The organism is Janthinobacterium sp. LS2A (genome assembly GCF_036543145.1).
Classification (GTDB): Bacteria; Pseudomonadota; Gammaproteobacteria; order Burkholderiales; family Burkholderiaceae_D; genus Janthinobacterium; species Janthinobacterium aestuarii.
Window position 1 is genome coordinate 802,011 of the sequence record NZ_JAZHPB010000002.1, and the last position, 176,477, is coordinate 978,487.

Genomic DNA, 176,477 nt, shown 5'->3' on the forward strand with positions numbered 1-176,477 from the left:
ATCACAAGCACCATGCATGCGGCACCGCAAGAATTCACACTGAAGTTTATAAGGTTTAGCAAGTCATCATGAAACCAATCGAAGGCATCTTTGTACAAGAAGTGAAATGGTATTGCAGCGGCAGGGCAGAAAAATATTTTCTCACCGTTGCCGATGCACTTGCCATGTTCATGGCATTCTGGTTTTCTGGAAAATGGACTATCGATGCCACCGACTTGAACAGCTTTGGGCTGGATAGCTCGCGCCTGCTCAGTTACAGCCTGCTATCCCTGGTCACCGTGGCTATCTTCAAGCTGAAGGGGCATCATGCCAAACGCCGTCCGTACTCGAATGAAATCAAAGAACTGCTGAAGATCGCCATGGTCATGGGCCTGATCGACGCGGCCCTCGTCTTCCTCGACAAGCGCGACTCGTCGCGCGAGGCACTCTTGGCGACCTGGCTGCTGGTGCCATGCTGCGTCTTGCTGCTGCGTGGCATGATCAAATACCTGCTGATGAAAGCTGGCGGCTGGATACGGCCCATGGTCATCATCGGATGGGGTGACAACGCCTTGCAAACAGCGCGCGCTTTCGATGAGGAAGCGTTAATGGGCTACCGCCTGATTGCGTTCCTGATCCCCGAAGGTCAAGGCCGCCTCGAACATCGTTATGTCAACCGCAGCAAGCAAATTGTGCCCTGCATTCAGCTGGGCGAAAAACCGGAACAAACGCTTAAACTGCTGGGCGACCCACATACGGTTGTCGCCCTGGAGCAAGGCGGCATCGACGCTTATCAGGGCATGATCCAGCAGGTCAGCCGTTGCGTTGCCAATATGCAAGTAGTACCTGCCGTCCGTGGACTTCCCCTGTACGGCATGGAAGTGAACCATTTCTTTGCACATGAAGTGCTGCTGCTGACCATGCGCAATAACCTGGCGCGGCCAGGCTTGCAGCTGATTAAACGCTGCTTTGATCTGATAGCCTCGGTCGGCGTATTGATCATCGGCGCCCCCGTCTTGCTGTGGATCGCAGCCAAGGTCATGGCATCGGGCCGTCCCATCTTCTACGGCCACAAACGCGTAGGTCAGAATGGCAAGCATTTTCTTTGCTACAAGTTCCGCACCATGGCCGTGAATGCCGACGTTTTGCTGAAGGAATTACTGGAACGCGATCCTGAAGCCCGTGCCGAATGGGACCGTGATTTCAAACTGAAGAACGACCCGCGCATCACGTCGATCGGCCACTTCCTGCGCCGGACCAGCCTCGATGAACTGCCACAACTGTGGAACGTGCTGAAAGGCGAAATGAGCCTGGTCGGTCCGCGTCCCGTTGTCGATGCGGAACTGGAACGCTACGGCAACCAGATCGACTATTATCTTGAGGCGAAACCCGGGGTCACAGGCTTATGGCAAGTGAGCGGCAGGAACGACGTCAGCTATGATACGCGCGTTTATCTCGATGCCTGGTACGTCAAGAATTGGTCTCTGTTCAACGACATCGTCATTCTGCTGAAAACAGTCAAAGTCATCTTCAAGAAAGATGGCGCGTATTAATAAAATATACAGTGTAGAATTTGATAACTTACACAGTAAGAAAAGGATAACAGTATGATCTTAGTGACTGGCGGCGCCGGCTTCATCGGTTCCAATTTTGTACGCGACTGGCTGGCGCTCAACGATGAGCCCGTGGTCAATTTTGACAAACTGACCTATGCTGGCAATCTCAGCAATCTGGCCAGTCTGGAGCAAGACCCGCGGCATATCTTCGTACGCGGCGATATTTGCGATACCGCCCACATCTCCCGCCTGCTGGCCGAACACCAGCCCCGCGCCATCGTGCATTTTGCCGCTGAGAGCCATGTCGATCGCTCGATCCATAGTCCCGGCGAATTCATTTCAACCAACGTCAACGGCACTTTCAGCCTGCTCGAAGCGGCACGCGCTTACTGGTCCGGCCTGACAGGCGAAGCCAAGGACGGTTTCCGCTTCCTGCACGTCTCGACCGACGAGGTGTATGGCACCCTGGGACCGAATGATCCTCCGTTCACGGAAACAACGCCATATGCGCCGAACAGCCCCTACTCGGCATCGAAAGCGGCGTCCGATCATCTGGTGCGCGCGTATTTCCATACGTACGGCATGCCGGTGCTCACCACCAATTGCTCGAACAACTATGGCTCCTTCCATTTCCCGGAAAAGCTGATTCCGCTCATCATCAGCAATGCCCGTGCCGGCAAAGCCTTGCCTATCTATGGCGATGGCATGCAGGTGCGCGACTGGCTGTACGTAGGCGACCATTGCTCGGCAATCCGCCGCGTCCTGGAAGCAGGACGCCTGGGCGAGGTCTACAACGTCGGCGGCTGGAATGAAATGGCCAACCTGGAAGTCGTCCATACCTTGTGCGACATTCTCGATACACTAGATCCAAAGACGTCCGGCAGCTATCGCGAACAAATCACCTATGTGCAGGATCGCCCGGGCCACGACCGCCGCTATGCCATCGACGCGCGCAAGATCGAGCGCGAACTGGGCTGGAAGCCGGCCGAAACCTTCGCCACCGGCATCCGCAAGACCGTCCAGTGGTACCTGGACAACCAGGCTTGGGTACGCGATGTGCAGTCGGGCGATTACCTGAAGTGGGTCGAGAAAAACTACGCGGCACGCGAGACGGCCCAGGAGCAAAAATAATGGGAACCACCATCGAACGCAAGGGCATTATTCTCGCTGGCGGTTCCGGCACGCGCCTGTATCCCGTCACCATGGCCGTATCGAAGCAGCTGCTGCCCGTGTATGACAAGCCGATGATCTACTACCCGCTGACCACGCTGATGCTGGCCGGCATACGCGACATCCTGATCATTTCCACGCCACAAGATACACCGCGCTTCCAAGAGTTACTGAATGACGGCAGCCAGTGGGGTATCAAGCTCAGCTACGCCGTGCAGCCGACTCCGGACGGTCTGGCACAGGCGTTCATTATCGGCAAAGAGTTTGTCGGCGATGCTCCATCGGCCCTGATTCTGGGCGACAACATCTATTACGGCCATGACTTTGAAACGCAGTTGCGCGAAGCCTCGGCACGCACCAGCGGCTCGACCGTATTCGCCTATCACGTGCACGATCCGGAACGTTATGGCGTCGTCGATTTCGACGCGCAACGTCGCGCCGTCAGCATCGAGGAAAAGCCGCTCAAGCCAAAATCGAACTACGCCGTCACCGGCCTGTATTTCTACGACAGCCAGGTGTGCGATATCGCTGCCGGCATCGCCCCGTCAGCACGTGGCGAGCTGGAAATTACGGATGTCAACCGCACCTATCTGGAGCGCGGGCAGTTGAACGTTGAGCTGATGGGGCGCGGCATGGCCTGGCTGGATACCGGCACGCATGAATCCCTGCTCGAAGCGGGCCAATTCATCGCGACCATCGAGAACCGCCAAGGCTTGAAAGTTGCCTGCCCAGAAGAAATCGCCTACCGCCGCGGCTACATCGACGCGGCCAAGCTCGAGGCATTGGCGCAACCCTTGAAAAAGAACGCCTACGGTCAATACCTGCTGCGCCTGCTCGAAGAAAAAATATACTAAAAGGCTTACTGCTCATTTCACATCATGCAATTCAAACAACCGCCATACTTGATATCCTGATTCTCGAGCCCACCGTGTTCGGCGACGACCGGGCCTTTTCCTGCGAAAGCTTCAACCAGAAGCGCTTTGCCGAACTGACCGGCGTCACGCGCGACTTCGTACAGTGTAACCATTCCAAGTCGACCAAGGGGGTGTTGCGCGGCCTGCACTATCAGATCCAGCAGCCGCAAGGCAAACTCGTACGCGTCACCGCCGACGAAGTATTCGGCGTTGCCGTCGACCTAAGCAAGAGCTCGCCGACATTCGGCCACTGGACAGGCGCGACCTTTCAGCGGCCAACTACCGCCAGATATGGATTCCTGAAGGCTTCGCCCATGGCTTCTTGGTCACCAGCGACAGCGCTGAATTCCTCTACAAAACGACCGATTACTGGGCACCGGAATTTGAACGTAGTCTCCTGTGGAATGACCCGGCAATCGGCATCAACTAGCCGCTGGATGGCGAACCGCTCTTGTCGGGTAAGGACAAACTTGGCGCATTGCTGGCCAATGCCGATGTCTTCGCCTAAACACTGCTAACCTCGCGTCCAAAATTGGTCTGCTGAGGAATCAAAAGGCCAAGCCGTACACTATCGCAGGCCATTCCAGGGCAATCGCTGCTACCAAGCTCCGTCCATGCGAGGCTGCGTCGCGGAACGATGCCGGATATTCGAAGTGTCGATGACATGATGCCCGGTCGTCGAGCCCACGCTTCGACGTTGCGCCGCAGCTCAGGACAAGCCCATACCACCACATTTCCGGCCGACTTGGACACGTCAGTGTAAGACAGCCTGCTTCAAGACCAGCTGGTTCACTGCCACTGAACTGTCACAAAAATGAACCAAATACAGCGTTTTTTTTTGCACGACTATACGGCGTTTTTGAATGTGGGTATGCTAGGCAGAATTTATGACAAGCGTGTTACAATAAATACCCAAAAAAAACATTGCCAAATATTCACATCTTTTGGTGCTTTCTGAGATTCTTCCTCGCGCCAATAAAATTCCTTTTTTTGCATTTCCAAATTCATGAGTTCACCTTATACACTACAAGAAGATCAATCTTTTTCTCTTCAATCTAAAAAATTCGTATATGTTCGCTGTTTTTTATGGATGTTGTTACCCAGCATTATCTGGAGTTTTGCATTCGGCAGGATATACATATGTATCGAGCCGTTGTTTTTTCCTTACATGGAAAAACGCCTCAAGCCTTGGCTATCTCTCTTGATAAAGACCGTCTGGTTCTTTGTCTTTTTAATTTCCATTTTGGCAAATTGGAATATCCGACCGAACGCTTATAATTTCTATTTCTTTACAGTAATGGGAAATGCCCCTACGCCTGTATTATTTACCTGCTTTTTATTTGTGGCAGTAATGTCATTCTTCGTTTTCTCCGACATATATAGAAAAAGTTCCCTGGGATTCAGAAAATTTGCATTAATTATTGGAGTTTTTTTACTTATTTTAAAATCCACCATGTCGATGTTTGATGTGGGCCCAACATCGCTACGGAAATCGATCATTACACCATCGCCGTTTGCAATAAAGACATTGTTTCTTGATGATATCTCTAGTGACAAGAATTTTTTGGGGAAAACTGCCGAGCCAACATTTTTAAATCATATCAAGGGTGCAGAAAAGATGCCCCAAAAGATGGTTTTGATGGTTGTGGAGTCATGGGGAGAGAGCCAGGCATCGTTGGTGTCAATTAAGAAGCGGTTACAGCGCGACGGTGTCAAAGTGCTTGACTCAGGTTTTACCGACTACCACGGTTCTACCATGCAGGGAGAGATCCGCGAGTTATGTTCCCAATATATAAAACTCGATTCTGGCACCAACTTTTCATCGGTTGCCGATAACTGCGCACCTGCGTATATGAAAAACAAGGGGTATGAAGTTTTTGGAGTGCATGGTTATCAAAAAATGTTTTATGCGCGCGATACTGTTTGGAAGCACTTGGGTATCGATAATGCATACTTTCAACCGGAAATGCGGCAACTCAATACCTGCCCCGGACCATTTGCAGGCATTTGTGATGAGGATATGATTACTTTTGGCATTGACTTGATACGTCATGAAGATAGGGCATTTTTATACATGCTTTCATTGTCCAGTCATGAACCGGTCGCCTCGTCCATGCTGGAAACTCCAACCCAGTATTTCCGGGATATCGATGCTATCGGCGATTCACAAATTGTTGCGCGCAATGCCATTGGCAGCATGGCAGCCACCTTGAGCATGAGTGCTGATATGGGGTGTACCGAAGCCTACATTGTAGGTGATCACCAACCGCCATCGGCGGTCAATAGTGAACAACTCCCGGCAAATCAGGTTCCATATATGCGGATGTCCTTTCATTGCAAAGAGTAGATGCCATTAATGGTCGCCATAACGCCTGATCAATTAATTCCCAGATTTTCCGGGAAAAAACGCTCTGATCTATAACAAGATTGCAATTTCAAAAAATAGCAGCGACGCTTGTCACGGTTGTAAAAAATCAAGGCCAAACCGCGCACATGCACGGTCTGGCCTCTTTTTTACCCGGCGCGGTCCTGAGCAGGGTGCCGTATCGCGTCAGAGGATGGCCTCACATAGTTGGGAGATGGAGTGCTTTTCAGGTACAGATAATTCCCGGGCGTAAGTGTCAAAAGTCGTCCTCTCCTTGTAACGGCCCTTTCGGCCAACGCCGTTGTCGCCAGTCCGTTCATGCTGGCGCACATGGCGGTCATGTGGCCAGCCTGACCTTGATGCCTGCTGACAAGCCGATCCTGGCAACAGTCGCGCCAGTGGCGGTATAGCCGCGTCAACCAAACAGCCTGGCATGAAGACGCGCGGCGCTCAAGGGAAGACGATGGCGAGCCAGCGCTGACGAATCCACTGGATGAAGTTGACTCCATCAGCTGATTCATGGATGAAACCGAGATTCTGTATTTTATATTCAGCAGAGAAGCAAATGCGATGGGTTCTCTCTTCGACAGTAACCTCAGTTCTCAAGTCAATAATTTCTCAGGAACTGTAAATTTTCTCTCATTGCAGTCTTCATGGGATTTTTTGACAAAGTCAACAAACTCGCTTTTAAAACGGTCATTACTAAATCGTACAGCATTTTTTCTGCAGTTTTCCGCCGATATCTGTGCAGAGCTATTTTCAAATGTGTTCACCGCTTCGATGACCGACTCGACTGTCTGCTGTGAAAATAACACTCCAGTAGGTGTCTCATGTGATAACGGCAAAACAGTTTCAAGCGCCCCGCCTTTACCAAATGCAATAACTGGCGTACCACAAGCCTGAGCCTCTACCGGAGTGATACCAAAATCCTCCTCTGCCGCAAATACAAAAGCCTTGGCATTCATCATGTATTTTTTTAATACATCAAATTCCTGATAACCCAGTAATTCGACATTTTCGCCAGCCTTCAACTTTATTTTTTCGAAGTCCGGACCGTCGCCAATGACAACAAGCCGCTTGTCCTTCATTAATGAAAAAGCGGCCACAATTAAATCAATTTTTTTGTAGGGAACCATTCTCGATGCGGTGAGATAAAATTCCTCTTTTTCGCCCTGAAACGTAAACGCATCTACATCAACCGGTGGATAAATTACAGTAGCTTGCCGGTGATATGACTTCATAATTCTTCTTGCTATGAAGTGAGAATTGGCCAAAAAATAATCAACACCATTGGATGTACGAGTGTCCCACAATCTGATTTTATGCAAAATCCAGCGCGCCAATATGGATTTCAATCCCTTTGTCAACCCTGATTCTTGTAGATACTGATGCTGAAAATCCCAAGCGTATCGGATTGGAGAATGAACATAGCTGATATGTAATTGATCTGGTCCTGTCAATACACCTTTCGCCACGGCATGTGAGCTGGAAATAATTAAATCGTAAGATGAAAGATCAAATTGCTCTATTGCAATTGGCATCAACGCAATATAATTTCTATAAGACTTCTTCGCCATTGGCAATTTCTGAATAAATGATGTTTTCACCTTTTTATTCATAATAAATTTTCTGCTATCGTCTGGCAAAAAATCAACCAAAGCAAACAGATCTGCATCGGGATAACACTCCAGAATTTTCTCGACGACTTTCTCTGAGCCCGCATAGTTTACGAACCACTCATGAACAATTGCAATCTTCATTATTTTCCACACCTACTTTTAACATTTTTTTCTTGCAAAACGACGCCGACCACAATTCCATGCAAAATCATTATTGGATAAAACAATAAGAAGTTTGAATAAAACATCGAAACTGATGACACAAGAAAATACATTGCATACGGTGCACTTTGGCTATGGGTACTTTCGTTCGCCAAGATTGTGCATGATTTTTTTAATATAGAAATATAAAATACAAAGAAACCCAAAAAACCAAAGAAACCCAGCCTGAATAATATATATAAAAACATATTATCGCTAAAAGTAATTCCTTGAGAGGATAACGGAACAGAAAAAGGAATTCCCTTCAACAGGTATTCATAATTTCCAAAAAAGATATCAAGTGCCATGTGCCATTTTTCGAACCTGATGTCATATGAGAAAAGATCGCCGGACAATAGCAACAAGAAGAACAATGCCAAAAGAATGGCTATATTAAGGAAGTACAATTTCCCTGACAAATTGGCCGGCTTTGTCCTTACAAAGATGGCAAACAAGAAAATCAGGAACAGAGACAGCATGGCCGACCTGGACTCGGAAAAGTAGAATGCAAGAAAAACAATCAGGAATACAGCACAGTGCTTTATGTCATATTTTCTTGATGTAGAGAAAATACAAAAATAGAACACCAAAAAATATGCAAAACTATTCGGGTTCAAGAATACAGACGATGCCCTATAATAACCATTCGAGTTTATAAAATAAAGTTCGCGGCCAGCCGTTTTCAAATCGAGCAATGGTAAATTCAGAAAATACAATATCAACCCGATAATGGACAAAGTCCATGCTAGAAAAAATATTATTTTTAGAAATTTAGTTCCGCTCAAGGTATCTATATTCAAACCAATGAATATAGATATTATCCAAAAGGATATTCCAAGAAAAAACCCGCCATCTGGCTCATTGAGCAAGGAAAAAAATAAAAAATTGAAGGCAAGAGCAATTACGCACAAAAAATTCTTATCTATTTCAATTGGAAAATTTTTCCTTATACTCGACAAAGCAAAAACCACGAAAGTGAGTATCATGCAAAATACAAATATGTAGGATGCTGAAAATTCACTTCCTGCAATAGTGAATTTATCCAACAATGCCATAGGCATGGAAATGACACTTAATAAAAAAAAGAAAAATATGAAAAATATCAGGGATTTTCTTATTTTATACATTTGAGTATTCCTTCTGCATAGCCGATATCATGGGAGCAAGTGAAAAAATGCTCATATCGCATGGCTTGTAGGTAAGTTCCTCAAGAATAACCTTTGCCAAATCTGAAGAATTCTCGTTTTCAAAAAGAGAAATGTTATTTTTTATTTCATTAAAAACCGTTTTTATGCCATAGGTATTGCTAGCGATAACCGGCAAATGTGAGACCAGCGATTCGATTAATGTAATGGGTAACCCTTCCCACCTGCTTGGAAGTATGAAAACATCAGCCGCTTTCATCAGCTCATAGACGTCCGTCCGACGCCCTAAAAATCGCACATGTTTATCGATCTTTAGCGTAACGGCTAGTTCCTGCATCGAGGCCAGCTCGGCACCATCGCCAGCAAAGACAAACAGCTGGTTGGTTAATTTATCTTGCTGCTTCAGAAGCCCAATCGCCTTGATTAATACATCATATCCTTTGGGAAAATCAAAACGCGCGACGGTAAGAAAGATTTTCCGATCCAAAGGGATATCTAATAAAATTCTATAGCTATCTTGACTTCCCTGAACATCTTTTATTGCGTCGAATTGAATTCCGTTAAATACGGTCTTTGCCTTAACTCCATATTTTTCTTCAATAAAATATTCATCCTCATATGATACCGAAATGATTTTATCAACTTTTCGATATAAAAATTTCTCAAGATTTAATCGGATGAAATATTGAATCTTTGATACAGTTCCGTTTTTGAATTCATACTGGTGCAAATGAATTCCATGTACTGTAAACATGGTTTTCTTGGCTTTACCTCTAAATGCCAGCAACGGCCTTAAATGGTGGAAGTGAATCACATCAGGAGCATAGGCAACAATGGATTCCGAGGTGTATCCGTTATTGAAGACAGTAACATTGTCCAGTAAAAGGAATTTGTCCTTGGCATTCCCATCTTTAGCAAACACACCAAACTCTACATCCGGCATGCCGCGACATAGTTGATAAATATGTTCCAATCCCCCGCCGGTAGAAAATTTGTCAGTTACTAAAGCGATTTTCATAAATCAATCCGTATGCTTTTCTTATGGAATCCCAGGAATACTTCTTCTCAGCCAAGTCCCTGGCATTTTTGCGCATTGACGTATAAGCTACTTGATTCTGAAAAATTTCTTCCACGGCTTTTGCCATTTTAAATTCATCAACCTCGACCTGTACACAATCATGACCAGGGGTACATCCGATCCCTTCAAAGCTTACCTTCGTCCCAATAACAACCATCCCCATGGACATGGCTTCCAGAATTTTATTCTTAATTCCACTTCCAAAGCGCAAAGGAGAAATATAGACCTTGGAACGGTTCAGGTATGGCCTCAGATCCTCGACAAAACCAGTCACGGTGATATGTTCACTAGCAAAAGATAACGTGGTTTCATCCGGCTTTTGCCCTACCAGAAGCAGATGTGGTTGAAATTTTTGGTCTATTTTTGGGAGTACTTTATTAACTAAAAAATTGACCGCATCCTTATTTGGGGCGTATGACATGTCTCCTGTAAAAATCAGGAAATTTTTATCCCTTTGAGCCAAACTATCAGACTTGAAGTAATCTACATCTACACCATTAGGAATACAGTAATAATTATCTTTTTTGGTAATTGCCTTGGCATAATCTCGGTCGACATCCGAAACAAAGACGGCAGCCTTGAATATATTATAATATCTCTTCTCGAATGACGAACACTTCAGAAATTCGATCGAATAAATTATTTTTTTAAGAATATTCTCTTCATTTTTCTTGCGGCGACACCAGAATAGCGTCATACAGTCGATAGGGAAAATAATCATCTTATTGACAATTTCTGATGGCATGCCAATAGCTATTTCCGCCAGATAGGGGGAACTAAGATGAATAACCGAATAACGAGAGTGATGTTCGAGCAAAAAATCTTTGTATTGACGAACATATTCAGAATATTTCGATACATTAATTGGTTTCATCGAAAAAATGAAACTGAAAATTTGGGAGAACTTATTTTTCTTCTTCCTTGGAGAAATTTTAAATATATTTCCAACATCGGAAGTGTTCAAATCACCTAAATCACCAATACAAAGCATATCGGCATCAAAATAATCATTTTTCTTTAGCAAATTTGCATTTATTTTCGCCAGGCCGTCCCTATACTCGGGATAAGGATAACTGGTCGCAACAATCAATACTTTATCCATTACAGGCGTCCTGATAAATCGTCAAATGTTCACGAGCCTGGCGAACAATAGAAAAATCCTCAGCCCTAACCCTGGCTTGCTCTGGATCAAACATCTCAAAACTCTCAATCATTTCCAATATTGATTTCTTCAGCGCTGTGGAGTCTTCCGGAGTGAACAAGATTCCAATATTTTTGGCGTTAATAATATCTTTAGGGCCACCGATATTCGGACAAATCACTGCCTTGCCATATGCAAGAGCTTCAATTGCTACCATGCTAAAAGATTCATAACGAGAAGGTACGACGATAAAATCACTAGCCGTCAGAAAGGGAGAAATATCTGCCTGGAATCCATCAAAAACAACGTCCAGATTCTCATGCCTTTGCGTTTCCACGATACTATGTAATTCCGTATGGAAATCAATATCCTCTTTTTTATTACTATTCACGCCACCAACAAAGTGCAATTTTATATTAATGTCGCGCCGCTCTTCTGCAATATCCATCAACGCTGACAACAGGATATCCTGGCCTTTTATCCGTTGAAAACGGCCAATGCAGGATATAGTAATATTGCGAGGATCAATTTCCTTTTTCGTTCCTTGGATTCCTTTCATTTTCGTGCCCAGGAATATCTTGGACAGCTTATCTGATCCAAAGCTACAAATATCGTATACATCTGTAGAAACTGCTACTACTTTATCAACAATCAGATTGATGACTTTCGCGCGCAATCCAAAAGGGCTCTCCCAGAAACCATGCGTAGTCCATATAACAGGACGCTTCAGAAAAGCCAGCCGGGAAAGAACATTTAATGAGTAAGAGTGAACCACATCAAAACTATTTAACTCTTTTCTGAGCTCAGCAGGGAAAGACAGGAACGGAATAAAGCGGAGCCATCTTTTTCCCGACAAATCAGTTTTCCTACATGCAAGTCCAAGTTCTCTAGCCTTTTTATAAACTGCACCGTCACAAAAAAGTACAACTTCTATACTCTTGCTCAGTTCTTCACACAAATTGAGTAAATTTGACTCGCCACCACCAATGTGATGGTATTCCGTCATTAAAGCCACACGCATATTCTGTCCAATTTCTTATATTAGTTTCTCTTTTAAACTGAAATCTCGAATCTTGGAGAAATAAAGATATCCAACAATAATCGAACTGCTGAATATATGTATGCCGAGCGAAGAAATGGCTGCGCCTATCGCTCCAAAATCGGGAATCAGCAGCAGATTGAGGGAATAACCGATCAAAAGCTGTCCCCAGTTCACAGCAGTCAACAGAAAAGGTTTCTTTATCTGGTAATAAATCAAAGAGATCGGATTGACGATGACGCCAAACATATAAGAAACAACAAGTATCAGTAAGACTGGAATACTTTTTAAATATGCTTCACCAAATAATATATAGATGATCAACGGTGAGGCCGCTTGTAAAAGCAAGCTGATCCCGATGACATACTTTACTTTCTTGAGTATTTTCTTAATGAATTCTCGAATGGTACTTTCCCTTAAGAAAGCTTCCATTTTTGGCATCAATGTGGCCGTGATCGACATGGTAATCAATGGCAGAATCATTGCCACATTTGACGCGACAGAATAGAATCCAACCGCCTCGGCATCGCCTAATTTCTTCAGCATGACCACATCAATTCTCATCATTATAACGACCGCTACTGATGAGAAAAATATCCAAAATCCCAGCTTGTAAATTTCTTCAACGTATTTCCACTTGAATAAAAATCCGGTCTTCAAGATATAAATAGCGGATACTGAAACAAGCACGACAGCGAAGAAATAAATATAGATAAAATACTCGAACCTTTTTCCTGCAGAAAAAGCAAAGATAACGACGACTACCGCCACGAACCGAATAGCATAATGCGAAATACTGACGAGAGAATACTGCCTGAATTTCTCCAACCCCTGAAAATGGGCAATAACCGTCCCCAAGATAGAATGAAAAACAAGAGCAATGGCGGCCAACCTGAAATAATACTCATACCTGTCTACCGAGAAAAAATACTCTGATATGTCGGATGAAAAAAACCAGATCGCCGCAGAAAATAGAATGCCTGTCAGTGTCTTGAATATCAAAACTGAAGAAAATATTGTTTTCTCCTCGGATTTATTTTCACTCAAAAACTTCACATAGGAAGTAGACGTACCAAAATCAGATATCTGGGTAAGGAACGTGAAAATGGCAATGATCAGGGCAAAATCGCCATAGCTTTTGGGGCCAAGATCCCGCGATATGATAATTATCGCGAGAAATGATAGTCCTTGTGCTACAACGTTTCCAGAAAGAACTTTAACAATATCTCTCGCGACTTTCGAGCCGGCATATTTCAAGAACATTTGAACGTCCACCCAAAAAAATCGAAGGCAATTTTTCCTCCAGCATAATTATTCATTATTTTTTAGAAATGGATTTCCAACTTGTGTCAACGCTTCTTTTGAAAATGCCCAGACCAGACCGACAATACCACCCAACATCAAAAATATCATCACCAATATGCTGCGGGTAGGTTTTGACTTCCTATCCGGAATCACCGCATCATCCAGTACCTGAATCATCGAACTATCGCGTGCTTCATCAATACGTGCAATCTCAAACTGCTTCGCCAGGTTTTCGAACAACAGTTCGTTATATTTCACATCCCTGACTTTCCTGATATATTCCATGCCCAGACCCGGTAACTTTTCGGTAGAAATGGAAATATCACCATTGCCCTGATTAGTACCTCGCTCCACTTTCTCCAGCTGAGCCCTCAAGCCATTTATTTCCTGTCTGTTCTGGATATACAGGGGATTGTCTGCGGTGGCAAAAGTACGCATTGCCGCCAAAGCAACTTCTTTCGAGGCGATTTGTGATTTAATCATTGCAATGGCAGTAATCGTTGCCTGTGCCTGACCATCAAGCTTAATGAGTCCCGTTTTCTCCTGAATTTCCTTCAATGCCAGCTCTGACTCATCAAGAGCTTTTTTAGATTCACCCAAACGTTTTTCAAGAAACAACCTGCGTTTTGAAGCTTCCGTGATCGCCAACGATTCTGTCAGTTTCTGCAGCTCCTGAACATAACCATTCGCCAAAAGTGCGGCACGTTCAGGATTTTTATCATCGACATCGATGACAATAATGCCGTCACGTCCATTAGTAATCGTGGTCGCTTTCTTCAGCGCCTTACGGGCGTCACTTTTGAAATCAGCTTTGTATATTTCCATCAGGTTGAATCGCTGGACCAGATTATCGCCAACAGTACGGCTGCCTAGCATGCCGACGTATGTCTCACCTGTATTCTTGCTACCCAAGGCCGCGCCAGCGAGACCGCCAAGGCCGCCGAGTTGCCCAAGCAACTGAGATGCGCCTGATTGCGACTGCGGTGGCAGGATTTTCGCTGACGCAGTATATATATTAGGTAACAACATACTTACGGCCGCTGTTGCTACGGCAAATGCCAACGGTGTCAGGAATACGATCCTTTTATTTTTTTTTATTATTTTGAAAAAATCAAAAATATTCAAATACTCTGATTTTCCAGCCATCCCGTCACCACTATTATTTGAAGGATTTACAGTTGACATCTTTTTCTCGCTACTTCGTTATTTCACGCATAATAAAAATAACGTGAAGATTTTTTAGGGGCTGAATATTTAAAAAACCATCGGGATAACTATATGTCAAGTACACACCGATGGTATATGAAATTGTCACGCGATAAACGGCGTAGTACTGTAAAACCGCTCTGCCATCAATAGTCACTACCAAAGATGTACTTTACGGTTTACAGGCATTCTAGTTTTTCAACACTTTCAAACCAGCCGCACCCAAACCAAACTGATAAAAGATGGCAGTCCAGTCCTTCAGGCTCTGCATGAACGTGCTACGTTCAATTTTCTCCGGTACCACGACGGTATCGCCAGGGTTCAACGCCGTGCCACCCAGGCCGCTAAACCAGCCCGTGCCTTGACCGCTTTGCGCCGTGCCATCGGCACGAATCACGTACATTTCGGATTTGTCCGCGTTGGATGTGATGCCGCCGGCTTGTTGTACATAATCGTTAACCGTACGTTGCGGACGGTAAACGAACGCATTTTGCTGGAAGACGGAACCAAGCACATCTACCGTACCAGGACGGCGCGGGATCAGGATGGAATCGCCGTCCTGCAACGGCAAATCCGGCAGGTTTTTGACTTGTGTGTCAACGCCGGGCAAATCGAGCACAATGCGGCCCTCGGCCTTAACGGAACGCAGTTTTTGCACGATGCGGCGCTGCTGCTCCACTTCGGCAGCGGTTTTCGCTGCATTTTCCTTGTCACCAGAAGCAGCCATGCGCTGGGTCGCATTCGATTCCAGCTCCCGTTCAAAGCGGTCAGCAACCTGATTCAGTTTGATCTGCTGGGCGCGACGTACGGATTCGCGGTTCAGCTGGGTGGCGTACAAGTAGCCGTTTTCATTGGCGCCGCCGACACGGGCGATCAGCTCGCGCAGCGTTTCACCTTTTTTCAACAGGAAAATACCGCTCTGCTTTGCCTCGCCGGCCACGCGCACGTATTCATTCTGGATTTGTGCCTGCACGGGCACTGCACCAGGCGCGAACACCCGCAGGATATCGGTAGGCTTGACTGCGATACTGGCCAGCTGGGTATGACTGATGTCTTTATCGGCAGCCAACTCCAGCACCGTCTTGTATTGGTTATCGACGTTTCTCTCGACAATCACCTGCTTCGTTTCCGCAGCAGAATCAAAGCCGCCGGCCCAGCTCAACACATCAGCCAGGCTGGAACTGCCCTTCAATTCGAAAATAGCGGGCCGTTTTACGCTCCCCGTCAACGCCAGCAGCGGGCCCACTTCAGGAATATAAATCACGTCGCCGTCGCGCAAGGTGACGTCGCGGCTCTTGTCACCGTTGACCAGCATGTCATACAAGTCGAAGGTGCTGACGGTATCCTTGCCACGCTTGAGCTGGATATTGCGCATGCTACCGGTGGCGTCCGGCCCACCCGACGTAAACAAGGCATTGAGCAGAGTGCTCATGGAGTTCAAGGTATATGTCCCAGGACGCACCGCGTGGCCAACCACGTACACTTGCACGGCACGCGTTTGCGCGATGCTCGCTGTCAGGTCGAAATTGGTATAGATCTTGCCAATGGCTTTCTTCAGGTAGCCTTGCAAGTCCTTGTACTGCACGCCGCTGACCTTGATGGAGCCGACGCGCGGGATGAAAATCGCACCGCTGCGGTCGACCGTGGCACTGACGTCGATATCAACCATGCCCCAGCCGCGTACCTGCAACTCGTCGCCCGTACCGATCACATATTCCTGGTTTACCTGTACTCCATCGAGCGGTGCAAAGGTGGACGGTACATCGCTGAACAAATCCTTGCCAAAGACACTTAATTTTTGCCCTGTGACGCCATCGACATACGCTTCAAATGCGCCAACGGACACATCAGCCGTACTACGCTGGCTGCCGGGATTGGCAGGTGGCGATTTTGCGTGACGCTGTTCATTGATGCCACTACGAATGCTGGGCAAGCTGCTGCCTCCTATGTCATTCGCTTGTGCCCGCGAAAGATCCGTTCGAGGCATCTCACCCGCGCCAAGTTCCTGCCCTGCCGCATAGGCCGAAGTTGCGCCCAGCAGGCAAGCCGATAAAATCATGTGTTTCACGAAAGGCGGGGAAGTACGAAATTGCTTTTTCATGCTGGTCTTTGTCTGGATGAATGATGTTGTATGAGTAAAGGGGCGCTATGCGCTTTTAATACTTGCCCTGCCAGGTCACGCTGATTTCTTTCGGTCCGGGATTGATCGACAGGCCCGATTTGCTCTGGTCGCGCTGCGCGTGCCACAGCCAGCTGCCCATGGCGTAACCGAGGATGCCGCCGGCGACCGTATCCGAGACCCAGTGCTTGCGGCCAAACACGCGGCCGGCGGAACCCACGGCGGCCACGCTGTACAGCCATGGCGCATCGTATTCCTTGGCAAATGGCGTCACGGCGGCAAAACCGATGGCGGCATGCGCGGAAGGGAACGAGGAATTCGAGCGGGAATTGCCGCTGCCGACGCGGCTCCACGCTCCGCGGTCTTCCTCTGGGCGGGCGCGGCCAAACGCATACTTGCCGGCCACCGCCAGGCCCGTTGCTGCGGCAACCGATTGCAGGGAAATGAGTCCCGTATTTTGCATGCGATCATCGCCCAAAGCGAAAGCAGCGGCAGCGGCGCCCACTGCCGCGTAGGGCATGGCTTTGCCCAGCTTGTCCCAGTTGCGGTAGACCTTGGAATCTTCATGTTTCTTGACGAAACGGTCGACAGGTTTGTCGGCCAGCGCGGAAGCCACGACCACGCCGCCGATCAGGGCCGTCGCCTTGACCCACTCGGCCGGTTGCGGCAAGGCGGAAGACGATTGCTCCAGGCGTGCGCGGAAAGCCGGCCATGGGCTGACAAACGGACGGTCCGGCGGATTGACTGCTGGCAAGTGCTGTTCGTCCGGGCGCTCGGCAAAGTTGCCTAGGCCATCGTAGCTGTGCATGTCGGCGCGCGGACGCTCGAACATGTCGTACAGATCGCCAGGCGAAGCCACCATCTGCCCCACGTCGCGCGTCCATGGCGAGATGGCGAAGCCGGCCGTCGATTGCGTATCCATCGGCAACATGCTGTTCAGCGGCACGGACAGGAAAATACCACGGTCCTGGTACGGCTTCGATGGCGTGCCGGGGCTGGTGATATCGTTGCCGTTCGTATGCGTGTACCAGGCGCCGACTTCGATGCCGGACTGGAAGCGGCGCTTGAATTCCATGCGCACGCCCGTGTCTTTGGCCAGGAAGCGGCCGGCGCGCGCCGTCACGGTAATATCGTGCGGCAAGCGGTAATGCAGCGAGCCGATCGCCGTCACTGTCTTGTAGTCGCGCGAATCGAGCAAGCCCTTGAATCCACGCTGTTGCAAGGCATCGACGGCCACGTCGGCAGCCCAGCGGCTGTCCTTCGGCAGGTACAGCACCTGGCCGCCGACACCGCGGAACATGTCTTCATACAAGCCGGCCGACATGCGGGTATACACGCGTTCGGCCGGATTGTTGTATTTGTTCAGCAAGACGCGGCTCAGCGAGAAACGCCCGCCGCGTAAATATTCAGCAATATCGGTACGCACGTGCGGCAAATTGCTGTTCGATGGCTGCTTGACGCCCGATACCGTTTCCAGCAACTGCAAGCTGGCGGCGCTATTCAGGTACAAGCCATCGCCCAGACGGCGGTCGTAGTTGGCCACGGCCGAAATCGAATAGCGGAAGGCGCCGCTCGGGTCATTGAAGAAGAAGCCAACCTTGGGAGCGATCTTGAAACGGTTCGCCTCGCGGTCCAGCGACTTGATCTGCACCACGTCGCCATCGACGCCGATACCGACGGCCAGCTTGCCATCGTCCTTGAGGACGTTGGCAGCCTTGACAGGAGCCGGTGCGGAAACGGCGGGAGCCGGCCTGGTGGCAAGCGCGGGAGCTGCGGCAATTGCCGGCGCGGGCGCAGGTGCTGGCGCGGCGGCAACGACGGGCGCGGGCTTGTCGAGGAACTCCTGCAACCAGCCTTGCTGGTCATCCCGGATGACATCGCTTTTTTCAGGATAGCGCAGCAGCACGACATCGAGAAATGCCTTGCGGTCGATCTTGCCTGCCAAATAGTCGTTCAGTTTTGGCAAATCAAAGAATTCGTAGGTGGCGATTGGCTGGTCCAGCTTGGTATACGTGATGCGCAAGGTCGTTACGCCCTTCGGCGTGAAGGCGACAGCCGTGCGCGCGGCACGGCCGACGGCGCGGCCCATGTTCGAAATACGGCTGTTGGTCAGGCTCAGGCTCAGGACATTGCCCTCTTGCTCGACACGGATATTCTTGTAATCCTGTTTTACCAGAGCATTGACCAGGTCGGCGCCATATACGGGATCCCGGTGCCATTCTTCCTTGCTCGGCAGCGGTGGCGGATTCTTGTCATCGACGAAATACGGCGGCTCGTACACCTTGGGGATGAACTCGCGCTCGCCAAATGGAATGCTGATAAAGGCGTTCACGCTGAACTGGTCGCGGCTGCGGGCCGCTTGCAGGGCAAGCCAGCCCCAGCGATATTCCAGGCCCACGGAAGCGCCCTTGCGGCGCTTGTCCGCCCCGGTCTCGATGGCGCGGATATCGCGCTGATAATTCGTCGCGTCATATTCGGCCACCATCGACCAGCGCGGCAATGCCTTTGGCGTCCAGCGCATGCCGGCAAACACGCCATCCGGGCGTCTATGGGCATAGCCGAGGCTCGCTTCGATATTCTTGCTGGCACCAAAAGTCTTGGTGGCGACCACATATTGCCCCTTGAACAGCTCAGTACCGAACATATCCGTCATGCCGACAGCGACGGACGGCATCCACTCCGTCTCCGTCCACAGGCGTAATTTCCCATCGACAACCTTATCTTTATAGCGGCCGTATCCTTTGCCATATTCCGGATCACTGCTACCAAACGCCGGAATGCCCGTTATCGATACATAACGTCCCGTCATTTGCAGGAAAGGCAGGATATTCGCCGTGGCCCATAACTGGCCATACGGGCTGTCGTAGCTGTAGCCGACGCTGAAGGTGCCGTCCGTTTCCACCACGGCGCTGGGCATATTGATATAGCCGGATTGACCACCATGATTCGGGGTCGCGGCCATCACCGAAGGGGCGCCAAGCACCAGACAGCCACACCAGGTATATTTGATTGATTTTCTGAGTACGCTTAACAAATCCGGCTACCTAAAATATCCTGCACCTGGAATTCCTGACAATATATTCAGAAAATCAATGAGCTTGGGGAAACGTGAATAAAACGAAAAAAGGCCAACCGACGGGCATTTTGCAATGCCACGCATCAGTTCGCCACTAAAACTGGGCACTCCCGGGCATTTGATCGTTGCTTAACCATGCCTCAGGAATGTATGTCGCGGAATTTTAACATTGTTTTCTTGTAGCAAATGCTTAACTTGTTTCCCCTGCGCCACACCTGTCAATGCCGCGCAAACGCTGCCTGCGGCCCTGCGGCACGCTTGAACCGTCACTTCAAACTGCCAAACACTTTGCCGATAATCTTGCTGCCATACGCGAGCGGATTGCTGCGGATGGCTTTTTCTTCCTCGCAGATCATCAGGTACAGGCCGTCAAGCGCGCGGTCCGTGACGTAGCCCTCCACCGTCGATTGCTGCTGCGGCACGAGTCCCGTCTTGCCGATCTGGCTCATGGTGCTGTTGTATTTGCTGGCCAGGCCGGAACGGTCGGTGACGGATTTCACGATGGGCAGGAATTTGACGGCCAGGGGAGCGGATGTTTTCTGGCGGAAGAAATCTGTGACGGAAGTATCGCCACCGGACAGGATATTTTTCGCATCGCTCACGCTCATCGACTTGACCGCATCGAGCAGCAAGGGCTTGGCCATGGGCACGGCCGACTCGGCGGCGCGGTTCATCGACACCACCAGATCGTCCAGCTGCTGGCCGCGGCCCGTCATTTTCAGCAAGGGCTTGGCTTGCTCCAGGATGCCGGGCAGCTTGATTTTGACCTTGTCGTTGTTCAGGAAACCATTCTCGACACCCAGTTTCGATACGGCGGCGGCGGAACCGGCTTCCAGCGCCGCTTTCAAGCCATTGCTGGCATCCTGGTTGCTGAGGGCATCGAGGGGGCCGGCGGCACCTGCGCCGGACGACAGCAGCGCCAGCGCACACAGCATGGCGGCTGGACGGCCAGGGAAAGGGTTCAGGCGCATGGTTTTCCTTTTCTAGAGAATATACAGACCACCTTCTTCTGGAACCTTAGCACATCAAAACTGCAAATACCGCAGCAATTTTGTGCGTCTGGGGGAAACAAGGGGTGCCACAGATGGCGAAGGGAAAGGACTATACAGCACCTGCTGTTGTATCCGCGCACGCTAACGCGGGCGGCAAGGCTCAGCCTGCTATCGCCGCCAGCTGTTCGCGCACCCGCGCCAGATCCGTCTCGCGCATGCGCGCCGCCGTCTGGCGCAAGAATTTTTCCGCGCCGGCCACGCCGGCCGCCACGGCCATCGACAGCCAGATATACGCCTGCTGCAAATCGAGCGGGCCGCCCTGGCCGCTGGCTGCCATCAAGCCCAGATTCATCTGCGCCCGCGCATGGCCCTGGCGCGCGGCCAGCGCATACCAGTCCCAGGCGGCGGCATAATCCTGCGGCACGTCCTGGCCATTGTCATGGCGCAGCCCCAGCGCGAACTGGGCCAGGCTGTGGCCCTGCGCGGCGGCGCGGCAGTAACAGGCGCAAGCCTGCTGACTGTCGGGCGCCGGGCCATCGTCGCGGTCGTGCAAGACGCCCTGCATGTATTGCGCCGGCGCGTAATCTTGATCCGCGGCGCGCCGGTACCACTCCAGCGCCAGCGCCAGATCCTGCGGCACGCCCTGGCCATGTTCGTAACGCAGGCCCAGGTCGAACTGCGCCCGTACATGCCCCTGGTCCGCCGCCTTGCGGTACCAGAAGATGGCTTCCTGCGCATCGGCGGGCATGCCCTGACCATGCTCATGCAAGAGCCCCAGCTGATACTGGGCGGCGGGAAAACCCTGCTCTGCCGCCTGGCGGTAGAACGCTTGCGCCTGCGCGTAATCGTGGGCGCCGTGTTCATGGTGCAGGCCCAGGTTGTGCTGGGCCGCCGCATGGCCCAGCCCCGCCGCCTTGACATACCATTCCAGCGCCGCCTGCTTATCACAGGGTACGCCCTGGCCATTGTCGTAGATCAGGCCCAGGTTGAACTGCGAACTGGCGTGGCCCTGCTCGGCCGCGCGCCGGTACCAGGCGATCGCCTGCCGGCTGTCCTGCGGCAGCACGTCGCCATTTTCATAGCGCAGCGCCAGGTTGAACTGGGCCGGCGCATAGCCCTGTTCTGCCGCCTTGCGCATCCAGGCCGTTGCCTGCTGGCGGTCCTGGCGCACGCCCTGGCCATTGTCGTAGCGCAGGCCCAGGTTGAACTGCGCGCGCGCATAGCCCTGTTCGGCCGCCTTGCGGTACCAGGCGATGGCTTGCACGAAGTCCTGCGGCACGCCCTTGCCATTGTCATACATCATGCCCAGGTTATTCTGCGCACCCGCGTCGCCCTGTTCCGCCGCGCGGCTGAACCACAGCATGGCTCGCCCGCTATCTTGCGCGAGTCCCTGGCCTTTGGCATACAGCCAGCCCAGGTTGTACTGGGCTGCCGCGTAGCCCTGCTCGGCCGCCTGCTGGTACCAGTGCGCCGCCTGCGCAAAATCCTGTGGCACGCCCTGGCCCTTCTGGCACATCACGCCCAGGTTGTATTGCGCATGCTCGAGTCCCTGCGCGGCAGCCAGGCCGTACCAGTGCAGCGCCTGCGCATAGCTTTGCTCGATGCCTTGGCCATTGAAATACATGAAGCCCAGGCTGTGCTGGGCGTTCGCATTGCCCTTCTCGGCCAGACCTTTCAGACGCAGGTAGTCAGCCGTGTAATGAGCAGCTGTGGAATGAGCGGCCGTGGAGCGGGGATCGGCAAGCGACACGGTCAAGCCTCGATGGTCAGCGTCTGGGACGGCGCGGGGGCGGCATCGGCGATCAGGCGGTTCTGCTCCTGCAGCACGCCGATGAAGCTGCCCAGCGAAATGGGCCGATGGTACAGATAGCCCTGCATCGTGGTGCAACCCTTGTCCTGCAGGTAGCGCGCCTGCCCTTCCGTTTCCACGCCCTCAGCGATCAGGTGCAGGCCCAGGCCGCGCGCAATCGAGATGATGGCCAGGATGACGGGATAGTGTCCGTGCTCGTCGTGGATTTCCTTCACAAACGACTGGTCGATCTTGATCGTGTGGATGGGGAAGCGGTGCAGGTACGACAGCGAAGAATAACCGGTGCCGAAATCATCGATGGCCACCGACACGCCCAGCTGGCACAGCTTGTTCAACTGCTCGATCGCATACTGCGGGTTGCGGATGCAGATGTTTTCCGTGATCTCCACTTCGATCTTTTCCGGCGCGATGCCATAGCGCGTCAGCGCGCCGCGCATCTTCTCGAAAAAGTCGCCCCGGTCCAGGTATTGCGGCGACAAATTGAGCGACAGGCGCACGGCGTCGCCGCCGGCCGCGTTCCACTGCACCAGGTCGCGGCACAGCGCGCCCAGCATCCAGTCCGAGATCGGCAGCATCAAGCCGTTTTCCTCGGCAAACGGCAAGAATTCGCCGGCCGTCAGCAAACCCCGCTGCGGGTGGTTCCAGCGCATCAGGCCTTCGGCGCCGACGATGCGGCCCGTCATCACGTCCACCTGCGGCTGGTAATACATCTCCAGCTGGTTCAGCTCCAGCGCCTTGCGCAAGCTTTGCTCGAGCGCGATCTTCTGGTGCGACACGTCGAGCATGGACTCGTGATAAAAACTGTGGCCGTTCTTGCCCAGCGCCTTGACCTGGTACATGGCGATGTCGGCATGGCGCAGCAGCTCGTCGATGGTCTCGCCGTCGCCCGGATAGATGGCGATGCCGATCGAGGCCGAGATATGCACCTGGTTGCCATCGAGGTCGAAGGGCTGGTGCAGGCATTCGAGGAACTTGTCGGCGATCAGGCGCGCATCCTGGCGGTCGCGCAGTTCCGGCAGCACGATGGTAAATTCATCGCCGCCCTGGCGCGCCAACGTATCGCCGCGGCGCAGACAATCCTTCAGGCGCAGCGCCACCTGCTGCAGCAATTCGTCGCCCTTCACGTGGCCCAGGGTATCGTTGACCAGTTTGAAGCGATCGAGGTCGATGAACATCACGGCCAGCTCCGTCAGCTTGCGCCGCGCCTGGATCACGGCCAGCCCCAGGCGGTCCTTGAACAGCATGCGGTTCGGCAGGTCCGTCAGGATGTCGTGATAGGCCTGGTAGGAGATGACTTCCTCGGCGCGCTTGCGGTCGGTAATGTCGCGCGCCACGCCGTAGGTGCCGAAGTATTCCTGCTTTTTCACTTCCTGATCGTGGCCGTGCATGCCGATCGAATTGAGCGGAATCGTCATCAAGGTGTTGTTGAAGGTGCGGTCGCTGCCAGTGCCGCTATGGCACTTCAGGCGCAATTCCACATTGCGCGAGGCGCGCTCGTCGAGGCGGCGCTCATTGAAAGCATAGCGCGCCCGCTCCTGGTCTTCATCGTGCACGAGGATCGAGTAATGGCTGCCGATCAGCTCTTCGCGGCTAAAGCCCAGCAACTGGTGCACCCTGTCGTTGATGAAGGTGATGCGGCCTTCGTGGTTCAGCGTATAGATGATGTCGGGCGAGCTGTCGACCAGGTAGCGGTACATCTTTTCCGAGTTTTCCAGCTGCAGCGCGATGCGCTCGTTCTCCAGCGCCAGCTTGCGCTTTTGCAGCGCGTTCTCCACCGTCTTGAGCAGCTCCTCGCGGCTGTAGGGCTTGCGCAGATAATCGTAGGCGCCGCGCTTCAGGGCGCCGATGGCCGCCTCGATGCCGACGTCGCCGCTCATGACGATCACGTCGCCCTCGATACCGCGCCGGTTGATGTGGTCCATGATTTCATGGCCGCTCATGTCGGGCAGGCGCAAGTCGAGCAGGATCAGGTCGAAGCGCAGTTTCGACAACTGCGCCAGCGCCTCGCTGCCGCAGGTGGCCGTGTGCAGCTGGTAGCCGCGGTCCTTCAGCAATTCGTGGAGGGAGGCGAGCAAACGGGGCTCGTCGTCGACCAGCAGGATGCGCGGGCTGTTTTCCAGGTCAAACGGAATGGCGGAGGAGTTCATGGACGTTACGAAGACAAGGCGATATTGCCGGGCGCGGGCAGCGCGGCTGCAGCGCTCGCCGGCAAGGGAATGGGCAGTAGAATTTCAAACGAGGTGCCGGACTTGCTGCTGCGGCAGCCAATCACGCCATGCAAACGCGTGACCAGGTCATGCACGATGGACAGGCCCAGACCGTGATGCGCGCCTTCCTTGCTGCTGCGCACAGGCGAGAACAGATTGGCCAGCACTTCCGGCGCCAGGCCGGCGCCATTGTCGCTGACGCACAGTTCCAGGTACAGGCGGCGGTCGCGGTTGACGTGGCCACGGTTCGCCACTTCGATGCGCCCGCCATCGGGCAAGGCTTCGACGGCGTTCTTCAGCAGGTTGAGCAGGATTTGCTTGAGCATGTCGGCATCGGCCTCCACCTCGCATGGCGCGTCCTGCATGCGCGTGACCACCTCGATCTTCGGCGGCAGGAAGTCGGTGGCGCGGAACAGGCGCAGCACATCGTCGACGACGCGCGCGCAATCGGTCACGCCGCTGGCCGCTGCCGGCTGCAGATCGGCCAGGCCGCCGATCAACTGGCCGACCCGGTCGATTTCCTCGTTCAGGATCGCCATTTCACCGGACACCGGCTCCTGCTTCTCCAGCTTGTGATCGAGCACGCTCAAATAGTTCTTGATGATGGACAGCGGGTTGTTCACTTCATGCACGACGCGACGCGACGCGGCGCGGTATTCCTCGGCCACGTGATCGAGCTGGCGCCGCGCCAGGCCGCGCGCGCTGAAGGCCGTTTCCAGCGCCGTGGCGGCCTGGTTGGCATACGCGCGCAAAAAACCTTCGCGCTTCTGGCAAGCGGGAATCTGCCATGCCGCCACGCCGCCAATGAGCACGCCGAGGCTGCGCTGGCCCGCCACGAGCGGCACGCAAACCAGGCTGTCGGTACCGAGAATGCGGAACAGCTGCTCTTCGACGATGCCCAGCGCCGGCATGTCGCGTTTCAGGAACGCCAGCTGGCACTCGAGCGCGGAGGCGGCCAAAGGCCCGCCCTTGGCCAGCGGGATCGAGAAGCCGGCCAGGCGCTGCTGATGCTCGCCCGCCGCCACGCCGACGAGCGCATGGCCGGTGGGGTTTTGCAGCAGGATGACGGCGGTGTCGAAATCGAACAGGATGCGCGCCGAGCGCGTGATGGCTTCGAGCAGGCTGCTCTCGCCCTGCTGCCGGGCGAAGGTCTGTCCCACTTCGGACACCAGCACCATATTGCGCACTTCGTCGGACAGGCGCCGCTGCACCGGATCGACGGCTGGCGGCGCATACGCGGGCGGCGTGGCGATATCGTCCGCGCCGGCCAGGTCGATGCCCAGGTGCTGCGCGGCCTGCTCCACCTGGCGCGCGACGCTGCCGGCCAGGTCGTCCAGTGTCTCGACGTCCAGCGCGCACAGGCTTGCCGCCTGCGTGATGGACTCAACCTCGTCCGCATCGTCGGCATGGCAGCACAACAGGTGCGCCAGACGCACGATGCGGATCAGGGGATGGCTCGCTTCCAGGCGCGCCAGCGGTTCATGGTGATACAGCACGCTGTCGGCCAGGAAGGAATCGAGGTGCCAGCGTTCGATCAGCCAGGCGCCCGCCTCCGCATGCGTGATCTGCAAGGTGCGCTGCTCCACCGCGCACAGGGCGGCATCGTCGCGCGCCGTGAAATTGAATGCGTATTCCTTCGGCGCCGTGGCCAGCAAGGCCAGTCGGCCCACGTTGTGCAGCAAGCCGGCCAGATACGCTTCCTCGGCGTGCGGATAGGCCATGGCCTTGGCCAGCGCGCGCGCCATGACGGCGGCCGATAGCGAACTTTTCCAGAAGGCGCGCAAATCCGTGCTGCCGGAATGGGGAAAGCTGTTGAAGGTCTGGAACACGGATTCGCTGATGACCAGGGTCTTGATCATGTCCGTGCCGAGCGAGACGAGCGATTGCTCCAGGCTGACGACCTTGCTCTGGCGATGGTAGGCCGAGCTGTTGGCCACGCCGAGTATCTTGCTGGTCATGCCCGCATCCTTGGCGATCAGGGCGGCCAGTTCCGGCATGCCGGCATCGTCGGCCTGCAGGTGGGCGATCAGCTTGAGGAGGATCTGCGGCATGGCCGGCAGGCGGGCAATCAGCAGGCGATTGCGTATATCTTGATCAGATTGATGCATCGTATCAGGCATTGCCGGTTCGAAAAGGATGAGCGCTCAGCAGCGAAGCGCGGCCACGTTCAGAGGAATCCTCCACTCCTGTAAGCAAAAAATGTGTTGCCTGAGAGGATGCCGGGAAAGCAGTCATCTTATCATAAGCGCCGGATATTACTTGCAATATAGAAAATTAAGTTGAAATAAATCCAGCGTTCTACAGTGGAAACTTATGCCTTGAAGGAACCAAGCAAACGGTGGCGGAAGCGCCGCGATATCAGCCACAGCGCCAGTGCCAGGCCTGTAAACGCCAACTGGCCCGACGCCAGCCACAGCACGGAACCGGACAGCAGCGGCGAGATCACGCCAGCTACCACGGCGCCTAGCAAGGTGCTGGCAAACGACTGGCACGAGGCCACCGTGCCACGGATATGCGGGAACAGGTCAAGCGCCAGCAGGGTCGCGCCCGGCCCCACCAGCGACATGCCGAAGGTGTAGAAGAACAGGGGCAGCACCGACCAGGGCAACGATGGCGGCAGGAACAGGTGATACACGACATTGACGCTGGCGGCGCACAGCAGGAAGGCAAAGCCGATGCCGATCTGGCGCGCGAACGTGACCTTGCCGGCGATGCGGTTGGCCGCCGCAGCGCCCATGAAGATGCCGCTCACGCAGGGAATGAACAGCCAGGCGAATTGCGATGGTCCCAGGCCCAGCTGCTTGGGCAGCATTTCCGGCGCGGCAGTAATGAACAGGAACAGGCCAGCGAAATTGAGGGCGACGATACCGGCCTTGATGTGGAACAGGGGCGAGCGCAGGATCTGGCCATAGCTCGACGCGAGGAAACGCGGATTGAACGGCTGGCGCTTGGCCAAAGGCAGGGTTTCGGGCAGGCGCCAGTAGCAGAACGCCAGCAGCACCACCGTGTAAAAGGCGAGGAACAGGAAGATCGAGCGCCAGTCGAACCAGATGACGATCCAGCCGCCGAGAATCGGCGCCACGGCCGGGGCGATGGAAAAGATCATCGTCACCAGCGACAGCAGCCGCGCCGCCGCCGCATCGGCATACAGGTCGCGGATGATGGCGCGGCTGATCACCACGCCGGCGCCGGCCGAGACGCCCTGCATGATGCGGAAGAACCACAGATAGTGCACCGTGTGCGCCGACGCGCAGCCCAGCGAGCCGATGGCAAACATCAGCAGGGACACGAGGATGACGTTGCGCCGGCCAAAGGTGTCCGAGATCGCGCCATGCCACAGCACCATGCCGGCAAAGGCCAGCATGTAGAACGTCAGCGACTGCTGCACTTCCAGCGGCGACGCCTGCAGCGAACCCTGGATCGCGCCAAACGCGGGCAGATACGTATCGATCGACAGGGGGCCCAGCATCGACAGCCCGGCCAGCATCATCGCCAGCGCACCGCGGCTCAGCGGCGCCATGTGGCTCGGCGTGGGAGGCGGAACGGGGGTAACCGGGTCTGGCGGCACATCGGCCGGAGGGGTGGGAAACATGGCGGATCCAAAGTGGCGCGCGGACCGGTTGCGGTCCGCGCGCGGGGTTACTGCGGGTGTCTTGCGGTGAATGCTTACTGCTGTGGCTTCGGTTTCGCTTCTTCGCGGCGGTTATAGCCTGCGACCATATCAAAGCGGAACAAACGGCATTCCAGCGCACCGTTGAAGAATGGCGTCTTGCGCGCTTCTTTCAGGCGCAGCAGCTTGGGCAAGCCCAGGTCGGCCGTGAACAGGAACACGGTCCAGCCGGCGAAACGCTGCTTCAGGGTCGTGCCCATGGCCGAGTAGAAGGACGTCGACAGTTCATCTTCCGGGATGGTGCTGTCGCCGCGCACGCCGATACGCTCGCCGTACGGCGGATTGGTCAGCATGATGCCCGGCACGTCGCTTGGCGGTTTGACTTCCTGCGCCTCGATCTGTTTCAAGGGCACGTCAAAGCGCACGCCGGCGCAACGCAGGTTGTGGCGCGTCATGGCGACCATGTCGCCCGAGATGTCGCTGCCGAAAATGGTCGGTTCGGCCGGCAGCGGATTGACCTTGATGGCGTTTTTCATGGCATTCCACGGCGCCGGGTCGAAGTCGTGGAAGTTTTCAAACGCGAACTGGCGCGACGCGCCCGGTGGAATCCCCTGCAGCATCTGCGCCGCTTCGGCCAGGATGGTGCCGGAACCGCACATCGGGTCGAACAGCACCATGCCAGGCTTCCAGCCCGACACGCGCAGCAGGCCGGCGGCCAGGTTTTCGCGCAGCGGCGCGTCGCCCGTCTCTTCGCGCCAGCCGCGCTTGAACAGGGCTTCGCCCGAGGTGTCGAGGTAGACGGTGAACGTGTGCGCGTCGAGGAAGCCGACGATGCGCATGTCCGGCGTCTTGGTGTTGACCGAAGGACGCTCGTTGAACTGGTCGCGGAAGCGGTCGCAGATCGCATCCTTGATTTTCAATGTCGTGAATTCCAGGCTGCGCAGCGGCGATTTGACGGCCGTGACATCGACGCGGATCGTGTGGTGCACGCCGAACCAGTCTTCCCAGGATTGCGCCAGGGTCAGGTCATAGATGTCGTTTTCCGTCTTGTAGCCGGAATGGGCCATGCGCATCAGCACGCGCGAAGCGATGCGCGAATGCAGGTTGATGCGATAGGAATCGAGCAGGTCGCCCGAGCAGTGTACGCCGCCCGGTACCTGGTTGTGGACCTTCATGGTCGCACTATCCTGGGCGATCTCGCCCAGTTCCTCGGCCAGCGCCGCTTCCATGCCGCGCGGGCATGGGCAAAAATATGAAGCCATAATGAGGATACCTTTTATCCGTTGAAAAACAATTAACTAAAAATCCTGCATATCACGTAGGTCGGCTTAGCCCGCCAGGGCGTAAGCCGACGTGCGCTGCCGACTGAGCTTGTCGGATTACGCGCGAAGCGCTAATCCGACCTACATCCTTTATTTATTTTGCGTCCAGCGCCCGCTCGACGAAATCGAGGCGGTCCTGGCCCCAGTAACCCTCGCCATCGACGATGTACCACGGCGAGCCGAAGACGGATGCGGCGGTGGCTGCCTCCGTATTGGCGTCGTATTCGGCCTGCACGCTGGCCGTTTCCGACGTTTTCAGCAACTGGCGGCCATCGAAACCGGCATCAACGGCGATCTGCACCAGCGTCTCTTCGTCACCGATGTTGCGTTCTTCGGCCCACAGGCCGCGCATGATGGCGTGCGCCAGGTTCAGCGAGGCTTCCACGCCGTGCGCCAGGCGCGTGGCGATGATCAGCTTGGCCGACGCTTCCGGCGACACGGGAAAGAACTTCGGCTGCAGGGTCAATGGCACTTGCAAAAAGGCCGACCAGCGCGCCAGTTCGGCCAGGCGGTAGGCCTGGCGCTGCGGCGCGCGCTTGGCCAGCGGCAGGCCGCCCGAGACGCTGAAGACCTTGCCCAGGTCGAAGGGACGCACGTCGATCTGTGCGCCCGTCTTCGCGGCGATGGCCATCAGGCGCGCGTGGCCCAGGTAGGTCCATGGCGAGTGGGGGGCGAAGAAATACTGCACGACTTTGTTCTGACTTGCACTCATCTCGACTCCCTTAGAAAGGCTTGACCACGACCAGCACGACGACGGCCAGCAGCATCACCACCGGCACTTCATTAAACCAGCGGAACCAGGTGTGGCTGCGCTTGTTGAGACCTTTTTCAAACTTGCGCAGGATGGAACCGCAGGCGTGGTGATAGCCGAGCAGCAGCACCACGAACGTCAGCTTGGCGTGCATCCAGCCCGGCATCTTCATGCGGCCTTCGCCCCCGCCGTACAGCATCCACATCAGGGCCAGCCCCAGCACCATCGCCGGCAGCGCCAGCAACGACATGAAGCGGTACAGCTTGCGCGCCATCAGCAGCAGGCGCTCGGTGGCCACCGTTTCCGTCTCCATCGCCAGGTTCACGAAGATGCGCGGCAGGTAAAACAGGCCGGCAAACCAGGACATGACGAAGATGATGTGGAAGGCTTTGGTCCAGAGAAAGAGCATGGGGTTCCCAGTGTCGGAGGTGGAGAAAAACAGAGCTCGGGCCGCCTTGTGGGCGGCCCGCGAGGAGACTACTTGCGGATTTCGCCGTGGCCGAATACCACGTACTTGAGCGAGGTCAGGCCTTCCAGTCCCACCGGACCGCGCGCGTGCAGCTTATCGTTCGAGATGCCGATTTCGGCGCCCAAGCCATACTCAAAACCATCGGCGAAACGCGTCGACGCGTTCACCATCACCGAGGCAGAATCGACTTCGCGCAGGAAGCGCAGCGCATCGCTGTAGTCTTCCGTGATGATCGATTCCGTGTGCTTCGATGAATACTGGTTGATGTGGTCCATCGCCTCATCGATACCGTCGACTACCTTCACCGACAGGATGGCGGCCAGGTATTCGGTGGACCAATCTTCCTCGGTGGCGTGTACCAGGTGCGGATACGCAGCAGCGGCCAGGATCGCATGGCTTTCCGGATCGGCGCGCAGTTCCACCTGCTTGGTCAGGTACAGCTCGGCCAGCTGCGGCAGCACGGTGGCGGCGATGGCGCGCGACACCAGCAGGGTTTCCATCGTGTTGCAGGTGCCGTAGCGGTGGCACTTCGCGTTGAAGCCGATATCGATCGCCTTCCTGATATCGGCCTTGGCGTCGATGTAGACGTGGCAGATGCCGTCGAGGTGCTTGATCATCGGTACCGTAGCTTCTTCCATCAGGCGCGCGATCAGGCCCTTGCCGCCGCGCGGCACGATGACGTCCACGTACTGCGGCATGGTGATCAGGGCGCCGACGGCGGCACGGTCCGTGGTGTCGATGACTTGCACGGCATCGGCCGGCAGACCTGCTCCCTGCAAGCCCTCGGCCACCAGCTTGGCCAGCGCGCGGTTGCAGTGGATCGCTTCCGAGCCGCCGCGCAAGATCGTCGCGTTGCCGCTCTTGATGCACAGGCCGGCCGCGTCCACCGTCACGTTCGGACGCGCTTCATAGATGATGCCGATGACGCCCAGCGGCACGCGCATCTGGCCCACCTGGATGCCCGTCGGGCGGAATTTCATGTTCGAGATTTCACCGATCGGATCGGCCAGCGAGACGATCTGCGTCAAACCTTCGACCATGGTGGCAATCGCGGCGTCGGACAGGGTCAGGCGGTCGAGCATGGCCGGCGCCAGGCCGGCGGCAGCGGCCGCATCGAGATCGCGCTGGTTGGCCGCGCGCAGCAGATCGGCATCGCGCACGATGGCGGCGGCGATCAGGCTCAAGGCGCGGTTGCGCGTGGCGCTGTCGGCACGCGCCATGGCGCGCGAAGCGGCGCGCGCGCGCGTGCCCACGTCCTGCATATATTCTGTGATGTCCATGCTCGTATCCATAAAAGTTAACCTCGGGCGATCTTCAGGCCCAGCTGCAGCATGGCGTCCCAGGCATCGCCCGCGTAGCCCTTGGCGCGCAAGCCCTTGATCATCTTGTCCACCTGCGCCGCCTGCTGCAGCGCCGCTTCCAGCACGGGCAGCGAAATGCGCCGCAGGGCCGGTTCCATCATCCGCTCGCGCGGACCCCAGATGCGGTATTCCTTCAGCAGCGCGCCCAATGGACGCCCTTGCGCCATGCCGGCCTTCAATTTTAACAGCGTGCGGATTTCCTCGGAGACGGCCCACAAGACCAGCGGCAGCGCCTCGCCCTCGCCTTTCAAGCCTTCGAGCATGCGCACCAGGCGCGCCGGGTCGCCGGCCAGCATGGCTTCGGACAGCTTGAAGACATCGTAGCGGGCCACGTTCAGCACCGCGTCCTGCACTTGTTCGTACGTCAGCTTGCCAGCGGCATGCAGCAAGCCCAGTTTCTGGATTTCCTGGTGCGCCGCCAGCAAGTTGCCTTCCACCCGCTCGGCGATGAAGTCGATGCTGGCGCGTTCGGCGCTTTGTCCCTGCGCGGCCAGGCGCTGCGATATCCATGCCGGCAACTGCGCCCGTTCCACATTCGGAATGTCGATATACACGGCCGCCTGCTGCAGGCTGGCGACCCAGGCCGCCTTCTGCGTGGCCCAGTCCAGCTTGGGCAAGGTGATCAGGGTGAGATTATCGGGACTGAGGTTTTTGGCGTAGCTTTGCAGCGCCGCGCCGCCATCCTTGCCCGGCTTGCCGGTGGGGATGCGCAGTTCGATCAGTTTTTTATCGCCGAACAGCGACAGCTCCTGGTTCGCCGCCAGCAGTTCGCCCCACTTGAAGCTGCGCTCCACCGTCAGCACGTCGCGCTCGGAAAACCCTTGCGCGCGCGCCGCGCGGCGGATCTTGTCGGCCGCTTCCAGCGCCAGCAGGTGTTCGTCGCTGGTGATCACATACAGCTGCGCCAGCGGCTTGGCCACATGCCCATCGAGCGCGTCTATCCGCAATTGCATGGCGTCCCCGTTACTGCTGCGGGGCTGCCGGCAAGACCGGCGTCACGGGCGCCACTGGCGCCACCGACATGGCCGGCAGCACCGGCTTGATGGCGGCCAGGCGGCGCATGATCTGCTGCACCAGGTCGTTGCGCATGTCGCGGTACAGCGCCGCTTCCTCGGTTTCCTTGGCCAGCACCTGCCTGTCGTCGAAGGTGATAGGACGCACCAGGCTGATGGTCGTCGGCGCCAGCAGCTGGTTGCCGGCCTTGTCCAATACGCGGAAATTGATCGCATAGCCAAGTTGGTACTCTTGTACGCGACCGCTGGTATTCAGGGACAAAATGGTCTTGGTACGATTCCTCTCAGGATCGGTGAGCACCTCGAGGACGGCGTCGGCGCCATCCTTGGTATTGACCACCTCCGTGCTGCCAATGGCGCGGATATAGCGTTTCAGACCGATCGCCAGCGGCGACGAGTCGGGCAAGCCGATGTACATCGTCGCGAACGGCAGCATGAAACTGCCGTTCGAACCGCGCAAATGAAAGCCGCAGGCCGACAGCAAAACGGTCAGGCCCAACGCCAGCACGGCGCGGCGGCCCAACAGCGATACTTGAGAGGAAGTCGTCATGATTACACCACGATGCTGATTAACTTGCCTGGCACGACGATGATCTTCTTCGGCGTGGTCTCGACGTACTTCTGCACACTTTCGCACGCCAGCGCGGCCGCTTCGATGCTGGCCTTGTCCGCATCCTTGGCAACCGTGATCGAGCCACGCAGCTTGCCGTTCACCTGGATCATCATCTCGATCTCGGACTGTTCCAATGCGGCCGGGTCGACCTGCGGCCATGCCACGTTGAGCAGATCGCCGTGCACGCCAGCGTAGCCCAGTTCCTGCCACAGCACGTGGGTGATGTGCGGCGCGACAGGGTTCAGCAGGCGCAGGAAGATGGAGAAGCCTTCGGCGATCAGCGCCTTCGACTGCGCGCTGTCATCGAGCTTCGCCGATTCCAGCGTATTGAGCATCTTCATGCAGGCCGACACCACGGTGTTGTACTGGATGCGCTTCAAGTCGTAATCGGCTTGCTGCAGCAGCTTGTGCAATTCGCGGCGCAGGTTTTTCTGCGCGTCGCCCGTGGCCGGTGCGGCACCGCCAGCCAGTGCGGCCTGGATCGTGGCCGACTGCGCGTAACCGAAGTTCCACACGCGGCGCAGGAAGCGGTTAGCGCCTTCGACGCCGCTGCCCGACCATTCCAGCGTCTGTTCCGGCGGCGAAGCGAACATGGTGAACAGGCGGGCCGTGTCGGCGCCGTACTGCTCGATCTGCGCTTGCGGGTCGATACCGTTGTTCTTCGACTTCGACATTTTTTCCGTGCCGCCGATTTCCACCGGCTGGCCGTCGGCCACCAGGACGGCGCTTTGCGGACGGCCCTTGTCATCAAGCGACAGGCGCACGTCGTCCGGGTTGAACCAGGTGGTCTTGCCCGCCGCGTCCTTGCGGAAGTAGGTTTCGTTGAGCACCATGCCCTGCGTCAGCAGGTTGACGAATGGCTCGTCGAACTTGACCAGGCCGAAGTCGCGCATGATCTTGGTCCAGAAGCGCGCGTACAGCAAGTGCATGACGGCGTGTTCGATGCCGCCGATGTACTGGTCCATCGGCATCCAGTAATCGTTGCGCGCGTCGACCATGGCGTCGTTCGAGCCTGGCGAGGTATAGCGCATGTAGTACCACGACGAATCGACGAAGGTATCCATGGTGTCCGTCTCGCGGCGCGCCGGCTTGCCGCACTGCGGGCAGTCGCACTGCAAAAAGGCTTCATATTTGTTCAGCGGATTGCCCGTGCCGTCCGGCACGCAGTCTTCCGGCAGCACTACCGGCAGATCTTTTTCCGGCACCGGCACCACGCCGCAATCGGCGCAATGGATCATCGGGATCGGCGTGCCCCAGTAGCGCTGGCGCGAGATGCCCCAGTCGCGCAGGCGGAACGTGGTTTTCTTTTCACCCAGGCCCAGCTCCGCCAGGTCGGCCGCCACCGCATCGACGGCGGAAGCGAAATGCAAGCCGTCGTATTTGCCGGAGGCGACGCAGACGCCGTCCTTGCTGCCATACGATTCCTGCCAGGCGTCCGTCGAAAATTCCTGGCCCTTGACTTCGATCACTTGCTTGATCGGCAGATTGTATTTCTTGGCAAAGCCAAAATCGCGTTCATCGTGCGCCGGCACGCCCATCACGGCGCCATCGCCGTAGGTGATCAGCACGTAGTTGCCGACCCAGACTTCCACTTGCGCGCCCGTCAACGGATGGGTGACGAACAGGCCGGTCGGCATGCCCTTCTTCTCCATCGTTGCCATGTCCGCTTCGATCACGGAACCAAGCTTGCATTCGGCGTTGAAGGCCGCCAGCGCGGGATTGCTTTGCGCGGCGTGGATAGCCAGCGGGTGCTCGGCGGCCACGGCGCAGAAGGTCACGCCCATGACGGTGTCCGGACGCGTGGTAAACACATACAGCTTGCCGTCGCCGATCAGGCTACCGTCGGCATCCGCGATTGTGTGCGGGAAGGCGAAGCGCACGCCCGTCGACTTGCCGATCCAGTTGGTCTGCATGGTGCGCACGCGCTCGGGCCAGCCCGGCAGCTTGTCATCCACATAGGCCAGCAATTCTTCCGCGTAATCGGTGATGCGCGCGTAGTACATGGGGATTTCGCGCTTTTCGATCAGCGCGCCCGAACGCCAGCCCTTGCCATCGACCACTTGTTCGTTGGCCAGCACGGTCTGGTCGATCGGGTCCCAGTTCACGGTACCGGTCTTCTTGTAGATGATGCCTTTTTCCAGCATCTTGAGGAACATCCACTGGTTCCATTTGTAGTATTCAGGCTTGCAGGCGGTCATTTCGCGCGACCAGTCGATGGCCAGGCCCATCGATTCCATCTGCTGCTTCATGTGGGCAATGTTCGAGTACGTCCATTGCGCGGGCGGTACGTTGTTGGCCATGGCCGCGTTTTCCGCCGGCATGCCGAACGCATCCCAGCCCATCGGCATGAGCACGTTGTAGCCGTTCATGCGCAGGTAGCGGTACATCACGTCATTGATCGTATAGTTGCGCACGTGACCCATGTGCAGCTTGCCCGAAGGGTAAGGCAGCATCGAGCAGGCAAAATACTTGCCTTTTGGGAAACGCGGGTCGTGTTCGACGGCTTTATAGGCGTCGATCGCCTTCCAGTGCGATTGGGCGGCTTGTTCGACGTCGGCGGGACTATATTTATCTTGCATGATGTGCGGCCAATAGTGGATATGAACCGAGCATTATACTGGTTGTCGCCGCCCGATAGCGCGGCGCGCTGGCGGCCCGGGCGCGCATATTTTGGCCGGCGCACAATTATGCTGTGTAAGATATACGCAATCTTGTTCTTTGCATCAAAGCCGGCCATGATCGTCTACCAGGAATATCCGCCCATCCCCGCCCTGCGGCCCTGGCTGGAGTGCGTCTGGACGTGCCGCGTGCAGACGGGCGCCACGCCCTTCACGCACCAGGTCTTGCCCGACAATTGCATCGACATCCTGTGCCAGGACCAGCAGGACGCCAGCTTTGCCGTCGGCATGATGACGGCGCCGATTGCCGTCGTCAGCCAGGGCCTCGTGCAGACGGTGGCGGCCCGCTTCAAACCGGGCGCGGCGGCGCGCTTCTTCCAGCTGCCTTTGTGTGAACTCAACGATGGCCGCACGGGATTGCAGCAGCTGTGGGGCCGCGAGCTGGCGGCGCGCCTCGGTGACGCGCTATGGAGCGAGCCTTTGAGCAACGTGCAACGAGTTTCCATTTTGCAAGAATATTTGCTGCTGCGCTTGCGCACCGCGCCGCCACGGCGCCAGGCTGGCGCGGCCGACCACGCGATCGCGGCCATCGAGGCGGCATCGGGGCAAGTGCGCGTGGATGGCCTGGCGAGGCAGCTGGGCGTGTCGCGCCAGCACCTGGCGCTGCAATTTCGCCAGCAAGTGGGCATCAGCCCGAAGCTGTTTGCCCGCATCTGCCGTTTTCGCGCGGCCAGCCAGGGCATGCGAAGCCTGGCCGGACAACAGGACTGGGCGCAAGTGGCCTTGCAATATGGCTATTTCGACCAGTCGCACCTGATCCACGACTTCCAGGATTTCGCCCACAGTTCGCCAGAAGCGTGGCTGGCGGGCCGGCGCACTTGAATACCTTCCATTTTTACAATCACACGCCGCGCGCCGGTGGCATGATGACCGTATTCTTCATTCATCAGGAGTAGCACATGATCAAAGGTTTACGCACCGTCACCTATCCCGTCCCCGACCTGGACAAGGCCAAGGCCTGGTACAGCCAGGTATTCGGCACGGCGCCGTATTTCGACCAGCCCTTCTATGTCGGCTTCAATATCGGCGGCTTCGAGCTGGGCTTGCTGCCGGACGGCCAGCCGGGCACGCAGGGCAGCGTGACGTACTGGGGCGTGGACGGCATCGAGGCAGAGGTCGAGCGCATCGTGGCGCTGGGCGGCAGCCTGCACCATCCGATCACGGACGTGGGCGACGGCATCCGCACGGTGGAATTGCTCGACCCGTTCGGCAACCAGATCGGCCTGATCGACAATCCCCATTTCGATACCGCCAAGGTCGCCTAAGCCGCCTCGTCCTGCAACCATCGCCGGAACTGCTGCAAGGCCAGTTTTTCATGCGCCGCCTCGGGCGTGATCAGGTAATACGCGCGCTGGCCGCGCAGTGGGCGCTCGCATGCGATGCGCAGCTCGCCGCGCGCCAGTTCCGCTTCGACCAGCATGCGTGGCAGCAAGACCACGCCCTGCCCCTGCACGGCCGCCATGGCCAGCATGGAAAACAGTTCATAGCGGGCGCCGTAGCGCGCCAGTTCCCCATCGACCTGCATGGCGTCGAACCACTGGCGCCAGGCGCCCGGGCGCGTACTTTGCTGCAACAAGGTCAATTCCAATAAATCCTGCGGCTGCCAGGCGCTGCGCGCCGCCAGCAGGCGTGGGCTGGCGACGGGCACGATTTCTTCATGCATGAGCAAGGTGGCGCGCGTGCCGGGCCAGCGCGCCAGCTGCTCGGGCGTTCCCGCGTACAGCGCGCCGTCGTATTCCGTATCGGCAAACATGAACGGTTTCGTATAGGCATCGATGTGCACGACGATATCCGGGTGCAAGCCTGCCAGTGAAGCCAGCCGCGGCATCAGCCAGCGCGTGGCAAACGTGGGGACCGAAGCCAGCTGCAAGGCGCCACCACCACCCTGGCGCGCCATGGTGTCGAGCGTGTCGCGCTCGAGGCCATCGAGACGCGCCGCGATCTGCCGCGCATACGCGGCGCCGGCGCTGGTCAGCAACACGCCATGGCGCGTGCGCTGGAACAGTTGCACGCCAAGAAAGCTTTCCAGGGATGAAATCTGGCGCGACACGGCGCTTTGCGTCAGCGACAGTTCGCGCGCCGCATGCGTGTAGCTCTGGTGCCGCGCAGCCGCTTCGAAGCAGTTCAAGGCTTGCAGCATGGGAATTTTGCGTGACATGGGATTATCCGGCCGGTGAAAGGCTCCTAGTATGACGCAAGATATGCGTAGAACGCATGTCTGGGTGCGAAAAAATCGTTTGCGCAAGGCTAGGCAAAAACCTACCATGAGCCATATTCAATCTTGCGCCGATCACCGGCGCTCACCTGCGAGGCCTGTGATGAGCAAAACCGTATTCGACTGGAATTCCCCCCTGCTGCTGGAAGAACAACTGACGGGCGACGAACGCGCCGTGCTGGAAGCCGCCCGTGACTATTGCCAGGGCAGCCTGGTGCCACGCGTACTCGAATCGTTCCGCCATGGCCGCACGGATGCGGCCATCTTCCGCGAAATGGGCGAGCTGGGCTTGCTGGGCACCACCATTCCCGAAGAATACGGCGGCGCCGGCCTGAACTATGTTTGCTACGGCCTGGCCGCACGCGAAGTCGAGCGCGTCGATTCGGGCTACCGTTCGATGATGAGCGTGCAATCGTCCTTGGTGATGGTGCCGATCAACGCCTTCGGCAACGAAGAAACCAAACAGAAATACCTGCCGAAACTGGCGACGGGCGAATACATCGGTTGCTTCGGCCTGACGGAACCGAACCACGGCTCCGACCCTGGCAGCATGGTCACGCGCGCCCGTAAAGTGCCGGGCGGCTACAGCCTGTCGGGCGCAAAGATGTGGATCACCAATAGCCCGATCGCCGACGTGTTCGTCGTCTGGGCCAAGGACGATGAAGGCGCGATCCGCGGCTTCGTGCTGGAAAAAGGCTGGAAAGGCTTGTCGGCGCCGGAAATCCACGGCAAGGTCGGCTTACGCACCAGCATCACCGGTGAAATCGTCATGGATGAAGTATTTTGCCCTGAAGAAAACGCCTTCCCCGACGTGCGCGGCCTGAAAGGCCCGTTCACTTGCCTGAACAGCGCCCGCTACGGTATCGCCTGGGGCGCGCTGGGCGCGGCCGAAGACTGCTACCTGAAGGCACGCCAATACACGATGGACCGCCAGCAATTCGGCCGCCCATTGGCCGCGAACCAGCTGGTGCAAAAGAAACTGGCCGACATGCTGACGGAAATCACCATGGGCTTGCAAGGCTGCTTGCGCCTGGGCCGCATGAAGGATGAAGGCTCGCCCGCCGTGGAAATCACCTCGATCATGAAACGCAACAGCTGCGGCAAGGCGCTCGATATTGCCAGAGTGGCGCGCGACATGATGGGTGGCAACGGCATTTCCGACGAGTTCGGCGTCATCCGCCACCTGGTCAACCTGGAAGTGGTCAACACCTATGAAGGCACGCACGATGTGCACGCGCTGATCATCGGCCGCGCCATCACCGGCATCGCCGCCTTCAACTAATGGACGCCTTGGCTTCCACCTTGCGGCCCGCGCCGCTGACCGGCTTGCGCGTGCTCGACCTGTCGCGCGTGCTGGCCGGCCCGTGGGCCGGGCAAATGCTGGCCGACCTGGGCGCCGACGTCGTCAAGGTTGAACAGCCTGGCCGCGGCGACGACACGCGCTCGTGGGGTCCGCCGTATCTGAAAGACGAGGATGGCCGCGACACGGCCGAAGCCGCCTACTTCCAGTGCGCCAACCGCAACAAGCGCTCCCTGTGCATCGACTTGGCCGCGCCCGAAGGGCAGGCCCTGGTGCGCAAGCTGGCTGCCGAATCGGACGTGCTGCTGGAAAATTTCAAGCTGGATGGATTGAAGCAATATGGCCTCGACGCGGCCAGCTTGCTGGCGCTCAATCCGCGCCTCGTCTACTGCTCCATCACGGGCTTCGGCCAAGATGGGCCGTATGCGGCGCGCGCCGGCTATGACTTCCTGATCCAGGGCATGGGCGGCTTGATGAGCATCACGGGCGTGCCTGATGGCCAGCCGGGCGCCGGGCCGCAAAAAGTGGGCGTGGCGCAGACGGACATCCTGACGGGCCTGTACGCCACCATCGCCGTGCAGGCGGCGCTGGCCGAACGGGAACGCTCGGGCCTGGGCCAGCATATCGACCTGGCCTTGCTCGACGTGCAGGTGGCGGCGCTGGGCAACCAGGCGGCCAATTACCTGTGCGGCGGCAAAGTGCCGCAGCGCATGGGCAATGCGCACCCGAACATCGTGCCTTACCAGGACTTTCCCACGGCCGATGGCGACATGATTCTGGCGATCGGCAACGATGGGCAGTTTTCGCGCTTTTGCGCCGTCGTCGGCCACCCGGAATGGGCGCAGGATGAACGCTTCGCCACCAATCCGCAGCGTGTGGCGCACCGGGCGATATTGATCCCCTTGATGCGCCAGACCACGGTCATGCGCACGACGGCCGAGTGGATCAGCGCGTTCGAGGCGCAAGCCGTGCCCTGCGGTCCCGTCAACCGCATCGACCAGGTCTTTGCCGACCCGCAAGTGGTGGCGCGTGGCTTGAAAGTGGAGATGCCGCACCCGACGGCGGGCACGGTGGCGCTGGTGGCCAATCCCGTGCGCCTGTCTCAGTCTCCAGTGCAATACCGTTTGCCGCCGCCATTGCTGGGGCAGCATACGCAGGAAGTGCTGCAGCAGTGGCTGGGGTTGGACAGTGCGGAGATTGACGGTTTGCGCGAGCGCAAGGTGGTGTAAAGATTGATGGGAAGAACGTAGGTCGGATTAGCGCTTGCGCGTAATCCGACACCGCACCCAGCGCCAACAATGTTGTCGGATTACGGCCCGCAGGGCCTAATCCGACCTACGATTCTATTTACTTGAGTACCAGCTTCAACGCCGGCTTTTCGCCATAATCGTCATAGCGCTCATTGATGCCGGCGATACAGAAGGTGATTTCTTCCAGTAAATCAGACACTTGCGCCTTCATGCTTGCCGCATCCTGCACAACGATTTCCAGCACTTCGTTCGGCTTCAAACGGAATTGCGTCATGTTTTCGTCGTCGCGCAAATAGCTGAGGCAATCGACCCAGGCATCCATGCTGTTGCCGTAGAACTCGGGGAAACCGAAGGCTTGCACGCATTGCGCGTGAAAACTCGCTTCGTCGGTGATGTCTTTTCCATTCAGGATGGCAGTGGCCATGGTGCTCCTCAGTTCTTCAGCGACAGCACATCCTGCATGTCGAACAGGCCGGTCGGTTTGTCGGCCAGGAAACGCGCGGCGCGCAGTGCGCCGTGGGCGTAGGTGACCCGGCTGCTCGACTTGTGGCTGATCTCGATGCGCTCGCCGATGCCGGCAAACAGCACCGTATGGTCGCCGACGATATCGCCGCCGCGGATGGTGGCAAAGCCGATGGTTGACGGGTCGCGTTCGCCCGTCACGCCTTCGCGGCCGTACACGGCGCATTCCTTCAAGTCGCGGCCCAGGGCGCCGGCCACCACTTCACCCATTTGCAGGGCCGTGCCCGACGGCGCATCGACCTTGAAGCGGTGATGCGCTTCGATGATCTCGATATCGTAGCCTTCGGACAGGCTTTTCGCGGCCAGTTCCAGCAGCTTCATGGTGACGTTCACGCCCACGCTCATGTTCGGCGCGAACATGATGGCCGTCTTTTCGGCGGCGGCGGCAATGGCGGCCTTGCCAGCGTCATCGAAACCGGTGGTGCCGATGATCATCTTGACGCCGTGCTCGGCGCAATACGCCAGGTGCTGCAAAGTGCCTTCAGGACGCGTGAAGTCGATCAGGTAATCGGCGCCGGCCAGGCCGGTGGCCAGGTCGGACTCGATCAGCACGCCGGCAGGCTTGCCGAGGAAAGCGGCGGCATCCTGGCCGACAGACGGCGAACCGGCGCGGTCGAGTGCGCCAGCGAGCACGGCGTCGGGCGCGTTGCTGACCGCTTCGATCAAGATATGGCCCATGCGGCCGCTGGCGCCAGCGATGGCAATTTTCAGTTCAGTCATTTTATTCTCTTACAACAGCTTATTTGGTGGGTTCGGCAGCAGGTGCAGGCTCGGCGGCAGGTGCCGTTGCGGGTGCAGGTGCAACTTCAGGCTTGCTCACAGGAATGGCAGGGGCGGCATCGGCTGGCACCGGCACGGCGCTTGGCGCCACGGGCGATGGCACAGCGGCGGCAGGCACGTCGGCCTTGGCGACCTTGGCGAACGGCGACGGACCGGCGATACGGTCGATGTATTCTTTCTCCGTCGGCAAGTTGCCGCCTTCGAAACGTTCCACTTTACCATCCTTGCCGAAGTACACGACCACGCGGCTGCTGGTGGTTTCGCCACTGCCCCGGGCCAGGCGGAATGGGTAATCCCAGCGGTCGGCATGGAAGATATCGGTCAGCAGCGAGGTGCCGAGGACGAAGCGCACCTGGTCGCGCGTCATGCCCACTTTCAACTGGGCCAGCATCTCTTCGGAGACAAAGTTGCCTTGTTGAATGTCAGGACGGTAGGGCGAGAAAAACCACATGAATTTTTGCAGCGGCGTAATGGTGGTCGTTTGTGCGCCCTGTTCGGGGACCAGTTCCTTGCCTTCTTTTTGAGCAGCTGCCGGCTTTTCGCCAAGGATGCCACGGCTGGCGCAGCCGGACATGGCCAGCGCGACACAGACCATGCCTGCCACGACTGGTGCTCGGAATGAAATACGGTGCCAGAGAGATGGCAATACAGCCGGTGTTACGCGCATAAATGACCTCAATTTGATGAACAAAACGCCAGGAGTGGCCGGCCTGCCAAAAAATGCATATTTTGGCACTCCCCGCTAAAACGCTATATGATAAAGCACCTGACCCACATACGAGCAACAAACATGAGTAACAATCCTAGTGATCTCAAGGCAAGCGGCCTGAAAGCCACCCTGCCACGGCTGAAGATACTCGATATCTTCCAGAGTAGCCCGGTACGCCACCTGACGGCGGAAGACGTCTACAAGATTCTGCTGGCCGATAATATGGATGTCGGCCTGGCAACTGTCTACCGCGTCCTGACCCAATTCGAACAGGCAGGCTTGCTCAACCGCAACCATTTTGAAACCGGCAAGGCGATTTTCGAACTCAACGAAGGCTCCCACCACGACCACCTGGTGTGCCTCGACTGTGGCCGGGTCGAAGAATTCTTCGACGAAGAAATCGAAATCCGCCAGCAAAAAGTGGCCGAAGAGCGCGGCTTCAAGATCGCCGAACACGCGCTGGCCATCTACGGCAACTGTACCAAGACGGCTTGCCCGCACAAAACCGCCTGATCCGTGCTTGCCGCTCCCATGGAGCGGCTGGCGCATCAGGCAGTACGATCAATGATGGCTGAGCGCGCTTGACAGTAATTTAGCCGTGATATCGACAATCGGAATGACGCGCTCGTAAGCCATGCGCGTCGGTCCGATCACTCCCAACGTTCCCACGATCTTGCCGTTGACTTCATACGGCGCCGTCACCACGCTCATTTCATCCATCGGCACCAGGTTCGATTCGCCGCCGATGAAAATCTGCACGCCCGTCGCCTTGCTCGACACGTCGAGCAGCTGCATCAAGCCCGTTTTTTGCTCGAACATGTCGAACATCTGGCGCAGCGAATGCATATTCGATGACAGATCGCTCACGCTGAGCAAGTTGCGCTCGCCGGAAATCACCATGTCGTCGCTATGGTCGGCCATCGCCTCGCTGCCCGCTTCCACGGCCGCCTGCATCAGGCTGCCCATGTCGTCGCGCAACTGGCGCAGCTCGCCCTGCAGGCGCACGCGCACGGCTTCGAATGACAGGCCGCCATAATTCTGGTTGATGTAATTGGCCGATTGCACCAGTTGCGCCGGCGTATAGTCGGCCTCCGTCAGCAATAAACGGTTCTGCACGTCGCCGCCGGGCGCGACGATGACGAGCAGGATGCGTTTTTCGGACAGGCGCAGGAATTCGATTTGCTGGAACACGGATTCGCGGCGCGGGCTGAGCACGACGCCGGCAAACTGCGACAGCGACGACAGCATCTGCGCCGCGTTGGCGATGGTTTTTTGCGGCTGCGGCGTCTGCAGGCGCATGCGCGACTCCACCAGATGCTCATCCAGATGCCGGACAGTCAGCAAGGTGTCGACAAAGATGCGGTAGCCACGCGGCGTGGGGATGCGTCCGGCCGAGGTATGCGGACTGGACACATAACCGAGCTCTTCCAGATCGGCCATGATGTTGCGGATCGTGGCTGGCGACAGGTCGAGGCCGGAAATTTTCGACAAGGCGCGCGAACCGACCGGCAGGCCGTCGGCGATATATCGCTCGACCAGGGCTTTCAGCAGTGTTTGGGCACGTGTATCGAGTTGCATGGTTTTTTATTTAAGCAAGTATTTTGTTAAGCAAGCGGCAACGAAAGCGGCCGAACGTGCATCAACAGCGCCTATTATGCACGTTCGTCCGCCCGGCGGCGATCAATCTTCCAGTTGCCCCTGCAGCCACAGCAGCAATTCATCAAAGTTGGCGCAGATGGCGTCGGGCTGCACGCCGGCGGCCAGGTGGGCGTCGCTGCCCTTGCGGTTCATCCACACGGCACGCATGCCCGCCCCTTGCGCCCCCGTCACATCGAAATACAGATCGTCGCCGACATACACGGCTTCATGGGGCGCCACGCCCAGCGCGGCGCAACCGGCCAGGAAGATGCTGGCGTCGGGCTTGGCCACACCGAAATCGCTGGCGGCGATCGATACCTTGAAATGCTGCGCCAGGCCGATAATTTCAAGGTCCGCATTGCCATTCGAAATGGAGCCGACCAGCATGCGCTGGCCCATCCAGGCCAGGCCAGGCAACACATCGTCATACGGCTGGACGCGATGGCGCGCCGCCAGGAACTGCGCGATGGCGCCATCGACCAGGGCCGGATCCTCGCCGGCGGCCTCGAAGGCGGTCAGCAAGCCCGCGCGGCGCAGCTCGATCAGGTTGCCATGAAAATGCGGTTGTTCATTGAGCATGGCTAGCCGGTGCTGGCGCAGCACCTCGATGGAAAACTGCTGCGCCACCTTGGGCGCATGCGTGGCCAGCCAGTCGTGCAGCAGGGTTTCGGCGGCGGCAATCACGGGCGCGATGGGCCACAGAGTATCGTCGAGGTCGAACAGGATGGCCTTGGGCGGCACGGGAGGTTTTACAGGAGCAAGGGACATGGGATTCACGGTGGATGCCGCGCCACAGTGCGCAGCCTGCATCTATTGTCGCACCGATCGCCGCCACCGGCATGGCTGCGCCCCCGTGAAATGGGGCCGGGCCAGCGCTTCCCGGCGAAAAATTGTTACAGGGTGATACAAGGCAAGATCATTCAGCTTGCCAGATAGACTAAAATAGGCGCCATTCCAATGCGGCGCCAGCGTCCGCGTTGCGCTACCCAACCTAATTCGTTTTGGAGAATGTATGAAAAATTTGTACCTGCGCTCGATGCTGGCGGCGGCTTGCGCCGTCACATTGGCAGCCTGCGGCGGCAGCGGCGGCAACCTGTATCTGAGTGGCCAAGTGTCCAATCTGGCAAAAGACGGCCTGATTCTCCTCAATGATGGCGAACGCTTGCCGGTCTCCGCAGGCCAGACCTCGTTTGTTTTCACCAAGCTGGTCAACACCGATGACCGCTACGACATCAGCATCGCACAACAGCCCAAAGGCGCCGTGTGCACGATTACCAATGGCGCAGGCAAGGCATCGAGCTATACCGTGACCACTGCCCTGGTGACTTGCACGACCAATACCTACCCGCTGAGCGGCACGATCACGGGCCTGACCGCCGACGGTTTGACCTTGGCCATTGGCAACGCCAGCACCAGCCCGCTGAAAGGCAGCACCAGCTATACGTTCCCGGCTGTCAATGACGGCATCGCCTACAATATTTCCATAGCGACGTATCCAGCGGGCCAGACGTGCAGTTTCGTGGGCTCTGCCAGCGCCAACGGCCGCGATGTTGTCGGCACCATGGGCTCAGCCGCCACGACCGGCGCCACACTGAACTGCACGGCGCAGTAAGCCACGCGATTCGTCACCACTATATTGGAGAAATACATGAAGTTATCCTGCCTGCGCCCACTCGCCGCGCTGCTGTTGACCCTGGGACTGGCTGCTTGCGGCGGCAAGGCCTCGTATGATGTCAGTGGCACCATCAGCAACTTGAACACCGACGGCCTCGTCCTGGCCAACGGCGGCGTCCCGCTCCCGGTCAAAGCCGGCCAGACCTCGTTTACCTTTGCCAAGCGCATCGACTATGGCACCGACTACAACATCACCGTGCAGACCCAGCCAGCCCACATGACTTGCGCCATCAGTGGCGGGACCGGTTCGGCCGGTCATTACCTGAGCATCCAGGCAGCGGTCGTGTGCACGCAAAATAGCTACACGGTTGGCGGCACGGTGACTGGCCTGACAGCCGACGGCCTGGTCTTGATCAACGGCAATGCGCAAACCACGGTGGCCAAGGGCAGCACGACCTTCACCCTGGCATCGCGTGTTGCCGATGGCGACAAGTATGGCATCAGCGTATTTACCCAGCCAACCGGCTTGAAATGCAGCGTGGCGCCCAACACTGGCGTCGGCGTGATGGGCGAAGCGAACGTGACCACCGTGCAGATCGCCTGCAATCCGGGCTAACGCTGTGGCGCTGGCAGCCGCGACGCGGCTGCCAGGAAGAGATATCACTGAAGAATATAGTTGATATTCGAAAGATAAATTGGAGTTATATGTGGCGATGCAGCATAATGCATCCGTCTCCTCCAACTCTTCCAAGAATTGGATTTAGCCCGCTTTTACCAGCGGGCTTTTTTTTGCCCAAAATTCCTCAAGCGGGTTTATTCAAGTCCGGCTGCAGCATCTGCACGATGCTGGAGAAATCCTGCTGCGCATAACCGGCTTGCGCATGCATCTGGTACAACTGGCGCACCAGCCCGCCCAACGGCGTGGGCGCGTTTGCCGACAGGGCCGACTGCTGCGCCAGGCCCAGGTCTTTCAGCATCAGCGCCGTGCCGAAGCCACCCGTGTAATTGCGCGACGCGGGCGTGCCATCCATGACGCCGGGCCACGGGTTGTACACTTCCAGGGTCCAGTTGCGCCCCGAGCTCTTGGCCATGATGTCGGACAACACTTTCGGATCGAGGCCATGCGCCACGCCCAGGTTCAGCGCCTCGGCCGTACCGGCCATCAAGATCCCCAGCAGCATGTTGTTGCAAATCTTCGCTACCTGACCCGCACCCGCCTCGCCCGCATGGAAGATGTTCTTGCCCATCTTTTCCAGCAATGGACGCGCCTGCTGCAAGGCCGCTTCGCTGCCACCCACGATGAAGGTCAGGGTGCCGGCCGCCGCGCCCGCCGTGCCGCCCGAGACGGGCGCATCGATCATGGCAAAGCCGCGCTCGCTGGCCGCCTGCGCCACTTGCCGTGCCACGTCGGCCGCGATGGTGCTGCAATCGATGAACAGGGCACCGGGCTTGGCGGAATCGAGCACACCGCCAGCCGCCAGGTACAGCTCCTGCACGTGCTTGTTGGCTGGCAGCATGGTGATGACGGCGTCGGCCGTCTGTACGGCCGCGCTGGCCGATGCAGCCGCCGTGGCGCCCGCTTCAACGAGCGATGCGACGGCTGCTGGCGCCAGGTCGAAGACGGACACGTGGAAGCCGGCGGCCACCAGGTTGCGGGCCATCGGCGCGCCCATGTTGCCCAGGCCGATGAAAGCGATATGTTGCATTTTTTAAAGTCTCCTGTTGTTCTTTTAATGCAGGTCGCGCAAAGGATGGCTATCCCATGGCGCCGCGAAATATTCATTCAGATACGCATCGCCGACGTCGGCCAGGCTGGCCGGCTGCCACTGCGGCGCGTTGTCCTTGTCGATCAGCAAAGCACGCACGCCTTCGCTGAAGTCCGCATGGGCGCAGCATTGCACGGCCACGATCAATTCCAGCTGGAACGCTTGCGCCAAACTCATGTGACGTGTGCGGTCGCGCATGGCCCAGACCAAAGCGGCGGAACTGGGCGCGCCCTTGGCCAGCGAATGGGCCGCCTTTTGCAGCCAGGCCGAATCGCCGTCGTACGCGGCAATGGCGGCCACCACTTCGGGCAAAGTGGGCGCTTGCGTCAGTGCCGCGATGGCGTCGAAGTTGGCGCGCACTTCGGAGACGGGCAGCATGGAGGCAGGCGCCGAGAAACCGCGCAGCAAGCGGCCCAGCTGCTCGCCGTTCGCCTGCGGGCTGGCTTGCCATTGCGCCAGCGCCAGCGAGTCGAGCACCATGGCGCGCTCTTCCTGGCGCAGGAAATAGTCGCCGAGCCCTGTGAACAGGGCGTCGGCCGCGTTCATCGGCGCGCCCGTCAAGCCCAGGAACAGGCCGCTGCGGCCCGGCATGCGGCCCAGGAACCAGCTGCCGCCCACGTCCGGGAACAGGCCGATCGTGATTTCCGGCATGGCGATGCGCGTGCTTTCCGTTACGACACGGTGACTGGCGCCCGCCATCAGACCCAGGCCGCCACCCATGACGATGCCGCCGCCCCACACGAGCAGCGGCTTCACGTACGTATGGATGCGGTGGTCGAGCCGGTATTCCTCGGCAAAGAAGGCCAGCGCCTGCGGGTTCGGCACGACGCCCGGTTGCTCGGCAACTGCCGAACGCAGGCTGCGCACGTCGCCACCCGCGCAAAAGGCCTTGTCGGTCGACGAGTGCAGCACCACGCAGGCGATGGCGTCGTCACTGGCCCAGCGCACGAGGGCGCCATCGATGGCGCGTATCATGTCCAGGGTCAGCGCATGCAGGGATTTGGGCGCATCGAGGGTGATGACGCCCAGCTTCATGCCGCCGGGACAATCGCGCTCCTCGATCTTCACCGTATCAATCAGGGTGCTTTCAGCCAAGATTTCAGCCATTGCGCCACTCCGCCGGACGTTTTTCCAGGAACGCTTGCACACCCTCTTTCTGGTCTTGCGTATCGAACAGGCCCAGGAACAGGGTGCGTTCATCGGGCAGGGAATTGACGAGCGGATGGCTGCGCGCGCCCTGGATCAGGGTCTTGCACGCCGTCACGCTGCTGGGGCTCTGGCGCGCCACCTTGGCGGCCAGGGCCAGCGCCGTGGCGGCAGCCTTGCCGGTTGGCACGACTTCTTCGACGAGGCCGATGGCCAGGGCCTTGGCCGCATCGACCCGCTCGCCGCATAAAATCATGCGCTTGGCCCAGCCTTCGCCCACCAGCCATGGCAAATGCTGCGTGCCGCCCGCGCACGGCAGCAGGCCGACCGATGCTTCCGGCAAGGCCATCTGCGCGTGTTCTTCCGCGATACGGATGTCGCAGGCCAGCGCGCATTCGAGCCCGCCGCCCATGGCATAGCCATTGATGGCGGCGATGCTGACGCCGCGAAACGCGGACAATGCCTCGAACGCCTCGCCAAACGCGGCGGCCATGGCAAACGCCGTGTCCTTGTTACCATCGGCAAACACGTTCAAGTCGGCGCCGGCCGAGAAGAACTTGGCGCCGCCCCCCGTAATCACGAGCGCATACACGTCCGGGTCGGCATTCAGGTCGGCCACCAGCTGCGTCAGCCCGTTCAGGCTGGCCAGGGTCCACGTGTGGGCCGGAGGATTATCGAGGGTCACCAGGGCCGTGTGGCCACGGCGTTCCAGCAGTAAATTTGTATACACTTTGCTCATCGTAAGGTCTCCGTGGCGCCGTCTTTCAAAATCGCTCGCGCGACGATCAGGCGCATGATTTCATTCGTCCCTTCCAGGATCTGGTGCACCCGCGTGTCGCGCACATGGCGCTCGAGCGGATACTCGCGGATGTAGCCATAGCCGCCATGCAATTGCAGCGCATCGTTGGCCACATTGAAACCCACGTCCGTGGCGAATCGTTTGGCCATGGCACAATACGCCGTGGCGTCCGGGCTTTCCTGGTCCAGTTTCCAGGCCGCCAGGCGCACCATCTGGCGCGCCGCCACCAGTTCCGTCAGCATGTCGGCCAGCTTGAATTGCAGGGCCTGGAACTGCGCCAGCTCGCGGCCAAACTGCGTGCGCTCCTTCATGTACGCTTGCGCGCGCGTGAGGGCCGCCTGCGCCGTGCCCACCGAGCACACGGCGATATTGATGCGCCCGCCATCGATGCCCTTCATGGCAATGGTAAAGCCTTCGCCTTCCGCGCCCAGCAAGTTACCTACAGGAACTCTTACCTGGTCGAAGCTGATGATGCGCGTGGGCTGGCTGTTCCAGCCCATCTTTTCTTCCTTCTTGCCATACACGATGCCGGGCAAATTGGCCGGCACGGCAAACGCGGAGATGCCGGCCGCGCCCTCGCCGCCCGTGCGTGCCATAACGATCAGCATGTCCGTCTGGCCCGCGCCCGAAATGAAGGCCTTGGTTCCATCCAGCACATAGAAATCGCCATCCTTCACGGCTTTCGTGCGCAAGGACGCCGCGTCGGAGCCCGATTGCGGTTCCGTCAGGCAATAGCTGGCCAGCTTCTGGCCGGCAGCCAGGGCCGGCACCCATTCGTCGCACAGGGCTTCCTGGCCCCAGCGCGACAGCATCCACGTGGCCATGTTGTGGATCGTGATGTAAGCCGTGGTCGAAGTGCAGCCCCCGGCCAGCTCCTCGAAGACGATGGCCGCATCCTGGCGGCTCAAGCCCAGGCCGCCCCAGCGCTGCGGCGTGTACAAGCCGCAAAAGCCCATCTCGCCCGCCTTGGCGATAGTTTCCACGGGAAAGATCGATTCCGCGTCCCAATGGGCCGCATGCGGCGCCAGTTCCCCTTCGGCAAACGCGCGCGCCGCCTGCTGGAACTCGCGCTGCTCGTCGCTCAGTTCAAAGTCCATGCCAGCTCCTTATTTGAGGCTGATGGTCGTGTTGACCTTGCCCACCGAGGCCGCATCCGTGAACCAGCGCTGGGTAATCGTTTGCGTCTGCGTGTAGAACAGCACGACTTGCTTGCCGAACGGGCCCAGATCGCCCAGCTTGGAGCCGCGCGAACCCGTAAAGCTGAACAGGGGAACGGGCACAGGAATAGGCACGTTGATGCCGACTTGGCCCACGTCGATTTCTTCCTGGAAGTAGCGCGCGGCCGCGCCGCTTTGCGTAAACAGCGCCGTGCCGTTGCCGTTCGGATTCGCGTTCACGAGAGCAATCGCTTCATCCAGGGTATCGACTTCGACGACGATCAGCACAGGGCCAAAGATTTCCTGGTCATACACGACCATGCCGGGTTTCACACCGGACAGAATCGTCGGTCCCACGAAGTTGCCGTTCGGATAGCCATCGACCTTGACGTCGCGGCCATCGAGAGTCAAGACGGCGCCCTGCTCGATGCCCTTGGCAACGAGGCTGTGCACGCGCTCCTTGGCTGCGCAGGAAATGACGGGACCGAGGTCCGGATTGTCCTTGCCCGCACCGACGCTCAAGCCTTGCGCCTTGGCGGCCAGTTCCGGCAGCCATTCGCGCGCTTCGCCCACCAGCACGGCGACCGAGGCGGCCATGCAGCGCTGGCCGGCCGCGCCGAAACCCGCACCCAGCAACTGATTCAGGGTCTGTTCTTTATTTGCATCCGGCAAGACGACGGCATGGTTCTTGGCGCCCATCATGCATTGCGCGCGCTTGCCGTTCAGGCTGGCGCGCTGGTACACATGCGTGCCCACCTTGCTGGAGCCCACGAACGAAATCGCCTTGATGTCCGGATGGTCGCACAGGGCGTTGACGACGTCTTCGCCGCCGTGGATCACGTTCAGCACGCCGGCAGGAATACCCGCCTGCAAGGCCAGGCGCACGAGTTTTTCCGTCACGAGCGGATCTTGCTCCGATGGTTTCAGCACGAAGGTATTGCCGCAGGCAATTGCCATCGGGAACATCCACAAGGGGATCATGGCGGGGAAATTGAACGGGGTAATGCCGGCGCACACGCCCAGCGGCTGCATCACGCTGTAGGTATCGACGCCGCCGGCCACGTTTTGCGCGTATTCACCCATTTGCAGGGTGCCGATATTGGCCGCGTGTTCCACCACTTCCAGGCCACGGAAGACGTCGCCTTCCGCGTCCAGCAAAGTCTTGCCCTGTTCCATCGTCAGGGTGGCGGCCAGGTCGGCCATGTTTTCACGGATCAGCTGTTGCAGCTTCAAAAAGATACGTGCGCGCGCACCGATCGGCGTCTTGCGCCAGGTTTTGAAGGCGCGCTGGGCCGAGGCGATGGCCGCGTTGACTTCGTCCGGGGTAGCGAACGGCACCCTGGCCAGGACTTCCTGCGTGGCGGGGTTGACGACGTCGCGCCAGACGGTGGTCTGGGATTCAACCCACTCGCCGTTGATCAAGAGGGGAACGGTCGGAATAGCGTTTTGCGTGGTCACTCGGTGTCTCCTTGTGTGGGTATAAGTCTATTTGCATTATTCGCACAATCGCCGCCGCGAACAAGGCGTGAAAATGCGAGATAATGCAAAGCTGAATCTGTTAATCTGCAAATGTTGTAAATTTGCAGATTCCACAAACCGGGGAAGAGGAAACGCGATGGCAAAGGTTTTCATGGGCGTGCGCCTGCAGCGGCTGCGCGAGGAACGGCGCATGACGCAGGTGGCGCTGGCCAAGTCCCTGGGCATCTCGCCCAGCTACCTGAACCAGATGGAGCGCAACCAGCGCCCGCTGACGGTGCCGATTTTGCTGCGCATCGGCACGGTGCTGGGCGTCGATCCGCAAATCTTTTCCGAACACGACAGCGCCAGCCTCGTGGCCGACGTACGCGACGTGTTCGGCGAATTGCCGGACGCGCCGCCCACCTCGATGGCGGAACTCAAGATGCTGGTGGAAAACATGCCGGAACTGGCCCGCTCGATCTTGCTGCTGCAGCGGCGCTACCGCGTGATGGCGGAGCGGGCCGATACGCTGGCTGCGCGTCTTGACGATGGCAGCCGCGGCGCCAGTTCGGCGGCCCCGTCCACGGACGAGGAAGTGCGCGAATACCTGAACCGGCGGCAAAACTATATCGATGAGCTGGACCGGGCGGCGGAGCTCGTGGCCGGCGAATTCGATCCCGCCCTGCGCACGCTCGACGCGCTGCAAGGCCGGCTGCTGGAACGCCACGGTATCGAAGTGCGCTTGTCCGATGGCGACGCGGGCATGGTGCGCAAGCACCGCTACGACGCCCAGCAACAGATACTGTGGCTGCCCGACACCCTGACAGGCGGCCAGCGCGCCTTCCAGATGGCGGCGCAAATCAGCCTGCTCGAACACAGCGACCTGATCGACGCTCTCGTGCTGGCGGCGGGATTGTCCGGCGCGGCCGCGCAAACGGGCGCGCGCCTGGCTTTCTCGAATTATTTTGCGGGCGCCCTGCTGATGCCCTACCAGCGCTTCCTGCAGGCGGCGGAAACGCGCGCCTACGATATCGAGCGTCTGGCGCACCAGTTCGGCGTGGGTTTCGAAGCCGTCTGCCACCGCCTGAGCACCATGCAGCGCCCGGATGCGGCGGGATTGCCGTTTTTCTTCGTTCGCGTCGACCGGGCCGGCAATGTCTCGAAGCGCCAGTCGGCCACGGACTTTCATTTCTCAAGGGTGGGTGGCACCTGCCCGCTGTGGATCGTCTACGATGCCTTCAGCCATCCGGGCCAGGTGCTCACGCAAGTGGCCAGCATGCCGGACGGCTGCACCTATTTATGGATCGCGCGCCAGGTCAGCACGGCGTCGCCTGGCTTCCGTGCGCCCGGCAAGACGTTTGCCGTGGCGCTGGGCTGCGACATCTCGCAGGCGCACCGCTTGATCTATTCGAAGGGACTCGATCTGCACGACCCTTCCAGCGCCACGCCGATCGGCACGGGCTGCAAGGTGTGCGAGCGCCAAAGCTGCCCGCAGCGGGCGTTTCCGTCGCTGCTGGCACCGCCCCCAGCATCAGCCTGATTTATTCGGCGACCCGGGCGCGCAGCGCATCGAATTCGCGCGCAAACTCCGCGCGCCAGTCGCGCCGCGTGGACTCGTCTATCCAAGCCGCGTCCAGGCCATTCAACATGAAGCCGCGCATGTCTTCGAGGCCGAAGCCGAATTCGCGCATCATCATCCAGGCGCCCGTCTGCGTCACGTGGTGCAGGGTCGGATCATCCGTATTCGGATGCAGTTTCAGGCCCAGCTTGGCCATGGCGCGGATCGGGTGGTCGAGCGCCCAGCGCTCAGGGGCCAGGGTGCGCAAATAATACGAATTGGTCGGCACCACGGTAAACACGAGACCGCGCTCCACGCAGCGCTGCGCCAATTCCGGGTTGTCGACAATCGTGTAGCCATGGTCGACACGGTCCACCTGTAACTCGTCTATCGCCGTCTCCACGTTCATCCACGGCATGCCGAATTCGCCCGCATGCGCCGTGCACTTGAAACCGGCCGCGCGCGCGTTGCGGTAGGCTTCGATGAACAGTTCCGGCGGACGGTAGTTCTCGCGGTAGTCGATGCCGATGCCGATGACTTCCGGTGCGCGGTAAGCCTTCATCCATTCCACCATCTGCACGGCTTCCGCGGGAGCCGCTTCGCGGTCGATGCTGGGGATCAAACGGCCGATCACGCCGAAGTCGCGCTGCGCGTCGCGGATGGCGGCCACGATGGCGTCTTGCGCCGATTCGTAACGGATGCCCGACACGCGCACGGTGCCGGTGGGGTTCCAGAAAAACTCCGCATAGCGCACGCCGTGGCCATGCGCGTCTTCCAAGTATTCATACGCGAGGCAATACAGGTCGGTCGGCGAGACGATCAGGTGCGCGTCGAGCGCACGCAGCACGCGCAGCACGCCGACGGGCTTGTCGCCGCGCGTGTAGAAAGAGTCGATTTCCTCGGGGGTGACGACATTGCGCGTCTTGGCGGCCAGCGCGCGGAAAGTTGCCTGGCGCACCGTGCCGAACAAATGACAATGCAGCTCCACTTTCGGCATGGCGCGTAAAAACTGTTCGATGCTCAGGGATGAATTAGACATGAAGCTCGTTTCGTAATGGAGTGGATCAGGCGAGAATGCCGGCCAGGCGCCGCATCAGCAGTTCGATGGCGGCCGGGCCGTCGGCCAGCATCGCCACCTGGGTGTTGATGGGCGCGCGGCGCGGCACGCGGAACTCGCACACCGTCATGCCGCGCGTCAGTTCGCCCGTCAATTCGATGGCCACGTGGGAGCTCTGGAACTGGAACAGCTGCGGCGCTTCCAGATACAGCACCACCACGGGGTCGTACATGGGCATGGGCACGGAACCGTCGGCGCTGCGGATGCGCACATACGCTTCTAGGTAGCCGGACAAAAGCTGCGCGCGCGGCGTGCCGATGGCGCGCAGCTGCCGCACTTCCCCATTCGTCACCAGCAGTTGGCGGCACAGGTTCAAGCCGAACATGCGCAGCGGGATGCCGGCCTGGAACACCTGGGCGGCCGCTTCCGGGTCCGCATAGATATTGAATTCGGCCGCCGCCGTGTGGTTGCCCTGGTCGGTGGAGCCGCCCATCAAAATGATCTCGACGATTTTCTCGGCGATGTCAGGCGCCTTGGCCAGCGCGGTTGCGATATTCGTCATCGGCGCAATCGCCATGATGGTGATCTGGCCAGGGTGGGCGCGCACGGCGGCGATCAGCGCGTCGACGGCGTGGCCGGCAGCGTCCGTAGCGGCGCCGGGCGGCAGGATCTCGCCCGTCGTCGGCATGCCGCTGTCGCCGAGGATGCGCTGCGCCGTTTCGATGACGCCGGCCAGCGGCTGGTCGCAGCCGCGGTAGATCGGCACCGTCAAGCCATCATGGGCCTTGATGCGCAAGGCGTTGTCGTAGGTGATGTCGACGGGCGCATTGCCCGCCACCACGCTCACGCCCAGCCACTCGATAGCGGGATTGCTGCCCAGGAGCAGCATCGTCAGCCAATCGTCGAAACCGGGATCGGTATCGAGCCATATCTTTTTCAAGGGTTTGTCCATGATGGTTTCCAGTCGGAGTTAGGCACCCAGCCACAAGGCGCTGTCGGCAGGCAGCACGAACGAGACGGCCGTGCCTTCGCGCCAGGCGGCGCCACCGGCCGCGCAAATGCCCTTGACCTGGCCCAGCGGCGTTTGCAGCAGGTATTCAACGGTGTCGCCCAGGAAGCCGCGTGCCAGCACGGTGCCCGGGTATTGGCCTGCAACGTCATCCGATGCGCAGACGCGCACCTTGTCCGGACGCCAGCCCAGCACCGTGGTGCCGGCGGCGACGGGAGACGTGTACGGCAGGCTGGCGCCCGCGTGGTGCAGCGCGCCGTCGCGGTAGTCGAACAGGTTTTCAAAACCCATGAAGTTGGCAACGAAGCGCGTCGATGGCGTGTTGAAGACGGCTTCCGGTGCGGCCAGCTGCTCGATGCGCCCGCCGTTCATGACGACGATACGGTCGGACAGGGCCAGCGCTTCTTCCTGGTCATGCGTCACGTACAGCATGGTGATGCCCAGTTCGCGCTGGATGCGGCGCAGCTCGGCGCGCATCTGCACGCGCAGCTTGGCGTCCAGGTTCGACAGCGGTTCATCGAGCAGCAGCAGGGCCGGTTCGACGACGATGGCGCGCGCCAGCGCCACGCGCTGCTGCTGGCCGCCCGACATCTGCGCCGGCAAGCGGGTTTCAAAACCCGTCAGTCCCACGGCGGCGATCACGGCTTCCACTTTCGTTTTCAGCAGGGCCGGTGCGACCTTGCGCAGGCGCAAACCAAACGCGATGTTGTCGTACACGTTCAGGTGCGGGAACAGCGCATACGACTGGAACACCATGCCGATATTGCGCTTGTTCGGCGCCAGCTTGCCGATCTCGCGGCCATCGAGCACGATGCGTCCTGACTGCAGCGGCATCAGGCCGGCAATCGCGCGCATGATGGTGGTCTTGCCGCAGCCGCTGGGGCCCAGCAGGGAGATCAGTTCGCCCTGCTCGACGTGCAGGTCCAGGTCTTTCACGGACGTCGTGTTCTTCGCGTAGCCGAGGTTCAGCTTGTGCAGTTCCAGATAACTCATGGTGTGTTGCCTCTTACATGTATTTAGAAATGCCCAGCACCTTCTCGGTCACCATCACGAAGGCCATGGTGAACAAGACCAGCAAGGTCGACAGGGCAGCGATCGATGGATCGAAGCTGTTTTCCATATGGCCCAGCATCTCGATCGGCAAGGTGCTGATGCCGGGCCCCGTGAGGAACAGCGACACGGGCACCTGGTTGAACGAGGTGACGAAGGCGAGGAAGAAGGCGGCGATCACGGCGTTGCGGATATTCGGCAGCACGATCATGAAAAACGCGCGCAGGCGCGACGCGCCCAGGGTGATGGCGGCATCCTCGATATCCACGCGCAGGTTCACCAGGCTGGCGTACACGACGCGCACCGAATACGGAATCAACAGCGCGATGTGGCCGATCAGCAGGCCCACGTAGACGGGCGCGTTAATCGTCAGCACCAGGTGGTGCAGCAAGCCCAGACCGACGAGGATGGCGGGAATGATCAGCGGCGACGTCAGGATTTGCCGGATGGCGCCGATGCCCGGTGGCGGCATGCGCGAAAACGCGTACGCGACAGGTATGCCCAGCAGCAGCGCGATGACAGTAGCGATCAGGCCGATTTCCAGGCTGGTCTGGAAGGCACGGCGGAACTCGGGCGCCGACCATACTTCGATGATCCAGCGCAGCGAATACGACTCGGGCGGGAAGGCCAACGTCTCGCCGCCGGAAAAGCCCGCCAGCACGACGATGGCGAAAGGCCCCAGCAGGAACAGGAATACCAGCCATAAAACGGCACGTGAAAACAAGCTTTCTTTCATACGGAACTCCGGCTCGAGGAAATACGTTTAAGGCCGGCGTTGACCAGCAGGGTCATGCAGACGAGGATGACGGCGATGACATTCGCCGCGCCGAAATCGCTCTCCACGCTGACCTTCTGGTACAGCAGCGTTTCCAGCATCAGCACCTTGGTGCCGCCCAGCAGGGCCGGCGTCACGTAGGCCGTCACGCAGCCTGTAAAGACCAGCGTGCCGCCCACGACCAGGCCTTCCTGCGTCAGCGGCAGGGTGACCTTGCAAAAGACTTGCCATGGATTGGCGCCCAGGGTGGCGGCAGCCGGTTCCACGTCGCGCGGCAGGTTTTCCAGCGCGCCCGCCAAGGACATCAGCATCAGCGGCAGCAGCAATTGCAGCAGGCCGACAAAGACGGCAAATTCGCTGAACAGCAGACGCAGCGGATCTTCCGTGAAACCCATGTTGACGAGTGCCGCGTTGACGGCGCCGTTACGGCCCAGCAGCACGATCCAGGCGTAGGTACGCGCGATCGGCGAGACCATCAGCGGCAAGATCATCATGCCCACCACCAGCCCGCGCCACTTCGGTGACACGCGCGCCACGGCTTGCGCGGCCGGGTAGCCGAGGATGATGGCCGCCAGGGTCACCAGCGCGGCGATGCGCAGGGTGCGCCAGAAGATGGTGCGGTTGAACTCCTGCGAGAAGAAGTCGATGAAGCGGTCCACACCCCACTGCATGCCGTCGCCGACGCGGAAGGCGTCGACCAGCAAGGCCAGCACGGGCAGCAGGAAGCAGACGACGATAAAGATCAGCGCCGGCAGGACCAGCAGCAGTCCCAGGCGCTTTTTTGGATCAGCAAACATGGTGTTCTCTCCTCGTCACCACTATTTGCTCATGGCCTTGTTCCACTGCGTCATCCAGTTGCTGCGCTGTTTGATGATGGTTTCCGGCTTGACGAATTTCAGCGAATTGATCTGGTCGGCGCCATAGGTATTGAATTGCGCGGCCGCCACGGACAGGCGCACGTCCTTGTTGACGGGCGAGTCAACCAGATTGGTCGCCAGCTGCGTCTGCACTTCCTTGGACAGCCAGAAATCCATCAGCTGGTAGGCCAGGTCCGCATTCTTCGAACCGGCGACGATGCCCATCACGTTCATGCCGGCCGCCTGGCCTTCGGCCGGGATGCTCCATTTCAGGGGCAGGCCCGTCTTGAGCATTTGCGACCACGTAAAGCGCGCCACGGGCGCGGCCCAGATTTCATCCTGGGCGAACAGCGCGGCCAGCTGCGCGCTGTTTTTCGAGAACGTGACGACGTTGCCCTTCATGCCGACGATCTTCGCAAAGCCGGTCGCGTAGTCGTCCGTCTTGCCGCCCCAGGCCGCATCGGCCATGCGCAGCATCAGCGGGCCCTGCGTGGTGCTCACGTCGGGGAAGGCCACGCGGCCCTTCAGTTCGGGGCGCCACAGGTCTTTCCACGACGTCAGCGGGGCAATCTTGTCGCTGCGGTACACCAGGCCCACGGAGTACAGCGTGTAGCCGACGGCGTAGTTGCCGCCGATGGGGTTTTTCGCCACGTCGTACAGGGCTTTGTAATTGCTCAGCTTGGAGTAATCCATGGGCTGGATGACGCCCTTCTGCGCCGCTTCCAGCATGCCGGAATCGGACAGCAGCACCAGGTCGATCACCGGGTTCTTGGCGTGCACCACCAGCTTGGCGATGCGGTCCGCGTTATTCCCCGTTTCCACCTTGATATCGCAACCGCATTTGGCCTTGAACGGCTCGTACACATACTTCATGAACAAGGGCTGGGCAATCGGGTAGGCCGAAATGACCAGCTCGCGTTTTTCCGCGTGGGCGGCGTTAGCCAGCAAGCCTAGGCTCAACGCCAACATGAGGTGCTTTTTCAAGATGCTTCCTTTCAGGGGACGGCGCTGCGGGACAGCGCCTGTAAAGATGAATCAGAGTCAGAAATAATGCCGCATGCCGGCGATCAGGACGCTTTGCGTCTTGCCGCCCGAGGCGCCAAAGCCGAACACGCGGGCGAACGTCGCATCGCCGGCCGCTTTCTGGTAGCTCCAGGTGATGGCGACATCGGTGCGCTTGGACAGGAAGTAATCGGCCTGGAAGTTGACCTGATGCCATTTCGGCGTCTTGTTGATCACGTCATATTTACCGGTGGTAAAGAAATACGAGGCGCCCAGGTTCAACGCTTCCGTCAGCTTGTGGTTCACGTTCAAGTCCACGTTTTGCAAGGTCAGATTGCTTTGATCCAGGTAGTGGTAGCGCACGTTGGTGTACAGCGCGCCAAACTTGGTCTTGCCGACATTATAAAAGCCTCCCGTGCCGGCGATGGCCTGGTCATTCACGCCGGCGCCGCTGACGGCGCTCTTGTTGAAGATCAACAAGGAGCTGCCATAGTCATTGCCGATGGCGCCATTCGGCGCATCGGGGCTGTTCGGACGGTCCATCTTGGTGTAGGCGACGGCCCAGCTGAAGGCGTCGACCTTGTAGCCGGCGCCCATGCTGTAGACGCGGTTGCGGTTCGAGTCTTCCGGGTTTTCGCTGAAGCCGTACAAGCCCGTGAACGACAGGTTGCTGATGTTCGGGCTCACATACTTGACGGCGTTTTGCACGCGCAGGTTGTTGTAGCCATTGTCGTTGTCGCCGATGTGCACGCCGTTACTGGCGATGACCACAGGTCCCAGCAGATCCTTGACGGCTTCGTACTGGCGGCCAAGGGTGAGCGTACCCTTGTCGTTGCTGGACAGCCCCACATACGACTGGCGGCCGAACAGACGGCCGCTTTGCGAGGCCGTGCCCGTCATGACGTTAAAACCGTTCTCCAGCACGAAGACGGCCTTGGTGCCGTTGCCCAGGTCTTCCTGGCCGCGGAAACCGATGCGGGGATTCTGATTCGTGCCGCTCAGCGCATGCGTGCGGCTGCCCTTGCCTTCATCCGATACATAGCCGATACCGGCCGACAGCAAGCCATACACTTGCACGCTGCTTTGCGCCTGCGCCACGCCATGCGCCGCCAGCAAGCCCCCCACCACCATCGTTCCCGTCATCCATTTGTTCATCGCCGCCACCCTAAAAAGAATAAACCCTGAGTTTTTTTGGAATTATTTTATTGATGCATCCCTTGCATGGCGTGCTGCCGCGAGTATCGGCGCCGCCTGGCAAGCGCTTCTCTGAAGATTGTTGCCTTCGAGACAAGTAAGGACCAGTCCAGAATATGGTAAATTGCAGGATAAGAAAATTTGTTTATTTTTATAAATCCATTACTTTTTCTAATAAGCAAACCCATGCATGAACTGAGCAAGAAAATTTCCTTACGACATTTGCAAGCGTTTGCCACCCTAGCCCGGGTAAACAGCTTCAGCAAGGCCGCACAGGAATTGTGCGTGACCCAGCCGGCCCTCAGCGCATCGATCAAGCTGCTGGAAAACCAACTGGGAAAAAAGTTGTTTAACCGCACAACCCACCAGCTGGAATTGACACGCGAAGGCAAGCTGGCGCTCGACTACGCCACGCATTTATTGAATACGGCGAGCAATACCTTTGCCGATATCCAGCGCGCCATCGGCAGCGGCCGGCACCGCATCCGCATCGGCGCCATCCCGTCGGCCATGGCGATGACGGCCGTGGTGGTGGCGCGGTACTGCGAGCAGCATGGCGATGAAGTGGAAATCGTCCTGTCGGACATGCCCAACGATGGCTTGCTGCACGCGCTGCATTCGGGCCAGCTGGACTTTTGCGTGGGCATCGAAGTGCCCGGTTCCGTGTCGCTGGAAAGCGTGGGCCTGTTCGAAGACGAGCTGGTGCTGGTGACGGCGGGACGCCATGCGCTGGCGCCGCTCAAGGAAGTGCGCTGGGACCAGCTGGCGGGCCAGGAAATCGTCGTGTTCACCAAGGGCAGCATCTGGGAGTTCGCCTCGAGCGCGCTGCGCCAGCATGGCTTGAGCCCGTCGAGCCTGTACCAGATGATCCACAGCGAATCGCTGTACGGCGTGGTACGCGCCGGCATCGCCGTGGGCATCATGCCCAGCCTGTACACGACCTTCCTCAACGACGAGGACCTGCACGTGGCGCCGCTGCGCCAACCCACGTGCAAGCGCAAGATCGCCCTGATGCGGCGCAATGAAATCAGCCGCAACCACCACGTGGACGACTGTTTTTCAGCGCTGCGGCAGGATTTGCAGCAGGTCGACCAGTGGTTTTAAGTTAATACTTAAGCAGGTGCCTTCAGCAAGTTCGCCAAAGCCACATACTGCTCCAGCCCCACGGTTTCCGGACGCAAGGTCGGGTCGATGCCGGCCGCCTTGATCTGCTCTTCCGTAAACATCCCGGCCAGGCAGTTGCGGATCACCTTGCGGCGCTGCGAGAAGGCCTTCATGACGACGGCTTCCAGGGTGGCCTGGTCGCAAGCCAGACGCTCGGCCACGGGGATCATGCGCACGATGGCCGATTCCACTTTCGGCGGCGGATCGAAGGCCGTCGGCGGCACGATGAACAGCAGCGACATCTTGTAGCGCCACTGCAGCATCACGGACAGGCGGCCATACGCCTTGCTGCCCGGCTCGGCCACCATGCGTTCGACCACTTCCTTTTGCAGCATGAAATGCTGGTCCTGCACCAGCGGCGCGAAGTCCGCCAGGTGGAACAGCAGCGGGCTGGAAATGTTGTACGGCAAGTTGCCCACGATGCGCAGCTTCTGGCCGGCCGGCACGGGGATTTGCGCGAAATCGAATTTCAGCGCGTCGCCCGAATGGATCGTCAGCTTGGCCGGATTGAACGTCTTTTCCAGGCGCACGATCAGGTCGCGGTCCAGCTCGACCACGTGCATCTGCTTCAGATGGCGCAGCAGCTGCTCCGTCATGGCGCCCAGGCCGGGGCCGATCTCAACCATGGCATCGTCCGGCTGCGGCCCGATGGCGGCCGTGATGTCGTCGAGGACGAAGCGGTCATGCAGGAAGTTCTGGCCAAAGCGTTTGCGGGCAACGTGTTTCATAATGTGTTTTCTATTAATGCGGTAAAGCCGGCACAGGCCGGCGGAATCGGTTGAGCAGGCAGCGTCGGGTTACGCCGTGCCGGCTAACCCGACCTACGCTCTATGCTCTGGTCGGGGTGCTGGCGCGCAACATGTCGAGCGCCGTTTGCAGCGCTTGCTCCATGCTGTGGCCGTCGGCCAGCCCCAGCCCTTGCGCGGCCAGGTCCAGCGCCGTGCCATGGTCGACCGAGGTGCGTATCAACGGCAAGCCCAGGGTGATATTGATGCCGCGCCCGAAGGTCGCGTATTTCAGCACGGGCAAGCCCTGGTCGTGGTACATGGCCAGCACGCAGTCGGCATCGGCCAGGTATTTGTGCTGGAACAGGGTGTCGGCCGGGTACGGTCCGCGCGCATCGATGCCGCGCGCTTGCGCCGCGGCAATCGCCGGAGCGATGACATCGATTTCCTCGCGTCCCAGATAACCGCCCTCGCCCGCGTGCGGGTTCAGGCCGGTGACGAGAATGCGCGGCGCGGCGATGCCGAATTTCCGTTGCAGGTCCGACTGGAGGATATCGAGGGTGACGGCCAGGCTGTCCATGGTGATGGCAGCGGACACGTCCTTCAACGGCAGATGCGTGGTGGCCAGCGCCACGCGCAGGGTCGGTTCGCCATGGCCGGGTTCACCGGCCAGCATCATCACCACTTGCGGCGTGCCGGTTTTTTCTGCCAGGTATTCCGTATGGCCGGAAAAAGCCACGCCGGCGTCGTTGATCGTGCTCTTTTGCAAGGGCGCCGTGACCATGGCGCCAAACCAGCCGGCTTCGATGCCTTCCACGGCCGCGTCCAGGGTGGCGAGCACGGAACGCCCGTTTTCCTTGTCCAGCACGCCGGGAATGACATTGTTCACGGTGGGAATATCGATCACGGCCAGGCGGCCGGGTCCGAACTGGGGCAAGCCGCTGTTGCGCACGGCTTGCAGCGACAGCGCCGCCAGACGGATGTCCGGGTCGATCAGGCTGGCCGTCAGCGCCAGGAAGGCGGCGTCGCCCAGCAGGATGCAGTTGACCTCATGCCGCATGGCCCAGGCGGCGCGGATCGAAATTTCCGGGCCGACACCGGCCGGTTCACCACAGGTAATGGCGATGGCCGGGCGGCGGGCAACAGGCAAGTTACTCATGCGCAATCAGTCAGCGGCATTACTGGTCGTCCGCGCGGAATTCGACGTAGGCACGGTCGCGCACTTCGCGCGCCCAGTTTTCCGTCGCTTCTTCCAGCTTGCGTTCGCGCAAGGCGTTGCGTGCGGCAGCGCGCTGCTTCTCTTTCGAGACGTCATCGCTCTTGCGTTCCAGCACTTCGATCAGGTGGAAGCCAAAGCTCGATTCGATCGGTTCGCTCACCTCGCCCGGTTTCAGCGCATTCATCGCCGTTTCGAATTCCGGCACGGTGTCGCCTGGATACAGCCAGCCCAGGTCGCCGCCCTTGGCCGCGGAGCCGTCGTTCGAGAACAAACGGGCCAGGTCTTCGAACTTGGCAGCCTTGTTGTCGAGACGCTCTTTCAGCTCCAGCAATTTACGCTTGGCTTCGGCCGCCGACAGGGTCGGCGTCACTTTCAGCAGGATGTGGCGGGCATGCGTCTGCTGCACGGCGGCGACGGCTTGCGCCTCGGCAGCGCTGCGGCGGTCCACCAGTTTCAGGATATGGAAGCCAGTGTTGCTCTTGATGATAGGCGTGATCTGGCCCGGCTTCAATTTCAGCAATTGCTCCGTGAACAGGGGCGGCAGGCGGTCGCTATTGCGCCAGCCGATATCGCCGCCGCTCAGTGCATCGCTGGCGTCGGAATAGCTGGCGGCCATCTTGGCGAAATCGGCGCCCGTGCGCAGCTGGCGGCTGACTTCTTCGGCGCGCGCGCGGCGTGCGGCGATTTGTTCAGGGCTCGAGTTTTCCGGGATGCGCACGAGAATTTGCGCCAGGTTCAGCTCCACCTGTTCGCTGGCGGCCGCCTTTTCCGCTTCCAGGAAGTTATCCACTTCGGAATCGGAAATCTGGATCTTCGCGTCGACTTCGTGCTCGCGCAAGCGCTGCATGATGATTTCATCGCGGATTTCTTCGCGGAAGGTCGCAAACGGCGTGCCTTCCTTTTCCATCTGGTTGCGCAGCTCTTGCACCGTCATCTTTTGCTGTTCAGCAATACGGCCAATCGCGCGGTCCAAGGTCAGGTCATCCACGCGGACGCCCATTTCCTTGGCCAGCTGCATTTGTGCGCGCTCGACAATCATGCGCTCGAGCAATTGACGACGCAGGTCGGCAGGATCGGGCAAGGGCACGTTCTGCGCCTTCATGCGCTGCTCCACGCTCTTGATACGGGCCGCCACTTCATTGCGCGTAATCACATCGTCATTGACGACGACGGCGATGGAATCGATGGTCTGGCCACTGCTCGACGCGGGGGGAGTGAATCCCTTGACTGGCGCTGGGGCAGCGGCAGCGGGCTTGGCCGCAGGAGCTGGCGCAGCCTGTTGCGCCCAGACACTACTGGTCGTGGCGCCGGAAATGGCGCACAACAAAACCGTTGCAATTTTGAGTTGGTGCATACTGGCATTACGCATAATGTGTAGAGCGCTCATGAGTTCAGGTGAATAAAAAAACCGGTTTGTGCCAGCGCCGGGAACACCGGCGGCGGCAACGGAGCCTATCTTAACGGAGTGGCTGGCTCAATGTCTGGTAACCAGGGATGGTTTTTGTAAAAGTTTCCAGGCCATTCGCACCCAGGCCCAGACCATTCGACAAGCCTGTCAATTCCAGCTGGAAGAAGATCGGCGTCGAGACAGTCTTGGTCGTCGTCACGAAACGCTGCGCGCCCATGCGGAACACCCAGCAGTCGCCCTTGTATTCCAGGCCGACCAGGCTTTCCAGCATGCTGCGATCCTTGATGGAGTAACTGATGCGGCCGACGCCATACAGCCGGTCCGTCAACGGCCATTGCGTCGACACTTCCGCATTGCGCAGGACGTCACGCTGAAAACGGTTACTGAAATTCAATACCTTCTTCGGCCCTGGCTGATATTGCAAGGTGTAGTTGTAGCTCATCAGGCGGCGATCGCTGGGATTGTACTGCAACAGGCTGTCGGCGGTCCAAGTCTCGGACACGCGGCCCGTTGCGGCCAGCAGGATATCCGAACGCGACTGGTTGACGGGCGTCGTCGAATTGAGCTGCACGCGCTGGTCGGCAAAATAGAAACGCTGGCCGAAAGTCAGGCGCATGCGCTCCGTGCCGTCCGATTGCAGGAAGCGCGAGACGACGGCGGCCGTGACCTGGTTGGCGTCGCCGATGCGGTCGCTGCCGACAAAACGGTTTTCCGTGAAGATCTGTGTCAGGTTGAACGTGCCATCGGCCGTATCGAAGTTCGGGAACTGCGACTGGTCGCGGTACGGCGTGTAGACGTAGAACAGGCGCGGCTCCAGGGTTTGCGTGCCACCCTTGGCGCCAAACAGATTCGTGTCGCGTTCAAACACCAGGCCGCTGTCGACCGAGAAGGTCGGCACGGCGCGCGTAAACGAGGTGTCCTTAAACAGCGCCTTGGTCCGAGCGTCATTGTCGAGTTGATACGCGCTGGCATTGAGCATCAGCTTGGGCGTGATGAAGTAGCCAGGGCGCATGATGGGGAAACTCACCTGCGGCACGGCCACGAGGCGCGAGCCTTGCACCAGGGTCGGATGCGCGAAGCGCGTCGCTTCCGCGTCGAAGGTCCAGTCGAAACCGCCCCAGACGTCGTATTTGCCTGCGTGGAAGTTCACCGCCGGCAAGCGGTCATACGGGCGTGGCACGACCACATTGGGATCGGGATCCTGCAGCACCTGGTAATTCTGCACGCGTGCCGTCAGGCTCCAGTCCTCGGTGCGGTAATCGGTGCGCAATTCGCGCAGCAACTGGCGCTCGGTGGCGGAGGCGACGGTTTTCGAGAAATCGTTCGGGTAATTATTGTCCGACGCCTCGCGCAGATCCCAGCTGTAAGTCCAGCCCTTGGCCAGCGCCTGCTCATGCTTGGACTTGATCATGTAGCGGTTGGTCTTGGTTTGCTTGTCGTTAGGCAAGAATTCAAACGACGTTTCACCGCCATACAAGCCGGCATCCGTCTCGCCCATGTAGCGGCCCGTCGCACCGAGCTGGATGCCGCGCCGCTGGATGTAGCGCGGGAACAGGGTCAGGTCGCGGTTCGGCGCGATGTTCACGTAATACGGCATCAGCAGCTCGAAGCCGTTCTTCGAGGCAAAGCCTGGCGTGGGCGCCAGCCAGCCCGAGCGGCGCGCACCCGACAGCGAAAACGAAATGCCCGGCGTGCCCAGGATCGGCACGTCCTTGAAATAGATGATGGTCTTGCTGCCGGTGCCCACGTCGCGGCCCGTATCGAGGTTCAAGGTGCTCGATTTCAGGTACCAGTCCGGATTCGGCCCTTCGCAGGTACTGTACGTGCCGTCGATCACAGTGGCTTCGTCTGGATTGATGAAGTCGACGCGCTCGGCCTTGCCCTGGCCGCCGCCCACTTCGAAGCGATAGGTCGGGTTGAGCAGGAAACCCTTGCCGGTCTCCATGTTCAGCTTCAGGACGTCGCCCGTGTAGTAATCGCCGAAACGCCACATCTTGATATGGCCCTCGGCGTCGAACTGATCTTCAACTTGTTTGTAACAAGCTGTATCGGCCGTCATTTTTGTGGTTTTTCCGCGCTCAATCACGACATTCTGGTCGAGATTGATCTCTCTTTCCGGTCGTCCGTTCATGCTGTTCGCCGTCATGACGGTGGGCGCGTCGGGATCTTCCACATGCACGGGACGCGGTGCTTTCTGGGCGTGGACAGGCACCGTCGTGGCGGCGACGAGCGCGCTGATGGCGAAAGCCCAGCGCTGCGAAGGGGGGGAGGCCGAAAACCAGCTCATGAATTGGAAGGGGCAAGCACCATTGACAGGCGATTTTTTGATTTGAATCCCTTATTATATGGGAATCTGCACCATCAACCCGATTCCACAGGCCGCTTAATGTCATTCTCCCCCAATTCCTCCACCGCGCCGGCCTCCGCCGACGCTCGCCTGCCCCTGTTGAAAGCCTGGTTGACCTCGCTTAACCTTGTCGCGCCCGAATCCGCCCGCCCCGCTTCCAGCGATGCCAGCTTCCGCCGCTACTACCGTCTCGATGTGCTGCCAGGCAACACAACATTGCCAGGAAGTACACTGATCGCCATGGATGCGCCGCCCGAGCGCGAAAACGTGCCCGCCTTTGTCAAGGTGGCCGGCTTTCTGAAGGGCGCCGGCGTGTCCGTGCCAGAAATCATCGCGCAAGACCTGGAGCAGGGCTTCCTGCTGCTTTCTGACTTGGGCACGACCACGTATCTCGACGCCCTGAACCACGACAACGCCAGCGTGCTGTACGCAGAAGCGCTGGAATCGTTGATGAAAATCCAGCTGGCCAGCCAACCGGACGTCTTGCCCGAATTCGACCGTGCCTTCATCCTGCGCGAAATGAATCTGTTCCCGGAATGGTTTATCGGCAAGCACCTGGGCGCCACCTTGACGGATGTGCAACAAACCCAGCTGGACAAGGTATTCGAAGCCATCACGGCGAACATCTTGTCGCAGCAGCAAGTATTCATGCACCGCGACTACCATTCGCGCAATTTGATGCACATCAACGATGGTTCCATCCCGAATCCCGGCATCCTCGACTTCCAGGACGCCGTTTTCGGCCCCGTCACCTACGACATCGCCTCGCTGCTGCGCGACGCGTATATCCAATGGGATGAAGAACTGGTGCTCGACTGGGTGATCCGCTACTGGCAGCGCGCCAAGCAGCTGGGCTTGCCAGTCAATCCCGACATCGACGCCTTCTACCGCGATTTCGAATTCACGGCCCTGCAGCGCCACCTGAAGATCCTCGGTCTGTTCGCGCGCCTGAATTACCGCGACGGCAAGGATCTGTACATGGGCGACCTGCCAACCGTGCTCGATTACGTGCGCAAGACAGCCAACCGCTACACGGAACTCAAGCCGCTCGTGCGTTTGCTGGACGCCCTCGAGAACAAAACGCCGCAAGTCGGTTACACCTTCTGATCACTTCAGAGCAATTTACAATGAATCAGAAAACGAGTATTCCATGAAAGCCATGATCTTTGCCGCAGGCCGCGGTGAACGGATGCGTCCGCTTACCGATACCTGTCCCAAACCGCTGCTGAAAGTGCGCGGCCGTCCGCTGATCGTCTGGCATGTGCTGAACCTGGTGCGCGCCGGTATCACGGACATCGTCATCAACCATTCGCACCTGGGTCATCTGATCGAGGAAACCCTGGGCGACGGCAGCGCGTACGGCGCGCACATCGCGTATTCGCCCGAGACCACGCCGCTGGAAACGGCGGGCGGCATCGCCCAGGCGCGCCACTTGCTGGGCGAGGAACCGTTCCTCGCCATTTCCGGCGACATCTATTGCCCGTATTTCGATTTCAAGCAGGTGCTCGACGTGCTGGCCGACAAGGACGTGCTGGGCACGCCGTACCCGGCCGACCAGCGCGATATCGCCTGGGCCTATCTGGTGCCCAATCCCGACTTCCACCCGAAGGGCGACTTCGGCCTGACCTTGTTCGCGATCAACAATACGGACGACACCAGGTGGACCTTCGCCAATATCGGCGTGTACCGTCCTGAAATGTTCGACGGCATCGCGCCCGGCAGCCACGCCAAACTCGGCGATTTGCTGCGCCGGTATGCGGACCAGGGCCGCGTGGGCGGTGAAGTCTATACCGGCGAGTGGACCAATGTGGGCACGCCGGCACAGCTCGACACGCTCAATGGCGTGGCAGCGAAGGCGCCTGCGGCATGATGGCCAATTACGCGGCACGGCGCGCGGCGCTACTGGCGCAGATGCTGCCGGGCAGCGTCGCCATCCTCGCCACGGCGCCCGAAGTGCCGCGCAACAGCGATTGCGATTATCCATATCGCCACGACAGCTATTTCTATTACCTGAGCGGTTTCACGGAACCCGACAGCGCCGTGGCCCTGGTGGCCGCCAGCGCCACGGCGCCCGCGCGCGCCATCCTGTTTTGCCGCGCCAAGAACACGGAGCGCGAAATCTGGGACGGTTTCCGCCACGGCCCCGAAGCGGCCCGCGCCAGCTTCGGTTTTGACAGCGCCTTCCCCATCGAGGAACTCGACGTGGAAATGACACGCCTGCTGGCCGACGCCCCCGCCATCTACCATGCGCTGGGCGGCAGCCTCGATGCACAAGTGAAGCTCTGGCGGCACAACGTGCGGCAAAAGGCCCGCAGCGGCGTCACGGCGCCCGCCATCGCGCATGACATCCATGGCATGCTCGACGCCATGCGCCTGCTGAAAGACACGGAAGAACAAAACCTGATGCGCCGCGCGGCCGCCATTTCCAGCGCCGCCCACGTGCGCGCCATGCGCGCCACGCGTCCCGGCATGCACGAATATGCGCTCGAAGCGGAGCTGCTGTACGAATTCCGGCGCAGCGGCGCGCAGTTCCCCGCGTATTCCTCCATCGTGGCCGGCGGCGACAACGCCTGCATCCTGCACTACAGCGCCAATAACGCGGTCCTGCAAGACGGCGAGCTGGTATTGATCGACGCCGGCTGCGAACTCGATGGCTACGCCTCGGACATCACGCGTACCTGGCCCGTCAACGGCCGTTTCAGCGGCCCGCAGCGGGCGCTGTATGAACTGGTGCTGGCCGCGCAGCAAGCGTCGCTGGACATGGTGCGCCCCGGCTTGCCGCACAGCGCCATCCACGAAGCGGCCGTGCAGGTGCTGGCGCAGGGCATGCTGGACCTCGGTTTGCTGGACCGGCAAAAAAGCGGCGGTGTGCAGGACGTCATCGCCGACAAGAGCTATATGCCCTTCTACATGCACGGCACCAGCCACTGGCTGGGCATGGACGTGCACGACGTGGGCGCCTACCGCGACACGGATACCCCCGGCAAGCCGTGGCGCGCGCTCGAAGCGGGCATGGTGCTGACGGTGGAACCGGGCATCTATGTGCGCCCCGGCGCGGGCGTGCCGGAGCAGTTCTGGCATACGGGCATCCGCATCGAAGACGATGTGCTGGTCACGCCGCAAGGCCATGAAGTCTTCAGCACGGCGCCCAAGAGCGTCGCTGAAATCGAACAACTGATGTCACAGGATTAACGCCGCCGCATGCATACACCGCCCACTTTCGATCTCGCCATCTGCGGCGCCGGCCCCGTCGGCATGGCGCTGGCCGCCCTGCTGGTACAGCGCGGCAGCCGCGCCGCCGGCATCGTCCTGCTCGACGCCAAATCCATCGAACAAGCGAGGCGCGATCCGCGCACCATCGCCCTGTCGCACGGCAGCCGCCAGATTCTCGAGGAAGCGGGCGCCTGGCCCGTGGAAGCGACACCGATCCATCAAATCCACGTCTCGCGCCGCGGCCAGTTCGGGCGCAGCCTGATGGACCGCAGCGAACATGGCGTCGAGGCGCTCGGCCACGTGGCCCGTTACGGCGCCGTCGTCAGCGCGCTGGCCGACGTGTGCGAGCGCCTCGGCGTGGCCAGCCTGCGCCCGGCGCTGGTGACGGGCAGCGTGGAAGACGCCGATGGCGTGAGCGTGCAGATCGACCAGGCGGGCGCCGCGTCGAGCTTGCGCGCCAGCCTGCTGGTGCAAGCCGAGGGCGGCCTGTTCGGCCAGCAGCCGGAACGGGCCGTCAGCCGCGACTATGGCCAAAGCGCCATCATCGCCCATGTGCGCACAAGCAGCCCCATCGTACACCGCGCATATGAGCGCTTCACCGACGAAGGTCCGCTGGCCCTGCTGCCGCAGGACGATGGCTACGCGCTCGTGTGGTGCGTGCCGCCCACGCGCGCCGAGCAATTGCTGGCGCTGGACGACGCAGCCTTTCTGGCCCGTCTGGGCGCCGCCTTCGGCAGCCGCCTGGGACGCTTTACGCACACGACGGCGCGCCTGGCCTATCCGCTGGGCCTGAACGCGCAGGCGAACGGCACGGCGCGCACGGTCGCCATCGGCAATGCGGCGCAAACCCTGCACCCGGTGGCGGGACAGGGCTTGAACCTGGGCTTGCGCGACGCCGCCGTGCTGGCCCGCGTGCTGGCGCAGGATGGCAGTCCGGCCGGGCTGGAACGCTACGCCAGCCTGCGCCAGACCGACCGGGGGCTGACCGTGCGCGTCACCGACACCATGGCGCGCATCTTCACGGGCAGCGCTCCCACGCAAGGCTTGCTGGGCCTGTCGCTGGGTTTGCTGGACGTATTTTCCCCTGCACGCAAGGCATTGGCTGGGCTGATGATGTACGGCCGCCGATAAGGCTTAACAATAAGGAAAGAGCTGGGGCAAAAAAGAAACAGGGAACATATCCGGCATGGAATAAACGGCCCGCGGATGCGACAATGGCTGTCACCTGGCTTTTGGCGACCGTTCCATGACAGATGTATTGCCCGCAGCACCGCCTGCCGCTCTTCCCGAAGTGCTCTTTTCCCGCCTGCTGGAAGACGCCCTCGACGCCGTCATCATCATCGACGAGCATTGCCGCATCCGCTATATCAATGGCGCCATGCAGGCATTGTCGGGCTATGCGAGCGGGGAATTGCTGGGCCAGACTTTGAACGGCTTGCTGCCCGACGCCGTCGGCGCGCAGCACGACAATCACGTGATCAATTACATCCGCAGCTCGCGCACGTCCAGCGTGCTGGGCAAGATACGCGAATTCGCCATCCGCCACCGCGACACGCAGATGATCCCCATCGAAATGAAGGCGATGGACCTGGGCGTGGTCGACGGCATCCGCTATTTCGGCGCCTTCTTGCTCGACGTGCGCGAACGGCGCGAACTGGCGGCAAAGAACGCCAGCCTGCTGGCGCAGCTGGAACAGCAGGCGCTGCACGATGCGCTGACGTCGCTGCCGAACCGGCGCGCGTATGAAGCGCAAGCCGAGCAGGCGATGGCGCGCGCGGCGCGCAGCGGCGCCGCCCTGACCGTGGGCGTGGCCGACCTCGACCATTTCAAGAAGATCAACGACCGCTACGGCCATGCCGTAGGCGACGCCGTACTGCGCACGGTGGCGCAGGCGCTGCGCGACACGGGACGCATCACCGACGTGGCGGCGCGCCTCGGTGGCGAGGAATTCGGCCTGCTGTTCCCCGACGCCAGCCTGCAGCAGGCGCATAGGGTGGCCGAACGCATCCGCGCCGCCGTGGCCGCCGCCATCACGCCGTTGCCCGATGGCGGCGAACTGCAGGTGACCATCAGCATCGGCGTGGCGTCCCTGACGGCCGGCGCCACCCTGGATGCGGCCATGTCCGATGCCGACAAGGCCCTGTACGCGGCCAAGCACCAGGGCCGCAACAAGGTCGTGGCGGCCCAATAAAAACGGCCCGCGCAAGGCGGGCCGTGCGGTCGCAGCAAACAGCGTTTATTCGACGGCCTTGAGCATATCCTCGATCACCTTCTTCGCATCGCCAAACACCATCATCGTGTTCGGCTGGTAGAACAGGTCGTTGTCCAGGCCCGCATAGCCGGACGCCATCGAACGCTTGTTGACGATGATGCTCTTGGCTTTATACGCTTCCAGGATCGGCATGCCGGCGATCGGCGATTTCGGATCTTTCGCCGCCGGGTTGACGACGTCGTTCGCGCCCAGCACCAGCACCACGTCCGTCTGGCCGAATTCGCCGTTGATGTCCTCCATCTCGAAGACCTGGTCGTACGGCACTTCCGCCTCGGCCAGCAGCACGTTCATGTGGCCCGGCATGCGCCCCGCCACGGGGTGGATCGCATACTTGACGGTGATGCCCTTGTGCGTGAGCTTTTCCACCAGTTCCTTCAGCGAGTGCTGCGCGCGCGCCACGGCCAGGCCGTAGCCGGGCACGATGATGACGGTTTCCGCATTGCTCATGATGAAGGCGGCATCGTCGGCCGAACCCGATTTCACGGGCCGCTGTTCCTGCGCACCGGCCGCGCCGGCCGCCGGCGCATCGCCGCCGAAGCCGCCAAGGATGACGTTGAAGAACGAGCGGTTCATCGCCTTGCACATGATGTACGACAGGATCGCGCCAGACGATCCCACGAGCGAACCGGCGATGATCAGCATCGAGTTATTCAGCGAAAAACCGATGCCGGCCGCAGCCCAGCCCGAGTAGCTGTTGAGCATCGACACCACCACCGGCATGTCGGCGCCGCCGATCGGAATGATGATCAGCACGCCCAGCGCGAAGGCGATCAGTGTCATCACGATGAACGGCGTCCACGCCGGTTCGACGCCATCGGCGAAGCAGAACGCCAGGCCCAGTCCCACCATCACCAGCGCCAGCACGAGGTTGAGCATGTGCTGGCCCTTGAAGCTGACGGGCGCGCCCTGGAACAGACGGAACTTGTATTTGCCCGACAGCTTGCCGAAGGCGATCACGGAACCGGAGAACGTGATGGCGCCGACAAAGGTGCCGATGAACAGTTCGAAGCGGTTACCGATGGGCAGCGCCTCGCCGTGCTTGGCGATATTGAAGGCCCACGGTTCCGACACGGCCGCCACGGCGATGCAGACGGCCGCCAGGCCGATCAGCGAGTGCATGGCCGCCACCAGTTCCGGCATCTTCGTCATTTCCACGGTTTTCGCCAGGTAGGCGCCGATGGCGCCGCCCGTGACGATGCCGATGATGACGAGGGTCAGGCCCATGCCGCCCGTTTGCTGCTCCTTCAGTTTCAGGATCAGCGCCACGGTGGTGACGGCGGCAATGGCCATGCCGCTCATGCCAAAGGCATTGCCGCGGCGCGCCGTCGATGGCGACGACAGGCCTTTCAGGGCCTGGATGAAGCACACCGAGGCGATCAGGTACATCATCGTCACCAGGTTCATGGTGACGAAGCTCATGGCGTGACTCATTCTTTTGCTCCTTGCTTGGCCTTCGGTTCTTTTTTACGGAACATCTCGAGCATACGCTGCGTGACGAGGAAGCCGCCGAACACGTTGACGGCGGCCAGCGCGACGGCCAGAGTGCCGGCCACTTGCGCCAGCGGTCCATCGGTCAGGCCGGCCGCCAGCATGGCGCCGACGATGATGATGGCGGAAATGGCATTGGTGACGGCCATCAGCGGCGTATGCAGCGCCGGCGTGACGGTCCAGACGACGTGGTAGCCGACATAAATGGCCAGCACGAAGATGATCAGGTTGGTGATGGTATGACTGATTTCCATGATGTTGTTCTCTCCGGCACCGCGTTATTTTCTGAGGATGTCATTGCCTGCGCAAACCAGGCTGGCCTTGATGATTTCATCCTCGCGGTCGATCAGCAATTGATCGTCCTTGTCGATGATGAGCTTCAAGAAGTCCAGCACGTTGCGCGCATACAGGGCCGAAGCGTCGGCCGCCACCAGGGTGGCCAGGTTCGGCTCGCCCACGATGTAGACGCCGTGCTTGACCACCGTCTTGCCCAGTTCCGACAGCGGGCAATTGCCGCCCTGCTCGACGGCCAGGTCAACGATGACGGAGCCCGGTTTCATGGCTTTCACCGTTTCTTCGGAAATGAGCACGGGCGCGGCGCGGCCGGGAATCAGCGCGGTGGTGATGATGATGTCGGCCAGTTTCGCCCGTTCGTGCACGAGTTCGGCCTGGCGGCGCATCCAGTCGGCCGGCATGGCGCGCGCATAGCCGCCCGAACCCTTGGCGATCTCTTTTTCTTCATCGGTGAGGAAAGGCACGTCGAGGAACTTGGCGCCCAGGGACTCCACTTGTTCCTTGACGGGCGGGCGCACGTCGGACGCTTCGATGACGGCGCCCAGGCGCTTGGCCGTGGCGATCGCCTGCAGTCCTGCCACGCCCACGCCCATGATCAGCACGCGGGCCGCCTTGACGGTGCCGGCCGCCGTCATCAGCATCGGCATGAAGCGCTGGTAGGTATTCGCGGCCACCAGCACGGCCTTGTAGCCGGCGATATTGGCTTGCGAGGACAGCACGTCCATCGACTGCGCGCGCGTGATGCGCGGCACGGCTTCCAGGGCGAAGGCGGACAGGCCGGCCGTGGCCATGGCGGCGATATTGTCGGCGTCAAACGGGTTCAACATGCCGATCAGCACCGTGCCGCTGGCCATCAGGACCCGTTCATCGGCATCGGGCGCGCGCACCTTGAGCACGATGGCGCAGCCATAGGCTTCCCGGGCCGTGCCGATCTGCGCGCCGGCGGCGGCATAGGCGTCGTCGGGAATCGAGGCTTGCAGGCCCGCTCCGGACTGCACGACGACTTGATGCTTGGCTGCCAGCTTCTTGACTGTCTCGGGCGTTGCCGCCACCCGCGTTTCACCAGGCCGTGTTTCGGCCGGTATGCCTATCCTCATGATGCCTCCGCTAATTGATAAACTGACTAGAATCTAACACGGAAAGCAGCGCGTTAAACGTTTGTGAAGCAGCAACTTTTAGTCGTACGACACTAATTTACCCGTAATACCAATCCTTGTTCCGCCATGCGGTATGGCGACCATATTGTGGGAAAGGTGTGTCAATCTCACCACAGTCGAGCACGCGTACGCGCTTGTTTTGACCACAGGGAAAGCCTATATTAGCGGGCGCTTGCTACCCTCTTGCCGACTAAGCCCCCATGCTAGTGCGCTCCCCGGGACAGACGTAAGTACCTCCCACCGCTATTTGCTAAAACGTTGTCATTTATCAATATGTCCGCGCAACAAAAGGCCGGCTTCAAACCGCGCGCGCAGAACAAGATAAAATGTCGGCTCTTTCAAGGATGGAATCATGCCGAGAATCTGGAAACCCTCTGTCACCGTTGCCGCCATCGTCGAACGCGACGGCCTGTTTTTACTGATTGAAGAAGAGACCAGCGAAGGCATCAAGATCAACCAGCCGGCCGGCCACCTCGACCCGTTCGAGTCGCTGGAGCAGGCGGTGATCCGCGAAACGCTGGAAGAAGCGGCTTACGATTTCATCCCCACGGCACTGGTCGGCATGTACATGTCGCGCTATCAGTCCTTGCGCACGGGCGAGGACGTGACCTACTTGCGCTTCACCTTTTGCGGCACGGCCGGCGCCGAGCATGACCGCCCGCTGGACGAAGGCATCATCCGCACCTTGTGGATGACGCGCGACGAGCTGGCCGCGTGCCAGGAGCGCCACCGCAGCCCGCTGGTGCTGCAGTGCGTGGACGAATACCTGGCTGGCAGGCGCGCGCCGCTGGCCCTGCTGCACACGCATGCGTCCGTTTTCAATAGCGCATAGCAACATTATCTAAAGTACACTGGAAAGCAAGATGAGCAAGAAGAAAGTCGTTATCGGCATGTCGGGCGGGGTCGATTCCTCGGTCGCGGCATGGATGCTGAAGGAACAAGGCTATGAAGTCATCGGCCTGTTCATGAAAAACTGGGAAGATGACGACGATTCGGAATACTGCTCCACGCGCCAGGACTGGATCGACGCGGCCAGCGTGGCCGACGTCATCGGCGTCGATATCGAAGCCGTCAATTTCGCCTCCGAATACAAGGACCGCGTGTTCGCCGATTTTCTGCGCGAATACCAGGCCGGCCGCACGCCGAACCCGGACGTGCTGTGCAACGCCGAAATCAAGTTCAAGGCCTTCCTCGACCACGCCATGACCCTGGGCGCCGACCTGATCGCCACCGGCCACTATGCGCGCGTGCGCCAGGCGCCGACCGATGCGGGCCGTTATGAACTGCTCAAAGCCGTCGACGCCAGCAAGGACCAGAGCTACTTCCTGCACCGGCTGAACCAGGCGCAGTTGTCGAAAACCCTGTTTCCGCTCGGTGAAATCCCGAAGACGGAAGTACGCAAGATCGCTGAAAAACTGGCGCTGCCGAACGCGCAGAAGAAGGATTCGACGGGCATCTGTTTCATCGGCGAGCGCCCGTTCCGCGAATTCTTGAACCGCTACCTGTCGTACAAGCCGGGCCCGATGAAAACGGCCGACGGCAAGACCGTGGGCGAACATGTGGGCCTGAGTTTTTATACCCTGGGCCAGCGCAAGGGCATCGGCATCGGCGGCGTGAAGTCGTACCAGAACGCGGACGGTAGCAGCGACGCCTGGTATGTGGCGCGCAAGGATATCGCCAACAACACCCTGTGGGTGGTGCAGGGCCATGACCACCCGTGGCTGCTGTCGCCCGCCTTGACGGCCGACCAGGCCAGCTGGGTCGCAGGTAGCGCGCCGCAAGCGGGCGCCTTGAGCGCCAAGACGCGCTACCGCCAGGCCGACGTGGCTTGCCAGCTGCTGCCGGATGGGAATGAACACTTCGGCCTGGCCTTCGACCAGGCGCAATGGGCCGTCACGCCGGGCCAGTCGGCCGTGCTGTACGACGGCGACGTATGCCTCGGTGGCGGCATCATCGCCAGCGCGACGGGCCTGGCTGGCGTCTAACTATTGCCTTGCGCGGCGGCGGCCAAAGCCTGCTGCTTGCGCACCATGGCAATCACCGTATTGCGCACGGTTTTCAGGACCGTGTCGGCCATGAACGGTTTCACGATAAAACCCGACACGCCCATGGCGAGGGCCGCCTGCAGCGAGGTGGCGTCGATGCCGCCCGAGACCATGAAAATGAGCGTCTTCGGATACTGGGCGCGGATGGTTTGCACCACATTGGTCCCGTCTTCCACCTGCTCGCGCGCGATGCAGACGAAATGCGGGTGGTGCTTGACCAGCAGCGCCAGCCCCAGCGCGCTCGTATGCGTCTGCCCGCAGACATCGTAGCCGCCATCGGTCAGGACCGTGTTCAGCAGGCCGCGCGCCACGGCGCTGCTATCGATCAGGACTGTCTTTAACATCATGATTTACTTCCCTTGCTTGATTTTCTATTGCGAGTTCCACTCAGAGAGCGCCCATCAAAATGCTCAGGGCTAGGCGCGTTGCCGAAGGCAGTACGAATGTACGACGAGGCAAGGCAACAACGCCATGAGTTTTTTTTGGGCGCTCTACTTTTCCCACACCAGCTTGTTCCAGGTGACGCCCAACGTGACATCCGTCTTGAGCGCAACTAACTTTCTTGAAAGATACAGTATTTCCCGCTCTTTTCGCAGGCTTTCACCGAGCGCACCGGGCAAAATGCCCGCGCCGGCCATCACGGCGTCGATATTGCCGTAGGCGCGCAACAGTTTTGCGCCCGTCTTCAGGCCGATCTTCGATACGCCGGGAATGCTGTCGGTGACGTCGCCCATCAGTGCCAGCAGGTCGGGCAGCAGTTCCGGCGGCACGCCGAACTTTTTCTCGACCCAGGCGTGGTCGTGCCAGACGCCCTTGAAGTGGTCCCACACGAGCGCGCCGTGCGCGATCAGGCCATGCAAATCCTTGTCGGTGGTGGCGATGACGGCCGCGCCGCGCCCCTCATGCAGCCAGCGCATGACGGCCGTGCCGATCACGTCGTCGGCCTCGACCTCGGGAATGCTGACCACGTGCATGCCGAAGCTGGCCAGGGTGGCGTAGAAGCCAGGCAAGGCGTCGCGCAGCACCTGCGGCATGGGCTGGCGCCCCTCGCGGTAACCGGCATACAGGGCGTGGCGCCAGGTCGGGCCGCCGAAATCGAAGGCCGGCAGGATATGCGTCGGCTCGTGGTCGTTGATGAGCGTGCGGAACGACGACAGCGCATGGCGCAGCGCGATCTCCGCCTTCAGGTCGGAATCGGGTTCAGGACTGGCTTCGTAGACGCGGCGTACGATATTCAAGCCGTCGATAGCGAGGAGTCTGGCCATGCGGTAAATGGATACTGGTTGAATCGATCATTTTACCGTATGGAGCAAGCACTATTCCCCGCGAATTCCGCTTGGCAGGTTTTACGCGGCGTAACAACGCCTAACAAAACCGTAGCGAGCGGAAGTGAATTGTGGCTAAGAAGCGCAACCGTACTCAAGTACGGTGAGCATCGCAGGCCGCAAGTCGCGACGCGCAGTAGGTTTGGTTAGGCGTTCTCACTTGGCGAAATCGTAGGGCCCGCCCCGTTCGAGCGCCCGCTGATAGGCAGGCCGCGCATGGATGCGCTGCAGGAACGCCGTCAGCTTTGGCAGGCGCTCGTCGAGTCCGCCGCGCATGGCCGCCGCTTCCAGTGGAAAGCTCATCTGGATGTCGGCCGCCGTGAATTCATTGCCGGTAAACCATTTGCTGTTCTCCAGTTCCGCTTCCATGTAGGCCAGCTGGCTGTTGATATTGGGCAGGATGAAGCTGCTCTTGACCTTGCTGGCGATGCCGCGCGCGATCGGTTTGACGAAAAACGGCATCGGCGACGATTCGACCTTGTCGAATACCAGCTTCATCAGCAGCGGCGGCATGGCCGAGCCTTCCGCGAAATGCAGCCAGTAGGTCCAGCGCAGCTTCTCCGGCGTGCCCGCCGCCGGGATCAAGCGGCCATTGCCGTAGCGCTCGACCAGGTACTCGATGATGGCGCCCGATTCGGCGATGGTGTTGGCGCCATCGGTGATCACGGGCGACTTGCCCAGCGGATGGACGGCCTTCAGCGAGGCTGGCGCCAGCATGGTTTTCGGGTCGCGCTGGTAGCGCTTGACCTCGTAATCGAGGCCCAGTTCCTCGAGCAGCCAGAGCACGCGCTGCGAGCGCGAATTGTTCAGATGATGGACGACGATCATGGTTTTCCCGTTAAGCGATGGTTGAGTTCCAGTATAGCCGGGACGGCCGGATCGGGGCGGCGCAAGGGAATCTGCAAAAAAATTGCGAAAAACAGTATTTTCAATTGATAACTTTTCAATCTTCCCTTATCTTGTTTTGTTTCCAATAAGTAAGGAAACCCCCTGTGGATTTCGACACCAACAACACCACGCCCAAGCGCGAAGCCATCACCTTCAGCGCCACCGGCAGCGAATACTTCCGCATCTGGATCGTCAACCTGCTGCTGAGCATCGTCACCCTGGGCATTTACTCCGCCTGGGCCAAGGTGCGCCGCAACCGCTATTTCTATTCCAGCACCCACCTGGCTGGCAGCAGCTTCGAATACCATGGCAATGCCGTGGCCATCCTGAAGGGCCGCATCGCGGCCGTCGTACTGATCGGCGGCTACAACATCGCCTTCCAGATCTCGCCCATCATCGGCCTGATCATGCTCGTGCTGATGATGGCCGTGCTGCCATGGCTGGTCTGGAAAAGCCTGCAATTCAAGCTGTACAACACCAGCTACCGCGGCATCCGCTTCGGCTTTGACGGCAGCGCCAAAGAAGCCTACAAATACTTCCTGTGGCTGCCCATCCTGAACACCTTCACGGCTGGCCTGATGACGCCGTTCCTGCACCAGCGCCTGAAGCGCTTCCAGCACACGCAAAGCCGCTTCGGCAGCAGCAACTTCAGCTTCGACGCCTCGGTCGGCAGTTTCTACAAGACGTACCTGCTGTTCTTCGCCCTGCTGCTGGCCGGTTTCCTGGTCCTGATCTTTGTCGTCTTCGCCAGCGTCTTCGCCACGTTTGCCACCAATGCCAACGATGTCACCAAGGCCGGCAGCATCTTCGGCGCCGTGGCTGCCCTGTATGCCTGGGCCTTTATCGTGCTGCCGCTGTTCCTGACCATGATCCAGAACCTGATCTGGAACCATACGCGCCTGCAGCAGCACCAGTTCCAGTCGCAGCTGACGTGGGGCCGCACCACCTTCATCATGCTGACCAACCTGCTGGGCATCGTCGTCACCTTGGGCCTGTTTTCGCCATTCGCCCAGGTGCGCTGGCTGAAGTACCGCCTGGAAGCGACTTCGATGCTGGTGCACGGCAGCCTCGACGCCTTTGTCGCCGCCACCGGAGAGCAAGTGTCGGCCACGGGCGAAGGCATGGTCGACCTGCTGGACTTCGACCTGTCGCTGTAGCATGACGCTCGACCACGACGCGCCGGGCGCGGCCCCCGTGCCCGCGCGCTATTTCGACGGCCAGACCTCGCGCCTGTACCACGTCACGCTCAGCGTGCGCGATGGCATGGCCGTGCTGGCCGGCGATATCGAGCGCAGCTCCCCGCTGGGCGAGCTGCACGTGTCCGAACGCAGCAGCCATGCCGTGCGCAAGGTCAGCTTTCCCGACGGCGCCTATCTGGAGATCGCCGACCAGGCGGCCTTCAACGACATGCTGCATGACACGGGCCACCGCGACGGCTGGGTGGTGCGGCTGCAGCAAAGCTGGCGCGGCGCCCTGCTGGCCACGGTCGCCACCGTGCTGGCCCTGTGGCTCAGCTATCAGTACCTGCTGCCGGTCGTGGCGAAGGGGGTCGCGTATGCGATTCCCCAGTCCGTCGAGCGCCAGTTGGGCCAGGGCGTGCTCGATTTCCTCGACGAACACGTGTTTGAGGCAAGCAAGCTCGCTGACGCGCGCCAGCAAGCCTTGCGCGCCCGGTTCGCGCGCCTGGCCACGCCCGGCGACAGCACGCCCGAGCACCGCATCGTTTTCCGCAAGAGCAAAATCGGTCCGAACGCGTTCGCCCTGCCGTCGGGCGACATCGTGCTGACCGATGAAATGGTGGAACTGATGCCGGACGACGACGCCATCATGGGCGTGCTGGCGCATGAACTGGGGCATTTGCAACAGCGCCACCTGACGCGCCGCCTGATCCAGACGTCGGCCGTGGGCGCCGGCGCGGCGCTGCTGTTCGGCGACGTGTCGACCGTCGTGGCGACCTTGCCGCCGCTGCTGCTGGACTTGAAGTATTCGCGCGATGTCGAGCGCGAGGCGGACGACTACGCGATCGCCATGCTGCGCCAGAACGCTATTCCACTGGAACACCTGGCGCAAGTGTTTGTCGCCCTGGGCAAGCTGGATCACGGCACGCCCTACCTGTCTAGCCATCCGGCCAGCGCAGAGCGGGTCGAGCGTATCCGCGCCGCACAGCGCTAAGTCTTCACGCGGCGTCCACCGGGCGCCGCTTTCTTTCCCTCCAGCACGTTCGGCGAATCGAAGGTAGACTCGGCTTTACCAGTCTGACTTCACCGGAGTGCCCATGCACCTAGTACCATTTCGCTACCTGACCTTCATTGCGACGGCAGCCATCTTTGTCCTGTCCCTGTTTTACTACGATCATTACTGGCTGCCCGTGCTGGCCGGTGCGCTGACCCTGGTCGGCATCAGCGACCTGCTGCAAACGAAGCGCGCCCTGCGCCGCAATTACCCCATCCTCGCGCATTTCCGCTTCTTTTTTGAGAGCATCCGCCCCGAAATCCGCCAGTATTTCCTGGAAAGCGACAGCGAAGCGACGCCGTTCTCGCGCAGCCAGCGCAGCATCGTCTACCAGCGCGCCAAGGAGCAGACGGACAAGCGTCCGTTCGGCACCCAGCTCGACGTGTATGAAGCGGGCTACGAATGGATCAACCATTCCATCGCGCCCGCCAAGGTAACGAGCCACGATTTCCGCATCGAGATCGGCAACCATCCGGACTGCCGACGTGAAAAGCCGTATTCGGCCAGCGTCTTCAATATCTCGGCGATGAGCTTTGGCGCCCTGTCGGCCAACGCCATCCTGGCCCTGAACGGCGGCGCGCGCAGCGGCGGCTTCATGCACGACACGGGCGAAGGCAGCATCAGCCCCTACCACCGCGAAAACGGCGGCGACCTGGTGTGGGAAATCGGCTCCGGCTACTTCGGTTGCCGCAACCAGGACGGTACATTTTCGGAAGAACGCTTCATCGCCAACGCCAGCTCGGAGCAGGTGAAAATGATCGAGCTGAAAATGTCGCAGGGCGCCAAGCCGGGCCACGGCGGCGTGCTGCCCGGGCCGAAAGTGACGATCGAGATCGCCACCACGCGCGGCGTGATGGTGGGCGAGGATTGCGTCTCGCCGGCCGCGCACAGTGCCTTTTCCACGCCGCTGGAAATGCTGCACTTCATCGACCGCCTGCGCACGCTCTCCGGCGGCAAGCCGACGGGCTTCAAGCTGGCCATCGGCCATCCGTGGGAGTTCTTCGCCATCGTCAAAGCCATGCTGGAAACGGGCATCACGCCCGACTTCATCGTCGTCGACGGCAGCGAAGGGGGCACGGGCGCCGCGCCCCTGGAATTCACGGACCATGTGGGCACGCCGCTGCAGGAAGCGCTGGTGCTCGTGCATAACACCCTCGTGGGCGCCAACCTGCGCGCGAAGATCAAGATCGGCTGCTCGGGCAAGATCATCACGGCCTTCGACATCGCCCGCCTGCTGGCGCTGGGCGCCGACTGGTGCAATTCGGCGCGCGGCTTCATGTTCGCGCTGGGCTGCATCCAGTCGCAAAGCTGCCACACGGACCGCTGCCCCACGGGCGTGGCCACGCAAGACCCGCAGCGCCAGCGCGCGCTGGTGGTGCCCGACAAGATCGCCCGCGTGGCGCACTTCCACCAGAACACCATGAAGGCGCTGGCCGAACTGATCGCCGCCGCCGGCCTCGCGCACCCGCAGGAGCTGCGTCCGCACCACCTGGTGCGGCGCATTTCGCCGAACCAGGTGAAACTGGCGTCGGCCCTGCTGCCGTTCCTGGAAGCGGGCCAGCTGCTCGACCCGAGCCAGCTGCCGCAACTGCCGCCCGTGTTCGGCTTGTACTGGCCAAAGGCGCAATCGGCTTCGTTCCAGCGCCTCGATTGACGGCGCCGTTGCGCAAGTGGAGCAATACCACTTAACAACCACTTGCGCAAATATCCAAATCCAATACAATACCAAAATAAGTATAAAACCAAGGCAGCTTTTCCGGTGATTGTCCAGACGCGTCACCAGGGGCCAGAATACGGACTTGTCGTCATCAGAATGAATACCGGAGGAGTTGCAGCATGGAACAGGGTTTGCGCGAGAAAGTAGGACAGCTATTCATGGTGGGCTTCGACGCCCTGCAGGCGGACGAGCATATCAAGACCTTGATACGCGAAAAGAAGGTGGGCGGCGTGATCCTGTTCCGCCGCAACGTGCATACGCCCGCGCAAGTGTCCGCCCTGTGCCGCGAACTGCAGGAGATCAACGCGGAAGTGTCCGACACCCCGCTGCTGATCTCCATCGATCAGGAAGGCGGCATGGTGATGCGCATCGAACAGGGCGTCACGCCGATCCCGGCGGCGATGGCCTTCCAGGCGGCCGGCTCCATCGACGACTGCGAACGCATGAACCAGATCAGCGGCGATGAAATGCGCCAAGTGGGCATCAATATGCTGCTGGCCCCCGTGCTGGACGTGAACAACAACCGCAACAACCCCGTCATCGGCGTGCGTGCGTATGGCGAGGATGCCGCCACCGTCATCGACTACGGCATGGCAGCCATGCGTGGGCAGCGCGCCAGCGGCGTGGCCGTCACGGCCAAGCACTTCCCCGGCCACGGCGACACGGCCACCGACACGCATTACGCCATGGCCCTGGTCCCGCACGACAAGGAACGCCTGCGCGCCGTGGAACTGGCGCCCTTCCGCGCGGCCATTGCCGGCGGCGTCGATGCCATCATGACGGCGCACGTGGTCTTCCCCGCTTTCGAGGCCGATACCAGTGTGCCGGCTACCCTGTCGAAAGGCGTGCTGACGGACCTGCTGCGCGGCGAGTTGAAATACCAGGGCGTCGTTATCACCGACTGCCTGGAGATGGCGGCCATTGCCGACGGCATCGGCATCGCGCAGGGCGCCATCGCCACCTTGCAGGCTGGCGCCGACATCGTCCTCATCTCGCACCGCGAAGCGCAGCAGACGGCCGCCATCGATGCCGTCATCGCCGCCGTGGAGCGCGGCGACATTGCCATCGCCCGCATCGACGCGGCTTGCGCGCGCGTGGCGGAACTCAAGCGCAACCGCGCCGTGCGCGACTGGCGCGAACGCCCGGTCGCCCCGCCGGCGCTGATGCAGCCGGCCGCCATGGCCCTGTCGCAGCTGCTGCAAAAGGCCGCCTTGCGCGTGCAGGGCGACTACCGCCCGCTCGACGCCAGCCTGCCCGTGACCCTGCTGACGGTGGAAGTGCGCTCGCGCAGCGAAATCGACGAAGTGGCGCTGGGCCGCAACAAGGAAGCGCGCAGCTCGATGCTGCCGGCGCTGCTCGAAGCGGGCCTGGACGTGCGCGAGTACGCCTTGTCGGCCGAGGCGCTGGACGACGAGGTCAATGAAGCCATCGCCTTTGCGCAGGGCGCGCAACAGATCGTGCTGCAAACGTATAACGCCATGTTCGTCGACGGCCAGCGCCGCCTGGTCGAGGCCCTGCCGCACGACAAACTGTGGCTGGTGGCGGGCCGTCTGCCATATGACCTGGACCTGGCGCCCGACGCGCAAGGCCGCCTGGCCGCCTTCGGCTGCCGCCCGGCCGCGCTGGTGCCGGTCGTCGACAAGCTGGCCGGCAAAGCGTAAGCGCAGCGCTGCAGACGTAAAAAAAACCCGCATGCGCGGGTTTTTTTCATTCAGCTTGGCGCAACGGGCGGCAGGGCCGCCACCGCCAGCAAGGCAAACGGACCGAGGAACAGGCCGATGCCGAACCAGAGTCCCCCGTGGCGGCCGCGCCGGCTGGCGAGCAGCCAGGTGGCGACCGCAAACAGAAACATGAAGATCAACAGTATCGCCATTGCCACTCCTTGCCATGCGGAAAGCCCAGTGTAGCCCACAGGCGCGCCCGTGGCTACACTGAAATACAAGCCCTAGCGCTGCACCTGCATCAGGATCACGCGCTTGCTGCTGCCGTCGGCCGGTGGCGTGGCGGACGGCGGCGGCGGGCTGTCGCAGGAGCCGCAGGAACCGCAGCCACTGCCGCAACCGGGCGCCACCTTGAAGAAGGTCGACATCTTCGCCTCATCGAGGCCGCAGCGCACGAGGCCGCGCACGATGGCGCGGCGCACGCCCGCCGGCAGGTACTTGGTCGAAAAATGCAGCAGCGCGGCTGCGACGATCAGGGCGACGATGAGGGTTTGCCACATGCTTTTCTCCTAAGCGCCCAGCAACAGGGCGACGCGGTACGTGATGAACGAGGCGGCATACGCCAGGGCGAACATGTAGCCGGCCATCAGCAGCGGATAGCGCCAGCCGCCCGTCTCGCGTTTCACCACGGAGAGGGTCGACAGGCACTGCGGCGCAAATACATACCAGGCCAGCAGGGACAGCGCCGTGGCCATCGACCACGAATGGGCGATCAGCGGCTCGAGCGTGGTGGCCAGCGCGTCACCCGTTTGCGACAGCGCGTACACGGTGCCCAGGGCGCCGACGGCCACTTCGCGCGCCGCCATGCCCGGCACCAGCGCGATGCAGATCTGCCAGTTGAAACCGATCGGCGCGAAGATCACTTCCAGGCCGCGGCCCAGGATGCCGGCCAGGCTGTAATAGATCGGCGGGTGGATCGCGTTGTCCGGCGGGCCGGGGAAGGTGCTGAGGAACCACAGGATGATCATCAGGCTCAGGATGATGGTGCCGACGCGCGTGAGGAAGATCTTCGCGCGCTCCCACAGGCTGACGGCCAGGTTGCGCAAATGCGGCCAGTGGTAGGCCGGCAGTTCCAGCAGCAGCGGCTGGTTGCCGCGCACGCCCATGCTGCGCTTCATGACCCAGGCCACGGCCATGGCCGAGATGATGCCGGCAAAGTACAAGACGAACAGCACCAGGCCTTGCAGGCTCAAATAGCCCCACACCTGGCGTTCCGGAATGAAGGCGGCGATGATCAGCGCATACACGGGCAAGCGCGCCGAGCATGTCATCAGCGGCGCGATCATGATGGTGACGAGGCGGTCGCGCGGATTCTGGATGGTGCGCGCCGCCATCACGCCGGGAATGGCGCAGGCAAAGCTCGACAGCAGCGGGATGAAGGCGCGGCCCGACAAGCCCACGCCACCCATCATGCGGTCCAGCAAAAAGGCCGCGCGCGGCAGGTAGCCGCAGTCTTCCAGGCTCAGAATGAAGAAGAACAGGATCAGGATCTGCGGCAGGAAAACCAGCACGCTGCCGACGCCGCCGATGATGCCTTCCACCAGCAAGCTTTTCAGGTGGCCGTCAGGCATGTTTGCCGTCAGCACGGCGCCCAGATGGCCCACGCCATCGGTAATCATTTCCATCGGCGTGGCCGCCCAGGCAAACACGGCCTGGAAGATCAGGAACATCAGCACGGCCAGGATGATGGGGCCGAAGACGGGATGCAGCACCACGTCGTCGATCTTTTCCGTCAGGTTGCCGCTGTCGCGCGTGTCGTTGCTGACGGCGGCCAGGATGCGGCGCACTTCGCGCTGGGTTTCTTCGACGCTGACGGCATCGATGGCCGCCAGCGGTTTCGCTTCCACCACCGGCAGCGGCAGCATGGCGTCGATGGCGTCGAGCAGGGCTTTTTCGCCATCGTGCTGCACCGCGATGGTTTCCACCACGGGCATGCCCAGTTCGGCCGACAGCCTCGCCGTGTCGATCAGCATGCCGCGCTTGCGCGCCACGTCCGTCATGTTCAGCGCCAGCAGCATGGGCAGGCCCAGGCGCTTGACTTCCAGCACCAGGCGCAGATTCAGGCGCAAATTGGTGGCGTCGACGACGCAGATGATGGCGTCCGGGCGCGGGTCGCCCTTCCGCAAGCCGCCCACCACATCGCGCGTGATCGCTTCATCGGGCGTGGTGGCCGACAGGCTGTAGGCGCCAGGCAGGTCAAGCACGCGCACGGGCTTGCCGGCGGGCGACGTGAAATGGCCTTCCTTGCGCTCGATGGTGACGCCGGCGTAGTTCGCCACTTTCTGGCGCGCGCCCGTCAAACGGTTGAACAGGGCGGTCTTGCCGCAGTTCGGATTGCCCAGCAAGGCAATTTGTGGCTGATGCGGCGGCTTGTGCACGCCCGCATCGACGATTGTTTCGACAGCACCCATGATCATTCCGGTTGAAGCAGCGGTTGAATCGTAATCAGCGCCGCTTCGAAGCGGCGCAGCGCGAACGTGGCATTGCCCACCTTGATGGCCAGCGGATCGCCGCCGGGAATGCCGCGCTTGAGCATACGGATGCGTTCGCCGGGAACGAATCCCAGCTCCATCAGGCGGCGGACAAGGTCGACGCCGTCCTCCGTCTGTCCTGCCGTGTGGGGCGTGATATGCAACACCGTGCCGCTCTGGCCGACTGCCAGCGCGTCGAGCGTCATCATGGGTGGAACTAGAGTCATGAGCAAATTCCGTTCAAATTAAGAACACCGGGGACAGACTGCTGCGCGTGGCGCATCGTGTTTGACGTGGGTGTTGTGAGGTAAAACGCAACTGTTGCGCATTACCGACAAGCGGCCTTTCAAACTGTCCAGACGGCGACCGTCCGAGACAATACCAGCATTATAAACATGAATGCGAATAGTTTTTATTTAGCCCGGAGAGCCGCCCCCATCAAGGGCTGCACCATCCGAAAAAATGGCATATCGATGCGCCGCGCCAGGCCGCCAACTGCCGCACACTTGATCAAAATCGCTTGCATTGTCCCGCACTTTGCGCGACAATGAAACGTAATGATAATGATTCTCATTAAAACACTAGCAACAATGCTTCCAAGCACTAGTGTCTGTTCATCCTCCAGCCAGAAGGTGTATCAATGATTGTATGTGTCTGCAACAACATATCTGATCGTGAAATCCGTCAAGCCGTCGATCTTGGCCTGTCCAGCATGGCCGAACTGCGCCGCGACCTGGGCGTGGCCACTTGCTGCGGCAAATGCCACACCTGCGCGCGGGAAGTGCTGAACGATCACCTGAACGCCACCGTGGCGCTGCAAGAAACCGTATTGATGCGAGCTGTACTGACAAACTAAGAAAGCGATGAATGCCATGACGATGATGCCCCCGCCCGTAACGGTGCAGGCCGTGCAGCAATTTGCCGACTTCGACAAGAAGCGCAACAAATTCGCGCCGCTGATGGCCATCGTCGTCCTGCATATCGCCGGCTTTTACGCCATCCAGAGCGGCTTGCTGAGCCGCGTCGTCACGGCGGCCATGCCGACCATCACGACCATCAGCATCATCGCCCCGCCGGCGCCGCCGAAACCACCGGCACCGTCCGTGCCGAAAACCGTGGAACTGAGCGCTCCCGTGCCGCGCGCCGTGATCCCGCCGCTGCCGCTGATCGCCGTGGCGCCAAGCGAACCGACGATCACGCCGCCGCAGCCGACGCGCGCCGAAGCGGCGCCTGTCGCCACCGCCGCACCGACGGCGCCAGCGGCACCATCGCCGACGCCACCGGCACCTTCGACACCGCGCACCGTCAGCAGCGTCGAATACATCAAGGCGCCGCAACTGATCTACCCGAATCTGTCGCGCCGCCTGGGCGAAAGCGGCACCGTCGTGTTACGCATCCTGATCAATGAAAAAGGCTTGCCCGAGCAAATCCTGATCCAGAAATCGACCGGCTACAACAACCTCGACGAAGCGGGCCGCCAGGCCGCGCAGCGCGCGCTGTTCAAGCCGATGATCGAAAACGGCAAGCCCGTGCCCGTCTACGTTTTAGTACCGCTGACCTTCCAACTGAGCTAGCCTTCCGGCGGCCCTTGGGCCGCTGCCAGCCCGCAAGCACCGCACCCTGTGCCCTGCTTGCTTTTTTGCGCCCGTTTTAGTCAAGCGATTTGCTTGTTTCAGTCTGCCAGCCTACATCCCCGGGCCAGGCAGACTTTTTTTTGCCTGCTATGGGGTCAGACCCTCAACACCGCCAACGCCCAGTTCAGCGCCAACGTCCCCGGGGGTCTGACCCCAGCCTTACATCTCCGCCCACATCCTGAGCAAATTATGATAATGCCCCGTCAGCCCCACCGTCGCCGGCGAGTCGCCATGCGCCGCGCGCACGCTCTGGATATTCTGATCGAGCTCGAACAGCATGCTGCGTTTCCAGTCTTCGCGCACCATGCTTTGCGTCCACAGGAAGGAGCAGATACGCTCGCCGCTGGTGACGGGCAGCACCTGATGCACGCTGCTCGACGGATACACGATCACGTCGCCGGCCGGCAGTTTCACTTCATGCGTGCCGTAGGAATCGACCACCACCAGCTCGCCGCCTTCGTACTCCTCCGGCTCGCTGAGGAATACGGTCGACGAGACGTCGGCGCGCATCGATTGCATGCCGTTTTTCGGCGTGCGGATGGCGCCATCGATGTGCAAGCCATAGTGCTCGCCGCCCGCATAGCTGTTGAAGAATGGCGGCAGGATGCGCAGCGGCAGCACGGCCGCAAAGAACAGCGGATTGGCCATCAGCGCGCGGCTGACGATCTCGCCCAGTTCCAGCGCCAGCGGCGAACCTTCGGCCAGCTGGCGGTTGCGCTTGACTTGCGCGCCTTGCGCTCCGACGCTGGCGCGTCCGTCGACCCAGTCCGTCTGCGCCAGGCGCTGGCGGAAATGCGTCACCTGTTCCGGCGTCAGCACGCCGGGTATATGCAGCATCATCTTGCTATCCTTTTTCAGTAAATATCGCTGCCCGATTATCGCATCGCCGGCGTCGGCCAAGAAGGCACAAAAGCAAGAACGGACGAACATTTCCCGCCTTTTCAGCGCGGCCATGCACGCGCGCCAGCGGCGGCAAAACAGCGCTGGAAACGCGAATGAGAATGGCCTTCATTTTCCTTAACAAATAAAAAACGGCGCAACTGGGCAATCCACTTGAGAATGGGTTTTATTCGCACGATATTTACGTTAAAAAGACGGAAAAATGCCGTTTAGCACCGGAAATCGCCGGCATTTTGCGCTATCATGCGGGCATAGCGAAACCGGCAACCTGCGCGCCACCAGGCAGCCAACGCCACCCGGCAGTGAACGCCAGCAGCCTGCGGTTTCATCATCGAACGCGACACAGAACAAAGGAAATCCCATGAAGGGCGATAAAGAAGTCATCCGCATGCTCAACGCACAGCTCACCAACGAACTGTCGGCCATCAACCAGTACTTCCTGCATGCGCGCATGTACAAGCACTGGGGCCTGGAAAAGCTGGGCAAGAAGGAATACGAAGAATCGATCGGCGAAATGAAACACGCCGACAAGCTGATCGACCGCATCCTGATGCTCGACGGTCTGCCTAACCTGCAAGCGCTGCACAAGCTGCTGATCGGCGAGAACACGCCGGAAATGCTGGAATGCGATTTGAAGCTGGAACGCGCCGCGCACGCCACCGTCAAGGAAGGCATCGCCATCAGCGAAAAAGCGGGCGATTACGTCTCGCGCGACCTGTTCCTGATGATCCTGGAAGACACGGAAGAGCATATCGACTGGCTGGAAACGCAGATCGACCTGATCGCCAAGGTCGGCATTCAGAACTACCTGCAAAGCCAGATGGCGATTGAAGAATAATTGTTCTTCGAGGCAGATAAAAAAAACCGGCAGCGCCGGTTTTTTTTCGCCTGCCGTCAAGCCTTGCCGGTCTGCGGCGGACGCAGCTTGACGAACAGCACGGCCACCGCCGCGCACAGCAGCAGGGCGCCGGCCAGCCGGATGACGTTCTCCGGATTGCCTCCCAGCCAGCTGCGGTAATACAGCGGCAAGGTGAAGATCTGGATGATCATCGGGATGACGATGAACATATTGAAAATGCCCATGTAGACACCCGTGCGTTCGGGCGGGATGCAGCCGGCCAGCATGATGTAGGGATTGCCCATGATGCTGGCCCAGGCCAGGCCCACGCCCAGCATCGGCAGCAACAGCAGCGCCGGGCTGTGGATCAGCGGGATGCCCAGCATGCCCACGCCGGCCGCGCACAGGCACACGCTGTGCATGCGCTTGGGGCCGAAGCGGCGCGTGAACGGCACCAGCGCGAAGGCGGCGACAAAGGCGACGAAATTGTAGAAGGCGCCCACCTGCCCGTTCAGCAGGCCTGCGTCGCGAAAGCCTTGCGACGCGGGGTCCGTCGTGTGAAACAGCGTGGCCGACAGCGACAGCGCGATGTACTGCCAGTAGCAGAACAGGGCGTACCACTGGAACAGGTTGACGAGGGCCAGCTGCTTCATCGTCGGCGGCATATCGCGCAGGGCCGCGCCGATATCGGCCAGCGTGTGGCGCCAGCCCGGCGGGCGGCTGCGGATGGCCGCCAGCTCGGCCGCCGTGAGCGGATTTTCCGGCGTCGTCTTCAAGGTCCACAGCACCGAGGCGAGCGAGAACACGGCGCCGATCATGAAGGCGGCGATGACGATGTGCGGGATATGGCTGCCATTGACGGCATCCTTGTTCATGCCCAGCATAACCAGCAGCGACGGCGTCAGGTAGGCCAGCGTCTGCCCCAGTCCCGTAAACGCGCTTTGCGTGAGAAAACCCAGCGAGTGCTGCTTCTTGTCGAGCTTGTCGCTGACAAAGGCGCGGTAGGGCTCCATCGTCACATTGTTGGCCGCGTCGAGTATCCACAGCAGGCTGGCCGCCATCCACAGGGTGGGACTGAACGGCATGGCCAGCAGGCCCAGGCTGCACAAGATGGCGCCAATCAGGAAGTACGGCGTGCGGCGGCCCCAGCGCGTCACCGTGCGGTCGCTCATGGCGCCGATCAATGGCTGCACGAGCAGCCCCGTCATGGGACCGGCCAGCCACAGGTAGGGCAGGCTCGCTTCATCGGCGCCCAGGTATTTGTAGATGGGGCTCATGCTGCTTTGCTGCAGCCCAAAACTGAATTGGATGCCAAAAAAGCCGACATTCATGTTGACGATCTGCCAGAACGACAGGTGCGGACGGTGCGCGCTGGCGTCGCTCATGCTGGTTCCCTTTCCAACCACAGCATATGCCAGGGCTGCAAGCCCACCGTGCCGGACAGCACGCTGCCATCGAGGCTGTTGCGCCATTCGCCTGCGGGCAAAGTGAAACGCTGGCTGGCGCCGCTGAAGTTGCTCAGGTTGAGAAACGCGTCGCCGCGCAGCAGCGCCAGCACGGCCGGCATATCGGCGGGCAGCACGCTGCGTGGCGCGGCGGCGGCAAGGGCAGGCAAGCGCCGGCGCACATCGACCAGCTGGCGCAGCGCCAGGTACAGCCGGCCGCTGGCGCTCACACCATCGTGGCGCCATGCCAGCAGGCTGTCGTCGAACGCGGGACGCTGCAGCCAGCGGCTGTCCATCGCCCGGTCGGCCCGCTGCGTGTAGCTGTGATCGTTGGTCATGCCCAGTTCATCGCCCATGTACAGCACGGGCAAGGCGCCAAAGCTCAAGGCCAGGCCATGCAGCAGCAGCAGGCGCCGCAGCGCGTATTCCTGCTCCTGCACCGTGGCGGCGCTTTCCAGCCCGGCCAGCGAGGCGGCCATGCCGTTGCTGCCATGCGCCTTGTCGGCGCTGCTGCTCTGGAAGGCGGCGCCGCGCGCATAGCTGCCGGGCGCGCCGGCAAAAAACTGCGCGATGCGCGCCAGGCGCACCGGCCCGTTCGCGCCCGCTTCATTGAGCAGCACGTTCCAGCCGATGTCGTCATGGCAGCGCACATAACTGAGCCAGCTGGCGGCCGGCGGCAGCGGCGGCGTGGCGGCGATCACCTGCTGCAGCAAGTCCGTACTTTCCTCGGCCAGCGCGCCCCAGCCGGCGGCCATCAGGCTGCTGTGATAGGCGATATGGCATTCAGGCGCCGCATCGCTGCCAAAATAGGCGGGCAGCTTGGGCGTGGGCACGATGGCTTCGGCCTTGAGCAGCACGCCCGGCGCGACGATGGCGGCAATCGCGCGCAACGCCTGCAGCAGGCTGTGGGCTTCGGGCTGGTTCATGCAATCGCTACCTTCGCGCTTCCACAGGAAGGCCGTCGAATCGAGGCGGAATACCTCGATCCCCTTGTTGGCCAGGCCCAGCATGGCGCCGGCCATGGCCGCGAAGACGGCCGGATTGGCGTAATTCAAATCCCACTGGTACGGGTAAAACGTCGTCCAGACCCAGCGCTCGAGTTCCGGCACGAACGTGAAATTGCCGGGTGCCGCCTGCGGGAAGACCTGCCCCACGGTACGCTCGTAGCGGTCCGGCTGCACGCGGTCGGGATAGGTATGGAAAAAATCGCGCAGCAGCGGATCGCCGGCCTTGGCGCCCAGCGCCCACGCATGGTCGTCGGCCACGTGGTTGAGGATCAGGTCCGAGCACAGGCTGATGCCGGCCGCGCGCAGCTGCGCCGTCAACGCCAGCAAGTCGGCATTGCTGCCCAGCGCGGGATCGACTTCCTCGAAGCTGGCGACGGCAAAGCCGCCATCGCTTTCGCCGGCGCGCGGGCGCAGGAACGGCAGCAGATGCAGATACGTCACGCCCAGTTCGCGCAGGTGGGCAATGCGCGCCGCCACGCCCTGCAGATTGCCGCCGAAGCGCTGCACATACGCGCTGTAACCGAGCATGGACTGGCTGGCAAACCAGTCCGGCTGCGCTTCGCGCTGCGCATCCTGCCGCAGCAGCTCGGGGGCGCGCGCCGCATACAGCCGCCCCACGCTTTCCATCAGGTCGCCCAGCCAGGGCAGGAAGTCCGGCCGCTGGCCATACAGGCTGCCCAGGCGGTCGAGCAAGACCGCCTCCTGGCGCGCATAGCGGCGCGCCGCATCGTCGCGCAAGTGCGTGGGGAGCGGCGCCAGCAGGCGCGCCAGGGGGCTGCGTATCGACATCATGAATCCTATCCTTGCTTAAAATGCGTATTTCAGGCTGACCTTGACGGCGCGCCCCGTGATCGAGCGGGCCGCATGGCCATCGCCCTCGACTTCCGTGTAGCCGATCTTGTCGAGCAGATTGTTCGCCGTCAGCGCCACCTGCAATTGCGGCGTGAGCTGGTAATTGACGAAGGCATTGAGCACCTGGTAGGCGGGCAAGGTGATCGTGTGCGCATCGTCGCCCCACGACTTGCCCGTGCCGACCAGGCTCGCGCCCAAGGTAGCCTGCCCCCATTCATAGGTGGGCGCGATCTGGTAGACGACACGCGCCTGGCGCCGCGGCGTATTGCCGATCAGCGCCACGTCGGCCGCCGCCGTGCCCGTGATCTCGGCATCGGTGAACGTCAAGCCGCCATTGATGCGGAAGTCGCCGGCGCTGTAGGCCGCTTCCAGTTCCACGCCTTTCGCTTCATAGCTGTTGGCCGTGCGCAGCTGGGTGGTCGCCTCGTAATTGCTTTCCTTGGTCTTGGCCTGGAACACGGTGACGAAAGTGCTCAGGGGACCACGCCGCCATTTCACGCCGCCTTCGAGCTGGCGCACGGTATTGATCGCCACGGGCACGCTGCCATCGAGCGGTGTGCCGAACAGGATGCGGTCGGCATTGAAGGCCACGCCTTCGCTGACGCGGGCAAACACGGCCAGGTTCCCCTGCAGCTTGTAGTTCGCGCCCAGCGAGTACGAGGTGTGGCCCAAGGTGTAGTCGACCCGCTGCACCGTCGACGGCAGATACGCTTGCGCGCCGGTGGCCTGGTTGGCCGTGCCGCTCGCATGCTGACGGTCGCGCCGCAGGCCGCCGTCGAGATTCAGCGCGCCGCTTTCCCAGGCCAGATTCAGGTAGGGCGACGTCGTGCGGTATTCCATGTCGACGGCGCGCGAGCAGCAGGCGCCGAAGGCCGGGCCGATATAGCCTAGCGTGCCGCTGGCCGTCTGCAGCAACGCCGGCCGGTCGCCCGTGGCCTGCATCAGGTATTCATTGAAGTTCCAGGTCAGGCCCAGCTTTTGCTGCGACAGGTACAGGCCGGCCGTGGTGGTCAGCTTGCCGCTGTCGAGCACAAACGTCTTGGCCAGCTTGGTGTCGCTCAGGGTATTGCTGGCGTCGTCGATCGAGGTGTTGAACACCACGGCGGAAAACGCACGGCCCGTGTAAGGCTTGCCCTGGTTCGGGCCGCTGGCAAACACATAGCTGCCGTCGCTGCCATTATTCGACGGGAAGACGCCGATGAAGCGCCCCGAATTGTCGGCGTAGCGGAAGTTTTCGCTCACGCTCCAGCCCTGCCCCAGCTTGAACGACGCTTCCAGGCCCACGGTATCGCTCTTGACGTGCAAGCCGTCGTTGACGCGGGTGGCCACGCGCTGGTTATCCTTGTTCAGCACCATGTCGGGCACCCAGTACGGCGAATAGAAACTGGCCTTGCGCGGGTCGATGCCGGCGATTTCCCCGATACGGCCATTGCGCACGCTGACGGGCACGGGCAGGGCCGTGGGCGACTGGTCGTCGAGATGCTTGAACGACAGGCGCACGAAGCCGCTGTCGAATTCATGCGTGACATTGCCGCGGATCTGCCCACCCTTTTCGCTGTTGACGCCACTGTGGCGGATGCCTTCGCCCGTGCGCCAGGAGCCGCCGATGAAGAAGCGCGTGCGCTCCGAAACCGGCGCGCCGTAATCAAAATCAACACGCGTCTGGTCGTAGCCCAGGCCACGGCTGAGGGCCACGCTGCCGCCCTTCTCCTTGCCATTCTTGCTGATGAAATTGATGATGCCGCCCGGCGAATTGGTGGCCAGGGTGGAGGCCGAACCGCCGCGCACCACTTCCAGGTGGTCGAGCGTGGAATCGATCTTGACGAAGCTGTCGGGCGTCGTGAAATTGAAGTCGCCGAACTGCAGCACGGGCAAGCCGTCTTCCTGGATCTGCACATAGCGCGCGCCGCCAGCGGAAATGGGCAGGCCGCGCACGGTGATGTTGGCATTGCCTTCGCCGCCCGAGGATTCGGCGCGCAAGCCCGGTACCGAGCGCAGGACTTCGGCCGCGCTGGTCGGTGCGTTGTGCAGGATGGTATCGAGCTCCATGCTGCTGACGGAATTGCTCGATTTCATTTTGGACGTGCCGCCGGTGGTACCCGTGACGACGATGCGTTCCAGGTTCAGGCCATCGGCGGGAGCGGCGCTGGCGGTGTCGGCGGCCGATTGCGCGTGGGCGGCGCCCAGTTGCAGCATGGCCAGGGCGACGGCTGCGGCCATGCAGCCGCGTTGTGCAGTACGTGCGTTCATTTTGTCTCCAGTGTTGTATGCCGATACATCGAGGTATCCGCTTGTTATGGGTACTGGCCGCCGCATGCCGTGGCGCGCTGGCTGAGCCGGTACGCCATTATTGAACGAATAAGAATTTATTGCAATCGATTGCAATAGAGCACTGCAACATGAAAATGTTGTTGTTTTTAAGGGAATATTACGGGCAATATAGAGGGAAAAATGCGGGGATCGACGTGATGTCAGGCTTTTCCATGCTGCTGTGCAGCATGGAAATTCACGGCTAAATTTGAAATAATTGCAATCGGTTGCAATACCTTGCCAATGCGTTTCAACGGCCCGAGGCGCGTACGATCAGCTCGGTTGGCAATTGCTGCGATGGCGCAGGCGCGCCGTCGACCAGCGCCAGCAGCGAAGCCACCAGCGCGCGTCCGGCGGCGCGGATCGGCTGGCGCACGGTGGTCAGCGGCGGATGGAAATACGCGGCCAGTTCGATATCGTCGTAGCCGACCACGGCCACCTGTTCCGGCACGGCCACGCCGCGCGCGCGCAGGGCGTTGATGGCGCTCATGGCCAGCAAGTCGCTGCAGGCAAAGATGGCGTCGAACGGCAACTGGCGGTCCAGCAGTTCCTGCACGCCCGTCGCGCCGCCCTGCGGCAGGAAGGAGCCGGCCACGTACAGTTGCGGGTCCGGCGCCAGTCCTTGCGCGGCCAGCGCCTGCGCATAGCCGGCGTGGCGCTGCGCCACTTCGGGCAGCTTGGCGTCGCCAAAGAAGGCGATGCGCCGGCGCCCCGCCGCCAGCAAGTGCTCCGTGGCCAGCCTGCCGCCGGCGACGTTATCGCCGCCCACGGTGCAATACAGCTGCTGCGGCAATTGCGCGCCCCACACGACGATGGGCACCTGGCGCGCGGCCAGCTGGTTCAGTTGTTCATGGTGGCGCCACTGGCCGATCAGGATGATGCCGATCACGCGGCCGCTGTCGAAGGACAGGGCGGCCGCATCGAGCGTTTCGGCGTCCACGCGCGAAATGAGCATGTCGAAGCCCTGCTCCGTCAGCGCATCGGCCAGGCTGCCCAGCATGCTGAGAAAGAAAGGATCGGACAGGTGCTGGCGCGTGGCCGCGTCATACGGCACCACCACGCCCACCGTGCGGTTCTGTTTCAGGCGCAGGTTTTGCGCGCCGATATTGATGGAGTATTTGAGCGAACGGGCCAGCGCGATGACGCGCGCGCGCGTCTCTTCATTGACCAGCGAACTGCCGCTCAGCGCACGCGACACGGTCGACGTGGACACGCCGGCCAGACGCGCGATATCGGCCATCTGCAGGCGTTGCTGCGCCTTCGAATCGTTGCCGGTCATCGTGCGCTCACTGCGGCGCGGTGTCCTTGAACGACTGCCGCTCGGACAGTTTGTCGAACAAACGCGCCAGCGCCGGATGCTCCGAGCGCCAGTCGATTTCCGGGAAGCGGAAGCTGAGCCAGCCCAGGGCGCAGCCCACGGCCACGTCGGCCAGGGTGTAGTTCTTGCCGGCACAATAGGCGCTCTCGCCCAGGCGTGCTTCCAGCGCCGCGAGGCCCAGAGTGACTTTGTCCAGCTGGCGCGCGATCCAGGCCGCGCTTTGCTGCTCGGGCGGGCGCTGCGTGCGCTCCAGGCGTACCAGCACGCCCGCGTCGAGGATGCCGTCGGCCAGCGCTTCCCAGTTCTTGATATCGGCCCGCTCGCGGCCATTGCCGCCGGCCGGCAGCAGTTTACAGACGGGCGTGAGGGTGTCGAGGTATTCGACGATGACTTTCGAATCGATCAGCGTGCTGCCATCTTCCATCACCAGGCAAGGCACCTTGCCGAGAGGATTGGCCTGGGCGATGCGGGTTTCCGGCACCCACACGTTTTCCAGCTCGAAGACATAGTCGAGCTTTTTTTCCGCCAGCACGATACGGGCTTTGCGGACATACGGGCTGGCGAGGGAACCGATCAGTTTCATAGGTACTTTAAGGTAAAGGAGCAGCTAGCAGTATAGCATCGGCGGCAGCGGTGTTTGGCAGCACGCGCCCGGCGGCCTCCAGTGTGTGGCAGGCACGCCGCATCGGGGCCGGATTCGGCCAACATGGGGGCTATCCGCAGCCGACGGACGGCTGGCCAGCGGCCAGCGGTGGTAAAATCGCCCTTTACTGTGGCGCCGTCAGTGTTGCTGTATTGTAATAGCCCCGCCCTCCCCGCGCGCCACACGCCAACCGTTTCTTTAACTTGCGTCCGCTCTCATGACTTCTACTACTCCGTATTCCACGCTGTCGGCCCTGTCTCCGCTCGATGGCCGCTACGCCAGCAAGACCGATCTGCTGCGCCCGATCCTGTCCGAAGCCGGTTTCATGCACCACCGCGTGAAAGTGGAAATCTCCTGGCTGCAAGCGCTGTCGCAAGCCGGTTTCGCTGAAATCAAGCCGTTCTCGGCAGAAGCGAGCGCCCTACTCGACAAGATGGCGGCCGATTTCTCGGAAGCCGACGCGGCCCGCATCAAGGCCATCGAAGCGGTGACCAACCATGACGTCAAGGCGGTCGAATACTGGCTGAAGGAACAAGTGGCGGACGTGCCGGAACTGGTGGCGGCGTCGGAATTCATCCATTTCGCCTGCACCTCGGAAGACATCAACAACACCTCGCACGGCATGATGCTCAAAGCCGCGCGCGACGGCGTGATGCTGCCGGCACTGAACGGCCTGGTGGCCAAGCTGACGCAGATCGCGCACGACAATGCCGACGTGCCGATGCTGTCGCGCACGCACGGCCAGACGGCCAGCCCGACCACCCTTGGCAAGGAATTTGCCAACGTCGTGGCCCGCTTGCAGCGCGCCGTGAAACGCATCGAACAAGTGGAAATCCTCGGCAAGATGAATGGCGCCGTCGGCAACTACAACGCCCACCTGTCCGCCTACCCCGGTTTCGACTGGCCGGCATTCTCGAAGGCCGTCATCGAACAGCGCCTGGGCCTGGTCTTCAACCCGTACACCATCCAGATCGAGCCGCACGACTACATGGCCGAACTGTTCGACGCCTTCGCGCGCGCCAACACGATCCTGCTGGACCTGAACCGCGACATCTGGACGTATGTGTCGCTGGGCTATTTCAAGCAAAAACTGAAAGCGGGCGAAATCGGTTCGTCGACCATGCCGCACAAGGTCAACCCGATCGACTTCGAAAACTCGGAAGGCAACCTGGGCCTGGCCAACGCCGTGCTGAAACACCTGTCGGAAAAACTGCCCGTCTCGCGCATGCAGCGCGACCTGACCGATTCGACCGTGCTGCGCAATATCGGCGTGGGCCTGGGCTACACCCTGCTGGCGTATGACAGCTGCCTGCGCGGCCTGAACAAGCTGGAAGTGAACCACGCGCGCCTGGCGCAAGACCTGGACGCGACCTGGGAAGTGCTGGCCGAGCCCGTACAAACCGTGATGCGCCGCTATGGCATCGAAAACCCGTACGAACAGTTGAAAGAGCTGACGCGCGGCAAGGGCATCTCGAAAGAAGCGCTGCAAACCTTCGTCAATGGCCTGGCCATTCCGCAGGATGCCAAGGATGTGCTGCTGACCATGACGCCGGGCAACTACATCGGCATCGCCGCGCAATTGGCCAAAGCCATCTAAGCAGTTTCCACATGGGGATCCTCCGATCCACTCCCGCGGGGCGGCCAGCACAAATGCTGCCCGCCCCGCGGTTTTTCCGGCAATCTTTCTTGTAGAATCTCCGGCACGCAGCGCAATTTGCTTTTCTTTGGTATATTAGGCCGAATTAGTCCTAATACGTACTACTTTCAAGAAAGCCATCGATGCAACGCTACACCACCACCGCCATCATCCTGCACTGGCTGACCGCCCTGCTGATCATCAGCGCCTTCGTCATGGGCCTGGTCATGGTCGATATTCCCGGCCTGACGCCCACCAAGCTCAAATATTTCTCGTGGCATAAATGGCTGGGCGTGACCGTGCTGGCCATCGCCGCCATCCGCCTGCTGTGGCGCAAGGCCAATGTGCCGCCGCCGCACCCGGCCAGCATGGTTGCCTGGCAAAAGAAGGCGGCCGACGCCATGCACGTGCTGCTGTATATCCTGATCTTCGCCGTGCCCGTCTCCGGCTACCTGTACACCTTGGCCGCCGGCGTGCCCGTGGTCTACCTGGGCCTGTTCCAGTTGCCCGTCATCATGGCGCCGAACCCGGAACTTAAGCCGCTTTTAAAAGAAATTCATTATGTTCTGAACATGACGATGGCCGCCGCCGTGGCCGCCCATGTGCTGGCGGCGCTGAAGCACCAGTTCATCGACCGCGATGGCGTGCTCAAGCGCATGCTGCCGTAGCACCGACTTCCCCTTGCTCACTGAAAAACTACAGGAAAAAAACAAGATGAAAACCACCCAACGCATCGTCCTCGCTTCCCTGCTGGGCCTGTCCGTGGCCGCCACCGCCGCCACCTTGCTGAAAGTCGATCCCGCCAAGACCAGCGTGTCGGCCGTGTTCAAGCAAATGAACGTGCCCGTGGAAGCGAAGTTCAAGAAATTCAATATCGCCATCGATTACAACCCGGCCGCGCCGGACGCCTCGAAGGCGTCGGTGGAAATCGAGACGGCCAGCATCGATATCGGCGACCCCGAGTACAACAAGGAAGTGGCCAAGAAAGAATGGTTCAACTCGGCCCAGTTCCCGAAAGCCACCTTTGTCTCGAGCAGCATCAAGGCGGCCGGCGCGGGCAAGCTGACGGTGACCGGCAAGCTGAGCATCAAAGGCAAGACCACCGACGTGACCTTCCCCCTGGCGGTGAAAGCCGACGGCGGCAAATATGCATTTGACGGCGCCCTGCCGATCAAGCGCCTGACCTATAACATCGGGGAAGGCGAGTGGAAGGACACGAGCATGGTTGCAGACGAGGTCACAATTAAATTCCACGTTGCCGCTCAATAACACCTGAGAAAACGTCCATGGCTGCGTTGCTCTTGCCTCGTCGTACATTCGTACTGCCTTCGGCAAGGCGCCTTGCCCTGAACGTTTTTCATGCGTTATGAAAAACAACCCCAAAACCTGTTCAACTATAGGATCTGCATGAAATTTTCGCACTTGATGATCGCCGTGCTGGCAGCCGCCGGCGCGGGTTCGGCCATGGCCGCTACCGACACCTACAACCTCGACCCGACGCATACCTTCCCCAGCTTTGAAGCCGATCACATGGGCATGTCCGTGTGGCGCGGCAAGTTCAACAAGACCAAGGGCACGGTCACCCTGGACCGTGCCGCCAAGACGGGCAGCCTGGACCTCGTCATCGATGCCGATTCGATCGACTTCGGCCTCGACGCCATGAATACGCACGCGAAAAAAGCGGACATGTTCAACGTCGAGAAATTCCCTGAAATCACCTACAAGAGCAAATCGCTCAAGTTCAACGGCGATCAGCTGGTGGAAGTCGATGGCGAACTGACCCTGCTGGGCGTGACCAAGCCCGTCAAGCTGAACGTGAGCAAGTTCAAGTGCATCATGCACCCGCGCTACAAGCGTGAAGTGTGCGGCGCCGACGCCACGGCGGAATTCAAGCGCAGCGACTTTGGCCTGAACTACGGCATGCCGGCGTTCTCGCCGGAGGTCAAGCTGGCCATCCAGGTGGAAGCGATCAAGGCCGATTAAACACGGCCTTGCCGCATGACAAGCCCGCCTCGCTGCCCGCAGCCAGGCGGGCTTTTGCATGCGCCATGCGAATCCGCTGGACTTTTCTATCGTGCGGCATCACTATCCATTGGCATGATGTTGTTCTGACATGGCACACCTACTTATCCATCGCGCGGAGGACTACATGAATTTCATTATCTGGATCGTTATTGGCGGCGTCATTGGCTGGCTGGCCAGCATGGTCATGAAAACCAATGCGCAACAGGGCATCTTCCTCAATATCATCGTCGGCATCGTCGGCGCCTTCCTGGGCGGCTGGCTGCTGGCCCCGCTGTTCGGCACGGGCACCATCAATAGCGACAATTTCAGCCTGGCTTCGTTGCTGGTCTCGTTCCTGGGCGCCGTGATCCTGCTGGGCATCGTGAATCTTTTGCGCCGCGGCAAAATACGCTAAGCAGTCAAAAAGAGCGCAGCAACACATGGCCGGGCCGCGCAAGCGCCCGGCCATTTTTCATTGCCGCCAGGACACGTATGTACAAATACCACAGCCGCCGCACGGAAAAATGCGCGCTGGCAGCCGGTTCCCGCCCCTGCGCCACTCAAAATAATGTCATTCAAGCAAGCACATACGAGCATGCTGCCCGGAAAATGTGATTGACTAGTGCGAGTTCGATACGGATACTCTATGTCGCCCGCTGCACAATCAGCGGGTACTCCGCTGATTCCGACTTCCCTACAATGTAAAAGAACAGAACTCGAATGAAAAAATCTCTCATCGCGCTCGCCATCCTGAGCAACTTCGCACACGCCGACGAAGGCATGTGGATGCCCCAACAGCTGCCACAAGTAGCCAAGGAACTGAAAGCGGCCGGACTGAAACTTGATCCGACCAACCTGACCAAACTGACCGAATTCCCGATGGGCGCCATCGTCAGCCTGGGCGGCTGCTCGGCGTCGTTCGTCTCGCCGCAAGGCCTGGTTGCCACCAACCACCATTGCGTCTACAACAGCGTGGCGGTCAATTCGACCAAAGAGCGCGATTTGCTGGCCAACGGTTTCCTGGCCAAGACTTTCGCTGAAGAATTGCCAGCATCCCCAGGCAGCCGCATCTTCGTTACCTCGGCCGTGACGAATGTCAGCGACAAGATCATCACCGCCGACGTGGCCAAGCTGCAAGGCAAGGCACGCATCGACGCGATCGAGAAAAACCAGAAGAAACTGGTCGCCGAATGCGAAAAAGAAGCGGGCTTCCGCTGCACCGTGTCGGCCTACTACGGCGGCCTGGAGTTCTACCTGATCAAGCAACTGGAAATCCGCGACGTGCGCCTGGTGCACGCGCCTCCAGCGGGCGTCGGTAAATTCGGCGGCGACACCGACAACTGGATGTGGCCACGCCACACGGGCGACTACGGCTTTTACCGCGCCTACGTCAGCAAGGACGGCAAAGCGGCCGACTTCAGCAAGGACAACGTGCCGTACCAGCCAAAACACGTGCTGAAACTGGCCAAGGATGGCTTGAAAGAAGGCGATTTCGTCATGGTCCTGGGCTATCCTGGCCGCACCAACCGTCACCGCCTGCCATCGGAAGTGGCGTACACGTTTGACTGGAACTACCCGGCCTTCGTGAAAGCGTCGGGCGAAACCCTGGCCATCATCGCGCGCGAAACCAAGGACAACAAGGATGTTGCCCTGAAATACGCGGGTCAAGTTGCCGGCGTGAACAATTACTACAAGAACCGCCAAGGCATGCTGGACTCGTACGCCGGCAGTGACTTCCTGGCGCGCAAGACGGCGGAACATGAAGCCCTGAAGACCTGGGTCAACGCCACGCCGGCACGCAAGGCCGAATTTGCCGGCGACATCGAGCAAGTGGAAAAGCTGATCGCCGAGCGCGATGCCGACACCAAGCGCGATTTCTTCCTCAGCTACGCACAGCCGCGCCTGCTGAACACGGCACGCAGCCTGTACCGCCTGTCGAACGAAGGCACCAAGGCCGATACGGAACGCAAGTCCGGCTACCAGACGCGCGACTTGCCACGCCTGGAAGCGGGCATCACCTCGGTCGAGCGCACCTACGATGAAAAAGTCGACAAGGCGCTGGTACTGAACAGCCTGACCAAGTACGCCGCGCAGCCGGCAGCACAACGCCGCGCCAGCTTCGACGCCGCCATCGGCATCAAGGACGGCATGTCGCCAGCCGACCTGTCCGCCGCCCTGGACAAACTGTATGCAGGCAGCAAGCTGGCCGACAAGGCCGAGCGCGCAGCATGGCTGAAACGCACGCCAGCCGAATTCCAGGCCAGCAAGGACAGCTTCATCCAGGCCGCCGTCGCCATGTATCCGGATTCGCTGAAAAACGAAGCGGAAGATGAAGAACTGGCAGGCAAGATCCAGCAAGCGTACGCCAACTACATGAAAGCAAAAATCGCCTTCATGAAGAGCAAGGGCCAAGCTGTCTATCCTGACGCCAACAGCACCCTGCGCGTCACGTTCGGCAAAGTAGCCGGCCGCGACCATGGCGCCGACGGCACCACCTGGTCTGCCTTCACCACCGTCAATGGCGTCGCCGCCAAAGCCACGGGCCAGGGCGAGTTCAATGCTCCGGCAAACCAACTGGCCGCGATCAAAGCCAAGGACTTCGGTAAATTCGTCGATCCGAAGCTGAAAACCGTACCGGTCGACTACCTGGCGACCCTGGACATCACCGGCGGCAACTCCGGTTCGGCTGCCCTGAACGCCAAAGGCGAATTCATCGGCCTGGCATTCGATGGCACCCTGGACTCGATCATTTCCGATTGGGACTACAACAAGGCCAACACCCGTTCGATCCAGGTCGACCTGCGCTACATGCTGTGGAACATGAAACACATCGACCACGCAGACAACCTGCTGAAAGAAATGGGCGCTGAATAACAAGAAGCAATAACCCGGCAACGGGCGCTTTAGCCTGAGCCACTCCTTCGGGAGTGGCTTTTTTTCGCCTAACGTTTTACCTTGGCGAAACGGTAAGGCACGGCTTGTTCCTCGCCAAACACTTGCGTGCGGTCACTTCCCAGCGGCAGCATCACCCGCCGGCCGTCCTGCAACAGCAAGGCCAGGTCGGCACCGGGAAAACGCTGCGCCAGCAGCGGATACGCTTGCCGCGCGATGGGGGCGGCGGGTATCACGATGCGGTAGTCGCCATCGCCAAAGTCCAGCAGCAGCGCGGGAAGCTCATCGGGCCCCGGCAGCGCCGTGATGCGCAGGCGCGCGCTACCCTTGACGAGCTCGAAGGCTGACCACAGGGGCAAGGGGCGCTGCGTGGATCCCATCTGCAGCTGCGGTGCGTGGCCCGCCTGCGCCGACGTCAGCACGACATCGGACCGCTGCTCCGATAGGGCGCCATCGACGGCCAGCAGCCAGCCCCGGTAGCGTATCAGCGCACCCTGCGCGGCGGCCGTGACGGAGCCGCCCTGCGCCACCGGTCCCTTGCCCGCTGGCAAGCGCAATGGTGCCGCCTGTGCCGCCAGCCAAGCCCACCACAACAGCACCGCCATCGCCATCTTGCCCATGCCGTCTCCCTCGTGCGTGAAACGTATTCATAACACAAGTGCGGCCCGCCCCCTCTGCCGCGCCTCAAGGCGCCAACGCCGGTGCTACAATTGGCCCCTAGCGGGCGTACTTACCCAGCGCGCCTTCCCCCTCCCAGACTCAGACCGCTATGCCACCAGACTTGCGCACGACCTACGAACTCGGTAACCACAACCAGACCACGACCTGGCTGGAATGCATCACCTTCTATCAAGATCTCGCCGCACGCTATCCGCAAGTGCTGCATTTCGAACAGATCGGCCTGTCCGACTCGGGCGTGCCCATCCATGCTGGCGTCGTCAGCGCGGACGGCGTGTTCGACCGCGAACAGATCAAGCGCGCGGGCCGCACCGTGTTCTTCAACAACAACGGCATCCATCCGGGCGAACCGGAAGGCATCGACGCCTGCATGGCCATCGTGCGCGACCTGTGCACGCAGCCGGAACGCCTGGCGGCGCTGGGCAGCACCGTGCTGCTGTTCATTCCGATCTACAACGTCGATGGCAGCCTGAACCGCGCCAACACGTCGCGCGTGAACCAGGATGGCCCGGAGCAATTCGGTTTCCGCGGCAACAGCCGCCACCTGGACCTGAACCGCGACTTCATCAAGTGCGACAGCCTGAACGCGCAAGTGTTCAACCGCCTGCTGGCCAGCTGGGACCCGGACGTGATGGTCGACACGCATACGTCGAACGGCGCCGACTACCCGTACACGATGACCCTGATCCACACGCAGACGGACAAGCTGGGCAATGGCCTCGGCCCCTTCCTGCAAGACACCATGCTGCCGCACATCTTTGCGCAGATGGAACAGGCCGGCTGGCCCACCTGCCCGTATGTGAACCCCGTCAAGGACAGCCCCGACCACGGCATCGCCGAGTTCCTCGAAGTACCGCGTTTCTCGACCGGCTTTGCGGCCTTGCACCACGTCATCGGTTTCATGCCGGAAACGCACATGTTGAAACCGTTTGCCGACCGCTACGCCTCCATGCGCGCCCTGCTCGACATCACGATGGCGTTCACGGTCAGACATGGCGAACAGATCAAGCAACTGCGCGCGCAAGCCAAGGCGGCGGGACGCACGCAAGCCGAGTGGCCCATCCACTGGACCATGAACGAAGAACAGCCGTCGACCTTCCCCTTCAAGGGCTATGCGGCGCAATACACGCCAAGTATCCTCGGCGATTACCAGCGCCTATCGTACGACCGCTCGCAGCCGTGGGAACGCGACATCGCCTACTACAACCGCTTCGATGCGGACGTCACCGTGGCCGCGCCGAAAGCCTATGTCGTGCCGCAAGCGTGGCGCGAAGTCATCGAGCGCCTGCGCTGGAACGGCGTCGAAATGAGCCGCATCACCGCCGAACAGACGGTAACGGCGCGCTACTACCACATCGCATCCGTCGGTACGCGCGCCACGGCCTACGAAGGCCATATGTTCCACGACACGGTGGAACTGGAAGCGCGCACGGGCCAGTTCACCGTGCAGGCGGGCGATTATGTCGTGTCCCTGGAGCAGGACAACGCGCGCTACGCCGTGGAAACCTTGGAACCGCAAGCGCACGACAGCTTCTTCCGCTGGGGCTTCTTCAACAGCGTGCTGGAGAAGAAAGAAGCGTTTTCCGACTACGTATTCGAGGACATGGCATCCGAATTGCTGCGCGACGAGCCGGCGCTGGCCGCCAAGTTCGCCGACTGGAAAGCGGCCAACCCGGCCTTGCTGAGCAATCAGGAAGCCGTGCTCGACTTCATTTTTGCACACTGCCAGCGCTTTGCCGAGCCGGAATGGCGGCGTTATCCTGTGATCGCCCTGATGTAACTCGGGGCTGTAGCGACTGCAACATCCTGGCGCCGCATCGGAGACCCCGGTGCGGCGCCTCTTTCTGTGCCCTGCCCACAAGGTAATCCCATGCACTACGCACTGAACCTGCGCACCTTTATTTACAGCCATTATTTTTACCTGGGCTTGCGCGTGGCCATCGGCCTGGTCGGCCTGGCCTTGCTGACCCAGGAAATCAGCGACAGCGCCACGGCCATGACCGTGTGCATCGGCGCCCTGTGCACGACCCTGATGGACATGCCCAGCCCGCTTCGCCACAAGTTCAACGAAATGCTCGCTTCCGTGCTGCTGTGCAGCGCCGTGACCTTATTGATCAGCCTGTGCGGGCCCGTGCAGTGGCTGTTGATGATGGTGCTCGTGCTCGTCAGTTTTCTCGCCAGCATGATGGTGGTGTACGGCAAGAAATCCATGCCCTTGCAACTGGCCGCCCTGTTCATCATGACCATGTCGATGGAGCATCAGATGACGTGGCAGCAATCGTTTCACCACGCGGGCCTGTTCATGCTGGGCGGCTTGATCTATCTGGCCTATGCCATGGCCATCGCCTGGGTCTTGCGCCACCGCATCAAGCAGCAAGTGCTGGCCGAAGCCCTGTTCGAACTGGCCGCCTACATCGACATCAAGGCCGATTTCTACGACACGCGTTTCAATTTGACGGAGCAGTTCAACAAGCTGGTGCGCCATCAAAGCATCCTGGCCGACCGCCAGCAAGCGTCGCGCGACTTGATCTTGCGCAGCCACAAGAACAGCAAGGATGCCATCGTCGTGCAGGTGCACGTGTGCATGCTCGATCTGTATGAACTGATACTCTCAACGCACACGGACTACGCGCTGCTGCGCCAGCATCTGGCCGACTCCGACGTGCTGAAATCCCTGCACGACCTGGCCTACAAGGCGGCGCGCGATATCGAATCCGTCGCCTACGCCGTCACGCGCAAGCGCGCTTCGTATGCGCAGATCAGCTATGACAAGGAATGGGCCGACATCGAAGCGGAAATTGCCCGACTGCAGGCAAAGGGCGACGCTGCGCAGGAAGCGCTGGCCACCCTGCGCGCGCAGCGCAACAAGATCCGCGCCATTCTGAAAATGATCGGTGAACTGCATTTGGCCACGCAAAAAGTCTATGACAACGCGCCGTTCTGGAGCGGCGCGGACATGGCGCCATTCCTGTCGCAGCAGAAATACGAACTGAAGACCCTGCTGTCGAATCTGCGCCTGGACTCGCCCGTATTCCGCTTCGCCCTGCGCGTGTCGATGGCCATTTCCGTTGGCTTGCTGATCGGCCACTGGCTGCCGTATGCGGCGCACAGCTACTGGATCGTCCTCACCATCGTCATCATCCTGCGCCCCACGTTCAGCATGACGCGCCAGCGCCGCGCCGACCGCATCATCGGCACCATCATCGGCTGCGTGGTCACGGCCATCGTGATCCGCTACGTGCACAGCAATATCGTGCTGATGGCCATCCTGTTCCTCTCCATCGTGGCCACGCCCACCTTCATCTATTTGCGCTACCGCTACACGGCCATTGCCGTCAGCCTGATGATCTTGCTGCAAATGCATCTGGTGGCGCCCAGCAACCCGAACCTCGTCAGCGAGCGCCTGATCGACACCCTGATCGGCGCGGCGGTGGCCACCGTGTTCAGCTTCGTGCTGGCCAACTGGGAATACCAGAGCCTGCCGCGCCTCGTGCGCCAAGTGCTGAACGTGAACCTGTCATACATGCAAGCCAGCTTCGCGCTGCTGCAGGGAAAGTGTTTCGATGACTTCGCCTACCGCATCGAGCGCAAGCGTTTGATGGACAGCCTGGCCGCGCTCAGCTCGGCGCTGGTGCGCATGCTCGATGAACCGGCCAGCAAGCAGCGGGCCGTGGAAGACATCAACCTGTTCATCGTGCAAAATTACTTGCTGGTCGCCCACGTGGCGGCGCTGCGCTCCATCCTGGGGCGCCATGCCAGCCAGCTGCCCGTCGCGCCCGTCAACGCCCTGCTTGGCCACAGCCATACGCAAGTGTGTCTGACCCTGTCGCGCGCGCTCGATCAGCTCGACAACAAGGCCGCCATCAGCGCCCCGCTGGCGGCCCCTGCCGCACCGCCCGTGAGCGAAGTGGACTGGTCGGGCTGGCCGCTGGTCAAAAGACGCATCCGCCTGTTGCAGGCCGATGCCGACAAGATCGTGGTGCATAGCGCGGCGATCGTGCATATCGTGGCACCCAGATAATCTTTTGGGAGCGCCCTGGCGCAAGTGGTGTCATCAGGAGGTCATCTGGCCTCTCTATGCTGCCATGGTTTTTCCACTTCCAGCCAAGGTCATCCATGCACGCATTTCCCCTGAGCCGGCGCCTGCCGCTGGCGCTGGCCATCAGCGCCGCCCTCGCCCTTGCCGCCTGCGGCGGTTCCGACCACCAGGAAGCAGCGCTCGTCATTCCCGCCGCGCCCGCCGACCAGGGTGCGCCCGACACGGCGCCGCCATCGGCCACGGCCATCCCCTTTGTCGACAATATCGCCAGCAACCAGCGCGGCGATGCGCGCTACGCCACAGCCGCCACGAATGCGGGCGTACGCGTACTGGCCGGCATGCTCGACATATGGAAACCATTGACGGAAATCGTCGATGCCGGCGTCTCGGCGCCAGCCGTGGACGGCTTCCCTGCGGTCGTGCCTTCCGCCTGGACGGGCGTGCCCAACGATGGCACGCCGGGCGGCACCATCGTCAATGCCAGCGTGCACAATGCGAACATCGATTTCGTCGTCAAAGCCACCACCAGCCGCACGCCGGCGCAGGAACTGGCCGCCTACCTCGATGACCGCCGCGGCAAGGGCTACAGCATCACCGACGGCATGGGTCCGCTGACGGACGCCTGGCGCAGCGCGGCGCGCCAGACCACCAGCATCACCGACATCGCGCCGGACGCGACAAGCAAGCTCTACAACGATAGCGGCAGCAACACGGGCGTGGCAGGCAGCGCCAATGCCGAGTTCGGCAACGTGGTGGGCCTCGTCAACGCCATGGGCAACAATGGCTCGACGGAACCGGCCAAGCGCTTCTACAAATATGCGCGCCCGTTCCGCTGGAGCAGCAACGTAGCCGTGATCCCGGCCCTGCTGCCGGCCCGGAGCGCCACGCCCGCCACCGATGGCGGCTTTACCAGCGGCCACTCGGCCGAAGCCGTGCGCGGTGCGCTGGGCATGGCGTATACCTTGCCCGAGCGCTACCAGGAAATGGTGGCGCGGGGCCTGGAACTCGGTGAAAACCGCATCATCGCCGGCATGCATTCGCCGCTCGACGTGATCAGCGGCCGCGTGCAGGCGCAAGCCATCGTCGCCGCCAACCTGCTCGACCCGGCAACGGCCGCCACCAAGGCCGCCGCCGTGACGCAGGCGCACACGACCCTGATGGCGAAAACCGGCACCACGGCCGACACCTTCTACGACTATGCCCACTCGGGCACCGGCGCCAACGACCGCTTTTCGGACTACGCCAGCACCAAGGCCGCCTATATCCGCCGCCTGACCTTCGGTTTCGCGCAGACGGGCGCCGCCAACGCGCCAGCCGTCGTGCCGAAAGGCGCGGAAGTGCTGCTGGAAACGCGTTTGCCGTATCTGTCCGATGCACAGCGCCGCGTGGTGCTGAAAACAACGGCCTTGTCATCGGGCTACCCGGTGATGGACGATGCTGAAGGCTGGGGCCGCTTGAACCTGTTTGCCGCCGCCGACGGCTATGCCGTCTTCATGGGCAATGTCGTCATCAGCATGGATGCAGCCAAGGGCGGCTTCTACACCGTCGACCGCTGGCGCAACGACATCGGCGGCACGGGCAAGCTGAACAAGCAAGGCACGGGCACCCTGAAGCTGGGCGGCAACAATAGCTGGAGCGGCGGCACGCAGCTGGAAGGGGGCCGCCTGGAAGGCTTGTCGGCCACGGCCTTCGGCAAGGGCGACGTGTATGTCAGCGGCGGCACCCTGGTCGGCAATGCCCCGTCCGGCCTGGCGCTGGCCGGCAAGTACACGCAGCTGGCCACCGGCAATCTGGAATTGAAGCTGGGCAGCGGACAGCAAGGCCGCCTGAGCGTGGCGGGCCAGATGACGGTGGCGGGCGGCAGCCTGAAGGTGACGTTCCAGAACGGCTACAAGCCGGCCGCCGGCGACACCCTGACCGTGCTGCAGGCCGCCAGCCTGAAAGGCAAGTTCGACAGCATCACCGCCGATGGTTTCAAGGTGACGCCAACGTACACGGCAACGGGCTTGCAGCTGCGCATGGATGTATAAGCGAGCTACTTGAGGTAGCGCTCAAACCAGCCGATAGTACGCTTCTGCAAGTCGCGCTGGTGCTCGGGCTTGCGGAAGGAATGGCCTTCACCGTCGTAGATGAACAGGCTGGACGGCACGCCCATGGCGCGCAAGCCGTGCCAGAATTCCAGCGACTGGGCGGCCGGCGTTTCCACGTCGCGCTCGCCCACGTAGATCAGGGTTGGCGTCTTGGCCGCCTTGATCGATTCGATCGGCGAGGCCTTGCGGTAGACGGCCGGATCGTCATACGCGGAGGCGCCGAAGAACGGGATCATCCACTGGTTGATGCCGTTCTGGCCGTAATAGCTGATCCAGTTCGACACGCCCGCGCCCGCCACGGCCGCCTTGAAGCGGTCGCTGTGCGTGACGCCCCACATGGTCATGAAGCCGCCATATGAATGGCCGATCAGGCCCAGGCGCTCGCCATCGACGGGCGCCACTTTTTGCACGGCGTCGATGCCGGCAAGAATGTCGCGCCAGTCGCCGCCGCCAAAGTCCGCCATATTGGCGCGCGTAAATGCCTGGCCCTGGCCAAAGCTGCCGCGCGGATTGGGCAGGAAGACGAAATAACCTTTTTGCGTCAATTCGTGGATCAGGGTGCCCGCGCCCACGTAACGGGGCGAGGCAGCCGCGCCGGGGCCGCCATGCACGTTGACGATCATCGGGTAGCGCTTGCCGGCGTCCGTCTTCAACGGTCCCAGCAGCCAGCCCTGCACCTTGTATTGCTCGTTGTTCCAACCCACGTTCTGCACCGTCAGCTGCGGCGCAAAGCCGTCATTGTCGCGCGTGATCTTTTTCAGCCGGCCCACCGGCCCGGCCATCAGGTAGGAAGCGTGCGTAAAGTCTTCCTGCGCGGCCGCCGCTTGCAAGCCGTCGGCGCTGAACGACAAGCGGCCATCGCTGCCGCTGCTGCTGATTTCTCCGAGCAGCACAGGTTGGCTGGGGCCGGTCTGCGCATCGACGGGCACCAGCGCCAGCTGCGAATCGATCAGGGCCGTTGCCAGCAAACGGGCGCCGCGCCAGACGACGCCATTGAAGGTACCGCGATAGTCTTGTGTCACATTGCGCGGCGTGCCGCCGGCCAGCGGCACCGTATAGATATCGCCGCCGATGGAGCCAAAATCGCTCATCAGGCCGCCGATGAAGACCACTGTCTTGCCATCGGGCGAAACCGAGGGCAGGTTCAGCTGCATGGCCGGCGACGCGATCACGCGCAGGGCGCCCGTGGCCGCATCGATATGGCTGAGTTTGGCGACCCACCAGTTGCTGTCGCCATTGCCCTGCGCGCTGGTGGCGACAAAGCCGCGGCCATCGGGCGTCCAGCTGTATTCATACACATAGGTGTCGTTTGGCGACAGCAAGCGCAGCTCGCCGCCGCTGGCCGGCACGACGGCGATGCGCTGGGCATCGTCTTCGCTGCCCACTTCGCCCACCTGGCGCGCGCCCGCCTCGACGGCGCCGGCCAGCTTGCGCGCGCCCACCGTGGCCAGCAAGGCCAACTGCTTGCCGTCCGGCGACCAGAGCGCCGTGCTGGCCACGCCCTTGATGCTGGTCAACGTTCGGACTGGCGTTTGCGACAGGGTGGCCAGGTACAGCTGCGCCGTGCCCGCCTTGGCGTCGTAGCCGACAAAGGCCAGCTGTTTTCCATCTGGCGACCAGCTGGGCTTGTCGTAGGAACACACGGCACACGGATCGAATTGCTGCACAATGGCGCCGTTGGCGGCGTCGCGCACGACGATGGCAGCGTGCGGGCGCTGCGCTTGCTCGCCGGCCTTGTTCGATTCGATGGCGGCGATGCGCTGGCCATCGGCGGACAGGGCCACGGCGCGGTAATCGCGCAATGCCGGCCCGGTTGCAACGGCGGCCTGTACCGTGGTGCCCAGAAGGCTGCTTGCCAGCAAGCCGCAGGCGGCCAGATCAGTTATTTTCATCATGTAAATTCCGGTTAGAAATAAAAAAAACCGCCGGCAAGCGCGGCGGTTTTGGATGGAACAGACTGCATTAGCGGGCCTTCTTGCCCAGGTGCGAATGCCGCATGCTGTACAGGAAGTAAATGGCCACCGTCACCGTCATCCAGATACTAAACACGACAAACGTCGTATGCGGCAAATCGCGCATGATGTACAGGCAGGCGAGTACGCTCAGGCCGGGAATCACATACGGGCCGAACGGCACGCTGAAGCCTTCGATGCGGTTCGCGCCCTGCTTGTGGCGCAGCACGGGCACGGCGATCGAGACCACCATGAAAGCCGTCAGGGTGCCGATGCTGACCATATCCCACAGGTAAGTCGCATCGATGGAACCCGCCACCACGGCCACGACGAGGCAAACGATGATGGTATTGCTGACCGGCACCAGGGTGCGCGGGTGGATCTTCTGGAACGATTTCGGGATCAGGCCGTCGCGGCTGACGGCAAACAGGATGCGCGTCTGGCCATAGATCGTCACCAGGGTCACGCTGAAGACGGAAATGACGGCGCCGGCCGACAGCACCAGCGCGGGCCAGGTCTTGCCCGTCACGTTTTGCAGGATCACCGCCAGGCCCGCTTCCTGGCCTTCGAACAATTTCGCCTGTTGCGCACCGAGGGCGGCCACGGCCACCAGCAGATAGAACACGGTGACGATCAGCAAGCCATACAGGATGCCGCGCGGGACATTGCGCTTGGGGTCTTTCACTTCGTCGCCGGCCGTCGCCACCGTATCGAGGCCGATGAAGGAGAAGAAGACGGTGCCGGCCGCGGCCGTTACGCCCGTCATGCCGGCAAAGCCCTTGCTATTGTCGGTATTGAAGAACGGCACGAAGTTGTCGGCGTTGAAACCGGAAAAGGCAATGGCAATGAAGAATACGAGGATGGACAGCTTGATGATGACCATGATGGCGTTCATCAGCGCCGATTCCTTGGCGCCGCGCAACAGCAGGAAACCGCACATGCAGATCAAAAAGATCGGCGGCAGGTTGATGTGGCCGGCATGAAACTCCATGCCATGCGGGCCGGAAACGATCATCGGCGTGCGCAGCATCTCGGGTATGTGCCAGCCAAACGCATTTTCCAGGAAGTTGTTCAAGTAGGACGACCAGCCGATGGCCACGGCACTGCCCGCCAAGCCGTATTCGAGCAGCAGACAGGCGGCCATGATGAAGGCAAGAAACTCGCCGACGGTGGCGTAGGCAAACGAATACGAGGAGCCGGAGGCGGGGATACGGAACGACAGCTCCGCATAGCACAAGGCCGTCAGGCCGGCCGTGATGGCGGCGATCAGGAAAGACAGGACGACCGAAGGACCCGCCTTGGGCACGGCTTCGACCATGGTAAAGAAAATGCCCGTGCCGATGGTGGCGCCGACGCCAATCATGGTGAGGGAAAACAGGCCGATGGATCGGCTCAAGCCACTGCTGCTGAGGCCTTCACCATATTCGACCGTGGTATCGATCGGCTTGGTGCGGCAAATTTTCTGGACCAGGGTTTGGCTCACTAATATTCCTTTATGAGGCACACATATTCGTATGACGGGTAAAAACAAATAGCGCTCCGGCCCTACCTGGCAAAAAACCGGAAAGATCGCGTCCATTTTCAAAACTAAGCGATTATAGGGCTTTCACCGGCACAGCCAAACAGAACTTTGATGCATGGAAACAACGCCAGGCGTGCGCCGCGTAATGCGCATAGGCGCTAGCGGAGCCTGAGATTGCCGAGATGAAAGAAAAAGCGCGCCGCTGCAGGGGCAGGGGCGCGCTTCTGGTTCAGCTCAGTTCAGCTGAATTACTTCTTGCCGTGCGGCGCATCAGCCGGCGACCAGCCTGCCTCGTAGCCTTGCGGCACGTCGTCGCGGCCCTCTTTCGGCGCCAGGCCCAGCACGTAGTACAGCACCGTCAGCAGGATCAGCCAGGCCGGTCCCACCATCAGGGCGATGCGCGTATCGGGGAAATACGCCATCAGGCCGATCACCAGCGCCAGGAAAGCGAGCGAAATCCAGGAGCCATACGGCGCGAACGGCATGCGGAAGGCCAGGTTCTTGATTTCCAGTGGCGTCAGGGTCTTGCGGAACTGGATCTGCGTGACGAGGATCACGCCCCAGGTCCAGACGGCGCCGAAGGTGGAAATCGAGGTCACCCAGATAAACACTTTTTCCGGCACCAGGTAGTTCAGCAGCACGCCCAGCAACAAAGCAAACACGGACACGAGAATGGCGCGGCGCGGCACGCCGCTGGCCGTGGTTTCCGCAAACGCCTTCGGCGCCTGGCCTTGCAGTGCCAGGTTGTACAGCATGCGGCCCGTGCTGAAGATGCCGCCATTGCACGACGACAAGGCTGCCGTCAGCACGACGAAGTTGATGATGCCGGCGGCCGTCTTGATGCCCAGGCGTTCGAACGTCATGACGAAGGGGCTGCCGGTGGTGCCGATTTCATTCCATGGATAGATCGACAGGATGACGAACAAGGCGCCGACATAGAAAATCAAAATGCGCCAGAACACGGAATTGATGGCGTCTGGAATCGATTTCTTCGGGTTGGCCGCTTCGCCAGCCGTCAGGCCGATCATTTCCACGCCCAGGTAGGCAAACATCACCATCTGCAAGGACATCAATACGCCCTGCGCGCCATTCGGGAAGAAGCCGCCATGCGTCCACAGGTTCGAGATACCGATGGCCACGCCATCGTTGCCCAGACCGAAGACGATCATGCCCGTGCCGCCGACGATCATCAGGATGATGGTGACGACCTTGATCAGGGCGAACCAGAACTCGAACTCGCCGTAGGCTTTCACGGCCAGCAGGTTGATCGCGCCCATGGAACCCAGGGCCGCCAGGGCCCAGATCCAGCGCGGCGTGTCGGGGAACCAGATGCCCATGTAGATGGCGACGGCGGTAATTTCCGCCACGCACGTGACCAGCCACAGGAACCAGTAGTTCCAGCCCGTCAGATAGCCTTGCAGGGGTCCCAGGTAATCCTGGGCATAGCGGCTGAAGGAGCCGGCGACCGGGTTGTGCACGGCCATTTCGCCCAGTGCGCGCATGATCATGAAGATGACCGCGCCACCGATGATGTACGACAGCATGATGCCGGGACCGGCCATCTTGATGGCGTTGCCGGAACCCAAAAACAGGCCCACGCCAATCGCAGCGCCCAGCGCCATCAGGCGGATCTGCCGCTCACCCAGGCCGCGGTGCAAGCCTTGTTCACTCGTTTTCATTACGTGTCTCCGTTTTTTTCTTGAATACACCGATCCCTCCACCCCAATGGCGGTTCCGCTCTTGCTGGAAAGGAAGAAAGGGCGCGCCGGCGGCAAGCGCCGGCATGCTCATGTGGTCAGGCTACTGCGTCAGGCCAGTTCAGCGATCAGCTCGATCTCGACGCAAGCGCCCAGCGGGATTTGCGCCACGCCGAAGGCGGAGCGCGCGTGCTTGCCGCTGTCGCCGAAGACTTCGACGAACAATTCCGAGGCGCCATTGGTCACCAGGTGCTGTTCCGTGAATGCGGAGGTGGAATTGACCAGACTCATGACCTTGACGATGCGCTTGACCTTGTTCAAGTCGCCGCCGCACGCGTCTTGCAGGGTGGCGATCAGTTCGATGGCGATGCCGCGCGCGGCGATCTTGCCTTCTTCCGTCGTGACGTCCTTGCCCAGTTGACCAACCCAGACCTTGCCATCCTTCTTGGCCAGGTGGCCGGACAGGAAGACGGTGTTGCCCGTGCGCGCATGCATCACGTAGGCGGCAGCTGGCGCGGCAACGACTGGCAGTTCAATGTTGAGGGCCTTGAGTTTTTCGTAAAACGACATGCTATTTCTCCAAGAAAACAATATAAGCGAAACCAGAATTCATGCACGGCAGGGCACGGAGGATGACGCCCTGGCAGCGCGGTAGTGACCGACAACAGTGCCAGATTAAACGTCATCATATTGGTGAACCAGCAGTTTTAGTTCACAAATAGGCCCGGTTATTCAGTGGATTATACCGACAATCAAACAAAATTCAGCATCAGTTCATGAAGCATGCTCTACAGGCATCGAGCGTGACTTTTTTCATTAAATTGTCACTTGTGCAATGTCAAGCCCTCGGGGTCAAGGTTTATCGCATCCAGAAATGCCTGGTCGTGCGAAACCACAAGTAACGCGCCCCGGTATTGCAGCAGCATCTGCTCCAGCGCCTGCAGGCTGGCCAGGTCCAGATGATTGTCGGGTTCGTCTAACAGCAACAGTTGCGGCGGCGCCTGCGCATACAGCTCGGCCGCCAGCGCCACCTTCATGCGCTCGCCACCGCTGAGTAAACGGCTGGGCATGGTGGCGCGTGCGCCGGCAATGCCCAGCAGCGCCAGCCGCGTGCGCAAGTCCCCTTCCGCCATCGTGCTATTGCGTTCCTGCAAGCGCTGCACGGCGCTCCATTCGCCGTCTTGCAGTCCGGCATGCTGGTCCAGCCACGCCACCCGCGCATGGCACAGTACCTCGCCGCTGGCGGGCGCCAGTTGTCCGGCGATCACGCGCAGCAGGGTCGACTTGCCGCTGCCATTATTGCCCGTCACGGCCAGGCGGCGCGGGCCGCTGATGACCAGGCTCACAGGCTGCGCCTGGCCATAGGGCAAGACCACGTCGCGCAGTTCCAGGATCAGCTTGCCGTTCGGCACGGCGCTGTCGGGCGCCAGCAACAGCCGTTCAGCCTCGGGCGCGCAGCGGGCGCTGGCGTCCATCACCCGTTGCTGGCGCGCCTGCTGCGCCTCTTGCGCGCGCAGGCGCAACTTGCCTTGGCTATCCTGGCTTTTCTCTTTGCGTGCGTCGAGCAGCAGCTTGCTTTGGTTGCCTTCGCGCCCCTCGCGCTCACCACGCACCACCCGTTTCTGCTGGCGTTCGGCTTGCTGCTGCGCGTCGCGCTGTTCGCGTCTGGCGCCCGCCTTTTCCGCCTGCAGGGCGGCAGCAAAACCGGCCTGTTCCAGCGCGCGCTGCTGTGCATACATCGCGTAATTGCCTCCATAGCTGCGCAAGCCCTGGCTAGACAGCTCGACGATTGCATCGACGTGCTCGAGCAAGCTGCGGTCATGGCTGACCAGCAGCAAGCCACCCGGCCAGCGCGCCATCTGCGCCACCAGGCGGGCGCGCTGCTGTACATCGAGATGGTTGCTCGGCTCATCGAGCACCAGCCAGTCCGCCTGCGACAGCCAGGCGCCCTGCAGAGCGATGCGCTGGCGCTCGCCGCCGCTCAGGCTGGCCGTTGGCGTAGCGGCATCGACATGGCGCAAATCGAGCGCATCGAGCGCCTGGCGCAAACGGGTGTGGGCATCCCAGCGCTCTCCCACGAGCGCATAGTCGGCTTCATCGACGCTGCCTTCGGCAATGCGCGCCAGCGCGGCCAGCAAGTCGTCCATGCCGGCGAGCGCCGCCACGGTGCGATAGCGCTCAGGATCGAGCTCCTGCGCCACGTAATGCACGCGGCCGTCGCAGCGCACGGCGCCGGAAGACGGCTGCGCCTGGCCCGCCAGCAGGCGCGCCAGCACACTCTTGCCCACGCCGTTATCGCCGACGAGGCCGATACGTTGCGGGGCAAAGCTAAATTGCAAATCGGAAAACAGGGTGCGGCCATCGGGCAGCACAAAGGACAGACGGTCGAGTTGTAGTAATGCGGGCATGGATACTCCTTGAGCAAGGCTGGCGAACCCGCGCGGCGCTATGCGCTGTGGCGGGATGGGCGAGGCCGTGCACAGCACGGCAGTATCAATGGCGCATGTCGAAGCGTCCTGGAGAAATGGGAAAGAAGCGTCAGTGTAGCAGAGCCGTTCCCTTAGCGCTGCCCCAAGGTCGTGTCGCCGAACAGGTTCTTGAATTCACGCGGCTGCGAACGCCAGTACTGCGGCGGCGCCTGCACTTGCGCACCCAGCTGGGCCGCCGCATGCCAGGGCCAGCGCGGGTCGAACAGGATGGCGCGCGCCAGCGCCACCATGTCGGACTGGCCGTTGGCGATGATGTCTTCCGCCTGCTGCGCCTCCGTGATCAGGCCCACGCTAATCGTGGGCAAACCGCTGTCGCGCTTGATGCGTTCGGCAAACGCCACCTGGTAGCCGGGTCCCACGGGAATTTGCTGCTGCGGCGAAACGCCGCCGCTGGAGACGTGGATGAAGTCGGCGCCCAGCTGCTTGAGTTCCTGCGCGAAACGCACGCTTTGCTCGATTTCCCAGCCGCCTGCGACCCAGTCCGTGGCGGAAATGCGCACACCCACAGCCATGTCGGCCGGCACGGCGGCGCGCACGGCTTCAACAACTTCCAGCGGAAAACGCATGCGGTTTTCCAGGCTGCCGCCATACGCATCCGTACGCTGGTTGGACAGGGGAGACAAAAACTGGTGCAGCAGATAACCGTGCGCCGCGTGCAGTTCGATGCCTTCGATGCCGAGCGCATGCACGCGCTGAGCGGCCGCGACAAAGGCGCCCTTCACTTGCAGCAAGCCCATCTCGTCCAGGGCGATCGGCACGGTTTCGCCCGGTGCATGGGCGATGGCGGACGGCGCCACCGTTTGCCAGCCGCCCTCGGCCAGGTGCACGCAGGAACCACCCTGCCATGGCGCGCGGCTCGACGCCTTGCGTCCCGCATGGCCCAGTTGCACCACCAGGGGAATCGGAGCGTGGCGGCGGATGGCCTGCACCACGTTGGACAGCGCAGTCTGGTTCGCGTCCGACCACAGGCCCAGGTCTTCGGCCGAGATGCGTCCCTCGGGCGAGACGGCCGTCGCTTCCGTCATCAGCAAGCCCGCGCCGGACAGGGCCAGATGGCCCAGGTGGATCATGTGCCAGTCGGTGGCGTTGCCGTTGTCGGCCGAGTACTGGCACATGGGCGCGATGGCGATGCGGTTGGCCACCTGCAGCGGCCCCAGGGCATACGGCGTGAATAGCTGGCTCATGGCGGACTCCGGAAAAGGGGAAGCACCGATTCTACTGTGCTTTGGAAAGCGCGGCTTACACCTGCTTACGTTTGATACAGCGCAAGGGCTAGCCTTGGACAGGCGAGGCCGCTAATCTGGACACATCAATAACACCCGCAGTACCACCCCAGGAGAACACATGAACACGACGACTACCGCCAGCCGCATCCACCCTTTGATGGCCGGCGCCGCCATTTCCGTGACGGTCCTGTGCCTGGTCGGCGCGGCGTCCATCGCCGGCATCCTGCCCAATTCGCGAGCGAATGTGCCTGCCGTGCCGGCCGACGTGGCCGCCATGACGCCGGCCAGCGCCGCTGCCCTGGCAGCGCCCGTGGCTGCACCGGTTGCCGCGCCTGTCGTCGCACAAGCGGCCCCTACGCCAACCCCGGCGCCCGTCGTGCACAAGCGCGTCGTGCACCACACGCAAGTGGCACAAGCGCGCCCTGCCTACAATGACAACAACGATGGCTACCGCGACACAGCCTACCGCGAACCTGTGCGCCAGCCGCAGCCAGTGCCTGCGCCGGCACCAGCACAACCGAACTACGTGGGCATCGGTACGGGCGCCGTCATCGGCGGCTTGATCGGCAATCAGGTCGGCGGCGGCCGCGGCAAGGCCCTGGCAACGGTGGCCGGCGTGATCGGCGGCGGCATGCTGGGCAATGCTGTACAGAACCAGGTCGAGCAGCAACCGCAACGTTAATCGTACGGGCCAAGATAGTCGAGCTTGCCCACGGCCACGCCATTGTTTCTCAGGATGGCGTGGACCATGGAAACGTGGAAATAGAAGTTCGGCAGGGCAAAACTGAGCAGGTAATCATCGCCCGAGAATTTTGTTCCCTCGTCGGTCCAGTTCAGCACGACTTCCTTCTGCGCGCTGCCCGCCATTTGGCCCGCATTCACGCTGTCGATGTAGGCGATGGTGCTGGCGATACGTTCCTGTAGCTGCTCGAAGGACGCTTCGTTATCCTCGAACTTCGGCGCCGGCACGCCGCTCAGGCGCTCGACCGACATCTTCGACGTATCGCTGGCGCGCTGCACCTGCGCCGTCAAATCCAGCATGTCGGGCGCCAGCTGCGCACCCAGTAAAATCTCGGGCACGATGCCATCTTCCTCCACGTGGGCTTGCGCTTTTTCCAGCAGGGACGAGACGACCCGCAAGCCGCGGATGAAGACGGGAATGGTTGCCTGATACATGGACACGGACATGGCTGACTCCTGATAGTGAACGATGAGCCAGTGTACCCGAGGCGCTGTTTTCGGGTACCGCGCCCGTGTGCGTCAGCGCACCTAGCAGCCCAGTTGCTTTTACTTGTCGAGGTTGACCTTGCCGTCCGGTAAATGCGCTGGCTGTTCAACGGACTCCTGCTGCTGTATCGGCGCCGGCTTCTCCTTGCGCTTGCCAGTGAAAAACTTGACGATGGCCGCACCGCCGCCCACGACGGCCAGGAGCAGCACTTTCTTGAAAGCCAGCAGCAGCGCCAGCAATTTGCCAAACAGGCCCAGCTTGCTGGCTACGCCACCGGCCACCAGCGCCGCCAGGCCATACTCGGCCACCTTGTCCGTCTTGCTGTCGAAATCCGTGTAGCGGTTACCGTCGGTAAATTCCGTGAACGCCGTCACTTGCTGCATTTCCTGTTTGATCGTCGCGATCTGCTGCATGCTGGCAATCGCGTTCAGGTTCAGCACGCCTTCGCGGCCCAGCACGCGCACATTGTAGTTCAGCGAATGCTCGCCGCCATCGACCATCAAATCCTTGGCCCAGTACAGCTTGTGCGTATCCTTGGCATAGCTGGGTTTTTCCGCCCAGCCCATCAGATGGATGCCTGGGTAACCCTGCTTCTTGCGCTCCGCATTGTTTTCCAGCACGGATGCCTGCATATCCTTGAGCAATTCATCGTATTTGATGCTGTCCGCATCGTCATCCTTGATATGCCCTTCCTTTTCATACGTCACCACCACGCCCCAGCTATCACGCTCGAGCAAGCTGGTCTTGGCGGGCACGATCATGCCCAGCGATTCCATGCCCGGTGGATTACCCCAGGCCTCGACCAGCACGCGCTCGGCGTCCGCCGGCGACAAATAACGGAAGCTGGCGGGCAAATCCAGGGTGGCGATACCGCCTGGCAATGTGATCTTGCCGCGCTGCAGGTGCAACTGGGCAAGGAATTGCTCGGCCGTCATTTCCGTTGCGGCAGCCTTGTCTTCGGCAGGGGCGGCAGCCGTCAGGCCGGTGAGGGTCAGGCACAGCAGGGCTGTCAGCAGGCGTTTCAACATGATCGGTCCAAAAAATTGCAAAGGGTAAATATTTTAAATCAACTGGTTGCTTAATGGATAATTATTTCTGTGCGGCATTTTTCCATGAAAAAAGCGCCAGACGGGTTTCCCCGGCTGGCGCCTGTGAGACGAGACGATTACTGGACAATCAAGAGACGCGCACCACCATCAGCCCGGCGCGCAAGCCCACGCGCACGTCCGGGTTGGGAAACACCACCAGCTCTTCCGCGTGCTGCACCGTGTACACATGGTCGCCATCGCTGGCGATCACGGCGTGCTGCGGCAAGGACGTGAAATTCTGCGTGCTGCGGTCAAAAGCCATGCGGAATTCATCGCTGTGCTTGATGATTTCCTGCGCCACCTTGAACACGTGCGGCTGCACCTTGACGGGCTGCGCAGGCAAGCCGCGCAGCAAGCCATCGAGCGCCCGCGACACGTCGTCGAACAGGGACAAATCGTTCTGCCCCAGGGTGCCCACACGGCCCAGTTCCACCGTGCTGGCGGCCGCGCCGAAATGCTCGGCCGAATAATAACTGTACGTGCCGGCCGACTGCGGGTTCATGATGATGGCGCCGATGGCCGCCTGGCCCAGCCAATCGATCAGCTGTGCCTTGGCGTCGTCGGCCACCAGGTCCGGCACGATGGCAAACGTGGGGTACACGGACGGCCGGATGGCCGTGTGCAAATCCAGGTGCCAGCGCACTGGACCGGCCGCTGCAAAGAACGCTGTTGTCGCGGCGATCATTTCATCGGCGCGCGCGCTTTCCGCCGCCTGCGCCAGGCTGCCCCGTACGGGGCGGAACATGCGATTGAGGTCGGCGTCGATGAAACGCTTGCCGGCCCGGATCGCATCGACATTGCCCACGCAAACGAGCAAATCGACGGCCAGCTTCGATGCATCTCGCGACAAGGCGTCGAGCAGATGCGCCAGCACTTCGATCGGTCCCGTCTCGTCGCCATGCACACCCACCGAGACGGCCACGCTGGCGCGGCCTGCTCCCGGCTTGACGACCTGCAGCATGCCGGGCGCCGGCAAGGCCACCGTGAAGCCGGCGTTGGCGAACAGCTGCGCCACGCCGCTGAAATCGGCCTGCGCCAGCGCCTGCACGGCTGGCGGCAAGCCGCCAGCGCCCTGCACTACCGGTGTTACTACCTGGGTTACTTCTTGCGTCATTCCACCGCCGCTTCCGCTGGGGTTTTCGCCGTGATTTTATTCACGGCTTCCGACAAGGTCCACACGTCCAGCATGGCTTGTTCCAGTTCCGTCGCCGCCACATAGGCCGACAGACCCAGCGCGCCCGTCACGGCATCGACGGCCTGGCCCGCATTGCCTTGCTCGGCACGGGCCAGCACCTGCGTCAGCAGACGCTGTTGCGTGCGGCGCAGCGCTTGCTGCGCGTAGTTGCGCAACTGTTCCTGCGACTTGCCTTGCGCGGCCAGCTTCAGGCCACGCTCCAGGGTGTCGATACCCGCCTGGCTGCGCAGGGCCAGGCCCACTTGCAGGAAGGAAGCCAGGTCCATCGAAGCAGGACGCGGCACGGACAGGGCCGGGAACAGGAAGCCGGCGACGACTTCCAGCGCGTCGACCGCATCCCACGCCTGCACGAAGGCCGGCGTCAAGCCCGGCACCAGCGCCGCTTCCGACTTGATGCCGACGGCTTTCAGCAGCTCGCGCTTCGATTCCGCGCCAAACAAACCGGTCAGTTCGGCCAGGCCGGCGCCGCGCAACTGCTCGGCCGGCACCGACAAGACACCGGCGATCATCGTTTGCTGCAGCACGCGCGTTTGCGCATCGACCTTGATCGACACGTCGCGTGGAATCGTCAAGGCATCCGCATCGAGCGCGTCGAACACGGGCGCCAGGTTCAGCGCCACCCATGCCTGGCCCCAGGCCAGGATCACGGTCGATTCGTCCACGCCGTGTTCCGCCGCCAGGTTGCGGATCATCAGCGGGCCGCAGCGGTTGATCACTTCATTGGCCAGCACGGTCGCCAGGATGGCGTTGGCCAGCGGATGGTCGAGCGCCGAACGGGTTTCCACCAGCAACGATGGGAAGTACGGCTTGAGCACCGGCTCGGCCCACGTTTCGCCGGTCAGCGGCAAGGCGGACAGGATGCGCTTGAAGCGGTTCTTCACGTTGGCGATCACCACCGCCAGTTCCGGCGTCGTCAGGCCGCGACCGTCGGCTTTGCGGCGTGCCAGTTCGGCCACCGACGGCAGCTGCTCGAGATCGCGCGACAGCGCACCCTCTTCTTCCAGGCTGGCGATCAGGGCGGCATAGCCATCCTGCACGGCGCTCTCGCTTTGCGCCTGCAGCTCGCGCACCAGCAAATGCGTCTGTTGCGTGTTGTCGCGCAAGACCAGGCGCTCGACGTCATCCGTCATCGCATACAGCTCGCGGTTGCGTTCTTCTTCCGTCAGCTTGCCCGCATTCACTTCCACGTCCAGCCAGATTTTCACGTTCACTTCATGGTCCGAGCAATCCACGCCGGCCGAGTTGTCGATCGCATCGGTGAAGATGCGGCCACCGGCCAGCGCGAACTCGATACGGCCCGCCTGCGTCGCACCGAGATTGCCGCCTTCGGCCACGACTTTCACGCGCAGCTCATTGCCGCTGACGCGGATGTGGTCATTCGCGCGGTCCTTCACTTGCGCGTGGGTCTCCGTCGACGCCTTGATGTAGGTGCCAATGCCGCCGTTGTAGAACAGGTCCACGGGCGACTTCAGGATGCGGTGCATCAGTTCTTCCGGCGGCAGCGAGGTCTCGGCGATATCGAGCGCGGCGCGGATCTGCGGCGACAGTTCGATCGTGCGGGCGGTACGCGGATACACGCCGCCGCCTGCCGAGATCAGCTCCTTGTTGTAGTCGTCCCACGAAGAACGCGGCAAGGCGAACAGGCGCGCGCGTTCCTCGAACGAGACGGCGACGTCCGGTGTCGGGTCGAGGAAGATGTGGCGATGGTCGAACGCGGCCACCAGTTTCAGCTGACGCGACAGCAGTACGCCGTTGCCGAACACGTCGCCCGACATGTCGCCCACGCCGACCATGGTGATCGGGGTGGTATTGAGGTCGTGGTCCATTTCATAGAAGTGGCGCTTGACGGCTTCGAACGCGCCCTTGGCGGTGATGCCCAGTTTCTTGTGGTCGTAGCCGTTCGAGCCGCCCGAGGCGAACGCGTCGCCGAGCCAGAAACCGCGCTGCACGGCGATGCCGTTGGCGATGTCCGAGAACGTGGCCGTGCCCTTGTCGGCGGCCACCACGAGGTATGGATCGGCTTCATCGAAGCACACGGTGTCGACTGGCGGAACGATATTGCCCAGCGAACGGTTGTCCGTCACTTCCAGCAGGCTGGAAATGAACAGGCGGTAGACGGCTTCGCCTTCGGCCGCGATGGTTTCGCGCACGGCGTCCTTCGGCATCATCTTGCAGACAAAACCGCCCTTCGCGCCGGCCGGCACGATGACGGCATTCTTGACCATCTGCGCTTTCACCAGACCCAGGACTTCCGTGCGGTAGTCTTCCATGCGGTCGGACCAGCGCAAGCCGCCGCGGGCGACAGGACCGCCGCGCAGGTGCACGCCTTCGAAGCGGCGCGAGAAGACGAAAATCTCGCGGTAAGGACGCGGTTCCGGCACCAGCGCCAGGCTGCTGGTGTCGAACTTGAAGATGATCTTGTCGCCTTGTTGATTGTTCTGGAAGTAGCTGGTGCGCAGGGTGGCGGCCATCAGGTCGGCCAGCGCGCCGAGGATTTCCTCGGTATCGGCATGGTTCACGGAGGGCAGGCCGGCCTTGATGGCGGCGATGCTTTCCAGGGCTTGCGCATGCTGCGCGTCGGACAGCGAAGGATCGAAGCGCTGCAGGAACGCTTCCACCAGGGCTTTGACCTGGGCCGGCTGCTTGCGCAGGCTCTCGGCGATGTAGCGCACCGAGAAGCGGCTGCCCGTCTGGCGCCAGTAGCTGGTATAGGCGCGCACCAGTTGCACTTCGCGCGTCGACAAGCCGCCTTCGATGACGAGGCCATTCAAACGGCCATCTTCGGCCGTGTCGTTGAACAGGGCGGCAAACAATTCCTGCGCCACGGCGACGACGGATGGCTGTGCCAGTTTCGCCGCGCTGGCGGCATCAACCGTCAGGCTGGTGACGAAATGGCGCGTGCCGTCGGCCAGCGAAACGGAATACGCCTGTTCGCGGTCGATGGCCACGCCCGCATTGTGCAGGGCCGGCAAGATGGTCGACAGCGGCGGCACCTTGTTGGCCGAGTACAAACGGATGGTGGTGACGGCGCCCGTCTCGATGCGCACGGCCACGTGCGCCGGATCCGTGTTACGCAGGATGGTGTCGAGGTCGCGGAAGGCGACGGCCGGCGCGGTGGCGGCCACGTAATCAAGCGGTAAAGTAGCGCACAGTTTGCGCAGGCTGGTGCGCAGGGCCACGTCGGGCACGGCGTCGGCCACGGCGGCAAAACCGTTATGCCAGCCGTCGAGCACGCTCAGCAGCGGCTGTTCGATATCCGTTTCCAGGTCCAGCGGGTAGCGCGCGGCGTGGGCGATCAGGTAGACGCGCGCCAGAGGACCGTCGGCCACCAGGGTTTGCATGCTCACATGCGTGGCGCCGGAACTGGCTTGCAGGGCTTTTGCCAGGCTCGAAGCGACGCTGGCGCTGTAGCGCTCGCGCGGCAGGTAGACCAGCACGTTCAGGTGGCGCGCATACACGTCGCGGCGCGCGAAGACCTTGGTGCGCGGCTGCTTGTACAGCGAAACGACGGAACCGCACACTTGCGCCAGCCAGTCGAGATCCGCTTCCAGCGCTTCCGTGCGCGGCAAGGACTCAAGGATTTCGCGGAATTTCTCGGCGCGGAAGCCTTGCTGGCGCACGCCGGCCAGGCTCAAAACCTTGGCTACGCGGCCGCGCGCAAACGGCAGCGCCGCCAGCGGGGTGGAATTGCCTGCACGGGTGAACAGGCCGACGAAGCAATGCTCGCCCAGGATCGCGCCTTGCGCATCCATGTCGCGCACGCCGATGAAGTCCAGCTGCTGGTCGCGGTGCAAAGTGCCCGCCACGTCGGCCTTGACGATGGACAGCGCCGAATCGCGCTTGGCCAGGGTGTCGAAGTCGCCCGGGATATTCGCCAGGCAGGTGCCGTAGACGGGGTGCGCCGTATCCTGCAGCACACCGACGCGGCTAGGAATGTCGCGTTCCAGTTCGCGCACGCCCGGCTTGACGCGATAGTAGGCGTAGCCGAACACTTCAAAGCCGCCGCTGCGGGCCCACTCCAGGAAGGCTGCCACTTCCGCGCCTTCTTCGCCATGCTGCGATGCCGCCGTGGCAACGGCGGCCAGGCGCTCGCTCATGGCGGCGCTATCGCGGCGCACGACGGCCGCGTCACGCGCGACCGTCTCCAGGGCGGCGACCAGCGCGGCCTGGGCTTGCGGCGCCAGCTCTTCGTCGAGCAGCACCAGCACATACGATTCGAGCGGGTCGCCCGGCTGGCGCACCGCTTCGACGCTGCCGTCGGCGGCGCGGCGCACGGGCAGCACGGTGTTCATCACGCCACGCACGGCCAGGTGCTGGCGGCGCATGGCCATGACGATGGAGTCGACCAGGTAAGGCATGTCTTCGTTCAGGATCAGCAAGGCGCTCGCCATGCCGCCACGTCCATCCGCATAACGCAGGGTGGCGATCTGGCAGCCGTTGCCGGTGCGCTTGGCCGCTTGCGTGAAGCCGTCGACCAGCACGGGCGCCAGGCTGTCGGGCGCGATATCGGCCAGGTCTTCGGCGTCGAGCGAGTCGAGCCATGCCTGCACCAGCTGCACGACAGGCGCTGCCGCCTTGCCTGCATTGCCAGCCGCGTTAATCAACTCCAGCGTTTGTGTACGCAAATCTTGTGGCGTGTGATTCATCTTGCATCTCCATTACGGTAATGTGAATGTCCAACGCTGTCGTTCGGGCTTGTGGCTGGGCGGCAGCGGTGTCAAGAGACGGGGGTCGCCCGTCCAATTCTGTCTGTGCTACGGATAGTTGTCTCGGATGTTCTGTGTGTTTTTCTATCGCCTACAAGTCGTACAATCCAGGTAAGTTGAGGATGATCGTCAATTCTTCAAGCGCCGCATGCACTTCCAGCGCCAGCTGCGGATCGGCCAGGTCGCCCGGCTCCAGATGGTCGCGGTAGTGTTTTTCCACCCACTGCACCAGCCGATGGTACAGCGTTTCCGTCATGATCACGCCCTGGTGCATGGCGCGCGCCTCGGTTTCCGTCAGCGCCACGCGCAAACGCAGGCAGGCGGGCCCGCCGCCGTTGCGCATGCTCTGGCGCAGGTCGAAATGAATCAGTTCATCGATGGGTCCACCGCTGGCCACCAGGCCTTCCAGGTAGCGCGACACGGCGCGGTTTTCCTGGCATTCCTGCGGTATCACCAGCGCCATCTTGCCGCCCTCTTTCGTCAGCAACTGGCTGTTGAACAGATAGCTGGTCACCGCATCCTGGATCGGCACCTGGCCCGTGTCCACGCGCAGCGCGTCCAGTTGCGCACCCGTGGCGGCGACGGCGCGGCGCAACTGCGACAAGCTTGCTTCTTCATCGGCAAACGCCTGCTCGTGATAGAACAGCACATTGCCATTGCCGACGGCGATGACGTCGTTATGGAACACGCCCTGGTCGATCACGTCCGGATTCTGCTGCACGTACACGGTGCGCTTCGCGTCCAGGCCATGCAATCGCGCCACGGCTTGCGACGCTTCCAGGGTCTGGCGCGCCGGGTAGCGCTTCGGCGATGGCGCGGACGGGTCGAACTCCACGCGACCATACACGAACAATTCCACCGATGGCGCGCCGTGGCTGGCGCCAAGGCGCGTGTGGTTGGCCGCGCCCTCGTCGCCGAAGGCCGGTGTCGACGGCAGCGCACCGTGCACGGCGAAGTGCTTGTCGTCGCTGAAAATGGCGCGCAGGCTGCGCGCCGACTGCGCGTGCTCGAAGGCGCGGTGCAGCTTGTTATTCAGGTTGGCGGCCGTGAAATGCACGCGGCCATCTTGCGTGTCCGCCGACGGGCTGACCGTGGCGGCATTCGCCGTCCACATGGGCGAGGCGGAATACGCGCAGGCCAGAATCACCGGGGATTCCTTGTAGGCGCGCGCCAGCACCTCGGCGTCCGTGCCCGTGAAACCGATGGAGCGCAGCAGGCGGAAATTCGGCCGGTCCTGCGGCGGCAGCAATGCTTGCGCAAAGCCGCGCGCGGCCAGGGCGCGCATCTTCGCCAGGCCCTGCAAGGCGGCCTGCTTCGGATTCGAAGTGCTTTTCACATTGCTGAACGAGGCCACATTACCGAACGAGAGTCCCGCATAGTTATGCGATGGCCCGACCAGGCCGTCAAAATTGTATTCACGCGTGCTGTGCATGGGGAGTTTCCTTAAAAATTCAGGCCGGGCGACAGCTTGGCCGGCATTTCCAGCGCGCTGTTCTCGATCGAGGCGACCGGGTAGGCGCAATAGTCAGCCGCGTAATACGCGCTCGGACGGTGGTTTCCCGACTTGCCGATGCCGCCAAACGGCGCCGTGCTGGCCGCGCCCGTGGTCGGACGGTTCCAGTTGACGATGCCGGCGCGCGCGCGCGTCTGGAACGTTTGCCACAGGGCGGGATCGTCGGACAACAGCGCTGCTGCCAGGCCGAATTCCGTGGCGTTGGCCACCTTCAGGGCCGCATTGAAATCGGCCACGCGGACCACTTGCAGCAGTGGGCCGAACCACTCTTCGTCGGGAATGCCGGCAGCACTAGTCACGTCGACGATGCCGGCCGTCACAAAGCCCGCCTCGGGATTCAACTGGCGCATCTGCAGCAAGGTGGTACCGCCCTTGGCGACCATGTCCGCCTGCGCCTGCACCAGGCGTTTTGCCACGGCACTCGATACCACTGGGCCCATGAACGGCTGCGGCTGGGCGTCGGACGCGCCGATACCCAGTTTCGCGGCCACTTCCACCAGGCGCGCCACAAAAGCGGCACCAGCGGCGTTATCCTGCACCACCAGGCGGCGCGCGCAGGTGCAGCGCTGGCCGGCCGACACAAAGGCGGAGAAGATCGCGTGGTGCACGGCCGCGTCGACGTTCTTGACGTCCCACACGACGAGGGCGTTGTTGCCGCCCATTTCCAGCGCCAGCATCTTGCCCGGCTGGCCGCCGAACTGGCGATGCAGGCTGATGCCCGTCTGGCACGAACCCGTAAACAGCACGCCGTCGAGATGCGGATTGGCACCCAGGGCCACGCCCGTGTCGCGTCCGCCGTTGACGAGGTTGACGACGCCATCCGGCAAGCCGGCCTGTTGCCACAGCTGCACGGTTTTGATGGCCGTGCGCGGCGCATATTCGCTGGGCTTGAAGACGATGGTGTTACCGGCGATCAGGGCCGGCACGATGTGGCCGTTGGGCAGATGGCCGGGGAAATTGTACGGACCGAACACGCCGAACACGCCATGCGGACGGTGGCGCAGCACGGCGTCGCCATCGGCGATCTTGCTTTGCGTGATACCCGTGCGCGCGTTGTACGACTGCACCGAGATATCGATCTTGTTGGCCATGGTGGCCACTTCCGTGCGCGACTCCCACAGCGGCTTGCCCACTTCTTCCGAGATCAGCAGCGCCAGCGCTTCCGCATGTTCCTTCAGCAGTTCGCGAAAGCGCACGCAGATGGCGATGCGCTCTTCGACGGGCGTATCGGCCCATGCTTCAAAGGCGGCGCGCGCGGCCTGGCAAGCCTGCTCGACTTCGTTCTCCGTCGCTTCCAGGCTGGCCCAGGTCTGCTTGCCGTTCGACGGATCGATGGTGACCAGTTCACGGCCCGTGCCTGGCAGCCAGGCGCCGTTGATGAAGTTCGATGCTGCGCTAGATGGATTCAATACGTTAGACATGGGGATGCTTCCTCGGGTTGAGTGACAAGGTGCGCACGGTGTCGCCGTGATGGCAGCGCAGCAGATGCAGTTCATCGTCATCGAGCGCGATCTTGCCGCTGTGCGGATTGGCGCTGGTGACGATCATGCGAAAATCTTTCAGGTCGGTGTTCGACACCAGGTAAGGCTCGGCCTGGGACGCGTCGCCGCACACTTCCGGCGCAGCGTCGGCGTCGAGCACGGCCGGCATGCTGTCGCGCATGGCGCGCAGTTCGGAGACGCGCGCCTGCAGCACGGGACCGGCGTCGAAAATGTCGACATAGCCTTCGAAGTGCAAGCCTTCCTGTTCCAGCAGGCGGCGCGCGGGCGCCGTGCTCAGATGCACCTTGCCGATGACTTCCTGCGCCTCGTCGGGCAGGTAGGCCACGTACATGGGCTGGCGCGGCATCAGTTCGGCGATGAACGATTTTTTACCCAGGCTCGTCAAATCGTCGACGTGGTGGAAATCCATCTTGAAGAAATGGCGGCCCAGGCCTTCATAGAACGGCGAGCTGCCGTCCGGCGCCTGGTAGCCGCGCATTTCCGCGATCAGCTTTTCCGTGAACAGCTGCGGGAACTGGGCGATGAACAGGAAACGGCTTTTCGACAGCAGCTTGCCGTTGTTGCCGCTGCGGTAATCGGGGTGCAGAAACAGCGAGCACAGTTCCGTGCTGCCCGTCAGGTCGTTCGACAGGTACAAGGTTTCCATGCGCGTAAACACGTCGAGCTCGCGGCTGGAATGGACCAGGGTGCCGATACGGTAGTTATAGAACGGTTCTTCCAGGCCCACGGCGCCCTTGATGGCGCACACGCCAGCCAGGCGACCCGTATCGGTATCCTCCATGACGAACATGTAGTCGCGCTTTTCGGGCGGGATGGTTTCGGCGAACGAAGCGCAGGCGATGGCCAGGCGGTCGCCCAGCATTTTCATGTCCGGCTTGAGGGTGGTCATACCGGTGCCGACCTGGCTGGCCAGGCCATACAGGGCATCGAGGTCATTGGCGTTGATGGCGCGTACTACTAGCATAAAATTGACTCCCTTAGATACGCACGCAAATGACGCTGTCGCCTTCGGCCACGGCCAGCGCCTCGAGCAGGTCGGCCGGCAAACCGATGGTGTCCTGCGCTTCGAGCGCATCGCAGGCAAAGGTCACGGCGCGGAAATTGCGCTCGGCGCCGGAAGCGACCGCATAATTGACTTTCAGGCCCGTGCGGCTGGGCGTGACGCCGGCGACGACGCGGCGCGTGAGCGAGCCCGTAAACGAGCGCAGCGCATGCTTGTGCGCCTGCAGGATCGGACCGCCATCGAAGATGTCGATGTAATCGTCGGCTTCAAAGCCTTCTTCCGTCAGCAGATTGAACGCCAGTTCGCCGCTCGGGTGGATCTGGCCCATGGCCGCCTGCGCGTCGCCGGGCAGCAGCGGCACGTACACGGGGTAATGCGGCATCAGTTCGACGATCAGGGTGCGGTTGCGCGCACCGCCGATGACTTTTTCGGCATCGAGGAAATCCATCTGGAAGAACTTGCGGCCCAGCGCATCCCAGAACGGCGACTGGCCATTGGCGTCCGTGATGCCGGCCAGCGGCACGAAGAAGCGGTCGCCGAAACGGTGCGGCGCCAGCACGGCGAACAGCAGCCGCGCGCGCGACAGCAGGGCCGCTTCCAGGCCCGCCTGCTCCATGTTGCGCACATAGAAGCCGGACAGCTGCGAGTACGCCGTCAGCTCCGAGCACAGGGTCAGCGCATGCACGCTGTGGCTGATGTTCAGGTCGCGCGAGACTTGCTGGATGACGTCGTTGCGGAAGGAAAAATAGGTGCCGTTCGAGCCGGCCGAGGCGAAGATGGCGGCCGTACCAAAGATGCTCTTGTCGAGCAGTGATTCAAGCACGAAGAGATACGACTCTTCGCTGGGGATGTCGACATGGGCGGCAAACGAGGCGATGGAGCGCTCGACGGAGGCGGCGATTTTTTCGCGCGTCTTCGGCAGGGTATGGACACCCGGCATGGTGACTGCGGCCAGCGCTTCGAGGGCTGCAATATCCGCAATTTCTACCGGACGGACAACATACATGGGTACTCCTTCAATGCTGACGATGCTGGGGTAGAACCAAGCCGGCCCGCAGCAAAGCGGCGGGCCGGTGATCAAACAGGGAGCGGGGCTAGCTTCAGGCTTTCAGCATGCCGTCGATGGCGGCGCGCAGCAGACGACCCGCTTCGGCGATCTGCTCGTCCGAGACGATCAGGGCCGGCGCCAGGCGCACCACGTCCATGCCGGCGATCAGCACCATCAAGCCTTGCGCTTCGGCCGCTTTCTGGATGTCTTTCGCGCGGCCTTTGTAGGCATCGGTGACGACCAGGCCCAGCAGCAAACCGCTGCCGCGCACGATGGAGAACACTTGCGGGTAATCGGTGATCAAGCCTTGCAGCATGGCGATGGTGTTGACGCTCGCTTCTTTCACGCGCGCCAGGAATGCCGGCGTGTTGATCGTGTCCAGCACGGTCAAGGCCACGGTGGCGGCCAGCGGGTTGCCGCCGTAGGTGGTGCCGTGGGTACCGACGGCCAAGGTCTGCGCCAGTTCATTCGTGGTCAGCATGGCGCCGATCGGATAGCCGTTGCCCAGGGCCTTGGCGGCAGTCAGGATGTCCGGCGTGACGCCGTAGCCCATGTAGGCGAACAAGGCGCCGGTGCGGCCCATGCCGCTCTGGACTTCGTCGAAAATCAGCAGGGCGCCCGTCTTGTCGCACAAGGCGCGCAGCTCCTTGAGGAACTCCGGATTGCCCGGCACCACGCCGCCTTCGCCTTGTACCGGCTCGACGATCACGGCGCACACGTCATCGCCGATGGCGGCGCGCGCCGCTTCGATGTCGTTGTAGGCGATGTGGTCGATCGATGGCGGCAGCGGCTCGAAGCCTTCCGTGTACTTGGCCTGACCGCCGACGGACACCGTAAACAGGGTGCGGCCGTGGAAGGAGCTGAAGCACGAGATGATGCGCGACTTGTGCGCGCCGAACTTGGTGTGCGCGTATTTGCGCGCCAGCTTCAGGGCCGCTTCGTTGGCTTCCGCACCCGAGTTGCAGAAGAAGGCGCGGTCGGCGAAGGTCGCTTCCGTCAACGCCAGCGCCAGGCGCAGGACAGGCTCGTTGGTGTAGCCGTTGCCCAAATGCCACAAATTATTGATTTGCTTGGTCAGCACGTCGACCAGCGCAGGATGGCAGTGACCGAGGCTGTTGACGGCGATGCCGGAGGTGAAATCGAGGTAATGCTTGCCTGACTGGTCCCACAGATCCAGTCCGGAACCGCGCACGGGCACCATGGCTGCAGGGGCGTAGGTAGGAACGAGGACCTGGTCAAAGGTTTCCCGGGTGACTGGACGAGCCGTTACGGTCGAATCAAGCTTGGCATTCATAGCATTTCCCCATCAATATGTTAGGTACTCCGCAGCTACGACAGCTACGTGTGTACTGCATTATAAAAAGCGGGATGCTAAAACTCTTTTGAATCTGCGACAAGGATTTTCACAATTCATCACAGCCGGGCTTGCTTTAATCACGCAGGCGGCATCAGCTTTCTTTGCCGCTCTTCCCGGGGCGTATTGCCAAACAGGGTGCCAAAGGCCGTGGAAAAGTGCGAGCCCGAGGAAAAGCCGCACATCAGGCCAACTTGCACAATGGAATAATGTGTATCGAGCAACAGTTGCCGTGAGCGCCGCAGGCGCAGCTCCAGGTAGTAGCGCGATGGCAGGCTGCCCAGGTATTGCTTGAACAGCCGCTCGAGTTGGCGCCGCGACAGGCCCACCAGGCTGGCGATATCGTCGGTCGACAGCGGTTCCTCGATATTGGCTTCCATCAAGGTCACCGCTTCGGACAATTTCGGCTGCAGCACGCCGAAACGCGCCTGCAGGGCCACCCTCTGGCGCTCTTCCTTGCCGCGCACCTTGTCCACGCACAGCGCTTCCTTGACGAGCGCCTGCACGTCGGCGCCAAAAATGGTCTCGATCAGGGTCAGCGAAAAATCGATGCTGGCCGCGCCGCCGCAGCAGGTGATGTGCGGGCCGTCGATGTCGAACAGGTGCGGCGTCAGGATGGCCCGTTCGGCCTTCGCTTCCGCATCGGCATACAGGGCCCACGGCAAGGCGATGCGCACGCCATCCATGACGCCCGCGCCAGCCAGCCACAGCACGGCCGCGCCCACGCCGCCCCAGAACGGCGCCGAACGGCAGCGTTCGATCACGGCCCGGCACAGCTCGGCGCGCAGCGGCGCCTCCGTCTCATCGGCCACCAGCAGCGCGATATGCCAGTTGCCGCCCTGCGCGGCCACCTGTTCCGGCGTGCGCACGTCCAGTTGCAGGGCGTCCGGCCCCAGCGCCCGCGCGCACAGGCGCAGCGGCTGTACCAAGCCGGCCCAGGTAATCGACTCTGCGTCGCCGGCATGGACCAGCAGCAAACGCAGCGGTTTGTCGAGGCCGATACGGGAAAGATTAGCGAAGGACATCGGCGAGGCGGACCAAGGGCAAGGGCTGAGTTGCCCACATGATACCGGACTTCCGCCCCGTCGCGCCCCTCATGCAAGGGCGCATCCCGGCGCGGCGGAAAAAAGCGGAGCGGAAGGATATAATCACCCCCATGGGTGAACGATATTTAAAAAGTATCCGGCTGCTGGCCGAATGCATGCAAGGCTTCGAGCGGTTTTCTGGCGACTTCGTGCGCCAGTACGGCTTGACGCATGCGCAATTCGACATCATTGCCACGCTCGGCAACACCCGCGGCATGTCCTACAAGGAACTGGGCCAGAAAACCCTGATTACCAAGGGTACTTTGACGGGCGTGGTGGACCGGCTGGAACAGAAGGGGCTGGTGATACGCGAACGTTGTCCACGCGACAAGCGTTCCTATTACGTGCGCCTGAGCTGCGAGGGCGAACAGGTGTTCCATGACGTGTTCCCCAAGCTGACAACGCAGGGCCAGCGCCTGTTCGACGGCTATACCGAAGACGATTTCATACGTCTGGAAAGCACCCTGGCGGGACTGAAACAGGCCATCGCCAACGGCTGACCATACACCAGGCACCGACATTCAAACAAGACAAAGGAAACCAAGTTGAAAACCTCACTGCTCGAAGGCAAAAAGCCTGCTCATTTCGATAAACACATCATCGGCAACCTGCTGCTCAACGCCAGCACGCCGGAACTGGTGCGCCAGGAAAAACTGATCATCGGCGTGCGCAACGAAGACGGCGAAATCTATCGCCTGATCGGCGCCACCAAGCACAACAGCTTCATGAACGCCGTCGAGGAATTGTTCGACCTGGGCTTGACCGATGAGCTGGAAGACAGCGATGAGCTCGTTGAAGGCTGCGACGCGATATTTAGCGAAGCAGACTGATAACGCTCGCGTTATCAAAAGAGGCATGCCGCCGATACCGGGGCATGCCTTTTTCCGTTTACGGGGCTTTGCTTGCCTTTTGCTAAGCTGTTTGCGAAAAGATCATGGTTAAAAAGTTCCGTACGGAAATATTGCGAGTATAATTTTTTCAATGAACAGACTCGACGCCTTTAAAAGCATCGCCGCACAAGCCGCTCGTGGCGAGCTGACCTTTCCTGCCAATGTGGACGCTTCGCTCAAGCTGCAAGAGGCGCTGGCCGATCCCGACTGCCATATCGAGGCCGCCGCCAAACTGGTGCAGGCTGACCCGCTGCTGGCCGCGCGCACGGTGGCCATCGCCAATTCCGTGGCGTTCAACCGTTCCGGCAATGAAATCACCAGCGTCCGCAACGCCGTGCAGCGGCTAGGCGTGCGTACCCTGCAGTCGGTGGTGGCATCGCTGATCGTGCGCCAGCTGGGCAGCACCATTACCGATCCCGTGCTGCAAGCGAAGGCCAACCAGCTGTGGGAGCATACGGCCCACGTGGCGGCCCTGTCGCAGGTATTGGCCCGCCGCGTCACCAAGGTGGACCCCGATACGGCCCTGTTTGCCGGCATCATGCATGAAGTGGGCGGCTTTTATCTGCTGTCGCGCGCGGCCGAATTCCCCGGCATCCTCGACGGCGAACCGGAAGACTGGGTCGAACATGGCGAACAGGCCATCGGCCACGGTGTCCTGGCCAAACTGAAGGTACCGGAAGCGGTCAGGGGCGCCATCGATGCGCTGTGGGAAGGCTTGCGCGCCATCCCCCCCGAATCGCTGGGCGACACCCTGCTTCTGGCAAATGACCTGGCGCCCGTCTCGTCACCGCTCAATGAAAGCCCGGCCGCCATCGCCGTGCGGGCCGCCCGCGCCGCGCGCAGCATCGATTGCCTGATCGGCGACGATGCGACCTTGTCGAGCATCATGGAAGAATCGGATGATGAAGTGCAATCGCTGCTGAAGGTACTCGTGCACTAGGCTGCCTGCCGTACCGGATGCGAGCACTCACTATCAGTGCCAGGCTTCCATAGCGGCAAACAAAAAAAACCCGCTCGAAAGCGGGTAAAGTCCAAAGCTAGGGATGTCCTGAAAGAGACAGCCCTATCTTATGCGCTGTGCCGCGCCAGCTCCGTGCGCTGGCTCACTTAGCGCACACATTATCCCGGCAACAGTTCCACGTCCGTTTCCTGCCAGGCGCGCAGCTGGCGCACGCGGGCAAACCACGCCTGGATGTGCTGGTATTGCGCCAGCGGCAAGCGCACGGCCTCGCTGTACATCAGCGGCGCGGCGACGGCGAACTCGGCCAGGGTCAAGGCATCGCCGCAGAGCCACTCACGCTGCGCCAGATGCGCATCCAGCACCACGGCACAGGCATGCAGTTCGTGCTCGCCGCGCGCCTCTTCCAGCGGGTCCGCTGGACCATTGCCCGTCATGCCTTTCCAGGCGCGTTCCCAGGCCAGCACGCTGATGGCGGGCGCAAAGTGCTGCGCGGCCCAGAACAGCCAGCGGTTGACGTCGGCGCGCGCTTGCGGCGCCTGCGGGTAAATCGTCTGGCCCGGCACCTGCTCGGCCAGGTATTGCATGATGGCGCACGATTCCCACAGCAGGAAATCGCCATCGGCCAGCACGGGCACTTTGCCGTTCGGGTTCAGTTCGGCCAGGCGGCGGCGATCGTCCGCATTCATCAGGTCGACTTCGGCCAGCTCCAGAGGCAGGCCGAGGTGGATCGCCGTCATCAGGGCACGGCGGGCATTCGAAGACATGGGGTGGTGGTACAGGCGCATGATGGATAGCTCCGGTGAGTGAGGAAGCCACCATCGTAGTCGCCGTCACTGACAGTTTTTGTCAGGAGCGAATGTCAGGATTCCGGGTCGATATCGTGCGCCTTGCGCCAGGCATCGAGCAGTACATGGCGCCGCGTGGGATAGCGCTCCGCATGCTGCCGCACGTCGGCGATGCGGTCGATGCGGAAATGCCGGTAATCGCCGCGCAACTCGCACCAGGCGGCCAGCAGGCGCTTGCCTTCGAAAAAAGCCAGGGCGAAAGGCCACACCGTGCGCGAAGTGGCGCTGCCATGCTCATCCTGATAGGCGAGCGTGAGCTTCTGTTCGTAGCGGATCGCCTCGCGCACGGGCTGCACGTAACGGTCGGCCGGCTGCGTGCCATCGGCGGGACGCCCCAGCGGCACCCACAAGCTGGTCTCGGCCATGCTGTCGCGCAGGTCGCGCGGCGACGCGGCCGCGATCTTGGCCAGGGCATTGCTGGCCGCCTGCGCCAGGCCCGCATCGCCCTGCCGGCGCACCCAGCGCGCGCCCAGCACCAGCGCTTCCAGTTCATCGGGACCGAACATCAGCGGCGGCAGGAATGCGCCGCGGCGCAGCACATAGCCGATACCGGCCTCGCCCTGCAGGGGCGCGCCCAGTTCGGCCAGGGTCTGGATATCGCGGTAAATCGTGCGTTCGGAAACACCGAGCTGCTGCGCCAGCTGGGCCGCCGTGACGGGCACGCGCCTGGCGCGCATGGCGTCCATCAGCAGGAATAAACGGCCGCTGCGGCTCATGGACAGGCCTGCAAGGCCTGGTCGCCCATGACGAGGGCCGACAGGGCCGGCACGTACAGATAGCCGTCGGGCGCCAGGCGCGCCGCGCGCGTCCCCTCTTGCACGCCGGCCATGCCATAGCAGCGCTGCAGGCGGGCGGCAGCCGGCCACCAGTAGACGGCCGCCTCCTGGTCGGGAAAGCGCTGGCGCACGCTATCGGCCTGCGCCGCCACTTGCCGGAAGTCGCGGTAAAAGGCGGGGGCGATGCCCAGCTCCGCGGCAAACGCCGATTCCTGCGCCGCCGTCTCCGCCAAGCGGGCCGCCAGCGCCACCGTTTCGCTGTCCAGGTCCTCGGCCGCCACGCCAGCTTCAACCAGGGTGCGCCGCATCTGCGCCTGGTCGACCTGCGCGCGCAGGAAAGCCGATTCCTGCAGCGCCAGCACGGCGCCGTCGGGTATGCTTTTATGCCGCGCGGCCGGGAACACATACAGGGCGCAGCTACCGGCGCACACGGTGTCGATGGCGAGACGCCATTGCCGCTGGCGCAGATAGCGGCCCAGCTGCATCGCCGCCTGCGGGTCGCCAGCATCGCTATTGACGCGCAACAGCGCGGTGCCCGGCGTAGCCAGCAGCCGCAGCTTGTCCACGTCGCCCTCGGCAATCGGGCCGCGCATGGCGATGCTGGCGGCATCGGCACGGCTGAAATCGGCGGCGTCGGCCAGCGCCGTCACGCCTGCCATCAGGCCTACCCATAAAAAACGCTTCATCGTCATCCGTTACAAAAAAAAACGACCACCGCAAACGGTGATCGTTCTTTCATTCAAGCTGCAAAAAACCTGCGCTTACACCACGGCGCCGTCGGTTTCGTCTTTTTCCTTGACCGGCTTGATCAAGTCTTCGCGCTTGACGCCCAGCCACATGGCGATCGAGGCCGCGACGAACACGGACGAGTAAATACCGAAGCAGATACCGATGGTCAGCGCCAGTGCGAAGTGGTGCAGGGTCTGGCCGCCGAAGATCAGCATCGACAGCACCATCATCTGGGTCGAGCCGTGGGTGATGATGGTACGCGAAATGGTGCTGGTAATCGCGCTGTCGATCACTTCATGCACGGTCGCCTTGCGCTGCTTGCGGAAGTTTTCGCGGATACGGTCAAAGATCACCACCGATTCGTTGACGGAATAACCGAGCACCGCCAGAATGGCCGCCAGCACCGTCAGCGAGAATTCCCATTCGAAGAAGGCGAAGAAGCCCAGGATGATCACCACGTCATGCAAGTTGGCGATAATGGCCGAGACAGCGTATTTCCATTCGAAGCGGATGGCCAGGTAGATCATCACGCCGATAATCACCACCACCAGCGCGTTCAAGCCATTCTGCGCCAGTTCCTCGCCCACTTGCGGGCCGACGAATTCAACTTTCTGCAGGACGACCGCTTCGCTGCCGGCAGCATCCATACACGCGCTCTTGAGCACATGCTCGCCCTTGTCGGTGACGGTGTCGATGGCCTTGGTCGAGCCTTGCTCGGCCTTGCACAAGGCTTCAAACACGCGCTGCGAGGTGTTGGCGGCGCTGACGCCATTTTCCACCGGCAGGCGGATCATCACGTCGCGCGCCGTATCGAAGCTGGTCACGCCCGGCTCTTCATAGCCCATGGCGATCAGGGTGCCGCGTATGCCTTCAAGATTGGCCGCCTTCGGGTATTTCACCTCCATCAGGGTGCCGCCCTTGAATTCGACGGACAGGTGCAAGCCCTTGTGCACCAGGAAGAAAACGGCGGCAAGGAAGGTCACGGCCGAAATCACGTTGAAAATCAACGCATGGCGCATGAAGGGAATATCTTTTTTGATCCGGAAAAATTCCATGAAATCCTCTGAGTTCTATTCTGTGCGTCCGGCGGCTGTGCCACCGGACGCGATCGCTGTTGACGCTATTGGGTGAGTCGGGGCCGTCGCTTATTTGCTGGTGCCCGGCACCCACACCGTGCCGATCGACAAGGTCGTCAGCTTTTTCTTGCGGCCATACCAGAGGTTGACCACACCGCGCGACACGAACACGGAGGAGAACATCGAGGTCAGAATACCCAGGCAATGCACAACAGCGAAGCCGCGCACAGGACCGCTGCCGAAGGCCAGCAGCGCCAGGCCGACGATCAGAGTGGTCACGTTCGAGTCGAGAATCGTGGCCCAGGCGCGGTCGAAGCCGGCGGCGATCGCCGCTTGCGGCGTATTGCCTGCGCGCAGCTCTTCACGGATACGTTCATTGATCAGCACGTTGGCGTCAATCGCCATACCCAGCGCCAGCGCGATAGCGGCGATACCGGGCAAGGTCAACGTCACTTGGATCATCGACAGCAAGCCGACCAGCAACAGCAGGTTGGTGGCCAGGGCCAGCACGCTGAAGGCACCGAACAGCATGTAGTAGGCGATCATGAAGACGGCGATGGCGATGAAGCCGTACAGGGTCGAGTGGAAGCCCTTGGCGATGTTTTCCGCGCCCAGTTGCGGTCCGATCGTGCGTTCTTCGATGACGGTCATCGGTGCGGACAGGGCGCCCGAGCGCAGCAGCAGCGCCAGTTCATTCGCGTTTTCCGCGCCGCCCATGCCGGTGATCTGGAAGCGCGAACCGAGTTCCTGCTGGATGGTGGCAACCGACAGCACTTCCGGCTTGCCCTTTTCAAACAGCACGATGGCCATGCGCTTGCCCACGCGTTCGCGCGTCGCTTCACGCATCTTGCGGCCGCCGTCGCCGTTCAGGTCGATCGATACGGCCGCCTGCTGGTTCTGGTCGAAGCTGGCCGTGGCGCTGGAGATATAGTCGCCCGTCAGGATCACGTCTTTCGCCAGCACGACAGGTACGCCCTTGCCGACGGTAAACAGTTCCGAGTTGAACGGGATGGCGCTCGACAGTTCGGTGCCAGGCACTATGCTTTCATCGACCAGGCGCACTTCCAGGGTCGCCGTGCGGCCGATAATGGCTTTCGCGCGGGCCACGTCCTGCACGCCAGGCAATTGCACCACGATGCGGTCAGGGCCTTGCTGTTGGATCAGCGGCTCGGCCACGCCCAGCTCGTTGACGCGCTTGGACAGGGTGGAGATATTCTGTTTCACGCCTTCATCGATGGTGGCTTTCAGGGCGGCCGGCTTCAGGGTGATGTTCAGTTTCAAATCGCTGCCTTCGCCCGCATCGGCGAACGCCAGTTCCGTCATCTGGTCGGACAGGACATTTTTTGCCTTCACGCGCGTTTCCGCGTCGCGGAAGTTGATCTGGACGCTGTCGCCCACGCGTTCGATGCCGGCGTGGCGGATATTCTTGTCGCGCAACACGCTACGCGCGGCGGACTGGACGCCCTGGACTTTCTTGTTCAGTACGGCTTTCGCATCGACCTGCATCAGGAAGTGCACGCCACCGCGCAAGTCCAGGCCCAGGAACATGGGCAAGGCATGCAATTTTTGCATCCACAATGGGGTATTGGCTTGCAGATTGACCGTCACGATGTAGGCGGGATCGCTGGCATCGGTGTTCAGGTCTTTTTCCAGCACCAGTTTCGCCTTGAACTGGGTATCGGGATCGGCGAAACGCACGCGCACGGAGGCGAGGTTGCCGGCGCCATCCATGGTGACACCTTCCGACTTGACGTTCTCTTTCGTCAATATTTGCTCGACTTGCGTCATCAGCTCGCCCGTCACTTTGACGGTCGACTTGCCGCTGGTTACTTGCAGCGCCGGTGACTCACCGAAATAGTTGGGCGCCGTATAGAGTGCGCCCAGCAATAAGGCGACGACGATGATGATGTATTTCCAGGCAGGATAGCGATTCATATTGATTCAGCGTTCAGTGTTGAGCGTCGGAGGCGTCGCGAGGGGCGGCGGGTAGCCGCCCCATTCAATCATTGCTTTGGCAATGACAGCGATGAATTACAGCGCCTTCAGGGTGCCTTTAGGCAGCAAGGTGGTGATGGAGCTCTTTTGCACCGTGATTTCGGTGCCGGTCGCCACTTCGATGGTGACGTAAGCGTCCACTACCTTGACAACACGGCCCAGCATGCCGCCGGCGGTAACGACTTCGTCACCCTTGGCCAGCGCGTCCATCATCGCCCGTTGTTCTTTGGCGCGTTTTTGCTGTGGGCGGATCATCAGGAAATACATGACCACGAACATCAATACCAGCGGCAGGAAGCTGGTCAGGTTGCCGCCGAGGCCCAGGGCGTCGGTTGGGGCTTGCGCATAAGCGTTGGAAATGAAAAACACGGTGACTCCAGTTCTAATCAGTTTGAAAAAATAGCGCTGTATTCTAGCATTGGCAATCCGCCAAGCCTCCAATTGCAGGCATGGCAGCTTCAAATGGGGCTAAAAAGGCATTATGCAATGCTTTATCGCCCCAGTCCAAGCACCAATACACAAAACTTCCGGCCATGCTGCGGCCAGGGCGCCAGATAAGGTTTTCTTAAGTTCCGCGTGCGCGTTCCGCGTGGAATTGCAGGGTAAACGCGTGGAAACGGTCTTCATCGAGCGCTTCGCGCATCTGGCGCATCAGGTCCAGGTAGTAATGCAGGTTGTGGATGGTATTCAAACGCGCACCGAGGATTTCCTTGGAGCGGTGCAAATGGTGCAGGTAGGCGCGCGAGAAATTGCGGCAGGCGTAGCAGCTGCAGGTCTCGTCCAGCGGCGCCTGGTCTTCCTTGTACTTGGCGTTCTTGATCTTGATGTCGCCAAAACGGGTGAACAGCCAGCCATTGCGGGCGTTACGTGTCGGCATGACGCAGTCGAACATGTCGATACCGTTCGACACACCCGCCACCAGGTCTTCCGGCGTGCCCACGCCCATCAGGTAATGGGGCTTGTTGGCCGGCAGGCGCGGGCCCACGTGGGCCAGCATGCGCATCATGTCTTCCTTCGGCTCGCCGACGGACAGGCCGCCGATGGCGATGCCGGGGAAATCGATTTCTTCCAGCTTGGCCAGCGACTCGTCGCGCAGCATTTCGAACATGCCGCCCTGCACGATGCCGAACAGCGCATTCGGGTTTTCACCGCGGTGGAACTCGTCCTTCGAGCGCTGCGCCCAGCGCAAGGACATGCGCATGGACTTGGCCGCTTCCTCGATGGTGGCCGGACGGCCCTGGATTTCGTACGGCGTACATTCGTCGAACTGCATGACGATGTCGGAATTCAGGACGCGCTGTACCTGCATCGACACTTCCGGCGACAGGAACAATTTATCGCCGTTGATCGGCGAATTGAAATGCACGCCCTCTTCCGTGATCTTGCGCATGGCGCCCAGCGAAAACACCTGGAAACCGCCCGAGTCCGTCAAGATCGGCTTGTTCCAGCCCATGAAACCATGCAAGCCGCCGAATTTTTCCATGACGGTGTTGCCAGGACGCAGCCACAGGTGAAACGTGTTGCCCAGAATGATCTGCGCTTCGATCTCGTTGAGTTCCAGCGGCGACATGGCTTTCACGGAGCCGTAAGTGCCCACTGGCATGAAGATCGGCGTCTGCACGACGCCATGGTTGAGTTTCAAGGTGCCGCGGCGTGCCTTGGTCAGGCCGCTCGTGTCGGTCTTGAGTAATGTAAATTCCAGCATGTCAGTCTTTCACGGGGGTATCAAGGTTCAGCGCAGCGCGCGATTGCGTGGTGAGCAGCATCGCGTCGCCATAGCTGAAGAAACGGTAATTCTGCGCAATCGCATGCGCGTAGGCGCTGCGGATCGGCGCATAGCCGGCAAAGGCCGACACCAGCATCAGCAGGGTCGACTTCGGCAAATGGAAGTTGGTGATCAAGCGCGTCACCGTTTTAAACGCATAGCCGGGCGTGATGAACAGGGCTGTGTCGGCGCTGCCCGCCACCAGCTGGCCGCTTTGCGAGGCCGATTCCAGCGCGCGCAGGCTGGTCGTACCGACGGCCACCACGTCGCGCCCGGCCAGCTGCGCGGCGCGCACGGCGTCGACGGTTTCCTGCGGCATGGTGTACCACTCGGTATGCATCTTGTGTTCGGCCAGCACCTCGGTGCGCACGGGCTGGAAGGTGCCAGCGCCCACGTGCAGGGTCACATAGGCGAAGTTGACGCCCTTGGCCTTCAATTGATCGAGCAGGGCCTGGTCGAAATGCAGGCCGGCCGTCGGCGCGGCGACAGCGCCGGGCACCTTGTTGAACACGGTCTGGTAGCGCGTCTCGTCGAATGCATCCGCATCGTGCTCGATGTACGGCGGCAGCGGCAGGCGGCCATGCGCCTCGATCAGCTCGAACACGTCTGCCTCGAAGTGCAGGGTAAAGAATTCGCCGGCGCGCTGGCCGACCGTCACATCAAAGGCGTCGGCCAGCCGGATGCGGCAGCCGGGCGGCGGCGACTTCGACGCGCGCACCTGGGCCAGCACGGTACGGTCATCGAGCACACGCTCGACCAGTGCCTCGATCTTGCCGCCGCTTTCCTTGACGCCAAAGAAGCGCGCTTTCAGCACGCGCGTATCGTTCATCACCAGCAGGTCGCCCGCCTGCAACAGCCCGACGATGTCGGCGAACTGGCGGTCGACCAGAGCGTCGCCGTCCAGATGCAACAGGCGCGAGGCGCTGCGCTCGGCCAATGGAGTTTGCGCAATGTTTTCTTGCGGCAAATTAAAATCGAAATCGGAAAGCGAATACATGCGTTTTGCTTCAAAAGTACGTCAAAAATGATTAGGAGTGCGCAATGGAACATCTGGCACTATACTGTGCGCCTATACAGGCATTACAATAATCCGCCGCAACAATTTACGACTGCGGTACGCACAGGGTGTGCCGGACAACCCTCTATTTTACGCTAGCGGCACCAAAACCTTGCATATGTCCGATCCCAAGCCCGATCTTCCTCCCACAGCCAAGCCGGCCGCGAAGCCGAAAGCCGTCAAAAAAGTGGTCAGCACGGAAAGCCGGCTGGCCAAACTGGGCTTGCGCACGGACATGGACCTGGTGCTGCACCTGCCGATGCGCTACGAGGACGAAACCAAGGTCTACACGATACGCGACGCCTGCCTGCGCGGCGGCGAGTCGTGGCAGGTCGAGGGCATCGTCACCAAATGCGAAGTCAATTTCAAGCCGCGCAAGCAGCTGCTGGTGACGATCGCCGACGAAACGGGCAATTTGCTGCTGCGCTTCATGAATTTCTACGGCAGCCAGGTCAAGCAGCTGGCCGAAGGCACGCGGGTACGCGCGCGCGCCGAACTCAAACACGGCTTTTTCGGCGCCGAGATGGTGCACCCGACATATAAAGTGGTCAACGAGGGAGCGCCCCTGCCCACGGCGCTGACGCCCGTGTATCCGTCCGGCGAAGGCCTGTCGCAGCACGTGCTGCGGCGCGAGATCGCCGACGCCATGCGCCGCATCGACTGGCAGGACACCTTGCCCGACCAGCTGCTGCGCGAAATGCAGCTGTCGCCGTTCCGCGCCGCCGTACACCTGCTGCACTATCCGCCGCAGGACATCGATGAAAGCGCGCTGATGGACCGCTCGCACCCGGCCTGGGTGCGCATGAAGTTCGATGAACTGCTGGCGCAGCAGCTGTCGCTGAAACGCGCCCAGCGCGCGCGCCGCTCGAAGGGCGCCGCATCGCTACCCATCGTCGGCACCCTGTCGAATGCCTTCGGCGCCGCCCTGCCCTTCAAGCTGACGGGCGCGCAGGCGCGTGTGCTCGAGGAAATCCGTGCCGACCTGCGCCAGCCGTATCCGATGCAGCGCCTGTTGCAGGGCGACGTCGGCAGCGGCAAGACGGTGGTGGCAGCGTTGTCGGCCACGCAAGCGATCGACAGCGGCTACCAGGCCGCGCTGATGGCGCCCACGGAGATCCTGGCCGAGCAACACTTCCGCAAGATCGCCGCCTGGATGGAGCCGCTGGGCGTGAAGGTAGCGTGGCTGACGGGCAGCCTGAAGAAAAAGGAAAAGACGGCCGCGCTGGCCCTGATCGAATCGGGCGAAGCGCAGCTGGTGATCGGCACGCATGCGCTAATCCAGGATAACGTGCTGTTTGCCAAACTGGGCCTGGTGATCGTCGACGAGCAGCACCGCTTCGGCGTGGGCCAGCGCCTGACCCTGCGCAACAAGGGCGACAGCGCGGCCGTTCCGCACCAGCTGATGATGTCGGCCACGCCGATCCCGCGCACCCTGGCCATGACCTATTACGCCGACCTGGAAGTGTCGGTGATCGACGAGCTGCCGCCAGGGCGCAGCCCCATCGTCACGCGCGCCATCGACCAGAACCGGCGTGACGAAGTCATCGCCCGCGTATATGCGGCCGCGCTGGAAGGCCGGCAGGTGTACTGGGTCTGCCCGCTGATCGAGGAATCGGAAGCGCTGCAGCTGCAGACGGCCACCGACACCTACATGATGCTGGCCGAAGCCCTGCCCGCGCTGCAGGTGGGCCTCGTGCACGGCCGCTTGAAGCCGGCGGAAAAGCAGGAAGTGATGGACGCCTTCATCGCCGGGCATATCCACGTGCTGGTGGCCACCACCGTCATCGAAGTGGGCGTCGACGTGCCGAATGCCTCGCTGATGGTGATCGAGCACGCCGAGCGCTTTGGCTTGTCGCAGCTGCACCAGCTGCGCGGGCGCGTGGGCCGCGGCTCGGCGGCCAGCGTCTGCCTGCTGCTGTACCAGGGCCCCCTGGGCGGCGTGGCGCGCCAGCGCTTGATGACCATGCGCGAAACAACGGACGGCTTTGAAATCGCCCGCCGCGACCTGGAAATCCGTGGCCCCGGGGAGTTTCTTGGCGCGCGCCAGTCCGGCCAGGCAATGCTGCGTTTCGCCGACCTGGAAACGGATCAGTGGCTGGTCGACCAGGCCCGCGACGTGGCGCACGATTTGCTGCACGCCACTACGGCCGCCGCTGCAGCCACCGTGGAAGCGCACCTGGCGCGCTGGCTGGGTGGGAAAGAGGAATTTTTGAAGGTGTAGGTCTTACATTGCATGTCGGATTACGCGCTTTGCGCTAATCCGACCTACTCACGACGCAAACGGTAGGTCGGATTAGCGTAGCGTAATCCGACAACATTGTTAGCGCTGCTCACTCCCGCCCAACGCCCTTCATATCGACAACATCCCCGCCCCAATCCGCGGCACACCATCCCTGCTTTACATACCGGTGAAAACTGGAATACGGCCAATCGATGACTTTACTCACAAGGCCATGCTTGACGGGGTTGTAATGGATGTAATCGACATGCTTGGCCAAGTCGCGCTCATCGCGCAAGACATGCTCCCAATACCGCTGCTGCCAGACATTTTCAAGATCGCAGCGCTTGCTGAACCACGTCTTGATCAAGCGCCAGCGCGTCATGAAATCGGTATCGTCTTCAGGCAGGGTCCAGATGCAGTGCAGGTGATCGGGCAGGATGACGATAGCGTCAATAGCGAATGGCCGTTGATGCCGCACGGCGTGGAAAGAATCACGCAGCAAATCCACGGCAGTGGCAGCAGCGAAAACAGGCCGGCGGTGGGCCGTCACCACCGTGAAGAAAAAGCTGCCGCCTGGCTGAAATGCGCGTCGGTATCGCATGGTTTCGGATGTTGTCGGATTACGCGAATCCGTCGCAGCAGGTCGGGTAGGTCGGATTAGCGTAGCGTAATCCGACTTCTAACGTAATCCGACTTCACGCAAACCACCTTGCGCCCACGCAGCCTACATGCACATCCAGAAGCGGTTCGCCAGGTCGAGCATGAAGTCGGGCCGCAGATAGGCAAGGAAGACGATGGCCAGCAGCGCGGCGCCAGCCAGGCGCCACAGCCATGTACGCCAGTTGGCCATTACGCGGCCACCGCCACGCGCTTGACTGCGCGCTCGTCGATGGGCAGGTTGATCAGCGCGGCCAGCAAGCCCAGGCCGATGGTGATCATCCACACGATGTGGTAACTGCCCTGGTGCTCGTACAGATAGCCGCCCAGCCAGGCACCAAGGAAACTGCCCACCTGGTGCGAGAAGAACACCATCCCGGCCAGCATCGACAGATGCTTCACGCCGAAGATGCCGGCGATGATGCCGTTCGTCAGCGGCACGGTCGACAGCCACAACACGCCCATGCCTGCCGCGAACAGATACACGGACCACGCCGACAATGGCGCCAGCAGGAACGCGGTGATGACCACGGCGCGCGTCACGTAGATGGCCGACAGCAGGTAGCGCTTGGCGATCTTGCCGCCGAGTTTGCCCGCATAGTAGGAGCCGACGATGTTGAACAGGCCGATCAGGGCCAGCGCCGTGACGGCGACGTTCGGGTTCATCAGGCCTTGGTCCTTCAGGTAGGCCGGCAAGTGCACGCCGATGAAGACCAGCTGGAAACCACAGACAAAATACCCGGCCAACAACAGCCAGAACGAGCGGCTGGCGATGGCTTCGCTGAAGGCGGCGCCCACGCTTTGCTGCGGACCGCTGGCGTGCGAGACGGGGGGCTCGCGCAGGTAGAAGGCCATCGGGATCATCGCCAGCAGCACCAGCGCTGCCAGCACATAAAAGGCGTTTTGCCAGCCCACGGCGGAGATCAGCTGCTGCTCCACGGGCATCATGAGGAACTGGCCGAACGAGCCGGCAGCCGACGAGATGCCGAAGGCCCACGAGCGCTGCTCGGGCGGCGCGCTGCGGCCGATGATGCCGCTGATGGCGCCAAAAGCGGTGCAGGCCAGCGCCAGGCCGATGAAGATGCCGGAGCCGACGATGAACAGGGTGGGCTGCGTCACGAGCGCCATCCACACGAGGCCCGCCATGTAGCTGATGGCGCCGACGATGACGACGCGCATGGTGCCGAAACGGTCGGCCGCCATACCGGCGAACGGGCCGAAGACCCCCCACATCAGGTTTTGCATGGCCAGCGCCAGCGAATACGTTTCGCGCGTCCAGCCATTGGCTTGCGAGATCGGCTGCATCCAGAAACCCAGGCCGTGGCGCACGCCCATCGCCAGGGTCAGGACGACGCCGCTGGCGATGAGGACAGTTTTCAGGCTGGGACGGGATGAGTGCAATGTCATGGGATTCCTGTTCACGCCTGGTCTGCTTGGTAGACGAGGCCGATCTGGCCGCGCATGGTGTCGAGATTGCGCATCAGCGCCACGCTGTCGGCGTGCGGCATGAGGGGGCTTTCCAGCAGGCCGGCGCGGATGCAGCGCATCGCCTCGATGGCCTCGTGCGCATAGCCATTGCCCAAGTGGGGGGCGGCGACGACGCGGCGTTCGCCGTCCATCATTTCGACAATCAGGTGATCGGGCTTGTAAAAACGGTTGGGCAGCCGGATGCGTCCCAGGCTGCCGGAAATGGTCATTTCCGTCGGCGTCTGCGCGCGCAGGCTGCAGGCGCAGGACGAGGTGCCGCCGCCCGCATGCAGCAGCGAGAACACGACCTGCTCGTCGACGCCGGTGGCGCCCATCTCGGCCAGCGCCTGCACCTGCGATACGGGGCCGAGGAAGAAGGCCGCCATCGACAGCGGATAGATGCCCACGTCGAGCAGCGCGCCACCACCGAGCTGCGGATTGAACATGCGGTGCTCGGGCGGGAAATTGGCGACAAAGCCGATATCGGCCTGCACCTGCCGCAGCACGCCGATTTCGCCGCTGGCGATGATGCGTTTCGCTTCCTGCACGGCGGGCAGGAAACGGCTCCACATGGCTTCCATCAAAAACAGTTTTTTCTCGCGCGCCATGTCGACCACGGCCTGCGCTTCGCGCGCATTCATGGTGAACGGTTTTTCGCAGACGACGTGCTTGCCGGCGGCCAGGCACAGCAAGGCATTTTCTGCATGCAGGGTGTGCGGCGTGGCGATGTAGATCACGTCCACATCCGGGTCCATGGCCAGCGCCTGGTAGGAACCGTGGCAATGCTCGATGCCGAATTCGGCGCCGAAGGCCTGCGCACCGGCGCTGCTGCGCGAGGCGACCGCCACCAGTTGCGCACCGGGCGCATCGCGCAAGCCATTGGCCATCGCGCGGGCGATCTTGCCGGTGCCGAGGATGCCCCAGCGGACGGTGTTTTCCATGCTATTGATCTCTTTCTGCGCCAGCCACCTTGCGCTTCGGGCGGAATACCGCCGCGTCATTATAAAAATCGTCGTCCTGGTCTTCACACCAGCCAGGCAAGCCAAGCACGGGCAGCGGCGTAAAGTCCGCCGTGGTCAGACCTTGCTGCGCCAGGTCTTGCGCCACCCGTTCGTCGAGCCAGGAGCGGCGTGCCGCATCGTCGAGCGCAAAGTAGGCGTCGCCGGCAAAGATCACGCGCGTATGCGCCGTGATGGCCTTGCGCGGCGCCACCAGTTTTTCCATCAGCGCGTGGCCGAACAGCCAGACATCGGCGTCGCCGCCTGCGCCAAATTTCTCGCGCTGCGCAATGAACGCGCTGCGCCAGTCGTGCCCGCGCAAGGCCGCGTCCAGCGCGCGCCCCGCGTTGCTGTCGCGCAGCACCAGCAAGGCGGAATTTTCGTCAAAAATCGTCGCGCCATCGCGCGCGGGACCGCGCGATTTGCCCACGCCCGACAGCGCGATCTGCGCCGCCTGCAGCGCATTCAATTGACGCTTGATGCGGGGGAAGGTCAGCCACACGAGCGCGTTGAAAAAATCGTGCAGATTCTCGCGCGTGGGCACGCCGCCCGTCGCGCCGATGAACTCTTCATAGGCCACGCCTTCGGGCAGGTCCGCTTGCGGCACGAAGGCCAGCGGCAGGCCCGATGGATTGCGCAAATCCAGCGCCCGCGCCCGTCCATTGAGCGCGGCAATCACCGTGTCGCGCTGCAGGTCCAGCTGCCGTCGCGCCGGCAGCACCGTGGCAAACCAGGGGCGGGTCCAGTCTATCGATGGCAGCATGAACGCTTAGACCATTTTCCAGTTGATCTGCTCGCCCGCGTTGAGCGGAATGACATGGCTGTCGCCCAGCGGCAGCGAAGCCGGCAAGGTCCAGCTTTCGCGTTTCAGGGTGATGGTGTCCGTATTGCGCGGCACGCCGTAGAAGGCCGGACCGTGGAAGCTGGCGAACGCTTCGAGTTTATCGAGCGCGCCGGCCCGTTCGAACGCTTCCGCATACATTTCCATCGCGTGCAGAGCCGTGTAGCAACCGGCGCAGCCGCACGCCATTTCCTTGGCGCCCTGCGCATGCGGCGCCGAATCCGTGCCGAGGAAGAAGCGCTCGTCGCCGCTGGCGGCGGCCGTCATCAGTGCCAGGCGGTGCTCTTCGCGCTTCAGGATAGGCAGGCAGTAGTAATGGGGGCGGATGCCGCCCTTGAAAATCTCGTTGCGGTTGTACAGCAGATGATGCGCCGTGATGGTGGCGGCGATCGGGCCTTCCGCTTCGGCCACGTACTGCGCCGCATCCTTGGTGGTGATGTGCTCGAACACGACGGACAGGGCCGGGAAGGTGCTGCGCAGCGGGCGCATCACGCGCTCGATGAAGACGGCTTCGCGGTCGAAAATGTCGATTTCAGGATCCGTCACTTCGCCGTGCACGAGGAAGGGCATGCCCACTTCCTGCATCACTTCGAGCACCTTGTAGCAGTTTTTCAGATCCGTCACGCCCAGGTCGGAATTGGTGGTCGCGCCAGCCGGGTACAGTTTCACGGCCTGCACGATGCCGCTGTCCTGCGCGCGGCGGATTTCGTCGGGCGAGGTGTTGTTCGTCAGGTACAGCACCATCAGCGGATCGAAGTTCACGCCTTGCGGCACGGCGGCCAGGATGCGCTCGCGGTAGGCACTGGCATCGGCCGTGGTGGTGACGGGCGGTTTCAGGTTCGGCATGACGATGGCGCGACCGAACTGGCGCGCGCTGTGCGGCAGCACGCTGGCCATGACGGCGCCGTCGCGCAGGTGCAAATGCCAGTCATCCGGACGGGTGATGGTGATGGAGGCTGGGGTGTGATCGAGTGTGGACATGGCGGCTGCTCTCAGGCGGTCATTGCGAATAGCGCCATTTTACCAGCCGCGGGGCGGCCTCGCAGGCTACGGCGGCTACTGCCCGATGCTTGCCGGACGATCAAACGGCCGGTTTGCACCGGCCGTTTTCAATCTCGGGAGCGTACGGGAATCAGGACTTAGCCGGCGCCGCTTCCTGCTTCGCCACCCAGGCGCGCAGTTCCGCCAGCATCCGGTCCAGCGCGGCGCGGTCGTAGACGTTGCCACGGCTGACCACCAGGCGGATCTGGCGCGTGGCGCCGATATCCTGCAGCGGGTTCGCGTCAAGCACCAGCAGGTCGGCCGCCTTGCCGGCCGCCACGCTGCCGTAGCGGTCCAGCTTGCCCAGGAAGCGGGGACCGTTGATGACGGCCGACTGCAAGGCTTGCTGCGGCGTCAGGCCGTACTGCACGTACAGGCCGATTTCATCGTGCAGGGCCTGGCCCGGATAGTCGAAGGAATTCAAGAAGCCCGCATCGGTACCGGCGATGATGCTCACGCCCTGCTGCTGCAAAAGGGGCAGCAGCTTGGCCGATTGCTCGAACTGCGCGTGGCGCTGGACGATCGCTTCCGGACCATCCTTGGCGGCGCGCTGCACGCGCCAGTCGTAGGTGGCGCGCAAGCCCTTGCCGATGTATTGCAGGGCCGTGTCGTGCGTGTGGTCTTCGCGGTCCAGGTAAGCCGTCACGCGCGAGCCCCACAGGGTCGGCACGATGGCCGTACCGCGTGCGGCCAGATAACTGAAGGCCTTGCGCGCCGTCGGCTCGTCGTAGCTTTGCACGCTGGCCTGCATGGCTTCCTTGCCCGTCATCGCGCCGGCGGCCACCTTGGCCGTCAGCTCCTGCTCGCGCGGCGTGGTGGCGCGCAGCAAATACGATTGATGCTCGATCGTGCCCAGGCCCGCATCGGCCATCTGCTCCAATGTGAGCTGCACGGGGATATGGCCCGACGTGCGCATGCCCCGTTCGCGCGCCTGGCGCAGCGCTTCCAGGTACAGCTCAGGCTTCAGGGTATTTTCCGTGATCTTCACGAAGTCGACCTGCTGCGCCTGCAGGCCGTCCAACGCGCGCGTGACTTCCTGCGGCGTGCCCACTTCGATGGTGCCCTTCCACAGCGGCTTGATGCCTTCGAGTTTGGCGCCGGACGTAAAAATCGTCGGGCCTTCCAGCTGGCCCGCATTGATCTGCTGGCGCCATGCCAGCACCGTGTCGGGCAAGTCGCCCGAGCAGTCGCGCACCGTGGTGATGCCGTGCGCCAGGTACAAGGGCAGCAGCTGCTTGTTCTCGTCAATCAGCTCCGGGCCACCGCCAAAATGCACGTGCGTATCCCACAGCCCCGGCATCAGATACTTGCCGGGCAGGCGGATGGTCCGCTTCGGCGCGTAGCTGCGCAGCTGCGCGTCATCGACGACGGCAACGATGCTGTCACCCTTGAGCAGCACGGTCTTACCCTTGACCGCCTTGCCCGCAGCCACGTCGATCACGGTGGCGCCGCGCAGGGCGATGTCGACGGCGATCTTGTCGGCCGCGTGGGCATGGGCGAGCAGGCCCAGCGCCAGCATGGCGCCGGCTAGTTGTTTCATGTCAGGCATTCGTACTCAACTTCAACGTAATAAAAAATTAATGGATGATCTTGGCGAGGAAATCGCGCGCGCGGTCCGAACGCGTCGTATTGAAGAAGTCATCCTTGCTGCAATCTTCGATGATTTTTCCCTGGTCCATGAAGACGATGCGGTTGGCCACGCGCCGGGCAAAGCCCATTTCGTGCGTGACGACCATCATCGTCATGCCTTCCTGCGCCAGGCCCACCATCACGTCGAGCACTTCGTTGATCATCTCCGGGTCGAGCGCCGATGTCGGCTCGTCGAACAGCATGGCGATCGGGTCCATCGACAGCGCGCGGGCGATCGCCACGCGCTGCTGCTGGCCGCCCGACAGCTGGCCGGGGAATTTGTCCTGCTGCGACAGCAGGCCCACGCGGTCCAGGTATTTCAAGCCCTTGGCATTGGCTTCGTCGGCGCTGCGGCCCAGCACCTTGATCTGGCCGATGGTGAGGTTTTCGCGGATCGACAGATGCGGGAACAGCTCGAAATTCTGGAACACCATGCCGATGCGCGCGCGCAGTTTCGACAGATTCGTCTTCGGGTGGTTGACGCTGATGCCGTCGACGATGATCTGCCCCTGCTGGATCGGTTCGAGGCCGTTGACGGTCTTGATCAGGGTCGACTTGCCGGAGCCCGACGGGCCGCAAATGACCATCACGTCACCCTTGGCGACGTTGGTGGTGCAATCGGTCAGTACCTGGAACTGGCCATACCATTTGCTGACGTTATTGAGTTCAATCATCTTGTTCTTTCTTTTACGGTTAGCGAATGATGGCGACGCGTTTCTGCAGGCGTTTTACCAGGAACGACAAGGCATAGCACAGCACGAAATACACGACGGCGACAAACACGTACATCTCCACCAGGCGGCCGTCGCGCTGGGCGATTTTTGATGCGGCGCCGACGAAATCGGGGATCGACAGCACGTACACGAGCGACACGTCCTGGAACAGCACGATGGTCTGCGTCAGCAGCACGGGAATCATGTTGCGGAACGCCTGCGGCAGCACGATGAAGGCCATGGTCTGCGAGTAGTTCATGCCCAGTGCCTGGCCGGCCCATACCTGGCCGCGCGGGATCGACTGTATGCCGCTGCGCATGATCTCGCAATAGTAGGCCGCCTCGAACATGATGAAGGTGATCAGCGCGGAAGAAAACGCGCCCACTTTCACCGGCTCGTTGGCGCCGATGATCCAGGCCGCGATGTACGGCACCAGGAAGTAGAACCAGAAGATCACCAGCACCAGCGGAATCGAGCGTATCAGGTTGACGTAGCTCGACGCCACGCCCGAGATGAGGCGGCTGCCGGACAAGCGCATCAGCGCCAGCAGGGTGCCCAGCACGATGCCGCCGACCATGGACAGCGCCGTCAGTTTCAGGGTGAAGACCATGCCGGTCTGGAACAGGTAGACCCACGAGCGGGAGATGACATCGAAGTCGAAATTGCCTAACATATCAATGTCCTCCCGTCTTGGCGCCAGCGACGATGAAGCCCGGGATGGCGACCTTTTTCTCGATCAGGTGCATCAGCACCACCACCAGCAGGTTGACGACAACGTAGATGATGGTGGCGGCCGAAAACGCTTCGAACACCTGGAAGGAAAACTCCTGGATAGCGCGCGCGCTGGCCGTCAGTTCGATCAGGCCGATGGTCAGGGCCACGGAACTGTTCTTGATGATGTTCAAAAATTCGCTGGTCAGCGGCGGCATGATGACGCGCGCGGCCATCGGCAGCAAAATGAAGCGGTAGGTTTGCGGCAGGGTCAGGCCCAGCGCCGTGCCGGCAAGTTTCTGCCCGCGCGGCAGCGCCTCGATGCCCGTCGTCACCTGCACGGCCACGCGCGAGGAGGTAAAGAATCCCAGGCACAGCACGGCCGTGACGAACGGCGCATTTGGCAGCGACTTGACCCAGGCGCCGAGATCCGGCGGCAGCAGTTCCGGCATGACGAAATACCAGAGGAACATCTGCACCAGCAGCGGCACGTTGCGGAACAGTTCGACGTAGGCATTGGCCACGCCCACCAGCCATTTGTTCGGCAGGGTGCGGATGGTGCCGATCACCAGGCCCAATATCAGCGCCATGATCCACGCCGCACCGGCCGTGGCCAGGGTCCAGGTCAGGCCGGACCACAGGGTGTCCATATACGTGCCCACGCCATCGGGAGAAATCTCCCAGAAAATGCGCCAATTCCAGTTGTAATTCATGATCATCCTTCGCATGCAGCCCGAGGACAGCGGCCAGCCGGCCACCCGTCCCGCAAATAAATCGGGAGGCTTGCGCCCCCCGGTTTGTTACGCAATCTTTACTTTTTCCGCTTGTCCGACGTCTTCTGCGCTTCCGGTACGGCCGCATACGCGGCAGGGTCGCCGGAGTCGGTCGGATTGGCAAACACGGCCTTCAATTGCGGCGGCATGGGGAATTTCAGATTGATGTTTTTCGGCGGGATCGGCGAGGTAAACCATTTCGCGTAAATGCGGTTGATGTCGTCGCTCTTGTACAGGCGGATCAGCGCATCGTCGACCACTTTCTTGAAGGCCGGGTCGCCCTTGCGCAGCATGATGCCGTACGGCTCGACTGACAGCGCTTCCTTGGTGATTTCGTAGTCGTTCGGGTTTTTCGAGTTGGCCACTTGCGACGCCAGCAAAATGTCGTCGTTGGCTTCAGCCACCGCGCGGCCCGTTTCCAGCATCAGGAACGACTCGGGATGATCCTTGCCGACGGCGATATTCATGCCCAGGTTCTTTTCCTTGTTCAGGATGGTCATCTGCTTGATGGTCGACGTGCCGGCCGTGGCGACCAGGGTCTTGCCGCGCAAGTCTTCCAGGGTCTTGATGTTCGAGGATTTTTTCGCCAGCACGCGGTTGCCGATGACGAACATGGTCGGGGCGAACGCCACTTGCTGCTGGCGCTCCAGGTTGTTCGTCGTCGAGCCGCATTCGAGGTCGATGGTGCCGTTTGCCATCAGCGGGATGCGGTTGGCCGACGTAACGGGGCTCATCACCACTTTCAGTTCGCTCAGACCCAGGTGCTTTTGCAGGGCCGTGACGACTTTCATGCACAGGTCGATCGAATAACCCTGATATTGCTGCTTGTCGTCGAGATAGGAGAAGGGCACGGAGCCGTCGCGCACACCGAGGGTGACGGAACCGGCTTTCTTGATCTTGGCCAAGGTGCCGGTCAATTCCTGAGCCTGGACTGGCGACATGCTGCTGATGACACCGACGCTGAGCAGCGTGGCGATGATTTTGGTCAATTTCATAAATTCTCCTGGGCGGACAAACCGGATGGACTCCGAACGAAACAACTGTGGTGCAGACGCCACCATTGGAATTAATTTTATTTCATTTTCAGCACCCGACCAGCCATTTTCTGCGATTGCCCGCAAATAGGCGCTATACGCGCGCTGGAATCAGCGCGGCTGTAGCATTTTTCCTACTGATTTCACATTCCCGATTTATTTTGCCGGCGCCAGACCCGCCAACTCATCCTCTTGCGCCTCATCGTCCATGTTCGCCTGCTGGCGTTGCCACATCTGCGCGTACAGGCCGTCGAGCGCCAGCAATTGCGGATGCGTGCCCCGCTCGACGATGCGGCCGTGGTCGAGTACGAGGATTTGCTGGGCGTCGGCCACCGTCGACAAACGGTGCGCGATGACCAGGGTGGTGCGGTTCTTGGCGATGTCCTTCAGCTGCGACTGGATCGCCTGCTCGGCCTTGGAGTCGAGCGCCGAAGTGGCTTCATCGAAGATCAATATCGCCGGGTCTTTCAGCAAGGTGCGGGCAATGGCCACGCGCTGCTTTTCACCGCCCGACAATTTCAAGCCCCGCTCGCCCACCATGGAGTTGTAGCCATCTGGCAAGCTTTCAATAAAATCATGGATCGATGCCGCTTTCGCCGCCGCCACGATGGCCTCCTTGCTGGCGCCCGGCTTGCCGTAGGCGATGTTGTATTCGATGGTGTCGTTGAACAAGACCGTATCCTGCGGCACGATGCCGATGGCCGCGCGCAGGGAATCCTGTGTGATGTTGCGCAAATCCTGGCCATCGATGGTGATGCCGCCGCCATCGACTTCATAGAAGCGGAACAGCAAGCGCGACAGGGTCGACTTGCCCGAGCCGCTGTGGCCCACCACGGCTGTCGTCGTGCCGGCGGGGATCTGGAAATCCACGTCGAACAGAATTTGCCGCTTGGCTTCATAGCTGAAATCCACGTGGGCAAAGCGCACGGCCGCGCCCCGCGTGACGAGCGGCTGCGCTTCCGGCGTGTCGGCGATTTCGCGGTTTTCGTTCAGCAAGGAAAACAGGCGTTCCATGTCGGCCAGGCTTTGCTTGATTTCGCGGTAAATCACACCCAGGAAATTGAGGGGGATATACAGCTGGATCATGAAGGCGTTCACCAGCACCAGGTCGCCCAGGGTCATCGTGCCGGCGATCACGCCCACCGTCGCGCGCCACAAAATCAGGGTGACGGCCGTGGCGATGATCAGGGACTGGCCCGTGTTCAGCAGGGACAGGGAAGTCTGCGATTTCACGGCCGCCGATTCATAGCGCTGCAAGCCTTCGTCGTAGCGCTTCGCTTCGTAATCCTCGTTGCCGAAATATTTGACGGTTTCATAGTTGATCAGCGAATCGATGGCCTTGGTATTGGCTTTGGAATCGAGGTCGTTCATGGTGCGGCGGAAATGCGTGCGCCAGTTCGTCACCAGCACGGTAAATGCGATGTAGGACACGAGCGCTACCGCCGTGATGACGGTGAACCAGATGTCGTAATGCAAGACCAGGTAGCCGAGCACGAGGGTGATTTCCACCAGGGTCGGCAGGATGTTGAACAGGGTGTAGGAAATGAGCGAGCCGACGCTGCGCGTGCCCCGTTCGATGTCGCGCGTCATGCCGCCCGTCTGGCGGTTCAGGTGGAAGCGCAGGGACAGCGCATGCAGGTGGCGGAACACTTGCAGCGCGATGGTGCGCACGGCCCGCTGCGTGACCCGGGCGAACAGGAATTCGCGCAATTCCGTAAACAAGGTGGTTGACAGGCGCAGCAAGCCGTAGGCCACCAGCAAGCCGACGGGCAGCACCAGCAGCGCTTGCGGATGGGCCGCCGTGATCGTCATGGCGTCGACGAGTTTTTTCAGGATCAGGGGCACGCCCACGTTGGCCAGCTTGGCGCCCACCAGGCATAGCAGCGCCAGCAGTACCCGCCATTTGTAGACCCAGAGATATGGCAGCAAGGTCTTGATGGTGGCGAAATCGCTGTGGCTGGCGGAAGCGGGCGAGCGGGGCGGAGGGGAAGTCTGGGAACGGCGCATGGCGAAGGTCGGCTTTTTATGGTTCAATCGGGGCAATTGTAGCCTTTCATGAGAATAAAAGATGAGCACCTCCCCAGACCGTCCCGACAACTGCCTCGCCTCCGGCCTGCCCGCCGGAAAAATGCCGGAATTGCGCATGATGCCCGCGCCGTCCGACGCCAATGTATACGGCGACGTCTTCGGCGGCTGGATCATGGCGCAGGTCGATATCGCCGGTTCCCTGCCGGCCACGCGGCGCGCCAACGGCCGCGTCGCCACCATCGCCGTCAATTCCTTCGTCTTCAAAAACCCCGTCTTCGTCGGCGATCTGCTCTCCTTCTACGCCGACATCGTCAAGGTCGGCAATACTTCGATCACTGTCAATGTCGAGGTATATGCCGAGCGCAACCGCCTGCAGGCGTGCATCGTGAAAGTCACGGAAGCAACCCTGATCTACGTGGCGACGGACTCCGACCGCAAGCCGCGCAAGGTGCCGCCGATCGAGACCTTGCTGTCATCTTGATTGTTGCAATCATTCCACACCATGGATAGCCAGCGCCGCATCTTCCTGCAAAGCGCTGCGCGCATCACGGCACTGGCCGCAGCCGGCAGCGTGCTGTCCGGTTCCAGCGCGAGCGCCGCCACGCGCATGAATGGCGCCGGCTATCCGTTTGCGCTCGGTGTCGCTTCCGGCTCACCCTTGCCGGACGCCGTCGTGCTGTGGACGCGCATCTGCCACGACCCGCTGCACGCAGCCGCCACCCCCGCCATCGCCCTGAATGTGCGCTGGGAAGTGGCCGAAGACGAAGCGTTTCGCCGCATCGCCGCCAAGGGGCAGGCCACGGCCATGCCAGCCCTCGCGCACAGCGTGCACGTCGACGCGGGCGGTCTCGCGCCCGGGCGCTGGTACTGGTACCGTTTCATGCTGGGCGACGCCGTCAGTCCCGTGGGCCGCACGCGCACGGCGCCCGAGCCCGGGTCCATGCCTGCCTCGCTGAAACTGGCCGTCGCCTCGTGCCAGCACTGGGAATTCGGCGCGTATGCGGCGCACCGGCATATCGCGGCAGCGGCGCCCGACCTGGTGGCCTTCCTCGGCGACTACATCTATGAGTGGGGGCCGTACCAGCTGCAGCATCCAAGCCGGGCCGTGCGCACGCATGAAAGTTTCAGCCTGGACGACTACCGCGCCCGCTACGCGCAATACAAGAGCGACCGCGACTTGCAGGGCGCGCACCTGGCCGCGCCGTGGATCGTCACCTGGGACGACCATGAAGTGGCCAACGATTACGGCAATGACCGCGACGAGTTGCTCACGCCCACCTTTTTGCAGCGCCGCGCGGCCGCCTACCAGGCGTTTTATGAACACATGCCGCTGCGCCTGCTGCTGCTGGGCCGGCGGGGCTTTGTCGACATGCGCATCTACCAGCGCTACGACTGGGGCCGCCTGGCGCGCTTCCACGTGCTGGACGACCGGCAATACCGTGCCTATCACGCGTGCGCCAGGCCGGGCCGCGGCGGCTCCAATTCCGTCACCACGCGCAATTGCCCCGACCTGCTGAAACCGCAGCGCACGATGCTGGGCGAAGAACAGCAGCGCTGGCTGCAAGCGGGCCTCAATGATTCTCCCGCGCGCTGGAATATTCTGGCCCAGCAAACCCTGATGGCGCAATCGAGCCAGGTGCCGATTTTGCGGCCCGGCGACGAACGCATCTGGACCGATGGCTGGGATGGCTATCCGATGGCGCGCCAGCACCTGCTCGACGCCTTGCAAAGCAGCAAGGCCAGCAACCCGCTGGTGCTGTCTGGCGACGTGCACACCTTTTATGCCACCGAACTGAGCCGCAACGCCATGCGGCCCACCGGCAAGAACAATCCCGTGCTGGCCACCGAGTTTTGCGGCACCTCCATCACGTCCAGCTCGCGTCCACAGGCGCGCACGGAACAGTACGTAGCGATGAACCCGCACATCCGCTACGGGCGCAGCGACAAACGCGGCTATATGCTGATGGAGATCACGCCGGATAAAACCACGACCTTGTTCCAGGGCCTGGAGAACGTGCGCGACAGCGCATCAAGCATCGCGACACTGGCGCGCTTTACCGTCCAGGACGGCAAGGCGGGCGTGCAACGCAGCTAGCAACTACTTTTCAAGCCATCGCGGTAGCGCCGGCTGACGGGCACCTCGCCGCCCGTGGTCAGCACGGCGCGCGCATCGCCCGATTCCAGTGGTGCGATTGCCTGCACGAAATCGAGGTTGACGATATAGCTGCGGTGCACGCGCACGAACCGTTTACCGTCCAGGCGGAGCTCGATGGCGGCCATGGTCGAGCGCAGCGGGTAATCGTGGCCACGCACGTGCAAATTCACATAATTGCCCCAGGCCTGTATCCATTCGATGTCGCCGGCGGGCAGCAAAAAATCCTTGCCCAGCTTGCGCACGAGGAAGCGTTCCGGCTGCTCTACCGGTTCCACGGCCGGCCCTTCATCGGGTTCGCCGAGCAGGGTCGCCTCGCCTTGCCAGCGCATCAGCAGCAACTGGTAAAAGCCCACGGCCAGCAAGACGAGGAAGTAAGCACGCACATCTTTCAGGTATTCATACGGCAGCTCGCGCCACCAATTACCGAAATCGTAATCGCTGCCCTGACTCCAGTACGCCAGCTTGCGCAAGGCCACCATGGCCGCCACATGCACGAGGCTGTAGACGACCGACGCCGCCAAGTGCCAGCGCAGGTTCTGGCGCTGGAATACCAGGTGCAGGGGCCGGTACTGTCCCGCCAGCACGACCACAGGCACCAGCGCCAGCAGCACGAGATTGCTGCTCCATTCCCACACGGCCACTTCCCAGAACGGTGTATTGACCCCGGTGCGCTGCAGGTCCAGCCACACGAGCCAGCTGTTGACGCTGGCCTGCAACAGAGTCAGCATGATCCAGAATCCTGGCTCGGCCACGCGGCGCCAGCGTTGATAACGTTGCAACAAGTCAGTGGAAGCGATGTGCATGGGCTCGGACGATAAATTGGTTACATGATTGTAAGGTCCCACACCCGTCCCAGGCGATCCATTCGTCCCAGCCAGCCGTCCACTGGTCCCATTTTGCTGGCTGGCAGCCCCGCCGCTGCCTATGCTGAGGCCTCCTTCATCAATCGCCCACGATCATGACCATGGACTCCCGCCGCCACGATATCGACGCCTTGCGCTTTCTCGTCTTCAGCCTGCTGATTGTCTATCACACCGCCCTGCTGTACATGGATGGATGGAATTTTCACATGCACAGCAGCTACGCCACCGATGCCTTGAACATGCCGCTGGTCTTCCTCAACCGCTGGCGCATGGAAATCGTCTTCCTCATCTCGGGCGTGTCGTGCGCCATGATGACGCAAGCCTCGCGCGGCGCCTTCCTGTGGCGCAGGACCAAGCGCCTGCTGCTGCCGCTGCTGTTCGGCATGGCCGTGATCATTCCCGTCCAGCCATATTGCGAAGGCGTCAGCAAGGGCCTGGTCGAGCCTGGTTATGGACAATTCCTGCTCCATTATTTTGGCGGCTACGCCTGGCCGGCAGGCGCCTTCGATGGCTGGCAATATGGCTTTACCTGGAACCATCTGTGGTATCTCGTGTATTTGCTGCTGTACATCGTCGTGCTGGTGGCACTGCAACCGCTGCTTGAGCGGATGAAACCGTACTTCCAGCGTCTGCGCGGCTGGCGTTTGCTCGTCTTGCCGGCCCTGCCCGCACTGGCCGCGACAGTCTTCCTCAAAATGCGCTATCCGGAAACCCATGCGGTAGTGCACGACTGGTATGCACACGCCATGTATTTCACGATGTTCGTGTATGGCTGGTGGCTGGGCAATGACATGGGATTGTGGGCGGAACTGGCGCGCCTGCGCTGGCATACGCTGTGGCTGGGCCTGGGCGCGTTTACCGTGTACATGGCGTTCGACCAGATTTATTCGGAGAACCTGCTGACCTGGGCCTCGTTCGGCTCCTGGCCCATGCGCAAGCTGTATATGTGGCTGGCCATCTGCGCCATCCTGGGCTGGTCGCATACGCTATTGAACCGCCCTTTTGCCTGGCTACCATGGGCGCGCCAGGCCGTCTTTCCCTGGTACATATTGCACCAGAGCGCGATTATCGTGCTGGCCTACTGGCTCGTGCCCCTGAAGCTGGGCCCCGTGGTGGAACCGCTACTGATACTGGCCGGCACGGTGGCAATCTGCTGGCTGGGGACGTCGCTGCTGATCAGCAAGGTGAACTGGCTGCGCCCCTGCTTCGGCTTGCCCGCCCGGCCAGCACGGAAGCTGGCGGCGGACACAAGCCTGGCGGCGAACTAGGCAACCTTCTTTTCGTCGCGCAATTGACGGCGCAAGATCTTGCCGACATTGGTCTTCGGCAATTCATCGCGGAACTCGATGTATTTCGGTTTCTTGTAGGCCGTCAATTCATGCTTGCAATGCTCGCGGATCTGTTCCACCGTCAGGTTCGGATCCTTGCGCACGACAAACACTTTCACGGCTTCACCCGCGTTGGCGTCCGGCACCCCGATGCAGGCACATTCGAGCACACCAGGGCAGGAAGCGACCACGTCTTCCACCTCGTTCGGATACACATTGAAGCCGGACACAATGATCATGTCTTTCTTGCGGTCCACGATCTTCACGTAGCCGCGTTCATCCATGACACCCACGTCGCCCGTCTTGAAAAAGCCGTCTGCCGTCATCGACTTGGCTGTCTCATCCGGGCGCTGCCAATATCCCGCCATCACTTGGGGGCCGCGCACGGCGATCTCGCCCGGCTCGCCCAGCGGCACTTCCACGCCATCGTCGTTGAGAATCGCCACTTCCGTCGACGGGAAAGGCAAGCCGATGGTGCCCGTAAATTCCGTGATATCGACGCGGTTGCCCGTCACCACGGGCGACGTTTCCGACATGCCATAGCCTTCGATCAGCGGGCAGCCCGTCAGCTTCAACCAGCGTTCGGCCACGTTGCGCTGCAAGGCCATGCCACCGCCATTGCACACTTTGTAGCTGGAAAAATCGAGCTTGGCGAAGTCCGCATTGTTCAGCAGCGCGTTGTACAAGGTGTTGACGGCCGGGAAGACTACGATCTTGTGCTTGGACAATTCCTTGACGAAACCGGGGATGTCGCGCGGGTTGGGAATCAACACGTTCAAGCCGCCCACGCGCATGCCCATCAGCGCGCTGACCGTCAGCGAATAGATGTGATACAGCGGCAAGGCGCACATGAACCCCATCGAGGTGGCGCGCATTTCCTTGGTCATCACGGGCGAAATCCACGCCTCGTTTTGCAGCACGTTGGCGATCACATTACGGTGCAACAACATCGCCCCTTTCGACACGCCCGTCGTACCACCCGTGTATTGCAGGAAGACGATATCGTCATGTCCCTGCTGCACCGGCGTCAGGCTCAAGCGTGCGCCTTCGGCCAGCATCTTGTTGAAGCTGATGGCGCCCGGCAAGGAAAACGCGGGCACCATTTTCTTGATCTTGCGCACGACGAAGTTGACGATGGTGCCTTTCAGTCCGCCCAGCATGTCGCCCATGGTGGCGACGATCACGTGCTTGACCTGCGTGTGCGGCAGCACTTGCTCGACCGTGGTAGCGAAGTTTTCCAGCACGATGATCGCTTCGCTGCCCGAATCGATCAGCTGATGCTGCAATTCACGGGGCGTGTACAGCGGGTTGACGTTGACCACCGTGTAGCCGGCGCGCAAAATCGCCGCCATGGCCACCGGATACTGGAGCACGTTCGGCAGCATGATCGCCACGCGCGCGCCCGTCTTCAGGCCCTTGCTTTGCAGCCAGGCACCCATCTGCAGCGACAGCTTGTCGAGCTCGCGGTAGGTGAGAAATTTATCCATGCACACGAACGCGTTGCGGTCCGCGTATTTCTGGAACGACTCTTCCAGCAAATGCGTGACGGACCGGTATTGCGTGCAATCAATCTCTGTGGGAACGCTGTCCGGGTACGACTTCAACCAAATCTTGTCCATCTATGCCTCATCTTTATCTGTAGAAAGGGTGTGCAGCCTGATGCGCACACCCTGCACTGTTTATGCTGCTGTCTTCGTTTCGTCACGCAGGGCGCGACGCAAAATCTTGCCGACGTTGGTCTTCGGCAGTTCATCGCGGAACTCGATGTATTTCGGCCGCTTGTAGCCTGTGAATTGTTCCTTGCAATACGCGGCCAGCACTGCCTGGGTCAGGTTCGGATCCTTGCGCACGACAAACACTTTCACCGCCTCGCCAGAGTGTTCGTCCGGCACGCCCACGCAGGCGCACTCGAGCACGCCCGGATGGGCCGCGATGACGGCCTCGACTTCGTTCGGATACACATTGAAGCCGGAGACGAGGATCATGTCTTTCTTGCGGTCGACGATCTTCACGTAACCGCGCTCGTCCATGATGCCCACGTCGCCCGACTTGAAGTAGCCATCAGCCGTCATGACCTTGGCCGTTTCATCGGGACGGTTCCAGTAGCCGCTCATCACTTGCGGGCCACGGATGGCGATTTCGCCCGTCTGGCCCAGCGGCACTTCCTTGCCGTCATCGTCGAGGATGGCGATCTCGGTCGATGGCACGGGCAAGCCGATGGTGCCGGAAAACACCGTGGTATCGGCACGGTTGCAGGTGGCGACGGGTGAGGTTTCCGACAGGCCATAGCCTTCGATGATGGACACGCCCGTCACTTGCAGCCATTTGTCGTTGACGGCTTGCTGCACCGCCATGCCGCCGCCATTGGCGATCTTCAAGCCCGAGAAATCGAGCTTGGCGAAATCGGGGTGGTTCACCAGCGCGTTATACAGGGTATTGACCGCTGGCAGCAGGTTGAATTTGTACTTGCCCAGCTCCTTGATCAGGCCCGGGATATCGCGTGGATTCGGGATCAGAATATTCAGGGCGCCCACGCGCGTGCCCCACATCGCGCACGCCGTCAGGGCAAAGATATGGTACAGCGGCAAGGCGCAAACGACGATCATCTGTTCCTTGCTGTTCTGGTCGAGCGCCGCGCCCGACCACGCTTCGCTCTGCAGCACATTGGCGATCACATTGCGGTGGCTCAAGGTCGCGCCTTTCGATACGCCCGTCGTGCCGCCCGTGTATTGCAGGAAGGCGGCGTCATTGATGCTCAGCTCGACAGGCGTGAGTTTCATGCGGCTGCCCAGCGCCAGCGCCTGCTTGAAACGCATGGCGTTCGGCAAGGAATACGCGGGCACCATCTTCTTGACGTTGCGCACGACAAAATTGACGATCGCACCCTTCAAGCCGCCCAGCATTTCGCCCATGCTGGCAACGATGATGTGCTTGACGGCCGTCTTGGCCAGTACTTGCTCCAAGGTATGGGCAAAGTTTTCCAGCACGATGATCGCTTCGCTGCCCGAATCGTTGAGCTGATGCTCGAGTTCGCGCGGCGTATACAGAGGATTGACGTTGACCACCGTGTAGCCGGCGCGCAAGACGGCGGCGATGGCAACCGGATACTGGAGCACGTTCGGCATCATCAGGGCCACCCGGGCGCCCTTCTTCAGGCCACGGCTTTGCAGCCAGGCACCGAGCTGGCGCGAATAGGTATCGAGTTCGGCATAGGTGAGAAATTTGTCCATGCAGACATAGGCATTGCGGTCCGCATATTTTTGAAACGCTTCTTCCAGCAGGTGCACCAGCGAACGATATTGATCAGGATCGATGTCGGCGGGGACGCCGGGAGGATACGACTTCAGCCAAATTTTTTCCATCCTGTGCCTCTTGTCTCGAATAATCGTGGGGGAGCCGGCGCACCCTGCCGGCGCGGATCATTGCTGCGGATTCTATTGTCCTGCAGTCAGTTTGAGCATTCTGACGAGCAATTGCTCTATGCTACTAATGCGATGCTATCGGGCGCCGCGCTTCCATGCAAGCGCTTTCAACAGTATTCGAGCGGCAACTCTAAGGGTATTTTATGCTGCAATGCAGCATGATAAATACACTGTTGCAGGATCGTCTGGCTCGGCGTACGGGACAATCTTTACGGGTCAGGGGCTGGACAATTGTTCCAGCGCACGCCTGCGCTCAGGCTTGTTCATCTGGGCCATTGTGTGCACTGCAGCATAAAAAGCACGAAAGTTCTTTTTTTCTTCCAGCAATTTTCTGAAGGCCGGCAAAAATTCATTGTAGGTAGACACGGAAGCCAGGTGTGCATTGCTCAATGGCTGCTCGAACCAGCGGTCGTAACCGGCAAAACCACCCCAGTTTTGCTTGAGTACCTGATACGCATCTTGCAATGCCGCAAACACCTGCGCCTTGCGCGCGCGCTTTTCCGCATCGCTGGCGCCACTCGCATACACGGCTTCCAGTTCGCCCCGGTAGCGCAGCAGCAAGGCCAGGAAATCCTGGCGCCGCGCCGCGTACTGGGCGTATGCGGCGCGCATCGCGTCATTGCCCTCGCGCGCCAGCCAGCGCTGCACACCCGCCTCTTCCACGGCACTGGCAAACGACTCGTTGAAGGCCGAATCGCCGGGCACGTACACCACCTGGTGCGCCAGTTCATGGAAGATCAGGCGCGCCAGTTCCGCATCGTTGTAATTGATAAAAGTCGACAGCAAGGGATCGTCGAACCAGCCCAGCGTGGAATACGCGGGCACGCCGCCCACCTGCACGTCGTAATGCTGGGCACGCAACTCGTCGGCATACGCGAGCGCCTCTGCCTTGCTGTAATAACCGCGGTAATTGACGCAGCCGGCGATGGGAAAACACCATTGCAGCGGCTGCAGCGATAATTCCGGCGTGGCTACCACGTTCCACAGCACGAAGGGGCGCCGCAGGGAGGCGTAGTTCTTGTAGCTGCCATTGTCCGGCAAATCCAGCTCGCTGACGGCAAAGCGGCGAATCTGCTGCGCCTTGGCCAGGCGCACTTTCAGGCGCGGCTCGGTGGCAGGGTCATCGAGCCAGTCACCGATCGGGCGCGAGCCGGACCACAGCGCATATTGCCCCTGCGCCGCCTGCGTGTAGTAGCGCAGCTGCGTGCAGCCGCCCAGCGGCAGGCACAGCATGCCGACAAGCAAGCGGGCCGGCCAGCGCGCCATGGTCAGCCAGCCTTTTCCACTTCGACCAGCGTATCGTAGAAGGTCGGCGCGCGGCCCATGTCCGTCAGGCGCTGGCTCGTCACTTCATTGGCGTTCTTGCCGTCGCTGGCCAGTTTCTTCCACCATACGGACAAGCCCACCACCAGGCCGCGTCTCGCCTTGTCCGTCACCCTGGCCTTGGCCACAAAGCTGCCGCGGTCGTTGAAGATGCGTACCATGTCGCCAGCCGCGATGCCGCGCGTGGCGCAATCATCGGGGTGGATGTCGAGGTGCGGCTCGCCTTCGGCCGCGCGCAGGCTTTTCACGTTCACAAAAGTGGAATTGAGGAAATTGCGCGCCGGCGGGGAAATCATGGCCAGCGGATAACGGGCCGCCAGCGAGGGATTGCTAGCCAGCGATTCGTGCGGCGCGATATACGTCGGCAAGGGATCGAGTCCCGCCTGCGCCATGGCGCTGGAATACAACTCGCACTTGCCCGATGGCGTGGGGAAACCGCCTGTGGCAAATGGCGCCTCGACCATGGCCAGCTTTTGCCAGCCCGTGCGTTTCAACGATTCCCAATCGAAATGCACGGCGCGCGCATCCGTCGTATCGAACGCCTTGGCTGCCAGCGCGTCGTCGCTTTCCTGGAAGCACGGGTCATCAAAGCCCATGTGCTGCGCCAGCAAACGGAAGATTTCCGTATTCGCCTTCGCTTCGCCCAGCGGCACCACGGCCGCATTGTTCGCCATCATGTACAGGTGGCCGTAGGTGGAATGCGCATCGATGTGTTCCAGCTGCGTGGTGGCGGGCAGCACGATGTCGGCGTAATCGACGGTATCGGTCTGGAAGTGCTCGAGCACGACCGTAAACAAATCCTCGCGGGCAAAACCCTGCGCCACTTTCGAGGAGTCGGGCGCCACGGCCAGCGGGTTCGAGTTATAGACGATCACGGCTTCGACTTGCGGGCCGAACTCGGCGGAACTTTCTTTCAATAAATCGTCGCCAATGGTGCTCATGTTGATCGTGCGCGGCGTCCCTTTCAGCAAGTCCGGGCGCTGCAGGGCCTTGCGGTTGACGGGGAAGGAGCCCGAGCTCGACAGCTGCATGCCGCCGGCCGGATGGCGCCAGGCGCCCGTCAGCGCGGGCAGGCAGGCAATATTGCGCACGGCCATGCCGCCGCCATGCACGCGCTGCACGCCGTAGTTGGTGCGGATGGCGGCGCCCTCGCCAGAGCGGCAAGCCTGGCCGTACAGGCGCGCCAGCTCCACTACTTCCGTGGCCGTGATGCCGCACACCCCGGCCACGCGCTCGGGCGGCCATTCCAGGGTCCGCTGTTTCAGTTCCGCATAGCCGATGGTGTACTGCGCGATATAGTCGTGATCGACCAGGTCTTCCGTGATCAGCACATGCATCAAGCCCAGCGCCAGGGCCGCATCGGTACCCGGCAGCAAGGCGATATGCTGGTGGCATTTTTCGGCCGTCAGCGAGCGGTAGGGATCGATGGCGATCAAGGTGGCGCCGTTGCGTTTGGCCTCCTGTGCGCGCATCCAGAAGTGCAGGTTCGAGGCGATCGGGTTGCCGCCCCAGATGATGATCAATTTCGCGTTCTGGAACTGCTCCATGTCCGTGCCGATGCTGGCGCCTACCGTGTAGCGGTAGCCCGTGGCACCGGCCGAGGCGCAGATGGTGCGGTCCAGCAGGGAAGCGCCGAGCTGGTTGAAGAAGCGCGAGGACATCGATTCGCCCTGCACCAGGCCCATGGTGCCGCAGTAGCTGTACGGCAAGATCGCCTGCGGATCGCGCGCGGCGATCGGTTTCAAGCGGGCCGCGATGGTCTGCAGCGCTTCTTCCCAGCTGATGCGCTCGAACTTGCCTTCGCCCTTCTTGCCCACGCGGCGCAGCGGGTGCAGCAACCGGTCCGCATGGTAGGTGCGCTCCGTGAAGCGCGACACCTTTGTGCACAGCACGCCAGCCGTGGTCGGATGGTCGGGATCGCCCTTGACGGCCGTGGCTACCCCATCGGTCACGGTGACCAGCAAGGCGCAGGTATCGGGGCAATCGAGCGGGCAGGCGGCGCGCACTTGGGTGGTGGTCATGGGGCAATCCAAAAACGTTGGGGGAAGGCGATACTGTAAACCATTCCGCGCGCTTGCTGTTGGCGCCGTGGCAAGCACGTCCGTGCGCTGGATTTACCCGGCAAACAAGGGCTACAATGCACTATTAGCCGCGCCTGTTTTCGATCAAGCAAGCGCGGTCCGGCGCGCCATACATTGCTGCGTGCCAGCATCCACAGGAGAGTCCCATGAAACTAGTTGATCCGATCTTGGCGTTTCAATCCGAGCTGCAAAGTATCCGCCGCGACCTGCACGCGCATCCCGAGCTGTGCTACGAAGAACAGCGCACCTCGGACGTGGTCGCCGCCAAGCTGACGGAGTGGGGCATCCCCGTGGTACGCGGCCTGGGCCGCACCGGCGTGGTCGGCATCATCCAGAATGGCACGTCGACAGGGGCCATCGGCCTGCGCGCCGACATGGATGCCTTGCCGATGCAGGAAATGAATACCTTCGAGCATGCTTCACGCCACCCGGGCAAGATGCACGCCTGCGGCCACGATGGCCACACGGCCATGCTGCTGGGCGCCGCCCATTACCTGGCGCAGCACCGCCATTTCGACGGCACCGTTTATCTGGTCTTCCAGCCGGCCGAGGAAGGCGGCGCCGGCGCGCGCGAAATGATCGAAGACGGCTTGTTTACGCGCTTTCCCATGGATGCCATCTACGGCATGCACAACTGGCCAGGCGCCGAAACGGGCACCCTGAGCGTGGTGGAAGGGCCAATGATGGCCTCCAGCAATGAATTCCACGTCACCGTCAAAGGCAAGGGCGCCCACGCGGCCCAGCCCCACAAGGGCGTCGACCCCGTCATGGTGGCCGTGCAGATCGCGCAAAGCTGGCAAACCGTTATCACGCGCAACAAGAGTCCGCTCGATACGGCCGTGCTGTCGATCACGCAAATCCATGCGGGCAGCGCCACCAATGTGATTCCCGATGACGCCAGCCTGGTCGGTACCGTGCGCACTTTCACCAAGCCCGTGCTGGACTTGATCGAAGAGCGCATGCGCGAGATCGCCGTGCACACGGCCGCCGCCTTTGGCGCGGAAGTCGATTTCCACTTCAAGCGCAACTATCCGCCGCTGGTCAACCATGCGAAAGAAACGGCGTTTGCCGTCGAAGTGATGAAAAGCGTGGTGGGCGCCGACAAGGTCAACGCGAATGTCGAACCGACCATGGGCGCGGAAGATTTTTCTTTCTTCCTGCAGGAAAAAGCCGGCTGCTACATCTTCATCGGCAATGGCGACGGCGAGCACCGCGATGGCGGCCACGGCCTGGGCCCGTGCGTCTTGCACAATGGCAGCTACGACTTCAACGACAATCTGCTGCCGATCGGCGCCAGTTTCTGGGTCAAGCTGGCCGAAGCGAGCCTGCCCATCGCTTGAATCAGCTCAGTTGATCCGGACCGGTGCCCAGGCGCTGGCCCGGATTCAACGCTTCCAGGGCCAGCAAGGCGGCCGCGTGATCGGCCGTCGGGTGGGTGCCGGCGAGGGCTTCATAGCGCTGCGTCACAAGTTGCGTCACCGGCAAGGTGACGTGCGCTGCTTCGGCCGCCGCAAGGATGTTGTGCATATCCTTGATCTGGCTCTTCACCTGGCCACCGGCAACAAAATTGCGCTCCAGCATGCGCTGGCCATGCACCTCCAGAATCTTGCTCTCGGCAAAACCGCCACGGATGGCCGCCCGCACGGCACTCGCATCGGCGCCGGCCGCCTGGGCCAGCAACAGCGCTTCAGCCACGATATTCAAGGTGGCGCCGACGATCAGCTGATTGCACAGCTTGGCCACCTGTCCGCTGCCGGCCGGCCCCACCAGGGTCGGGCGTCCCATGGCTGACAGAATCGTTTCAACCTTCGTGTAATCGCTGGCGCTGGCGCCGGCCATGATGGCCAGGGTACCTGCCTGTGCGCCGCCGACGCCACCCGACACAGGCGCATCGATGAAGCCATGCCCCGCAGCGTGCAAAATGGCATGAAATTGCTGGGCTTCCGATTGCTTGGTGGAACTCATGTCGACCCAGAGCGCACCAGTGGACAAGGCCGGCAGGGCCTCCTGCAGCACCGTTGCCACGATGGGCCCGGCTTCCAGCATCGAGATGACCACGTCCGCCCCGTTGACGGCCTCAGCCACTGAAACGGCCGGCTGCGCCCCTGCCGCACGCAGGACTTGGGCCTTGCTGTGCGTGCGATTCCAAATTGTGACAGAATATCCAGCGCGCAGCAGGCACCGGACCATCGGCCCTCCCATTAGGCCAATACCGAGAAATGCGATTTTTGTAGACAATGTCAATTCAACCTCTGAGATCAAACAGGTGGCGGGAGTAGTGTGCAAAACTAGGTGCCTGCGCTAACAAGACAAGCCTGACGGCCAATTTTACGATGAAAGTCTCTATGTCCTTCAAGAAGAATCTCCTCAAATCCATCGCCGCTGTTGCCGCGTTGATGGCGGCTAACGCCGGCTTTGCCGCCGACGACAAACTGATCGACTCCGTCTACGGCGAATATGCCAAGGGCGTGAAGGTACAAATGGTACGCGCCGGCGTGACCTCCAACTGGGATAAAGCCTGGTTTGTATCGAATGGCACGCAGCTGAGCGGTTACTGGGATGCCAGCATCGGCGGCTGGGATGCCAAGAGCTATCAGAATGTCTCTGGCCAGCATCAAAAGCTGTGGGACCTGGGTTTTACTCCCGTGTTCCGCTTTGAAAATACGAACAAGCTGGGTTTTTATGCGGAAGCCGGCATCGGCGTGCACATGCTGTCGAAACTGTACAACAACGACGATGACCGCCTGTCGACCCACTTCCAGTTCGGCGACCATATCGGCGTCGGCTATGTCTTCAATAACAAGTGGGAAGTCGCTGCGAAGATCCAGCATTTCTCGAACGGCGGCTACAAGAAACCAAATAGCGGCGTCAATTACATGAACGTCAAAGTCGCTTATCACTTTTAATGAAGGTGATAAATGAC

149 protein-coding genes and 2 pseudogenes (1 of these 151 only partly in view) are annotated in these 176,477 nt (G+C 61.1%); 49 read left to right on the top strand and 102 right to left on the bottom strand.

The window, feature by feature from the left end; all coding sequences use genetic code 11:
* From V3C40_RS09455 to V3C40_RS09480, 6 genes and pseudogenes are all read left to right on the top strand, one after another.
* Window position 1, top strand: a 1-nt sliver of a protein-coding gene (locus tag V3C40_RS09455; protein WP_331777258.1) for a mannose-1-phosphate guanylyltransferase/mannose-6-phosphate isomerase. Its footprint begins 1,418 nt before the window's first position; a 1-nt sliver of its 1,419-nt coding sequence is all that appears in the window; its start codon lies off the left edge, out of view; only part of the stop codon is in view: it crosses the left edge, with 1 base visible at window position 1.
* 67 nt (window positions 2-68) lie between these two features.
* Window positions 69-1,532, top strand: coding sequence for an undecaprenyl-phosphate galactose phosphotransferase WbaP (wbaP, locus tag V3C40_RS09460; RefSeq protein WP_331777259.1), 1,464 nt, complete (start codon window positions 69-71; stop codon window positions 1,530-1,532).
* Window positions 1,533-1,586: 54 nt separating this feature from the next.
* Entirely contained in the window at window positions 1,587-2,666 is a 1,080-nt protein-coding gene (gene rfbB / locus V3C40_RS09465) for a dTDP-glucose 4,6-dehydratase (RefSeq protein ID WP_331777260.1), read from the top strand.
* Window positions 2,666-3,559, top strand: a complete 894-nt coding sequence (gene rfbA / locus V3C40_RS09470) for a glucose-1-phosphate thymidylyltransferase RfbA (protein ID WP_070302889.1) — start codon at window positions 2,666-2,668, stop codon at window positions 3,557-3,559. The genes rfbB and rfbA overlap by 1 nt, the downstream gene beginning before the upstream one ends.
* Before the next feature lie 29 nt (window positions 3,560-3,588).
* Window positions 3,589-4,127, top strand: a pseudogene (rfbC, locus tag V3C40_RS09475) (dTDP-4-dehydrorhamnose 3,5-epimerase).
* A 498-nt stretch (window positions 4,128-4,625) separates the two neighbouring features.
* Window positions 4,626-5,966 (top strand): sulfatase-like hydrolase/transferase, encoded by a 1,341-nt coding sequence (locus V3C40_RS09480; protein ID WP_331777261.1) that lies wholly within the window; start codon window positions 4,626-4,628, stop codon window positions 5,964-5,966.
* Window positions 5,967-6,640: 674 nt separating this feature from the next.
* Here V3C40_RS09480 and V3C40_RS09485 read toward each other — a convergent pair.
* Window positions 6,641-7,744: pseudogene (locus V3C40_RS09485) on the bottom strand (glycosyltransferase family 4 protein); the annotation flags it as partial.
* Window positions 7,744-8,391, bottom strand: coding sequence for an O-antigen ligase family protein (locus tag V3C40_RS09490; RefSeq protein WP_331777348.1), 648 nt, complete (start codon window positions 8,389-8,391; stop codon window positions 7,744-7,746). The gene V3C40_RS09490 and the pseudogene V3C40_RS09485, both read right to left, overlap by 1 nt.
* 142 nt (window positions 8,392-8,533) lie before the next feature.
* Here V3C40_RS09490 and V3C40_RS09495 point away from each other — a divergent pair, with 142 nt between their 5' ends.
* On the top strand, window positions 8,534-8,809 hold the full coding sequence (locus V3C40_RS09495) for a hypothetical protein (RefSeq protein WP_319990525.1): 276 nt from the start codon (window positions 8,534-8,536) through the stop codon (window positions 8,807-8,809).
* Between the two features lie 114 nt (window positions 8,810-8,923).
* On the opposite strand, the gene V3C40_RS09500 is transcribed toward V3C40_RS09495, so the two are convergent.
* From V3C40_RS09500 to leuS, 19 genes are all read right to left on the bottom strand, one after another.
* Window positions 8,924-9,967 carry a glycosyltransferase family 4 protein gene (locus tag V3C40_RS09500; RefSeq protein ID WP_331777262.1) on the bottom strand — a complete coding sequence of 348 codons (1,044 nt, stop codon included), beginning with the start codon at window positions 9,965-9,967 and terminating at the stop codon, window positions 8,924-8,926.
* Window positions 9,945-11,129, bottom strand: coding sequence for a glycosyltransferase (locus V3C40_RS09505; protein ID WP_331777263.1), 1,185 nt, complete (start codon window positions 11,127-11,129; stop codon window positions 9,945-9,947). The genes V3C40_RS09500 and V3C40_RS09505 overlap by 23 nt, the downstream gene beginning before the upstream one ends.
* On the bottom strand, window positions 11,122-12,189 hold the full coding sequence (locus V3C40_RS09510) for a glycosyltransferase family 4 protein (RefSeq protein WP_331777264.1): 1,068 nt from the start codon (window positions 12,187-12,189) through the stop codon (window positions 11,122-11,124). Before V3C40_RS09510 ends, V3C40_RS09505 begins: the two co-directional genes overlap by 8 nt.
* Before the next feature lie 15 nt (window positions 12,190-12,204).
* Window positions 12,205-13,470: a flippase gene (locus V3C40_RS09515; protein WP_331777265.1), complete on the bottom strand. Its 1,266-nt coding sequence runs from the start codon at window positions 13,468-13,470 to the stop codon at window positions 12,205-12,207.
* Between the two features lie 48 nt (window positions 13,471-13,518).
* Window positions 13,519-14,697, bottom strand: coding sequence for a GumC family protein (locus tag V3C40_RS09520; RefSeq protein WP_331777266.1), 1,179 nt, complete (start codon window positions 14,695-14,697; stop codon window positions 13,519-13,521).
* Between the two features lie 211 nt (window positions 14,698-14,908).
* Window positions 14,909-16,819, bottom strand: a complete 1,911-nt coding sequence (locus V3C40_RS09525) for an SLBB domain-containing protein (RefSeq protein WP_331777267.1) — start codon at window positions 16,817-16,819, stop codon at window positions 14,909-14,911.
* A 55-nt stretch (window positions 16,820-16,874) separates the two neighbouring features.
* Complete coding sequence (locus V3C40_RS09530) at window positions 16,875-19,754, bottom strand: YjbH domain-containing protein (protein WP_442907237.1); 2,880 nt, start codon at window positions 19,752-19,754, stop codon at window positions 16,875-16,877.
* A gap of 425 nt (window positions 19,755-20,179) precedes the next feature.
* Window positions 20,180-20,884 carry a DUF4197 domain-containing protein gene (locus tag V3C40_RS09535; protein WP_331777269.1) on the bottom strand — a complete coding sequence of 235 codons (705 nt, stop codon included), beginning with the start codon at window positions 20,882-20,884 and terminating at the stop codon, window positions 20,180-20,182.
* A gap of 181 nt (window positions 20,885-21,065) precedes the next feature.
* The gene (locus V3C40_RS09540) at window positions 21,066-22,655 is read right to left on the bottom strand and encodes an SEL1-like repeat protein (RefSeq protein ID WP_331777270.1); all 1,590 of its coding nucleotides are present in this window, start codon (window positions 22,653-22,655) and stop codon (window positions 21,066-21,068) included.
* 2 nt (window positions 22,656-22,657) lie between these two features.
* Window positions 22,658-24,862 (bottom strand): EAL domain-containing response regulator, encoded by a 2,205-nt coding sequence (locus V3C40_RS09545; protein ID WP_331777271.1) that lies wholly within the window; start codon window positions 24,860-24,862, stop codon window positions 22,658-22,660.
* A gap of 5 nt (window positions 24,863-24,867) precedes the next feature.
* Complete coding sequence (locus V3C40_RS09550; protein WP_331777272.1) at window positions 24,868-26,973, bottom strand: HDOD domain-containing protein; 2,106 nt, start codon at window positions 26,971-26,973, stop codon at window positions 24,868-24,870.
* A 260-nt stretch (window positions 26,974-27,233) separates the two neighbouring features.
* Window positions 27,234-28,514 (bottom strand): multidrug effflux MFS transporter, encoded by a 1,281-nt coding sequence (locus tag V3C40_RS09555; RefSeq protein ID WP_198511227.1) that lies wholly within the window; start codon window positions 28,512-28,514, stop codon window positions 27,234-27,236.
* Between the two features lie 74 nt (window positions 28,515-28,588).
* Window positions 28,589-29,794: a THUMP domain-containing class I SAM-dependent RNA methyltransferase gene (locus V3C40_RS09560; RefSeq protein WP_374106838.1), complete on the bottom strand. Its 1,206-nt coding sequence runs from the start codon at window positions 29,792-29,794 to the stop codon at window positions 28,589-28,591.
* 154 nt (window positions 29,795-29,948) lie between these two features.
* Window positions 29,949-30,566: a 2-hydroxychromene-2-carboxylate isomerase gene (locus tag V3C40_RS09565; RefSeq protein WP_034745748.1), complete on the bottom strand. Its 618-nt coding sequence runs from the start codon at window positions 30,564-30,566 to the stop codon at window positions 29,949-29,951.
* Between the two features lie 10 nt (window positions 30,567-30,576).
* Window positions 30,577-31,014, bottom strand: a complete 438-nt coding sequence (locus V3C40_RS09570; RefSeq protein WP_034745744.1) for a CopD family protein — start codon at window positions 31,012-31,014, stop codon at window positions 30,577-30,579.
* 68 nt (window positions 31,015-31,082) lie between these two features.
* A complete protein-coding gene (locus V3C40_RS09575; RefSeq protein WP_139090574.1) occupies window positions 31,083-32,354 on the bottom strand; it encodes a glutamate-5-semialdehyde dehydrogenase in 1,272 nt (423 codons plus the stop codon).
* Window positions 32,355-32,371: 17 nt separating this feature from the next.
* Complete coding sequence (gene holA, locus V3C40_RS09580) at window positions 32,372-33,388, bottom strand: DNA polymerase III subunit delta (RefSeq protein ID WP_034745739.1); 1,017 nt, start codon at window positions 33,386-33,388, stop codon at window positions 32,372-32,374.
* A gap of 10 nt (window positions 33,389-33,398) precedes the next feature.
* A complete protein-coding gene (locus V3C40_RS09585; RefSeq protein ID WP_331777273.1) occupies window positions 33,399-33,998 on the bottom strand; it encodes an LPS-assembly lipoprotein LptE in 600 nt (199 codons plus the stop codon).
* Window positions 33,999-34,000: 2 nt separating this feature from the next.
* Window positions 34,001-36,640 carry a leucine--tRNA ligase gene (gene leuS, locus V3C40_RS09590; RefSeq protein ID WP_331777274.1) on the bottom strand — a complete coding sequence of 880 codons (2,640 nt, stop codon included), beginning with the start codon at window positions 36,638-36,640 and terminating at the stop codon, window positions 34,001-34,003.
* Window positions 36,641-36,772: 132 nt separating this feature from the next.
* Here leuS and V3C40_RS09595 point away from each other — a divergent pair, with 132 nt between their 5' ends.
* A complete protein-coding gene (locus tag V3C40_RS09595) occupies window positions 36,773-37,561 on the top strand; it encodes a helix-turn-helix domain-containing protein (protein WP_331777275.1) in 789 nt (262 codons plus the stop codon).
* A 77-nt stretch (window positions 37,562-37,638) separates the two neighbouring features.
* Entirely contained in the window at window positions 37,639-38,004 is a 366-nt protein-coding gene (locus V3C40_RS09600) for a VOC family protein (protein ID WP_331777276.1), read from the top strand.
* Here V3C40_RS09600 and V3C40_RS09605 read toward each other — a convergent pair.
* Window positions 38,001-38,897 carry a LysR substrate-binding domain-containing protein gene (locus V3C40_RS09605; protein ID WP_034745730.1) on the bottom strand — a complete coding sequence of 299 codons (897 nt, stop codon included), beginning with the start codon at window positions 38,895-38,897 and terminating at the stop codon, window positions 38,001-38,003. The genes V3C40_RS09600 and V3C40_RS09605 overlap by 4 nt on opposite strands.
* A gap of 160 nt (window positions 38,898-39,057) precedes the next feature.
* Between V3C40_RS09605 and V3C40_RS09610 the strand changes: the two genes are divergently transcribed.
* Window positions 39,058-40,236, top strand: a complete 1,179-nt coding sequence (locus tag V3C40_RS09610) for an acyl-CoA dehydrogenase (protein ID WP_034745726.1) — start codon at window positions 39,058-39,060, stop codon at window positions 40,234-40,236.
* Window positions 40,236-41,483 carry a CaiB/BaiF CoA transferase family protein gene (locus V3C40_RS09615; protein ID WP_331777277.1) on the top strand — a complete coding sequence of 416 codons (1,248 nt, stop codon included), beginning with the start codon at window positions 40,236-40,238 and terminating at the stop codon, window positions 41,481-41,483. Before V3C40_RS09610 ends, V3C40_RS09615 begins: the two co-directional genes overlap by 1 nt.
* A 118-nt stretch (window positions 41,484-41,601) precedes the next feature.
* Here the strand turns inward: V3C40_RS09615 and V3C40_RS09620 are convergent, their stop codons facing one another.
* From V3C40_RS09620 to V3C40_RS09630, 3 genes are read right to left on the bottom strand one after another with little or no spacing between them, the layout of a single operon-like run.
* Window positions 41,602-41,928 carry a barstar family protein gene (locus V3C40_RS09620; protein WP_331777278.1) on the bottom strand — a complete coding sequence of 109 codons (327 nt, stop codon included), beginning with the start codon at window positions 41,926-41,928 and terminating at the stop codon, window positions 41,602-41,604.
* A gap of 8 nt (window positions 41,929-41,936) precedes the next feature.
* Window positions 41,937-42,746, bottom strand: coding sequence for a 4-hydroxy-tetrahydrodipicolinate reductase (gene dapB / locus V3C40_RS09625; protein ID WP_034745720.1), 810 nt, complete (start codon window positions 42,744-42,746; stop codon window positions 41,937-41,939).
* Window positions 42,747-42,765: 19 nt separating this feature from the next.
* Entirely contained in the window at window positions 42,766-43,401 is a 636-nt protein-coding gene (locus V3C40_RS09630) for an outer membrane protein assembly factor BamE (RefSeq protein ID WP_331777349.1), read from the bottom strand.
* A 195-nt stretch (window positions 43,402-43,596) separates the two neighbouring features.
* Between V3C40_RS09630 and fur the strand changes: the two genes are divergently transcribed.
* A complete protein-coding gene (gene fur / locus V3C40_RS09635; protein ID WP_034745717.1) occupies window positions 43,597-44,028 on the top strand; it encodes a ferric iron uptake transcriptional regulator in 432 nt (143 codons plus the stop codon).
* A gap of 48 nt (window positions 44,029-44,076) precedes the next feature.
* Here fur and hrcA read toward each other — a convergent pair whose 3' ends face one another.
* Both hrcA and V3C40_RS09645 read right to left on the bottom strand, forming a co-directional pair.
* Window positions 44,077-45,093 carry a heat-inducible transcriptional repressor HrcA gene (hrcA, locus tag V3C40_RS09640; RefSeq protein ID WP_331777279.1) on the bottom strand — a complete coding sequence of 339 codons (1,017 nt, stop codon included), beginning with the start codon at window positions 45,091-45,093 and terminating at the stop codon, window positions 44,077-44,079.
* 102 nt (window positions 45,094-45,195) lie between these two features.
* Complete coding sequence (locus tag V3C40_RS09645) at window positions 45,196-45,921, bottom strand: HAD family hydrolase (RefSeq protein WP_331777280.1); 726 nt, start codon at window positions 45,919-45,921, stop codon at window positions 45,196-45,198.
* 244 nt (window positions 45,922-46,165) lie between these two features.
* Between V3C40_RS09645 and V3C40_RS09650 the strand changes: the two genes are divergently transcribed.
* The gene (locus V3C40_RS09650) at window positions 46,166-46,765 is read left to right on the top strand and encodes a hypothetical protein (RefSeq protein WP_034745710.1); all 600 of its coding nucleotides are present in this window, start codon (window positions 46,166-46,168) and stop codon (window positions 46,763-46,765) included.
* A 36-nt stretch (window positions 46,766-46,801) separates the two neighbouring features.
* Window positions 46,802-47,383 carry a hypothetical protein gene (locus tag V3C40_RS09655; RefSeq protein WP_319990506.1) on the top strand — a complete coding sequence of 194 codons (582 nt, stop codon included), beginning with the start codon at window positions 46,802-46,804 and terminating at the stop codon, window positions 47,381-47,383.
* A 187-nt stretch (window positions 47,384-47,570) separates the two neighbouring features.
* Here the strand turns inward: V3C40_RS09655 and mmsB are convergent, their stop codons facing one another.
* From mmsB to V3C40_RS09680, 5 genes are read right to left on the bottom strand one after another with little or no spacing between them, the layout of a single operon-like run.
* Complete coding sequence (gene mmsB / locus V3C40_RS09660; protein WP_034745702.1) at window positions 47,571-48,473, bottom strand: 3-hydroxyisobutyrate dehydrogenase; 903 nt, start codon at window positions 48,471-48,473, stop codon at window positions 47,571-47,573.
* Between the two features lie 24 nt (window positions 48,474-48,497).
* Entirely contained in the window at window positions 48,498-49,640 is a 1,143-nt protein-coding gene (locus V3C40_RS09665) for an enoyl-CoA hydratase/isomerase family protein (protein ID WP_331777281.1), read from the bottom strand.
* On the bottom strand, window positions 49,633-50,418 hold the full coding sequence (locus V3C40_RS09670; protein WP_034745699.1) for an enoyl-CoA hydratase: 786 nt from the start codon (window positions 50,416-50,418) through the stop codon (window positions 49,633-49,635). Before V3C40_RS09670 ends, V3C40_RS09665 begins: the two co-directional genes overlap by 8 nt.
* Window positions 50,415-51,575 (bottom strand): acyl-CoA dehydrogenase family protein, encoded by a 1,161-nt coding sequence (locus tag V3C40_RS09675; RefSeq protein ID WP_034745696.1) that lies wholly within the window; start codon window positions 51,573-51,575, stop codon window positions 50,415-50,417. Before V3C40_RS09675 ends, V3C40_RS09670 begins: the two co-directional genes overlap by 4 nt.
* Before the next feature lie 9 nt (window positions 51,576-51,584).
* Window positions 51,585-53,093, bottom strand: a complete 1,509-nt coding sequence (locus V3C40_RS09680) for a CoA-acylating methylmalonate-semialdehyde dehydrogenase (RefSeq protein ID WP_331777282.1) — start codon at window positions 53,091-53,093, stop codon at window positions 51,585-51,587.
* A 157-nt stretch (window positions 53,094-53,250) separates the two neighbouring features.
* Here V3C40_RS09680 and V3C40_RS09685 point away from each other — a divergent pair, with 157 nt between their 5' ends.
* A complete protein-coding gene (locus tag V3C40_RS09685; protein WP_070302871.1) occupies window positions 53,251-54,633 on the top strand; it encodes a short-chain fatty acyl-CoA regulator family protein in 1,383 nt (460 codons plus the stop codon).
* Between the two features lies 1 nt (window position 54,634).
* On the opposite strand, the gene V3C40_RS09690 is transcribed toward V3C40_RS09685, so the two are convergent.
* The 7 genes from V3C40_RS09690 to V3C40_RS09720 are packed head-to-tail and all read right to left on the bottom strand — an operon-like array spanning window position 54,635 to window position 61,556.
* Window positions 54,635-55,690 carry an adenosine deaminase family protein gene (locus tag V3C40_RS09690; RefSeq protein WP_331777283.1) on the bottom strand — a complete coding sequence of 352 codons (1,056 nt, stop codon included), beginning with the start codon at window positions 55,688-55,690 and terminating at the stop codon, window positions 54,635-54,637.
* A gap of 25 nt (window positions 55,691-55,715) precedes the next feature.
* Window positions 55,716-56,660 (bottom strand): nucleoside hydrolase, encoded by a 945-nt coding sequence (locus V3C40_RS09695; protein WP_331777284.1) that lies wholly within the window; start codon window positions 56,658-56,660, stop codon window positions 55,716-55,718.
* 18 nt (window positions 56,661-56,678) lie between these two features.
* Window positions 56,679-57,710, bottom strand: a complete 1,032-nt coding sequence (locus V3C40_RS09700; RefSeq protein ID WP_331777285.1) for an ABC transporter ATP-binding protein — start codon at window positions 57,708-57,710, stop codon at window positions 56,679-56,681.
* 13 nt (window positions 57,711-57,723) lie between these two features.
* A complete protein-coding gene (locus V3C40_RS09705; protein ID WP_034778814.1) occupies window positions 57,724-58,503 on the bottom strand; it encodes an ABC transporter permease in 780 nt (259 codons plus the stop codon).
* Complete coding sequence (locus V3C40_RS09710; protein WP_331777286.1) at window positions 58,500-59,339, bottom strand: ABC transporter permease; 840 nt, start codon at window positions 59,337-59,339, stop codon at window positions 58,500-58,502. The genes V3C40_RS09705 and V3C40_RS09710 overlap by 4 nt, the downstream gene beginning before the upstream one ends.
* Before the next feature lie 21 nt (window positions 59,340-59,360).
* Window positions 59,361-60,383 carry an ABC transporter substrate-binding protein gene (locus tag V3C40_RS09715; protein ID WP_034745676.1) on the bottom strand — a complete coding sequence of 341 codons (1,023 nt, stop codon included), beginning with the start codon at window positions 60,381-60,383 and terminating at the stop codon, window positions 59,361-59,363.
* Window positions 60,384-60,440: 57 nt separating this feature from the next.
* Entirely contained in the window at window positions 60,441-61,556 is a 1,116-nt protein-coding gene (locus V3C40_RS09720; RefSeq protein WP_331777287.1) for a porin, read from the bottom strand.
* Window positions 61,557-61,781: 225 nt separating this feature from the next.
* Between V3C40_RS09720 and V3C40_RS09725 the strand changes: the two genes are divergently transcribed.
* The gene (locus tag V3C40_RS09725) at window positions 61,782-62,699 is read left to right on the top strand and encodes a LysR family transcriptional regulator (protein ID WP_034745670.1); all 918 of its coding nucleotides are present in this window, start codon (window positions 61,782-61,784) and stop codon (window positions 62,697-62,699) included.
* An 8-nt stretch (window positions 62,700-62,707) separates the two neighbouring features.
* Here V3C40_RS09725 and rsmA read toward each other — a convergent pair whose 3' ends face one another.
* The 4 genes from rsmA to V3C40_RS09745 form a co-directional block, all read right to left on the bottom strand.
* The gene (gene rsmA, locus V3C40_RS09730; protein WP_034745667.1) at window positions 62,708-63,487 is read right to left on the bottom strand and encodes a 16S rRNA (adenine(1518)-N(6)/adenine(1519)-N(6))-dimethyltransferase RsmA; all 780 of its coding nucleotides are present in this window, start codon (window positions 63,485-63,487) and stop codon (window positions 62,708-62,710) included.
* Between the two features lie 100 nt (window positions 63,488-63,587).
* Window positions 63,588-64,643 carry a 4-hydroxythreonine-4-phosphate dehydrogenase PdxA gene (pdxA, locus tag V3C40_RS09735; RefSeq protein WP_331777288.1) on the bottom strand — a complete coding sequence of 352 codons (1,056 nt, stop codon included), beginning with the start codon at window positions 64,641-64,643 and terminating at the stop codon, window positions 63,588-63,590.
* Window positions 64,644-64,662: 19 nt separating this feature from the next.
* Window positions 64,663-66,057 carry a peptidylprolyl isomerase gene (locus V3C40_RS09740; protein WP_254671579.1) on the bottom strand — a complete coding sequence of 465 codons (1,395 nt, stop codon included), beginning with the start codon at window positions 66,055-66,057 and terminating at the stop codon, window positions 64,663-64,665.
* A gap of 103 nt (window positions 66,058-66,160) precedes the next feature.
* Window positions 66,161-68,398: an LPS-assembly protein LptD gene (locus V3C40_RS09745; RefSeq protein ID WP_070302867.1), complete on the bottom strand. Its 2,238-nt coding sequence runs from the start codon at window positions 68,396-68,398 to the stop codon at window positions 66,161-66,163.
* Between the two features lie 99 nt (window positions 68,399-68,497).
* Here V3C40_RS09745 and V3C40_RS09750 point away from each other — a divergent pair, with 99 nt between their 5' ends.
* From V3C40_RS09750 to V3C40_RS09770, 5 genes are all read left to right on the top strand, one after another.
* Window positions 68,498-69,565: an aminoglycoside phosphotransferase family protein gene (locus V3C40_RS09750; RefSeq protein WP_331777289.1), complete on the top strand. Its 1,068-nt coding sequence runs from the start codon at window positions 68,498-68,500 to the stop codon at window positions 69,563-69,565.
* A 43-nt stretch (window positions 69,566-69,608) separates the two neighbouring features.
* On the top strand, window positions 69,609-70,328 hold the full coding sequence (murU, locus tag V3C40_RS09755; RefSeq protein WP_331777290.1) for an N-acetylmuramate alpha-1-phosphate uridylyltransferase MurU: 720 nt from the start codon (window positions 69,609-69,611) through the stop codon (window positions 70,326-70,328).
* On the top strand, window positions 70,328-71,650 hold the full coding sequence (gene pepP / locus V3C40_RS09760; protein WP_331777350.1) for a Xaa-Pro aminopeptidase: 1,323 nt from the start codon (window positions 70,328-70,330) through the stop codon (window positions 71,648-71,650). The genes murU and pepP overlap by 1 nt, the downstream gene beginning before the upstream one ends.
* 9 nt (window positions 71,651-71,659) lie before the next feature.
* Window positions 71,660-72,802 carry a UbiH/UbiF/VisC/COQ6 family ubiquinone biosynthesis hydroxylase gene (locus V3C40_RS09765; protein ID WP_331777291.1) on the top strand — a complete coding sequence of 381 codons (1,143 nt, stop codon included), beginning with the start codon at window positions 71,660-71,662 and terminating at the stop codon, window positions 72,800-72,802.
* 115 nt (window positions 72,803-72,917) lie between these two features.
* Window positions 72,918-73,862, top strand: coding sequence for a GGDEF domain-containing protein (locus tag V3C40_RS09770; RefSeq protein WP_081368390.1), 945 nt, complete (start codon window positions 72,918-72,920; stop codon window positions 73,860-73,862).
* A 45-nt stretch (window positions 73,863-73,907) separates the two neighbouring features.
* Here V3C40_RS09770 and V3C40_RS09775 read toward each other — a convergent pair whose 3' ends face one another.
* Genes V3C40_RS09775 through V3C40_RS09785 form a run of 3 tightly spaced genes read right to left on the bottom strand, consistent with a single transcriptional unit; the run spans window position 73,908 to window position 76,822 of the window.
* On the bottom strand, window positions 73,908-75,362 hold the full coding sequence (locus V3C40_RS09775; protein ID WP_092712002.1) for an NAD(P)(+) transhydrogenase (Re/Si-specific) subunit beta: 1,455 nt from the start codon (window positions 75,360-75,362) through the stop codon (window positions 73,908-73,910).
* Between the two features lie 8 nt (window positions 75,363-75,370).
* Window positions 75,371-75,685 carry an NAD(P) transhydrogenase subunit alpha gene (locus tag V3C40_RS09780; protein WP_034745644.1) on the bottom strand — a complete coding sequence of 105 codons (315 nt, stop codon included), beginning with the start codon at window positions 75,683-75,685 and terminating at the stop codon, window positions 75,371-75,373.
* A gap of 24 nt (window positions 75,686-75,709) precedes the next feature.
* Window positions 75,710-76,822, bottom strand: coding sequence for a Re/Si-specific NAD(P)(+) transhydrogenase subunit alpha (locus V3C40_RS09785; protein WP_331777292.1), 1,113 nt, complete (start codon window positions 76,820-76,822; stop codon window positions 75,710-75,712).
* Window positions 76,823-77,234: 412 nt separating this feature from the next.
* Here V3C40_RS09785 and V3C40_RS09790 point away from each other — a divergent pair, with 412 nt between their 5' ends.
* Together V3C40_RS09790 and mnmA are read left to right on the top strand one after the other, a co-directional pair.
* Window positions 77,235-77,714, top strand: coding sequence for an NUDIX hydrolase (locus V3C40_RS09790; protein WP_034745637.1), 480 nt, complete (start codon window positions 77,235-77,237; stop codon window positions 77,712-77,714).
* A gap of 31 nt (window positions 77,715-77,745) precedes the next feature.
* A complete protein-coding gene (gene mnmA, locus V3C40_RS09795) occupies window positions 77,746-78,867 on the top strand; it encodes a tRNA 2-thiouridine(34) synthase MnmA (RefSeq protein ID WP_331777293.1) in 1,122 nt (373 codons plus the stop codon).
* Here mnmA and V3C40_RS09800 read toward each other — a convergent pair.
* The 3 genes from V3C40_RS09800 to V3C40_RS09810 form a co-directional block, all read right to left on the bottom strand.
* Entirely contained in the window at window positions 78,864-79,271 is a 408-nt protein-coding gene (locus V3C40_RS09800; RefSeq protein WP_070303021.1) for a response regulator, read from the bottom strand. The two genes, mnmA and V3C40_RS09800, sit on opposite strands and share 4 nt — an antisense overlap.
* A gap of 147 nt (window positions 79,272-79,418) precedes the next feature.
* Window positions 79,419-80,192 (bottom strand): 5'-3' exonuclease, encoded by a 774-nt coding sequence (locus V3C40_RS09805; RefSeq protein WP_034778849.1) that lies wholly within the window; start codon window positions 80,190-80,192, stop codon window positions 79,419-79,421.
* A gap of 216 nt (window positions 80,193-80,408) precedes the next feature.
* Window positions 80,409-81,080 carry a glutathione S-transferase family protein gene (locus V3C40_RS09810; RefSeq protein WP_034745630.1) on the bottom strand — a complete coding sequence of 224 codons (672 nt, stop codon included), beginning with the start codon at window positions 81,078-81,080 and terminating at the stop codon, window positions 80,409-80,411.
* Window positions 81,081-81,244: 164 nt separating this feature from the next.
* Between V3C40_RS09810 and V3C40_RS09815 the strand changes: the two genes are divergently transcribed.
* The 4 genes from V3C40_RS09815 to nagZ all read left to right on the top strand — a co-directional run bounded on the left by V3C40_RS09815 (window position 81,245) and on the right by nagZ (window position 86,750).
* Complete coding sequence (locus tag V3C40_RS09815) at window positions 81,245-82,297, top strand: YjgN family protein (protein ID WP_331777294.1); 1,053 nt, start codon at window positions 81,245-81,247, stop codon at window positions 82,295-82,297.
* Between the two features lies 1 nt (window position 82,298).
* Window positions 82,299-83,312: a M48 family metallopeptidase gene (locus V3C40_RS09820; protein WP_331777295.1), complete on the top strand. Its 1,014-nt coding sequence runs from the start codon at window positions 82,299-82,301 to the stop codon at window positions 83,310-83,312.
* Between the two features lie 103 nt (window positions 83,313-83,415).
* Window positions 83,416-85,026: an FMN-binding glutamate synthase family protein gene (locus V3C40_RS09825; RefSeq protein WP_331777296.1), complete on the top strand. Its 1,611-nt coding sequence runs from the start codon at window positions 83,416-83,418 to the stop codon at window positions 85,024-85,026.
* A 182-nt stretch (window positions 85,027-85,208) separates the two neighbouring features.
* Entirely contained in the window at window positions 85,209-86,750 is a 1,542-nt protein-coding gene (gene nagZ, locus V3C40_RS09830; RefSeq protein ID WP_331777297.1) for a beta-N-acetylhexosaminidase, read from the top strand.
* Window positions 86,751-86,800: 50 nt separating this feature from the next.
* Here the strand turns inward: nagZ and V3C40_RS09835 are convergent, their stop codons facing one another.
* From V3C40_RS09835 to V3C40_RS09850, 4 genes are all read right to left on the bottom strand, one after another.
* A complete protein-coding gene (locus V3C40_RS09835) occupies window positions 86,801-86,962 on the bottom strand; it encodes a hypothetical protein (protein ID WP_157814699.1) in 162 nt (53 codons plus the stop codon).
* A 72-nt stretch (window positions 86,963-87,034) separates the two neighbouring features.
* Entirely contained in the window at window positions 87,035-87,310 is a 276-nt protein-coding gene (locus tag V3C40_RS09840; RefSeq protein WP_070302856.1) for a hypothetical protein, read from the bottom strand.
* A 9-nt stretch (window positions 87,311-87,319) separates the two neighbouring features.
* On the bottom strand, window positions 87,320-89,221 hold the full coding sequence (feoB, locus tag V3C40_RS09845) for a ferrous iron transporter B (RefSeq protein WP_331777298.1): 1,902 nt from the start codon (window positions 89,219-89,221) through the stop codon (window positions 87,320-87,322).
* Window positions 89,222-89,223: 2 nt separating this feature from the next.
* Entirely contained in the window at window positions 89,224-89,508 is a 285-nt protein-coding gene (locus V3C40_RS09850; protein ID WP_034745614.1) for a FeoA family protein, read from the bottom strand.
* A gap of 413 nt (window positions 89,509-89,921) precedes the next feature.
* Between V3C40_RS09850 and V3C40_RS09855 the strand changes: the two genes are divergently transcribed.
* Entirely contained in the window at window positions 89,922-90,137 is a 216-nt protein-coding gene (locus V3C40_RS09855) for a (2Fe-2S)-binding protein (protein WP_034745611.1), read from the top strand.
* Window positions 90,138-90,153: 16 nt separating this feature from the next.
* Window positions 90,154-90,855 (top strand): energy transducer TonB, encoded by a 702-nt coding sequence (locus V3C40_RS09860; RefSeq protein ID WP_051990857.1) that lies wholly within the window; start codon window positions 90,154-90,156, stop codon window positions 90,853-90,855.
* 219 nt (window positions 90,856-91,074) lie between these two features.
* On the opposite strand, the gene V3C40_RS09865 is transcribed toward V3C40_RS09860, so the two are convergent.
* Complete coding sequence (locus V3C40_RS09865; RefSeq protein ID WP_070302854.1) at window positions 91,075-91,755, bottom strand: Fe2+-dependent dioxygenase; 681 nt, start codon at window positions 91,753-91,755, stop codon at window positions 91,075-91,077.
* A gap of 421 nt (window positions 91,756-92,176) precedes the next feature.
* Between V3C40_RS09865 and bfr the strand changes: the two genes are divergently transcribed.
* Window positions 92,177-92,653 carry a bacterioferritin gene (bfr, locus tag V3C40_RS09870; RefSeq protein WP_034745609.1) on the top strand — a complete coding sequence of 159 codons (477 nt, stop codon included), beginning with the start codon at window positions 92,177-92,179 and terminating at the stop codon, window positions 92,651-92,653.
* Window positions 92,654-92,709: 56 nt separating this feature from the next.
* On the opposite strand, the gene V3C40_RS09875 is transcribed toward bfr, so the two are convergent.
* The 5 genes from V3C40_RS09875 to V3C40_RS09895 form a co-directional block, all read right to left on the bottom strand.
* Entirely contained in the window at window positions 92,710-94,038 is a 1,329-nt protein-coding gene (locus V3C40_RS09875; RefSeq protein ID WP_331777299.1) for an MFS transporter, read from the bottom strand.
* Window positions 94,035-95,897: an alpha-amylase family glycosyl hydrolase gene (locus V3C40_RS09880; RefSeq protein ID WP_331777300.1), complete on the bottom strand. Its 1,863-nt coding sequence runs from the start codon at window positions 95,895-95,897 to the stop codon at window positions 94,035-94,037. The genes V3C40_RS09875 and V3C40_RS09880 overlap by 4 nt, the downstream gene beginning before the upstream one ends.
* A gap of 15 nt (window positions 95,898-95,912) precedes the next feature.
* Entirely contained in the window at window positions 95,913-98,207 is a 2,295-nt protein-coding gene (locus V3C40_RS09885) for a TonB-dependent receptor (RefSeq protein ID WP_331777301.1), read from the bottom strand.
* A 310-nt stretch (window positions 98,208-98,517) separates the two neighbouring features.
* Window positions 98,518-99,546, bottom strand: coding sequence for a LacI family DNA-binding transcriptional regulator (locus V3C40_RS09890; protein ID WP_331777302.1), 1,029 nt, complete (start codon window positions 99,544-99,546; stop codon window positions 98,518-98,520).
* A gap of 7 nt (window positions 99,547-99,553) precedes the next feature.
* Window positions 99,554-100,168, bottom strand: coding sequence for a glutathione S-transferase N-terminal domain-containing protein (locus V3C40_RS09895; protein WP_331777303.1), 615 nt, complete (start codon window positions 100,166-100,168; stop codon window positions 99,554-99,556).
* A gap of 277 nt (window positions 100,169-100,445) precedes the next feature.
* On the opposite strand from V3C40_RS09895, the gene purB reads away from it, so the two are divergent.
* The 6 genes from purB (at window position 100,446) to V3C40_RS09925 (ending at window position 106,742) form a co-directional block, all read left to right on the top strand.
* Window positions 100,446-101,825: an adenylosuccinate lyase gene (purB, locus tag V3C40_RS09900; RefSeq protein ID WP_072457294.1), complete on the top strand. Its 1,380-nt coding sequence runs from the start codon at window positions 100,446-100,448 to the stop codon at window positions 101,823-101,825.
* Window positions 101,826-102,007: 182 nt separating this feature from the next.
* Window positions 102,008-102,532 carry a cytochrome b gene (locus tag V3C40_RS09905; protein ID WP_046684510.1) on the top strand — a complete coding sequence of 175 codons (525 nt, stop codon included), beginning with the start codon at window positions 102,008-102,010 and terminating at the stop codon, window positions 102,530-102,532.
* A gap of 46 nt (window positions 102,533-102,578) precedes the next feature.
* Window positions 102,579-103,133 carry a YceI family protein gene (locus V3C40_RS09910; RefSeq protein WP_139090541.1) on the top strand — a complete coding sequence of 185 codons (555 nt, stop codon included), beginning with the start codon at window positions 102,579-102,581 and terminating at the stop codon, window positions 103,131-103,133.
* Window positions 103,134-103,271: 138 nt separating this feature from the next.
* Complete coding sequence (locus tag V3C40_RS09915) at window positions 103,272-103,847, top strand: YceI family protein (RefSeq protein WP_034747598.1); 576 nt, start codon at window positions 103,272-103,274, stop codon at window positions 103,845-103,847.
* Between the two features lie 166 nt (window positions 103,848-104,013).
* On the top strand, window positions 104,014-104,283 hold the full coding sequence (locus V3C40_RS09920; RefSeq protein WP_034745587.1) for a GlsB/YeaQ/YmgE family stress response membrane protein: 270 nt from the start codon (window positions 104,014-104,016) through the stop codon (window positions 104,281-104,283).
* 305 nt (window positions 104,284-104,588) lie between these two features.
* Window positions 104,589-106,742, top strand: a complete 2,154-nt coding sequence (locus V3C40_RS09925; protein WP_034745584.1) for a S46 family peptidase — start codon at window positions 104,589-104,591, stop codon at window positions 106,740-106,742.
* 68 nt (window positions 106,743-106,810) lie between these two features.
* Here V3C40_RS09925 and V3C40_RS09930 read toward each other — a convergent pair whose 3' ends face one another.
* Window positions 106,811-107,380 (bottom strand): hypothetical protein, encoded by a 570-nt coding sequence (locus V3C40_RS09930; RefSeq protein WP_331777304.1) that lies wholly within the window; start codon window positions 107,378-107,380, stop codon window positions 106,811-106,813.
* Window positions 107,381-107,529: 149 nt separating this feature from the next.
* Between V3C40_RS09930 and V3C40_RS09935 the strand changes: the two genes are divergently transcribed.
* The 3 genes from V3C40_RS09935 to V3C40_RS09945 all read left to right on the top strand — a co-directional run bounded on the left by V3C40_RS09935 (window position 107,530) and on the right by V3C40_RS09945 (window position 113,507).
* The gene (locus V3C40_RS09935) at window positions 107,530-109,218 is read left to right on the top strand and encodes a M14 family zinc carboxypeptidase (protein ID WP_331777305.1); all 1,689 of its coding nucleotides are present in this window, start codon (window positions 107,530-107,532) and stop codon (window positions 109,216-109,218) included.
* Between the two features lie 90 nt (window positions 109,219-109,308).
* Window positions 109,309-111,459 (top strand): FUSC family protein, encoded by a 2,151-nt coding sequence (locus V3C40_RS09940; protein WP_331777306.1) that lies wholly within the window; start codon window positions 109,309-109,311, stop codon window positions 111,457-111,459.
* A 95-nt stretch (window positions 111,460-111,554) separates the two neighbouring features.
* The gene (locus V3C40_RS09945) at window positions 111,555-113,507 is read left to right on the top strand and encodes an acid phosphatase (RefSeq protein ID WP_331777307.1); all 1,953 of its coding nucleotides are present in this window, start codon (window positions 111,555-111,557) and stop codon (window positions 113,505-113,507) included.
* Between the two features lie 5 nt (window positions 113,508-113,512).
* Here V3C40_RS09945 and V3C40_RS09950 read toward each other — a convergent pair whose 3' ends face one another.
* The 6 genes from V3C40_RS09950 to V3C40_RS09975 all read right to left on the bottom strand — a co-directional run bounded on the left by V3C40_RS09950 (window position 113,513) and on the right by V3C40_RS09975 (window position 122,411).
* Entirely contained in the window at window positions 113,513-115,462 is a 1,950-nt protein-coding gene (locus V3C40_RS09950; protein ID WP_331777308.1) for a S9 family peptidase, read from the bottom strand.
* 67 nt (window positions 115,463-115,529) lie between these two features.
* A complete protein-coding gene (locus V3C40_RS09955) occupies window positions 115,530-117,002 on the bottom strand; it encodes an amino acid permease (protein ID WP_034745575.1) in 1,473 nt (490 codons plus the stop codon).
* A gap of 287 nt (window positions 117,003-117,289) precedes the next feature.
* Window positions 117,290-118,720 (bottom strand): amino acid permease, encoded by a 1,431-nt coding sequence (locus V3C40_RS09960; RefSeq protein ID WP_070302846.1) that lies wholly within the window; start codon window positions 118,718-118,720, stop codon window positions 117,290-117,292.
* A 129-nt stretch (window positions 118,721-118,849) separates the two neighbouring features.
* Window positions 118,850-119,308 (bottom strand): RidA family protein, encoded by a 459-nt coding sequence (locus V3C40_RS09965; protein WP_034778908.1) that lies wholly within the window; start codon window positions 119,306-119,308, stop codon window positions 118,850-118,852.
* A gap of 254 nt (window positions 119,309-119,562) precedes the next feature.
* Window positions 119,563-121,146 carry an ABC-F family ATP-binding cassette domain-containing protein gene (locus V3C40_RS09970; protein WP_331777309.1) on the bottom strand — a complete coding sequence of 528 codons (1,584 nt, stop codon included), beginning with the start codon at window positions 121,144-121,146 and terminating at the stop codon, window positions 119,563-119,565.
* A gap of 152 nt (window positions 121,147-121,298) precedes the next feature.
* Window positions 121,299-122,411 (bottom strand): NADH:flavin oxidoreductase/NADH oxidase, encoded by a 1,113-nt coding sequence (locus tag V3C40_RS09975; RefSeq protein WP_331777310.1) that lies wholly within the window; start codon window positions 122,409-122,411, stop codon window positions 121,299-121,301.
* Window positions 122,412-122,571: 160 nt separating this feature from the next.
* On the opposite strand from V3C40_RS09975, the gene V3C40_RS09980 reads away from it, so the two are divergent.
* Window positions 122,572-123,135 (top strand): glycine zipper 2TM domain-containing protein, encoded by a 564-nt coding sequence (locus V3C40_RS09980; RefSeq protein ID WP_331777311.1) that lies wholly within the window; start codon window positions 122,572-122,574, stop codon window positions 123,133-123,135.
* On the opposite strand, the gene V3C40_RS09985 is transcribed toward V3C40_RS09980, so the two are convergent.
* The 10 genes from V3C40_RS09985 to V3C40_RS10030 form a co-directional block, all read right to left on the bottom strand.
* A complete protein-coding gene (locus V3C40_RS09985; protein WP_034745557.1) occupies window positions 123,132-123,641 on the bottom strand; it encodes a DUF1993 domain-containing protein in 510 nt (169 codons plus the stop codon). The genes V3C40_RS09980 and V3C40_RS09985 overlap by 4 nt on opposite strands.
* Window positions 123,642-123,740: 99 nt before the next feature.
* Window positions 123,741-124,709, bottom strand: a complete 969-nt coding sequence (locus V3C40_RS09990; protein WP_331777312.1) for a DUF2167 domain-containing protein — start codon at window positions 124,707-124,709, stop codon at window positions 123,741-123,743.
* Between the two features lie 148 nt (window positions 124,710-124,857).
* Entirely contained in the window at window positions 124,858-125,883 is a 1,026-nt protein-coding gene (locus V3C40_RS09995) for a succinylglutamate desuccinylase (protein ID WP_331777313.1), read from the bottom strand.
* Window positions 125,880-130,610: an NAD-glutamate dehydrogenase domain-containing protein gene (locus V3C40_RS10000; RefSeq protein WP_331777314.1), complete on the bottom strand. Its 4,731-nt coding sequence runs from the start codon at window positions 130,608-130,610 to the stop codon at window positions 125,880-125,882. The genes V3C40_RS09995 and V3C40_RS10000 overlap by 4 nt, the downstream gene beginning before the upstream one ends.
* A gap of 151 nt (window positions 130,611-130,761) precedes the next feature.
* Window positions 130,762-132,102: an N-succinylarginine dihydrolase gene (gene astB / locus V3C40_RS10005; RefSeq protein ID WP_331777315.1), complete on the bottom strand. Its 1,341-nt coding sequence runs from the start codon at window positions 132,100-132,102 to the stop codon at window positions 130,762-130,764.
* Window positions 132,103-132,113: 11 nt separating this feature from the next.
* Window positions 132,114-133,604 (bottom strand): succinylglutamate-semialdehyde dehydrogenase, encoded by a 1,491-nt coding sequence (gene astD, locus V3C40_RS10010; protein WP_331777316.1) that lies wholly within the window; start codon window positions 133,602-133,604, stop codon window positions 132,114-132,116.
* A complete protein-coding gene (gene astA, locus V3C40_RS10015) occupies window positions 133,597-134,649 on the bottom strand; it encodes an arginine N-succinyltransferase (protein WP_331777317.1) in 1,053 nt (350 codons plus the stop codon). The genes astD and astA overlap by 8 nt, the downstream gene beginning before the upstream one ends.
* Window positions 134,650-134,662: 13 nt before the next feature.
* Window positions 134,663-135,694, bottom strand: coding sequence for an arginine N-succinyltransferase (locus V3C40_RS10020; RefSeq protein ID WP_331777318.1), 1,032 nt, complete (start codon window positions 135,692-135,694; stop codon window positions 134,663-134,665).
* Window positions 135,695-135,788: 94 nt separating this feature from the next.
* A complete protein-coding gene (gene astC / locus V3C40_RS10025) occupies window positions 135,789-137,030 on the bottom strand; it encodes an acetylornithine/succinylornithine family transaminase (RefSeq protein WP_034745535.1) in 1,242 nt (413 codons plus the stop codon).
* A 140-nt stretch (window positions 137,031-137,170) separates the two neighbouring features.
* Entirely contained in the window at window positions 137,171-138,115 is a 945-nt protein-coding gene (locus tag V3C40_RS10030) for a GlxA family transcriptional regulator (RefSeq protein WP_070302836.1), read from the bottom strand.
* A gap of 131 nt (window positions 138,116-138,246) precedes the next feature.
* Between V3C40_RS10030 and V3C40_RS10035 the strand changes: the two genes are divergently transcribed.
* The 3 genes from V3C40_RS10035 (at window position 138,247) to V3C40_RS10045 (ending at window position 140,005) form a co-directional block, all read left to right on the top strand.
* A complete protein-coding gene (locus V3C40_RS10035; protein ID WP_034745529.1) occupies window positions 138,247-138,675 on the top strand; it encodes a MarR family winged helix-turn-helix transcriptional regulator in 429 nt (142 codons plus the stop codon).
* Between the two features lie 45 nt (window positions 138,676-138,720).
* Window positions 138,721-139,005: a hypothetical protein gene (locus V3C40_RS10040; RefSeq protein WP_034745526.1), complete on the top strand. Its 285-nt coding sequence runs from the start codon at window positions 138,721-138,723 to the stop codon at window positions 139,003-139,005.
* A gap of 151 nt (window positions 139,006-139,156) precedes the next feature.
* On the top strand, window positions 139,157-140,005 hold the full coding sequence (locus tag V3C40_RS10045; RefSeq protein WP_034745523.1) for an HDOD domain-containing protein: 849 nt from the start codon (window positions 139,157-139,159) through the stop codon (window positions 140,003-140,005).
* Between the two features lie 179 nt (window positions 140,006-140,184).
* Here V3C40_RS10045 and V3C40_RS10050 read toward each other — a convergent pair whose 3' ends face one another.
* From V3C40_RS10050 to queA, 8 genes are all read right to left on the bottom strand, one after another.
* Window positions 140,185-140,811, bottom strand: a complete 627-nt coding sequence (locus V3C40_RS10050) for a glutathione S-transferase family protein (protein ID WP_072457327.1) — start codon at window positions 140,809-140,811, stop codon at window positions 140,185-140,187.
* 74 nt (window positions 140,812-140,885) lie between these two features.
* Window positions 140,886-141,587 (bottom strand): helix-turn-helix transcriptional regulator, encoded by a 702-nt coding sequence (locus tag V3C40_RS10055; RefSeq protein WP_198521338.1) that lies wholly within the window; start codon window positions 141,585-141,587, stop codon window positions 140,886-140,888.
* The gene (locus tag V3C40_RS10060) at window positions 141,584-142,333 is read right to left on the bottom strand and encodes a hypothetical protein (RefSeq protein ID WP_331777319.1); all 750 of its coding nucleotides are present in this window, start codon (window positions 142,331-142,333) and stop codon (window positions 141,584-141,586) included. Before V3C40_RS10060 ends, V3C40_RS10055 begins: the two co-directional genes overlap by 4 nt.
* A gap of 75 nt (window positions 142,334-142,408) precedes the next feature.
* The gene (gene secF, locus V3C40_RS10065) at window positions 142,409-143,431 is read right to left on the bottom strand and encodes a protein translocase subunit SecF (protein ID WP_034745511.1); all 1,023 of its coding nucleotides are present in this window, start codon (window positions 143,429-143,431) and stop codon (window positions 142,409-142,411) included.
* Window positions 143,432-143,521: 90 nt separating this feature from the next.
* Window positions 143,522-145,387 (bottom strand): protein translocase subunit SecD, encoded by a 1,866-nt coding sequence (gene secD / locus V3C40_RS10070; RefSeq protein ID WP_034745508.1) that lies wholly within the window; start codon window positions 145,385-145,387, stop codon window positions 143,522-143,524.
* A 96-nt stretch (window positions 145,388-145,483) separates the two neighbouring features.
* Entirely contained in the window at window positions 145,484-145,816 is a 333-nt protein-coding gene (gene yajC, locus V3C40_RS10075) for a preprotein translocase subunit YajC (protein ID WP_034745505.1), read from the bottom strand.
* Between the two features lie 196 nt (window positions 145,817-146,012).
* Window positions 146,013-147,152: a tRNA guanosine(34) transglycosylase Tgt gene (gene tgt, locus V3C40_RS10080; RefSeq protein WP_331777320.1), complete on the bottom strand. Its 1,140-nt coding sequence runs from the start codon at window positions 147,150-147,152 to the stop codon at window positions 146,013-146,015.
* Window position 147,153: 1 nt separating this feature from the next.
* Window positions 147,154-148,209, bottom strand: coding sequence for a tRNA preQ1(34) S-adenosylmethionine ribosyltransferase-isomerase QueA (gene queA / locus V3C40_RS10085; protein ID WP_034745496.1), 1,056 nt, complete (start codon window positions 148,207-148,209; stop codon window positions 147,154-147,156).
* 178 nt (window positions 148,210-148,387) lie between these two features.
* On the opposite strand from queA, the gene recG reads away from it, so the two are divergent.
* On the top strand, window positions 148,388-150,490 hold the full coding sequence (gene recG, locus V3C40_RS10090; RefSeq protein WP_331777321.1) for an ATP-dependent DNA helicase RecG: 2,103 nt from the start codon (window positions 148,388-148,390) through the stop codon (window positions 150,488-150,490).
* Window positions 150,491-150,599: 109 nt separating this feature from the next.
* Here recG and V3C40_RS10095 read toward each other — a convergent pair whose 3' ends face one another.
* From V3C40_RS10095 to V3C40_RS10150, 12 genes are all read right to left on the bottom strand, one after another.
* A complete protein-coding gene (locus tag V3C40_RS10095; protein ID WP_331777322.1) occupies window positions 150,600-151,091 on the bottom strand; it encodes an REP-associated tyrosine transposase in 492 nt (163 codons plus the stop codon).
* A 123-nt stretch (window positions 151,092-151,214) separates the two neighbouring features.
* Window positions 151,215-151,340, bottom strand: coding sequence for a hypothetical protein (locus tag V3C40_RS10100; protein ID WP_268991989.1), 126 nt, complete (start codon window positions 151,338-151,340; stop codon window positions 151,215-151,217).
* Window positions 151,340-152,554: an MFS transporter gene (locus tag V3C40_RS10105; protein WP_080698372.1), complete on the bottom strand. Its 1,215-nt coding sequence runs from the start codon at window positions 152,552-152,554 to the stop codon at window positions 151,340-151,342. Before V3C40_RS10105 ends, V3C40_RS10100 begins: the two co-directional genes overlap by 1 nt.
* Window positions 152,555-152,565: 11 nt before the next feature.
* Window positions 152,566-153,555: a Gfo/Idh/MocA family protein gene (locus V3C40_RS10110; RefSeq protein WP_331777323.1), complete on the bottom strand. Its 990-nt coding sequence runs from the start codon at window positions 153,553-153,555 to the stop codon at window positions 152,566-152,568.
* Between the two features lies 1 nt (window position 153,556).
* Entirely contained in the window at window positions 153,557-154,375 is an 819-nt protein-coding gene (locus V3C40_RS10115; protein WP_331777324.1) for a DUF3025 domain-containing protein, read from the bottom strand.
* Window positions 154,376-154,381: 6 nt separating this feature from the next.
* Window positions 154,382-155,434 carry a dihydroorotase gene (gene pyrC, locus V3C40_RS10120; RefSeq protein ID WP_331777325.1) on the bottom strand — a complete coding sequence of 351 codons (1,053 nt, stop codon included), beginning with the start codon at window positions 155,432-155,434 and terminating at the stop codon, window positions 154,382-154,384.
* Between the two features lie 151 nt (window positions 155,435-155,585).
* Window positions 155,586-157,034, bottom strand: a complete 1,449-nt coding sequence (locus V3C40_RS10125) for an amidohydrolase family protein (RefSeq protein WP_331777326.1) — start codon at window positions 157,032-157,034, stop codon at window positions 155,586-155,588.
* A 37-nt stretch (window positions 157,035-157,071) separates the two neighbouring features.
* Window positions 157,072-157,797, bottom strand: coding sequence for an amino acid ABC transporter ATP-binding protein (locus tag V3C40_RS10130; protein WP_331777327.1), 726 nt, complete (start codon window positions 157,795-157,797; stop codon window positions 157,072-157,074).
* Between the two features lie 19 nt (window positions 157,798-157,816).
* Entirely contained in the window at window positions 157,817-158,509 is a 693-nt protein-coding gene (locus V3C40_RS10135) for an amino acid ABC transporter permease (protein WP_034745474.1), read from the bottom strand.
* 1 nt (window position 158,510) lies between these two features.
* Complete coding sequence (locus tag V3C40_RS10140) at window positions 158,511-159,260, bottom strand: amino acid ABC transporter permease (protein WP_070303009.1); 750 nt, start codon at window positions 159,258-159,260, stop codon at window positions 158,511-158,513.
* 98 nt (window positions 159,261-159,358) lie between these two features.
* Window positions 159,359-160,315, bottom strand: a complete 957-nt coding sequence (locus V3C40_RS10145) for an amino acid ABC transporter substrate-binding protein (protein WP_034745472.1) — start codon at window positions 160,313-160,315, stop codon at window positions 159,359-159,361.
* A 195-nt stretch (window positions 160,316-160,510) separates the two neighbouring features.
* Entirely contained in the window at window positions 160,511-162,361 is a 1,851-nt protein-coding gene (locus V3C40_RS10150) for an ABCB family ABC transporter ATP-binding protein/permease (RefSeq protein WP_034747574.1), read from the bottom strand.
* A 136-nt stretch (window positions 162,362-162,497) separates the two neighbouring features.
* On the opposite strand from V3C40_RS10150, the gene V3C40_RS10155 reads away from it, so the two are divergent.
* Together V3C40_RS10155 and V3C40_RS10160 are read left to right on the top strand one after the other, a co-directional pair.
* A complete protein-coding gene (locus V3C40_RS10155) occupies window positions 162,498-162,863 on the top strand; it encodes an acyl-CoA thioesterase (protein WP_223278886.1) in 366 nt (121 codons plus the stop codon).
* A gap of 21 nt (window positions 162,864-162,884) precedes the next feature.
* Window positions 162,885-164,477, top strand: a complete 1,593-nt coding sequence (locus V3C40_RS10160) for an alkaline phosphatase D family protein (protein WP_331777328.1) — start codon at window positions 162,885-162,887, stop codon at window positions 164,475-164,477.
* Here V3C40_RS10160 and V3C40_RS10165 read toward each other — a convergent pair.
* Entirely contained in the window at window positions 164,474-165,265 is a 792-nt protein-coding gene (locus V3C40_RS10165) for a LytTR family DNA-binding domain-containing protein (RefSeq protein ID WP_235194134.1), read from the bottom strand. The genes V3C40_RS10160 and V3C40_RS10165 overlap by 4 nt on opposite strands.
* 230 nt (window positions 165,266-165,495) lie before the next feature.
* Here V3C40_RS10165 and V3C40_RS10170 point away from each other — a divergent pair, with 230 nt between their 5' ends.
* Window positions 165,496-166,668: an acyltransferase family protein gene (locus V3C40_RS10170; protein WP_331777329.1), complete on the top strand. Its 1,173-nt coding sequence runs from the start codon at window positions 165,496-165,498 to the stop codon at window positions 166,666-166,668.
* Here the strand turns inward: V3C40_RS10170 and V3C40_RS10175 are convergent.
* The 4 genes from V3C40_RS10175 to V3C40_RS10190 form a co-directional block, all read right to left on the bottom strand.
* Window positions 166,665-168,347 (bottom strand): long-chain-fatty-acid--CoA ligase, encoded by a 1,683-nt coding sequence (locus V3C40_RS10175; RefSeq protein WP_128141633.1) that lies wholly within the window; start codon window positions 168,345-168,347, stop codon window positions 166,665-166,667. The genes V3C40_RS10170 and V3C40_RS10175 overlap by 4 nt on opposite strands.
* Window positions 168,348-168,407: 60 nt before the next feature.
* Window positions 168,408-170,090, bottom strand: coding sequence for a long-chain fatty acid--CoA ligase (locus V3C40_RS10180; RefSeq protein ID WP_331777330.1), 1,683 nt, complete (start codon window positions 170,088-170,090; stop codon window positions 168,408-168,410).
* A gap of 276 nt (window positions 170,091-170,366) precedes the next feature.
* Window positions 170,367-171,416, bottom strand: a complete 1,050-nt coding sequence (locus V3C40_RS10185; RefSeq protein ID WP_331777331.1) for an aminopeptidase — start codon at window positions 171,414-171,416, stop codon at window positions 170,367-170,369.
* A gap of 2 nt (window positions 171,417-171,418) precedes the next feature.
* Window positions 171,419-173,494, bottom strand: coding sequence for a molybdopterin-containing oxidoreductase family protein (locus tag V3C40_RS10190; RefSeq protein WP_331777332.1), 2,076 nt, complete (start codon window positions 173,492-173,494; stop codon window positions 171,419-171,421).
* A gap of 206 nt (window positions 173,495-173,700) precedes the next feature.
* On the opposite strand from V3C40_RS10190, the gene V3C40_RS10195 reads away from it, so the two are divergent.
* Complete coding sequence (locus V3C40_RS10195; RefSeq protein ID WP_331777333.1) at window positions 173,701-174,894, top strand: M20 aminoacylase family protein; 1,194 nt, start codon at window positions 173,701-173,703, stop codon at window positions 174,892-174,894.
* A 1-nt stretch (window position 174,895) separates the two neighbouring features.
* On the opposite strand, the gene V3C40_RS10200 is transcribed toward V3C40_RS10195, so the two are convergent.
* On the bottom strand, window positions 174,896-175,792 hold the full coding sequence (locus V3C40_RS10200) for an NAD(P)-dependent oxidoreductase (RefSeq protein WP_419177864.1): 897 nt from the start codon (window positions 175,790-175,792) through the stop codon (window positions 174,896-174,898).
* A gap of 107 nt (window positions 175,793-175,899) precedes the next feature.
* Between V3C40_RS10200 and V3C40_RS10205 the strand changes: the two genes are divergently transcribed.
* A complete protein-coding gene (locus tag V3C40_RS10205) occupies window positions 175,900-176,460 on the top strand; it encodes an acyloxyacyl hydrolase (RefSeq protein WP_034745449.1) in 561 nt (186 codons plus the stop codon).
* Window positions 176,461-176,477: the final 17 nt, after the last annotated feature.

What these genes read in the sequence shown, in the direction of transcription:
- wbaP (WP_331777259.1), top strand. Translation starts at nt 69, where the DNA reads ATGAAACCAATCGAAGGCATCTTTGTACAAGAAGTGAAATGGTATTGC.
- rfbB (WP_331777260.1), top strand. Translation starts at nt 1,587, where the DNA reads ATGATCTTAGTGACTGGCGGCGCCGGCTTCATCGGTTCCAATTTTGTA.
- rfbA (WP_070302889.1), top strand. Translation starts at nt 2,666, where the DNA reads ATGGGAACCACCATCGAACGCAAGGGCATTATTCTCGCTGGCGGTTCC.
- V3C40_RS09480 (WP_331777261.1), top strand. Translation starts at nt 4,626, where the DNA reads ATGAGTTCACCTTATACACTACAAGAAGATCAATCTTTTTCTCTTCAA.
- V3C40_RS09495 (WP_319990525.1), top strand. Translation starts at nt 8,534, where the DNA reads ATGGACAAAGTCCATGCTAGAAAAAATATTATTTTTAGAAATTTAGTT.
- V3C40_RS09500 (WP_331777262.1), bottom strand. Translation starts at nt 9,967, where the DNA reads ATGAAAATCGCTTTAGTAACTGACAAATTTTCTACCGGCGGGGGATTG.
- V3C40_RS09505 (WP_331777263.1), bottom strand. Translation starts at nt 11,129, where the DNA reads ATGGATAAAGTATTGATTGTTGCGACCAGTTATCCTTATCCCGAGTAT.
- V3C40_RS09510 (WP_331777264.1), bottom strand. Translation starts at nt 12,189, where the DNA reads ATGCGTGTGGCTTTAATGACGGAATACCATCACATTGGTGGTGGCGAG.
- V3C40_RS09515 (WP_331777265.1), bottom strand. Translation starts at nt 13,470, where the DNA reads ATGTTCTTGAAATATGCCGGCTCGAAAGTCGCGAGAGATATTGTTAAA.
- V3C40_RS09520 (WP_331777266.1), bottom strand. Translation starts at nt 14,697, where the DNA reads ATGTCAACTGTAAATCCTTCAAATAATAGTGGTGACGGGATGGCTGGA.
- V3C40_RS09525 (WP_331777267.1), bottom strand. Translation starts at nt 16,819, where the DNA reads ATGAAAAAGCAATTTCGTACTTCCCCGCCTTTCGTGAAACACATGATT.
- V3C40_RS09530 (WP_442907237.1), bottom strand. Translation starts at nt 19,754, where the DNA reads ATGCCCAGCGCCGTGGTGGAAACGGACGGCACCTTCAGCGTCGGCTAC.
- V3C40_RS09535 (WP_331777269.1), bottom strand. Translation starts at nt 20,884, where the DNA reads ATGCGCCTGAACCCTTTCCCTGGCCGTCCAGCCGCCATGCTGTGTGCG.
- V3C40_RS09545 (WP_331777271.1), bottom strand. Translation starts at nt 24,862, where the DNA reads ATGAACTCCTCCGCCATTCCGTTTGACCTGGAAAACAGCCCGCGCATC.
- V3C40_RS09550 (WP_331777272.1), bottom strand. Translation starts at nt 26,973, where the DNA reads ATGCCGCAGATCCTCCTCAAGCTGATCGCCCACCTGCAGGCCGACGAT.
- V3C40_RS09555 (WP_198511227.1), bottom strand. Translation starts at nt 28,514, where the DNA reads ATGTTTCCCACCCCTCCGGCCGATGTGCCGCCAGACCCGGTTACCCCC.
- V3C40_RS09560 (WP_374106838.1), bottom strand. Translation starts at nt 29,794, where the DNA reads ATGGCTTCATATTTTTGCCCATGCCCGCGCGGCATGGAAGCGGCGCTG.
- V3C40_RS09565 (WP_034745748.1), bottom strand. Translation starts at nt 30,566, where the DNA reads ATGAGTGCAAGTCAGAACAAAGTCGTGCAGTATTTCTTCGCCCCCCAC.
- V3C40_RS09570 (WP_034745744.1), bottom strand. Translation starts at nt 31,014, where the DNA reads ATGCTCTTTCTCTGGACCAAAGCCTTCCACATCATCTTCGTCATGTCC.
- V3C40_RS09575 (WP_139090574.1), bottom strand. Translation starts at nt 32,354, where the DNA reads ATGGACATCACAGAATATATGCAGGACGTGGGCACGCGCGCGCGCGCC.
- holA (WP_034745739.1), bottom strand. Translation starts at nt 33,388, where the DNA reads ATGCAATTGCGGATAGACGCGCTCGATGGGCATGTGGCCAAGCCGCTG.
- V3C40_RS09585 (WP_331777273.1), bottom strand. Translation starts at nt 33,998, where the DNA reads ATGACGACTTCCTCTCAAGTATCGCTGTTGGGCCGCCGCGCCGTGCTG.
- leuS (WP_331777274.1), bottom strand. Translation starts at nt 36,640, where the DNA reads ATGCAAGATAAATATAGTCCCGCCGACGTCGAACAAGCCGCCCAATCG.
- V3C40_RS09600 (WP_331777276.1), top strand. Translation starts at nt 37,639, where the DNA reads ATGATCAAAGGTTTACGCACCGTCACCTATCCCGTCCCCGACCTGGAC.
- V3C40_RS09605 (WP_034745730.1), bottom strand. Translation starts at nt 38,897, where the DNA reads ATGTCACGCAAAATTCCCATGCTGCAAGCCTTGAACTGCTTCGAAGCG.
- V3C40_RS09610 (WP_034745726.1), top strand. Translation starts at nt 39,058, where the DNA reads ATGAGCAAAACCGTATTCGACTGGAATTCCCCCCTGCTGCTGGAAGAA.
- V3C40_RS09615 (WP_331777277.1), top strand. Translation starts at nt 40,236, where the DNA reads ATGGACGCCTTGGCTTCCACCTTGCGGCCCGCGCCGCTGACCGGCTTG.
- V3C40_RS09620 (WP_331777278.1), bottom strand. Translation starts at nt 41,928, where the DNA reads ATGGCCACTGCCATCCTGAATGGAAAAGACATCACCGACGAAGCGAGT.
- dapB (WP_034745720.1), bottom strand. Translation starts at nt 42,746, where the DNA reads ATGACTGAACTGAAAATTGCCATCGCTGGCGCCAGCGGCCGCATGGGC.
- V3C40_RS09630 (WP_331777349.1), bottom strand. Translation starts at nt 43,401, where the DNA reads ATGGTCTGTGTCGCGCTGGCCATGTCCGGCTGCGCCAGCCGTGGCATC.
- fur (WP_034745717.1), top strand. Translation starts at nt 43,597, where the DNA reads ATGAGTAACAATCCTAGTGATCTCAAGGCAAGCGGCCTGAAAGCCACC.
- hrcA (WP_331777279.1), bottom strand. Translation starts at nt 45,093, where the DNA reads ATGCAACTCGATACACGTGCCCAAACACTGCTGAAAGCCCTGGTCGAG.
- V3C40_RS09645 (WP_331777280.1), bottom strand. Translation starts at nt 45,921, where the DNA reads ATGTCCCTTGCTCCTGTAAAACCTCCCGTGCCGCCCAAGGCCATCCTG.
- V3C40_RS09650 (WP_034745710.1), top strand. Translation starts at nt 46,166, where the DNA reads ATGAAAAATTTGTACCTGCGCTCGATGCTGGCGGCGGCTTGCGCCGTC.
- V3C40_RS09655 (WP_319990506.1), top strand. Translation starts at nt 46,802, where the DNA reads ATGAAGTTATCCTGCCTGCGCCCACTCGCCGCGCTGCTGTTGACCCTG.
- mmsB (WP_034745702.1), bottom strand. Translation starts at nt 48,473, where the DNA reads ATGCAACATATCGCTTTCATCGGCCTGGGCAACATGGGCGCGCCGATG.
- V3C40_RS09665 (WP_331777281.1), bottom strand. Translation starts at nt 49,640, where the DNA reads ATGGCTGAAATCTTGGCTGAAAGCACCCTGATTGATACGGTGAAGATC.
- V3C40_RS09670 (WP_034745699.1), bottom strand. Translation starts at nt 50,418, where the DNA reads ATGAGCAAAGTGTATACAAATTTACTGCTGGAACGCCGTGGCCACACG.
- V3C40_RS09675 (WP_034745696.1), bottom strand. Translation starts at nt 51,575, where the DNA reads ATGGACTTTGAACTGAGCGACGAGCAGCGCGAGTTCCAGCAGGCGGCG.
- V3C40_RS09685 (WP_070302871.1), top strand. Translation starts at nt 53,251, where the DNA reads ATGGCAAAGGTTTTCATGGGCGTGCGCCTGCAGCGGCTGCGCGAGGAA.
- V3C40_RS09690 (WP_331777283.1), bottom strand. Translation starts at nt 55,690, where the DNA reads ATGTCTAATTCATCCCTGAGCATCGAACAGTTTTTACGCGCCATGCCG.
- V3C40_RS09695 (WP_331777284.1), bottom strand. Translation starts at nt 56,660, where the DNA reads ATGGACAAACCCTTGAAAAAGATATGGCTCGATACCGATCCCGGTTTC.
- V3C40_RS09700 (WP_331777285.1), bottom strand. Translation starts at nt 57,710, where the DNA reads ATGAGTTATCTGGAACTGCACAAGCTGAACCTCGGCTACGCGAAGAAC.
- V3C40_RS09705 (WP_034778814.1), bottom strand. Translation starts at nt 58,503, where the DNA reads ATGAAAGAAAGCTTGTTTTCACGTGCCGTTTTATGGCTGGTATTCCTG.
- V3C40_RS09710 (WP_331777286.1), bottom strand. Translation starts at nt 59,339, where the DNA reads ATGTTTGCTGATCCAAAAAAGCGCCTGGGACTGCTGCTGGTCCTGCCG.
- V3C40_RS09720 (WP_331777287.1), bottom strand. Translation starts at nt 61,556, where the DNA reads ATGAACAAATGGATGACGGGAACGATGGTGGTGGGGGGCTTGCTGGCG.
- V3C40_RS09725 (WP_034745670.1), top strand. Translation starts at nt 61,782, where the DNA reads ATGCATGAACTGAGCAAGAAAATTTCCTTACGACATTTGCAAGCGTTT.
- rsmA (WP_034745667.1), bottom strand. Translation starts at nt 63,487, where the DNA reads ATGAAACACGTTGCCCGCAAACGCTTTGGCCAGAACTTCCTGCATGAC.
- pdxA (WP_331777288.1), bottom strand. Translation starts at nt 64,643, where the DNA reads ATGAGTAACTTGCCTGTTGCCCGCCGCCCGGCCATCGCCATTACCTGT.
- V3C40_RS09740 (WP_254671579.1), bottom strand. Translation starts at nt 66,057, where the DNA reads ATGCACCAACTCAAAATTGCAACGGTTTTGTTGTGCGCCATTTCCGGC.
- V3C40_RS09745 (WP_070302867.1), bottom strand. Translation starts at nt 68,398, where the DNA reads ATGAGCTGGTTTTCGGCCTCCCCCCCTTCGCAGCGCTGGGCTTTCGCC.
- V3C40_RS09750 (WP_331777289.1), top strand. Translation starts at nt 68,498, where the DNA reads ATGTCATTCTCCCCCAATTCCTCCACCGCGCCGGCCTCCGCCGACGCT.
- murU (WP_331777290.1), top strand. Translation starts at nt 69,609, where the DNA reads ATGAAAGCCATGATCTTTGCCGCAGGCCGCGGTGAACGGATGCGTCCG.
- pepP (WP_331777350.1), top strand. Translation starts at nt 70,328, where the DNA reads ATGGCCAATTACGCGGCACGGCGCGCGGCGCTACTGGCGCAGATGCTG.
- V3C40_RS09765 (WP_331777291.1), top strand. Translation starts at nt 71,660, where the DNA reads ATGCATACACCGCCCACTTTCGATCTCGCCATCTGCGGCGCCGGCCCC.
- V3C40_RS09770 (WP_081368390.1), top strand. Translation starts at nt 72,918, where the DNA reads ATGACAGATGTATTGCCCGCAGCACCGCCTGCCGCTCTTCCCGAAGTG.
- V3C40_RS09775 (WP_092712002.1), bottom strand. Translation starts at nt 75,362, where the DNA reads ATGAGCTTCGTCACCATGAACCTGGTGACGATGATGTACCTGATCGCC.
- V3C40_RS09780 (WP_034745644.1), bottom strand. Translation starts at nt 75,685, where the DNA reads ATGGAAATCAGTCATACCATCACCAACCTGATCATCTTCGTGCTGGCC.
- V3C40_RS09785 (WP_331777292.1), bottom strand. Translation starts at nt 76,822, where the DNA reads ATGAGGATAGGCATACCGGCCGAAACACGGCCTGGTGAAACGCGGGTG.
- V3C40_RS09790 (WP_034745637.1), top strand. Translation starts at nt 77,235, where the DNA reads ATGCCGAGAATCTGGAAACCCTCTGTCACCGTTGCCGCCATCGTCGAA.
- mnmA (WP_331777293.1), top strand. Translation starts at nt 77,746, where the DNA reads ATGAGCAAGAAGAAAGTCGTTATCGGCATGTCGGGCGGGGTCGATTCC.
- V3C40_RS09800 (WP_070303021.1), bottom strand. Translation starts at nt 79,271, where the DNA reads ATGTTAAAGACAGTCCTGATCGATAGCAGCGCCGTGGCGCGCGGCCTG.
- V3C40_RS09805 (WP_034778849.1), bottom strand. Translation starts at nt 80,192, where the DNA reads ATGGCCAGACTCCTCGCTATCGACGGCTTGAATATCGTACGCCGCGTC.
- V3C40_RS09810 (WP_034745630.1), bottom strand. Translation starts at nt 81,080, where the DNA reads ATGATCGTCGTCCATCATCTGAACAATTCGCGCTCGCAGCGCGTGCTC.
- V3C40_RS09820 (WP_331777295.1), top strand. Translation starts at nt 82,299, where the DNA reads ATGACGCTCGACCACGACGCGCCGGGCGCGGCCCCCGTGCCCGCGCGC.
- V3C40_RS09825 (WP_331777296.1), top strand. Translation starts at nt 83,416, where the DNA reads ATGCACCTAGTACCATTTCGCTACCTGACCTTCATTGCGACGGCAGCC.
- nagZ (WP_331777297.1), top strand. Translation starts at nt 85,209, where the DNA reads ATGGAACAGGGTTTGCGCGAGAAAGTAGGACAGCTATTCATGGTGGGC.
- V3C40_RS09835 (WP_157814699.1), bottom strand. Translation starts at nt 86,962, where the DNA reads ATGGCGATACTGTTGATCTTCATGTTTCTGTTTGCGGTCGCCACCTGG.
- V3C40_RS09840 (WP_070302856.1), bottom strand. Translation starts at nt 87,310, where the DNA reads ATGTGGCAAACCCTCATCGTCGCCCTGATCGTCGCAGCCGCGCTGCTG.
- feoB (WP_331777298.1), bottom strand. Translation starts at nt 89,221, where the DNA reads ATGGGTGCTGTCGAAACAATCGTCGATGCGGGCGTGCACAAGCCGCCG.
- V3C40_RS09850 (WP_034745614.1), bottom strand. Translation starts at nt 89,508, where the DNA reads ATGACTCTAGTTCCACCCATGATGACGCTCGACGCGCTGGCAGTCGGC.
- V3C40_RS09855 (WP_034745611.1), top strand. Translation starts at nt 89,922, where the DNA reads ATGATTGTATGTGTCTGCAACAACATATCTGATCGTGAAATCCGTCAA.
- V3C40_RS09860 (WP_051990857.1), top strand. Translation starts at nt 90,154, where the DNA reads ATGACGATGATGCCCCCGCCCGTAACGGTGCAGGCCGTGCAGCAATTT.
- V3C40_RS09865 (WP_070302854.1), bottom strand. Translation starts at nt 91,755, where the DNA reads ATGATGCTGCATATACCCGGCGTGCTGACGCCGGAACAGGTGACGCAT.
- bfr (WP_034745609.1), top strand. Translation starts at nt 92,177, where the DNA reads ATGAAGGGCGATAAAGAAGTCATCCGCATGCTCAACGCACAGCTCACC.
- V3C40_RS09875 (WP_331777299.1), bottom strand. Translation starts at nt 94,038, where the DNA reads ATGAGCGACGCCAGCGCGCACCGTCCGCACCTGTCGTTCTGGCAGATC.
- V3C40_RS09880 (WP_331777300.1), bottom strand. Translation starts at nt 95,897, where the DNA reads ATGATGTCGATACGCAGCCCCCTGGCGCGCCTGCTGGCGCCGCTCCCC.
- V3C40_RS09885 (WP_331777301.1), bottom strand. Translation starts at nt 98,207, where the DNA reads ATGAACGCACGTACTGCACAACGCGGCTGCATGGCCGCAGCCGTCGCC.
- V3C40_RS09890 (WP_331777302.1), bottom strand. Translation starts at nt 99,546, where the DNA reads ATGACCGGCAACGATTCGAAGGCGCAGCAACGCCTGCAGATGGCCGAT.
- V3C40_RS09895 (WP_331777303.1), bottom strand. Translation starts at nt 100,168, where the DNA reads ATGAAACTGATCGGTTCCCTCGCCAGCCCGTATGTCCGCAAAGCCCGT.
- purB (WP_072457294.1), top strand. Translation starts at nt 100,446, where the DNA reads ATGACTTCTACTACTCCGTATTCCACGCTGTCGGCCCTGTCTCCGCTC.
- V3C40_RS09905 (WP_046684510.1), top strand. Translation starts at nt 102,008, where the DNA reads ATGCAACGCTACACCACCACCGCCATCATCCTGCACTGGCTGACCGCC.
- V3C40_RS09910 (WP_139090541.1), top strand. Translation starts at nt 102,579, where the DNA reads ATGAAAACCACCCAACGCATCGTCCTCGCTTCCCTGCTGGGCCTGTCC.
- V3C40_RS09915 (WP_034747598.1), top strand. Translation starts at nt 103,272, where the DNA reads ATGAAATTTTCGCACTTGATGATCGCCGTGCTGGCAGCCGCCGGCGCG.
- V3C40_RS09920 (WP_034745587.1), top strand. Translation starts at nt 104,014, where the DNA reads ATGAATTTCATTATCTGGATCGTTATTGGCGGCGTCATTGGCTGGCTG.
- V3C40_RS09925 (WP_034745584.1), top strand. Translation starts at nt 104,589, where the DNA reads ATGAAAAAATCTCTCATCGCGCTCGCCATCCTGAGCAACTTCGCACAC.
- V3C40_RS09930 (WP_331777304.1), bottom strand. Translation starts at nt 107,380, where the DNA reads ATGGGCAAGATGGCGATGGCGGTGCTGTTGTGGTGGGCTTGGCTGGCG.
- V3C40_RS09935 (WP_331777305.1), top strand. Translation starts at nt 107,530, where the DNA reads ATGCCACCAGACTTGCGCACGACCTACGAACTCGGTAACCACAACCAG.
- V3C40_RS09940 (WP_331777306.1), top strand. Translation starts at nt 109,309, where the DNA reads ATGCACTACGCACTGAACCTGCGCACCTTTATTTACAGCCATTATTTT.
- V3C40_RS09945 (WP_331777307.1), top strand. Translation starts at nt 111,555, where the DNA reads ATGCACGCATTTCCCCTGAGCCGGCGCCTGCCGCTGGCGCTGGCCATC.
- V3C40_RS09950 (WP_331777308.1), bottom strand. Translation starts at nt 115,462, where the DNA reads ATGATGAAAATAACTGATCTGGCCGCCTGCGGCTTGCTGGCAAGCAGC.
- V3C40_RS09960 (WP_070302846.1), bottom strand. Translation starts at nt 118,720, where the DNA reads ATGAAAACGAGTGAACAAGGCTTGCACCGCGGCCTGGGTGAGCGGCAG.
- V3C40_RS09965 (WP_034778908.1), bottom strand. Translation starts at nt 119,308, where the DNA reads ATGTCGTTTTACGAAAAACTCAAGGCCCTCAACATTGAACTGCCAGTC.
- V3C40_RS09970 (WP_331777309.1), bottom strand. Translation starts at nt 121,146, where the DNA reads ATGCCCGCATTACTACAACTCGACCGTCTGTCCTTTGTGCTGCCCGAT.
- V3C40_RS09975 (WP_331777310.1), bottom strand. Translation starts at nt 122,411, where the DNA reads ATGAGCCAGCTATTCACGCCGTATGCCCTGGGGCCGCTGCAGGTGGCC.
- V3C40_RS09980 (WP_331777311.1), top strand. Translation starts at nt 122,572, where the DNA reads ATGAACACGACGACTACCGCCAGCCGCATCCACCCTTTGATGGCCGGC.
- V3C40_RS09985 (WP_034745557.1), bottom strand. Translation starts at nt 123,641, where the DNA reads ATGTCCGTGTCCATGTATCAGGCAACCATTCCCGTCTTCATCCGCGGC.
- V3C40_RS09990 (WP_331777312.1), bottom strand. Translation starts at nt 124,709, where the DNA reads ATGTTGAAACGCCTGCTGACAGCCCTGCTGTGCCTGACCCTCACCGGC.
- V3C40_RS09995 (WP_331777313.1), bottom strand. Translation starts at nt 125,883, where the DNA reads ATGACGCAAGAAGTAACCCAGGTAGTAACACCGGTAGTGCAGGGCGCT.
- V3C40_RS10000 (WP_331777314.1), bottom strand. Translation starts at nt 130,610, where the DNA reads ATGAATCACACGCCACAAGATTTGCGTACACAAACGCTGGAGTTGATT.
- astB (WP_331777315.1), bottom strand. Translation starts at nt 132,102, where the DNA reads ATGCACAGCACGCGTGAATACAATTTTGACGGCCTGGTCGGGCCATCG.
- astD (WP_331777316.1), bottom strand. Translation starts at nt 133,604, where the DNA reads ATGTCTAACGTATTGAATCCATCTAGCGCAGCATCGAACTTCATCAAC.
- astA (WP_331777317.1), bottom strand. Translation starts at nt 134,649, where the DNA reads ATGCTAGTAGTACGCGCCATCAACGCCAATGACCTCGATGCCCTGTAT.
- V3C40_RS10020 (WP_331777318.1), bottom strand. Translation starts at nt 135,694, where the DNA reads ATGTATGTTGTCCGTCCGGTAGAAATTGCGGATATTGCAGCCCTCGAA.
- astC (WP_034745535.1), bottom strand. Translation starts at nt 137,030, where the DNA reads ATGAATGCCAAGCTTGATTCGACCGTAACGGCTCGTCCAGTCACCCGG.
- V3C40_RS10030 (WP_070302836.1), bottom strand. Translation starts at nt 138,115, where the DNA reads ATGTCCTTCGCTAATCTTTCCCGTATCGGCCTCGACAAACCGCTGCGT.
- V3C40_RS10035 (WP_034745529.1), top strand. Translation starts at nt 138,247, where the DNA reads ATGGGTGAACGATATTTAAAAAGTATCCGGCTGCTGGCCGAATGCATG.
- V3C40_RS10045 (WP_034745523.1), top strand. Translation starts at nt 139,157, where the DNA reads ATGAACAGACTCGACGCCTTTAAAAGCATCGCCGCACAAGCCGCTCGT.
- V3C40_RS10050 (WP_072457327.1), bottom strand. Translation starts at nt 140,811, where the DNA reads ATGCGCCTGTACCACCACCCCATGTCTTCGAATGCCCGCCGTGCCCTG.
- V3C40_RS10055 (WP_198521338.1), bottom strand. Translation starts at nt 141,587, where the DNA reads ATGAGCCGCAGCGGCCGTTTATTCCTGCTGATGGACGCCATGCGCGCC.
- V3C40_RS10060 (WP_331777319.1), bottom strand. Translation starts at nt 142,333, where the DNA reads ATGAAGCGTTTTTTATGGGTAGGCCTGATGGCAGGCGTGACGGCGCTG.
- secF (WP_034745511.1), bottom strand. Translation starts at nt 143,431, where the DNA reads ATGGAATTTTTCCGGATCAAAAAAGATATTCCCTTCATGCGCCATGCG.
- secD (WP_034745508.1), bottom strand. Translation starts at nt 145,387, where the DNA reads ATGAATCGCTATCCTGCCTGGAAATACATCATCATCGTCGTCGCCTTA.
- tgt (WP_331777320.1), bottom strand. Translation starts at nt 147,152, where the DNA reads ATGCTGGAATTTACATTACTCAAGACCGACACGAGCGGCCTGACCAAG.
- queA (WP_034745496.1), bottom strand. Translation starts at nt 148,209, where the DNA reads ATGTATTCGCTTTCCGATTTCGATTTTAATTTGCCGCAAGAAAACATT.
- recG (WP_331777321.1), top strand. Translation starts at nt 148,388, where the DNA reads ATGTCCGATCCCAAGCCCGATCTTCCTCCCACAGCCAAGCCGGCCGCG.
- V3C40_RS10095 (WP_331777322.1), bottom strand. Translation starts at nt 151,091, where the DNA reads ATGCGATACCGACGCGCATTTCAGCCAGGCGGCAGCTTTTTCTTCACG.
- V3C40_RS10100 (WP_268991989.1), bottom strand. Translation starts at nt 151,340, where the DNA reads ATGGCCAACTGGCGTACATGGCTGTGGCGCCTGGCTGGCGCCGCGCTG.
- V3C40_RS10105 (WP_080698372.1), bottom strand. Translation starts at nt 152,554, where the DNA reads ATGACATTGCACTCATCCCGTCCCAGCCTGAAAACTGTCCTCATCGCC.
- V3C40_RS10110 (WP_331777323.1), bottom strand. Translation starts at nt 153,555, where the DNA reads ATGGAAAACACCGTCCGCTGGGGCATCCTCGGCACCGGCAAGATCGCC.
- V3C40_RS10115 (WP_331777324.1), bottom strand. Translation starts at nt 154,375, where the DNA reads ATGCTGCCATCGATAGACTGGACCCGCCCCTGGTTTGCCACGGTGCTG.
- pyrC (WP_331777325.1), bottom strand. Translation starts at nt 155,434, where the DNA reads ATGTCCACACTCGATCACACCCCAGCCTCCATCACCATCACCCGTCCG.
- V3C40_RS10125 (WP_331777326.1), bottom strand. Translation starts at nt 157,034, where the DNA reads ATGAAACAACTAGCCGGCGCCATGCTGGCGCTGGGCCTGCTCGCCCAT.
- V3C40_RS10130 (WP_331777327.1), bottom strand. Translation starts at nt 157,797, where the DNA reads ATGATTGAACTCAATAACGTCAGCAAATGGTATGGCCAGTTCCAGGTA.
- V3C40_RS10135 (WP_034745474.1), bottom strand. Translation starts at nt 158,509, where the DNA reads ATGTTAGGCAATTTCGACTTCGATGTCATCTCCCGCTCGTGGGTCTAC.
- V3C40_RS10140 (WP_070303009.1), bottom strand. Translation starts at nt 159,260, where the DNA reads ATGAATTACAACTGGAATTGGCGCATTTTCTGGGAGATTTCTCCCGAT.
- V3C40_RS10145 (WP_034745472.1), bottom strand. Translation starts at nt 160,315, where the DNA reads ATGAAATTGACCAAAATCATCGCCACGCTGCTCAGCGTCGGTGTCATC.
- V3C40_RS10150 (WP_034747574.1), bottom strand. Translation starts at nt 162,361, where the DNA reads ATGCGCCGTTCCCAGACTTCCCCTCCGCCCCGCTCGCCCGCTTCCGCC.
- V3C40_RS10155 (WP_223278886.1), top strand. Translation starts at nt 162,498, where the DNA reads ATGATGCCCGCGCCGTCCGACGCCAATGTATACGGCGACGTCTTCGGC.
- V3C40_RS10160 (WP_331777328.1), top strand. Translation starts at nt 162,885, where the DNA reads ATGGATAGCCAGCGCCGCATCTTCCTGCAAAGCGCTGCGCGCATCACG.
- V3C40_RS10165 (WP_235194134.1), bottom strand. Translation starts at nt 165,265, where the DNA reads ATGCTGACTCTGTTGCAGGCCAGCGTCAACAGCTGGCTCGTGTGGCTG.
- V3C40_RS10170 (WP_331777329.1), top strand. Translation starts at nt 165,496, where the DNA reads ATGACCATGGACTCCCGCCGCCACGATATCGACGCCTTGCGCTTTCTC.
- V3C40_RS10175 (WP_128141633.1), bottom strand. Translation starts at nt 168,347, where the DNA reads ATGGACAAGATTTGGTTGAAGTCGTACCCGGACAGCGTTCCCACAGAG.
- V3C40_RS10180 (WP_331777330.1), bottom strand. Translation starts at nt 170,090, where the DNA reads ATGGAAAAAATTTGGCTGAAGTCGTATCCTCCCGGCGTCCCCGCCGAC.
- V3C40_RS10185 (WP_331777331.1), bottom strand. Translation starts at nt 171,416, where the DNA reads ATGGCGCGCTGGCCGGCCCGCTTGCTTGTCGGCATGCTGTGCCTGCCG.
- V3C40_RS10190 (WP_331777332.1), bottom strand. Translation starts at nt 173,494, where the DNA reads ATGACCACCACCCAAGTGCGCGCCGCCTGCCCGCTCGATTGCCCCGAT.
- V3C40_RS10195 (WP_331777333.1), top strand. Translation starts at nt 173,701, where the DNA reads ATGAAACTAGTTGATCCGATCTTGGCGTTTCAATCCGAGCTGCAAAGT.
- V3C40_RS10205 (WP_034745449.1), top strand. Translation starts at nt 175,900, where the DNA reads ATGTCCTTCAAGAAGAATCTCCTCAAATCCATCGCCGCTGTTGCCGCG.